The following is a 230,686-nucleotide window of genomic DNA, read 5'->3' as shown; positions in this document are numbered from 1 at the left end:
CGTTCGCGGGTTGCATGCTGCAGCCTAAAGACCGTTTCGGGGTTGAAGAGGTGCGGCGGGCCCTCGCGGCGCCACTGGTATTCGCCGCCGGTTTCCAGCACGCGGTGCGGCTCGGGGTTCAGATCGCTGGGGTAGGCACCGGCATGGCGCATCGCGGTTTCGGTGGCGATGACGTCAAGGCCCACGCCTCCGAGCTGTGAGGAGGTGCCGGTGAAGTACTGGTCGACCACGCGCTGGGACAGACCCAGCGCCTCGAAGGTCTGGGCACCGCAGTAGGAGGCGACGGTGGAGATGCCCATCTTGCTCATGATCTTCAGCAGGCCCTTGCCCAGCGCCTTGATCAGGTTGGTCTGCGCCTTGGCCGGGGTTACGGTGCCGAGTTCGCCCTGCAGGGCCATTTCCTCGACCGATTCCAGGGCCAGGTAGGGGTTGATGGCGGAGGCGCCGTAGCCCACGAGCACGGCAATGTGGTGCACCTCGCGTACGTCGCCGGCCTCGATGACCAGGGAGGTCTTGGTGCGGTTGGCGCTCTTGAGCAGGTGGTGGTGCACCGCGGAGGTGAGCAGCAGCGACGGGATCGGCGCCCACTGGGCATTGGAGTCCCTGTCCGAAAGGACAATGAACTTCACGCCGCGGTTGATGGCGGCGGAGACCTTTTCGCAGATTTCCTGCAGGCGGGAGCGCAGCTCGGACTCGCCGCCCTCGGGACGGTAGAGACCGCGGACGCGCAACGCGACCTTGCCGCCGTTGGCATCGCGGATGTTCGCGATCTTGGCCAGGTCGTCGTTGGTGATCACCGGGTAGTCAAGGGACACCTGCTGGGCATCGATCTTGCCGGTGGCCAGCAGGTTTCCGTCCGGGCCAATGCTGGTGCCCAGCGAGGTGACAAGCTCCTCGCGGATCGAGTCCAGCGGCGGATTGGTGACCTGGGCGAAGGACTGGGTGAAGTAGTCGAAGAGCAGCCGGGAGCGGTCCGAGAGAACCGCGACGGGGGTGTCGGAGCCCATGGCGCCCAGCGGCTCGGCGCCGGCGGAGGCCATGGGGGCCAACAGGATCCGCAGCTCCTCGGTGGTGTAGCCGAAGGTGCGCTGGCGAATCTGCACGGAGGCGGAGTTGTGCTTGACGTGCTCCAGGTCCGGCAGGTCGGTCAGGCTGATCTTGTTTTCGTTGACCCACTGGGCCCACGGCGCCGAGGCAGCAACCTGCGACTTGATTTCCTCATCCGTGATGATGCGCCCGGCTTCGGTGTCCACCAGGAACATCTTGCCCGGGGCGACTCGGCCTTTGGCGGCGATGAGCGCCGGATCAAGGTCGATGACCCCGACCTCGCTGGCCAACACCACCAGTCCGTCGGTGGTGACCCAGTAGCGTGCCGGACGCAAGCCGTTGCGGTCAAGCACGGCTCCGACCTGCTTGCCGTCGGTGAAGGACACGGCTGCGGGCCCGTCCCAGGGCTCCATGAGCATCGAGTTGTACTCGTAGAAGGCGCGGCGGTCGGCATCCATGGCTGCGTGGTTTTCCCACGCCTCCGGGATCATCATCATGATGGCCTGGGCGACGGGGCGCCCGGAGAGCATGAGCAGTTCGGCGACCTCGTCGAAGGATGCCGAGTCGGAGGCGCCGGGGCTGCAAATGGGGAAGAGTTCCTCGGGGACCTCGCCCAGCAGGGACGAGGCGAGCTGCGACTGGCGGGCTCGCATCCAGTTGCGGTTGCCCTTCACCGTGTTGATCTCGCCGTTGTGGGCGATGGTGCGGAAGGGCTGGGCCAGCGGCCAGGAGGGGAAGGTATTGGTGGAAAAGCGCGAGTGGACGATCCCGAGACGCGAGGCGAAGCGGGTATCGCCCAGGTCCGGGTAGAACTCGGTGAGCTGCTCGGTGGAGAGCATGCCCTTGTAGACCATGGTGGCCGAGGAGAGCGACGGGAAATACACGCCGAACTTGTTTTGTGCGCGCTTGCGGATGCGGAAGACCCGGGCGTCAAGGTCCTTGTCCTGCTCCTGGGCGGCACCCAGGAAGAGCTGGGAGAAATGCGGCATGCAGCCCAGGGCGGTGGCGCCGATGGCCTCGGTGTGCACCGGGACGTCGCGCCAGCCGAGCACGGACAGGCCTTCCTCGGCGGCAAGCTCTTCGAGGGCGGTGACTGCGGCGGCGCGCTGTGCCGGTTCCTGCGGGAGGAACGCGGTGCCGGCGGCGTAGCGGCCGGGGGCGGGCAGGTCGATGCCGGTGACGGCGCGGAAGAATGCGTCGGGGATCTGCGTGAGGATGCCTGCACCGTCGCCGGTGCCTGCATCGGCACCCACGGCGCCGCGGTGTTCGAGGCGGCGCAGCGCCTCGAGGGCCTGCTCCACGATCTCGTGGGTGGCCTCCTGCGTCAGCGTGGCGATGACCGCCAGACCACACGCGTCTTTTTCGTTTGCCGGGTCATAGAGCCCTTGGGCTTCCGGTACATCGGCAAACCGGGTGTAGGGCGAGAAAACCTCCTCGCCTGGATGCGGTGAGGCATTAAGTTGGACTCCGGTCATGCTCATGAGTGGTCCCTTTCTCGGTGTGTGGGCAGAGGTTCTGGATCTTCGGGCGACGCTGGCCGAGGAAAGGCTAGGGGGCTCGCTAATCGGCACCCCGAATCGGGGGCCGTGCGGTGGGGTGGGGGTGACACCTGCGATACGTGGACGTCATCCGCGCGCTCCCCTGGTGGGTGGAGCGCGAACTGGGTGCTTCCACATCATTGTGGTCGCCGACAGCATGGGTGGCGGAGTCTGGGTATTCCGCGCCCGTCACTGCTGCCACGGTGAAAAAAGAGTAGCACCGGCATGTTTCGGATTTGCACCCACTTATGTTTCCAACAGTTTTCGTACCTGCTACCAAACCGTTGCTGACTTGGATTAATAAAGTTTCCGCAAAGTTTCGTCTCAATGCGATATGAATCCCTTCATCTTCCTCGTCTCCACTGCAGGTATCAAGGGTTGGATGTCCTCGCGACGGGGTCCTTTCCGACGGGAACACCGGACAAGGACCTCCCGGCGAACCCGGCTCCGGGCTTCGACACCGAGTGGTGCCCTTCGGGGTGGCCAGGCGCCCGGACGGAAAAGACCGGTCCCCTCCTTCCGGATAGGAAGGAGGGGACCGGTCTTGGCTCGGTTATCGCGGATCGGGATTCGGCGGGTGCCGAAGTGCTACTTGTTTCCCGCTTCGGGGCCGGACTCGCCGGTGTCCTTGGCGCTGCCGTTCTCGTGATCGGCTGGCTTCGCGGCGTCCGTTGGCTTGGCGGCATCTGCGGGCTTGGCGGATTCCGTCACCTCGGCCTTGGGCTCGCGGCCCGGAAGATAGACACCGGGATCCGGCTGCGGGCGCAGCTTGCGGAACACGAAGACCAGTCCGGTGGCGCCCAGGACAACCATGGCAATGGCCAGCCACATGTGCACGCGCAACCCGATGCCCAGGATGTAAATGGTGTCTGCGGCGTCGATGCGCATGGTTTCCATGATGATGCGGCCGATGCCATACCAGATGAGGTAGGACCAGAACATGGCCCCGCGGCGGAGCTTGAACCTGCGATCCAGCGCAATCAGCAGCAGGACCCCCGCCACGTTCCACAGTGATTCGTAGAGGAACGTGGGATGGAACAGCGTTCCGGCCGGGATTCCCGGGGGGAAGTTGAAGCTGTTCGGATCAATTTCCAGGCCCCACGGCAACGTGGTGGGCGCACCGAAGAGCTCCTGGTTGAACCAGTTACCCCAGCGCCCGAAGGCCTGGGCGAGCAGCACGCCGGGAGCAGCCGCGTCCAGGAACGCCGAGAGGCGCACTCCGGCACGGCGGCAGGCGATCAGTGCACCGACGGTGCCGAGGCTGATGGCCCCCATGATGCCCAGGCCGCCGGCCCAGATCTGCGGGATCTCGGCCAGGTGCGCACTCTGACCGTTGAAGCCGAAGTAGTAGTCGGGATCGGTGACCAGCACGTGGTACAGCCGCCCGCCCACGATCCCGAAGGGGATCGCCCAGATGCAGATGTCCCAGACCACGTCCTCCGGTCCGCCCTTGGCGCGCCAGCGGCGGGCGGTGATCCACATGGCGGCGATGATGCCGAACATGATGCAGATGGCGTAGGCGTGGATGGTCAACGGGCCGAGGGAGAACTTCGAGAACTCCGCCGGAGGGCTCGGGATCGAGGCGAGCACGTTGGTTCCCGCCACAGCCAGCTGCATCATGCCTTCACTGTCCGACCGCTAAGTTCCGCGGTGAGCTCGGCTACCGCCTTCACTCCCCCGTCGCGCAGGGCTGCAACCAGTGCGGTGCCCACGATGACTCCGTCGGAGTAGGCCCCGATCTCTTCGACGTGCTTGCGCTGCGAGACGCCGAGCCCGACGCAGGCGTTTTCGGCGCCGGCGGCGTGGGCCGCGGTGACCACTGCCGCTGCGGCGTCGGAGACCTCGGCGCGGGCGCCGGTGACGCCCATGACGGAGACGCAGTAGACGAAGCCTCGGCTGGCTTCCACGGTGGCCTTCATGCGGGCCTCGGTGGAGGACGGTGCGACCAGGAAGACGCGGTCAAGTCCGTACTTGTCGGAGGCCTCCATCCATTCGGCTGCCTCGTCCGGAACCAGGTCCGGGGTGATCAGCCCGGCGCCGCCGGCCTCTGCCAGGCGGCGGGAGAACTCGTCCACGCCCATGCGCAGCACAGGGTTCCAGTACGTCATGATCATGACGGTGGCCGAACAGCGGGAGGTGATGCCCTTGACGATGTCGAAGACCTGGGCGACCTTGAAGCCCTGGGCCAGGGATTGCACGGTGGCGGCCTGGATGACGGAACCGTCCATGACGGGGTCCGAGTACGGGATGCCGACCTCGATGATGTCGGCGCCGTTCTCGGCCATCGCGACAGCTGCGTCAATGGTGCCCTGCACGTCGGGGAAGCCGGCGGGCAGGTAGCAGATCAGCGCCGGGCGGCCTTCGGCGCGGGCTGCGGCGATCGCCGCGGCACTCTTGGATACGGGGCTCACTTGGCGTCCTTTTCGGTGTCGATGAGGTTGAACCATTCCGCTGCGGTTCCCACGTCCTTGTCGCCGCGGCCCGAAAGGTTGGCGATGATGATGGTTTCCTCCGGCACCGCGCCGGCGGCGATCTTGCGCTGCGCGATCCTCAGCACGCCGGCCAGGGCGTGGGAGGACTCGATGGCCGGGATGATGCCCTCGGTGCGGCAGAGCAGCGAGAAGGCGTCCATGGCCTCGGTGTCGGTGACCGGTTCGTAGTTCACGCGTCCGATGTCCGCCAGGTAGGCGTGTTCCGGGCCGACACTCGGGTAGTCAAGGCCTGCGGAGATGGAGTGGGAATCGACGGTCTGGCCGTCGTCGTCCTGCATCAGGTAGCTCTTGGCACCGTGCAGCACGCCCGGCAGGCCCAGCGTGATGGCCGCTGCGTGGCGGCCGGTGTCGACGCCGTCGCCGCCGGCCTCGAAGCCGTAAAGCTCCACCGAGGGGTCATCCAGGAAACCGTGGAAAAGGCCGATGGCGTTCGAGCCGCCGCCGATGCAGGCAGCCACGGCGTCGGGCAGGCGTCCGGCCTGGGCGATGATCTGCTCGCGGGCTTCCTCACCGATGACCTCGTGGAAGTAGCGGACCATGGCGGGGAACGGGTGTCCGCCGGCGACGGTGCCCAGCAAGTAATGGGTGTTGTGCACGTTGGCGACCCAGTCGCGCAGGGCCTCGTTGATGGCGTCCTTGAGCGTCTGCGAGCCTGCCGTCACCGGGATGACGGTGGCACCGAGCAGCCGCATGCGCGCCACGTTCAGCGCCTGCCGGCGGGTGTCCTCCGCGCCCATGTAGACCACGCATTCCAGGCCCATGAGGGCAGCTGCGGTGGCCGAGGCAACGCCGTGCTGGCCCGCTCCGGTCTCGGCAATGATGCGGGTCTTGCCCATGCGCTTGGCCAGCAGCGCCTGGCCGAGGACGTTGTTGATCTTGTGGCTGCCGGTGTGGTTCAGGTCCTCGCGCTTGAGGAAGACTCGCACTCCGCCCGCGGCTTCGGAGAAGCGCTTGGCCTCGGTGAGCAGGGAGGGACGGCCCGTGTAGTTCTTGTTCAGGTCCTTGACCTGGGCAATGAATTCCGGGTCGGCCTTGGCTGCCTCGAACGTCTCGTTGAGCTCGTCCATGGCGGCAATCAGCGACTCGGGCATCCAGCGTCCGCCGTAGGCACCGAAGTACGGGCCCGCGGCATGCCGCAACGAGTGGGAGGGGGCGGACTCGGACTGGCTTTCGCCCGTGTCCTGGTCACCTGTCATCGGGTTCATCTGGCGCATCCTTCTCTTGCTCAGGAATTCTTCGAGGGGTGTGTGGGGGTTGTGTCAGCTGGCGCGTGCTGGCTTGGCGGCGGTCCCGGAGGCAATGAAGCGCTCGATCGCCGCGCGCGGGTCGTTGTCCTTGACCAGCGCCTCTCCCACCAGGATCGCGTCTGCTCCGTGGCTTGCATAGTGCTCGACGTCGGCCACGTCGCGCACGCCGGATTCGGCCACGATGACGACGCCGGAGGGGATGTGGGCGGCAAGCCGGGAGAAGTTCTCGCGGTCCACGTCCAGCGTCTTGAGGTTGCGCACGTTCACGCCGATGATCTTTGACCCGAGCTTCACGGCACGGGCGATTTCTTCCTCGGTGTGCGTCTCGACCAGGGCGTTCATGCCCAGGGCATGGGTCAGGTCCAGGAACTCGCGCAATTGCGCGTCATCCAGGGCCGCCACGATCAGCAACACCAGGTCGGCGCCGTGGGCGCGGGCCTCGAAGATCTGGTAGGGATCAACGGTGAAGTCCTTGCGCAGCAGCGGGATCTCCACCGCGGCGCGCACGGCGTCGAAGTCGGCCAGAGATCCGCCGAAGCGGCGCTCCTCGGTCAGCACCGAGATCACGGAGGCACCGCCGGCCTCGTAGGAGGCGGCCAGTTCGGCTGGCTCGCCGATGTCTGCAAGGGCGCCCTTGGAGGGCGACTTCCGCTTCACCTCGGAGATCACGTGCAGCGTGTTTCCGCGTTGGGACGCGTCAAGGTGTCCGCCCAGGGCAGCGTAGGCGTCGAGCGCGGGAACGGCCGCCGCGGCCGCCGCCTCGATTTGCTCCTGGCCGATGATGGACCGACGGGCGTCCAGATCGATCTGAACGCCCGCGATGATATCTGTCAGTACACTCACGGCTAGTGCGAGTCGCCGGACCTGGAACCGTTGACGCCGAAGCCGGCCTTCTTCATGGCCCAGCCGACGATCAGGCCGACGACCACGATGGCGCAGCCAACGTAGACGAAGGTCGGGTTGTGTCCGGCGAAGGCGATGCAGCCGACGACGAAGCCAACCAACATGACGAAGACCATTGACCATGCGGCCTTGGAGTTGCCGTGTCCGATTTCCTCGGCGTGCATTGGATCGATCTGGGTGTTGGCGTTAGCCATGGTGGGATACTCCTACTCACCTCGTGCGAATCGGGATTTTTCCCGATAAATCTCTTGGCTTCCATTCTGCCATTCTTTGCAGCGATGGCATGCCATGTTGCGTCGTGTGCGCGTTAACCGGTGGGATCGTCCCCGCGGGACAGCGAGTCCCAGCCGGAGATCTCGTCGATTGGGCCATTTGACGCTGCGCCCGGACGCCCCGCGGCCGTTGCTGCGGCGTCGCGGGAATATTTGCGGGATCCGGCCCAGTGTCGTCCGGCCACAGCCAGCAGCACCGCGTCGGCCACGAGAACCGCGCCGGCCAGCGCAGCGGCCCAGGGCCAGAAGGTCACGTCGTAGGCGCCGCCGGAGGCGTTCAGTCCGGTGGCTTCCCCGACCTTGGTCGTTGCAGCGAGCACCGGGTCGGCAAGCACCGAGACTGCCGAGGCGATGATTCCTCCGCCGACCAGCAACAGGATCGCTGCGATGATCCAGCGGGCCACCTTGCCGGCGATCATTGCCGCCAGCGAGCCGGCCAGGGCCACCACCGCCAGTGCCGCCACTGCGGCCGCGGCGTCGGAACCCGCCACTTCGATGAGCGGAATCCTTACCGAGCCCACCTCCGGCTGGACGTTGATCCAGGTCCGGGTGCTGGTGGCCAGCGCGAGGACCGCGCCGAAAAGGCCCAGGAGCATGACGTTGCGCTTGGATCCCCTGCGCGGTTTGGTTTCCTCGCTCATGCCTGGGTGCCGTCCACTTGTGCCGGCGCCATGGTCCCTGCGGCCCAGACGGCCCGCAGGGGGGCTGCCGACTTGTTGATGGTTTCCAAGGCTTCGGCGTCGAGGTCGGAGTCCGCGACGATGCCGCCGCCGGCCTGCACGTACGCCCGGTTGCCCTTGATCAGCGCGGAGCGGATGGCGATGGCCATGTCCATGTCCCCGGTGAAGTCCAGGTAGCCGACCACGCCGCCGTAGATGCCGCGGCGGTAGGGCTCGAGTTCATCGAGCAGCGACAGCGCCCGCGGCTTGGGCGCCCCCGAGAGGGTCCCCGCGGGGAAGGTCGCGGCGAGCACGTCGTAGCCGTCGGTGCCCGGATTCAGCTTGCCGACCACGTTGGAGACCAGGTGCATGATGTGGCTGAAGCGCTCGACCTCCATGAACTGGGTGACCTCGACCGAACCGGGCACGCAGACCTTGGAAAGGTCGTTGCGCGAGAGGTCCACCAGCATCAGGTGCTCGGCGCGTTCCTTTTCGTCGGCCAACAGGTTCTTCTCGTGCTGCTGGTCGTCCTCGTAGTTGGCCCCGCGCGGGCGCGAGCCGGCGATCGGGTGGGTGACCACGTGGTCGTCGTTGACCGTGACCAGGGCCTCGGGCGAGGAGCCAACGATGGAATACGCCTTGCCGTGGGCGTCCTGCAGCGTGAAGAGGTACATGTACGGGCTGGGGTTGGTGCCACGCAGGATCCGGTAGACATCCAGCGGATCGGCGTGGGTCTCCAGCTCGAAGCGGCGCGAGATCACGACCTGGAAGACCTCGCCCTCGACGATGGCCTCCTTGCCGCGCAACACCGCGCGGCGGTAGGAGTCCTCGTCCCAGGAGTGGGTGACGGCGTTCATCAGCGTATCGGCCGGCACATCGGTTCCGGAAAGGACCGAGACGGGGTTTTCCGCAGCCTCGCCAAGCGCGTCAAGCATCCCGGAGAGGCGCTGTACCGCGTGGTCGTAGGCGCCGTCGACGCCGTCGGCGGTGCCGTTGAAGTTGATGGCGTTGGCGATGAGCGTCAGCGTGCCGTCGGTGTTGTCGTGCACTGCCATGTCGCCGACAAGGTTCATGGCAAGTTCGGGCAGGTGCAGGTCGTCCGCCGGCGGGTTGGGCAGCTTCTCCCAGTGGCGCACCGCCTCCCACCCGATGAAGCCGACCATGCCGCTGGTCAGCGGCGGCAGGCCGTCCAGGGGTTCGGTGCGCAGGGCGCGGACGGTGTCGCGCAGGACCTCGACCGGGTTGCCTTCGCTGGGCATGCCCGCCGGCGGGGTGCCCTGCCAGTGGGCCAGGCCGTCAAGGGTGGTCAGGGTCGCGGGCGAATTCACGCCGATGAAGGAATAGCGGGACCACACTCCCCCGGCCGCGGCCGATTCCATCAGGAAGGTGCCGGGGCGTCCGCCGGCCAGCCGGCGGTAGACGGAAATGGGTGTCAGTGCGTCGGCCAGCACCCTCATGGTCACGGGAATGACGCGGCGATCCGCGGCGAGGGCGCGGAATTCCTCGCGGGTGGGTGTCAGGGCGCCGAGAGCTTGCATAAGCGAAGAATGGTCCTTGCGTGTGCGGATGGAGCGGGTGGAAAGGTCAGGAAACGCGTCGGCCCACGACGGCGGGCAGTTCGCGTCCGTCGAAGCAGGTGCGCGTCCCGGTGTGGCAGGCCGCGCCGATCTGGTCGACGATGACCAGCAAGGCGTCGCCGTCGCAGTCAAGGGCCACTGAGCGGACCAGCTGGGAGTGGCCGGAGGTGTCGCCCTTGCGCCAGTATTCGTTGCGGGACCGGGACCAGAAGGTCACCCTCCCGGTGGTCAGGGTGCGACGCAGCGCCTCCTCGTCCATCCATCCGAGCATCAGCACCTCGCCGCTGCCATGTTGCTGGACAATGGCCGCGACAAGCCCGGCCTCGTCCTTCTTCAGGGCGGCGGAAATCTGGGCGGACAGTTTCCCGTCAACGGAGGCGGGGGCGGCGAAGGCTGGGTTCTGCGACATCAGTACCAGTCTAGTGCCACGGGCGGTGAAACCCGTCCCGAAACACGTTTGCGCCCCCGGCCACCCGTCGGCCTTCACCTCCACGGCCTACGGCGCGATTCACGCCTGTTGGCCTCACCGGGCATCCGGGAGCCCAGCCGTTGGGCCTACGCAGGTGGTCGGAACCGCCGGCCCCGCATGCCGATCATCCAGCGGGGAAAGACCTCCCCCGGTGCTGCGCCAGCCCGAGGGTGGGCAAGGCTCCGAGCGCGCCTGCGGTGGCCAGGTAGAGGACGAAACCGCCCGCCTCGTCGCCCAGGCGAGGACCACAGCGGAGATCACCGAGACGCTCTTCCTGTCACCGGGCACGGTCAAGAACCACGTCGCGGGAATCCAGCGCAAGCCTGGCGTGGGACTCGGGTCGGGCCTGCACCTGCCGTCTCGTCCACTTGTGTCCACCCGCGCTTCGTGCCCGGGCTCGGTCCCCGCGCCATGGAGGACAATGGGCAGGCACTCCTCCTGCGTCCCGACGCCGGGAGCGTGGCACTCGACACCAATGCCGTGCTTAATGGTCCATTCGCGGCGGACCGTTCTGACGCGGCTTGGGCGCGGAGCGAAATAGAAGCTCCATGCGCCCCCGAACGTGTTAGTTTCGAAGTGATGCATTTCGTCCCAGCCTCGCGTGAAGTATTGGCCGAAGTCCTGCTGGCAGCAGGGCCGACGGCTCCCACATTGTGCGCCGGATGGCAGACCCGCCACCTCGCCGCGCACCTGATCATTCGGGAGCAGTCCCTGCTTGCTGCGGGACTGGTCATCAAACCACTGGCGCACCGCATGGAGGCCGAGCTGGACCGGCGTGCGGACGTGGCCGGGGACCGCGACGCCTACGCCAGCCTCGTCAACGAATTCTTGCGCGGCGCCCCCAGGTTTTCGCCCCTGTCCAACCCGCGGGTGGACCATTCGGCGAACCTCTCCGAGTTCTTCATCCATACCGAGGATGTGCGCCGCGCATCCGACCGCTGGGTCCCCCGTGCGCTTGACGCCAAGTACGAGGATCTCCTGTGGGAGGACTTGGTGCGCCGGGCCGCGCACTACTACCGCGGCGTGGATGTCGGTATCATCCTGGTCCGCCCCGACGGGCAACGCCACGTGGCCCGCAAGGCCAGCACCTCGGTGGCCATCACCGGTCGCCCGGGCGAACTCCTGCTGCACGCCTCGGGACGCCGCGAGGAAGCACTGGTGACGTTCGAGGGTGCAGCAGAGGCCATCGCCCTGCTCTCGGTCTCGCTCTAGCCACCACTTTGGGCAGTCGGGACTAGACCTCCACGAAGTCTCCCGCCGCCACTCCCCGGCCTTCCACCACGTGCACAACGGCAAGGATCCTGCCCGCCGGGTTTGATCCAGTGGCCGCCGGCTTCCCTGCCGCCGGGAGGATTGCCGTGGCATTCCAGGTGCTGCCCGTGCGCATCACCGTGGTCGGCTCGCCGTTGACCGTCAGCCGAATCTCCGCGTCCGCCGCCGCACGGATTTCACCCTCCAGCAGCAGCCGCAGGGTGCCCCCTATGCGGTTTCCGGAATCGAGGCGACCCTCGATGGAAATTTCCGGCGATTGCGCGCCTGGCCGTCCCCGGAAAGCTGCCCGGTGGCGGTCCCCTTCAAGCTCGGGCGCCAGCGACGGAACCGGGCGCAAGGTGCCGGCGTCCTCGAACGCCCACCCCCAGCCCATGATCGCGTTGTCGGAATAGGCGGGGCCGGCAAAGGTCAGTCCCACCGGCATGCCGGTGTCTTGCATCAGCCCCATGGCCACGGTGACCGAGGGGATGCCGAGATGACGCAGGGCGTAGTTCCCATTGGAAAAGAAGACACCGTTCTCCCAGGCCCTGTCCGCCGATTCCGGGTTGGTGTCCGCATCCGCTGCCCCGACATCGGCGTTGGCAGGGAAGACGACACCGTCGAGCCGATGCTCGGCGAGCCAATTTTCGAAGAGCTCCTTGCGCAGCTTTTCCAGTGCCTTGAGCCCGTCCGGGAATCCGGGCAGCGTGGCTGGGTCCGGCAGCCCGTCGGCGGCCATCTTCACCACGTCGCGGTAGCGGTTTTCATAGTCCTCGACCTCTTCATAGCGGTCTGGGAGCGATCCGACAGGGGCCGGAAAGATCTGCAGATGCTCGACATCGGCCAGCCTGTTCAGCGCGGGGTCGTTGTTTTCCCGCAGGAACGTGTCCCATCCATGGGCGAGGAGCTCATTGAATTCCATCTCCATCCACCCCTCGGGCAGGATGCCCAGCGCACCGAGTTGTTCGCCACCCGGGGTCTTCCCCTCGTACTTTTCGATCAGCGGGAAGTCGACATCGACGACGCTGGCACCCAGGTCCTCCAGGCGGGAGCGCGCGGCGTCCCAGAGTTCCAGGACGCTGGGGCGCGGGTTGACCGGGAATCTCGGGTCCTGGCCCAAATACATGCGGGGCACGCCGAAGCGCTTGCCGGACAGGGCCTGCGGATCTGCCAGCTCCGCGTAGCTCCCGGGCCGGATGGCCGAGGCAGCGGGCAGAGGCACCGCTTTTTGGTGGCGCCAGAAGTCTCCCGTGGTTTCCGGATCGTCGGCGACGATCACGTCCAGCAGCCGGAACATGTCATCCATGCTCCTGGTATGCGGGACCACGACGTCGCGGGTGGGAAAGAGCGGCCAGTTGCCGCGGATGGAGATGACACCTCGCGAGGGGGTGTAGGCGCACAGGCCGTTGTTGGAGGCCGGGCTGCGGCCCGAGGAGACGGTTTCCTCTCCCATGCCGAAGACCCCCATGCTGGCCGCGGTGGCGACTCCCGATCCGTTGGAGGACCCCGAGGCGTAGGCAGCCGCCAGGTAGTCGGCGTTGTAGGGACTTTCGGCGCGCCCGTAGACACCGCGCTGCATGCCGCCGTCGGCCATGGGCGGCATGTTCGTCTTGCCCACCAGCACTCCCCCGGCCTCGCGGATGCGTGCGACAGTGAAAGCGTCGTGCTTGGCCACCAGGTCCTTGAATGCCGGCGAACCGGCAGCCACGGTGAGCCCGGCGACCATGTAGCTGTCCTTGACGGTAAATGGCACCCCCTCAAGGGAACCGCCCCGGCCGGCACTGCGGCGGCGGTCGGATTCCGCGGCCTCGGAGAAGGCGTTGGGGTTCAGCACGGCCATGGCGTTGAGGCACACCGTGGACCTGTCGAAGCGTCCCACCCGGGCAAGGTGGGCGGCGATCAGTTCGACGGCGGTGACGGTGCCGTCATCGAGCGCACGCAGGACGCCCTCGATGGAGGCTTCGTGGATGCTGAACGGCAGGGCCATGATCGGGTTCCCTTCACAAGGGGTGCTCCGGCCCTGCGCGATCGAGATGTCCGACGGGGAGGAGCATGCAAAAAATTGACTGGATATTCAGTTAAAGATAGCGTGTGGTCAACGGTTCGGGAAGACCCCGGGCCACCAAGGGAAAGATGCGGCACCGGCCATGGCCAATGACACCAGGCAGCGGATACTCGAGGCGTGCAGCATCTGCATCGCCCGTGACGGGGTCCGCGGCATGCGCGTGCAAGACGTCTGCAAACAGGCCGGCGTGTCCACGGGGCTGGTTTACTACCATTTCACCGACAGGGATGGACTGCTGGCGGCAACCCTGGAGTACGTAAACGCAGACTCGCTGGCCCAACGCGGGGAACAAGCGGACGGCGGGGGCAGGCCCCGCGGCTTGCTGCGGGACTTGCTGCTGGCCGAGATCCAGGACGACGAATCGGTGCGCGCCAAGTCGATCGTGTGGAACGAGATCAGGGCAATCGCGGTCTTTGAGCCGCCGCTGGCCGGGCATCTGTCCACGTCCACTGCCGCGTGGCAGTCCCACGTCGCGGAGCTGGTGAAGCTGCACACCGGGGCGGGGACCGGGCAGTGCCGGGATACGGCACTATTGCTCACCGCCCTGGTTGAAGGCATTTCCGGCCGCTGGCTATCGAACCAGCTGGACACCGCTGCGGCACGTGCGGCCCTCGAACGCGGGCTGGAGGCACTCCTGCCGGCGACGGCCTAGGCCGGCAACTGGCGGTAGTGGTAGCGCGACACCGTTTCAAATCCCAGGGATGCATAGAGTCCGGCTGCGATCGAGTTCTCCTCGACGACCTGCAGCCAGAGGCCTGCCAGATCCCGGCGGGCCGCCTCGGCCACCAGGGCCCGCATCACGGCCCGGCCGTATCCCCGGGAACGCGATTCCTCGCGGGTGGCCACGGCATAGATGCCGCCCAGGTCTTCCACCAGCGCCATGCGTGCGATGGCATGGACTTTCCCCTCAATGACCAGTGAGGCGTAGACGGACGGCGTATTGCCCAGGATCCGGCCACTGGCTGCCTGCGCGGCGGGCGAATGCGGTCCCTCGGATTCCCACAGGGCCTTCAGCCATGCCTCGGAGGGTGCATCCTGGAGGACGATCCCCGGATCGGGCTCGCCGGCAACGGCCCGCGCAAAGTCCTCCCGTTTCAGCGCCTGCACCAGGGTCGGGGAATCAATTGAGTAACCGCGGGCACCAAGCATCGAGTCCAGGTCGTGCGGCAGGGATTCGGGACTGATCTGGAAGACCGGCGGCAGCCCGCGGCGCCGATAGGCGGCTTCGACCTCGTCGATGGCGCCATTGGTGTTGGGCGGACCGAACAGCGGAAGCACCGAGTTGGCGCGGCGGGTGACACCCGAGGAAAAGCGGCACACCCACCCGGAGAGGTCTTCCTCCTCAAGTGCCTGCCAGCCCCGGGACATCACGGCGTCCAGTGACGCAGGACTAGCGAACCGGGAAACCGGCTTCACGGATGGCGTCCTTGACCTGCTTGATCATGTCGTCCGGGCCGAAGTGGAAGATCGAGGCGGCCAGCACCGCGTCGGCACCGGCGGCAATCGCCGGCGGGAAGTGCTCCGGTGCCCCGGCGCCGCCGGAGGCAATCAGCGGCACGGTGACGGCCGCGCGGACCGCACGGATCATCTCCAGGTCGAAGCCGTCCTTGGTGCCGTCGGCGTCAATCGAGTTCAGCAGGATTTCCCCCACGCCCCGTTCGGCGGCTTCCCTGGCCCAGGCCACGGCACAGCGGCCGGTGCCGGTGCGCCCTCCGTGGGTAGTGACCTCGAAACCGGATTCGACGTCAGGGTTCGTGGTGCGCCGGGCATCGAGCGAGAGCACCAGCACCTGGGATCCGAAGCGCTGGGTGATTTCGTTGATGACCTCGGGGCGGTCGACGGCAGCCGTGTTGATCGAGGCCTTGTCCGCCCCGGCACGCAGCAGGCGATCGACGTCCTCGGCGGCTCGCACTCCTCCGCCGACAGTCAGCGGAATGAAAATTTCCTCGGCCGTGTGGGCCACCACGTCATAAGTGGTTTCGCGCTTGGCCGAGGAGGCCGTCACATCGAGGAACGTGATTTCATCGGCACCGGCGGCGTTGTAGCGCTTGGCCAGTTCCACCGGGTCCCCGGCATCCCGGAGCCCCTCGAAGTTCACTCCCTTGACGACTCGTCCGGCATCGACATCGAGGCATGGGATCACGCGGATCGCAACGGCCATGAGGGGATCAACTCCTAGAAAAGCAATAAAGGGGAAATGTTCCGGGGCCCGGGATGCGGGCGGGGCGCTAGATGCGGCAGGCGTGGATGTTGGTGACAAGAATGGCGCGGGCGCCGATGTTGTACAGCTCGTCCATGATGTTGTTGGTGTGGCTCTTCTTGACCATGGCGCGCACGGCGACCCAGTCCGAGTCCTGCAGCGGGGAAACCGTCGGCGACTCGAGTCCCGGGGTCAACCGGGTGGCCTCGTCGACCAGGTCCCGGCGCACGTCGTAGTCGAGCATGACGTAGCGGCGGGCCACCAGCACGCCGGTGAGCCGGCGCTTGAGGACTTCGAGCCCGGCGGGGGTGCGGCCGGTGCGACCGATGAGCACTGCCTCGGACTGCAGGATGGGATCGCCGAAGACCGCCATGCCGGCTGCCTTGAGCGTGTTGCCGGTCTCCACGACGTCGGCGATGGCGTCGGCCACGCCGAGGCGCACAGAGGACTCGACGGCACCATCGAGGCGGACCACGTCTGCGGCGATGTTGTTGGTTTCCAGGTACTGGCGCAGCAGCGCGTCGTAGCTGGTCGCGATGCGCTTGCCCTGGAGCTCCTGCTGGGTTGTGAAGGTCCCGGCGGGGCCGGCGAAGCGGAAGGTGGAGGCACCGATCCCCAGCGGCAGGACCTCGTCGACGTGGTCGTTGACCTCGGCGTCCAGGTAAAGGTCTCGTCCGGTGATTCCGACATCGAGGATGCCGCCGCCGACATACACGGCGATGTCACGGGGACGGAGGTAGAAGAATTCCACGTCGTTGTCGGGGTCGACCATGACCAGTTCGCGGTTGTCGCGGCGCTGGACGTATCCGGCCTCCAACAACATGGTCGAGGCGATTTCGGACAGGGCTCCCTTGTTGGGAAGGGCTACTCGCAACATGATGCGGTTCTCTTTTCAGGCTCTGGGGGGGATATTACGGCATGTAGGACAACAAATGGTGCCTGTTGGCCACCGCGGCACGGGAGGACAGGGCGTCCCGAAAGCGGCGGCTAGAGATGCTTGTAAACGTCCTGCAGAGTCAGGCCCTTGGCCAGCATCATCACCTGAAGGTGATAAAGCAACTGGGAGATTTCTTCGGCGGCGGCCTCGTTGGTTTCGTACTCGGCAGCCATCCACACTTCGGCGGCTTCCTCCACGACCTTCTTTCCGATGCCGTGCACGCCGGAATCCAGTTCGGCGATCGTACGCGAACCTTCGGGGCGGGTCTTGGCCTTCTCGGAGAGCTCGGCGAAGAGGGTGTCAAAAGTTTTCACATAGTCAGGGTATCTTGGCCCGTTGGCCGCATTCACTACCGCACCCCCAATGTGACGAAGCACTCCCCCGCTCGGCTCAACATGACGCGGCCCTGGCACAGGTCGCGGGCGTGCCGCCAAATTGCACCACAACCACTGACGATGCTCGCCGTCACGGCTGGGAAGTGAATTTTTGCGCGATCGTTTCCCGCGGTGCCGGGCTGCCGTGCGAGGGCATCAACCTGTTGATGTGGTTTGACTAAACGCGCCGCTCAATGGGAGGCCGTTGAAATACAAGGAGCGCGTCGGACACCAAATCGTGGGGGTAGCGATCCCAGACAATCTCGGTGATCCCCACGGGCGTGAGGTGCTGCTCGAGCACGCGGGTGCAATCGCGGATCAAATGGGTGGTGCGGTCCATGTGGTGGATGTCCGCCAGATTCCACACCACGAAGCCGCCGGGCACAACGGTGCGCGCACATTGGGCGGCGACCAGCCCGAGCTCGGCCAAGTAGCGGCCGTAGTCCCCGTTGTCTTCCTCGTAGGCCGTGAGGGGGTCGGCGTCATGGTTCTCGGCGGTCATGTATGGCGGAGAGGTGAGAATGAGATCGACACCCGCGCCGGGTTCGGCAGGTGCAATGCCGCGGACAAGCCTAAGCAGCTCCCTTGCGTCTCCCTCGATGATGCGGGCGCCGGGCACCTGATCCCGTAGGTACTCCGCCCGCTCGGGTAGCAGCTCGATACCGAGGGCTTCCCGTCCCAGTGCAACTGCCCGTTTGATGGTGGTGCCGAACCCCGCGAAGGGGTCGAACACCACGTCGCCCGGTGCGCTGCACCGTTCAATGACGTGATCCACGATGGCCGAGAGCATGTGCACGTCTTCGTCGGCCCCCGGCGGACGCTCCGCCAGAAACGTGGCGTGCAAGGCGGTCAGTCGTGAATCCAAGGGGGACGTTACGGGTGTGCTCCCAGTCAATGCTTCTCCACGATCTTTCATCAGGCGAAGTCTACCGGCCGGCCGGGATATTCGCCGAGGGACAAGGCGCCGTTGTTGGTGTGGACGGCATCGCCGCGCACATCGGGCAAAGCACCGGCACTCGCGGATACGACGGCACCGGCATTTGTTACTTCGCCTTCCGCCCGCACCGGGTAGCCCGCCTCGACGTCAAGTTTGCCGTCGGCCCTGGGCCGGGCTCGATGCCCCTACTGAAGCCATCTCGCGGGAGACGGACGCCGACGGGGCGACATCGCACCTGGGCGGCTGGCTCGGCGAAGGCCGACCCTCTGAATGAGGCAATCGTGCAATCAATGGAACATAGAACAGCGCCGCCCGCTCCCCCGGCATCGATCCCTGCTAGCCGTTACCGGTGGTGCGGGCGGCAGCGCGGTGGCGGCTCGCCGAATTTGCTAGCGGCGCGCCAGTGCGACGGCTGTCTGCAGGCCCGCGCTCATGGCCTCGTAGCCTTTGTCCTCGACGGAGCCTTCCAGGCCGGCACGGGCAATGGCCTGCTCCTCGGTGTCACAGGTCAACACCCCGAAGCCCACGGGAACGCCGGTGCGCACCGTAACGTCGGTCAGGCCCATGGTCGCTCCCTGGCAGACGAAGTCGAAGTGCGGGGTGCCGCCGCGGATGACCACGCCCAGCGCGATGACGGTGTCATAGGCATGGGCCAAGCGTGCTGCGGCCACCGGCAGCTCGAAGGTGCCCGGAACGCGGATGACCTCGGGGGTGTTGATCCCGGCATCGGCGGCGGCGCGCAGGGCGCCGTCCAGGAGGCCGTCCATGATCTGGGTGTGCCAGCTGGCCGCGACGATGACTGCCCGCATTCCGGCTTCACCTGCCGCTGCCAATTCGTGGGCCCCGACGAGGGGTGCTCCGTGTCCGCTCATGATTTCACTCCTGGGTTGGTGTTTTCGTTGGATGGCAATTGCAATGAATGGTTCATCAAGTTTTGCTTGGTGCGCAGGTATTCAAGGTTTTCGGGCCGGGCAGCCACGCGGGTGGGGACGCGCTCGGAAACCGCGATTCCCGCCTGCTCCAGCCATTCTTCCTTCAACGGGTTGTTGGTGATCAACCGGATCCGGCGGATGGACAGCGCGTGGAGGATGGCCGCGGCGGCGTCGTAGTTTCGCGCGTCGACGGGAAGGCCCAGCTGCTCGTTGGCGGCTACGGTGTTGGCGCCGCCGTCCTGCAGCGCGTATGCGCGGATCTTGTTGGCCAGCCCGATGCCGCGACCCTCGTGGCCGCGCAGGTAGACCAGCACGCCGCCGTATTCGTTGATTGCCTCCAGGCCGGCGGCCAGCTGCTCCCCGCAGTCGCAGCGGTAGGAACCGAACACGTCGCCGGTGAGGCACTCGGAGTGCACGCGCACCAGCGGCTCGGCCGGCATGGTGCCGTCGGGGCCGGTGGAGCTGAGCGACAGGTGCTCGGTGCCGGTGCCGCGTTCGCGCCAGGCGCGGACCATGAATTCACCGTAGGGGGTGGGAACCCGGACCTCCGGCCCGCCCTGCACCGCGGCGGCGCTGGTGCCCACGGCCGGCTCGGCATCGGTGGTGGCCCGCCAGGCGGCCAGGTCCTCGATGCTGATCAGCGGGATGTTCCACAGGTCCGCGAATTCGCGCAGCGCAGGCAAGCGCATCATCGATCCGTCGTCATGGACGATCTCGGCAATGACCCCCACAGGCTCAAGGCCCGCTGCCTTGCACAAATCGACGCTGGCTTCGGTGTGCCCGCGGCGCACCAGCACCCCGCCGTCGACCGCGCGCAGCGGGAAGATGTGGCCCGGGCGGGTGATCAGCTCGGGGCCGGAGGCCGGATCGGCCAGGATGCGGGAAGTCAGGGCGCGGTCGGCGGCGCTGATTCCGGTGCTGACCCCGTGGGCGGCGTCGCAGGAGACGGTGTACGCGGTGCCCTTGGCGTCCTGGTTGTTTTCCACCATGGGCGGCAGGCCCATCGCGTCGGCGCGGTCCCCGTCCATCGGCGTGCACACGACACCCGAGGAATGGCGGATGGTCCAGCCCATCAGCTCCGGGGTGGCGAACTCGGCGGCGAAGATGATGTCGCCCTCGTTTTCGCGGTCAGCGTCGTCGACGACCACGACGGCCTGGCCGGCAGCCATGGCGCTGATCGCGGCGTCAATGGAGTCCAGGCGAATGGTATCGGTGATCATGATGCGCTGCTTTCGATGTTGTTGAATGAGGCAAGGCGTTCGGCGTACTTGGCCATGACATCGACTTCCAGGTTGACCGCGGAACCGGGAACGCGTTGGCCCAGGGTGGTTTCGCGCAGGGTGGTGGGGATGATCCCGACTTCGAACCACTGCTCTTTTTCGTGGGCCTCCGAGACCTCGGTGACGGTCAGCGAGATCCCGTCGATGGCGATCGAACCCTTCTTTGCCACGTATCTGGCCAGTTCGAAGGGGATGGAGAAGCGGAAGCGGTCCCAGGCACCGAGCGATTCGTGCTCCAAGAGGTGCCCGACACCGTCGACGTGGCCCTGCACGACGTGCCCGTCAAGCCGGCCGCCGGCCTGCACGCAGCGCTCGAGGTTGATGCCCTCGCCCTGGGCGAGGTCGCCGATGGTGGTGTGGCGCAGGGTCTCGCCCATGACGTCCAGGGACAGGATGTCCCCGACGATGGACGTGGCGGTCAGGCAGACGCCGTTGACGGCGATGGAGCCGCCCAGTTCCAGGTCCTCGGTATGGTTCGGCGCACTGATGTGCAAGACGACAGAGTCGGATTCCGGTGTCGCGTCCATTGCTTCGATGCGGCCCATGCCGCTGATGATTCCGGTGAACATGCTTCGATTCCTTAGGGTGTGCCGGTGCCGGTTGGCATGGGTTCAAGATGTGTAAGGGTGTCGGGCCCCAGGATGCGCACTGCGTCTCCGTCGACGGCGTCCAGGCGGAAATGCCGGGCGGAGGCAAGGGTGTCGATTCCCAGCTCCCCCACGCTTCCACGCCCGGAGCCCAGGAAGATCGGTGCCTGGTAGAGGAAGATCTCGTCGACCAGGTCCGCCGCCAGGAACGCGGTGGCCACCGACGCACCGCCTTCGATGAGCACGTGTCCGATGTCCCGGGATGCGATCCGCGCCAGGACCTCGTGCGGGTCGCGGGTGCGGACCTGCTCCCAGTTGCCGTCGGCCTTCAGTGCTGCGTCCCCGGGAATGTCCCGTTGCCCCATGACGATGCGCCGGGGTTGGGAGGCGAAGGGTTCGCCGTGTTCGTCGCGTGCGTTCAGCCGCGGGTCATCGGCCATGACGGTGCCGGTACCCACGACTATGGCGCCCACGCGGGCACGAACCTCATGGGCGTGGAGCAGCGAGCGCGGCGAGGTGATCCATTGGCTGGTTCCGTCCTTGGCGGCGATCCGTCCGTCAAGGGTTTGGGCCAGGTGCAACGTGGTGAAGGGCCGGCCGGCGGCGCGGGCTGCGAACCAGCGGTGGTTCAGCTCGGCTGCCTGGTCCTCCAGCAGCCCCTGTTCCACGTTGACTCCGGCCGCACGCAGCGTCTCCGCTCCCCCGCCGGCCACCGCGCCGCCGTCGGCGACAGCGAAGATTACGTTGCCGATTCCGGCGTCGATGATGGCGCGGGAACAGGGGCCGGTGCGGCCGGTGTGGTTGCAGGGTTCGAGGGTGACCAGCATTGTCGCGGCGCGTGCCGCGACCGGGTCGATGGAGCCCAGGCGGTTCAGCGCGTCGGCCTCGGCGTGCGGGGTGCCGGCGCCGCGATGGTAACCGGTGGCCAGGATCGTGCCGTCCGGGTCGATGATGACGGCCCCAACCAGGGGGTTGGCTCCGCGGGTGCCGCGGCGGGCCAGCTCGAGGGAAAGCCGCATGGCGGCCAGCGTTCGTGAGGGTTGCATCAGCTGTGCACCTGCACCGTCGGGTCGGGCATCTCGGTTTGGATGCTTGGCTTGGCGTCGTTCTTGGCCTTCCACCATATGAAGAACCCGACCAGCGTGAAGCACCCGTAAAAGAGGTACATGAACGCGCTGGCGTAGTATCCGGCGCCGAAGAGCAGCGGGACCCCGACCACGTCGACAAGGACCCAGATCAGCCAGAACTCGACCAGTCCCTTGGCCATGCCGTAGGTGGCCAGCAAGGAGCCGACGAAGGTCCAGGCATCGGCCCAGACAGGTGCGTAGGATCCCAGTGCGCCAAAGAGCGGGGTCAGTGCGACAGTGCCGATGATCATGATTGCAGCGAGCGACAGGCGTTCTGTGCCGGTGGCCCAGCGCGGGGTGACTGCACTTCCGCCGGATTCGCGGCTGGATTTCCAGCGCTTCCAGCCATAGAAAGACACGGCGATGAACATGATCTGGCGTCCGGCCTGGCCGAGCAGGTTGGCTGTTTGGTCGTTGCCGAAGATGCTGCCCAGGAAGACCGTCAGGAGCAGGATGTTGCCGACGATGCCAACGGGCCAAGCCCAGACCTTGCGGCGGATGCCGCCCAGGGCGGAGGCAAGTCCGAAGACGTTGCCCACCACTTCGCGTACCAGCAGTGCGCTGCTGCCTACCGTGATGTAAGAATTGAAAGCTTCAATGAGCCACCGCAGAAAATCCATCGTCCTCCTGTCAAGCCGCGATGGCTCCGGGGGTTCGATACGACGGTTCCACCTTTGCGGCCGACCCGCTGGCGAAGGATCCGGAACCAGGAAAATCTCGTGGATTCCCACCTGGCCGCGCCTTGCGCACTCGCGAGAGCGCTGGTGTTGCGTGTACGTGCTTCTCCCATCCAGACTTTAACTGTCGGTACCGGAATTTCACCAGTTCAACCAGGCTTCAAGATCCCCGGAGGGATCCCTTTGGCTTGGGTCGCGGACTTTGACCGCCGGTTCGGACTTACACCGACCCCGGAGCACGTTGTGTAGTTGTAGCTCTCAGTATTACATGGAAACGGGTGTCCGGGCTGCGAGATTTCGCAATGTGACTACTGCCTCGGCGGGATCCGCTGTTCCGTAAACCGAAGAACCGGCCACGAAGACGTCGGCCCCGGCCTCGGCCGCCCGCAGGATCGTTTCGCGGGTGACCCCGCCATCGACCTGCAGTGCGATGGGCAGGCCGGTCCCGTCAATGGCCTTTCGGGCCCTGCGGATCTTCGGCAACACGATGTCCAGGAAGGCCTGTCCGCCAAAGCCCGGCTCCACCGTCATCAGCAGCACCATGTCCAGCTCCGGGAGCATGTCCAGGTACGGCTCGATCGGCGTGGCCGGGCGCAGCGCCATCGACGATTTGGCACCGGCGGCGCGCAGGTCCCGGGCCAGCTTGATCGGGGCGGCCGAGGCCTCGGCATGGAAGGTGACCGAGGCGGCTCCGGCCTCGGCGTAGCCCGGTCCCCACCGATCCACGTCGCTGATCATCAGGTGCACGTCCAGCGGCAGCTCACTGACTTCGTTCAATCGCTGAACCACCGGCAAGCCGATGGTCAGGTTGGGCACGAAGTGGTTATCCATGACATCGACATGGACGGCGTCGGCGGTGTGGATCCGTGTGAGTTCGCGTTCGAGGTTGGTGAAGTCCGCCGAGAGGATCGACGGATTGATCTGGCAGGTACGCATGGTTTCCTTCTGGCTGCTGGCCGACGGTCCGACTGGGTGGACCGGCGGGTTTAGGCGGTGCGGGTGAACAGCGCCATGAACATGGCATCGGTGCGGTGGATGTGCGGCCACAGCTGGATGGTGCTTCCTTCGCCCACGGGGCGGGCGGCCGATGCCAGTCCCGGCAGGGCTGCGGATTCCAGTGCCGCCCCGGTGTCCAGCAGCCTCGCATTCTTGTTCCGGGACAGCAGGTCATCGACCACTGCAACGGTTTCGGCCGGGTGCGGCGAGCAGGTCACGTAGGCGACCACGCCGCCCACGCGCACCGCGCTGAGCGCCGCGTCCAGGAGCTCGCCCTGCAGGATCGTCAGCTCGGCGACGTCGCGGGGGCTCTTGCGCCACCGGGACTCGGGGCGGCGGCGCAGCGCGCCCAGGCCCGAGCACGGTGCATCGACCATGACCCGGTCATAGCCCCCGGCGTATTCGCTTTCACCGTATTCGCGGCCGTCGCGAACCGAGATCATCCAGGTCTCGGGATCGATGGCCACCAAGGCGTTGTTCACCAGTTCGGCGCGGTGCTGGGCGGGTTCGTTGGCGGTAAGCTTCGCGCCCTGTTCGGCAGCCAAGGCTGCCAGCAATGCAGCCTTGCCGCCGGGGCCGGCGCAGAGGTCCAGCCAGTAGGTGTCATCGCCGTCCTCGGGCAGCGCCACCTGGGCCAGGGCCCGGGCGACCAGCTGGGAACCGGCGTCCTGGACGCGGGTGCTGCCCGCGCGCACGGAGGACAGCCGGGCGATGTCCCCGCCTTGGTAATAGGCCGAATCGGCCACGAGGGTTCCGGGTTCGGCGCCCGCGTCAAGCGCCTCGTCCAGCGAACCGACGCCGGGCAGTGCCACGAGGTTGACGACCGGGGCCAGGTTGTCGGCGACCAGCAGGTCGGTGATTTCGGCGGCGTCGCGGCCGTGGGCCACCAGCGCCTGGCGCAGGGCGCGAACGATCCATTCGGGGTGGGAATGCACCAGTGCGGCTGCCGCATTTTCATCGGCGATTCCGGCGACCAGTTCCTCGCTCCAGGTCTCCAGGTCCTTCAGCGAGACCTTGCGCAGCACCGCGTTGATCAGGCCGGACGCGCCGGCGCCGATCACCATGCGGGCCAGCGACACGGTTTCGTCGAGTGCCGCGTGGCTTGGCACTCGCATGGCCAGCAGCTGGTGGGCGCCCAGGCGCAACGCGTCAAGGACAGCCGGGTCCAACTGGTCCAGGGGGCGGTCGACGCAACGGGCCAGGATCGCGTCGTACAGGCCCTGCCCGCGCAAGGCGCCGTAGGTCAGTTCTGTGGCAAATCCGGCATCGCGGCGATCCAGGCGGTGTTCGCGGATCCGGGCCGGGAGCACCAGGTTGGCGTAGGCGTCGTTTTCGGCCACGGCCCGCAGCACCTCGAAGGCGGTCAGCCGGGCCTGGTCGGCCCTGCGGTTGCGGGCCGAGGGTGCGGAGGCACTGAATTGGCGTGGTCCCGCTCCCCCGCGGTTGCGGGTGCGGCCGGCGTCGCTGCGGCGTTCCTGGCCTCCGCCGCGGTTCGGTTCGCTGCGTCGCGGACGGTCGGAACGTCCCTGTCCGAATTCGCTCATGCGAATTTCACCTCATCCACGGTTCCGGACGCGAGAATGCCCCGCGCCCAATCTGCTGCATTCATCATCTTTTTGCCCGGTGGTTGCACCAGGCCGAGTTCAACGGCGTACGAGCCCGTCCCCACCAGGACTCGCGGTTTCTTGCCCGGTTCGATGCGAACCTCGCCGGGTGCAAGATCCGTGACATCTGCCTGCGGAACCAAGGTCCCGAGCTTGAAACGCTGGCCATCGAGTTCGGTCCAGGCCCCGGGATCCGGGCTGGTTCCGTTGATGCGGCGGCGAATCACCAGGGCCGGAAGCGACCAATCAACCTGACCGTCAACGAGCGTGAGCTTGTGCGCGTAGGAGGTGTCCCCCTGCTGCTCGACACCCACGAGTTTGCCGGCCTCAAGGCCGGAAAGGGTCTGCGAGAGCAACACCGCACCGGAGATTGCCAGGCGGCCCAGCAACTCGCCGGCCGTGTCGGCAACGTCGATGGTTTCGGTGAGCGTGCCGAAGACGGGGCCCGTGTCCAGTCCCTTTTCGAGCTGGAAGGTCACGGCACCGGTGATGTCGTCCCCGGCCATGATCGAGTGCTGCACGGGGGCCGCGCCCCGCCAGGCGGGGAGCAACGAAAAGTGGAGGTTGATCCAACCAAGGCGCGGGATCGTCAGCGCCTTTTCCGGAACGAGTCCCCCGTAGGCGACGATTGCGGCGATATCCAGGTCAAGGGCCGCCAGGCGTTCCTGGGTTGGCTCGTCGATCCGGTTGGCATGGATGATGTCGATGCCGAGCTCCGCGGCCCGTGCGGCTACAGGGGACGGGGTCATGACGCGTTTGCGCCCCACCGGGGCGTCTTCGCGGGTGAGCACGGCAACCACGTCAAACCCGTCTTTCACGAGCTGGTCGAGGGAGGCAACGGCGACCTGCGGGGTCCCGGCGAACAGGACCCTCATGCCAGGTTCCCGAAGCTCGAACCGGCGCCGAAGCTGGATCCCAGCGCCGAGCTGCGCTTGGTCACGGTGTTTGCGGCAACCGAGTTGTAGCTGGAGTCGCGCAGCTTGCGGAAGGCGTCCTTCTTCAGTTCGCCCTCAAGCCGGTCGATGTAGAGGATTCCGTCGAGGTGGTCGGTCTCGTGTTGCAGGCAGCGGGCGAGGAATCCCTCGCCTTCCACGACCACGGGGTTGCCGTCAACGTCAACCCCGGTGGCCCGGGTCCATTGGCGGCGGCGCACCGGGTAGCCGAGTCCGGGGATGGACAGGCAGCCTTCTGTCACGTCGTCCTGGAATTCCTCGCCGAGTTCCAGCACCGGGTTGATCAGGTGCCCGCGGTTCCCGCCGATTTGGTAGGTGAAGACCCGAAGCGAGACTCCCACCTGGGGTGCGGCGAGGCCTGCACCCTCAACGTTTTCCATGGTCTCGTCCATGTCCGCGACGAGCTTGCGCAGTTCGGGCCCGAATTCGGTGACCTCGTCTGCGCGGGTTCGGAGGATTGGGTCGCCAACGATGCGAATGCCTAAGACGGCCATGCGGTCCGGTCTCCCTTCGGCCGGCTGGGTTCCGGCAATGTGCTGTGGATGGAGGTGGACGGGCGCGGCCAAGCGAATGCTGCGCACCTATCCCCTGCCCACCAGTCTACCGACCGCCTCATGCCGCCGGTGGCGGTGGTGGGCCCACCTCGCGCAGGGGCATCCCTGCATCACCGACCTTCTGGGTGGCTCCCCATACCTGGCGAAGCGACCAGAACTTCGACCAGTACGCGGGCAGGACCTCAGGATTGGCCATCACGGTCTGGACTTCGGTTTCGCCAATTGCCACGCCCAACAGCATCGGGTCTTGTGAGTATTTCCACGGTTCCCAGGTTCCGGCGGCTGGATCAATGACCATTTCCTCGGCTTTTGCGCCTGCAGCCAACTGCATGACCACCTTGGGGTCAAGTGGCTTGACCCGGCCGTCGCGATTGGTGCCACGGGTCTTGTAGTCGATCAGGCAGAGCCGGCCGCCAATGGTGGCAACCAGGTCAAGGGTGCCGGCGTACCCGATGCTCGAGTTCCAGACAGTCACCTCCGCGGCAAGTGGTTGCACCTGGTAGGTCTCCCACCACTCGTCGAAGCGCCCGGCAAAGGCTTCTTCGTTGTTGGCGATGAGCGCTTCACGGGCCTGGGCCGCCTGGTGCGGCTTTCCCATGGCGCGCAATGCTATTTGCTCGCAGTATTGGTGCACCCGGTCCCCGCGGGCCGCGGCCAAGTCACGATATTCCGCAGCCGCGTTGGATGCCTGGCGCGCCAGCGCCTTGAGCTTGGCGGAATTCCCGACGGACTCACCCAGCCTGGCATCCTGGACCACGGCCGTGGCCGCCATGTGACCTATCCAACCGTCCATGTCCATTTTTTCCTGCCCAATGACTGTGGTGATGGATGGAACCTCCGGAAGGGCGCCGATTTTTCTGGCATACATGCGCCCAAAAGAGGTCTGTTGGGCCAACGCTGGTGAAGTCATAGGAAGATTTTTCCACGTCCAGGGGACGTTTTGCTGTTTTCGGGCGTTTTCGGGCCAGTCAAAAACCGCGGGATCACAAGGATCTTTGCCGCATGTCGGCGCGGGAATGTGTCGATTTGGAACTTTGGTGAAACGTCGTATAGAGTTTTTACTCGTTGGAACGCAGCCAAACGGAACGAAACATTCCGGGCGGATTGCGATTCTTTCATGTGGACATAGCTCAGCTGGTAGAGCGCGACCTTGCCAAGGTCGAGGTCGCGAGTTCGAACCTCGTTGTCCACTCGCATTTGAATCACCGGGTCGGCTTGCCGACCTAACCACGAGGTATTTTACCAAGTGGTTATGGTGGGGTGGCCGAGAGGCGAGGCACCGGCCTGCAAAGCCGTTTACGCGGGTTCGAATCCCGTCCCCACCTCGTAGGAACATTGCAAGCAGTATGGGCGATTGGCGCAGCGGTAGCGCGCTTCCCTGACACGGAAGAGGTCACTGGTTCGAACCCAGTATCGCCCACGAAGAATCCACACCTGGTGTGTTGGTTTTTCACGTGGACATAGCTCAGCTGGTAGAGCGCGACCTTGCCAAGGTCGAGGTCGCGAGTTCGAACCTCGTTGTCCACTCTGAAGATCGGGCCTCAATTCCTTTTCGAAGAGAGGCCTTGTTCTTTGTTCTTTTACCCCCGGGTAAGAACACGCAGCACCCGCATGAAAAGTTGGATTGCCATTTTGCAGATCGTGAATCCAAGCTATAGTTCAGGTGCAGCACCCCCCCCTATGGGCGATTGGCGCAGCGGTAGCGCGCTTCCCTGACACGGAAGAGGTCACTGGTTCGAACCCAGTATCGCCCACGAAGAGTCTATACTTTAGGTATTGATTGTTCATGTGGACATAGCTCAGCTGGTAGAGCGCAACCTTGCCAAGGTTGAGGTCGCGAGTTCGAACCTCGTTGTCCACTCCAAATAGTAGATCGTGTGATTACTCCAAATCACACGATCTACTTGTTTAACGCCTCTTGTACCAGGCCCGGACCAAGGCCCGAATTACGGGCCGAACAATCCCCCGGCACCGTTGGCCCCAACGCCCAACGGTGCCCCGTGTTTCGGTTCAGATCGCGGAAACCGGGCCTACTCCTGCGATACCACTGATGGCAGCGCTGTCACAGCTGCCAGTATGTACATACAAGTCAGAGTCGCATCGGAGAAGAAATTCATCCAAATGCCCTTGATTCGATCGCGACTGAGCATAGGATGATTCCTAGACGGGGCTTTTCGGGCCCCCATTACTGAGAGGAGGTGCCTTTTGTCTATTTTTGACGAGCTGAAGGGCAAGGCTGAAGGACTGAAGGAGAAGGCGGCCGGGTTGATTCACGAAAACTCGGACAAGATCGGCGGTGCCATCGACAACGCCGGCAACTTCATCGACGAAAAGACCGGGGGAAAGTTCTCCGAGCACGTCGACAAGGTTCAGGATGGCGCAAAGGGCCTCCTCAACAAGGAAGACGGCGGCACGCCGACCGTCTAGGTTCCTGCCTGGTTCACTAGGACTCTTGCCCTAGGCACGACAAACGGGTGCCGGTACCGCCGTGAGGCGGAACCGGCACCTGTCGTTTGCACGGAAAGAAATGATTTGACCTCCACCGCCATCCCCAGCGCTCCACGGCGATCGACATTCGCACAGCCGATCATGGCCGGTCTTGTCACCGCGTTGGTCGGATACACCTCGTCCTTTGCCGTGGTGTTGACAGGACTCAGGGCCGTCGGGGCGACTGACGCCCAGGCCGCTTCCGGGCTTTTCGCCCTCACCATTGCACTGGCCATTTGCGCAGTTGGCCTGGCGTGGTTCACCAAGCGACCCATCACCACCGCATGGTCGACGCCCGGTGCAGCGTTGCTGGCCGGAGCGGCAGCAGTGAACTTCGGCTGGAACGAAGCGGTCGGTGCCTTCATCATGACCGGAGTTCTGATTGCCGCAACCGGTGCCATCCCCTGGCTGGGCCGGACGCTTGCAGCAATCCCCGTCCCCCTGGCCCAAGCCATGCTGGCCGGAGTACTGCTCAAACTCTGCCTGGCGCCCTTCGTGGCGTTGTCCACTATCCCGTTGCATGTCGCCCCGGTTATCGTGGTCTGGTTGCTCTTCCTGCGCTTCAGTCCCCGCTGGGCGGTTCCGGCCGCGATGGCCGCGGCCTTGGGCATCGCAGGCTTTTCCATGGGACGGGCCGACGCCGCGGGAGTGATGGGACAGTTGCTGCCGAGTCTCGAATTCACGGCACCGGCATTCAGCCTCGCGGCCTTCACCGCAATCACCCTGCCGCTCTTCGTTGTCACCATGGCCTCGCAGAACGTTCCGGGCGTTGCGGTACTGGCCAGTTTCAATTACGAAACACCGTGGCGCGCCTCCATGTTGGCCACCGGGCTCGGCAGCTCGGCGGCGGCGTTCCTCGGCGGGCATGCCATCAACCTTGCGGCGATTTCCGCCGCCCTCGCCGCCGGGGACGAGGCCGGGGAAGACCGCTCCAGGCGATGGATCGCGGCAGTTTCCTCCGGCGGCTTCTACATCCTGCTCGGATTGGCGTCTGCCGCAATCACGGCACTGGCCACCGCGAGCCCGGAGGGCCTGCTGGAAGCCGCGGCGGGCCTGGCGTTGCTGGCAACCCTCGGCTCCTCCGCGTCCTCCGCGCTGTCCGATCCCTCCAGCCGGATGAGTTCCCTGGTCGCGTTCCTGATTGCCGGTTCGGGCCTGAGCTTCGCCGGAATCGGCGGGGCATTCTGGGCGCTAGTCGCCGGATTGACCCTTCGCCTGCTCATCGAGCGCAAACGCCACTGACCCAGCACAGCTCCAACCCGCGGGTCGGCAACCTGGGTTTGCGGACCCCTTGGCGCACGAAAAAGGCCGTGAGGCCCGTCCCCCGCTCCCACCTCGGAAACGAGGTGGTTGCGGACGGCGGCCGTCACGGCCTTCGTGCGTTGGGTTTACAGCGCCGGTTCCCCCGTCTGGCCTTCGCGGGCCAGTGCGGTGAGGCGCGAAACGGCACGGAAGTACTTCTTCTGGTATCCGCCGGCCATCATTTCCGGGGTGAACAACTCACTGAACGGCTTGCCCGAGGCGATGATCGGCACGTCCTTGTCGTACAGGCGATCGGCCAGCACCACGAAGCGCAGCGCCACCGCCTGCTCGGTGATGGTTTCGACGTTGTGCAGCACCAGCACGTCGGTCTCGGCCAGCAAGGCACGGTATCGGCTGGGGTGGACCTTGGACATGTGCCCGACCAGGTCCGCGAACTCGTCAACGGCAAAGGTCTTGTCCCCGTAGCGCTCGACGGCGAACTCCTGGATGCCCGCGTCCTCCAGCGGCACCGGGGCGTCGGGGAGCCCGCGGTGGCGGAAGTCAACGCCGTCCACGCGGTGGACGTCGAACTGTTCGGAGAGCACCTTGATCTCGCGCTGGAAGTCCACGGCGGCAAAGCGGCCCTCGCCCAGTGCGCCCGGAAGCGTGTTGGAGGTCGCTGCGATTTTCACGCCGGCATCGGAAAGCTCGCGCATCAACCGGGACATCAGCACGGTGTCCCCCGGGTCATCAAGCTCGAATTCATCGATGCAGACCAGCGAGTAGGTGCTCAGCACCTCGACGGTCTGGCGGAAGGACAGGGCCCCGACGAGGTTCGTGTACTCCACGAAGGTGCCGAACGCTTTCCGGCCCGGGGCCAGGTGCCACAGCGAAGCCAACAGGTGGGTCTTGCCCACGCCGAAGCCGCCGTCCAGGTACATCCCCGACTTCTCGACCTTCTTCTTGCCAAACAGCTTGCCCAGGAAGCCGCCCTTGGAATTGCCGATGGTCGAGGCAAAGTGCTTGAGCTTGGTGACCGCCTCGGCCTGGGTGGGCCAGGCCGGGTCCGGCCGGTAGGTGTCAAACGACACCTCGCCAAAGCGGTAGGACGGGTGGAAACCGGCGAGCAGGTCGTCGATGGAGACCGTGGGGGTCCGTTGGGAAAGATGCGTAATCGTGGCCATACGGCGGAACGGTCCTTAAATCTTCGAATGATGGTGTGCGTGCGCAGCGCGAAGACACGCCCCCGCCATTTTACGCCCACAGAATCGACAACCACTAAAACGGGGCTCGTTCGCGTGTGCCACCGCCTCGCTGCCGGTGGCACAAACGCCGACGCTTGGAGCGAAATATGGCGCCGAATGACCCTGTTTCACCGCCGGCGACCCCCCGGATCGCTAGGCTTGGAGAAACACCATCCCACGATTTTTTGTTGCGAGGTCAATTCAGCATGAGCCTTCCCATCGACTCCAATCCGTCATTCGCCGACTACGCCCATCCCGAACGACTGGTGTCCACCGACTGGCTGGCCGCCAACCTTTCCACCGAGGGCCTGGTGGTTGTCGAATCCAACGAGGACATCCTGCTCTACGACACGGGCCACATCCCCAATGCCGTGAAGATCGACTGGCACTCCGAGCTCAACGACGAAGACACCCGCGATTACGTCGATGGCGAGCGCTTCGCCGCGCTGATGGCGTCCAAGGGCATCAGCCGCGACACCACCGTGGTCATCTACGGGGACAAGTCCAACTGGTGGGCCGCCTACGCCCTGTGGGTGTTCACCCTCTTCGGGCACGAAGATGTCCGCCTGCTCGACGGCGGCCGCGACAAGTGGATCGCCGAGGGCCGGGAGACCACTCGCGAGAAGCCGTCGGTCATCCCGGGCAGCTACCCGGTCATCGAGCGCGACGACACCGTCATCCGCGCGTTCCTGCCCGAGGTACTGGGGCACTTCGGCAAGCCCATGATCGATGTGCGCTCCACCGAGGAGTTCACCGGCGAGCGCACCCACATGCCTGCCTACCCCGAGGAGGGCACGCTGCGTGGCGGGCACATCCCCACGGCAGCTTCGGTGCCCTGGGCCCGCGCCGCCCAGGAGAACGGCACGTTCAAGTCCCGCGCCGAGCTCGAGGCGATCTACCTCGGCGAGGCCGGGCTGGCGTCCGGCGACGACATCATCACCTACTGCCGCATCGGCGAGCGCTCCAGCCACACCTGGTTTGCCCTGCAGTTCCTGCTTGGCTTCGAGAACGTCCGCAACTACGACGGTTCCTGGACCGAATGGGGCAACGCCGTGCGCGTGCCCATCGTGAAGGGCATCGAGCCCGGCGCCGTGCCTGCGGGATACGGGGGCGTAGCAGCATGAGCGAATTGCCACAGGCCCTGGCCGAGATCGTCGAGGATTTCCAGTCCGTCACCGAGCCCGAGCGCCTGGAGATGCTGCTGGACTTCTCCGAGGAACTCCCCGAGCTTCCCCAACGCCTGGCCGAACACCCCGACCTGCTGGAGCAGGTCGTTGAGTGCCAGACCCCGCTGTTCCTGAACATCGAGGTCGAGCCCGCCGGCGAGCACCGGGTATCACTGTTCTTCTCCGCTCCCCCGCAAGCACCGACCACCCGCGGGTTTGCCTCCGTCCTGCACCAGGGGCTCGACGGACTGCCGGCCGCCGAGGTGCTGGCCGTCCCCGACGACATGCCGCAGCAGCTGGGGTTGACCCGGGCCCTGACACCGTTGCGTTTGCGTGGCATGAGTGCCATGCTTGCCCGTATCAAGCGACAGGTCAGCGAGCGGGTTGCCGCTGCCGGCTCGTAGGCCGAAACGATCGAAGAAGTTTGGGCGTCGGCACGTGCCGGCGCCCAAACGCGGTTAACGGAGGATTGGGGAAAGCCATGTCCAAGAAAAAGAACACACACTCGACCGGCACGCCCGCGACCACGCTGCTGGACCGCGAGTCGGTCCCCTACACGGTGCACTCATACGTCCACGACCCGTCCGTGGAGAACTACGGGATGGAAGCGGCGGAGGCCATCGGCGTCCCAGCGTCCCGGGTGTTCAAGACCTTGTTGGTGTCCACCGGGGAACCGGGGCCCGCGGCGTTGGTGGTCGGGATCGTCCCGGTCGACCGGTCGCTGGACCTCAAGGCCATGGCCGTGGCCCTGGGGCTGAAGAAGGTGGAAATGGCCGACCCGGCGGTGGCAGAGCGCCGCACCGGATACGTGGTGGGCGGCATTTCGCCGCTGGCCCAGCGCAACCGTTCGCGCACGCTGCTTGATGCCAGCGCGTTGGCCCATGAGACCGTCTATGTCTCCGGCGGGCACCGCGGGCTTGACCTCGAGCTGGCCCCGGCGGACCTGCAGCGCCTCACCGAGGCAGATGTCGCCGCAATTTCCCACTAGTCTTCCGTGGCTGCCCAGCCGCCCGGGCGCGGGGCCTCCAGCACTGACCGGACGAAGGAGGCGACCTCCGCCTCCCAGCGCTGCGGATCGACGTTCCACTCGCGGGTGTGGCCCGCCCGGCTGAAGCGCCGCAGCCCCACCATGTCCGGGTTCAGCTCCGCCAGCTGCTCGGAAGGGCCGATGGGGACGAAGTCGTCGTCCTCGCTGTGCAGGATCAGGGTGGGCAGGCGCAGCTGGTCGTGCCGCTCGACCCAGTTCAGGATCTTCAGGTCCAGGGGCGCCGCAAGCCCGGTGATCCAGCGTCCCGCCTTGTTGACCAGCAGCCATTGGCCGAACCTGCCCACTGCCTCGGGGATGCGGTTGCGCTTGGCCTGGTGCGAGAGCACGTCGATCCAGTTGATCACCGGCCCGTCCAGCACCAGCGCGCCGATCCTGCGTGCGTGCCGCGACCTGTCCGCCACCTGCAAGGCAATGGCCCCTCCCATGGACCAGCCAAAGAGCAGGATTTCCTTCGCCCCCTGGGCAATCGCGTAGTCGATGGCCGCCTCGATGTCGGGCCATTCGGTGGCCCCCAGCCCGTAGCGACCGTCAACTGCTGCCGGGGCCACCCCGTCGTTGCGGTAGGAGACCAGCAGTGCGCTGAGCCCAAGCCGCTGCAGCGTCGGGATCGCGCGCAGCCCCTCCTTGCGGTTGGCGCCGCGGCCGTGGACGCAGATCGCCCAGGTGTCCGCCTCGGAGCTGCCTTCGACGAACCATGCCGGGGCCATACCGCCCAGGATGGGGATCTCGACCTCGTCGTATTCAACGTCCAGGTCCTCGGGGGAATCGTAGACGATTCCGGAGAACCGTCCGCGGGCCGCGGTGGACAGGTCTCCGAAGTAGATTTTTTCCACCGCCCGGGTCACGGTGCCGTCACCCAGGCGGTAGCCCTTGGGCTCGCCCAGGCGTGCATGACCGGTGTCTGCGGAGAAGAACAGCGAGTATCGTCCCGGGGCCGTGGAATCCTTGTTCGCCGAGAGGATCACGTCGCTGCCCTCCGCGGTGGGCACCAATGCCAGGATCTCCAGGCTTTGGTCCGGCTCCGCGTCGGGCGTCACCACGCGGCGGGCAAAGTAGGCGGCCAGCGCCGAAACGCTGCCGGCAAACACCGATCCCGCCGCCGCGCCGATGCCCACGCCCAGCAGCGCCCAGCTCAGGCCCTTGCCTGCGGATCGGGCGCGCGGGGGCATCGGGGAATGTTGTTCCTTCATGCCTACCATCATTGCAAATAAAAGCCGCCACCCAGTGGTTTTGGCACGAAGGGAATTGGCTGGTCGGCATCGTGCCGGGAATGGGCAGGACCATGCCGGTGTTGTGCGTTGTGTGAGTGAAATCCAGCCCCCAGAAGAATCCAGCACCCCCGACACCCCAGTCGTCACCAAGACCGACGAGCAGTGGCGCACCGAATTGACCCCGGAGGAATACCAGGTCCTGCGCAAGGCCGGGACCGAGCGTCCCTATACCGGCGAGTACTGGGACACCACCACCGAGGGCGTCTACGAATGCCGCGCCTGCGGCCATGAGCTCTTCACCTCCAACGCCAAGTTCGATGCCGGCTGCGGGTGGCCATCGTTCTTCGCCCCACTGGCCGAGGACCGGGTGCGCTACATCCGCGACTCCACGATGGGCATGGTCCGCATCGAGGTGCGTTGTGCTGCCTGCGATTCGCACCTGGGCCACGTCTTTGAGGGGGAGGGCTTCAATACCCCCACCGACCAGCGCTATTGCATGAATTCGGTCTCGCTGCGGCTCAAGACGAGCTAGCCGGCGACACGTGCGGATCCCCGGGTCCGGGGGCACTGTTGTGCCCCCGGGGCCGAGCATTCCCTGCACACATGCCTTGGTGAGCACGGCATGGCACATGCAACAGCATTGCTGATGCTCACACCGTTTTTCAATCAGTAACCACGACCCCTCAGTACGCTGGAACCAAGCTAAGGTCCGCAGCATCCGCGCGTCGCATCCAGCCGTACCGAAAGGGGTCTCCCACCATGTCACAGGCAACTCTTCCCAAGCCGCTGTCCAACTCAGAGCTCGTCAATTCCGCGCCGTGGTTGGCGCTGAAGGCCGCGGCCACCGAGTTCCAGGGCCTCCAGGGGCAGGACGGCTCGGTGCCGGAGGCTGCCGACAAGCCGCGCGCCGCGGCCCTGGCGGTGGCCATCGCCGAATCGCTGCACGCATTGGCCCCGCAATTCCCGCACGACGCTGCCTACCTCGAGGGACTCGTCTCCGACCTGGCCACCTGGAGTGCCTCGGGCTTCGGCATTCCCGACTTCCTTGACTCGCTGCGCGCCTTCGCCCCGCAGCTGGCGCGCGAGGATGGCTTGCGCCACCTGGTGCTTTTCCCGATGTACACGCAAAACGGATCCACCGACAGGTTGCTCGAGGCGGTCCTCGTCGAGGTCATCTGGCCCGAGTTCATCGCCGGGCTTGAGGCCGGGGACTATTCCAACAAGCTCTTTGTCCCGCTGCGCTTCCTGGATTTCACCCCGGGCTACGACACCAACTCCGCGGTGCTCTTCCCCGAGTCCGTCTCCATCCGCGAGACCCCGTCCTTCACCTGGGGCGCGATCTTCCAGGACCGCGAGGCGGCCCGCTTCCGCCGCGTGCTGAAATCCGCCGCACAGATCACCAGCCTGGAGCTGCCCGCGGATGCCGCCGAAATGCTCGAGGACCAGGCCCTCACCGAGGAAACCTTCGTGATGTGGGACCTGATCCACGACCGCACCCACATGCGCGGGGATCTGCCCTTCGACCCGTTCATGATCAAGCAGCGCATGCCCTACTTCCTCTACTCGCTCGAGGAGCTGCGCTGCGACCTCACCGCCTTCCGTGAATGCGTGAAGATCCAGCACGACATCTCGGCCGACCCCACCACGCGACACCGTGCCCAGCTGGTGCAGTACGCGGTGATTTTCGACCGGATCTTCCGCTTCGCCATGACCGGTACCCGCACCCGCAATTACGACGCCGTGGGCGGCCAGCTGCTCTTCGCCTGGATGCACCAGCACCACGTGCTGCACTGGACCGACACCAAGCTGTCCATCGACTGGAACCAGGTCCCCGCGGTGGTCTCGGCCCTGGGAGACGCCATCGACGAGTTGTACTGGCGCTCGATCGACCGCCCGAAGATCGCCCACTGGCTGGCCGCCTACGAGTTGGTCTCAGCGACCCTGGTCCCGCACCCGGGCTCGGTGTGGGCCAAGGGGGCCGACGCGCTGCCGCTCTCCTCCCCGCTGCGCGAGATGACCAACGAGGTCCTCGACGACGAGTTCCCGCACTCGATGTTCTACGAGGCCCTGGCCAAGAAATTGCGCCCGGTCATCGACTCCACCATCGGCATCACCGGCACCTCGTCCATCTGATCCCGCCGCCGAAACCACCAGCAAAGGCTAGACTCGCTTCCATGGCTGACCTCACTGATTTGAAGGTACTCATTGCCGGGGCCACCTCCGCCTCGGGCGTCGCGGCTGCCCATGCACTGTGCGCCGCCGGCGCCACGGTGCTGGCGGCAGGTTCCAACGCCGAAAGGCTTGCCGAACGGCTGCCCTTCGTGCACGGGCGCTACGAAGTCGATCTGGCCAACCACGCTGCGGTGACCGAGTTGCGCCAGCTCATCGACGTGGAGCGCGGTCCCGTCGACGGGTTGCTGCACCTGGTCGGCGGCTGGCGCGGCGGCAAGGGCCTGGCCGGGCAAAGCGACGACGACTACGAATTCCTGCACACGCAGGTCGTGACCACGCTGCGCAACACCACCAGGGTCTTCCGCGACGACCTGGTGGCCTCGCGCCGCGGCCGCGTGGCCATCGTCTCGGCCACCGCCGTCGATGCGCCGGCCGGCTCCAATGCCAACTACACCACGGCCAAGGCCGGGGCCGAGGCCTGGATGCGCGCGGTGGCCGCCGAGCTGCGCACGGCGCAGGCGGGAAACAAGGACAACCCGGTTCCCCAGCGCGCCGCAGCCGCCATCTGGGTCATCAAGGCGTTCACCGACGCCCAGGCCCGCGCGGCGCACCCGGAGCGCAACACCGCCGGACACACCGACGTCGCGGCCCTGGGCGCGGCTGCAGTTGAGCTTTTCTCCGGCGAGGCAGCCACGCTCAACGGTGCGCGCATCCACCTGCCCACCCGCTAACTCCCCCCCCCACAATCCCACCCTGTTAGGACGCAATGCCAGTGACTACTTCGATTCATGATTCTTCTGTGCGCGGCTTCGCCTCGGACAACTACTCCGGTGTCCACCCCGAGGTCCTTTCGGCCCTGACCCAAGCCAACGGCGGGCACCAGGTCTCCTACGGCGATGACCAGTACACCGAGGAACTCGGTTCCGTCGTCGCCGGGCACTTCGGCGAGGGCGCCACGATCTTCCCGGTGTTCAACGGCACCGGTGCCAACGTCATCGCGCTGCAGTCCCTGCTGCCGCGCTGGGGAGCGGTCATCTGTGCCGCCACCGCCCACATCAACGTCGACGAGAACGGCGCCCCGGAGCGCATGGGCGGCATGAAACTGCTCTCCGTGCCGTCCACCGACGGCAAGCTCACCCCCGAATTGATCGACATGGAGGCCTGGGGCTGGGGGGACGAGCACCGAGCCCAACCGCTGGCCGTCTCGCTGACACAGTCCACCGAGACGGGCACCCTGTACACCCTGGAGGAGTTGCGGGCCATCACCGACCACGCCCATTCGCTGGGCATGCGCGTGCACATGGACGGGGCACGCATTTCCAACGCCGCAGCCGCCCTGGGCGTGGGGCTGGGCGAGATGGCCACGGGCACCGGAATCGACATCCTGACCCTGGGCGGCACCAAGAACGGCATCATGTTCGGCGAGGGCATCGTGACGCTCTCCGATGGCCCTGCCGAGTCGATGAAGTACCTGCGCAAGATGAACATGCAGCTGGCCTCGAAGATGCGCTTCATCTCCGCCCAGCTGCTGGCCCTCTACGGCTCCGACCTGTGGCTGACCTCGGCCACGCACGCCAATGCGATGGCCGCCAGGCTTTCGGCGGCGGTCGAGGCAACCGACGGCGTGGAGCTGGTCTACCCGACGCAATCCAACGGCGTTTTTGCCGAGCTGCCCAATGCCGTTGCCGACAGGTTGCGCGAGCGCTTCCGCTTCTACGACTGGAACCGCGCCGCGGGCCAGGTGCGCTGGATGTGCTCCTTCGACACCACCGAGGCGGACGTCGATTCCTTCGTCGCGGCACTCTCCGAGGAACTTGCCGCCAACTAGGGGGGCGTGGTCCCCAACCGGGCGCCGGAGGGCGGGGCGCAACGGGGTCCCGCTCCCCGGCGTGCCGCAGGCGGCATGGCGACGGCCACACTTTAGAGTGGCCATGTGAGTTCAAACGGACCAGTCCAAGCAGTGCCGCCGGCCTTCCTCGAAGCCCTGGCCGCAGTTCGCCGTGCCAGCTGCCGGCGCGAGATCCACCTCCAGGAAATTCCCGCACCGGCCCGCCTGGCGCCCTACGCCCTGGCCTTGTCCGCCGATGTCCTCGAACGCGTCCCGCGCAGGACGGACCAGTCGGCACCGGCGGTGCACGCCGAGGAACTGGCCACCGGGCGCTTCGTGCTCTTGCACGATCCGGCCGGTTCCGCCCTCTGGGACGGCACCTTCCGCATCGTGACCTACATCAGGGCCCGCATGGATTCGGAAATGGGCAACGACGCCATGCTGGGCTCGGTGGCCTGGACCTGGCTGCTGGATGCACTGAACGAATCCGGCGCCGACTACCGACAGGCCGGCGGCACCGCGACCCGCGTGCTGTCGGAGAGTTACGGCACCCTGGAGGACCGCAGCGAGACCATCGACATCGAACTGCGCGCTTCCTGGACCCCCGGCGACCACCACATCTCCACCCACCTTGAGGCCTGGGCCGACATGGTCTGCACCTTTGCCGGCCTGCCCCCGCTGCCCAGCGGAGTCACGGCACTTCCGCACCGCAGGCTCTCCTAGATTCATCCGCCCGCGGCCCGTCAAACCCGGTCCCGGCGCAATCGGTACTAGAATCGATAGACCATGACCAGCACCCCCCATGCCTCGAACCCCAGCCACAGCACCGTGAAGGACGATCCGTCCGCCCCGGCGCACGCCCCGGAAACCGACGAAGCGCCGCAGGAGGTTCTGCCCGAACCCGTCTTGCTGGACACCCCGCGCGACGGGGTTCCCGAGGTCGTCACCACGGACCCCGGCCTGCGCCGTGCCGCGCGCGCCATTGCCGCAGGCACCGGCCCGGTCTCCGTTGACGCCGAGCGGGCCTCCGGCTTCCGCTACGGCCAGCGCGCCTTCCTGGTCCAGCTGCGCCGCGAGGGTTCGGGCAGCTGGCTGATCGACCCGGTGCCCTTCGAAAACCTGGACCCGATCCAGGAGGCCATCGGCGACGAGACCTGGATCCTGCATGCAGCCTCGCAGGACCTGCCCTGCCTGCGCGAGCTGGGCATGGACCCGGCACGGCTCTTTGACACCGAACTTGCAGCCCGCATCGCGGGGTTGCCGCGCGTGGGATTGGGCCCCGCGGTGGAATCCCTGCTGGGGCTGCGGCTGGCCAAGGAACACTCGGCCGCCGATTGGTCGACCCGCCCGCTGCCTGAACCGTGGCTGCGCTATGCCGCCCTCGACGTCGAGGTCCTTGACCGGTTGCGCGAGGAATTGATCAAGATCCTTCAGGCCGACGGCAAGCTGGGGTTCGCCGAGGAGGAGTTCGAGGCGGTGCGCAAGGCCCCCCCGGCACCACCCCGCGTGGACCCGTGGCGCCGCACCTCCGGCCTGCACCAGATCCGCGACCGCCGGACCCTGGCCGCGGTGCGCGCCCTGTGGGAGACCCGCGAGTCCCTGGCCCAGACCCGCGACGTGGCCCCGGGCCGGCTGATCCCGGATTCCGCGCTGGTCGCCGCCGCCAAGGCCATGCCCAAGAGCGTTCCCGCGCTGCTGAAGACCCCCGGCTTCCACGGCCGCTCGGCCGCCAAGGACGCCCCCAAGTGGCTGCGCGCCCTGCAGGACGCGGCCGCGACCAGCGACCTGCCACCCAACCAGGTGCCGTCGAACTCGCCCCCGCCGCCCAAGGTCTGGGCCGACAAGGACCCGGTGGCTGCCGCGCGGCTGCAGACGGCCCGCGCGCGGGTGGCCCGCACCGCCGAGGCCATGAACATTCCCACCGAGAACCTGCTCACCCCCGACACGCTGCGCCGGCTGTGCTGGAGCCCGCCGGCGGAGATCGATCCGGACACCGTGTCGGCGACGCTGCGGGGCCTGGGCGCCCGCGAGTGGCAGATCGAGCTGGTGGGCCCGGTGCTCACCGTGGCGCTGCTGGACCCGGACGAGTTGGCCAAGCGCTGATGAAGGGCCGGGCAGGTTTTTTCCGGGATCGGGAATTACCTGCCCGGCCTTTTCTTGCCCTCGTGCACCCGGCTTGCACTCTAAGTTACTCACCAGTAGCGTATGGGGTGGATCACATCCCCATCATCCATCTCAAGGAGTACCGGTGAGCCCCCAGCCAGTGAACACGCGCAACGCGCGTCAGGTCCGCGACGTGGTCTTTGTCGACGGCGTCCGCACCCCCTTCGGCAAGGCCGGAGACAAGGGAATCTACCACGGCACCCGCGCCGACGACCTCGTCGTCAAGTGCATCCGCGAGCTGGTGCGCCGCAACCCCTCACTGCCACCCGAGCGCATCGACGAGGTGGCAATCGCCGCCACCACGCAGAGAGGTGACCAGGGCCTGACCATCGGGCGCACCGCCGCGCTGCTGGCCGGCCTGCCCCGCTCGGTGCCCGGTTTCGCCATCGACCGCATGTGCGCCGGGGCCATGACCGCGGTGACATCCACCGCCGGTTCCATCGCTTTCGGGGCCTACGACGTCGTCATCGCCGGCGGCGTCGAACACATGGGCAACCACCCCATGGGCGCCGGGGCCGACCCGAACCCCCGCTTCCTGGCCGAACGCATCGTTGACCCGGCGGCCCTGAACATGGGCAACACCGCCGAGAACCTGCACGACCGCTTCCCCGCCATCACCAAGGATCGCGCCGATGCCTACGCGGTGGCCTCCCAGCAAAAACTCGCCACGGCCTACGCGGCCGGGGACATCCAGCCGGATCTGGTCCCGGTCGCGGCGCGCCGCCCCGGTGAGGGCTTCAAGCTGCACACGTCCGACGAGCCGCCCCGCCCGGGCACCACGCTCGAGTCGCTGGCGGAGCTGCGCACCCCCTTCCGCGCCCACGGCCGGGTCACCGCCGGCAACGCCGCAGGCCTGAACGACGGGGCCACCGCCGCGGTGCTGGCCAGCGCCGAGGCCGCGGCGGAACTGGGCCTGGACGTCAAGATGCGCTTGGTTGCCTACGCCTTTGCCGGTGTCGAACCCTCGGTCATGGGCATCGGCCCGGTCCCGGCCACCGAGAAGGCCCTGGCCCAGGCAGGCCTTTCCATCGACGACATCGGGCTGTTCGAGATCAACGAGGCCTTCGCGGTCCAGGTTCTTTCGTTCCTTGACCACTACGGCATCGAGGACACCGACCCCCGGGTGAACCGCTACGGCGGCGCCATCGCCGTGGGCCACCCGCTGGCCTCCTCGGGCGTGCGCTTGATGACCCAGCTGGCCCGCCAATTCAGGCAGGATCCCACGGTGCGCTACGGCCTGACCACCATGTGCATCGGGTTGGGCATGGGCGGCACAGTGATCTGGGAAAACCCGCACCACGCAGACTACGGAAAGGACGCCTAAGGCCATGAGCCAGAGCACCATTGAAAATTTCGCTTCCCTTGCCTCGCTGGTCCCCCACGAGATCATCACCCACTCGCTCGTGGAGGACGTCCAGCTGCCCGGCGGCCACAGGATGGCGCTGGTGACCCTTGACAACGGTTTCGACCACACCAAGCCCACCACCCTGGGACCCAACACCCTGCTGGAACTGCACGCCACGCTCACCGAGCAAAAGCGCCGCGCCGCCGCCGGGGAGATCCAGGCCCTGGCCATCACCGGAAAGCCGCACTTCCTGGTCGCCGGCGCCGACCTCTCCGGGGTCAAGAACCTCACCGAGCCGGTGCACGGGCGCGCCATGGCGGAACTGGGCCACGCAGCCTACGACCTGCTCGCGGACCTGGGGGTACCGACGTTCGCGTTCATCAACGGCGTGGCACTGGGCGGCGGACTGGAAATCGCGCTGGCCTGCACCTACCGCACCGTCTCCACCGGAGCCAACGGCATCGGGCTGCCCGAGGCCTTCATCGGGCTGGTCCCGGGCTGGGGCGGGGTCTACCGGCTCCCGCGGCTCACCGGGCCCGAGGCCGCCATGACGGTCATGATCGAAAACCCGCTGAACAACAACCGCTCGCTGGACGGGATCGCGGCCGCGAAGCTCGGCATTGCCGACGCCTTGTTCGAGCCTGCCGATTTCCTGGAGCAATCCCTGCTCTGGGCCGAGGGCGTGCTCGGCGGCGGGACCACGGTGCAGCGCCCGAACGCGGTTGAACCGAACGGCAACCCGGCCATTGCCGCACGCTGGGCCGCCGCCGCGGCCAAGGCCCGGGCTTTCGTGGAGGCCAAGACCTCCAACGCGGCCCCGGCGCCGGCCAAGGTGCTCGAGGTCTTCGAGGCCGGTGCCTCCATCACCCAGAAGGAATCTGCAGCACTGGAAATCGCGGCACTGACCGAACTGATGCAGACCAACGCCTTCCACAACACCGTGTACGCATTCCTTGACCTGGTCCAGAAGCGTTCCAAGCGCCCCGCCGGCGCCCCGGACGCCAAGCTGGCGCGGCCCGTCACCAAGGTCGGGGTGGTCGGTGCCGGGCTCATGGCCGGGCAGCTGGCCCTGCTCTTCGCCAAGAACCTCAAGGTGCCGGTGGTCATCACCGACATCGACCAAGCACGAGTGGACAAGGGCCTGGCCCACATCCACGGTGAGGTCGACAAACAGCTGGCCAAGGGCAGGATCTCAGGCGATGCCGCCAACCGCACCAAGGCGCTGGTCACCGGTGCGGTGTCCAAGGAGGCCTTCGCGGATGCCGATTTCGTGATCGAGGCGGTCTTTGAGGAACTGGCCGTCAAGAAACAGGTATTTGCCGAGGTCGAGGCCGTGGTCTCGCCCGAATGCATCCTGGCCACCAACACCTCCTCGCTCTCGGTGACCGAGATGGGCCGGGACCTGGCCCACCCCGAGCGCCTGGTCGGCTTCCACTTCTTCAACCCCGTCGCGCTGATGCCGCTGCTGGAGATCGTGCGGGCCGAGCAGACGGGCGAGGCTGCCCTGGCCACCGCCTTCGCCACTGGCAAGGCACTGCGCAAGACCAGCGTGCTGGTCAAGGACGAGGCCGCCTTCGTGGTGAACCGCATCCTGTTGCGCCTGATGGGCGAGATCGCCCAGGCCTTTGACGACGGGACCGATGCGGCCACCGCCGATGGCGCACTGCATCCGATGGGCCTGCCGATGACCCCGTTCACGCTGCTGGCCATGGTCGGGATCCCGGTGGCGCACCACGTCTCCGAATCACTGCACGCGGCCTTCGGCGAGCGCTTCCACGTCTCCAAAAACCAGCAGGTGCTCATCTCCCACGGCATCACCTCGCTCTGGACACCCACGGCGGACGGCGGAGCGGAAATCCCGGAGTCCACGCTTCGGTTGCTGGAGTTCGGCAACAGCCCGAGCACTGAAGCGGAACTGCTGGTGCGCACGCAGGACGCACTGGCCCGGGAAATCGGGCTGATGCTCGACGAGGGCGTGGTCGCGGGACCCGAGGACATCGACCTGTGCATGGTCATGGGAGCCGGCTGGCCCATGCACCTGGGAGGCATCACCCCGTACCTCGACCAGGTGGGCGCCTCCGAGCGGGTCAACGGCCGGAAGTTCCACCAGGACTGAGGTTTGGCTCAGAAGTCAGCGTGACGCGGGCGGGGCAACGGATCGAGCCGTTGCCCCGCCCGCGGCGTCCCCGGTGGCCGGGGCCAAAAAATTCCTGCTCCCTTCCATCGACCTTGGCGCGATTGTGCGCGACACTTTGCTTATGAAAGAAAAGATCACGCTTGTGCCCACCCGCAGAAGTGTCATTGGCGCCGCGCTGGTTTCCGGCGCCGCGGTGACCTTGGTGTCGTGCGGGTCCGGCGATAAGGCCCAGGATCTCCCGGAAGCCACCGGCACCGGTACAGACGCCATCGATGTCTCCCGTCTGCCGGTGGACGGTACCGCCTCGGTCACCGTCAACGGAAGCGGATACCTGCTCTACCGACCCGACGAGGCAACCGTCCTCGCGTACACCTCCGTGTGCACGCACCAGGGATGCAAGGTCGGCAGCGGCAGCGGCGAAACCTTTGAGTGCCCGTGCCACGGCTCCAAGTTCTCCAAAGCCGATGGCTCGGTCGCCCAGGGCCCCGCCGACGCTTCGCTGAAGCGCTTTCCGGCTGCGATCGAGGGTGACAAGGTCAAGATCTTCCTCTGATCCGGGAGCCTGCCGGGCCCCGGCAGGGGTTGTAAGTGACATCGCACCGCCACTTCGATCCTGCCTGCGCACGTGCATGAAATGATGGGAATCATGACTTCGCTTTCTTCCCCCATCACGCGTCGCGCCTTTGGTGGCACCACCGTGGCAGCCGGTGCCACCCTGGCCCTTGCCGCCTGCGGCGACGGTTCCTCGGCGGCACCCAACAACGTGCCCTCCGCCCCTCCGGAGCCCGTCGGCACCGGCACCGTGGTGGCGACCACCGCCGAATTGGCCGTGGGTACGCGCCTGTCGGTTGAAGCGGTCCTCACCCAGGGCGAGGCAGCGGGTAGGCAGGCAGGTTTCCTGCTGTTCCGCCCGAACCAAAAATCCGTTCTCGCCTACTCGGCAATCTGCACCCACCAGGGATGTGCCGTCGGCGCGAAGTCGCCCAATGACGACGAGGCGTTCTACTGCGCCTGCCACGGCTCGTTCTTCCAGCCCGAGGACGGCAAGGCCGTCGCCGGTCCTGCCCGCGGCGCGCTGGAGCGCTTTGCCGCGGAAATCAAGGGCGATGACGTCCTCATCTACGTCTAGGGTGCCCCTTGGTTGGGCCTTTCGGCGGCCGGGCACCCGAGACTAGGCATCGAAGCCGTGGGTCATGAACCCGACGGTTCCCTCATCGAGCCCGGACAGCGAGAGCCAGCCGGCCTCGCTGGGTGCCCCGGGCACGCCGAAGGCCGTGGTGTTTGTTCCCCATCGGGTGCACACCAGCTCGTTCGCATCGTTGACCCAGTGGGTGGCAACCAACAGCCCGTCGGCCCAGGCCTCGAAACGCCGGGCCGAAAGAATGCCGCCCAACGGGATGGGGAGTTCTTCGGGCGGGCCCACCTGCTGGATCCGCGCATTGGGTTCCGCGCGCCGAGGGACGAGGGGGTCGTGTATCTCCTGGCCGGACTCGTTCAGGCGCACATATTCCACCGGGTTCCCGGGATCCCGGATGGCCCGCTGCAACATCAGGATGTCTGCAAAGCTCGGCATGGATTCCACGGGCGGATCCTGCGTCTCCCGGCGCATGATCCGGGCCTGGTCCATGGTTAGGTCCCGGAACCAGCTCAGCTCCCAGGCATCGGAGCCCGGGTCAAGCCGCACGCGCGACTCTGCCCGATAGGGTTGGTCGCCCTCCTCCACCAGGACGCGGGTCAGCAACACGTTGGATTCAAGGTTCCGGTAGAGCACCCCGATCCGCTGCTGGTCGCGGACCAGCACATCCCACCGCTCAAAATCCTCTGGCATGCTTCTCCCATGGCTCGTTGGCCCCCAAGAAATCCCACACTACCGGCCCCGGCAGTCCCAACGGAGCCGATGGGTGATTCCGGGACCCACTTTCCGTTCTATGCCCTGGCGGCCCGGGCAGGTTCCATTCTGTGGACGCGGTGCGCGGTGGCAGCCATGAACGCCTCGTCATGGGTGGAGAAGAGCACGGCGCCGCCGCGGTCCAGCACCTTCCCGATCGCACCCCGCAGCCGCGCCACCCCTTCCGCGTCCAGCGCCTCGGTCGGCTCATCGAGCAACAGCACGCTCGGATCGCGCACCAGCACGGTGGCCAGGGCCACGAGGCGCCGGGCGGAGGCGGGCAACTCGTAGGGGTGGGTTTCCGCCTCGGCGGCCAGCCCCAGGGTGGCCAGCACCTCCGGGACCCGCGCCGCCTGAGGACCGCGTTTGGGCAGGCCGAAGGCGACCTCGCGGCGGACCGTCCGTTCGAAGAGCTGGTCGGAGGGATTCTGCATTAAGAGCCCGATGGACCCGCCGGGGCGCGCATGGTCAACGACCCGTCCGGCGCCGGGGCGCAGCAACCCGGCCGCTGCCTTGAGCACCGTGGTCTTGCCCGCTCCGTTCGGCCCGGCCAGCGCGACGCATTCACCGGCCCTCACCTGCAGGTCCAGTCCCGCCACCACGGGGTCGGCGGATCCCGCATAGCCGAGCTCCGTGCCGGCGAACTCGAGCAGTAAGGCCGCGCCAGCGCGCGGATTCCGGTGAGCCGGTGGTGGTGCCGGCACGCTGCCGGCCACATCGGCGCCCTCGGCCGAGCTGGTGCTGCCGGCGCGCAGCGACAGCACCCGGTCTGCACCGGCCGCCAACCCATCGAGGCTGCGGGTGAGCAGCACCAGCGCTGTCCCCTCGGAGCGCAGGTGATCCAGCAGGGCCGAGACCTGGGCCGCCGCGGAGGCATCCAGGCCGGCCAGCGGTTCGTCCAGTACCAGCACCGGCGCGGCGCCCAGAGCGAGAGCGGCCAGCGCCACGAGGCGTTCCTGCCCGCCGGAGAGCTTCCCCGAATCACGGGTCAGCAGGGAGCCGATTCCAAGTTTCCGGGCCAGCGCGGCGATGCCCAGGCGCATGTCGGCGCGCGGCACCCCGGCGTTCTCGAGTCCCAGGGCCAGTTCCTCCTCCACGGTTTCGCGTACCCCGGAGAGGTAGTGCCGGGCATCCTGGGGCAGCATTCCGACGTGGCGGGCCCACCCCACCGGATCGATGCGCGGGTCGGCGCCGGCACCGTGGCGGATCTCCCGCCCGGCGAGGGTGATGCACCCGTCCAGGTCGTCGCCGTCGTGGCGGGGCAACATCCCCGCAAGCACCGCACCAAGCGTTGACTTGCCGGAGCCCGAGTCCCCCACGATTGCCGTCAGCGATCCCGGTGCCAGGGACAGGCAAATGCCGGCAAGCGTGTCGTGCTCGGCCCCGGAGTAGCGGAAGCGTTCCAAGTCCAGCTCGAGCACTGCGTTGCGCGTCGTGCTCATGCGGCGGCCATCCATTCCGGGGCCAGGACCGCCAGCGGGCCGATGACGATGCAGGCAAGCGCTGCCCGGCGCAGTCGGCGCTGGGCGGCCGAGTCGGGCACCGAACGCAGGCGGGTGTGCGGCCCCGCAGCCGGGAAGCCGCGCGCGGCCAGGTGGGCGGAACGGTCGGCTGCGTCCTGCAGGGCGAAAAGCACCAACGGCACCGAGCACAGGCGGATCCGGCGCCACCAGCCAGCCGGCCCGGCACCGGCGGCCGCCCCGCGCAGCGCCTGCGCTTCACCGATGGCGCGCTGCCGTTCGGCCAGGCGGGGCAGCAGGGAAAGCGTGGCGGCCACCAGGTAGCCCAGTTGCGGCGGGGCGCCGGAGAGATCGACGGCGGCGACGAGGTCGTGCCTGTCGATGAGCAGCGTGCACAGCAGCCCGGCGACCACCAGCACGGCGGTGCGCAGCCCCAGCTGCCCGGCGGTGGCCAGCCCCTCGGTGGTGATCCTTAGCGGGCCGGCAGCGGCCAGCACATGGCTGCCGGTACGGTCGACCAGACCGTGGATCAGCAGCTGGGAGCCCCAGGCCGGCAGCAGGATGGCGGCAGCGATCCCTGCCAACCTCCGCCCACGGCGCGCCCGCACCGCCAGCAGCACGCAGCCCAGCAGCACCGTGGCGCTGAGCCACCAGCGGCCGGCTGCCGTGGTGGTGGCCACGACTGCCGCTGCGAGGGCGAGCACGGTGAAGGGATGCAATGGTGCGGTGCGGGACACTGGCAGCTTCCTAGCGGGAGCCGCGGCGGCCGAGCACCCGATAGCGGCGCACGAACGCGAAGCCTGCACTCAGCCGCCCGGGCAGCGCATACACCAGCAGCGCGGCGAGCAGGAAGACAATGGCCTTGTCCCCGGGATCGGAGATCAGCGCCTGCTTGGTCACGGCGCCCAGCAGCGAGTCCCCCATCGAGCGGAATGCGGCGACCAGCGCGCCGGTGCCCACCCCGGAGGTCCCGCCGAAGACGAAGGCGGCGACGGGTGCGGAGAGAACGCCCACCAGGATCCCGGCCAAGAGCCCGGCCACCGGGGCCAGGTAGGGGCGGCGCAGCGCACCGAAGCGGGCGGCGGTGCCGGCCAGGAAGCCGACCAGCGCTGCACCGGCCGCGAAGGGCAGCACCGTCGGGTTGAACAACGACCAGATGAGAGTGCCGAGCACGCCGGTGGCTGCCCCGGCGCGGCGTCCGGCCAGGAAGCCGACCAGCACCGTGCCCAGCGAGTCCAGGTAGAGCGGGATCATCACGGACCCGACAAACTGGCCCAGCACGATGTTCAGCGCAAGTGCCACGGGGATCAGGGTGAGCGTGGAGACCGGCAGCTCGGGCAGCACGGCTGCGAGCAGCAGGAGCGCGGCTGCCAGGTAGGCCGCGAAGGTGGCCAGGGCAACCCCTTGGCCGAGGCCGTCGACGAGGCCGGTCGGCTGGGTCAGGACCAGGACGGTGTAGGTGCCGGCCAGCAGGAGCACTCCGGCGGCGGCAAGGATCCGGCCGCGCAGGGCGTGCCCTGCGGCTTTCTCGGGCAGGGTCAGGTTCGGTGACATGGTGGGGGCATTCCTCGGGTGCTGGGGGCGCAGCCGGTGAGGACCGGTGGCGCAGCTGGGCGGGAGCGGGGGCCTATGTCACCTCGGCCCGGTGAATGATTCTAGCCGATTTGGCCCGGGCCCGGTTCCCCTTGGGGAGCCCCGTCCAGCCGCCTGGCGAGGGCACCGAGGCGGGAAACGAGTTCGGCAAACCCCGCCGCCGGATCGTTCCAGGACACGACGCGGGCGTTGGCGGGCTTTCCCCAGAGCGCGCGGAAGTCAGCCACGGTGGTTCCCGTCAACAACGGGGATTCGGTTTCGACATCCACGGTGGCACCGGCGCTGCGGTACTCGAGCGTGCCGGCGGCGATGCCGGCGGCAAAGTAGTCGTGTACGTGGGCGATGTAGCCCTGGTCGTAGTGGCGGTGGAATTCGAAGTAGAAACGCAGCGCGTCGGAAAGATAGCGCACCAACGGGTTCGAGGCGGTGCTGCGCGTGCCTTCCGGGTCCCCGGCAAGCACATGCTCGGGTTCGGCGCAGCCCGCCGCGGCGGCCAGGTCGGTGAGCAGCCCGGGCTGCATCTCGAAGCGCTCGGTGGAATCCAGCGAGCACACGATCGGCAACTTCTGGACGTCGAGACCCGCCTGGGCGGCCGCGGTGTAGGCCGCGTAGACCTCGGCGGCGGCGTGCGGGTCCACGTGGGTGTTCCACTCCGCGGTCGGGGTGGTGTTCCCCTGGTGGTAAAAGGCCCCGCCCATGATCACCACCCGGCCCAACAACCAGGGAAGCCGTGGTTCCCGGCGCAGCGCGAGCGCGAAGTTGGTCAGCGGGGCGCTCAGCAGGGCAGTGAGTTCCCCGGGGTTGGCGCGGGCTGCCTCGATCCAGTGGTCGACAGCGTCTATTCCATGGCCGGCGGCGGGTCCGGGATCCGGCAGCGTCGCGTAGCCGACCCCTTGCGGGCCATGGGTTTCCGGGGTGGTGGTCAGCGGGACCTGCAGCGGGGCCCGCGCGCCGATGAGCACCGGCACCTGCGGCTGCCCGCATAACGCCAACAGCGCCCGGTTGTTGGCAGCGACCTGGTCGGCGTCGACGTTGCCGGGCGTGGCCGTGACCGCCACGATCTCCACGTGGTCGCAGGCGGCCAGGTAGGCCAGCGCAAGTGCGTCGTCGATTCCGGTGTCGTTGTCCAACAGGATCCGGATGCGGGGCGTGTCCATCGGCTAGAAGAGCGCGATCTTGGGCACGGCCGGGAAGATCGCGTCCAGCTCGGCAAGGTCCTCGGCGCCTGGCTTCCAACCGGCGGAGGCGGCGTTCTGCTTCACTTGTTCGGGGCGGGTGGCCCCGGCAATGACGCTGGCCACGGCGGGACGGGATGCCAGCCAGGAGAATGCGACCTCCAGTTCGCTCAGTCCGCGGGCGGCGGCGAACGCACCGAAGTCGCGCAGCTGGCCGAAGTCGGCGGTGTCCATCAGGTGCCGTCGGGCGTGGGTCAGCCTGGAGCCTTCCGGGGCGGAGCCGCCGGAGTACTTGCCGGTCAGCAGCCCGTTGGCCAGCGGGAAGTAGGGCAGCAGGCCCAGCGAGTACGCCTGCGCGGCCGGTGCCACCTCGAGCTCGGCACGCCGATCGAGCAGGTTGTAGTGGTTCTGCGTGGAGACGAAGCGTGCCCCGCCCGCGGCGCGTGCGGTGAACTCGGCCTCGGCGATCTGCCACCCGGCGCGGTTCGAGTGCCCGATGTAGCGCACCTTGCCGGCTGACACCAGGTCATCGAGCGCGGCAAGGGTCTCCCCAATGGGCGTGAGCTGGTCCGGGGTGTGGAATTGGTAGAGGTCGATGTAGTCCGTGCCGAGCCGCCGCAGCGATGCCTCGACTGCCCGCACGATGTAGCGCCGCGAGCCGCGGGCACCGAAGTCGTTGCCGTTGGCGCCGCCCATGTCCATGCCGAACTTGGTGCCGATGACCACCTCGTCGCGCCGCTGCCCCAGTGCCTTGCCGAGCATGGTCTCGGACAGCCCGGGCTCCCTGCCGTAGGTGTCCGCGACGTCAAAGAATGTGATTCCCGACTCAAGGGCGGCGTTGATGACGGCGTCGGTGCCGGCCTGTTCCTCGGTCGCGGTGCCTGCCCTGCCCAGGTTGTTGCACCCCAGCCCCACGGCCGAAACCACGAGTCCGGATGCTCCCAATCGACGGTATTCCATGGCGCCCATGCGCATTAGTCCTTTCACCGGTGGTCCCTTGGCCAATGCCCTGCGCGTGCGCGGAAGGCATGGAGGCGGCTTGCTGTGCCCGCCTAAGCATTCAAGCATGCACCATGCCGGGCGGCACAGTGTGTCGGGGCCGAGGCGGCGTGGGTTCACGGTAAACGCCCATGAACCCTTAAGATGGGGGTTATGTCTAAAGTCCTCACCTCCCTGCCCGTTGGCGAACGCGTAGGTATCGCGTTCTCCGGTGGCCTTGATACTTCCGTCGCCGTTGCCTGGATGCGTGAAAAGGGTGCCATCCCTTACACGTACACCGGAGACCTCGGCCAATACGATGAGCCGAACATCGACGCCGTTCCGGGCCGCGCCCTGGAATACGGTGCAGAGGCCGCCCGCCTGGTCGACTGCAAGCCCGCCTTGGTCGAAGAGGGCCTCGTTGCCCTGGCCTGCGGCGCCTTCCACATCCGCTCCGGCGGAAAGGCCTACTTCAACACCACCCCGCTGGGCCGTGCCGTCACCGGCACCCTGCTGGTGCGCGCCATGCGCGAAGACGGCGTTGACGTTTGGGGCGACGGCTCGACCTACAAGGGCAATGACATCGAGCGGTTCTACCGCTACGGCCTGCTCTCGAACCCGAAGCTGCGCATCTACAAGCCGTGGCTTGACCCGGCCTTCGTGCAGGAGCTCGGCGGCCGCTCGGAAATGAGCGAATGGCTCGTTGAGCGCGACTTCCCGTACCGCGACTCCGCCGAAAAGGCATACTCCACCGACGCCAACATCTGGGGCGCCACCCACGAGGCCAAGACCCTCGAACTGCTGAACACCTCGCTGGAATCGGTCCAGCCGATCATGGGCGTGCGCTACTGGGACGAATCGGTCGAGGTCAAGACCGAGGACGTCTCCGTGACCTTCGAGGCCGGCCGTCCGGTCGCCATCAACGGCGTCCGTTTCGAGAATGCCGTTGCGCTGGTCGACGAGGCCAACAAGATCGGTGGCCGCCACGGACTGGGCATGAGCGACCAGATCGAAAACCGCATCATCGAGGCGAAGTCCCGCGGCATCTACGAGGCCCCGGCCATGGCGCTGCTGCACATCACCTACGAGCGCCTGCTCAATGCGATCCACAACGAAGACACCGTGGCCAACTACCACGCAGAGGGCCGCCGCCTGGGCCGCCTGATGTACGAAGGCCGTTGGCTGGACCCGCAGGCACTGATGCTGCGCGAGTCCCTGCAGCGCTGGGTCGGATCCGCCGTCACCGGCACCGTCACCGTGCGCCTGCGCCGCGGCGACGACTACACGGTGCTGGACACCACGGGACCGAACCTCAGCTACCACCCGGACAAGCTGTCCATGGAGCGCGTTGGCGACTCCGCGTTCGGCCCTCTGGACCGCATCGGCCAGCTGACCATGCGCAACCTGGACATCGCCGATTCCCGCTCGCGCCTGGAGCAGTACGCCAACCAGGGCCTGCTCGGCGAGAAGACCGTGAAGCTGGTCGGCAAGCTGGAAGCCGGCGGTGCATCGGCAATCGTTGACGCCGAGGCGGTCGACGCCGACGAATTGGCTTCCGACCGCGCCCTCGAGCGTGCCGCGTTTGATTCGGGCACCGACTAAATAGCAACACCGGCGTGCCCTTGAGGCCGCCGCATTTGGGGCGGGGCGCCCCTTGCCAGGAAACCGGTGAGGGCGCCCCGCCCTTTTTCATGACCTGGAATCGATGGCATCGAGGTCGCGCACCGCAAAGCGGTGGTGGTCCCATTCCTCCTGCAGGATCGTGTGGAGGCAACTCAGAATCGTCTCCGGGTGTTGGGGATTCCAGGGGTTCTCGCGCAGCAAGGCCAATTGGCCGGGCGTGAGCACGGCGAGGAAGTCCCGCACCACGGCCACGCGCCCCGCCCTGGCCGCGAGCACCTCAGGACTCCCCCGTCTTCGAGCAGCCACGGCCCTTCGATTTCCATTCCCTGCACATTGGCCCCGCGCATCACGGCGCCCGGGTTCGCAGCACCGGTCCGTACCGGCTTGCTAGACTTCTCGACCACGCCACGTTGCCTACGTTCGGAGAAACCTTGTCGAAAAACATCCCACGCGCCCGGCTCTGGTCGTGGGCGCACGCCGAGCGCACCGCCCTGGCCCGCGACCTCGACGGGCTCGAGGACAAACAGTGGGCTACGACATCGTTGTGCGGGCGCTGGAGCGTGGAAGAGGTCGTGGCACACCTGAGTGCCGCGGCAAGTGTGGGCCCGGCTCGCTGGATGGCCAGCGTACTGGGCGCCAGGTTCAATTTCGACCTGCACAATGACAGGCGCCTGTCCGAGCACCGCGGGGCAACACCTGCCGAAACGTTGGCACGTTTTCGCGCGATCCTCACCAGCACCACCTCGACATTCGGTCCGGTCGAGGCGTGGTTGGGCGAAGTCCTCATCCACGGCCAGGACATCCGCGAGCCCTTGGGAATCGAACACGACGTCGATCCGGAGGCCGCCACCGCTCTCGCGGTTTTCCTGGCCCAACGGGATTTCACCGTTTCGAGCAAGACGAACATTGCCGGTTTGCGGCTCGAGGCGACCGACGGTCCTTTCGCCACGGGTGCGGGCCCACTGGCCAGGGGCACAACGATGGCGCTGGTGATGGCCATGGCCGGACGCGGAGCCTATTGCGGACAGCTGGACGGCGCGGGTGCCGAAGCGCTGCTGGCCCGGTGCACGGCGGCTGCGGGCAGCTGATCCCTGCCGGTGGACCTGACCCGGACAGCACAATGCCCGGCAGCGATTCTTGAATTCTAGGGATCGTTGCAACACCAGGTGGCTAGGCTGCCAACAGTAGTTCACGCAGGCGCTCGGTCGGGGTATCCCAGCCGAGCGTTTTGCGTGGACGTCCGTTGAGCAGGCGAGCGACCCGCTCGAGTTCCTCGGGACCATGGACGCCGAGGTCAGTTCCTTTAGGGAAGTATTGGCGCAGCAACCCGTTCGTGTTCTCGTTGGATCCGCGCTGCCAGGGGCTGGCTGGATCGCAGAAGTAGACATCCATGTCCGTGGCCATGGAGAAAGCCTTGTGCGTCGCCATCTCGGCGCCCTGGTCCCAGGTCAGGGACCCTCTCAGCAGCTCGGGCAGCCCACCCATGCTCTTGATCAGGCCGTCGCGAACGGTTGCGGCGGTGTGATCACCGTCGAGGTGAACGAGCATGACAAAACGGGTAGTTCGCTCGACCAGAGTCGCAATCGCGGACTGATTCAGCGTCCCCGTGATCAGGTCCCCTTCCCAGTGCCCTGGCACGGCACGGTCCTCAATTTCGGCGGGACGCTCGGAGATGTTGATCATCGGGTCCCGGAACCGGCTGGTGCGCTTCTCCGGATCGGTGCGTGGCTTGCGGCGAGTTCGGCCGGTCCTTAACGCTGTGGCCACCTCTCGCTTGAGACCGCCACGGGCCTGGAAGTAGAGAGCCTGATAGATCGTTTCAGCGCACACGTGAAACTCCAACCTGTCGGGGAGCATCTTCCTCAGCCTGTTACTGATTTGCTCCGGTGACCAGCCTAGAAGCAACTTGGCCCCCACGTATTTTCGTAAGGTTCCCTCGCAAGAGAGCTTGCTGGTCTTGGGTCGTGGTCGGCGTTTGGCCGCTGCACGGTGCGCAGCATAGGGCTGGTAGCCGTTGGGACCGGTGTTGCGGCGGATCTCCCGGCTCACCGTCGAGACCGGCCGTCCTAGCGCCCTGGCGATGGCACGCATCGAGGAGTCGACCGCGAGCAGGTCTCGGATCTGCTCGCGTTCGGAAAGGGAGAGGTAGCGGTCGCTGATTGGTTTCTCCAGCGCGGCAAGCCCTGGAAACGGAGCCATGAAGGACGAACCCTCGACTGGATTATAAGTAGTCACCCCTTGTTTGTAGTCGACAACCCGACCGTCCGGGTAATAGCGTCGGTCGCCGGTCTTGCGAATGCCGGCGTCCCATTCCTTTGACGTGGTTACGTGAACCCCAACGGACGTGGCAGCCTCCCGGCGAGATAGACCGGTGCCGCGCAGTCGCAGGAACTCTTCCCGTTTGCCGGCATGGGTCCCCTTCACGGCCGCTCCGGACTTGTATGCCCATTGGAAACAGGTGCCTGCGGGGATACCGACCTCGCGGGCGGCAACCGAAACGTTGCCAAGTCGCTCCAGCGCGGTGAAGAACTGGTCTTTCTGCTCCTGGGTGTATTTGGCCTTCTTCTTGCCGCGGGCGCCATGGACTGAGGATTTGATGCCTGGGGTGAGTTCGCGGGCCCACTGGTAGCACTTATTTGGATTGAACCCGAGCTCCGCGGCTGCAGCAGATACGTTCCGGGTCCGGTCCAAGACACTCAGGAATCGGTCGTGGTCCTCGGCCGAGTACTTCCGGGGCGTTGAAGGATTCTTATCGGTTGGTGATTTCTTCGTTAAAGACGACACGGTCGTTGCAACTCCCAAAGATCTGGGGTGTTGCAACGACCGCTAGAACTCGCCATTCCTCGTTGCCGGGCATTGTGTCCGGGTTGCTAGGCCAGGGTGAACGGAGCCTTGGCCGGCAGCGGGTAGGCCTGCCGGGGCTTCTCGACGTCCTCGAACGGCGCGGTCGCGATCGACAGCTTGGTGAAGTCCAGCTTGGCCTCGCGCAGGCAGGTCTTGATGGCAGCAACTGCCTTCTTCGGCTCCGGGGAGAGGATGCGGATGTTCAGCTTGTGCGGGGCGTAGTCGGAGGACTCCACGGTGCCCAGGCCGCGCCAGGCCAGGTGGCCGACGAGTGCTTCCTTCGCGGTGGTTTCCAGGTACTTGTCCCTGTCGGTGCCGGTGGCGGTCTTCAGCGCGTACTGCACGATGACCCACCCCTGGTCTTCCTCGGCCAGCGGCATGAAGCCGTCCTCCTGGCAGGCTTCGGTGAACGCCGCCAGCAGTCCCTCGGCCGTCGCCGCGGTGACGTCCTTGGCGGTCTCGGTCTTCGACTGGTGCCCCACGGTGCCGTGGTTCACGACGAACTGGCCGAGTTCTTCGCCCTCGTAGGTGGAGAACCAGGCCTCGCGGAAGTACAGGGTTCCGTCTTCGTCGCGGCGGTAGGTGCGGACTATTGACATGCGGTGGTGCTCCTTAGCGGGATGATGAGTCTGAAAATGCCGTACGGCCGCGTGCGAGCCAACCGGTCGCGGTGCCGTCAAAGGGGGCGTGTGCCCCGCCGAGCGAGGCGAGCAGGCGGCTGGCCTCGTCGCTGATGCACGACACCAGTTCCTGCGGGTAGCCCATGGATGCGCTGTGCTGGGCGAATTCGTCCTCGTCGTCGAGGAAGATGCCGCGTGAGCGCGAGTCTATGACGTCGAGGTCCATGTCCACGGAGTTGGCTTCCCATCCGCCGCGGGCCAGTTTGCGCCAACCGATCTGGGTCGACAGGTCGAGGTACACGCGGAAGTCCTCGGCGGGGTCGTCGTAGAACGTGCCCAGCCATTGCCCGGCACGGGGCACCAGGCAGACCGCATCGGTGTCGGCCCAGTGTCCGTGGCCGGGACGCGAGACCAGCGAGCCGGCGGGCTGGTAGATCCAGTGGCCGTGGTCGTCGGCGCCGAGGTAGCGCCCGGGCACCACCCAGTGCGGGTGCCCGTCGTATTTCCAGGCCCTGGCAACCACCAGGTCCCCGGGGCCGGCTCCGGCAGGGTCCCGCGGCAAGCCCGCGGGCACCGGTGCTGCTGCATTCACAGCTGGGGAATCTGTCCGGTGGGCATCTCTGCTCCGGGCAGCGGTCGGGCGAACGGGACCTTGGTGCCCAGCACCTGGGCCAAGGTGTCGTTGGCGATCCGGTCGGCGGTGAGTCCCACTCGTTCCAAGACTTCGTCGCGGGTGCCGTGGGCCAGGAACTCGGTGGGCAGGCCCACCTCGTTCAGTGCCGTGTCGACGCCCGCCGCACGCATTTCCTGACGGATACGCGAACCCACGCCGCCTGCGCGGACACCGTCCTCGACGCACACCACGATGCGGTGGCGGGCAGCCAGGCCGATGATGGAGCGCGGCACCGGAAGCACCCAGCGCGGGTCGACCACGGTGACCGTGATGCCCTGGGCGTTGAGCCGGGCGGCGACATCCAGGCAGAGTTCGCTCATGGCGCCGACCGAAACGACCAGCACGTCGCGTTCCTCGCCGCTTCCGAGCTTGGCGAGCACGTCCACGCCGTCGTGCAGGCGCTGGATGGCGACAATTTCCGGGCCGACGCTGCCCTTGGAGAATCGGACCACCGAGGGCGCGTCCTTGATGGCCACGGCCTCGCGCAGTTCCTCGCGCAGCCGCACCGCATCGCGCGGAGCTGCCAGGTGCAGGTTCGGCACGATCTGCATCAGCGCCATGTCCCACATGCCGTGGTGGCTGGGCCCGTCCGGCCCGGTGACCCCGGCGCGGTCCAGCACCACGGTGACGCCGGCCTTGTGCAGGGCCACGTCCATGAGCAGCTGGTCGAACGCCCGGTTCAGGAACGTAGCATAGACGCACACCACCGGGTGCAGCCCGCCGAAGGCCAGGCCCGCGGCGGAGGTCATCGCGTGTTGTTCGGCGATGCCCACGTCCAGCACCCGTTCGGGGTGGCGTTCGGACATGGTCTTCAGGCCCACCGGCTGCAGCATCGCGCCGGTGATGGCAACGATGTCGCTGCGTTCGTCGGCGATGTCGGCGATTTCCTCGCCGAAGACCGAAGTCCAGGACCGGGCAGAGGCCTTGGATACGGGTTCGCCGGTCTGCGGGTCGATGACGCCCACCGCGTGGAACTGGTCGGCCTCGTCGGCGCGGGCAGGTGCATAGCCGCGGCCCTTTTCCGTCAGCGCGTGCACCAGGACGGGTCCGCCGTAGTTGCGGGCCTGCTGCAGCGCCTGGTCGACGGCCGTCTGGTTGTGCCCGTCGATGGGGCCGATGTACTTCATGCCCAGGTCCTCGAACAGGCCCTGGGGTGCCCACCAGTCCTTGATGCCCTTCTTGGTGGCATGCAGGGACTTGTAGGTGAACTGGCCCACGGGACCTGAATCCTTCAGGCGGCTCTTGAGCCTGTCCATGGTGTTTTCGTAGGCCGGGTGCGTTCGGAACATGTCCAGGCGCTGGCGCAGGCCGGCCAACTGGTCGGCGAGTCCGCCAATGGTCGGGGCGTAGGAGCGGCCGTTGTCGTTGACCACGATGACCACGCGGCGGTCCTTGTCGGCAGCGATGTTGTTGACCGCTTCCCAGGCCATGCCGCCGGTCAGGGCGCCGTCGCCTACCAGGGCGACAACGTAGCGGTCGGCTTCCCCGGTGAGCTTGCGGGCCCGGGAGATCCCGTCGGCCCAGGACAGCGAGGAGGAGGCGTGGGAGGACTCTACGATGTCGTGCACCGATTCGGCGCGTTCGGGATACCCGGAGAGCCCGCCCTGTTGGCGCAGCGTGGAGAAGTCCTGGCGCCCGGTCAGCAGCTTGTGGACATAGGACTGGTGCCCGGTGTCAAAGATGATGGAGTCGGTGGGTGAATCGAAGGCCCGGTGGATGCCCAGGGTCAACTCGACCACACCGAGGTTGGGGCCCAGGTGTCCCCCTGTGCGGGCAACGTTCTTGATCAGGAATGACCGGATTTCCTTGGCCAGCTGGTGCATTTTAGCCGCGTCCAGGCCACGAAGGTCCCGCGGTTCCTTGATGGTCGGAAGCAGTGGCACGGAGGCAGTCCTTTCGCAGTGGCAAATACCCGTTCAATCTTACCGCTCGTCCCTTGCCGCCGGGCACCATGGCGGTGCACGCCACAGTGTCCCGCCCCACCTTCAGCGGGCGCTGGATCGAGGAAGCCACCCTTGCGTAGGATCAAGTTGCGGGCAAACCCTGCCCTTGATCATCCCCCGCCAAGCCCTAGGATCCACAGCCCCATGAGCACTTCGAGCCCCCAGACCCCCTCGGTACTCTTCGTTTGCAACACCAATGGCGGGAAGTCGCAAATTGCCGCGGCGCTACTGCGCCAGGCCGCAGGAGATTCCGTTGCGGTGAAATCCGCCGGACTCATTCCGGCCCACCACATCAATGAACTGGCCGCCTCCGTGGTGGAAGAAGTCGGCGCCGACATGCGCGCAGAGGTACCGACCGCATTGACCGAGGAAGTGCTGCGTGCCGCGGACCGGGTCGTCATCGTGGGCGAGGCACAGGTCCCCGACCTTGAGGGGGTCGCGATGGAACGCTGGGTTCCCGCCGAAGCGCCGGCGGAGCTGGGCACCGAGCGCGAGCGCATGGAATTCCTGCGTGATGACATCGCAGCCCGGGTTGCGATGTTGAACGATGATCTCGGAACGACTTCCGGTTAGTCCCCTGGAACCCGGATGACCGCCGGCGCCGCATCGGTGTTCCCGCCTGCACGCTGTGTCACAGACCAACGTCATGTCATGGATGCAGGGCGGAGCCGGATGACGTGTCAGTGCCCGGTGACACCCTCGTCCCGATGGCGCCCACCGTTTTCGGTTCCCCCGGAGGGATTTGACTGCGTCGGCTGATCGGGATCCCTGAGCGGGTCCCGTCCGGCCTCGGACGCATCGCCATCCCGGGTACCCCTGGTTTCGGCGTTAGGGTCAAGCGCATTGGCCTTGTTGGCCTGCTCCTGTGCACTGGCCCGTGCCGACTGGGCTTCGGCATTCTGGTTGCGGGCTTCTTCCTGGAGGCGGTCGGCGTCAACCTGGGCTTGCTTGGCGTCCGCTGCCGCCCTGGCAGACTTGGCTTCGCTCTCCCGTGCATTGAGCTGCTCGTCGGCCGCCGACTGGCGGAGGGTTTCCGCCCGCTCGTGGTCCTTCTCCTTCTTGCGTCGTTGGCCAAAGAAAAGTACTAGTCCAATGACGACCAGTACGACAACGATTATGACGATGGTCCACACCAGCTGGCCTGAATCCATGATTTTCGACCTCGTTCCAATGGCAACAATGGGTGTAGAACCAGTAAAGCCCAAAACCAGATTGGTTGCCATGGATATGCCACAGCAGCTCTTCGCGGTGTCCCGATACAGAGGAATTCTGTATCGCTTTCATACGTGAGTCAGCCCCAGGGATTCCCTGCAGGGCGCGGGCTCCCGCACAGAAGCCGAGCCGGATGAATTCTTCCATCGGCCGCATCCCCGGGCGTACGTTTCGACAAGCCAACCCCCCCGGCGTTAACGCCACAAGGGCGGGCCGACCCGGATTTCTCCGGATCGGCCCGCCCTTGCGAGCGTGGATCTTCGCTAACTAGATTAGTTGGCGGAGATCTGACGCAGGACGTACTGCAGGATGCCACCGTTGCGGTAGTAATCTGCTTCGCCCGGGGTATCGATGCGCAGGACGGCATCGAAGGAGACGGTCTTGCCGTCTTCCGCCACGGCGGTGACCTTCAGGGTCTTGGGGGTGGTGCCGTTGTTGAGTTCGGTCACTCCCTCGACTGCGAAGGTTTCGGTGCCGGTCAGGCCCAAGGTCTCGGCGTTTTCGCCAACCGGGAACTGCAGGGGCAGAACGCCCATGCCGATCAGGTTGGAGCGGTGAATACGCTCGAAGGACTCGGTGATGACTGCCTTGACGCCCAGCAGTGCGGTGCCCTTGGCTGCCCAGTCACGCGAGGAGCCCGAACCGTATTCCTTGCCGCCCAGGACGACCAGCGGGGTGCCTGCTGCAGCGTAGTTCTGCGCAGCGTCGTAGACGTAGGCCTGCGGTGCGCCTTCCTGGGTGAAGTCGCGGGTGAAGCCACCTTCGACGTTGTCCAGGATCTGGTTGCGGATACGGATGTTCGCGAAGGTACCGCGAATCATGACCTCGTGGTTGCCACGGCGCGAGCCGTAGGAGTTGAAGTCCTTGCGGTCCACGCCGTTGGCCAGGAGGTACTGCCCCGCCGGGGAATCGGACTTGAACGAACCGGCCGGGGAGATGTGGTCGGTGGTGACCGAATCGCCCAGCTTCAGCAGCACGCGGGCGCCCTCGATGTTCTTGACCGGCTCCGGAGTTGCCGTCATGCCATCGAAGTACGGGGGCTTGCGGACGTAGGTCGAATCCTCTGCCCACTCGAAGGTGTTGCCTGCCGGGGTGTCGAGCGCCTTCCAGCGATCGTCGCCGTCGAAGACACCTTCGTAACCCTTGGCGAACATGCCCTCATCGATGGAAGAATCCATCGTTGCCTGAACCTCGGTCGGGCTCGGCCAGATGTCCTTGAGGAACACCTCGTTGCCGTCCGTGTCGGTGCCCAGGGAATCGGTTTCGAAGTCGAAGTCCATGGTGCCGGCCAGGGCGTAAGCGATGACCAACGGCGGGGACGCCAGGTAGTTCATCTTCACGTCCGGGTTGATGCGGCCTTCGAAGTTGCGGTTACCCGAGAGCACTGCGGTTGCGGAGAGGTCGTGGGCCTGAATGGCCTCGGAGATCTCGGCATCCAGCGGGCCGGAGTTGCCGATGCAGGTTGCGCAGCCGTAGCCCACGATGAAGAAGCCAAGCTTCTCCAGGTACGGCATGAGGCCGGACTTTTCGTAGTACTCGGTGACGACCTTGGAGCCCGGGGCGACAGAAGTCTTGACCCACGGCTTGGACACCAGACCCTTTTCCACTGCCTTGCGTGCCAGCAGGGCTGCGGCAAGCATGACGGAGGGGTTGGAGGTGTTGGTGCAGGAGGTGATCGAAGCGATCGAGACCAGACCGTGGTCGATGGAGAAGCTCGTTCCATCGGCCTTGGTGACCTCAACGCTGGTCGACGGGCGACCGATGTTCAGTTCGTCGGCTGCACCGGCGGCGTAGTTGTGGATGTCCTTGCGGAACTGCTCCTTGGCGCCGGAAAGCTCGATGCGGTCCTGCGGACGCTTCGGGCCGGCGATGGAGGGAACCACCGTCGACAGGTCGAGCTCGAGGAACTCTGAGAAGCGGATCTCGCGGCTCGGATCGTGCCACATGCCCTGTTCCTTGGCGTAGGCCTCAACGAGGGCCACGTTTTCGGCGGAGCGGCCGGTCAGGCGCAGGTAATCCAGGGTGACGTCATCGATCGGGAACATGGCCGCGGTGGAACCGAATTCCGGGGACATGTTGCCGATGGTAGCGCGGTTTGCCAGCGGAACCTGGGCAACGCCTTCACCGTAGAATTCGACGAACTTGCCGACGACACCGTGCTTGCGCAGCATTTCGGTGATGGTCAGCACGACGTCGGTAGCGGTGGCACCAGCGGGGATCGATCCGTTGAGCTTGAAGCCGACAACGCGCGGGATCAGCATGGAGACGGGCTGGCCGAGCATTGCTGCCTCGGCCTCGATGCCGCCAACGCCCCAGCCCAGCACGCCCATGCCGTTAACCATGGTGGTGTGGGAGTCGGTGCCGACGCAGGTGTCGGGGTACGCGCGAAGCACGCCATTGACTTCGCGGGTCATCACGGTGCGAGCCAGGAACTCGATGTTGACCTGGTGCACGATGCCGGTTCCCGGGGGAACTACCTTGAAGTCATCAAATGCGGTCTGGCCCCAACGCAGGAACTGGTAACGCTCCCCGTTGCGCTGGTATTCGATTTCCATGTTGCGCTCGAGGGCACCGGCGTTGCCGGCAACGTCGATCTGCACCGAGTGGTCGATGACCATTTCTGCTGGAGCCAACGGGTTCACCCGAGTCGGGTCTCCGCCAAGTTCCTTGACTGCCTCGCGCATGGTGGCGAGGTCAACGATGCAAGGAACACCGGTGAAGTCCTGCATCAAGACGCGTGCAGGGGTGAATTGGATTTCGGTGTTCGGTTCTGCGTTTGCATCCCACTGGCCTACGGCCTTGACGTGTTCTGCAGTGATGTTCGCGCCATCTTCGGTGCGAAGCAGGTTCTCCAAAAGAACCTTGAGGCTGTACGGAAGGCTTTGCGCACCTTCGACGGCGTTCAGCCGGTAAATTTCATATTCGTTGCCCTTGACGTCCAATACGCCCTTGGCACCAAAACTGTCCACATTGCTCACGGGGACTCCTCTCGCCGGAATTACATCTTCGTTGCACGCCCACAAGGAAATCCAGTTAGGCGATCCTAACTGGGTTTGCCTGTGTTTTACTAGCGGCAGAGCTATAAGCAGTCTATCCCCCGCCACCCTTAAAACCCCGCCAACCCGACATTTTCGGGCCGGACGGAGTCATATCATCGCCTAGTGGCGGACAAACAGTCCCACGGTTTCCATGTGGTGAGTGTGCGGATAAAGGTCAATGACATCAACCTCTTCCAGGCGGAACCCCGAGGCCATGAGATCTGCAGTGTCACGGGCAAATGATGCAGGATCGCACGAAACATAGGAGATCTTCTTGGCACCCGAACGCACCATCGCGGAAACGGCGGTCTTGCCGGCACCGGTGCGCGGCGGATCAAGCACAATCGAATCCAGCTTGGCCTTGCGCGTATTCAATTCCCTGGACAAGGTCTTTTCAACCCGCCCCTGGGAAATGATCGCCTGGGGGAATTCACGCAGGTTCTTCAGGGCATCCTTGCTGGTTCCCGGGGCGCCCTCAATGGACAGCAGCATGCCGTCGTCGCCCACGGCCTTGGCCAGCGGTGCGCTAAAGAGACCTGCCCCGGCGTAAAGGTCCGCGATGCGCGTCCCGTAGCCTGGCGCCAACTGGCTCATCACGCGCTCCACCAGGGTGGCAGGGGCCAGACGGTGGATCTGCCAGAAACCTTCGCCGGTGATGCGGTAGTCGTGTCCCGCCACCGATTCGGAAAGCCACGTCCGCCCGCGCAAGCGCTGCAGGGCACCGCGCCCGTCGGCGGCCGATCCTCCGACCTGGGTCAGTGCCGCTGCACTGGTTCCCTCGGGCAGGCGCTTGGCCGCGCGGCCCGCGGCTCCGGCTACCGTTCCGTCCTCGATGAAGAGCACCAGCACCCCTCCATCGTCGCCGGATCCGACGGCAACCTCGATGCGGCTGATGCCCGCCAGAGGCAGATCCCAGAGCGCCAGCTCGTTGATCTTCGGGTGTGCCAGCGGCATTTCCTTGACGGGAACCAGGTCGTTGGAGCGGAAGGGACTCATGGCCAGGCGACCCTTGGCGTCCACCGCGAAGGCGGTGCGCGTGCGCCAGCCCAATCCGTCAGCCGATTCGCCCTCGGGGGCGCGCACCGAAGTGAAGCCGTGCTCGGCGGCGTCGATGCCGCCCAGGCGCTGCATCTGCTCGACGAAGATCTGGCCCTTGATCTCGCGCTGGGCGTCCAGTGCGATATGCCCGAATTCCGCGCCGCCCACCGGCAGGACGCCGCGCGGGGCCGCGTGCAGGGAGTCGGCTTGGGTCCAGAAATGCGGGACCCGGTCCGCGGAGGCCTCGTGGACCTCGACGACGTCGCCGCGCCAGAAGCGGGCCTTTTCGCCGTCATCGCGCACGGCGACCGAAACCAGTTCGCCGGGAATGCCGTGGCGCACGAAGATCACCCGGCCCTCGTGGCGGGCGACGGTGTGGCCGCCGTGGGCCGGTGCGTCGAGGCGCACCTTCAGGATGTTTTCGTGCGTGCTCATGGCTTGTCTTTCGGATTGGAGATCTGGGGTGCCGCTGGATGCGGCATGGGCTTGGCGCCTGCCGAGGCTTCCTCGGTGGGGCCCAGGTCCATGGAGGCGTCGGAGGAGGCCAGGCGCCACGGCACCGAGGCCACCACGACCCCGGGCTCGTAATGCAGGCGGTTCTTGATGCGCATGGCGGTCTGGTTGTGCACCAGTTGCTCCCACCAGCGGCCCACCACGTATTCGGGGATGTAGACGACGATCAGGTCGCGCGGTGAATCGCGCTTGATCGAGCGGATGTGCTCAATCAGTGGCGGGGCGATTTCCCGGTACGGGGAGGCAAGCACCGTGATCGGCACCGGGATGCCCAGGGCCTCCCACCGGGCCAGCGTCGCCTCGGTGCGCTCCGAGTCGGCGTCCACCACGATGGCATCGAGTTTCGAGGGACGCGCGGCGCGGGCGAAGGCCACCGCACGCAGCACCGGCTTGCGCAGCGTGGAGACCAGCACCAGTGCGTGCACGCGGGCAGGCAGGGCGGTGGCCGATTCGTCCTCGCCAATGGCAAGTTCCCTGTCCACCTGCACGTAGTGGCGGTGCAGCGAATCCATCATCGCGAACAGCACGGCGATGCCCAGCACCGCCAGCCAGGCGCCGTGAACCAGCCGGGTGCCCAGCACGATGAGCAGCACAGCGGCGGTGAGCGCGAAGCCCGCGAGGTTCAGCAGCCTGGAGCGGTGGATGCGGGCGCGCACGCGCTTGTCCGGGGTCTGGGCCAGTTCGCGGCCCCAGTGCCGGATCATGCCGAGCTGGCTCAGCGTGAAGGACACGAAGACGCCCACCACGTAGAGCTGGATCAAGGTCGGAACGTGGGCGTCGAACACCCAGATCAACGCGATGGCGGCGATGGCCAGGGCCAGGATGCCGTTGGAGAAGCCGAGCCTGTCCCCGCGGGTGCGCAGCTGGCGCGGCAGGTAGCCGTCGGTGGCCAGGTGCGAGGCCAGGTTGGGGAAGGAATTGAAGGCCGTGTGCGCGGCTATCAGCAGCACCGCAACCGTCACCGCCAGCACCAGGTAGAAGCCGATGGACGCGCCGCCGAAGATGGCCTCCGCCACTTGGCCGAGGACCGGATGCTGGATGTAGTCGGCAGGGATCGGACCGCCGTCCAGGCGCAGGCCGGTGGCGGGATCCTCCACCACGCGGACCTGCACTGCCCGCGCCAGGTACATGGTCCCCAGGGTCAATGCGCCGGCGAATAGGCCCAGCAGCAGCAACACCGCAGCCGAATTGCGGGCCTTGGGGGCCGCAAGCTTGTGGACGTTGGAGATCGGGACCTCGACCCCGGTGAGCGCGGCGGATCCCGTGGAGAACGCGCGCAGCACCAGCAGCACCCCGGCCAGGCCGGTGAGCCCGTGCGGATAGTCGGGGTCGGGAACCACCTCGAAGCCGGCACTGGGGGCGGTCCCCAGCGTGCCGGTGGCAGCAAGGATCCCGCCGGCTGCGAGCATCACGAGGACCACGCCGATGAACAAGTAGACGGGTGCAGCGGTGCCCATCTTGGACCGGCCCCGCCCGCGCAGGTTCAGCACCGTCAGCACCACGACCCCGGCGGTGGCGAACCATGCCTGGCTTCCGTCCAACGCCGGGAATGCGGCGATGACGTAGTGCGAGGCGGAGGAAATGGACACCGCCACGGTGAGCACGAAGTCGACCAGGAGGGCAGCTGCCACCGTGGTCCCGGCCCGTGGGCCCAGGTTCACCGAGGCGATCTCGTAGTCGCCGCCGCCCGAGGGGTAGGCCTTCACGGACTGGCGGTAGGAGGCGATGATGACAAGCATCACGACCATGACGGCAAGACCCACCGAGGGCGAGAAAGCCATGGCTCCCAGCCCCGCCAGCGCGAGGGTGAGGATCACCTCGTCAGGTGCATAGGCAATTGAGGAGAGAGCAGAGGCCGAAAAGATGGGCAGCGCAAGGCGCTTGCGCAGCGGGGCCTCCTTCAGGCGCTCGGTCCTGAAGGGGCGCCCCACCAGGATCCGTTTCAACGCGTCAAGGAATGAAAGCACGATCCAAAGCTAGCCCCCTTTGCCCGCACCTGTCATACACCACACCGTCGCGGGCGACGTGAAGAATCCCGCATCGGGGGCCCTAACCGTGAAACACTGGGGAATGAACCGTGCCACGGAGGACCGCAGGCACCTCGGCGGGAACAAGAAGGATGGATCATGGCGCACTTCGTCATCATGGGTTGCGGACGGGTGGGCGTGACCCTGGCCCACACGCTCGACGACGCCGGGCACTCGGTGGCGATCATCGACCAGGACGATCGCGCATTCCGCCGCCTGCGCCGCAGCTTCTCCGGACTCAAGGTCTCCGGCGTCGGATTCGACCGCGAAACCCTGGAACGGGCGAAGATCGCGGAGGCCTACGCCTTTGCCGCGGTCTCCAGCGGCGACAACTCCAATATCCTGGCCACCCGGGTGGCCCGCGAGACCTATCACGTCCCGCACGTGGTGGCCCGCATCTACGACCCGGGGCGGGCGGAGATCTACCAGCGCCTTGGCATCCCCACGGTGGCTGCGGTGCGCTGGAGCTCTGACCAGGTCTTGCGCCGGATCCTGCCCGAACATTCGCTTCACGGCGACTTCCGCGAGGCCTCCGGCCGGTTGATCCTCGGCGAGGTGAACATCCACGAGGGCTGGTACGGCTACGGGCTCGAGGAGCTCGAGGCGGCCGCCCCGATCCGCATCGCCTATCTCTCGCGCTTTGGCGAGGGCGTGCTGCCGGTTCCCGGCATGCGGCTGCAGCAGGGCGACATCGTGCACGCGATGATGCCCGTCAACGCCGACAAGGACATCGAGAAGGTCCTCTCGGTCGCCCCCAAACCAATCACGGAGCAAAACACGTAATGAAGGTCATGATTGCCGGAGCAGGGTCCGTGGGCAGCTCCATTGCCAAGGAATTGATCAGCCACGGGCACGAGGTGCTGCTCATCGACGAGAAGCCCGAGGTGGTTTCGCGGGCCGGGGTGCAGGGCGCCCGCTGGCTCTTCGGCGACGCCTGCGAACTCTCTGTGCTCAAGGAAGCCAAGCTCGAGGAAGTCGACGTGGTTGTCTCGGCCACGGGAGACGACAAGGTGAACCTGGTCGTATCGCTGCTGGCCAAGAGCGAATTCGGCGTCGGACGCACCGTCGGCCGGGTGAACAACCCGAAGAACGACTGGATGTTCGACGACGCCTGGGGCGTCGACGTCGCGGTGAGCACCCCGCGGCTGATGACGGCCCTGGTCGAGGAGGCGGTGGAGATCGGCGACCTGGTGCGCCTGATGACCCTGCAATCGGGCGTGGTGTCGATGGTGGAGTTCACCGTCCCGCACGATTCGGCGCTGATCGGGCGCACCCTGGGCTCGGTGGCGTGGCCCAATGAGGCCACGGTGGTGGCGATCCTTCGCGATGACATCCCGCTGGCGCCCAGCCAGGATGATGTCATCGAGGGCGGGGACGAGTTGTTCTTCGTGACCACGATCGTGGCTGAGGACGAGTTGCGCACCGTGCTGCGCACCACCGGCGAGCAATAGCCTCGGCGCGAACCCCGCCAACCGCGGTCCACTCCCCGGGACGGCCCAGCGCCGTCCCGGCATGGACGCCAGATGCACTGGACTGCGTGCGAATCGCGTAGCCGGGGCCCGCCAGGCTAGGCGATGGTGTCCGGTGTCGGTTGGCCGGCCGGCGCCTTCTGCGGCCGCGAGATCATCCAGGCAACCCACAGCGCCGCAGCATAGAGCGGCACGCCCATGGCCAGGCGCGCCGCGCCCAGGGCCGGGACGTTGTCGGCCAGGTACAGCGGGAATTGGACGACCAAACGCGCGGCAAATACCGCCACCACGATCCAGGTCGCCCAGGCGTATTGCCTGGCGCGCAGCTTGTTTTCCCGCCAATGCGTTTGTTCCGAGCGGATGAATCCGAAGATCACGCCCATCAGGGGCCAGCGGACCATGATCGAAATGACCAACGCCGCCCCGTAGGCGAGGTTCGTGTAGAAGCCGGGGACGTAGTAGTCCTTGGCCTCCCCGGTCACCCTGGAGAAGATGGCGCAGATGGCCACGCCCGCCAGGCCGGTCAGCGCCTGGGTGAGGGAGCCGCGGCGCACCAGGCGCACCACGGTGAACACCAGGGCCACTGTCACCGAGGCAATCAGCGCGGTGTTCAGCTGCTGCCACAGGGTGAAGATGACCAGGAAAACCAGGCCCGGCAGCAACGACTCGACGAGTCCGCGCACCCCGCCAATGGTCTTGAGCACGTCGATCTGCCCGTCCTCGCGGCGTTCGATGCCGGAATTGGCGCCGATTCGCCGGGCCATGTCCTCGGCACCGGGCGCATCGTCCTCGGGCTGGGGCTGCTGTTCGTTGTGCTCGCTCATGGCGGTCCGTTGTCCTTGGGAAGACTCGAGGGTGAATGGGGGGCGGTGCGCACCGCTAGCGGGAGCTGCGCTCGGGCAGGATCTCGTAGCGGGGGTTGAAGACCGTGGGCACCGAATCAAGCGGTGCAACCATGCCTTCGTATTTGATCCGGGAGCCTGCCACGAGTCCCGGTACCCGGCGCTGGCCCAGGAACACCAGCCGCAGGTGCGGCACCGCGCTTCGGCGGCCACCGGGCGGCGCCGGGTGGTCAACGACCGTCGCGGAGAAGGCCGGGGCCTGCGCCAGGGGAAGGATCGTGATGGATTCGACGTAGCCGCGGTGCGCGATGCGCCCGCGTACCGGAAGCTCGGCCAGGGACGCCAGGGGCTGGACGCCCGTGGGTCCCTGCTCGCCCGGCTCACGGACGTCCGCGACTTCCGGTCGCTGCGACCAGGTGGCCTTCACCGCTTTGTCCTTGGGCAACGAATCAGCCGATCTGGGTGATTTCCGGGCCACGTTCGGGACGCTCGGTGCCGGGGGCCTCGCCGGTTTCATCCGGACGGGCCAGTGCACCGGAGGGCACCGTCAGGGACAGCAACTCGGTCGGCGGCATCGGCGTGTCGCCGCGCACCACCACGACCTGTGCCAGGGTGTCCTCCATGATCTTGGATTCGGCCGCATCCGTCAGCGCCGAACCGCCGATGACCGCGCGGAGGAACCAGCGCGGACCGTCGATGCCCAGAAAGCGCAGCGCCACATGGCCTTGGCGTCCGTCGGGAGCTGTCTGCGGAACCCGGGCCAGCAATTCGTTGCCGAAGCGGCCGGGAACCATTTCCGTTTCCCCGCCCTGGTCGGCGATGCCGGTGGCGATCTGGGTGGAGATGCCTGGCCACAGCTCATCGGACTTGGGTGCGGCGAAGACCTGCAGCTGCATGCGCGAACCACCGATCTCCAGTGCCACGGCGATGACGCGCTGCGTGGATTCTTCGACCTCGAGGCGAAGTTGCAGGCCGGGGACCGGCTTGATCAGCAAGGCTCCCAGGTCGAGGAAGCCCTCGTGGTCCTCGATGTCATCACCGTCAAAGGGCCCGCCCGCGCGTTCCGGGGTTGCCGCCGGCGCGTCCTGCGCTGCGGCCTCCGCCTCTGGAGCCTTGGCAGGCTTTTCCCCCGCCGGTTCCCCGGTCCCGCTGGCGGCCGCGGCATTGAGTCCGGCGATGGTCTGTTCGGGCTGCGCCTCGGCGACGGCCTTCTTCTTACGCTTGAAAATCATTGAAGTTGCTCTCTTGCTGTATCGACCGTGAGATTTCGCTGGCCGGCCCTAGTGGCTGCTGTTTGCGGTTTCGAAACCACCGGTGGAGCCAAAGCCGCCGGCGCCGCGCGAGGAGTCGTCAAGATCTTGGACCTGGATGAAGTGGGCCCGCTCGACCTTCTGGATCACCAGCTGGGCGATGCGGTCCCCGCGCTTGAGCACGATCGGGGTGGTTGCATCCGTGTTCAACAACGTGACCTTCAACTCACCACGGTACCCGGCATCCACGGTCCCCGGCGCATTGACCACGGTCAGGCCGTGCTTGGTGGCCAGGCCGGAACGCGGGTGGATCAACCCGACGTAGCCCAGGGGCAGCGCCAGGGAGACGCCGGTGGGAACCAGCGCCCGTTGTCCCGGCTCCAGCGTCACGTCCTCGCGGGCACACAGATCTGCTCCCGCATCGCCCTCATGCGCATAGCTTGGTGCCGGAAGGTCCGGATCAAGCATTTTCAGGGCGATATCGACTCTCGATTCGGACATCTATTTTCCACTCCAAGGGGTTCAAGATTGGGTTCTGGCCGCGGCACGGCCACTGCTGTTTGCCATTAACTCTAGTCCCTCGGGCACGCCGGCGCTGGCCGGGTACGGACTCCCAACCGCCTATGCTTGAGGGTATGGCCGAGAACCCTTCACCGATGCAACCTGCCCCCGTCCACTTCAGCGAAAAGCTGTGGCCCGCATGGTGGATCTGGGTCGTGACGCTGGGCCTTGGCGCCACCGCCGCCATCGCGTTCATCCCGGTGGGCCTGGGCTGGGGAGTCGTGGCCGGCGTCGTCGCCCTGGGCCTGATCTCCTTCGCCCTGGTCATGAGCACCCCGAAGATCGAGGTCCGCGACGAAACGCTGACCGTGGGACGTGCCACCATCGAACGTGAATTCGTTGGCGATGTCACCGGCTACCGCGGCGCGGCGGCCTACCACCAGCGCGGTCCGGGCCTGAACGGCATCGCCTTCATGTGCATCCGCGGCTGGATCGACCCGGTGGTGCGCATCCAGATCACCGACGAGCGCGACTCCACCCCGTACTGGCTGGCTTCGACCCGCCGTCCCGAGGAACTCACCGCCGCCCTGGGCGGCGTCATGGTGCAGTACCGCGAGCCCGTGGAGAACCCCGAGGCGCAGGATGGCAACTCCCCCGATGCCGCGGAGGAATCCGGCACCGCCTAGGCGCCAATCCACCGAGGCACAAAAACGCCCGCCATCCCCTGCTCGGCGAGTTCTTGTGCGGGGATTGAGGGGTGGCGGGCGTTGTGTTGTGGCTAGCCCTCGCAGTCGGTGCAGTAGAGCAGGCCGTCCTTCTGCAGGGCGATCTGCGAACGGTGCCGCACCAGGAAACAGGACGCACAGGTGAACTCGTCCGCCTGCGCCGGCATCACCATGACCGCGAGTTCTTCGCCCGACAGGTCGGCACCCGGCAGCTCATAGCTGTCGGCCAGGGCCGCCTCGTCTTCATCGATGAGATTCGAGGCGTTGGTGTTCGTGCTGCGCTGGGCCTTCAGCTCGGGCAGGGCCTCGGGCTTCTCATCGTCTTCGGCATGCTTCCGAGGTGCATCGTAGTCGGTTGCCATAATTGCTGCTTCACACTCCGCTTGGTTCAAGCTGTTGTTCGTCTTGGGTCGTCCCGGGACCGGTTCCGGTCCCTCGGGTCATTCCACGCAAATTCATGCGCTTATGCTTCAACGCAGAATCATGCTTTTTTGTGCCCGGTCGGGAACCGACTGTTCATCATTGCACCTTCGGGTCCAAATACGGGATTTTTTACCCGTTTTTACGCGCTTTTTCGGGCTTGGTGGGAATAATCATGAAGCCGGTCCGCGCCACACCAAGGCACCTCTTAGGTATTTGCCCCCGCAGGTGGCAAAGTTTTAGTCACAACACGACGGTTTGTGGAGGATAGTCATGCGTCAACTCCGACTGGTGGGAATCCACGAGAACGGTGAGAGCCTGCACCTGAGCAGCGACGACGGGAACAGTTTTGTGCTGCCCGTCGATGAAGCGCTGCGAAGTGCATTGACTCGAGCAGCCCGGGCCGATCGTTCGGAGGCGCAAGCCGCGCCGTTGTCACCCCGCGACATCCAGGCCCGGATCCGTTCCGGCGCCACGGCAGAGGACGTGGCGGCCGTTTCCGGCATGTCCTTGGAGCGCATCATGCGCTACGAGGGTCCGGTGCTGGCCGAACGCGAATACATTGCCTCCCAGGCGCGCAATGTGGAGGTTTCCGCCCCGCAGACCCATGACGGCTACCGCAGCATCTTCGGCGAGGAACCGGCCAACCTCGGCGAAATGGTCGCCTATCGCATCCATTCGATGGGCATAGACACCGAATCCCTGGCCTGGGACGCCTGGCGCGAGGCAGATGGTTCCTGGGAGGTCGTGGCAACCTTCGATTTGCCCGAATCCGACGCCAGCATCGCCTTGGACGCCGGTTCCGAGGAATCCGTCGCGCGCTGGTCGTTCCACCCGAACCGCAAATCGCTGCAGAACGCCAATCGCTGGGCCCAGGTCCTGAGCGAACTGGAACCGCTCGACGCGCCGGTGGGTGCCCGCCGACTGACGGCCGTCGCGGACGATCCCTTCGACGTCGAGGCCGACGGGGACGACGTCGACTTTGAGGCAGCCGTGGCCGACTCGGAACAGCTCCTTGACGCGCTCAGCGCCCGCCGCGGGCAGCGCCTGGGACTCGACGAAGAGGGCGACGACGCGCTGGCCGCCATGCTTTCACGCTCCCCTCACCCGGAGGACGACCCGCGTCTGGCTGGCCCCGCGCCGCAGGACGACGGCCTGCCCCGACTCTATGACGGCGTCAGCTCAAGAACCACGACCATTTCCCTGGTGCCGAACCTTCGCCCGGAAACCCCTGACAAGGGGGAATCGGCAGAGGGTTCGGAAGCCGGTGCCCACGACGATGAGGCCGGTGGCAAGAAAAAGGCCAAGCGTTCCTCGGTGCCCAGCTGGGACGAGATCGTCTTCGGCCGGCGCAACAACAACGACTGACTCCACGTAGGCGCTGCACCCACGGGAAAGGTCCGGTTTTTGGCAAGGATTTGATGCCAAAAACCGGGCCTTTGCTGTTGGGTGCTATTTCCCGGCCGGGCGCGCCAGGGTCAGCAGCGGAACCTCGCACTCGGCGCGGGTCAGCGAGCCGTGCTGCCCGATCATCGTGAATGCGGCGGGCTTGACCCTCCGCCCGTCGAGGAAGGCAATGTCCTCCGCGGACAGGATGAGCAGGTCCCCGATGCGTTCGCGCACCCGGTCATCCACCGGCCCGAACAGGCCCAGGTCGATGGCCTCGTCGCGGCCGAGCACCCAGGCCTTGGACCCAAAGCGTTCCCGCCATGCCTCGGCCACCGCCTCCCTCTGGGCCGGCGGGGTCTGGGCGTGGAAATGCAATTGCGCCCCTCGCGGCTCGCCGGAGGTCAGTTCGACCCCGTCCACCAGCTCAGGGAACTCGGAGTAGTCGATCCGCCATTTCTCGTCCACGTCGACCATGCCGTGGTCAGCCGTCAGCAGCAGCAACGTGCCGGCCGGGACCCGTGCGGCCAGGGTGCGCATGACCGAGTCCAGGTCCTCCAGCGCGTTTCCCCATTGTGCCGATGCCTTGCCGTGCCGGTGCCCTGCCTTGTCCAGCTCGTTGAAGTAGCAGTACACCAGGGAGCGGGGATTGGCCGCGAGGATCTCGCAGGTGGCGCGCACCCGTGCGTGCGGAGACTCCGCCGCGGTGAATTCGGGGCCGCGCAGTGCTGCCTTGGTCAGGGCCGAATCCCTGAATTGGGACAGGGACACCGTGGCGGTGTGCACCCCGGCCGCCGCCACCTGTTCGAACACCGTCCGGTGCGGCTGCCAGGACAGCGGGTCCAGGTCCTTTGGCCAGCCGCCCAGCTGGTTCACGACGCGGCGGCGTTCGGGGTCTACCGCGTCGTAGCCCACGACCCCGTGCTGCCCCGGCGGCAGGCCGGTGCCCATGGAGGTCAGCGAGGCGGCGGTTGTGGAGGGGAAGGAAGCGTGCAGGGTCTGCGAGGTTTCCATGAGCTTGCGCAGGAACGGGGCATGTCCCCCGCGGGCCTTGAGCAGGGCCTTGCCCAAGCCGTCGACCATCACCACACAGATGCGGTTGGCCGTCGGAAGCCCCAGGGCGTTCTCGAAGCCCTTGACTCCCAGTGCCGCCGCCGCGCTGGGCAGCAACTCGGCGATGGTCTTGCTTCCATACGGAGGGGCCGCCGGCAAGGCGGTGGCAGGGGTTCTGCGGGTGCTGGTTGCCACGAGGCGGTGTTCTCCCTTGTGGCCTTAGCCCTGGTGGGTGTTTCGGCCGAAGCGCGAGCCGACGCGTCCGCGCACCTCGGCGGCGGGTGCCGCGGCCCCGGGGCGGGACGCATCGGCGCCGCGAGGGGCCGATGCACGGCGCATTGACTTTGCGAAGCCGCGGGCGGCGGTCACGGCATTGACGCCGTCGGCCTCGGCGCTCACGCGTAGCACGAGGTCCTCCTGCTGGGAGGTGCCGGTGTAGCCGTGGTCGGCGTCGCAAGCGGGGTCGGCGCAACCGGCCGGGGCCAGGTCGATCCGCTGGGCACCGGCCCAGGCGATGCCCAGGGTCAATTCCTTGACCATGTCCCCGGTGCTGTAGTTCTGCGGCTGGTGGTAGACGTAGCTGGTGGCCACGGTGGTGACCTTGGAGAGCTGGACCAGCTCGGTGGAGACCTGGGCCATGACTTCCTTGCCCTTCTCGTCCAGCTGCTGGTCATCGACGTGGGCCACCAGCAACACGTCCTCGGCCAGCACCAAAACGGTGATGTGCCGGTGGACCTCGTGCTGGTCGAAGTGGGTCTCCAGGTGCACCAGGTGCGCGCCGGTCTCCCGCCCATCGAGTGCCTCGTCGATGATGTCGGCAACCATTTTCGGGTAGAACCCGGCACGGTCGAGGTCAGCTTGCAGGTCGGGGCCCGTGGCCGAAGAAAGGGGGGTCATGCCTACCAGTCTACCCAAGGGGACGAACCGGGAGGTCTGGGTGTGGTGTACGCCGCTGCCGCGATGCCGGCTCAGTGGCTCATGGCCCGGCGTGCGGAATCGGTGCGCTGCTCCGGGTTGCCCAGCCAGATCTCGACCGCCAGCACCGTCGTGCCGTTGGCGGTGGCCATGACCGGGTTGATTTCCAGCAGGGACACCTCCGGGTGGTTGTCCTTCAGGGTGGCCACGCGGTTCAACAGGTCTTCCAGTGCACCCAGGTCCACTGCGGGAAGTCCCTGGTAGCCGCGCAGTCGGGCGGAGGCCCGCGGGGCAGCCACCAGGTCCGAAAGGTCGGTGTTTGTCAGCGGCGGGGTGCCGTGCGCCCAGTCGTCGAGCAGGTTCACCGCGTCGCCAGCCAGGCCGAAGGACACCACCGGGCCCAGCAACGGGTCCTCGACGGCCCTGACCACGCAGCCCTGCCCTGCCGGGGCCATGGATTGGACCTCGAGGTCCTTCGCCGCATACGTCGCCAGGATCTCGCGCATGTGCCCGATATTGGAGCGCAGCGAGGCCTCGTCGGTGATATTCAGCCTGACCCCGCCGAGGTCCAGCCGGTGGCGCAGGTGCTCGTCGCGGGCCTTGAGCGCAACCGGCCAGCCCAGCCGTCCGGCAGCGGCAACCGCCTCGTCGGCGGTTTCGAAGCCCGAGGATTCAAGCACCCCGATCCCGTAGTGGCCCAAAAGTTCGGCCGCCTGTCCCTTTGACAGGTGCAGCAGGTCCACGCCCTCCACGGTGTCCAGGGCCTGCTCGATGAAGTCGGCGGCGGCAGGCACGTCGATGCCCGGCGGCTCGATGATCTCTCCCTGTTCCCGGGCGACCCAGCGCGCATAGTGGACGACCGCCGCCAGGGCGTTGACGGCGACCCCGGGGCTGGAATAGCAGGGCAGTCCGTAGTTGCCGCCATCCGGGTGGGTCCCGGCATCCAGCAGCCCGTCGACAGTGGCCACGGGATCCATGAGGCCGGTGAACACTGCCACCACGGGCTTGCCCGCCTCAGCTGCCGCCTCGCGGATGCACCGGGCAAGCGCCTGGTTGGAAAGCCCCGGCTCCGGCAGCAAGGTGACGATCCCGCAATGCACTTCGGTGTTTTCCAGCGCCGTGGCCAGGGCCGCGGCAAGCCGCGGCAGCGCCCGGGACTGGCCATCCCCCAGGTGCACCCCAGCATCCGAGGCAACCACATCGAGGTGGTTCTGCTCGGCGGCGTCGGCGACCACGGAGGCCAACGCCGCGGAGTTGGACAACACCGCGATCCCTGGACCGGCCGGCAGCGGCTGGGCAGCCACCACCTGCGCGATTTCCATCAATTCCTCGTTGGTGCGCACCCGGATCACCCCGGATTGTCGCAGCATCGCGTCCACCGCCGCCGTGGGCGCCTGGGTGGTGCGCACCGCGTGGCCCGGCGGCAGCCGCAGCCCCATGACATCGGACTTGGCCACGATCACGGGCTTCGAGTGCGAGAGTCGTCGGGCGATGCGGGAGAACTTGCGCGGGTTGCCGAAAGACTCGAGGTACAGGCCCACCGCGCGGGTGGCGGGATCGTCTTCCCAGAACTGCATGGCGTCGTTTCCCGAGACATCCGCCCGGTTGCCCGCCGAAACAATGGAGGACACCCCGACGCCGCGGCGCACGGAGGCCGCGTAGAGCAGCACCCCGATGGCGGCGGATTGGCTAAAAAGCCCCATGGTTCCCTGCTGGGGCATGCCGGGGGCGAGGGAGGCGTTCATGGAGGTCGCGGGGTCGGTGTTCACCAGGCCCAGGGATGCGGGGCCGATCACGCGCATCCCGTTGGCCCGCGCCAGCCGGACCAGTTCGCGCTGGCGGGACAGTCCAGCCTCGCCGTCCGCTTCGAAGCCTCCCGTGGCGATCAGCAGCCCCTTGACCCCGGCATGGGCGCACTGCGTGATGACTTGGTGGATCTGGTCCTGTGGGACGGCAATGACGGCCAGGTCGACGGGACCCGGGATCTCGGCCAGCGTGGCGTAGCTGCGCATGCCGCCGAGCTCGAAGGCCTGCGGGTTCACGCCGTAGACGGCACCGGTGAACCCGCCCTCGATGATGTTGTGCAGCAGCGTGTGCCCGACGGTGCCCCATTCGCGGCTGGCTCCGATGACCGCGATGGATCCGGGGGCCAGCAGCCCGGCCAGCGACTTGGCCTCGGCGCGGTGTTCGCGCGATTCCATCACGGCGCGGGACTTTTCCGTGGGGTCGATGGGGAATTCGAGCATCACCACGCCCTCGTCGAAGTGCCGCTTGACCGCATAGCCGGCCTCGGCGAAGACCGTGAGCATCTTACGGTTTTCGGGAAGGACCTCCGCGGAGAAACTCTCAATGTCGTTTTCGCGTGCGGCCGCGGCCAAGTGCTCCAACAGGATCGAGCCCACGCCCATGCCCTGGTAGGCATCGGAGATGTTGAAGGCCACCTCCGCGTCGGTGGGGTCATCAAGCCGGTCATAACGCCCCACACCAATAATGTCCTCGCCCCGGATCACGACGAATGCCACCCTGTTGACGTGGTCGACCTCGGTGAAGCGCTTGAGCTCTTTGGCGGTGAGCGAGGATTTGTACGTAAAATAGCGCATGTAGACCGAGGCTTCGGATTGCCCGCGGTGCATTTTTTGCAAATTGTCGGCGTCGCTTGGTTGAATCGGGCGTAGATGTGCCGTGGATCCGTTGCGCAGGACAACGTCTGCTTCCCAATGGGACGGATATTCACCGGGTTTACGACCATCCACCATAGGCTTAGCCTAGCGGTCGGCGTCCGAAGAGCACTTGAATCGACGCGCCGGGACCGCAGCTAGAGATGAAACCTGCCCTTGCCCAAGGACAGGCATCAGTACCGAATCGAGGATTCACACCAAATATGGCGCGCAAAAAGCCCGAACCACTGCCCGCGGACTTCGTGGAGCACATCGTAGACATCGATGTGACCAAGGAAATGGAGGGATCCTTCCTGGAGTACGCCTACTCGGTGATCTACTCCCGCGCCCTGCCCGATGCCCGCGACGGACTCAAGCCGGTGCAGCGACGCATCTTGTTCATGATGTCCGAGATGGGCCTGCGCCCGGAAAAGGGACATGTCAAGAGCGCCCGGGTGGTCGGCGAGGTCATGGGCAAGCTGCACCCGCACGGCGACACAGCGATCTACGACGCGATGGTGCGCATGAGCCAAGGCTTCGCGCTGCGCCTGCCGCTGATCGACGGACACGGAAACTTCGGCTCGCTGGATGACGGTCCCGCGGCTCCCCGCTACACCGAGGCCCGGCTGGGGGCCTCCGCGGTGGCGATGACGGCGAACCTGGACGAGGACGTCGTGGACTTCGTCCCGAACTACGACAACCAGTTCATGCAGCCCTCGGTCTTGCCCGCGGCCTTCCCGAACCTCCTGGTCAACGGCACCACCGGCATCGCCGTGGGCATGGCCACCAACATGGCACCGCACAACCTCGGCGAGGTCATCGCCGCCGCCCGGCACCTGATCGCCCACCCGGACGCCGACCTGGCGGCCATCACGAAGTTCATCCCGGGCCCCGACATGCCCACCGGCGGCAAGATCGTGGGACTCGACGGCATCCGTGACGCCTACCGGGCCGGCCGCGGAACCTTCAAGACCCGGGCCAAGGTGGAGCTGGAACAGATCACCGCCCGCCGGCAGGGCCTGGTGGTCACCGAGCTGCCCTACATGGTCGGTCCGGAAAAGGTCATCGAGAAGATCAAGGACGCGGTCAATTCCAAGAAGCTCACCGGCATCGCCGACGTGGTCGACCTCACCGACCGCAACCACGGCCTGCGCCTGGTCATCGAGCTGAAGAACGGCTTCAACCCCAACGCGGTGTTGTCCCAGCTGTACAAGTTCACGCCGATGGAGGATTCCTTCGGCATCAACAACGTCGCCCTGGTCGAGGGCCAGCCGCGTACCATGGGACTGCTGGAGCTGCTCACCGTCTACGTCGAGCACCGCCTGCTGGTGGTTCGCCGGCGCACCGAGCACCGGCTGGCGAAGAAGCTTGACCGGTTGCACCTGGTCGAGGGCCTGCTCATTGCGATCGTCGACATCGACGAGGTCATCGCCATCATCCGGTCCTCGGACGAGACGGCCCAGGCGCGCGAGCGCTTGATGACGATCTACGACCTGTCCGAGTTGCAGGCCAACCACATCCTGGAACTGCGGCTGCGCCAGCTGACCAAGTTCTCCCGGATTGAACTGGAGAAGGAGGCCGAGGAGCTGCGCGCGGCCATCGATGAGTTGCGGGCGATCCTGGACTCCGATGAATTGCTGCGCGAGCTGGTCTCCGGCGAGCTGGCCGACATGGCCGAGAAGTTCGCCACCCCGCGCCGCACGGTGCTGCTGGAGTCCGAGTCGGGATCCCCGCTGAAGGGCACCTCGATGCCCGCGGCGGTGGGCACCGGCAAGGCGGCGCCGATGAGCCTGGAGATCGCCGACGATCCGTGCCGGGTGTTGCTTTCGGCCACCGGGCAGGTGGCCCGCACCGGATCGGCCGACCCGTTGGACGGTGCCGGTGCGCGGGTGAAGCACGATGTGCTCGCCTCCGTGGTGGCGACCAGCGCCCGCGGCGAAATCGGCGGGATCACCTCGACCGGGCGGATGCTGCGCCTGCAGGTCGTGGACCTGCCGCTGCTGCCCCCGGCCCACGGCTTCCCGCAGCTGACCGGCGGGGTGAAGGTGGCCGAATTCGCCCAGCTGGCCAAGGGCGAGAAGATGGTCGCGCTGGTTCCGCTGGATGCGGTGGTGGCACTTGGCACCGCGAACGGCGTCGTCAAGCGGCTGAGCCCCGACTACCCGTTGAACCGCGACGAATGGGAAGCCATCACGCTCAAGGATGGCGACACCGTGGTGGGCGCCGCTGTGGGACCCGACGACGCGGACCTGGTCTTCGCCACCCGCGGCGCCCAGCTGCTGCGCTTTGCGGCCTCCGCCGTGCGCCCCCAGGGCCGCACCGCCGGCGGCATGGCCGGCATCAAGCTGGCTTCCGATGACAGCGTGATCTTCTTCGGCGTCGTCGAGGCAGCCGCGCAGGCACCCGTCTTCGTCTCGATTGCCACCGGATCCAACACCCTGCCCGGCACCGCCTCGCATTCGGTGAAGGTCACGGACTTCGCCGAGTACCCGGCCAAGGGCAGGGCAACCGGCGGGGTGCGGGCGCACCGCTTCCTGAAGGGCGAGGACCATCTGGAGCTTGCCTATGCCGGGGCAGGTCCTGCCCGGGCATCCTCCGCCGCCGGCGTGGTGCGTGCGCTGCCCACCGAGTACGCCAAGCGCGACGGCTCCGGTGTCCCCCTGGCGCAGGGCGTCGACTTGCTCGGCGGCACCCCGGCGACCGAAGCGTCCCCGGCGGAGGCCGCACTCTCGCCAAACGGAGGATTGCCGCTGCCCGGCAGCTCCACGCGCGCGCCGCTGGCCGCGCCCACCGAGGACAGCAAGCCCTTTGCCGATTCCGGGGTGGTCGAGGTCGAGTCCTCCCGCCGGGTTGCCATCCAGGACTCGTTGCTGGAGGAATAGGCTCCGGGCCCCGCGCACAACAGCGACTGGGGGGAGGTCGTGGACCGTCGCCCACCGTGGCGACGGCCCACGACCTCCCCTTTTCCGTGTCCGGCAACCCCGCGACGCCGATCGGGCACGAGACCAATACCTTTTCATAGGGTTTGGCTGCAAGGATTCCTTCACGGTTGACATGGGGCTTCGAACAGATTCGAGGCCCGCGGGCCCATACCCAAGGCCTTCAGGAAAACCGTCCGGCCTGGGATTCGAGGACTCCCCCACCCAACGAATCCCGGGCACGGAATGGCACCGACGGTGCGGCGCACGCGAGCGTCACGGTTTCCCCAAGCCGGAAACCTCGCGTGCGATCCCCGGCGGGTTCCCATGATCGGGCGATATGGCACCAGCGGAGAGATTGGTCTTCGACGGCCCTGGCCTGTGACCAAGAAAGGCCACTGCCGCTTGCACCCCTGTCATCTTCGTCATCCCGGTCGACCTCTCCCCGTTCCCCCTCTTGTCGGGCCGTGTACACGGAACCGTTGCGAATACCCGACACGGTATATCCCGGGCGAATGCTCCGCCGGGTCCAAACAAGCTCGATCCCCGTGGTCTCCACTGCGGTGGCCGGCAACACCGTCTCGGCCTTGGACGCATGAAAAACAACGTTCCCGGCCTCCCGGTGCCCCATTCCTTGGCGTTCGCGAAAACCGCACTTGACACGCTTATTTGCGGAGTGACGTGCCCAAGGTTTCCCTAAGGTGTTACACGCACAGTTGCCATACCTTTCGGATCGGCTGAGGAGTCAACATGAAATCCAACCAACTCAGGAGCTCGGGGCGGCACACTGCGGCGCCAAGAAACCTTCAAAGAAAAATTGCGATTACGACGATCGGGCTTCTGGCACTGGGCATGCATACCCCCGCCCAGGCGGCAACCCAGGTCATCGTCAAGAACCCCGGGGGAATCGTGGCCGTGGGTCCCGTCAACACGGATACCGGTTTTCCCAGTTTCTACCAGGACAGTGCCGGCACCCGCCTTGAGCTATGTCTTGACGCCTTGAATCCCCTGTGCGGATTCCTTCCCGGTGACGTCCCGAACGCAGAGGCACCGATTACCTTCCCCGACAATTTCCCGGACGAAGCCTTCTACATGCTGGCGTCCAGCGAATTGGAATTCCCCGGCGGGGGAAGCGCCGTTTTGGTCCTTGGACTCGAGGCGGCCTTCGCCAACGCCGTCCAGGCCGGAGAACAGGTCGTTTTCGGCCGACAACGCGTGGTGGTCAAGGACGGACCCGCCAACACGACGTTGACGTTCACTCATCCCTACGGCAGCCTGACCCTCGATACCGATGCAGCCGGGGACGGCAAACTCGTTGAAGACATTTCCCCTGCAATAGAAAACTTCACCACGCCGCTCAAGAGCAATATCGGCCCATTCCTGAAGTGGGATCCGGCCCAGGCCCCGGCAGCGCCGGACGGCTACCTGGGGAACCCCGACGCGGAGCACACCGTGACCGGAAGCCCCTTCGGCACCAACGCCTTCTCGGTCACCGGCGGAGGAGTGAACCTGTCCACGAATCTGTTTGGTCTCCAAGGGAAGATTTCCAGCGATGGAACGGAACCGCCGCTCAATCCCAACGACGTGACGGCTCCCTTGATGACCGCCCAGGCCCCGGCCGCCGCCGCCACCGGCATTCCCGTGGCGGCGAACATCACCGCGTCGTTCAGCGAGTCCGTCGCCGGATTCAACCCGAACAATGTGCGCCTGACGCATGCGGACGGCACGGTGGTCGCATCGACCATCAGCTATGACGCGGCAACCCGCACCGTTACCGTCGATCCGTCGGCAAGCCTGGCCAATAACACCGTCTACACGATGTCGCTGACCGCCGGCATCCAGGATGCGAGCGCCAACGCCCTGGCACCGGTTTCGTGGTCGTTCACCACCGATGTGGCACCGGCCGTCACGGCGCGGACACCCGTTGCCAACGCTGTGGATATCCCCCTCGGAAACACTGTCTCGGCGACATTCAGCGAAGACGTTCTCGGAATCGATGCAACCACCGTGACACTGGCAACGGCCGCAGGGACCGCAGTCCCGGCCACCATTTCCTATGACGCAGCGACCCGCACGGCAACCCTAGATCCGACGGCCAACCTGGCCCTGGGCACCACTTACAAAGTGTCCCTGTCCAACGCCATCCACGATGCGAGCGGCAGTCTGCTTCCTGCCACCGCGTGGACCTTCACCACGGATGCGGCACCGGTGATCACCGGCCGGACACCGGCGGTGAATGCCACCAACGTGGCACGCACCGGCAACGTGGACGTAAGGTTCAGCGAGGTCATGACCGGGGTCAATGCCACCAATATGCGGTTGACCACCTCGACCGGTGCCGCGGTGTCGGCAGTTGTCACCTTTGACGCGGCAACGCGCCTGGCAAGGCTGAACCCGACGGCCACCCTGGCCGCCGGCACCCGTTACACGGTCTCGTTGGGCGCGGGCATCAAGGACCCCCGGGGCAACGCACTGCCGGCCACCACGTGGTCCTTCACCACCGATCCGCTGCCAACCGTCACAGGTCGGACGCCGGCGGCCAATGCCACCAACGTGGCACGCACCACCAATGTGGCGGTGAAGTTCAGCGAACCCGTCACCGGCATCAACACCACCACCGTACGGCTGACGAACCCGGCGGGAACCAACGTCGCGGCAGCCGTGACGTACAACGCCACCACGCGCACCGCCACGCTCAACCCCTCGGCCACCCTGGCCGCGGGCACCCGTTACACGGTTAGGCTCTCCAACGGCATCAAGGACGCCCGCAGCAACCCGCTGACGGCCACCACTTGGTCCTTCACCACCGATCCGCTGCCGACCATCACCGGACGGACACCGGCGGCCAATGCCACCAACGTGGCACACACCACCAATGTCACCGTGAAGTTCAGCGAGGCGGTCTCCGGGGTCAACACCACCAACCTGTGGCTGACCTCCCCCACCGGCGCCAAGGTGGCGGCTGCAGTGAGCTACAACGCCACCACGCGCACCGCCACGCTGAATCCGACGGCCAGCCTGGCCTTGGGAACCCGGTACACGGTGCGGCTTTCCAGCGGCATCAAGGATGTCCGCGGGAACCCGCTGACGGCCACGACGTGGGCGTTCACCACCGATCCGGCGCCAAGGGTCACCGGGCGCAGCCCGGCAGTCAACGCCACCAACGTGGCTCGTGCCACCAATGTCACGGCGAAGTTCAGCGAGCCTGTCTCCGGCATCAACACCACCACGGTGAAGTTGACAAACCGGGCCGGCGCAACGGTCGGGGCAGTGGTTAGCTACAACGCCACGACTCGCACGGCCACGCTGAATCCCAAGGCCAGCCTGGCTGCGGGAAGCCGCTACACGGTTCGGCTCTCCAACGGCATCAAGGATGCCCGCGGCAACGCGCTCGCGGCCACCACATGGTCCTTCACGACGGGAGCCCGCTAACGACTCCGTGAAGTCCTAGCACAACAGGCCGGAGGCCAGGCTGCGCACCGCGCAACCTGGCCTCCGGCACGTTTTCCGCTTCCCAGAGTTAGACCGCGGCCGGCACCTGAAGCGACGCCGAATCCAGTTCATGGACCCTGTCAGCCAGTGCCGCAACGGCTCCGTCGTGGGTCACCAGCAGCACCGCTTCGCCCGCCAAGCCCGCGCGGAGATCGGCGACCAATGCCACCGATTCGTCCGCGCCCAGGTGTGCGGTTGGTTCATCCAGCAGCAGCACCCGTGCCCTTGCGGCCAGGGCACGGGCCACGGCCAGGCGTTGGCGCTGGCCGCCGGAAAGCTGGTGGCCCCCGGAACCGATGCGCTCATCCAAGCCCGCTGGCAGCGTTCCCAACCACGATTCCAGCCCGACCTTGGCCAGCACCGCCCGCAGTTCGGCGTCGGAGGGCTGGTCTTCGGCGTCCCTGCCTAGCCCGAGGTTGGAGCGCACGGAGGAATCGAAGAGGTGGGCTTCCTGCGGGCACCAGGCCACCCGGGCCAGGTCAGCGGCACCAATGGGCATCCAATCCCCATCACCCCGCCTGGCCTGCAGGGCACCGGACAGGGGCTTCAGGGCACCCAGCATGGCCGCCAGCAGCGTCGACTTTCCCGAGCCCGAGGGGCCGGTGATCGCGACCCATTCGCCCGGATTCACGTCAAGGTCGAGACCTTGGACAACCGGCTCCCCAGCGGCCCAGCCGATGTCGGCAGCGTGCAGCCGCAGTCCCAGTTCCGCGGTCTGTACCTCCGTGGTCTGCACCTCCGCGACGCCGGCGGGTTCCGGGGTGTGGCCCGTGCCGCCGGCAGTGGCCCAGACGCGGCGCAACACGTCATCGAGTTGCGGCAATTGCTGGATGGACATGGAGGTGTTGGCGATCGGCTCGCCCAGGGCCAGGAGCAGCAGCGCGGCCACTGCCGCCGCTTCTCCGCCGGTCCCCACCAGGACCACCGCCAGCACCGCGGCCAGCGAGGAAAGCAGCACCGCCCCGCCCTGGGCGACACCGGCGCCACGGGCTGCGGCACGCAGCAACCTGGTTGCGCTCGCGTCGGCCGCGGTGAACTCCGACAGGGCCCGCGGGCCGACCCGGTTGGCACGCAAGTCCCCCGCCGCGCCCAACAGCGTGGGCACCCGGGAAGCAAGCCACATGCGGTGCCGGCTGGTGTGTATGGTGCTGCGCCTTTCCACCGCAAGCACGGCCGCCGGCAACAGCACAAAGGCAGCGAGCCCCAACCCCAGCGCCAGCGGCAACGCCGCCGGGGCCCAGAAGCCGATTCCCACGGTCACGGCAACCCAGGTGGCGATTCCCGCGACCGGCGGCACCAGGACCCGGGGCACTGCGTCGCGCACCTCATCGACCTCGGCCACCAGGTGACCCAGTGCAGCACCCGAACGGGTGAGCCGGCCCCAGCCATGTGGCCGTGCTACCAGCGCATCCCAGAGGCGTTGCCGCAGGGTGGAGGCGAAGCCCATGACGGCGTCGTGCACGCGCAATTGCTCGGCGTAGCGCAGGACCGCGCGGCCGATGCCGAAGGTGCGCACGCCCACGATGGCGACCATCAAGTGCAGCATCGGGGGTTGGTGGCTCGCGGTGACGATGAGCCAGCCGGAGATCCCGGTCAGCCCTGCTCCGAAGATCGCCGCGGCCGCGGCCAGCACGAGACCCGGAAGCATGCCGTTGCGGAACCACGGCATGGAGCCCAGCAGCCGCCAGTGAGCGGCACGCGGGCCCGGGAGCGCGGCCCGGGGTTCGCGCACTGGAGCAGGGTGTGCGGGAACAGCGGCCAAGAGCGGGGGTTGCGCGGGTCCGTGGTCTTCGGCCGCCGGTCGCGCGGCGGCGTCCGGGGCCTGCAGCATCGTAGCCAGGGCCCTGTCGTGGGTGGCCACCAGCAGTGCGCATTGACCGCGCAGTCGGCGCATTGCCAGGCGGATGCGGACGGCGGACTCCTCGTCCAGATGCGCTGTCGGTTCGTCGGCCAGCACCAGATTGACTCCGGGGTCGGCGGCCACCTTGGCGAGCACCCGCGCCACGGCCAGGCGGCGCAGCTCGCCGGGGCTGCAGTCCACCAGGTTCCGCTGCGCCAGGTGTGCGATGTTCGCCTCTTCCAGGACCGCCCAAAGCATTCCCCCGGACAGTCCTGCGCCGGCGTGCAGCCGGATCTCGCCTGACACGGTGGGCTCGGTGAACCGGGGGTGCTGGGAGATGAACGCCGTGCGGGACAGGTCCACGCGAACCTCGCCTCCGATCTCGGCCCCCTGCCCAAGTTGGCCGAGGACCGCCTGCAGAAGCGTGGTTTTCCCGCTGCCACTTTCGGCATCCAGCACGTGCACGGCGCCGGCATCCAGCTGCAGGTCCAGCCCGGAAACCACCGGCTCGGACCGCCGGGCATAACTGACCGAAAGGCCCTTGATGGACAACACGGGCGAGGACCCGGACGGTGTCCGGCGCCCGGAATCCGGCCCGTCCGATGCAGTGGCGCCTATGAATCCCTCTGTGCGTTCAAGGGCCTGGACCCCATCCTCCGAGGAGTGGAATGCCGCCCCCAGCGCACGCAGCGGCAGGTAGCATTCAGGGGCCAGGATCAGGGCAATCAACCCGGCTTCCAGGCCCATATGTCCGTAGACCAGGCGCACGCCGATGAAGACGGCGACCACCGCCACCGAGATGGTGGCGATGAGTTCGAGGGCCAGCCCGGAGAGAAATGCCGTGCGCAGCGTCTTCATGCTGGACTCGCGGTAGTCCTCGGAGACCTTGGCCAGGGCCCTGCCCTTGCCCTCCGCCCGGCGCAGCCCAATGAGGGCGGGAAGCCCCTGGGCCAGTTCCAGCAGCTGGTTCGAAAGCCTGTCCAACCCGGCGGCCGCGGCCTGGACCCGATCCTGGGTATGCAGTCCAATCAGGATCATGAACACCGGAATGAGCGGGACCGTAAGGACGACGACAAGGGCGGAAATCCAGTCAGCGGCCAGGATCCTGGCACCGACCAGGACCGGGATGACCATGGCGGATACCAACGCGGGCAAGTACTTCGTGTAGTAGTTGTCCAGCCCGTCCAGCCCGCGGCTGGCCAGTGCCGCCAGCGCCCCGTTTCCGGGGTCGGCACCGGCAACCCTCCCGTCCAGCCCGGCGGCCAGCAGCCGGGAGCGTAGCTGCTCCTTGGCCCCGAGCCCGGCCCGGTGTGCCGCGAACTCGGTGCCCCACACCGCCGCTGCCCGAAGGATCGTTCCGCCCAGGCCAAGCACCAGCAGCCGCTGGACATCGAGTGGCGAGCCGGCAGCCAGTTGGCTGATGGCAGTGGCCAGGGCGTCGGCAACCAGGACCAGGCCACCGGCCTTGAATGCGGCGAGTCCGGCCAACAGGGCCAGGACCTTCCTGGAACCGGTCCCGGCGGGAAGAACGGGTTTCATGGTGGGGTTTCTCCTCGTGCCGGTCAGACGATCGAGGTCACGGTGTGTGCCTCGGGAATGTGGACCTCGGTGACCCGCTTGCGGAACACCCAGTAGGTCCAGGCCTGGTAGGCCAGGACCATGGGCAGGCCGAAAGCCGCCACGATGCTCATGAGCCTGAGGGTGTAGGGGGTCGAGGATGCGTTGGACACCGTCAGGTTGAAGGCAGCGTCAATGGTGGAGGGCAGGACGTTGGGATATGCGGCGGTGAAAATTGCCGCGACCCCCGCCAGCAGGAAGATGCCCAACCCGATGAAAACCAGGCCTTCGTGGTTTTTGCTCGCCTGGAACCAGGCGAACAGCAGGGCGCATACGGCCAGGCCCAGCGGTGCCACGGCGGCCATGCTGTGGTTCAGCAGCACCACCGCAACCGCCCATGCGGCCATGGGCAGCAAGGCCACGGGAAGCCAGCGGGCCACGAGCCGTGCCGCCCGGGTGCGGATGTCCCCGTCCGTTTTGAGGCCGAGGAAGGCCAACGCGTGAATCAGGCAGAATGCCACAACGGCGAGCCCGCCGAGGACCGCGTATATGTTGAACCAGGCAAAGGGCCCGCCCACGCGGTCGCCGTTGGCGTTCAGCGGAAGTCCGGTGGTGCTCAGCGCCAGCATCGCCCCGACGCCGAAAGCGGCGACAAAGGAGCCCAGGAAGATGGCCCAGTCCCAGGCCTTTCGCACGGCATGGGTGTGTGCCTTGCCGCGGTATTCGAAGGCCACTGCCCGGAAAATCAGGGCCACGAGCACCAAGGTCAGTGGGACATAGAGGGCTGAGAAAAGCGAGGCGTACCAGTAGGGGAACGCTGCAAAGGTCGCGGCCCCGGCGGTGATCAGCCAGACCTCATTGCCGTCCCAGACCGGGCCGACGGTGTTCAGCAGCACGCGGCGCTGCTTCTCGTTCTTGGCGAAGGTCTTCATGAGCATCCCCACCCCCAGGTCGAAACCTTCAAGGAACAGGTAGCCGCCCCAGAGCACGGCTATCAGGATGAACCACAGTGTGGGCAGGTAATCCACTTGTACAGTCCTAACTCTTGAGTCGGCGGTCAGTAGGCGAAGGACAGCACGTCGGTGTCCTTGTCCTGGTCATCGGGGTGCCCATCGAGCTCGGGCATGGCCGAACCGATCCCGCCACGGACGTAACGGGTCAGCAGAACGACCTCGACCACCAGCAGGAATGCGTAGATGGAGGTCAGGGAGATCAATGAGAAGAGCATCTCCCCCGCACTCACCCCCGGAGAGACGGCGGCCGCGGTGTACATGAAGACCTGGTCGATGCCTTGGAAGCTAGGGTTGGGTGCCACCACGAAAGGCTGGCGACCCATTTCGGTGAAGATCCATCCCGCGGCGTTTCCGCCAAAAGGTGCCAGGATTCCCAGGACGGCGAGCCTGGAGATCCATTTGCTGTGAGGCACGGTTCCCTTGCGGGTCAGCCACAGGGCCACCGCCGCGGCAACCGCGGAGAGTCCGCCCAGGGTGATCATCAGGCGGAAGCCCCAGTAGGTGACCTCCATGACCGGAAGGTAGTTGATCTCGGTTCCGGCGCGATCACCGTAGATCGGGTTGTCCGGAAGGTGGGTTCCGTACTTTTCCTGGTACTCGGGCAGGAGGGTGTTTACCCCCTTGACCTCGGTCGTGAAGTTGTCGTGGGCGAGGAAGGAGAGCAAGCCCGGAATTTCGAAGACGCCGACGACGTCGTCGCAGGTTGTTGCGCCGCCGCCCCGAAGGTCGCCCACCGACAACAGGGAGAACCCCGTGCCGTCATGGCAGGCCGCTTCCGCGGCTGCCATCTTCATCGGCTGTTGCTGGATCATCAGTTGGGCTTGGGCGTGGCCGGAGAGGGCAACACCCATGAACGCAACCATCGCCACGACGGCGCCAATGCGCAGCGACTTGATCCAGACCTGGTAGTCGACCTTGTCGCGGTTTTTCCCCAAGGTTGCAGACTCCCCCACCACGACCTTGCCCGAGGCGTCCACGGTGTCAATGCCCGACTGGCGGCGCTTGTGGAGGTGGTACCAGGAGATGCCCAACAGGAATCCGCCGGCGACGGCAAACGCCCCGAAGATGGTGTGCGGGAACGTGACCAGGGCGGTGTTGTTGGTGAAGACTGCCCAGGCATCGACCATGGTGGCGCGGCCGTCGACGATTTCGGTGCCGACGGGATGCTGCATCCAGGAGTTGGCCACCAGGATGAAGTAGGCCGAAAAGATACTGGCCAGGGAGGCAATCCAGATCGTTGCCAGGTGGAGGCGCTTGGGCAGCCGGTCCCAGCCGAAGATCCACAGCCCCAGGAGGACGGATTCAAGGAAGAACGCCAGCAACGCCTCCATGGCCAGCGGTGCACCAAAGACGTCTCCGACGAAGCGGCTGTATTCGCTCCAGGCCATGCCGAACTGGAATTCCTGGACGATGCCGGTGGCCACTCCCATGATGAAGTTGATGAGGAAAAGCTTTCCCCAGAACTTGGTCATGCGCAGGTATTCTTCCTTGCCGCTGCGGTGCCACGCGGTTTGCATCACCGCGACCGTGAGCCCCAGGCCGATCGTCAAGGGAACCATCAAGAAGTGATAAACGGTGGTGATCCCAAATTGCCATCTGGCAATTTCCAGTGCATCCATGCCAAACCCTTCAGTGCAGTAATTCGCGGCGTTGCTTCGGCCCCGCACCCCGAGTTCTACGATCCGTAGAACTTCCTTTCTACCCACTGTAGAACATTTGGCCCCAACGCGGTAAACTGGATCCAGCGGGAAGCACTCAACACACTTCCCGCTGGCCTCTGCGTTAGCTACACGGGGCCTGGAACACTTTGTAAGGAAATGAGATTGGCCACTCTTGGCGACCTTGAACGCGCAGTAATGGAACTCCTTTGGGATGCCGAATCCCCGCTCACGGCCAATGAACTTCGCGACCAGCTCGCAGCACCCGGCGACGTGGAGGGCAAGGAACTTGCCGTGACCACCGTCCTGACGGTGTTGGCCCGACTGGAAAAGAAGGGCTTGGTGGCGCGTGAGCGCGACATCCGTCCGCATCGCTACACGTCGGTGACGAGCCGCGAGGACCACACCGTGTCCTTGATGAACGAAGCCCTGGGTACCGTGCTGGATCGCGAAGCCGTATTGGCCCGCTTCATCGGCGGCATCTCCGCCGAGGAAGCACAGTCATTGCGCCTGCTCCTCGATACACCACGTAACGCCTAGCGACGACCGGCACGGTTACCAACGTGCTGCTGACGTCTTATCTCCTGGCTGGACTGGCCATTCTTTTGGCATGGCCCGTACCCGTCGCCCTTTCGCGCGCCCAATGGACGGCCCGATCCCCCTTTACTGCGATGGTGGTTTGGCAAGCCATCGCCCTGGCAGGTGGACTGTCCATGATCGGCGCGATGCTCTTTTGGGGCCTTGAGCCACTTGGAAACTCACTCCTGGGTGCGCTGGAAGGCGGGGCAAGGCTCGTCCTCGGCGATGCGGACGTCGCCTCCCCGGGAACCATCCACATCTTTGCCCTGAGCACGGCAGCACTGCTGGGAATCCATTTGGTGCTCACCTTGATCCGGGCCACCTGGCGCATCACCCGCCAGCGCGCACGGCACAGGCACATCCTTTCACTGCTCAGCCAGAAATCCACCGCCAATCCCGGAACCCTGGTGCTGGACCACGAGACCCCCATTGCCTATTGCCTTCCTAGCTTCGCCGGGTCCGTTACCGTGCTTTCGCGTGGCCTGGTCCAGCGATTGAACGAGGATGAACTGCAAGCAGTCCTGGCCCATGAAAAGGCCCACCTGGAGCAACGCCACGACCTTCTCCTGCTGGCCTTCGCCTCCTGGAACGATGCCCTGCCGTGGTTGCCAACGGCCAAGCACTCGCTGGCCGCCGTCCAGGAGTTGGTTGAGATGCTCGCCGATGACGCGGCCCTTCGGGTAGTGACCGCCCCCGTTTTGCTCCGCGCCTTGCTGACAGTCGCCACGGGAGCACTGGGCGAACCGGCCGAGCGGGGGCCGGCTGCCCTGCCGACCGCAGGCACCGGCGGCGCACCGACCGAAGAGCTTTCGTCGCATCGCCTGCGGCGGCTGTTGAGACCGCAGCCACCGTTGTCGACCATGGTGCGCTCCCTGATTCTTACGGCCGCGTTGCTGTTGCTGGCACTGCCCACCACAATGTTGGTGGCCCCGGGGCTCTTCAGCTGATCCAGCTCCGTGTTCGAACATGGAAATGGCCGGTCGGCGCCTACGAGGGCACCGGCCGGCCATTGTTTTCCCGTTATGCGTCGATCCTGTCACGTTCAAGGAGCTCGGCTCCTGAAATGATGAATTCCTTGCGCGGTGCCACATCCGAACCCATCAGCAAGTCAAAGACGCGCTCGGCCGATTCGGCATGTTCCAGCCCCACCCGGCGCAAGGTGCGATGCCGCGGATCCATGGTGGTCTCGGCCAACTGGTCGGCATCCATCTCACCCAGGCCCTTGTAGCGCTGTATAGGTTCCTTGTAGCGCTTGCCATCCTTTTCCAGGGCGGCCAATACCTCGTGAAGCTCGTTCTCCGAGTACGTGTAGACCATCTCGTTGTCCTTGGAGCCGTGGGTGATGACCTCCACGCGGTGCAACGGTGGCACTGCCGCATAGACCCTGCCCTGTTCAACCATGGGCCGCATGTAGCGGAAGAACAGCGTCAGCAACAGGGTGCGGATGTGCGCGCCGTCGACATCGGCATCGGTCATCAACACGACCTTGCCATAGCGTGCGGCCTCGATGTCGAAGCTTCGGCCTGAGCCCGCCCCGACCACCTGGATCAGCGCGGCACACTCCGCATTGGAAAGCATGTCGGCAACCGAGGCCTTTTGCACGTTCAGGATCTTGCCCCGAATCGGCAGCAGCGCCTGGAAGTCCGAGGAGCGCGCCAGGCGGGCGGTTCCCAGGGCGCTGTCACCCTCGACGATGAAGAGCTCGGTCCTGTCCGTGTCGGTGCTGCGGCAGTCCGCCAACTTGGTGGGGAGCGAGGAAGTTTCCAGGGCATTCTTGCGTCGCTGGGTCTCCTTGTGGACACGCGCCGAGATGCGCGACTTCATTTCGCTGACCACTTTTTCCAGCAGCATTGCAGCCTGGGTCTTGTCGCCCTTGGCCGTGGAGTTCAGCTTGTCCGTGAGGCTCTTCTCGACCACCTTGGCAACGATCAAGCGCACCGCCGAGGTGCCGAGGATTTCCTTGGTTTGGCCCTCGAACTGGGGTTCGGCCAGGCGCACCGTCAGGACCGCAGTCAGCCCGGCACCGACATCGTCTTTCTCGATCTTGTCGTTCCCGGCCTTGAGCTTGCGGGAGTTGGCCTCGATGACCTTGCGGAAGGTCTTGAGCAGGGCCTGCTCGAAGCCGGTTTGGTGTGTTCCGCCCTTGGGTGTGGAAATGATGTTGACGAAGGAACGCAGGTTCGTCTCGTAACCAATCCCCCAGCGCAAGGCGATGTCCACCTCACAGGTGCGCTCCACCTCGGTGATCCGGCTGTGGCCCGAATCATCGATCACCGGCACCGATTCCTTAAACGTTCCCGAGCCGTGGAAACGCCAGATATCGGTGACGGCCGCATCGTTGGCCAGGTATTCAACGAACTCGGAGATCCCGCCGTCGTGGTGGAAGACCTCTTCATATGGGCCATCCTCCCCCAGGGTGCCGACCAGGCCGCGCTCGTCGCGCAGTGTGATCTTCAGTCCCGGCACCAGGAACGATGTCTGGCGGGCGCGTGCCTGCAATTCGGTGTAGGAGAACTTGGCATCGGGCGTGAAGATCTGTCGATCGGCCCAATAGCGCACGCGGGTGCCGGTGACTCCTCGCTTGGCCTTGCCCACCACGTCAAGCACCGAGGCCGTGGAGAAGGGTTCGAAGTTGGAGTCGGGCTTGGGCTTGCCCGTATCGGCAAATCGTCCGGGCTCGCCGCGGCGAAACTGCATCCCATAGGTCTTGCCACCACGGTCCACTTCAACGTCGAGACGGGAAGAAAGCGCGTTGACCACGGACGCACCCACACCATGCAGGCCGCCGGAGGCGGTGTAGGAGCCGCCGCCGAACTTGCCGCCGGCATGGAGCTTGGTGAAGACCACTTCGACGCCCGAGAGCCCGGTCTTTGGTTCGATGTCCACCGGAACGCCGCGGCCGTCGTCGTGGATTTCCACTGAGCCGTCGGCGTGCAGGAAGACCTTGATCGATTGGCCGTGGCCAGCCAGTGCCTCATCGACGGAGTTGTCGATGATTTCCCAAAGACAGTGCATGAGTCCACGCGAATCGGTGGAACCGATGTACATGCCCGGACGTTTGCGTACCGCCTCGAGCCCTTCCAGGACGGATAGGTGTCGGGCGTTGTAGTCAGTGCTTTTGGCCACGGTTATTGAACTCCTCAAAAACGTCGGAACGACGCTAACCACAATAGTCTCTGGGCCCGCCATTTCGCTGATGCGTGCCGCCAGTGAGCGGCAGCTCACCCCCTGACGTGCTACGCGGTGAGCGAAAGGTCGTATTTTCACGAAGAAAATAGCCCTATTGCTGGTTGTATTGAGTACACATCGAATGAAGGAGGTCATCATGACAACGACCGCAGTAACCCGAGAGCTGAATGCCCTTGATCGTTGCGACCGGTGCGGTGCACAGGCTTTTGTGCGTGCGGTATTGGAGACCTCCGGTGGTGAGCTATTCTTCTGCGGACACCACGCTCGCGCGGTAGAAGGAAAGCTGCGCCCCTTGACCAACGAATGGCAAGACGAAACGGCGCGTCTCTACGAGAAGCCCGTTTTCGACGACGAGGACTAAGAGAGTCGCCAGCCACATGCTGAGATGACCTTTGGGCGGGACCCTGGCTTGATGCCGGGGTCCCGCTGTCGTTTGGCGGGACCTCCCGGATGCGCCAGGCCAATGACGACCCGCTGCTTAAGACACAAAGTGCCGGTGTCGACCCCTGACTAGCTGGGGAAAACACCGGCACCTGCATCGGGCCCTGAGGCCGAACTCCTAGTCCAGGTAGTCGCGCAGGACCTGGGAACGGGAGGGGTGACGAAGCTTGGACATCGTCTTGGATTCGATCTGGCGGATGCGTTCGCGGGTCACGCCGTAGACCTTGCCGATTTCGTCAAGGGTCTTGGGCTGGCCGTCGGTCAGGCCGAAACGCATGGCAACAACGCCGGCTTCGCGCTCGGAGAGCGTATCGAGAACCGAGTGAAGCTGTTCCTGCAGCAGGGTGAAGGACACGGCATCGGCAGGGACCACGGCTTCGGAGTCCTCGATGAGGTCACCGAACTCGGAGTCGCCGTCTTCACCCAGCGGGGTGTGCAGTGAGATCGGCTCGCGACCGTACTTCTGGACCTCGACGACCTTTTCGGGGGTCATGTCCAGTTCCTTGGCGAGCTCTTCCGGAGTGGGTTCGCGGCCGAGGTCCTGAAGCATCTGGCGTTGCACGCGAGCCAGCTTGTTGATGACCTCCACCATGTGCACCGGGATACGGATGGTGCGGGCCTGGTCCGCCATGGCTCGGGTGATCGCCTGGCGGATCCACCAGGTGGCGTAGGTGGAGAACTTGAAGCCCTTGGTGTAGTCGAACTTCTCAACTGCACGGATCAGGCCCAGGTTTCCTTCCTGGATCAAGTCAAGGAAGAGCATGCCGCGACCGGTGTAGCGCTTGGCCAGCGACACCACGAGGCGAAGGTTGGCCTCGAGCAGGTGGTTCTTGGCGATCTTGCCGTCGTGCACGATCTGCTCGTAGTCCCAGCGCAGGCGCTTGTCCATCTTGCCCTCGTCGGCGTTAAGCTTCTCGTGGGCGAAAAGGCCTGCCTCGATGCGCAAGGCAAGGTCGACTTCCTGCTCGGCGTTCAGCAGGGCAACCTTGCCGATCTGCTTCAGGTAGTCCTTGACCGGGTCGGCAGTGGCTCCGGCAACCATGACCTGCTGCTGCGGGGCATCGTCTTCGTCGGAAGTGAGGACAAAGCCCTTGGAGTTCTCGTCGACGGCCGGTGCCTTCGGGGTTTGCTCGGCATCGTCGGCGTCGGTTTCAGCTTCTTCGGACTCTACGTCCTCATCGGCCTTGGCACGGGACTTTGCAGGAGCCCGCTTTGCAGCAGGCTTCTTCGCGGTGGCGGCCTTGTCGGCAGCCGGCACGGCAGCAGCCTTATCCGTAGTTGCATCCTGCGGATCGGCGGCAGCATCCGCTGCCTGGCCATTGGTGGTCGTCTCAGAAGACACGAAATACCTTTCTCACGGTTCGTCCGCGATGCCACCTACCGGTAACACCACTATGACCCTGTCAAGTCCGCGTCCCGCCGATTAACGACGAGTCGGGATTCAGGGTCCAGTAAGTGGAACGCCTTTTTCCCGCCATTTGTTCCCATCGAACCAACTCGATGGTGCCGGCTTGATAGCCATGGAACACGAACCCAACCGGGTCTGTTGGTTAACAGTGTCTCACGTTTCGGGGTCACGCAGATTCATCGGGCGCGTGTGCCGGTGAAATATCTTCCACCGGGTTTCCCTCCTGCATCATGCACTGAGCCGTCCTTCCAAGCGCAGCCGCCAGGCGCGCGCCGGATCGGCCACCCACGAGGGCATCTCGCCCGATTCGAGCAGTTTGGCCATGAGTTGCGCCAGCCGGTAGTCCGGATCATTTGCCAGGGCCGTCCCAAAGAGTTTCAGGGCCGAGCTCCCCTTGCCCTTGGCCCAGTTCACCCAACCGAGCAGGCACAGCAACGCGGACGTCTCCTCGCGTTCCGCGACGCCAAGCAGGTCGCGGCAAAAAAACCACAAGCGTTCAAGCCGGTCCCACTCGGGCGTGCACGCCGCGGTTCCCAGCAGGAAATCGGAGAAGTCCTGTGATGCGCGCCCGAATTCGACCCCTCGCGAGACTTCCTTCAGCGCCTCGAACGCCTGAAGCGTGCCCCGGCCCGCCAGATAGGGCAGGATGTCCCGAATCATGCGGTCGTTGAGGGAAAGCAGCAACGACGCACACAACACGTCATCCGTTCGCAGCCGACGCTCGGCGACGACCGGATCCTCATCCAGCAGCCGGGCCCAGTCCTTGATCAGCGACTCCCGCGGAACGGTTCCGGAGAACTCCGCGGCCAGGATATCCAGGTTCGACCGCACTTCATTCTTGTTCTCCCATTCGGCAATCCCTGTGCCGTCCCAGAGTTGGTCCTCGGGTGCCGACCCGGCGACAACCATCCTCAGGTGGGTCTCGGTCAGCGCGAGGTCCGGCAGGTCGAAGCCTTCGCTGGGGCAGCAGTTTTCGCTGAGGCAGAAGTAGCTATGCCAGCGAATGGTGCCCACGAACCAGGCATCGCGCACCTGGATTCCCGAGCGAACGAGCTCGGGCGCGAGCCGCTCCACGAGTTCGTGCCTGGGCAGGGAGTCATGGTTCCCGGTGGGGCCTTGTCCGGTGTAGACGGCGGCAAAGACTGCGGTGGCATCGGGTACCTTGTGCACCAGCTGAACCAGCTGGTCGGCCCACTGGGCTACCAAGTCGCTCGAGCCTTCCGCCGCCGGCAGGTCAACCCGAAGGGTGGCGGCAAGGCCCTTGCCCTGCATGATCAGCAGGACCACCGCATTACGGGGGTAAAAGCCCAAGGCGTGGGGAATGTATGCCAAGACCTCTTCGGGGCTGGCCAGGGAAAAATTCGACGCTGAAGGTGTAGTAGTCATGCACCCCATGCTGCGCCCCGGTCAACGGCGGCGGCAGGAGACGTCCGGATGCCTGTGGATACGCGCGCCCCTGGAATCGCGCCGGGTCTCCCCCCGTGTGCGGATCAGTGGTGCCGGCAGAGAGCCGTGCGCCCAGAGGGCGCGCTATTCGATTTCGGTGCGCCCGGACAGCCCCCGAGCGGACCGCGGGGTGTAATCGCCACGCGCGGCCATGTTGCGGCGAGCCTTGTTGCGGGTGATGACCATGCCGATCACGCCACCGAAAAGCACCAGGAACTGGAAGGAAAGCGCCCACCTGAACGCATCAAGGGAATAGAGCTCGGCACCGGAACCCGCAGCCTTCTGCTGGAGGTCAAGCAGCCAGCCCACCACGTACACCGTGACGAGCGCGGCCAGGAATCCCCCGACGTTGACGATTCCGGTGGCCGTGCCGATCACGTGCGACGGGTTGAAGGTGCGGGCAAAATCAAAGGCGATCATGGAGGCCGGCCCGCCCAAGGCAACGCATACGATCAGGACAACCAGAAGCCACATCGGCGCTTGTCCCGGCCAAAGCAGCACCACCAGCCAGCTCAGGGCGATCGCCCCAATGACGTTGAAGGCGATCGCCGACCGTCGATGCGGATGGCGCGCCACGGCCGAACCAAGGACGGGACCGGCCACCAGGGCAACCAGGACGAAAATGGATAGCAAGCCCGAAGCCGTGGCCGGACTGACGCCCTGCCCGGAAACCAGGAAGGGGTAGCCCCAGGTCAGCAGGAAGACGTTGGTCGTGAACTGGGTGGTGAAGTGCGTCCAGAAGCCCAGCCGGGTCCCCGGTTCCCGCCACGCATTGGAAAGCAGCACGCGGGCACGGGCGGGGGCCGGTGGAACCTCGTTGCTGAGCGGTCCGTTGCTGATGAGCACCAGGGCCAGGACAAAGCCCAGCACGGACAGCGCCGCCAGGGAAAGGAAGGCCGGGGTCCAGCTCCACGCGTGCAGCAGGGCAACAAACGGGATCAGCGAGAGCAGCTGCCCCAGTTGGCCCACCATGCCGGTGGCTTGGGTGAGCATCGGAATCCGGTATCCGGAGAACCAGATCGGCAGCAGCCGGATGACCGAGACAAAGGTCATCGCATCGCCGGCACCGACGAAGAACCGTCCGACCAGGCCGGCACCGACGGAATCCGCCATCGCCAGCAGGAGCTGGCCGACCATCATCAGTGCCGCTCCCCCAGTGATCATGGCCCGGGGTCCCCATCTGTCCACGAGGATGCCGACAGGAATCTGCAACCCGGCGTAGACAACCAGCTGCACAACGGAGAAGGTGGCAAGGATCGAGGCCGATGCGTCAAAGCGGTCGGTGGCCTCCAGGCCGGCCACACCGAAACTGGTGCGTTGGGTCACTGCGATGAGGTAGGCCGTGATGCTGACTATCCACACCACCCACGAGCGGACGGAGTCGTGGTGTTCGGCCTTGGCCACTAGGAGTCCTTGGCGGCCGTGCCACCTTGTTCGGGGAAGCCGGACAGGAAGGCCTCCACGGCCAGGGCAAGTTCCTCGCCGCCGGGGACCTCGGCATCGGGCGTGACCAGCAGCGAGCGGCGCTCGATATCCGGCACGTGCTGGTCAAAGCGTTCCTCGAAGTTTTCGACCATCCTGGCGACGTCGGGCGTCGCCGCAACCTGTTCGGCGATCTGCGATTCGAGGTTGCGCCCCGCCTCGCGCAGGCGGTCGGTCGGCAGGCCCAGCTCCATGGCGGCGCCGACATATTCCAGGACGCCCACGGCAACCTGCGGGTACTCGGCCTCGGAGAGGTAGTGCGGCACATGGATGGAATAACCCACCGCGTCCCTGCCGGCTTCAATCAGGCGTACCTCGATGAGGCTGGCCAGGCTCGCCGGCAGCTCCGCCGTCGGGGTCCAGGTGGAGATCCCGTCAATCAGGTCCTTGCGGTTGCCGTGTGCGGTGACACCGAGCGGGCGGGTGTGCGGAACCGGCATCGGCACCGCGTCAAAGGAAACGGACAATCGGACATTGAACGCCTCGACCAAGGCGACGATCGCGGCGGTGACCCGTTCCCAGGCCAGATCCGGTTCGGTTCCCGTCAGGAACAGGAAGTCGCGCTCCAGGCCATCGGTCAGGCGGTAAAGCTCCAGGCGCGGGGCCTGGTAGGCAGCGAAGTGGTCGCCGAGGAAGGAAATCTGGGGGCGTCGCTCGCGGTAGTTGACCAGCTGGTCGGTATCGAACGAGGCGATAAGCTTCGGTTCCAGCGAGTCCAGCAGCTCGGAGCGCACCTGGGCCAGCGCATGGCCGGCATCTGCGTGGCCGCGAAGGCCGATGAGCAGGTCAAGGCCCTGTAGCTCGGGTGCGTCCAGGTCGAGGTCTTCGAACCTGACCAAGGATTGTGGGTCAAGCATTGCCGCTGCTCCTTTCGGGTTGCATCGCTGGGTTTCACCGGCCACACCATCGCCTTGGCTCTGGCTCAAGGTGGCCTCCGGTCCCCCGGGCACGACCGATTCGGTGCAATGCCAACGACAGGGAAACCAGGGACATGGTGCGGGCCGGATGAACCCAGTCGGGGTTCTTTCGGTCGCCTACTACTGGGGGTCAACCCCAACTGACGGCGATTTCTTCCCGTGGCCCGCATCCAATTCTAGGCCGATTGGCCGACGAATGCGCTGTGGCATCGGTCTCAGCGATACGATCGCTAAAGGCCGATCGGCTTTTGCGTCCCGGGGACCCCGGTACGCGGCAGCCGTCCCGCCTCCTTCGACGCATGGGCACCTGACATGCATGCACAGAATCCAATGAAGAGGAATCGTTCCGTGATCAACTCCATCGATCTCAAGCTGACCGCCGTTTCGACCGACATCAAGCGCCTGGGCGCGGACGCCCTGGTTCTCGGTGTCGTCAAGGGCACCGATGGTCCCGTCCTGGTGGCCTCGCCCTTCAGCGCCAAGGTCACCGACTCCCTCCAGGCCTCGCTGTCGGCCTTGAACGTCACCGGTGCGGCCGACGAGCTGGTCCGCTTTCCGGCCGGCGACGAGACCAAGGCCCGGATCCTGGTACTCGCCGGCCTCGGGTCCCACGAGGAATCCACACTGACCACCGAGGCGCTGCGCCGCGGCGCGGGCTCGGCGGCACGCCAGCTCGCCGGTCTCTCGACGGTGGTCTTCGCCCTGCCGGCCGCCACCCCCGAACAGGCAGCCGCGGTGGCCGAAGGCGTGGCCCTGGGCGCCTACCACTTCAACAGCCACCGCTCCACGCCGGCCGCCAAGCTGCCGCTGACCGAGGCAGTCATTGCCACTGCCGCGTCGGCCGACCCGGACCTGCCGGCCGCACTGAAGCGCGCCGCAATCCTGGGGCGCGCCGTGCGGGCCACCCGCGACCTGGTCAACGTCGCACCCAACGTGCTGTACCCGGCTTCCTTCGCGCAGGAGGTCAAGGACTCCACCAAGGGCCTGCCGCTGAAGGTCACGATCCTCGATGAGAAAAAGCTGGAAAAAGACGGCTACGGCGGCCTGATGGGCGTCGGCGGCGGATCCGAGCGCAAGCCGCGCATGGTCAAGATCCAATACGCACCGGCCAAGGCGGGCAAGCACCTGGCCCTGGTGGGCAAGGGCATCACCTTCGACACCGGCGGCATCTCGATCAAGCCGGCCGCAGGAATGCACGCCATGAAGTGCGACATGGCCGGGGCAGCCACCATCTTCCAGGCGATCGTCGCGATTGCGGAGTTGGGCCTGCCGATCACCGTCACCGGCTGGCTCTGCCTGGCCGAGAACATGCCCGGCGGCGCCTCGACCCGTCCGGGCGACGTGATCACCATGCTCGGCGGCAAGACCGTCGAGGTGCTGAACACCGACGCCGAGGGCCGCCTGGTGATGGCCGACGGACTTGTGGCCGCCAGCGCCGAGAAGCCCGACGCACTGATCGACGTCGCCACGCTGACCGGGGCGCAAATGGTTGCCCTGGGCCTGCGCACCGCCGGAGTCATGGGCGACGAGACGCTGCGCAACGCCGTGGTCTCCGCCGCCGAGAAAGCCGGCGAGACCGCCTGGGCCATGCCGATGCCCGAGGAACTGCGCCCCACCATCGATTCGCAGGTCGCCGACCTGGCCAACATCGGTGAGCGCATGGGCGGGATGATGACCGCCGCGGTGTTCCTCAACGAGTTCGTGGGCGAGGCCAACGGGACCAAGATCCCCTGGGCACACATGGACATCGCCGGCCCCGCCTTCAACGAGCAGGCCGCCTACGGCTACACCCACAAGAACGGCACCGGTTCCTCGGTGCGCACGCTGGTGGCACTGGCCGAGGAAATGGCCTCCGCGAAATAACCCCCGGGAGCTCCGCCCGCCAGGCACGTATTTCTACCCCCTGTAGTAGATATGCGCGCCTGGACGGCCCCGGCGGTCCCTGGGCCGCACCGAAAAGCCCCCGCCGCTGTGCGACCGGTCACAGGCGTGCGCAATCTGCCTCACCGTATGTGGCCGAGCGCGTATCAGGGGGATAAGGTAATCCTGATAGATCACTAGCATCACCGTATTTGCGCGAGCCCTGCACGGGGCCCGCACGTACACCCCATAGACCCACTGGCCGACCACAACGTCGGCCACTACTCATAACGAGGGAGCGTTCACGTGGCCGAATCGGCAGCAACGCAAGAATTCGACATCCTCATTCTCGGCGGCGGTTCCGCAGGCTATTCGGCAGCATTGCGCGCCGTCCAGCTGGGCTTCACCGTTGGCTTGATTGAAAAGGCCAAGCTCGGTGGCACCTGCCTGCACACCGGTTGCATCCCCACCAAGGCGTACCTGCACTCCGCCGAATTGGCCGAGAACGCTCGCGAAGGCGCGAAGTACGGCATCAACACCACCCTCGATTCCATCGACCTGGGTGCAGTGCGCAGCTACAAGGACGGCATCGTCGCCGGCAAGCACAAGGGCCTGACGGGGCTGCTGAAGATGAAGAAGGTCACCGTCATCGAAGGCAACGGCCGCCTGGTTTCCCAGGACACCGTCGACGTTGACGGAGTGGCGTACAAGGGCAAGAACATCATCCTCGCCACCGGTTCCACCTCCAAGACCATGGGCATCGAAATCGGCGGTCGCGTGCTCACCAGCACCGAGGCCCTGAACATGGACACCCTGCCCAAGAGCGCCATTGTGCTCGGCGGCGGCGTCATCGGCGTCGAGTTCGCCTCGGTGTGGAAGTCCTTCGGCGTCGAGGTGACCATCGTCGAGGGCCTGCCCTCGCTGGTCCCCAACGAGGACCCGGCGATCATCAAGAACCTGGAGCGTGCCTTCAAGAAGCGCGGCATCAAGTTCAACACCGGCGTCTTCTTCGAAAAGGTCGAGCAGGACGCCAACGGCGTCAAGGTCTCCCTGGCCGACGGCAAGACCCTCGAAGCCGAGATCGTCCTGGTGGCCGTGGGCCGCGGCCCGGTCACCGAGGGCCTGGGCTACGAAGAGCAGGGCATCCCGATGGACCGTGGCTTCGTGCTCATCAATGAGCGCTGCCACACCGGCGTGGGCAACATCTACGCCATCGGAGACATCGTCCCGGGCGTGCAGCTGGCCCACCGCGGCTACCAGCACGGCATCTTCGTCGCCGAGGAGATCGCCGGCCTGAAGCCGGTTGTCGTCGAGGACATCAACATCCCGAAGGTCACCTTCTGCGAACCGGAAATCGCTTCGGTCGGCTACTCCGAGCCCGCAGCAAAGAAGAAGTTCGGTGACGACCAGATCGAGACCACCGAGTACAACCTGGCCGGCAACGGCAAGTCCTCGATCCTGGGCACCTCCGGCTTGATCAAGATGGTGCGCGTGAAGAACGGCCCCATCGTGGGCGTCCACGGCATCGGCGGGCGCATCGGCGAGCAGATCGGCGAGGCACAGCTCATCGTGAACTGGGAAGCCTACCCGGAGGATGTCGCACAGCTCATCCACGCACACCCGACGCAGAACGAATCGCTCGGCGAGGCCGCCATGGCCCTGGCCGGCAAGCCACTGCACGGTTAGTCACATTTGCTTCACCGGGCATGCGTTCCCCCGCGGAACGCATGCCCGGTGCACTAAGCTCGGAGGCACTGACCTCCCACGGGATGTGCGGGAAACCGCGGATCTCTCGCACACAATTTTTTAGTTAATAGGAGAACGGGAACAAGATGTCTGAAACCGTGAACTTGCCCGCCCTGGGTGAAAGCGTCACCGAAGGCACCGTTACGCGCTGGCTCAAGCAGGTCGGCGACCGCGTCGAGGTCGACGAGCCGTTGCTGGAGGTCTCGACCGACAAGGTTGACACCGAAATCCCTTCGCCGGTCGCCGGCGTCATCGAAGAGATCCTCGTGGCCGAGGACGAGACCGCCGAAGTTGGAGCCGCACTGGTTCGCATCGGCGATGGTTCGGGTTCCGGCTCGGCACCCGCAGAGGCTGCACCGGCCGCCGAGGCTCCCGCCGCACCTGCCGAGGCACCCGCTGCAACACCGGAAGCGCCAGCCGCCGCACCGTCCCCCGCCGAGGCACCTGCAGCACCGGCTGCCGGCGCATCGGGCACCGAGATCACCCTCCCGGCCCTGGGCGAGTCGGTCACCGAAGGCACCGTCACCCGCTGGCTCAAGGCCGTTGGCGAAGAGGTTGCCGTTGACGAGCCCCTGCTCGAGGTTTCCACCGACAAGGTCGACACCGAGGTTCCTTCCCCGGTCGCCGGCACCCTGTTGGAAATCCGCGTTGCGGAAGACGAGACCGTTGAGGTCGGCGCCGTCCTGGCCATCGTCGGCGCAGCGGGAGCAGCAGCACCTGCAGCCCCGGCCGAGGCCGCTCCGGCTCCGGCCGCCGCAACCCCGGCTGAAGCACCGGCCCCCGCTGAAGCTCCTGCTGCACCGGCAGCCGCTCCGGCCCCGGCCCCTGCAACCCCTGCTGAAGCACCCGCCCCCGCAGAGGCTCCTGCTGCTCCGGCCGCCGCTCCGGCTCCGGCCGCTGAGGCCGCAGGCAACGACGGTTACGTGACCCCCCTGGTTCGCCGCTTGGCCAACCAGAACAACGTCGACCTGGCGACCGTCACCGGCACCGGTGTCGGCGGACGCATCCGCAAGCAGGACGTCATCGATGCGGCTGCCGCCGCAAAGAGCGCCCCGGCCGCGGCTGCTTCCACGGCTCCCGCCGCTGCGCCTGCTGCCAAGGCAGCGGCACCGGTTGTCGCGTCCTCGCTGCGCGGCACCGTCGCCAAGGCCCCGCGCATCCGCCAGGTCATCGCTCGCCGCATGCGCGAGTCGCTGGAAACCTCCACCCAGCTGACCCAGGTCCACGAGGTCGACATGACCCGCGTCGCCAAGCTGCGCAACGCCGCCAAGAACGAGTTCGCTGCCGTCAACGGCTCCAAGCTCACCTTCCTGCCGTTCATCGCCAAGGCCGTGGCCGAGGCCTTGAAGCAGCACCCGAAGCTAAACGCCGAGTACGACGAGTCCAAGCAGGAGATCACCTACCACAACGCCGAGCACCTGGCGATTGCGGTGGACACCGACAAGGGCCTGCTGGTTCCGGTCATCTCCAACGCCGGTGACCTGAACCTTGCCGGCTTGGCCGGCAAGATCGCCGACGTGGCAAAGCGCACCCGCGACAACAAGATCGGTCCGGACGAACTGTCCGGCGGAACGTTCTCGATCACGAACATCGGTTCGGTCGGCGCGCTCTTCGACACCCCGATCATCAACCAGCCGCAGGTTGCCATCCTGGGAACCGGTTCCATCGTGAAGCGTGCGGTTGTGGTGACCGGCGTCGACGGCGACGACACCATCGCCATCCGCCACATGATGTACCTGTCGCTGACCTACGACCACCGTTTGGTCGACGGTGCCGATGCAGGTCGCTTCCTGCAGACGCTGAAGGCACGCCTTGAGGAAGGCGCTTTCGAAGCCGATCTGGGCCTCTAACCCCAGGTAGCCTGTGAAAGGGGACGGCCACTGCCCTTGGGCGGTGACCGTCCCCTTTGCTATGTTCTCGACCACCATTGCCGGGACGAATTCATTGTGGTGTGCAGTTTCCATTAGGCTTGCTGGCATGACCTTTTTGCATGCAATCCTCATATTTCTGCACGTTTTGGGTGCAGCCGCGATCGTCGGCGGCTGGCTCGCCACGTTCAAGACCCCGACCGTGAACATCTGGCAGTGGTATGGCGCAATCGCCCAGCTGGTCACCGGCCTGCTGTTGGTCGGACTGGCCGAAATGGGTGACGGACAGGTCAACCATGCCAAGATCGCCGTCAAGCTCCTGCTGGCCGTCGGCGTCTTCGTCGCAGCCCTCCTGGGCCGTCGGAAGATCAAGAAGGGCCTCGAGGTTCCGACCGGCCTGGCCCACGGCACCGGCGGCACCGCACTGATTGCCATGGCGGTGGCCACCCTCTGGGTCTAAACGCTCGCGCGAAGTTTCACCCGGCCCCGCGCCGGAGAACAGTGGCGGTGTGTCATCGGGAGTCCCGATGACACACCGCTCCGCCATTTAAGAGGTTCCTTGGGTTCGACTGTCCCGGGCCATAGGATTGCCGTGGAGGCGCTCGCCTTCGTCCAGTTGCAGATTCAAGGAGTTGTCACCATGGCAGTCACCACCAGAAGCGCAAGCACCGTTTGGACAGGAGACCTGGCGTCCGGGTCAGGGGCGACCACCCTCGAGACCTCGGGCCTCGGAACGTTCCCGGTGACGTGGAAGGCCCGCACCGAGGAAGCCGAGAGCAAGACCAGCCCCGAGGAATTGATCGCCGCGGCCCATGCATCCTGCTTCTCGATGGCACTGAGCAACATCCTCAAGCAGGCCGGCCACGTGGCCGAGAAGCTGGAAACCACCGCCGAGGTGGACTTCGACACCACCGACGGCGCCAAGATCAGCGGAATCCGCTTGACCCTCGAGGCCTCCATTCCGGGGATCGATGCCGCTGAATTCCAGAAGCACGCAAACGCCGCCAAGGAAGGATGCCCCGTCTCCGTCGCATTGGCTGCCGTCCCCTCCATCACCCTGGACGCCCACCTGAACTAGTCGCCGTGCCGTCGGTGTGCCGACGCCGTGCAGGCGGTCCCGGCACACCGACCCAGGCGGGTCACTTTGATCCGGTCACCTGCCACATCCGCCAGGATCCATCGACGAATCGCAGGACCATGCGCACCCTTTGGCTTTCGGACTTCTTGGCGCTGGCGATGACCGCGCCCTTTCGATCGACATAGCGGTAGCCACTTTGCACGCTCGTCGCCTCGATGGTCGCCTCCAACGCGTTCTTCCCCGGCAGTACGGAAACTTCATTCAGGCTCGTCTTCAGCGCTTCAAGCCGAAGTCCAAGGTCCTGCATGCGGGCCACAACCTTTGCGTCCACTGCCAGTGCCGGCGATCCCACCACATGGACCTTCCTTAGCTCCTCCAAGCTCCCGTCCATCAGGCCACGATCTCGGCGCGCCGACAATTCCGCAGCCACCAGCACCAGTTCGCGACGCGTTTCCGGCGCTTCTTCCACATCCGTTTCACCGACACCCGACGGGGCGGCATACACTTGCGCCTGCGGAGGCCCGGCAATGGCCGTCTCGTTGGTCTGTTTGAGCATGCTGGTTGTCACTGCCGCCATGCCCACCACCAACAGCCCGATTGCCGCGGCCGCGGCTAGATTCCGGTTTCCGCGCTTCAATCCGTGGATTCGGTGTTGTTGTGCCCAACGCTGCTCTCCCCCTGCGGATTCGGTCCGTTCCTCCAGACCTGCCTTGACCTCAAACACCGTCCGCAGCCGGCGCGGTACCGGCTTCTGCTGGGCCTTGATCTGGGCCTTGCGTTCCTTCAGCATCACCTTGTCCGCCGCGGTCGGGTTTCCGGTACGCCGGCCTCTGCCCAGCAGCCCTCTAGCGGCGGGCGTTTGGCGCGTGGTGAGCATATGTTTGAGCGCATCCGGTTTGATTGCGGCGCTCAGCTCCACTGCTTCCGGCGTACCCGCAACGAAAATGCGTTGCCCGAACTGGGCCGCGCTCGGACGAAGCTGCGGATCAGGATCCAGCCCCTGCTCCAGAAGCTTCGCGAATTCGTCGTTGACTTCCGGAACCATGGCTCCCAGCGGAACCCTGCGGGCAGTGGCATTGGGCGGCCTGCCGGTCAGCAAATACCACGCGCAGGCGGCCAGGGCGTAGACATCCCGGGCTGGTTGCAGTTCGCCAGCACCTGCACCCGAGCAGGTTTCCGGGGCACAAAAACCCTGCGTTCCATACTCCCCGGGGGTCTGTCCCACCACCCGATGCGTTCCGAAGTCCCCCAGTTTTGGCTTCCCGGCGGCCGTAAACAGGATGTTCCGTGGGCTCAAGTCACCGTGGGTGAGCCCCCGGGCGTGCAAAAACGCCAAGGCTTCGGCGATCGGTGCCATGACGGTGATGGTCTCCCCCACATTCAGCGGCCCCCGCACCGCAACAATCTGGGCGACCGAGCCGGCAGGACAGTATTCCATCAGGATTCCCGGGCCGAGGGAGGTTTCGAGCATGCCAAACGATTCGACCAGGAACTCATGATCGACTCGCAGGGATTCGGCCTCTACGGTACTTCCGGGAGAGTCGTTTGCGAGGATCTTGACGACCAGTTCCTCATGCGTCGTGCTGTCTTGAACGACCCATATGCTGCGGCCCGAACCCTCATCCAAGTGCCGAAGCGTGCGATAACCATCGATCCGAGGGAATGGCAATGGCTCTTTCTGGGATTCCATGGTTCTTTTCTACGCGCAATGGAATTCCTGTGCTTAAGTTATCCACAAGCAACAATGTGTAGCCGATTCGAGGGCGTCCAGGGAAGCGCGTACTGTTGTCGCCATGACCATCAAATTCGAGAGAATTGGCCATGCCCCCGAGCTGGTCGATTACCGCGTTGCATGGGACATGCAGCGCCAGGTACACAAAGAGGTGACCGAAGGGGATTCCGGTCCCGTCGTTTTCCTCCTGGAACACGCGGCCGTTTACACGGCCGGCCGCAGGACCGAACCTGAAGACCTGCCGGTTGACGGCACCCCGGTGATCGATGTAGATCGCGGGGGCAAACTCACCTGGCACGGCCCGGGCCAGTTGGTGGGGTACCCGATCGTTCGTCTGTCCGATATGAAGGGCATCCGCGAATACGTTTCGATTCTCGAAGAAGCCTTGATTAACGTCGCCCTCGGCTACGGCATTGCCGCCACCCGCATCAAGGGCCGCAGCGGAGTGTGGGTGGCCGGGACAGACGGTGGCCAGGACCGCAAGCTTGCCGCAATCGGCATCCGCGTCGACCATGGTGTGACCATGCACGGCTTTGCCTTGAACTGCTCCAACGACCTGGCTCCGTATGCGCAAATCATCCCCTGTGGAATCACCGATGCAGGTGTCACGAGCATCAGCCTGGAAACCGGAACCACCGTCACCCCTGCCGATGTCCTCGACAGCGTTGAACAAGAGCTGGATGCCTTGTTGAGCCCTATCGTGTCGCTGACTGCTACAACCCCCGAAGGAGCCCGTTCATGAGTGCCGCACCCGAAGGTCGCCGCCTGCTGCGCATCGAGCAGCGAAATTCCGAAACCCCTGTGGAGCGCAAGCCCGAGTGGATCAAGGCGAAGATCAACATCGGCCCCGAGTACGTGGGCCTGAAAAAGCTGGTCAAGTCCGAGGGCCTGAACACCGTCTGCGAAGAAGCAGGCTGCCCGAACATCTTCGAATGCTGGGAAGACAAGGAAGCTACCTTCCTCATCGGCGGCTCGGAATGCACCCGCCGCTGCGACTTCTGCCAGATCGACACCGGCAAGCCCCAGGCCATCGACCGCGCCGAACCGTTCAAGGTTGCCATGAGCGTAAAGAAGATGGGCCTGCGCTACGCCACCGTAACCGGCGTGGCCCGCGATGACCTCGCGGACGAGGGCACTTGGCTCTATGCCGAGACGGTGCGCCGTATCCACCAGCTGAACCCGGGCACCGGCGTGGAGCTGCTGATCCCCGACTTCTCCGGCAAGCCCGAGTATCTGGACGAGATCGCAGCGTCCGCCCCCGAGGTGTACGCACACAACCTTGAAACGGTCCCGCGACTCTTCAAGTCCATCCGCCCCGCGTTCCGCTACGAACGCTCGCTGGATGTCATCTCGCAGGGACGTGCCAACGGCATGATCACCAAGTCGAACCTGATCCTCGGCATGGGCGAAACCCGTGAGGAAATCACCGAGGCCATCAAGGACCTCGTGGATGCCGGCTGCGACCTGCTCACCATCACCCAGTACCTGCGGCCCACCGAGCGCCACCACCCGGTGGAGCGTTGGGTCAAGCCACAGGAATTCGTCGAGTTGCAGCAGGAGGCCGAGGAAATGGGCATTCTTGGTGTGATGAGTGGCCCGTTGGTGCGTTCCTCCTACCGCGCCGGACGCCTGTGGGCGTCCGCGATGCGCAAGAAGGGCAATCCGATCCCGGAGGCCCTGGCGCACATTGCCAGCTCCGGCGACACCCGTCAGGAAGCTTCCTCGCTGATCAGCTCCTAACAGGTGCCGACATCAATGTAGAATTGAATCACTATGGCCAAAAACACCGATAACGCCTCATCCGAGGCTGCAAGTCCTAAGCGCGGACTGTTCTCGCGCAAGCCGAAGGCCGAGAAGGCCAACAAGGAACCGGGCCGGCTGAAACAGCTGGGCCAGGTCTTCCAGATGACCCGCAAGAACGACCCCATGGTCGTCTGGCTGATGATTCTGGCTGCCCTTGGCGTCCTTGTTGTGGGCCTGATCGTTGGCCTCCTGATCAACAACTGGATCACGGCGGTGCTGATCGCGCTTCCGCTGGCCTTGCTCGCCGCAACCATGATCCTCTCCCGCCGCGCCGAGAAAGCTGCGTTCACGCAGCTTGAGGGACGTCCGGGTGCGGCCGGGGCGGCCATGAGCGTGTTGCGTCGCGGCTGGATCCTGAAGGACGAGCCGGTCGCCGTGAACCCGCGCACCAAGGACCTGGTGTTCTTGGGCATTGGGCGCGCAGGCGTCGTGCTTGTCACCGAAGGACCGAACACCCGGGTCCGCCCCCTCGTTGACGCCGAGCGCCGGCGCATGGGCCGCGTGCTTCCCAACGTTCCGATCCACGTGATCAACGCAGGTAACGAGGAAGGCCAAACCCCGCTTGCCGAGGTCGGCAAGAAGATGAAGAAGCTTCCCAAGTCGATCACCAAGCTGGAAATCAGCGCCGTCGACAAGCGCTTGAGCACACTTGGCAGCGCGAAGCTCCCGATCCCCAAGGGCATCGACCCCAACCGGGCGCGTCCCAACCGCAAGCAAATGCGCTAGCGCCCAGGAACGGGAACCGTTAAGCAAAGGCGGGTTTTGGAACCATTTGGTTCCAAAACCCGCCTTTGCTCTTTTCTCGGTCCTGGCGCTGCGCTAGGCCTTCAGCGATCCGGACTGATCAGATGCGTACCAGGATCGTCTTGCCGACCCGGTCGTGGTAGCCGCGCTGGTCGGAATCACTGAACAGAACCGGAATCACCAGGCAGAGCAGTGCGGTGCGAATGATCCCCGTCAAGGGTTTCACCGCACTGCCATCCAGGCCCTGGACTTGCATCCCGAAGACGCGGTGACCGATGGAGTGTCCGGTGACCCCAACGAAGAGCATCTGAGTGGCGGCGAAGATGACCAAGTTTGCGGTGGGGTCCGAATTGAAGAAGATCAGCGAGATCAACATCGCGATCCCCCAGTCCAACAACAAGGCCGCGACTCGCCGGCCGATGCGGGCAACCGAACCGGGCCCTTTTTCCGGGCGCCCCAAGCGCTTGCCGGGCCATTCCTGATTGCTTAATTGCGGCGGGCCCTCGAGCCACGAGCCAAAGTCTTTTCTTTCCACGTTTCCAAGCCTACCGGGGCAATCCACACCCGTCCGTGGTCGCGCCCTCATTTCAGATTTGGCATCGATGGATCTGGACACAGTGGAAGTAATACGTGTGATCTATCCGACACTCTATTCTTGATAATCGCCGGGTGTGTAACGTAACGGAAACAATCGAGACACAGGAGAGTAATCGCTAGGGTCTAGTGTTGATAACACAGGAAGAAAAACGTTGGCAAACGTTTACGTCGCGGCACGCAAGCCGCCACAGCAGAAACCCCACACAGGAGTCCCTGACCATGTTCAAGAGTCCAGAAGAAGTCATCGCATATATTGCCGAAGAAGACGTCAAGTTCGTTGATATCCGCTTCACCGACCTTCCCGGCGTCCAGCAGCACTTCAACGTCCCGGCACGCACCGTCGACGCCGATTTCTTCCTCAACGGCCAGCTTTTCGACGGCTCCTCGATCGCAGGCTTCGCCGGCATCGCCGATTCCGACATGCAGCTGATCCCCGACGTGACTTCCGGCTTCGTTGACCCGTTCCGTCTGGAAAAGACCCTCGCGTTCAACTTCTCGATCATCAACCCGCGCACCGGCGATCCGTACCACCGCGACCCGCGCGGCGTGGCCGAGCGCGCCGAGGCTTACCTGTCCTCGACCGGCATCGCCGACACCGCATTCTTTGCCCCCGAGGCCGAGTTCTTCATTTTCGACAACGTCCAGTACGAGTCGAAGCCTCAGGGTTCCTTCTACAAGGTGGACTCGATCGAAGCACCGTGGAACACCGGCAAGAAGGAAGAGGGCGGCAACCAGGGTTACAAGACCCCCTTCAAGGGGGGTTACTTCCCGGTCTCCCCGACCGACAAGCAGGCCGACCTGCGCGACGCCATCTGCCTGGAACTGGAAGCAGCCGGCCTTGAGGTCGAGCGCAGCCACCACGAGGTCGGTGCAGCCGGCCAGGCCGAGATCAACTACAAGTTCAACACGCTGACCCACTCGGCCGATGACATCCTGAAGTTCAAGTACATCGTCAAGAACGTGGCCGATGCCTGGGGCAAGTCCGCAACCTTCATGCCGAAGCCAATCTTCGGTGACAACGGCTCGGGCATGCACTGCCACCAGTCGCTGTGGGCCAACGGCGTTCCGCTGTTCTACGACGAGAAGGGCTACGCCGGCCTGTCCGATACCGCCCGCTGGTACATCGGCGGTCTGCTGAAGCACGCCTCCGCAGTGCTGGCATTCACCAACCCGACGGTGAACTCCTACCGCCGCCTGGTCAAGGGCTACGAGGCTCCGGTCAACATGGTGTACTCGCAGGGCAACCGCTCCGCCGGTATCCGCATCCCGATCACCGGTTCGAACCCGAAGGCCAAGCGCATCGAGTTCCGCGCACCGGATGCCGCTTCCAACCCGTACCTGGCCTTCGCCGCACAGCTGATGGCAGGCCTCGACGGCATCAAGAACCGCATCGAGCCGGCGGACCCGATCGACAAGGACCTCTACGAGCTCCCGGCCGAGGAAGCCAAGGACATCCAGAAGGCCCCGGGTTCGCTCGACGAGGCACTCGATGCCCTGGAGAACGACTTCGACTTCCTGCTCGAGGGCGACGTGTTCACCGAGGACCTGATCCGCACCTGGATCGAATACAAGCGCGAATACGAAATCAAGCCGCTGTCGCTGCGCCCGAACCCGTACGAGTTCGAGCTGTATTACGGCTGCTAGGTAGAATTCAGGGCTAAACGGGTTTAGCCCGCAGATGGGTCCGCACGAGCCGCCAGAACGTTATTCACGGCGGAACGTGCGGACTCATCTGTGTCTGGCCACACGTGGCCTTAAACATCCAAGGTTGTCTTTGCCGACGCGTGACGGAGCCGCGCCTGGACAACTTTCACATCAAGCCCCCATGGCCCCGCGCTATCCGAAAAGACGACGCGGGGCTTTTTGCCTTTTCGTGGCTATTTCGTCGCGAGCGCGAGCGCGGCTATGCGGAGCGGGCAGGGGCGAGTATGGGCATTTGGTAGTTCGGTTAGTGAAGCCCCGCTATGCTGGTGCGGCGAGTTTCCTCCCACGCCGAACCGTCGTGGGTGGTAACCCGCACCTTTTCCAACCTAGGGTCTTCCCAGCCAGCTTTGCCCATTATGTCGAAGGAGAGAGAGTGCAGGTATTTCCCCCGCCAGTTGTTGCTTGAGAGCACAACCACCAAAACTCCCTCTTCGGGAGACGACCAGGAGTCTATGTTCCGGTGCGGGGTGCCCTCCATGAAGCCTGCCAAGCTCGCAGCTCCGTAGCCGTTCAGGAAGTGGTTGATCTGGGTGTCCGCCCAGGCTTGCGAGAGGTCTTCAGCTGAGGCTTCTTGAGTCACCGTCTCTACAACGGGTGGGCTGTAGACCTGAGGCAAGGAACTCTCGGACACGCATCCGGTGAGCGCAAGGGCCAACAGGGCGACGGTAGCTACTCTCTTCATGATTCCTCCAAGTGGTTTAGGTTGAGTCTAGGCAGGTGGGGCAATGATTGACCAAGTGACCACGGTGCTTGGTGTTGCGCGTCGCAGTGGATGACCGTGGGTAGTCGCGTTGCCTGACCATGAGACGGTTTCTTCAACGTTCCCGGATCTGTCCCTTGACCTTCTTCGTCGGCGGCGTCAGGCTGACGACAGACCCTAGTTCTTGGATTTTTGGATCCAGATCTTAAAGACGAACGACCCGGTGCCAGTTTCGAAGCCGCACCAGGTCGTTCTGACGCGAAACGAGTCGCGCTGTGCTCACCGTAAGCCACGATCCCGCCGCTGTCGAATTCCAGCTCTTCTCCCGCACGCTGAGCTGCCCCCGGTGCAGTGGATCCTTGAAGCCGTGGGGGTTTGGGCGGGAGCGGATCATCAGATACCAGGTGCCGGTCGTGAACCGCCGGGTTCTGCCACGCAGGGCCCGCTGCCATCAGTGCCAGAGCACCCATATCCTGCTGCCGGTGGCGTTGACCGCCCGTCGAGCCGATGCGGCTGCGGTGATCGCGCACGCCGTGGAATCGAGCATTGTCTCCGGAGCGGGGCACCGGAAAATCGCCGCGCAGCTGGGCCGCCCGCAGACCACCGTCCGCGGATGGATCCGGGATTTCAGGGCCAACGCCCCGGCGATCCTGACGGAATTCACCGCACGGGTGCACCGCGCCACCGCCGAGTCCCTGGGATTCTGGCCGACTCCGGCGCCCACGGCCGCGGCCAACGCGCTGGGCATGCTCATGGCCCATGCCCGGGTGCTGGCCCACCACCACGGGGCAATCCCCGGCCAAGCCCCGGTCGCCAACGTGACGTGGCCTGTTGCCGCCCTGGCCGGGCATGGCCCATGGTTCTTCAGCGGTCGCCAGCGTCTCGAGGCGGTGCAACACCAGCCCGCCCTGCCGCAGGAAGCCTAACTGGGCCAAGGTGGGGTTCACGTGTCGTTTCCGGATCTCCGGCGAGGACATGGGTCCATGTTTCACCCCGCCGGAAGGAACCTTTTCGATGATCAGTGCCTCGCTTCACCTACCCGATCAGCTTGTCCCTGCCCCGCCGAGACCACCCGCCGTGCCGCCGCAGGCCCCCATGGAGAGCACCGGTGGCGAGGATGCCTTGCCGCAGCCGGCGGTGGTCGTTTCCCCGGTGCCGGCCAACCCTGCCCCGCGGGCCAACACCCCCTTGATGCGCAAGGAGCACCGTGAGAAGATCGCCCTGTTCCGCTACCAAATCGTGCGGGCCGCGGCGGATCGGTCGTTGAGCTCCCGCCAGCGCGGACCCCTGGTCCGGGCCCTGGCCGAGGTTGATCATCCCTGGCCCTTCGGTGGCACCCGCCGCTTCTCCCGCGAAACCCTGGACCGCTGGATCAAAGCGTGGTGGGACCACGGGTTTGACGGGCTGAAACCGGACGAACGAGCCTGCGCCCCCTACATCGATTCGACCGTGCTGAGCCTGGCCGAAACCCTCAAACGGGAGAAACCCAACCGCACCGCCGCGCAGGTGAAGCGGATCATCACCGAAGCCATGGGCCAGGCACCCTCGGAGACCACGCTGCTGCGCTACTTCCGTGCCCGGAACATTTCCACCGGCACCCGCCCGGTCGCCACCGGTCGCTTCGAGACCGAGAAATCCAACGAGATCTGGGTCGGTGATGCCCTGCACGGGCCACGGATCGGTGGGCGAAAGACGTTTCTGTTCGCGTTCCTTGATGATCACTCCCGCATGGTCACCGCCGCCCGCTGGGCCTATGCCGAGGATGCCATCCGGCTTTCGGCGGTCCTGCGTCCGGCCCTGCAAACCCACGGCATCCCCGAGGTCGCCTACCTGGACAACGGGGCCGCCATGAGTGACAAGTCGCTGGCGCGCACGTGCGCCAAACTCGGGATCAGGCTGGTGCATTCGGCCCCCTACCGGCCCCAGGGACGGGGCAAGATCGAACGCTTCTTCAACACGGTCACCAGCCAGTTCCTCGGTGAAATCACGGTCACCGACACACCCATGCTCCCGGGCACCGACCCGGAGGCCGGCTCGCAGATCAGCTCCCTTCACGAGTTGAACACGCTGTTCACCGCATGGGTGAACATGGTCTATCACCACCAACAACACACCAGCATCGGGCAAACGCCCCTGGCCCGATGGGAAGCATCCTGGGAACACCGCACCCCGGTGCGCAAATCCCTGGCCGAGATCCGTGAGGCGTTCCTCTGGTCAGATGTCCGCACGGTGACCAAGACCGGGACCGTATCCCTGCACTCAAACACCTACGAGGTCGACCCGCTGCTGGCCGGCACCAAGGTGGAACTGATCTATGACCCCTTCGACCTGGACGGGGAAATCACCGTGAACAACCACGAGGGAAACCCGGCGGGGACGGCCCGGCCACTGGATATCGGACGGCACGTGCATTCCAAGGTCACCAACGCCGTGAAGGACAACGACTCCGCAACCAACATCAGCACCGGGATCAACTACCTGGACCTGGTCGCCACCCGGCACCGCGAATCCCTCACGGCCGCACCGATCAGCTTCGCCGAGATCCAGGAGCGTGCCCGTTGAGCCAGATCGATAGCCTGCAAAGCTATTTTGGTTTTTCCCGGCTTCCTTTTGGCCGTGATATCCCGCCGGCGGCGCTGAACCAGCACCCCGGGCACCGCGAGGCGGTCGCCCGCATCTCCTGGTGCATCGACCAGCGCCGCATGGGAGTGATCGCCGGGGAAGTCGGGGCCGGGAAGACCGTGGCGGCCCGCGCCGCACTGGCGCACCTGGAACCATCCCGCCACCAAATCATCTATGTCCCGGATCCGACCATCGGGATCCGCGGGATCCGTGCAGCGATTGTGACCGCGCTGGGGGCCACGCCCTCCTTCTTCTCCGGAGCCCTGGCCGCGCAGGCCGCGGCCCTGCTCGCCGGCGAACTCGACGAACGCTCTCGCCTGCCGGTGATTGTCATCGATGAAGCACACCTGCTGACCAACGAAGACCTCGAATCATTGAGGATGCTCTCAAACGTCAGCATGGATACGGAGTCGCATTTCGCGTTGTTGCTCATCGGTCAACCCACCCTGCGGCGCCGGTTGAAACTGGCGGTGCTGGCCGCCCTGGACCAACGGATCGGGACCCGGTTCACCATCAACGGGATGAATCTGGAGGACACCAGCGACTACATCAAGGGACATCTTGGATTCGCAGGCCGAACTGATCCCTTGTTCTCCGAAGATGCGATCACCGTCATCCATCAGGCGTCCCGTGGCTACCCGCGCACCGTGAACAACCTGGCCCTGGCCGCACTCATGGCCACCCGCTCGGCCAAAGGCGCGATCGTGGACCAATCCGCGGCGCAGTCGGCGGTGAGCGAATTCAGCGAATAACCCAACCGGCACCCCTGCCGACCAGCCCGCCGGCATGACCACGAACGCCTCGCCAAGATCATCCTGGCGAGGCGTTTCTATGGCAGGTTCGTCGTCAAACTCGGTGGCGGCTTCATCGTCAAATTACGCGACGGTCAACACTTGGTGGATCTTCCCGGTTAGGTACTCACTAGGCTGCAGTCCGCAGCAGGTCTACCGACGGCCACTTTTCGCCCTTCCTACCCAACAGCAGAACCCCGGAAATCACGCGGGAATCAGCGGCATTCAACCCATGCCAATTACCTTTTTCCAGTTCGAGCCCTACTACGGCTGCTAAGTAGGGCGCCGGGATTCTCCGGGCGCCATTGAAAAAGTCCGTGTGGCTGCGGTTGCTTCATCACGAAGCATCCGCAGCGGCACGGACTTTTTTGCATGTGACATTGTCGGGCAGTGGCCAGGGCTACGTCGCTTGCGCTGGTGCACCGTCTGGCGGCGCGCAGTGCGGCTTTTGGTCCCGCCCCGCCCTAACCGACCAGCGAAGTGAGCAGGAAAGCGCAGTCTTCGGTGGCAACAACGTTGTGAATGGCATCGGGCAGCACGAACAGGCCGCCGTGTGCTATCGCCCGTGAATCGCCCAACCAATTCACCACGATCGACCCGCGCAACACTTGAAGGGTCGCAGCCTCGGGCTTTTCATGGTCGTTCAGTGTTGACCCGGCCAGCAGGGTGATCAACGTGTGGCGCAGGCGCCCATCGTTGAGCACCGCAACGGCGCTGCGGCCGTTGTTGGAGGCGGTCGCCTTCTCAAATTCCTTGGCGACCAGTTGGTCAAGTTCCGCGCTGGTGACGTGCATGGCTATCCCCTGCCCTTTCAAAGACGAACGCATGGCCCCACTGTTTCCATCAGCCTAGGCGGTTCTCTCTTCAAAGCCATAGAAGTGGCGTTCAAAAACCTGCCGCGACCGGCGCGTGGTCTTGAGGTAGTCGTCCTCCATGACCGAGGCCTCTCCCGGTGCGTACCCACACCAGCGGGCCACCGCTTCCATGTCGCGCCAGGAATTCGGCAACACGTCTGAGACCCGTCCGGTGCAAATCAGGCCCCCGCTGCGGATCCTGGTGGCCAGGGACCACGCATCGTCCAGCAGCGCCACCTCTGCGGCGGGGATGAGCCCGGCCTCGGCAATGGCCTTCAGCGCCGGGCGCGTGGAGGTGGTGCGCAACGCCGGGTGGTCCTTGGCGTGCTGCAGTTGCATGAGCTGGACCAGCCATTCGACGTCGCTGAGCGAGCCGCGGCCCAGTTTCAGGTGCCGTTCCGGCTCGGCACCGCGGGGCAACCGCTCGGCCTCCACGCGCGCCTTGATCCTGCGAATTTCGCGAATCTGTTCCTCGCCCATGACCTGCTCGTAACGCAGGGGGTCGACCATGGCCATGAAGTCATCGGCCAGTTTCTCCGACCCGGCCATGGGGGTGGCGCGCAACAGAGCCTGTTGTTCCCAAATCTGGGACCAGCGCCGGTAGTACTCCTCGTAGGAGGCCAGCGAGCGCACCAGCGGCCCGCTCTTGCCCTCCGGTCGCAGCGCAGCGTCGATTTCCAGTCGCGGCTCTGCCTGGATCGCCGGCACCATGGGCCTGCCCAACAGCGACCCGAGCGCAGTGGCGATGCGCAGCGACTGCTCTTGTGCACCCTGCTGGTCGGCCTCGTCGAAGGCCCGCTGGACGAACATCACATCCGCGTCGGAGCAATAACCGATCTCGTGGCCGCCCTGGCGGCCCATCGCCACGACCAGGAATTCTCCCAGCTGCGGGGTCGAGGCGTATTCGGTGCTCTGGGCGACCTCCAGGGCACCGCGCACGGCTGCCCTGTCGTTGTCGGCCAGGGCCCGCCCCACGGTGTCCTGGTCGATGACCCCGGCGCCGTCGGCCAGGGAGATGCGCAGGATCTCGCGGCGCCTGATCACCCGGATCAACCGGATCGCCTGGTCGGAGCCCAGGTTCCGCTTCAGCTTCGAGGAGATCTCGCCCCACAGCGCCTCGTAGCCCAGGGGCTGCAGTGACTTGTTGGATCCGAGCCAGGCCGCCGATTCCGGGGAGACCTCCAGCAGATCGGTGATGAAGCGGGAGTTGGACAGGATCTTGCACAGGCGCTCGGCCGCTGCGGATGAATCCCGCAACATGCCCAGGTACCAGTGCGACTCCCCCAGCGATTCGCTCAGCCGCCTGAAGCCCAGCAAGCCGGCATCCGGGTCCACGCCCTCGGCGATCCACCCCAGGAGCACAGGCAGCAGCTGTCGCTGCAGGGCGGCGCGCCTGCGCATGCCGCCGGTCAAGGCCTCGATGTGGCGCATCGCCGCCTTCGGGTCCACGTAGCCCAGGGCGCGCAGGCGGGATTGCGCCGCTTCCGGGGACAGGCGCACCTCGTCGGCCGACAGGTTTGAGGCGCTGTTGAGCAGCGGCCGGTAGAAGATCCGTTCGTGGAGCAGGCGCACCAGGCGCCTGGTGTCGCCCCAGCGATCAAGCAGGCCGGCAGCGGTGGACAGCTCGACACCCAGGGTGGAGCGCACAGCACGCGCCAGGACGCGCTGTCCCGACTCCTTGTGCGGCATCAGGTGCGTCCGACGCAGGTTCACCAGCTGGATGCGGTGCTCGAGCACGCGCAGGAAGCGGTAGGAGCGGTCAAACTTCTCGGCGTCGTCGCGTCCGATGTATCCGGCCAGGCTCAACGCGGCGATGGCCTTGGTGGTGGAGCGCGCGCGCACGGTCTCATCCACCCGTCCGTGGACCAGCTGGAGCAGCTGGACGGTGAATTCGACGTCCCGGAGCCCGCCGGGGCCCAGCTTGAGCTGGTACGCCAACTCGGCCGGCTTGATGTTCGCGGTGACCCGGCGGCGCATGCGCTGCACCGATTCCACGAAGCCCTCGCGTTCCGAGGAAGACCAGACCAATGGTTCCACCATGGCCTCGTAGGCAGCGCCCAACTGCGCGTCCCCGGCGATCGCCCTGGCCTTCAACAGCGCCTGGAACTCCCAGGACGCGGCCCAGCGCGCGTAGTAGGCGGCGTGGGACTCCAGGGTGCGGCTCAGCGCCCCGTCCTTGCCCTCGGGACGGAGGTTCGCGTCCACCTCCCACAGGCCGGGTTCGATCCCGGCGGAGTCGATGGCCCGGGAGATGCCGATCGCAAGCTCCCTGGCCAGGGAATGGGCCAGATCCTCGTCCAGCCGGTCGCTGGAGTGCACGTAGATGACGTCGACGTCCGACACGTAGTTCAGTTCGTGGGCCCCGCACTTGCCCATGCCGATCACCGCCAGGCGCAGGTCGGCAATGTCCTCGGCTTCGAAGCGGTGCCGGGCCTCGGCCCGGCTGATGGCCAGGGCACCCTCGAGGGCGGCCGCTGCAAGGTCGGCCAGCTCCCGTCCGACTTCCGGCATGGCAGCCAGTGCATCGGCTGCCCCGAGGTCGCGGTGGGCCAGGCCGAGCAGGGCGCGGCGGTAGGCCACGCGCAACACTCGGTGTCCGTCCTCGCCGAAGATGGCGGCCACCGGGGGGATGCCCGATGCCGGGTCGGCTCCCACGGCGATCAGCAGCTCGGCACGCAATTCCTGGGCGCTGCGCCCGTGCATGCGTTCCGGTGCGGGCTCCTGCAGGATCTCCAGGCACGAGGGTTCGCGGATGAGGAAGTTCGCCAGGGCGTCCGAGGCACCGAGCAAGCGCAAGAAACCCGGCGCGGTGCGCGGGCCCAGCGCCAGTTCCAGGGCCGCCGGGGCGTGCGGGATGAGGCGGATCAGCGCGAGCAGCGCCTGGTCCGGGTCCGCGGCATGGGCCAGGTGGCCCACGAGCGCCCGGTGGTCAATATCCGCCAGTTCCTTGTCGGCCAGAAAGCGCTTGGCGCGCTCCAGGTCGTCGAACCCGGCCGAAATCAGCTGCCTCGTCGAGATCTGCAAGGGCATTCCCCTAGAGGATCCCCAGGTAGCGCCGGAGTTCGAACGGGCTCACGTTCTGGCGGTAGGCTTCCCATTCGTCGCGCTTGTTGCGCAGGAACGAGGTGTAGACCTGCTCGCCGAGGATGTCTGCGACCAGTTCGGATTCCTCCATGGCGCGGATGGCATCGTGCAGGGACCCGGGAAGCGGGTCGTGTCCGCTGGCGCGGCGCTCGGCGCTGCTCAGGCCCCACACGTCCTCTTCGGCCTGCGGTTCGAGCTCGTAGCCTTCCTGGATGCCCTTCAGTCCGGCGCCCAGCAGGCAGGCGTAGGCCAGATAGGGGTTGGTGGCCGAGTCGATGCCGCGGTACTCGACGCGCGCCGACTGGCCCTTGCCCGGCTTGTAGAGCGGAACACGCACCAGTGCTGAACGGTTGTTGTGGCCCCAGGAGCGGTGGCTCGGGGCCTCCCCGCCACCCCAGAGGCGCTTGTAGGAGTTCACGAACTGGTTGGTCACCGCGGTGAACTCCGGTGCGTGGCGCAGGATCCCGGCAATGAATTGGCGGGCGGTGTCGGAGAGCTGGAATTCACGGCCCGCCTCGAAGAAGGCGTTGGTGTCGCCCTCGAAGAGCGAGAAGTGGGTGTGCATGCCGGAGCCGGGTTCGTCGGAGAACGGCTTGGGCATGAACGTCGCGTAGATGCCCTGCTGGATCGCGACTTCCTTGATCACGGTGCGGAATGTCATGACGTTGTCGGCCGTCTGCAGCGCATCGGCGTAACGCAGGTCGATCTCGTTCTGGCCGGGGCCGTTTTCGTGGTGGCTGAACTCCACTGAGATGCCCACGGCTTCGAGCATTGTCACCGCGGTGCGGCGGAAGTCCTGGGCGACGCCGCCAGTGACGTGGTCGAAGTACCCGCCCCGGTCAACCGGGACCGGGTATCCGTCGGTTCCCAGCTCGGAGGAACGTAACAAATAGAATTCAATCTCGGGGTGCGTGTAGCAGGTGAAGCCCATCTCGGAGGCGACGGCCAGCTGGCGCTTGAGCACCTGCCGGGAGTCGGCTGCGGCAGGCAGTCCGTCCGGGGTCAGGATGTCGCAGAACATCCGCGAGGTAGGCTCGGTCTCGCCGCGCCACGGCAGGATCTGGAAGGTGGAGGGGTCCGGCTGCAACAGCATGTCCGACTCGTAAATCCGCGACATTCCCTCGATGGAGGAACCGTCGAAGCCCAGGCCTTCCTCGAAGGCACCCTCGACCTCGGCAGGGGCCAGGGCCACGGATTTCATGGAACCCACCACATCGGTAAACCACAGGCGCACGAAACGTACGTCCCTCTCCTCAATGGTTCTAAGGACGAATTCCTGCTGGCGATCCACGGCGGGTTCCTTCCACAAACGGTTTTGGCGGCGGTTCCCGCCCCACTGACTCACTTTATACGTTTTTACGGCCGGGACACGGGAGGACAGCTGCGCCGAATGTGCATTAGTCTCTTGCCCATGAGTGCTCATCCTTCCACACCAGCAAATTCCCCTGCCACGGGCGCCGTTTCCGGACCGCGAATCCGTCTGCACCACCTGCAAGCGGCGAAAAACGAGGGCCGGAAATTTGCGATGCTCACCGCCTACGACACGATGATGGCGGGCATCTTTGACGCCGCGGGCATTGAGGTGCTGCTGGTGGGCGACTCGGCGGCCAACACCGTGATGGGCTATTCCTCCACCTTGCCGATCACCATGGACGAAATGATCGTCTTTTCCAAGGCGGTGGTCTCCGGCGCCCAGCACGCGCTGGTGGTGTGCGACCTGCCGTTCGGATCCTACGAGGTCTCCCCCGAACAGGCCGTTTCATCGGCGGTGCGTCTCATGAAGGAAGGCGGTGTGCACGCCGTGAAGCTGGAAGGCGGGCAGTTTTTCGTCCCGCACGTGCGTGCCCTGGTGGCCGCCGGCGTTCCGGTGATGGCACATATCGGCTTCACCCCGCAGTCCGAACATGCGCTGGGAGGCTACCGCGTCCAGGGTCGCGGCGACGCCGCTGCGGTACTGGTCGCCGACGCCCAGGCGCTGGAGGCCGCCGGGGCCTTCGCCGTGCTGATGGAAATGATCCCCACCGGCACCGCGCGCCAAGTCGACGAAGCGTTGCGCGTTCCCACCGTCGGCATCGGCGCCGGTGCCGCCACCACCGGCCAGGTCCTGGTTTGGCAGGACATGCTGGGCCTGGGCAGCGGCAAGAGTGCGCGGTTCGTGAAGAAGTACGCGGACCTGCGCTCGGTGGTGTCGGGGGCAGCGACCGCCTACCGCGAGGACGTGCTGGCCGGAACCTTCCCGGCGGCGGAACACGAGTTCGGGGACCGGTAGCCCCCTACTCCTCCTCTTCCTCGTCTTCCTCGTCCCACTGCTCGTTGCGTTCGCGCACCTTGCTCATGGCCAGTTCCGCCTCGGCGCGCGAGGCATACGGCCCAAGGAGCTGCGACCAATCGGCCTGCGGCCCGGTTTCGACCTGGCCGGTGGTGATGTTGAACCAGAATTCGCCCTCGCCGGGCAATGCTCCACTCATCGGGATTGACCCACCTTTCGTTGACGCCACATTGACTCGATATGCCACCACCCTACAGCCGACGGCCGCCCGGGCAACGGCCCGACTCCTTGGCACACGGCACCATCGACCCCGCTAGAATGGGAACCATGCCTTTAGCAACAACCGCACCCATCGGATCCCTCGTTCCCGGTACCCCCACTCCGCAGCGAACCGTCCCCAACTCGATCCCCCGTCCCGAATATGTCGGGAGGCCGGCACCGCGCAAATCCGACGCACCCGAAGTCCGCTCCGCGGACATCATCGCCCGGATGCGCGTGGCGTCAAAGATCGCCGCGCAGGCGTTGGCGGAGGTCGGCAAGGCCGTCGTCCCGGGAGTCACCACCGACGAGCTGGACAGGATCGGGCACGAATTCCTGCTGGACCACAAGGCCTACCCCTCGACCCTGGGCTACCGCGGCTTCACGAAGTCGCTGTGCGCCTCCATCAACGAGGTCATCTGCCACGGCATCCCCGACACCACAGTGGTGCAGGACGGGGACATCGTGAACATCGACATCACCGCGTTCATCGGCGGGGTCCACGGCGACACCAACGCCACCTTCCTGGCCGGGGACGTGGACGAGGAATCGCGGCTGCTGGTCGAGCGCACCGAGGAATCCCTGCGTCGGGCCATCAAGTCCGTCATGCCGGGTCGGGAAATCAATGTCATCGGCCGCACCATCTCCGCCTACGCAAAACGCTTCGGCTATGGCGTGGTGCGGGACTTCACCGGGCACGGCGTGGCAGAATCCTTCCATACCGGATTGATCATCCCGCACTACGATGCGGCACCGGCCTACAGCCAGCTGATCGAACCGGGCATGACGTTCACCATCGAACCCATGCTCACCCTGGGCACCATCGAGTGGGACATGTGGGACGACGGCTGGACCGCCACCACCAAGGACCGCAAGCGCACGGCACAATTTGAACACACACTGCTCGTCAACGAGGACGGCGCCGAAATCCTGACCCTGGCCTAACCCCAGGGACCCCGTTTTAGCCCCCTCCTTAGAGAAAGAGCCCGACCCGCATGTCTGAACGCGCACTGAACCCATCGCCCACGGCCATTGGCATCGACATCGGCGGCACCGGCATCAAGGGCGGCATCGTCGACCTCGTAGCCGGAAAGCTGATCGGCGAACGCGTCCGCATCGACACCCCGAAGCCTGCGACCCCGGCCGCGGTGGCCGAGGTGGTTGCGCAGATCGTCGCCCAGCTCGATGAGCGGGACGGGGCTCCCGGGGCGCAGACCCCCGTCGGCGTCACGTTCCCCGCCATCATCCACCACGGAGTGGCCCGCTCGGCCGCCAACGTGGACAAGTCATGGATCGGCACCGACGTTGATGCGCTGTTCACCGCGCAACTGGGGCGCCCGGTCCATGTCATGAACGACGCCGACGCCGCGGGCCTGGCCGAGGCGCGTTACGGTGCCGGGGCGGGCGTGGGAGGTTCGGTGCTGGTGATCACCCTGGGCACTGGCATCGGCTCGGCGCTGATCCACAACGGCGTGCTGGTTCCCAACGTGGAGCTGGGCCACCTGGAGATCGATTCGGCGGTCGCCGAGACCCGCGCCTCGGCCGCGGCGCGCGAGCGCGAGGACCTGGGCTGGGACGAATACGCGGTGCGATTGCAGCGCTTCTTCTCCCACGTGGAGTTCCTCTTCTCCCCCTCGCTGTTCATCATCGGCGGCGGCATTTCCAAGCGTGCGGACGACTACCTGCCCCAGCTTTCGCTTTCCACCCCGATCACCGTGGCGAAGTCGAAGAACAACGCCGGCATCGTCGGGGCCGCCCTGCAGCAGTCGGGCCTTTCCTAGCCGGTTCCCGAAAGGGACGCCAATGGCGGGCCGCCTGCATCCCGAATCGGGAAGCAGGCGGCCCGCCATTGGTTTCCATTGCCTTGGTTGCGCAGCGGCGGACCGGGTCCTAGCGCGCGCCCAGCGGACGCTGGTGGCCCGAGGGCCGGGTGTCGCGTTCGGCCCGCAACTTCGCGATGGCCCCTTCGAAGTCCTCCAGGGACTTGAAATCCTGGTAGACGCTGGCGAAGCGCAGGTAGGCGACCTCGTCGAGTCGCTGCAGCGGCGTGAGGATCGCCAGGCCGACTTCGCGGGCGTTGATTTCCGCGGCGCCGCTGGAACGAACCGCCTCTTCAACCTCCTGTGCCAACAATGCGAGGTCGTCGTCGGTGACGGGACGCCCCTGGCACGCCTTGCGCACCCCGTTGATGACCTTGGCACGGCTGAACGGCTCGGCCACCCCGGAACGCTTGAGCACGTTCAGGCTGGTGGTTTCCGCGGTGCTGAACCGGCGGCCGCATTCGGCGCATTGCCGGCGGCGGCGAATCGCGGTGCCGTCGTCGGTCAGTCGGCTATCCACGACGCGTGAATCGGTGTGCCTGCAGTAGGGACAGTACATGGCACCCCTTCCTCGGGTCTCGTTCATGCAAAGCACATGCGTGCTCGGGATTAGTTTAGGGCCACATATAGCGTAGTCACAACAATGTCATTACCATATGTTGTGGTCTTCGCCACACCCTGCCCATCGCGTCGCCGGCGGGCGGAACCGCTAGGCGAAACGGATGGCCACCGCGTCGCCGTGTGCAGGCAGGTCCTCGGCGTTGGCCAGGGCCACCACGTGGGGGGCCACCACCGACAGCGCGGCACGGTCGTAGTCGATGACCTGGATGGCCTTGAGGAAGGTGTTGACGTTCAGCCCGGAGGCGAAGGCAGCGGTTCCGCTGGTCGGCAGGACGTGGTTGGAACCCGCGCAGTAGTCCCCCAAGCTCACCGGGGAATGCGCCCCGACAAACACGGCACCCGCCGCTGTGACCAACGCGGCGTCGGCGGCCGCATTGGCCGTGTGGATCTCCAGGTGCTCGGCCGCATAGACGTTGCACACCGCGATGCCCGCGGCCATGTCATCGACCAAGATCGTGGCCGACTGCTTACCGCCCAGCGCAATGCGCACCCGTTCTGAGTGCTTGGTGGTGGAGCACTGGCCCTCCAGCGCGCTCCGCACCGCTTCGGCAAGCTCGGGCGAATCGGTGATGAGCACCGCCGCGGCATTGGGGTCGTGCTCGGCCTGGGAAATCATGTCTGCGGCGATGAATTCCGGGTTCGCCGTGGCGTCGGCCAAGATGGCGATTTCGGTGGGGCCTGCCTCGGCGTCGATGCCGACCACGCCCTTGACCAGGCGCTTTGCCGTGGCGACAAAAAGGTTTCCGGGGCCGCTGACCACGTCGACAGGTTCGATGGCCAGTTGCGGGTCCATGTCCCCGGTGACCGGGACGCCGTAGGCGAAGGCGGCGATGGCCTGGGCCCCGCCCATGGCGTGGACCTCCTCCACGCCGAGCAGCTGGGCCGCTGCCAGGATCGTGGGGTGCGGCAAACCGCCGAATTCCTTTTGCGGTGGCGAGGCGATGGCCAGCGAGCCGACGCCGGCGGCCAGTGCGGGGACGGCGTTCATGATCACGGAGCTCGGGTAGACGGCCAGGCCGCCGGGAACATAGAGGCCCACACGGCGCACCGGCACCCAGCGCTGGGTGACGGTTGCGCCGGTGCCGTAGTCGATGCGGGTGTCTTCCGGTACCTGGGCAGCGGCAAAGGCGCGTGCCCGGGCAATGGATTCCTCCAGTCCCGCACGGACCTGGGGGTCCAGGTCCGCCAGGGCGCGTTCCATGGCCTCGGCCGGGACGCGGGTGTGGGTCTGGGTGACGCCGTCAAACCTTTCGGCCAGTTCGGACAGGGCGGCGAAGCCCTCGGCACGGACGCGGGCAATGATGCCCTCGACCGCCTCGGCGGCCGTGGCAAAGTTCAGCTCGGGCCGGGGAAGCACCGCCTTGAGGCTTGCATGGTCCAACGCGGCGCCCCGCAGGTCAAGGTCTTGGAGCGCGGAAAAGGTCTGGGGGCTGGCGTTGCTAGTCACCGCACCAGTTTATCGTGTCGGCGGACCGGCACCACGACATGCGCCTGGCATCGCCCTTAACAATCGAAACGACACTTCCCTCCCTACCAGGTGCTTCCCCCGCTGCATGCCGGTGCCATAGTCTGCACCTAGTACGCACGAATCCATGGAAAGGGGATCCCCATGCCACTGCCACACGGAAGCATCGAACAGTCGCCCACAGGATTGCGCATCGTGATCGAGCGCGAGGTCGCGTTTGGCCTGGAGGAAATCTGGAACGCCTTCACCACTCCGGAGGGACTCGAACCCTGGGTGGGAGTCCTGCGCGGAAACCGCGAAGCCGGAAACCTGCGCTTCTCCATGGTCGAGGAAGGGAAGGAAGCGGAGCCCGCGACACTGGAAATCATCCGTTGCAGGGCACCGCATGAACTGGCCTTCACCACGAACAGCGAGTACGGCGCCTGGCACCTCGGGCTCGAACTGTCCAGGCAGGACGGGGTGAGTTCGATTCGCTTCATCCAGGAACTCGGGCTGACCGACGATCCGAGCAGTATCGGACCTGGCTGGGAGTACTACGTCCAGCGGGCGATTGTTTCACTGGAGGGCGACGACGTCGATTCGGTCAAATGGGACGACTACTACCCGGCCCTGGCAGCAACATACGCGACGGCGCCCGAATAGATCGGCGAGTTCTAGCGGTCGTTGCAACACCCCAGATCTTTGGGAGTTGCAACGACCGTGTCGTCTTTAACGAAGAAATCACCAACCGATAAGAATCCTTCAACGCCCCGGAAGTACTCGGCCGAGGACCACGACCGATTCCTGAGTGTCTTGGACCGGACCCGGAACGTATCTGCTGCAGCCGCGGAGCTCGGGTTCAATCCAAATAAGTGCTACCAGTGGGCCCGCGAACTCACCCCAGGCATCAAATCCTCAGTCCATGGCGCCCGCGGCAAGAAGAAGGCCAAATACACCCAGGAGCAGAAAGACCAGTTCTTCACCGCGCTGGAGCGACTTGGCAACGTTTCGGTTGCCGCCCGCGAGGTCGGTATCCCCGCAGGCACCTGTTTCCAATGGGCATACAAGTCCGGAGCGGCCGTGAAGGGGACCCATGCCGGCAAACGGGAAGAGTTCCTGCGACTGCGCGGCACCGGTCTATCTCGCCGGGAGGCTGCCATGTCCGTTGGGGTTCACGTAACCACGTCAAAGGAATGGGACGCCGGCATTCGCAAGACCGGCGACCGACGCTATTACCCGGACGGTCGGGTTGTCGACTACAAACAAGGGGTGACTACTTATAATCCAGTCGAGGGTTCGTCCTTCATGGCTCCGTTTCCAGGGCTTGCCGCGCTGGAGAAACCAATCAGCGACCGCTACCTCTCCCTTTCCGAACGCGAGCAGATCCGAGACCTGCTCGCGGTCGACTCCTCGATGCGTGCCATCGCCAGGGCGCTAGGACGGCCGGTCTCGACGGTGAGCCGGGAGATCCGCCGCAACACCGGTCCCAACGGCTACCAGCCCTATGCTGCGCACCGTGCAGCGGCCAAACGCCGACCACGACCCAAGACCAGCAAGCTCTCTTGCGAGGGAACCTTACGAAAATACGTGGGGGCCAAGTTGCTTCTAGGCTGGTCACCGGAGCAAATCAGTAACAGGCTGAGGAAGATGCTCCCCGACAGGTTGGAGTTTCACGTGTGCGCTGAAACGATCTATCAGGCTCTCTACTTCCAGGCCCGTGGCGGTCTCAAGCGAGAGGTGGCCACAGCGTTAAGGACCGGCCGAACTCGCCGCAAGCCACGCACCGATCCGGAGAAGCGCACCAGCCGGTTCCGGGACCCGATGATCAACATCTCCGAGCGTCCCGCCGAAATTGAGGACCGTGCCGTGCCAGGGCACTGGGAAGGGGACCTGATCACGGGGACGCTGAATCAGTCCGCGATTGCGACTCTGGTCGAGCGAACTACCCGTTTTGTCATGCTCGTTCACCTCGACGGTGATCACACCGCCGCAACCGTTCGCGACGGCCTGATCAAGAGCATGGGTGGGCTGCCCGAGCTGCTGAGAGGGTCCCTGACCTGGGACCAGGGCGCCGAGATGGCGACGCACAAGGCTTTCTCCATGGCCACGGACATGGATGTCTACTTCTGCGATCCAGCCAGCCCCTGGCAGCGCGGATCCAACGAGAACACGAACGGGTTGCTGCGCCAATACTTCCCTAAAGGAACTGACCTCGGCGTCCATGGTCCCGAGGAACTCGAGCGGGTCGCTCGCCTGCTCAACGGACGTCCACGCAAAACGCTCGGCTGGGATACCCCGACCGAGCGCCTGCGTGAACTACTGTTGGCAGCCTAGCCACCTGGTGTTGCAACGATCCCTAGAATTCAAGATCCGCCCGCGGGCGGGCTTTTCATTCGGGCGCCGTGGCACCGGGTTTCGGCCCGTGTCAGCCGTCGAGGCAGGTCGAACCCAGCAGGACCTTCAGGTCCCCGAATAGCGCCGAGTTCGGGTTGACGCGGTATTCCATGCCCAGGCGCATGAGCGAGACGCCGCGGGTGCTGTGCAGCTTCACGCGCACCTCGGTCGTCCCCTGGTGCACGCGCAGCACTTCCCCGAGCGCGGAGATGACCTCCTCGGTGGCCTTGTGGTTGGCCATAGAGATGACCACCGGGCCGCCTTCGCCGTCCTCGCTGATTTCCGGGACCGTGAGCTCCTGGGCGTTGAGCGTGATGGAGCCGTCGTCGCGCTTCTGCACGCGGCCCTTGACCACCACGATCAGGTCCTCGGCCAGCACGTTGGCGATCGGCGCGTAGGCGTTGCCGAAGAACATGGTTTCCATGGACCCGGAAAGGTCCTCGATCTCGCATCTGGCGTACGGGTTGCCGCTCTTCTTGGCAATGCGGCGCTGCAGCGAGGTGATCATCCCGCAGATGGTCACGGTGTGCCCATCCTGCGGGCCGTCATCGGATAGCACCTGGGTGACGGACATGTCGGCGTTCTGCTCCAGCAGCCCACCCAGGCCCTTGAGCGGGTGGTCCGAGACATAGAGCCCGAGCATGTCGCGTTCGAAGGCCAACTTGTCCTTCTTCTCCCAGTCGGGCATGTCCGGGACCGCGACAGTCATCCCGGCAGCGGCGGTCGGGTCCTCAAACGCGCTAAAGAGGTCGAACTGGTTGGCTGCCTCGTTGCGTTTGACCGAGATGACCGAGTCCACGGCCTCCTCGTGGACCGCGACCAGGGCACGGCGGGCATGTCCCATGGAGTCGAAGGCGCCTGCCTTGATCAGGGATTCGATGGTCCGCTTGTTGCAGACCACCGCCGGGACCTTTTGCAGGAAGTCGGCAAAGTTCTCGAAATTCCCCTTTTCGGCCCGGGATTCGACCAGGGCGTTGACCACGTTCGCGCCGACGTTGCGGATCGCTCCCATGCCGAAGCGGATGTCGGTGCCCACCGGGGTGAAGTTCAGGGCCGACTCGTTCACATCCGGCGCCAACACGGTGATGCCCATGTGCCGGCATTCGTTCAGGTACATGGCCGTCTTGTCCTTGTCGTCCGCGACGGACGTCAGCAGGGCTGCCATGTACTCGGACGGGTAGTGGGCCTTGAGGTACGCGGTCCAGTAGGAGATCACGCCGTAGGCGGCCGAGTGCGCCTTGTTGAAGGCGTAGTCGGAGAAGGGCAGCAGGATGTCCCACAGGGCCTTGACGGCCTCCATGGTGTACCCGTTGTCGACCATGCCCTGGGAGAAGCCGGCGAACTGCTTGTCCAGCTCGGACTTCTTCTTCTTGCCCATGGCGCGGCGCAGGATGTCTGCCTGGCCCAGCGAGAAGCCGGCCAGCTTCTGCGCGATGGACATGACCTGCTCCTGGTACACGATCAGGCCGTAGGTGGTGCCCAGGATCTCCCGCAGGGGTTCCTCGAGCGTGGGGTGGATCGGGGTTTCTTCCTGGAGCTTGTTCTTGCGCAGCGCGTAGTTGTTGTGCGAGTTCGCGCCCATGGGTCCGGGCCGATAGAGGGCGAGCACCGCGGAGATGTCTTCGAAGTTGTCCGGGCGCATGAGCTTGAGCAGCGAGCGCATGGGCCCGCCGTCGAGCTGGAACACGCCCAGGGTGTCGCCGCGGGCCATCAGTTCGTAGGCCCCGGCGTCGTCCAGGGCCAGGGTTTCCAGGTCCAGTTCCACGCCCTGGTTCGCCTTCATGTTTTCCAGGGCGTCGGAAATGATGGTGAGGTTGCGCAACCCCAGGAAGTCCATCTTGATCAGCCCCAGGCCTTCACAGGTCGGGTAGTCGAACTGGGTGATGACCTGGCCGTCCTGGATGCGGCGCATGATCGGGATGACGTCGATGATCGGATCCGAGCTCATGATGACCCCGGCGGCGTGCACGCCCCACTGGCGCTTGAGGCCCTCGATCCCCTTGGCGGTCTCGAAGACGCGTGCTGCCTCCGGGTCGGTGGCCACCAGCTGGCGGAAGTCCCCGGCCTCGGAGTAGCGCTTGGACTTCGGGTCCTCGATGTCGTTGAGTGGGATGTCCTTGGCCATCACCGCCGGGGGCAGCGCCTTGGTCAGCGATTCGCCCATGGAGAAGGGATAGCCCAGCACGCGCGAGGAGTCCTTCAGCGCCTGCTTGGTCTTGATCGATCCATAGGTCACGATCATGGATACGCGTTCGTCGCCGTATTTCTCGGTGACGTACCTGATCACCTCCGAGCGGCGCCTATCATCGAAGTCGACGTCGAAGTCGGGCATGGAGACGCGTTCGGGGTTCAGGAAGCGTTCGAAGATCAGCCCGTGGACCAGCGGGTCCAGGTCGGTGATGCGCATGGCGTAGGCGACCATGGATCCGGCGCCGGAACCACGTCCGGGTCCGACGCGGATGCCGTTGTCCTTGGACCAGTTGATGAAGTCTGCCACGACCAGGAAGTAGCCGGGGAAGCCCATCTTGATGATGACGTCGAGTTCGAAGTCGGCCTGCTTGCGCGAAGCCTCCGGGATGCCGCCCGGGTAGCGGTAGTGCAGACCCTTGTCGACTTCCTTGATCAGCCAGCTGGTCTCGTCCTCCCCCGGCGGGCACGGGAAGCGCGGCATGTAGTTGGCGCTGGTGTCGAAGGAGACCTCGGCGCGTTCGGCGATCAACAGGGTGTTGTCGCAGGCCTCGGGCAGCTCCTTGAAAAGGTGGCGCATTTCCGCCGGGCTCTTGAGGTAGTAGCCGGAACCGGAGAAGGCGAAGCGCGAGCCTCCCTGGTCGTAGGTCGGTTCGTCGAGCGTCGAGCCGGAGTTGATGGCCAGCAGCGCCTCGTGCGCCTTGGCATCGTGCTCGTGGGTGTAGTGCAGGTCGTTAGTGGCCACGAGCGGGATGTTCAGTTCCTTGGACAGGCGCAGCAGGTCCTGGGTGACCCGGCGCTCGATGTCCAGGCCGTGGTCCATCAGTTCGCAGAAGTAGTTTTCCTTGCCGAACAGGTCCTGGAACTCCGCTGCCGCGGCCTTGGCCTCGTTGTACTGGCCGAGGCGGAGCTTGGTCTGCACCTCGCCGGAGGGGCAGCCGGTGGTGGCGATGATGCCCTCGTGGTAGGTGTTCAGCAGGTCGCGGTCCAGCCGCGGGTACTTGCCGAAAACCGAATCGAGGGAGGCGATGGAAGAGGCCTTGAACAGGTTCTTCATGCCGGTGTTGTTGTAGCTGAGCAACGTCATGTGCGTGTACAGGCCACCGCCGGAGACATCGTCGCGCTTCTGGCTTTCCTCGGTGCGCCACTTCACACGGGTCTTGTCATCGCGTGCGGTGCCCGGGGTCACGTAGGCCTCGATGCCGATGATCGGCTTGACCCCGGCGGCGGTGGCCTTGGACCAAAAGTCGAAGGCACCGAAGAGGTAGCCGTGGTCGGTGGTGGCCAAGGCCGTCATGCCCAGCCGGTTGGTCTCCTCAAAGAGTTCCGTCAGGCGCGCGGCACCGTCAAGCATTGAGTATTCGGTGTGCGTGTGAAGGTGTACGAATCCATCGCGATTTGAGCTAGCCACCGATCCAGTCTAGGCGCTCGCACCGACACCCGACCACCTGCGCGCGCCAATGTGTGAAGATGCACCCGGTGTTGTTCCGGGTGCATCTTGGCACGGACTAGAAGTTGCCGTCTCGCAGCATTTCGAGGGCGTTGTTCAGGTCCAGCGGGTACTCGCTGGTGTACTCGACCCATTCCCCGTTCACCGGGTGGAAGAACCCCAGCAGTTGGGCATGGAGCCACTGCCGGGTCAGCCCGAGCGCCGCCGACAGCTTGGGGTCCGCCCCATAGGTCTGGTCGCCCGCGCACGGGTGCCGCAGCGCACTGAAATGCACGCGGATTTGGTGGGTGCGCCCGGTTTCCAGGGTGACTTCCACCAGCGATGCCCGGCCGAAGGCCTCGAGCACCTTATAGTGGGTCCTCGAATCGCGGCCATCCTCGATGACGGCGAATTTCCAGTCATGGCCGGGATGGCGGCCAAGCGGAGCATCGATGGTGCCTTCCAGCGGGTCCGGCAGACCCTGGACGACGGCATGGTAGATCTTCTTCGGGGTCCGCTCCTTGAAAGCGCGCTTGAGCGCCGTGTAGGCGCGTTCGGTCTTGGCGACGACCATCAGGCCGCTGGTGCCAACGTCCAGGCGGTGGACGATACCCTGGCGCTCGGCGGAGCCGGAGGTGGAAATGCGGTAACCGGCCGCGGCCAGCGCACCGACCACGGTGGGACCGACCCATCCCGGGGAAGGGTGCGCCGCAACTCCCACGGGCTTGTCGATGACGACGTAGTCGTCGTCGTCGGCAATGATCTTGAGGTCTTCCACGATTTCTACCCTGATTTCTAGTGGGTCCGGCCTAAGCGGGATAAAGACGTCGATGGTGTCGCCCACATTGGTCTTCTTCGACTTGCCCAGCACCTTGCTCCCGAGGGTTACGTTCCCCTCGGCGCAAAGCAATGCCGCCAGCGCGCGGGAGAGCTCAAGGCGTTTGACCAGGAAGGCGTCTATGCGCAGGCCAGCCTCCTCCGGGGCGACGACGAGCGATTCGGTCCGCTCCTGGGTCACTGCAGTTCCCTGGGCTCGGCCCCGGCGTCGTGGCCGGGTTCCTTTTTATCCGCCGGCTTGCTGCCATCGAGTTCGCGACCGGTGAAGAGCAGCAGGCAGATCCCGATCATCGAGCAGACGATGAACATGTCGGCGATGTTGAAAATGGCAAAGTTGGGCAGCGCGATGAAGTCCACCACGTGGCCCTGCCCGAAGGATGGGGGACGAAAGAGACGGTCGGTGAGGTTTCCCGCGACCCCGCCCATCAATCCGCCCAGGGCCAGCGACCACGGCCAGACGCGGATCTTGCGGACCAGGAAGACCGCCACGTAGATTAGCACCGCTGCCTGGATGATGCTAAAGATCCAGGTGTAGCCCTCCCCCATGGAAAACGCGGCGCCCGAGTTCTTGATGTAATACCAGCGCAGCAGCGGAGGGAAGACGTCGATGACTTGCCCCTCGCTCATGGAGGTTTCAACGATGCGCTTGGTGAATTGGTCCAGGACCAATGCAAGTACCGCCAGGATGCCCGCGGCGTAAATGAGGCGCCGTTTGGTTCCACTGCCTGGCGCGGGCGTGGCGGCGCCTTCCGACGCCGGTGGTGTGGAGCTGTTTTCCATCATGTCCTTTAACGCATTGTTGGCGGTCGGTAACCCGACCGCCAACAATCTTAAGCCATCAATATGTGAGGCAGGTGGTGAAGCAGACTAGCCGTTTTCCTTGGCTTCTGCCGTGTCCATGGAACCCTTGGCTTCGAGGTCGCGCAGCTGACCCTCGATGTAGGTCTTCAGGCGGGCGCGGTAGTCGCGCTCGAATCCACGCAACTGCTCGACCTTGCGCTCCAGAACAGTCTTCTGCTGCTCCAGGGCCGACAGGGTCTTGCGGCTCTTCTCCTCGGCCTCGGAAACGAGGCTGTTTGCCTCTAGCTGGGCTTCGGCGATGATCTTGTCACGCTGTTCAACACCTGCGGAGACGTACTCGTCGTGCAGACGTTGTGCCATGGCGAGGACGCCGGCGGCGGACTCGGCGGTGGAAGCCGGGGCTGCAGCTGCGGCGGCGGGGGCCACCGCTGCTGCCTTTGCCGGCTCTGCTGCCTTGGGTGCTTCCGGAGCCTTGGTCTCGTCCTTCTTGACCTCGGGCGCCTTGGCTTCCTTGGGCTTTTCCGCTTCGACGGGCTTGGCCGCGGGGGCTGCTGCCACAGGGGCTGGGACGGCCTGTTCGCCTTCGCTAATGCCGGCTTCCGACAGGCGGCGACGCAGTTCGTCGTTCTCCTGCGTCAGACGACGTAGCTCGACAACGATTTCGTCTAGGAAATCGTCAACTTCATCCTGATCGTAGCCTTCACGAAACTTCGTCGGCTGAAATCGCTTGTTGACTACATCTTCTGGCGTGAGAGCCATCTGGTCACCTCGATACTTGGTTCTCTCCTCGAACCGCTGAAGTGCGGCACGAGTACACTTACCGTTTATTGGTGCGCAACCCGGTGCAGTCGTTGCGCCTAATGTGACAACACTATAACGACTGGACCGGTAAAGGCTAAAGGAAACGAGTTTTCGTTCCGAAAATTCTTCGCCTTGACCCTTGTCGCACCGTAATTCTTACCTCCGCGGAGGCCTATCACTGAGCCGCGGCAACGCCCAAATTGTTGACAACAATCTTGAGCACTATTACCGCAAAGAACAAAATAATGAACGCCAAATCAAGGCGAATTCCGCCGAGATCCAGCGGTTTTATGCGCGATCGCAACCAGCGCATCGGAGGGTCCGTGGTCTTGGCAATCACCGAGACCGCAACCAGGGCCAGTCCACGCGGACGCCAGGAGCGCGCAAACGACTCCGTGACGTCAAGCACTATGCGCAACAGCAACATGACCTGCAGCACCGTCAGCACTACGTAAAGTAGCGCGAAAATAAGCTCCACTATGCCTTCGAACCCTTGAACTTAGCTCTGGTTGAAAAAGGTTGCCTGGTCTTCGGACTGTTTCTTGTCCTCACCCAGGACCTCTACCGTCGACGGCGAGAGCAGGAACACCTTGTTGGTGACCCGCTCGATGCTGCCGTGGAGGGCAAAAACCAGCCCCGCCGAGAAATCGACCAGGCGCTTGGCGTCAGCTTCGCCCATGTCCGTGACGTTCATGATGACTGGGATGCCATCACGGAAGTTCTCGCCAATGATTTTCGCGTCATTGTAAGAACGTGGATGAACGGTGGTGATTTGACGCAATGAAGAGTCCTCGTCCCGTGCTGAAGGCGCGCGCTTGATGGGTGTTACCGGAGCCCGGTATTCGTTTTCGGTGACAGGGCGGGGTGCCACTTGTGCTACCGGAGCTGGCTGTGCGGCAACCGGCTCTTCGCGGACCGGCTCGACAACGCGCACTTCTTCACGCGCTTCAATGTCGTGCTTGTCGGCCTCGAAGTTCTCGTCACCTTCGGCGAGTCCCAGGTAGATCATTGTCTTGCGCAATGCGCCAGCCATGGTCTTCTCCTTTTGATCGTGCGCGGTCGGCGGTCTACCGAACCGCAAATCTCTCCGCTAACTCGACGCTACAGCACCATTTGGCGGTGTCGGAGGACATCGGCGTGATTTGGGCGGTGTGTCGCCATGTGGCGTTCAGCGCGCGGGCCGCGGACCCGTTTCCGGACCACTGGACGGCGGGTTGAAGACTCAGGAAGGTGAGCCGGACACCATCTGGTCCTCTGCCTGCCACACCAATCCCGCCAGTCGTCCGGTGCGGGAGTCGCGGCGGTAGGAAAAGTAGGTCTCGTCTTCCAGGGTGCATGCCCCGGATTCGGTGACTGCTACGCCCAGATCGCGCAGTTCGGAAGCCGCTGCACGCGGGAGATCCAGGCCGGTGGTGCCACGGCTGGTGGTGGAACCGATCCCGGGGCGCAGGGCCACGGAATCGGCGGCCATGTCGGCGGGGACTTCATAGCAGCTGCCACATATCGACGGCCCGATCCAGGCCTCAAAGGCTTCCGCCCCGGTCGAGCGCATGCGCTTCACCGTTTCGGTCAGGATTCCGTCGAGCAATCCGCGTCGTCCGGCGTGCGCGACAGCTGTGACCGGCCCCTGTTCGGAGACGCCCACGAGGACCACGGGGACGCAATCGGCCACCATGACGGCCAGCGGTTGCGTTGCGTCGGCCGAGAACAGACCGTCACAGGTGGGAATGCCGGATTTCTCCGACGGCCCGGTGACTTCAAGCACCGTGGCCGAATGGATCTGGTCCATGTAGCTGAACCGGTTCTCCCCCAGTCCCAGGTCCCGCTCCAGATCGCGACGCCGCAGCAGCACGGCGTCGCGATCATCAGGAACGTGGAAGGCAAGGTTCCCTTCGGCCGTGGATGTGAATGCAATGTGCACGCCGGGGGCGAGCAGTGACTGGTATCGCAACATGGTGGCTTGAAAGGTTCCCTTCTGCCGTCGGCCCGATTTACTTCAGGAAGTCGGGGACGTCCAGGTCGTCGTTGGCGGCCGAGAGGTCCGGCTCGACAATGGCGGGAAGTTCCTCGAAGCCCGGTTCAACGGTTGCCACGGCAGCGTGGACCTCTTCCCGGCGGGGTGCCGCCTGGGGCGAGGCCGGTGCAGCGGCGGGAGCGGCGGGTGCCGCTGCCGGTGCTGCGGGGGCGTTGCGTACGGCCGGCTGCAGGGTCTGCGGCGCACTGGTGGCATCGACCTGGTCGAAGCCAGCAGCGATGACCGTCACGCGGGCCTCGTCACCCAGGGCGTCGTCAATGACGGCGCCGAAGATGATGTTGGCTTCCGGGTGGGCCACTTCCTGCACGAGCCGTGCCGCCTCGTTGATCTCGAACAACCCGAGGTCCGAGCCGCCCTGGATGGACAGCAGGACGCCGTGGGCGCCGTCGATGGAGGCCTCGAGCAGCGGGGAGGCGATGGCGAGCTCCGCGGCCTTGACCGCGCGGTCCTCGCCTCGTGCCGAGCCGATGCCCATGAGCGCCGAACCGGCACCCTGCATCACGGACTTGACGTCCGCGAAGTCGAGGTTGATCAGGCCCGGGGTGGTGATCAGGTCGGTGATGCCCTGCACACCGGAGAGCAGCACCTGGTCGGCCTGGCGGAATGCGTCCAGGACCGAGACGTTGCGGTCTGAGATCGAGAGCAGTCGGTCGTTGGGGATGACGATGAGGGTGTCGACCTCGTCGCGCAGCGCCTCGATGCCGTTTTCGGCACTGGTCGCACGGCGGCGTCCCTCGAAGGTGAACGGACGGGTGACCACGCCAATGGTCAGCGCGCCGAGCCCGCGTGCGATGCGTGCGATGACCGGAGCGCCACCGGTGCCGGTGCCGCCGCCTTCGCCCGCGGTCACGAAGACCATGTCGGCCCCGCGCAGCACTTCCTCGATTTCCTCCGCGTGGTCCTCCGCCGCTTGGCGGCCCACGTCGGGGTTGGCGCCGGCGCCCAGGCCACGGGTGAGTTCGCGGCCCACATCGAGCTTGACGTCGGCATCGCTCATGAGCAATGCCTGCGCATCCGTGTTGATTGCAATAAATTCAACGCCTCGCAGGCCAACTTCGATCATGCGGTTGACGGCGTTGACGCCGCCACCGCCGATGCCGACGACCTTGATGACGGCGAGGTAGTTCTGTGGAGCTGCCACGTCCTGATTCCCTTGTTCGATGTGCTGCTGACCGAGGAAGCTCAACCGGACCAACGTTAACCCTCAACTCGAAGGTTATAGTTATGTCAAGCAACCGCTATGAAAACGCTATGTTTCGTAGTTCGTACATGCAACGACCAAGGCCGCGTGTCGCCCCTAAGTCGTTGTTTTTTCTTGTATTCGGGCCCTTGGCGGTCCGTTACCGGGCCACCGGGTGCTGCGGGCTGGAAATGTCGTACACCTTGATGGGTGCCTTCTTGTCTTTCGGGGCCGCCAAAAGGGCTTCCAAGACCTTGGTCTTGAGGGCCGAATCCTGGTCGTTGCCCCAAATCACCAGTTGTCCGTCGTTGAGCTTGAGCTCAACAAAGTCCTTGCTGGTGGCCGTCGCGTGGTCCACGTTTGCCAACAGCTTATCCGGTAGTTCCGAGAGAACCCTGGTGAGCATCGAAAACACCTTGGGGTCCTTGGTCACCTTCGAGGACCTGATCGTGGGGAGCTTGGGCTTGTCCTTGGCCTTCAGGGATGCCAGCAGCTGCCCCTCGGGCCCCACCAACGAGCGTTTCTTGCCCTCTAACAACACCGCCACCGGGACGAATTCGACGACCTGGACCTGCAACGTGTTCGGTGCCTCAGCCTGGACGATCGCGTCCTTCACGGCTGGCTGCCCGTCCAACAGTTCCATGACGCGGCCGGTACCGACCCGCGAAAGCGGGATACCGTGAAGCGGCTCGAGGGCCTTTTGCACGGTCTTGTCGCTGACCAGCGAATTGCCCGAGACGGTGATCGACTTGATCGCCAGGATCGGCGAATACGTCAGCACCAAAACAAGAAGCACCACCATGCCCGCGACCACCGAGGCGCCGATGATCCAACGCTTTTTGGCGCGAGCCCCCGGGTCCTGCGGCAGGTCCAGGACGTTGTTCGGGCCCTGCCCGGACCCGGCCTTGCCCGCCATCAGCTGCCCAGACGTTTTTCCAGCGCGGCCACGATGGCACCCGCCTGCTCGGTGACGTCGCCGGCACCGATGGTCATGACCACGTCCCCTGGGGCCGCGACGGAGGCGAGCACCTCGGCGGCCTCAGCCATGGACACCAGTCGCCCGGCGGTATTCAGCTCGCGCGTCAGCAATTCGCTGGTCACCCCGGGAATCGGGGTTTCCCGTGCCGGGTAGATCTCCAGTACGTACGCGGAATCGGCCAGGGAGAGCGCCTCGGCGAACTCGCGGTGGAACTCCTTGGTGCGGGAAAAGAGGTGCGGCTGGAACAAGACGTGCACGGCTCCGTCGCCGGCGACCGCCCGCGCCGCGCGCAGTGCCGCCGTCACCTCGGTGGGGTGGTGGGCGTAATCGTCAAAGACCCGCACTCCCCCGGCCTCGCCGCGGAAGTCGAAGCGGCGAGCGGCACCGGTGAAGGCGCCAAGCCCGGCCACGGCGGCTTCGGGTTCCAGCCCGCAGTCAAGGCCCACGGCGAATGCTGCGGCGGCATTGAGCAGGTTGTGGTTTCCGGGAACTGCCAGTTCCAGCGCGGCGGTTTCCCCGCTGCCCCACTCCAGGGTGCAGGCAAAACGCAATCCGACGGGCTTCGCGTCGCTCAACCGGCGGTCCGCGACCTCGGCGAAGCCGTAGGTCTGCACGCGCAGCTCCGGACGCTCGCGGCGCATTCGTACGGCCAGGGCCAGGGAGCCGGGATCGTCGGCACAGCAGATCAGCAGTCCCGAGTCGGGAAGCAGGCAGGCGAAGTCGTAGAAGGCGCGGTGCACGGCTTCGACGCTTCCGTAGTGGTCAAGGTGGTCGGCCTCGATGTTGGTGACCACAGCGACATCGGGGGCGTAGTTCAGGAACGAAGCGTCCGATTCGTCGGCCTCGGCCACGAATACCCGGCCCTGCCCGTATTCGGCGTTCACGCCCAGCGAGGCGATGTTGGCGCCGATGGCGAAGGTCGGGGAGATGCCGGCCTCTCGCAGCATGAAGGCGACCAGCGAGGTCGTGGTCGTCTTGCCGTGGGTCCCTGCCACGGTGATGACCTTGTGTCCCTCCATGGTCGCGGCAAGGCCCTCGGAGCGGTGCAGGATGCGCAGTCCGCGGGCGACGGCCTCGTCGTACTCCGGGTTGCCGTCCTTGATGATTGAGGAAACGACCACGGTGTCGGCATCCCCGAGATTGGACGCGGCGTAGCCCACGTTGATCCGGGCACCTGCCTCCCGCAGGTCATCGAGCACCGGCAGGTCCTTGGCATCGGTTCCCGAGACCGTCAGGCCGCGGGCCAGCATGAGCCTGGCAACGGCCGAGACCCCCACCCCGCCGATGCCCAGCAGGTGGACGTTGCCCAGTGTCGCAAGTGTGTTTTGTTCCTGCATGTCCCTTAGCTTCCCGTGTTGGCGGTCTGTTGCGGCCCTGCGTGGCCGAGCGATTCGCGGATCATCGATGCCATGACCTGGGCCGCGTCGGCGCGCCCCTGTGCCTTGGCGGCTGCGCCCATGGCGGCAAGCGCCTGCGGGTCCCGCAGCAGCGGCAGCAGCGTCGTGGCCAGGTAGTCGGTGGTGAAGTCGGCGTTGTCAACGACCAGCGCGCCGCCGGCGGCGACGAGGTCGGAGGCGTTCAGGCGCTGCTCGCCGTTGCCGATGGGCAGCGGGACGAGCACCGAGGGGGTGCCGGCCACCGCCAGCTCGCACACCGTTCCGGCCCCCGAGCGGGCGACCATGAGGTCTGCGGCGGCGTACGCCTGGTCCATGGAATCCACGTACTCGACCTGCCGGTAGCCCGGTGCCGACAACGGGTTGCCGGCGGCGTCAAGCACCACCTTGCCGCGGCCGGTGATGTGCAGCACCTGCACTCCGGCATCGGCCAATTGGGGCAGGCCGGCGGCTATGGTCGCATTGATCGAGGCGGCTCCGGAGGAACCGCCGGTGACCACCAGCGCCGGGGCGTCCCCGGTAAGACCCAGGGCGCGGCGTGCAGGTTCCCGCTGGGCCGCCCTGTCCATGGTGGCAACGAATCCGCGCATCGGCATGCCGACCACCTTCGCACCGGGAAGCCCGGTGCCGTTGAAGGCCGTCCCGACGCCGGCGGCGAAGCGGGCGCCGACCTTGTTGGCCAGCCCGGCGCGGGCGTTGGCCTCGTGGATGAAGACCGGCAGCTTGCGCTTCCTCGCCGCCAGGTACACCGGGGTGCAGACGTAGCCGCCGACCCCAAGCACCGCCTGGGCGCCGGTGTCGTCAAGGATCGCGCCGGCGGCCTTGATTGCGGCGCGGAAGCGCAAGGGCAGCTTGAGCAGGTCAAGGGACGGACGGCGAGGCATCGGGACCTTGGCGATGGTGCGCAGCTCGTACCCGGCCTCGGGCACCAGCCTGGTCTCCAGGCCGCTGGCCGTGCCCACCGCGGTGATCTGCGTATTTGGGTCCGCGGCGCGCAGGGCGTCGGCAATGGCAATCATGGGGGTGATGTGTCCGGCCGTTCCGCCGCCGGCGATCACCACGCGTAATGGCTCAGTCATGGGGTTTGGTGTACTACTTTCCACAGGTCGGTGTTTCGGGCGGACTACTTGGCCGAGCGGGCCTTCGCGAACATGGCGGCCAGGCCGCGCGGGGTTCCGGCCGGTTGCAGTCTAACGCGTTGTTCCCGGGCAAAGGACAGTACCACCCCGATGCCCAGGAACGCGGCAAGCAGGGCCGAGCCGCCGGAGGAGATGAAGGGCAGCGGGACTCCGATGACCGGCAGCAGGCCGGTGACCATGCCGATGTTGACGAAGGCCTGGCCGATGAGCCATGCCATGATGCCGCTGATGGCAACGCGCCCGAAGATGGTCCCGGTGCGCACCGCGATGCGGTACATGGCCACGGCCAGCATCCCGTAGAGCACGATCACGAACATGGTGCCCAACAGGCCCATTTCCTCCCCGAGGACGGCGAAGATGAAGTCGTTCTGCGCCTCCGGGATGTGCGACCACTTCTGCCTTGACTGGCCCAGGCCGACGCCGAACCAGCCGCCGGAGGCCAGGGCGAAGAGCCCCTGTTCGGCCTGGTAACAGTAGTCCTGGGGGCCGTCGCCGCAGGCAATGTGGAGCCAGGCCAGGATCCGGCCCATGCGGTTGGGGGCCAGGATCACCATTCCCGCGATTCCGACAAGTCCTATCAGGCCGGCGATGCCAAAGAGCTTGGCCTTGGCGCCTCCCACAAACATCACCACGGCCAGTACCAGCAGCAGGATCAGCGCGGTGCCCAGGTCCCTGCCCAGCAGGACCAGGCCGACGATGAGCAGCCCGAAGGGCATCAGCAGCGGGACGACAGCATGCTTCCACTGGTCCATGAGCTTGGCCTTGCGCTCCACCACCCAGGCGCCCCACAGGGCGAGGGCGGCCTTGGCGAATTCGGAGGGTTGGATCGAGAACGGCCCGATGAGGATCCAGTTCTTGTTGCCATAGATTTCCTGGCCGATGAGCAGCACCAGCACCAGCAGCAGCCCGGCCGCCCCGAGGGCCGGCCAGGCCAGCCGCTTCAGCGTCGGCAGGGAAATCAGCTGCATGCACGCCAGGGCGACGACGCCGACCAGCGCCCACAGCGATTGCTTGAAGAAGGCCTCGAAGGCCGACTGGTTCCGGGCGATGGCTTCCACCGAGGAGGACGAAAGCACCATGATCAGGCCCATGAAGGTCAGGGCCAGCGTGGTGCCCAGCACGATGTAGTAGTTGATCTGGGCACCACGCAACGAGGGATCCTCGATGCGGGTGAACCACTTTGCCAGTCCACGCGGTTCCCGGCCTCGGCCGCGCTGCGGGCCCGGCGTGCCGGCCTTGGCGCTATTGCCCCGTGGCGTGCGGGATGTGCCGCTCACGACTGCTCCTTACCTGGGGTCGTCCCCCATGAGCGCACGGACCGCGTCGATGAAGGCATTGCCGCGTTGTGCGTATGAGGAAAATTGGTCCATTGATGCCGCCGCCGGGGCCATGAGCACGGTGTCCCCGGCCTTGGCGATGCCGGCGGCCGCCTTGACGGCCTGGGACATCACGGCCCAGCCGGCGGCGGATCCGGCCGAGCCGGCACCGCCTTGCACACCAGTTTCCCGCACCTGCGCCATGATCACCGGCACCTGTGGTGCGTGTCGTTCAAGGGCCTGAAGCAGCGTGGCGGTGTCGGTGCCGATCACCACGACGGCTTTCAGCCGCTTGGCATGGGCCGATACCAATTCGTCGTACTCCACGCCCTTGGAAAGCCCTCCGGCGATCCACACCACCGAGGAGAAGGCGCCCAGCGAGGCACCTGCAGCATGCGGGTTGGTGGCCTTTGAGTCGTTGATCCACAGTACGTCGTCGCGGCGCGCCACGGCCTGGATGCGGTGGTCGCCGGGATCGAACCCGGCCAGGCCCGCTGCCACGGCGGCGGGTTCGACTCCGCAGGCCCGTGCCAGTGCGGCGGCCGCTGCGGCATTGGCGGCCGTGTGCCGGGGCACCACCTCGCCGATCTGGTCCAGGGCGATCAGTTCGGCGGCGGAGTTCCTGCGGTCCTCGATGAAGGCGCGGTCCACCAGCAGGTCCTCGACGACCCCGACCATGCTCAGCGACGGGACACCGGTGGTGAAGCCGATGGCGCGGCAGCCCTCGATGACGTCCGCGTTTTCGACCATGGCCTCCACGACCGGCTCGTCGGCGTTGTAGATCGCGGCGATCCTGGTGCGTTCGTAGATCTTGGCCTTGTCGGCCTTGTAGTTCCCGAAGCCGCCGTGCCAGTCCACGTGGTCCTCGGCGATGTTCAGCACCACCGAGGCCAGTGGGGAGATGCTGTGGGTGAAGTGCAGCTGGAAGGAGGAGAGCTCCACGGCGATCACGTCGAAACCCTCCGGGTCGCGGATCGCGTCCAGGATGGGGGTGCCGACGTTGCCGGCGGCGATGGCGCGCAGGCCCGCGGCCTTGAGGATCGACTCGGTCATTCCCACCGTGGTGGTCTTGCCGTTGGTGCCGGTGATGACGACCCACTCGGCGAGCTTGCGCCCTTCCTTCTCGCGCACCCGCCAGGCAAGCTCCACGTCGCCCCAGATCTCGATGCCGGCCTCGGCTGCTGCGGCAAGCATGGGTTGGCGCGGGTTCCAGCCCGGGGAGGCTATGAGCAATTGCGGGGCCTGGCCGTCGATCATCGGCAGCTCGTCGGTGTGCCCGGCGCCCAGGAACACGTCGGCGGCGCCGACGATCTTCAGGGTGTCGGCCCGCGAACGGTTGACCTCGGTGTCGGCGCCGTCGATGACGACGACCTTGGCACCGAGTTCGATCAGGGTGTCGGCTGCGGAGAAGCCGGACAGGCCCAGGCCCGCCACCACGACGCGCAGGTCGGCCCAGTCCGATTCCCAGCGGGTGAGGTGGTCCAGGTTGGCGTGTGTCACAGGGCCACGACCCATTCGGAGTAGAAGATGCCCAGGCCGGCGGCCACGAAGAGCCCGCCGAGGATCCAGAACCTGACCACGACGTTCTCCTCGGCCCAGCCGGCGAGTTCGAAGTGGTGCTGCAGCGGGGCCATCCTGAAGACGCGCTTGCCGCCGGAGAGCTTGAAGAACCCGACCTGGATGATCACCGAGAGCGAGATAATGACGAAGAGCCCTGCCAGCACCAGCAGCAGGATCTGCGTGCGGGAAAGGATCGCGAAGGCGGCAATGGCGCCGCCGATGGCCAGCGACCCGGTGTCTCCCATGAAGATCTTCGCGGGCTTGGCGTTCCACCACAGGAAGCCGATCAGGGCCCCGCAGAGGATTGCGCCCAGCAGCGCGAGGTCCATGGGGTCGCGGACGGTGTAGCAGACGTTGGATGCAGCATCGAGCCCGCAGGCCTGGTTCTGCTGCCAGATCCCGATGATGGTGTACGCGCCGAAGACCATGATGGCGGCGCCGGTGGCCAGCCCGTCCAAGCCGTCGGTGAGGTTCACGCCGTTGGTGGTTGCGGTGACGATCAGGTTTGACCACAGCACGAAGAGGATCAGCCCGAGCAGCGGTCCGGCGAAGGCCAGGTCGACGTTGGTGTCGCGCAGGAAGGAGATCGCCGTCGAGGCGGGGGTCAGCCCGTGTTCGTTGGGGAAGTTCAGCGACAGCACGGCGAAGCCGATGCCCACCGCCGCCTGCAGCACAATCTTCTGCCAGGCCCGCAGGCCCAGGGAGCGCTTCTTGGCGATCTTGATGAAGTCGTCCAGGAATCCGACCAGGCCCATGCCGGCGAAGAGCAGCAGGACCAGCAGTCCGCTGGCCGAGATCCCCGAGGAGGGCCTGCCCATCAGTGCCAGCAACCCGTGGGTCGCAAAGTAGCTGAGGATCACCGCCGCGATGATGATGACCCCGCCCATGGTGGGGGTGCCGGACTTGGTGGCGTGACTGGTGGGTCCGTCGTCGCGGACCACCTGGCCATACTGTCTGACGGTGAGCATGCGGATGAACAATGGCATGGTGACCATTGTGAAGATCAAGGCAATGCCGGATCCCATGATTAGAGCAATCACTGCGCCGAGCCCTCCTTTGCGGCGGAAGAACCGCTGGTAGTTTCGGCAATTTGATCGCCCAGGTGCCGGAGCCCCGAGCCGTTGGAGGACTTGAAGAGCACGATGTCCCCGGGAAGCAGGTTCTCGTTCAGGATCCGTGCGGCGGCCTTGGTGTCCTCGACGTAGTACGCCTCGTCGCCCCAGCTGCCCTCGAGCACCGCGGAATTGTAGGCCAGCTTGGCCCCGCGCCCCACGACGAGCAGTTTCTTGATATTCATGCGCACCGCGATGCGCCCGAGCATGTCGTGTTCGTGGCGGGAGTCCTCGCCGAGTTCGAGCATTTCGCCCAGCACGGCCCAGGTGCGCCGGGCGTTGCCCTGTGCGTCGGGCAGGCCGAGTTCGGCCAGCGTGCGCAGTGCTGCACGCATGGAGTCCGGGTTGGCGTTGTAGGCGTCATTGATGATGCTCACCCCGTCGGCCCGTTCGATGCGTTCCATGCGCCAGCGGCTGCTCGGGCCCAGGCCCTGCAGGGTCGCGGCGATTTTCGCCGGTTCCAGGCCCAGGTATTCGGCCACGGCGGCGGCGGCCAGGATATTGGCCACGTGGTGGCGCCCGATGAGCCCGGAGGTGACCTGGTGCGTCGAGGAATCGGCAGCGACCAGCGTGAACACCGGGTGGCCGTCGGCGTCGACGTCCAGGTCCCGGGCCCAGACTCCGGCCCCGGTCTCACCGGCGGTGCGCTGCACGCCAAAGGGGCGGACCGGGGCCACGGTGCGGGTGTGCATCGGGGCCACGAGGTTGTCGTCGTGGTTCAGCACGGCGAGCCCGGTGGCGGGCAGTGCCTCGACCATCTCGCCCTTGGCCTTGGCAATGTTCTCGATGCCGCCGAATTCCCCGGCGTGGGCCGAGCCGACGCCCAGGACCACCCCGACCTCGGGGTGGACCATGTCGGTGAGGTAGCGGATGTGGCCGATGCCGGTGGCACCCATTTCCATGATCAGGTACTTGGTCTCGGCGGTGGCGCGGAAGACCGTCAGCGGGACGCCGACCTCGCCGTTGTACGAGCCCACCGGCGCGATCGTCGGGCCCAGGTTGGCCAGCAGCGCGGCGAGCAGGTCCTTGGTGGTGGTCTTGCCGGCCGAACCGGTGATGCCCACCACGCGCAGCCCGTTGGCGGCCTTGAGCCGCTCGACGATGGCGGCGGCAATCTGCCCCATCGCAATGATGGCGTCGGGGACGATGATCGCCGGGTGCACGGCACCGTCGGCGGACTGGGTTTCACGCTCGGCCAGGGCCAGCACGGCGCCCTGGCCGATGGCAGCGTCGATGAAGTGGTGCCCGTCGGAGGACTCCCCCGGCTTGGCTACGAAGAGCCAGCCGGTTTCGCAGTTGCGCGAGTCGGTGTCGACTCCGAGGATGGGCGTGTCGGCGCTAGCCGTCGAGGTGAGTCGCCCGCCGGTGATTTCGGCGATTTCGGCGGAAAGTAGTTCAATCATGGCAAGTAGGACTTTACCCTTCATCCGCGGGATCGAAGGAATCCGAAGTCGCCGCCAGGGGGCTGAAGCCGTGGGCCAGCAGTGCCCGGCGCAGTTCCTCGCGGTCGTCAAGTTCGAGGTTCACGCCCATGACCTCCTGGAAGACCTCGTGCCCTCGTCCGGCCACCAGGATCGTGTCCCGCTCCCCCGCCATGGCAACGGCCGCAGCAATTGCCGCCGCGCGCGGATGGATCTCGCGAACTTCGCTCAGCAGGCCGTGGGCCTGGATTTCGGCGCGGGCACCGGCGGCCACCGCGGCCCTGATGGGTGCCGGGTCCTCGGAGTGCGGGTCGTCATCAGTGACAATGACCACGTCTGCGTGTTGGGCGGCGACGGCGCCCATGATCGGGCGCTTGGTCGCGTCGCGTTCACCGGTGGCCCCGAAGACCACGATCACGCGGGATCCGGGCTCGGCCGAGCGCACCGAGGACAGGGCGCGGGCCAGGGCATCGGGGTTGTGGGCGAAGTCAACGATGGAGGCCGGGGCCTCGGCGATGACCTGCATGCGCCCCGGCACCTCGACGGTGAGTGGGTTGGCCCGGTCCAGGGCCTCCTGCAGCCGGGCAGGGTCGACCCCGGAGGCCAGGACCATCAGGACGGCCAGGGCGGCGTTGGAGACGTTGAAGTCCCCCGGCAGGCCCGTGGCCGTCTCGATGACTGTCCCATCGGGTCCACGCAGCTGGAACCGGTGGCCCAGGCCGGCCGGAACGACGTTGTCGATGACCCAGTCGGCACCGGTCGTCGCGGGGTCGCTGGCCAGGGTCCAGACCTCGGCCGTGGCCTGCCGGGCCATCTCCAGGCCCCAGCTGTCATCGACCATGATCACGGCCCGGTCGCTGCGTTCCAGGTCGAAGAGCAGCGCCTTGGTCTCGAAATACTCCTGCATCGAGCCGTGCAGGTCCAGGTGGTCCTGGGTGAGGTTGGTGAATCCGGAGACCGCGAAGCGCAGCCCGTCGACCCGCCGGTAGGAGAGGGAATGGGACGAGACCTCCATGGTGGCTGCCTCGACACCGAGTTCCCGCATGCGGGCCATCAGTCCGTGCAGCTGGGGGGCCTCAGGGGTGGTGAGGATGCTGGGAATCGGCGTATCGCCGGCGGCAATCTCGATCGTGCCCACCAGGCCGGTCTCCCGACCCAGGGCACGCAGCACCGAGCGAATCATGTAGCTGGTGGTCGTCTTGCCGTTGGTTCCGGTCAGTCCGAAGAGTTCGGGACAGGCCTCGTCGGTTCCGTAGACCAGTGCGGAGAGTTCACCAATGACTTCGCGGACCTGTTCCACCAGCAGCACCGGCACCCCGGCTGCCGAGGCCGCGTCTTCGCCTTCGATGTCGGTCAGGATCGCGGCTGCACCGGTCTCCACGGCGGCCTGGGCGAATTGCGCGCCGTGGAAGCGGGCGCCGGGCGCGGCAATATAGATGTCCCCGGGCTGGACGGCGCGCGAATCCAGGCAGATCCCGGTGACCGTGGTCCCGCCATCTCCGATGATGTTCGCACCCCGCCCGGTTTCGTGCAGGTATTCGAGCATTGCTGTCAACGACGTGGTGCTTTTTTCCAGCGGACGCAGCAGGGCTTCCGCCGAGCGGGGAGTGAGGGCTTGAGGCATTACCAGGATTTCTTTTGTTCGGATCCGATGAACACGTCGTACCCGTTGGGCTTCGAATTGCTCGGTGCAACATTGTAGGCGTTCAGGGTCTTGCCCATTACTTCACTAAAGGTATCGCCGACCGTCCATGACTTCCAGTTGCCCTTGGGCCGGTACATGGTGACCACGACGGCGATCTCGGGGTCCTCCAGCGGAGCGACCCCGGCAAACGAGTTGGTGTACCCGTCGTATCCGCCGTTGGGGCCGGCAGCCTGGCCCGTGCCCGATTTTCCGCCAACGCGGTAACCGGACACAGCCATCTTAGTGCCGGTGCCCTCCATGACCACAGTCTCCATCATCCGGAGCATTTCCTTCGACGTCTTTTCCGAGAACACCCGCTTGCTCTTGGGTGCGGCGGGCTTCTCGATGGTGCCGTCCGGATTGATATAGGAATCGATCAGCGTCGGGTAGATGCGCACGCCGCCGTTGGCAACCGTCTGGGTGATCTGCGCGGTGTGCAGTGCCGTCTGCGTGTAGGCCTGGCCGAACATGGTCGCGTACTGCTGGCGCCGCTCCCAGTCCTGCGGCTCGGCGAGGATGCCCTTGCTGGCCCCGGTAAGGCCAATGTCGATGGCTTCGCCCAGGCCGAGCTTTTTCATGTAGGCGTGACGCGTCTCGTTGCTCATCTTGTTGCCGATCATGACCGTGCCGGTGTTGTAGGAGCGGGCGAAGATGCCCGCGACGGTCATGTCGTAGGTGGAGTGCTTCAACGAGTCGTTGATGGTTTCCTTGTTGATGGTGTACGCGTTGGGGACCTTGAAGGCATCGGTGGGCTTGACCACGCCCTCCTCGAGGGCCGCCGCAAACGTCGGGACCTTGCCGGTGGAACCAGGCTCAAAGGCCTGGGTGATCGATGCCGAGGTGCGGAAGCGCCCCTCGGTGGCGCTGGGGTCGTTGGGGTCCATTTGGTTTGAGTCCCCAATGGCAATGATCCGTCCCGTCTTCACTTCGGTGACGATGACCGAGACCCAGTCGGCGTTGAACTGCTCCTGCTTCTTCAGGGCCTCTTCCTGGGCGATGAAGTTGATGTCGCCGTCGATGGTGAGCTTGATGTCCTGGCCGTCGACGGCGGGCACCTCGGTCATTTCCGCCACGGGAATCCGTACGCCGTCCGCACCGATCTCGTAGGTGCGGGTTCCCGCTGTCCCCTTCAGGCGGTCATTTTGACTCAGTTCCAGGCCTTCTGCACCGTTGTGGGATTGCTGGTCCTCGGAATTCCTCACGAAACCCAGAAGTGGCCCGGCCACAACGCCGTTGGGGTACTGCCGTTCGCTGCGGAGCTGGCCCGTCAACGTGGGGATGCGAAGTTCCATGACCGCATTGCGCACCTCGGGGGTCACGCCCTTGGCGACGACGGAATAGGCGTTCTTTTTGGCACCGGGATCCCCGACAATCGCGGTGCGCACGGTATCGATGTCCTGGTCAAGGATTACGGCCAGTTCGCCCACGGCCTGTTCAATGGTGACCTTTTCGCGCGTGGCACCGCCGGAGGGCTTGTTGCGCACGATCGGCTTGTTCGCATCCACCTTGCGTTGGTCGATGACCAGGTCATAGCGATCGACACTGGTGGCCAGGATCGTCCCCGTGGTGTCGAGGATCTGTCCGCGCTTGGGCTGGGTTTCCTGGACCCGGGTGCGGTTCTTGACCGCGTCGGCTGCCACGGCCTTGGCGTTGAGCGACTGGACGAAGAACAGCCGGCCGCCAATGAGCAGAAGCAGGACCAGGGCGAAGACCACGACCATGCGCAGGCGCGGATGGGTCGTTCCGGTGTTGGACGGGGATTTCTTGGGCATTCGGTCCTCAGCTCATACCGGGTGGGCGTGGTGGTGCTTGTCATGTTCCGGGGATGGCCCGGAAATCTATGTACCCCTATTGTCCCGGGGTCTTAAGGCTCGGTGCCGGGATGGTTCCGCCGTTGAGCTCGGCCTTGGAGAAGTTCGGGCGGGAACCGTCGGTCGTCGCAGGAGCCTCCGAGGCCGTGGTCTTCGGTGCGTTCCAGTTGTCGGCTGCGGTCTCCGGAGCCACGACCGGGGTCGTCGGCTGGGCAGCCTGGACCGGGGCCTTCTTCTCCACGGGGGCCGCCGGCTTCGCCGGTGCCTTGAGCACGCCTGCGTTCGGCGAGGCGTCCTTGCCGGGCTTCTCGGCGGGCGTTGCGGTTCCGCTGACCTTTCCGGTTTCCAGATTGATGGCGGCGGGCGTCCCGGGCTTGACCATGCCCAGGTCTGCCGCCTTCTTGGCGACTACCTGAGGTGCGCCGAGATACAGGGCTTCCTGGCGCAATGCTTCGTTTTCCTGTGAGAGGGACCGCTCCTGGGAGCGCAATTCAACTGCGGTGTATTGGCCGTTGGCGATATACACGTTGATCAGGAGCACGGCCACCACCGAAGCGATGACCAGCACGAAGATCGAGACGATGAACGGGACTCGACGCTTTGAACCAAGTGCCGGAACCACCGAAAGCGTTGTCCGGCGCTTGGCGGCAGGTTCCTGGGGTCGCGTGGCCGGTATCGGCTGCGGGGCGTGGCTGAGCGCATTGGCACCCTGAGTGGCTGGAAGCTCGACGACACGAGAACGTACGCGGCTGGGTGTCCGGTTGCTCATTTTCAGCTCCTCTTCAGGATGCGTTCCACGGCTCGCAGCTTGGCTGAGGCTGCGCGTGAGTTTTCTGCGATTTCTTGGTCGGTGGGCTTCTCGGTTCCTCGTGTCAGGACCTTGAATTGCGCCTTGTGTTCTTCCAGCTCGACGGGGAAGCCCGCCGGTGCCGAGGACTTGGATCTCGAGGCGAAGTGCCGCTTCGTGATTTTGTCCTCCAGGGAGTGGTAACTCATCACCACGACCCGGCCTCCTGTGTGAAGGGAATCCATCGCTGCCGGAATGGCCCGATCCAACACGTCGAGCTCTTCGTTGACTTCGATTCGAAGGGCCTGGAAAGTTCGTTTGGCAGGATGCCCCCCGGTGCGGGCGGCCGCGGCCGGCACGACGGAGCGGATGGCTGCCACCAGCTCCTCAGTGGTGCTGAAGGGTTTCACCTTGCGGGTCTCAACGATCGCCGAGGCGATGCGTCCGGCGAATTTTTCCTCGCCCCAGGCCCTGATGATCCGTACCAATTCCGCTTCGCTGTATTCGTTCACGATGTTGGCGGCGGTGGGGCCGCGCGAAGTGTCCATGCGCATGTCCAGCGGCGCATCGTAGGAGTAGGCGAAGCCGCGCTCCCTTTCGTCAAGTTGCAGGGAGGAGACACCGAGGTCAAAGAGCACGCCGTCGACCCCGTCGAACCCGAGATCGGCAACGACGTCGGCGATCTCGTCGTAGATGGCATGTACTAGGTCCGTGCGATTTGCGTAGGGTTCCAGTCGCGCCCCGGCCAGGGCCAAAGCCTGCTCGTCACGGTCAAGACCGATCAGGTGGACGTCGGGGAAGCGTTGCAGCAGGGCCTCCGAGTGGCCCCCCATGCCCAAGGTGCAGTCCACGACCACGGCCCGGCCGCGCGCGGCAATGCCGGCTTCAATCCCTGGCTCCAAGAGCCCTACGCATCGATTGAGCAGTACTGGAACATGGCGTTCCGAGGCGGGTCGCTCTGCGGCTCCGTCTAAATTCACCGCTCCCCCTTTCGCGTGGGCTTTGTGCTTCAGGTGTTGGCTGGGATCAGATCCCCCTCCGACCCGCTTCCGCCCAGCCTGACTCCGGGGAAGTGGAGTCAGGATGCACGTTTTACGGGCGGCTGGAGATCTCATCCAAGCCACTTTCGGGCTTTCAGCCACCGCGAGGTGGCTAGGATCCCGGAAGTACTTCGTCATCCGTTTCGGAGAACACGTCCTCCTGTTGTTCGAGGTAGGAATTCCATGAGGTGGAATCCCAAATCTCGACCCGGTTGCCCGCGCCGATCACTGTGACCTCACGGTCCAGCCCCGCATATGAACGAAGCATGGACGGAATGGTGACCCGCCCCTGCTTGTCCGGTAATTCATCCGAAGCACCGGAGAGAAAAACACGCGCATAGTCCCTCGCCTGGCGTGACGAGATCGGAGCTTGGCTCATTTGCTCATGCTGCTTCTCAAACTCACGTTGACTAAAGACGTATATGCAGCGTTCCTGGCCACGAGTCAGAACCAAACCATTGGCTAATTCATCGCGATACTTGGCCGGGAGGATTAATCGCCCTTTCTCATCGAGGCGCGGTGTATACGTTCCAAGGAACATACAGACCGCCTCCCGGTTGAAAGAAGCAACTTGCTCCATTCCCCTCTATTTCGCTCCACTTTACTCCACAACCCTCCACTGTCAACGACCGTTTCGGCATTTTGGCTTGTAAACCGAACGAAAAGTGTTGATTTTTCGGGCATTTCAAGCGGGGAGTCGAGTGGAGGGGTTTTTATTCAGATCAAACTCCCAGAAAACTTCGCGTGATGGCCGACACAGTCGCGTTTTTGAAAATACGCGGATTACAAGGTGTTTCGAGGGTTTGGGGAGCAATGTGGAGGGAAGTGGCAGGTGGACGTGGGGGAAAGTGGAGGAAAACGGGCCAGCCATTGTGGACGGCAAAACCTGCGCAGAAAAAGAATTTACGTCGATTGGCCATACTCGGCGCGTCGTTGGTTTTCGGAGCCTCACTGCATTTCCCTCAAGTCCCGGACAGTGTCGGGTCACCAGAGGACTCCCGCCCCTACCCCCAGCAACGTTCGACTGCAATCACCGGGCATTAAAAAGACCAAGGCCCCGCGCTTGGTGCGGAGCCTTGGTCGAACGATTGGGGCGGAGCGTCAAAGCTCCGATGGGCGAGGTCTAGGAACCGTGCTCGTCACGCTTTCGCTGTTCCCACTTGTTTTCCAGGTCACTCATGAATCCCGGTTTCTGCGGATTCTTCGAGGCGCCGGTCGCGCCGCTCTTCTTGGTGCCGCCCTTGCGCGAAAGGGCCAGGTACACGCCGCCAAACATGACGATGAACCCCAAGACGCCAACGATGATCAGCTGGCTTGAAACGCCATAGATCAGCACACCAAGCCCAACGATGCCGATCAACGCACCCAAAGCCAGGTTGCGCGTTGAATAGTTCCCCGCCGTCGACGCGGATTTCATCGTCGACGCGAAGCGATGATCTTCATGTAGCTGCTTTTCCAGCTGCTCCAGAAGACGTTGCTCATGCTCGGAAAGTGGCATCGTCTCTTCCCCTTCACTCCACGGTCCCGGCTCTCGCCTTTACCTACTTGAACGTTGTAAGCCCCGGCAATGTTCCCGCCAATTCGGCTGGCCAACTTCTACTTCCAGAATAGTCCTGAAACTCGCTAATAAGGTAGTCAGGATTCAACTCTGGGCAGACTCGCAGCGAATAAGTCACGATGGCCGCTCAGGTTTTTGCTCTTTTTGCCCGTGATCCAGCAGGGATGCCGGTCGAAGGGCGCCTGCAGGGAACCGCGAGCGGACCAAGTCCATGGTTGCCTCGGCCTGTCTCCAGTTGTCATCGCGCGGATCAATGCTCAATTGCATTCCGCCACCGGCGTTGCCCAGCTTCTCCGCCCGGATGCCTACGAGTCTTACGGCTTGGGGCCGTGTGCCGAGTTTCTCCAGAAGGCCTTCGGCAGCCGCCACGAGGTCACCGGCGGCGTTGCTGGGCACCGGAAGCGTGCGGCTGCGTGACAGCGTGGAAAAGTCGCTGTAGCGCAGCTTCAACGCCACCACCCCTGCCACTTTCTCGGCCTGGCGGAGTCGCGCTGCGACGCGATGCCCGAGATGCAGTATTTCGCGGTGCAATACCGCCTCATCCCACAGGTCCACGGCGAAGGTCTCTTCGGCGCCGATGCTTTTTTCCTCGCGTTCGCTCTCCACCGGACGATCGTCCAGCCCCCAGGCCAAGTTGTGAAGGTGGACACCCGTGGCCCCGAGCCGCCTGCTGAGTGTCTCTTGGGGAGTCTGGGCCAACTGGGCTACTGTGCTGATGCCCATTTCCCGCAGCACGACGGCGGTCTTGGCGCCTACTCCCCACAACACCCCCACCGGCAGGGAATGCAGGTAAGACAACGTTTGATCGGGCCGGATCACCAACATGCCATCGGGCTTGGCGCCCGTGGAGGCGACCTTGGCCACGAACTTCGAGGCGGCAAGGCCTACACTCGCCGGCAATCCGAGCTCGGTGCGCAACCGCACACGAATCATCTGGCCGATGGCCTCTGGAGGCCCAAGGCGCCTGATGCTGCCCGTCACGTCCAGAAAGGCCTCATCGACGCTCACTTGCTCCACCAGGGGCGTGACCTGGTGGAAAATCTCCATGATCCGGGCGGAGTACTCCGAATACAACGAATGGGTCGGCTTGATGACGACAGCACGCGGCGCCATCCGCATGGCCACGGCCATCGGCATTGCCGATTTAACCCCCAGGGCGCGGCATTCATAGGAGGCCGAGAGAACGACGGAGCGTTCCCCCGGAAAACCGACGATCACCTGCTGTCCCACCAGCTCGGGTCGGCTTAACAGCTCCACCGACACGAAAAAGGCATCCATGTCGACGTGCAGTATCGCGCGTGCCTTGCCCTGAGCCATGGAGTGAAGTCTAGCCAACTTGGCCGACAATCCGATGGGAGCCGGTGGCCCGGCTAGAGTTAAGGGAATAACGACGCTGTGCGATCTATGGATGGGAAACATGACACTTTTTGCTGCGGACACTTCCGACCCCGAACAGGCACGGTTACTTTCCGCAGACTTCTCGGATCGGCTCGAGACATTGCTCTCGACCTTCCTTGCAGAACAACATCAGGTCATCTCGGACATTGCCCCGGCGGCCGCCGAAATCGTCACCGCCATCGACGATCTGACACGCGGCGGCAAGCGCCTCCGGCCGCTCTTTGCCTTCTGGGGATACCTGGGCGCGGGCGGCGACGCCGACGCCGACGGCATCGTGCAGGCCGGAGCGGCCATTGAGCTCTTCCAGGCCGCCGCGTTGATCCACGACGACCTGATTGACCGCTCCGACACACGGCGGGGTCAGCCCAGCATCCACCGCCGCTTCGAATCCCTGCACCGCGCCTCTGGATGGCAGCGCGATGCCTCGCGATTCGGCGAGGCCGCCTCGATCCTGGCCGGGGACCTGTGCCTGTCGCTCAGTGAACAGCTTTTCGCCACGATCAGCCCCTCTGTTCCCGAGGCGCGGACGATCTTTGACCGCATGCGTGCCCAGGTGATGGCCGGACAGTACCTGGATGTCCTGGAGGAATCCGCCGGCCCCTCCTACGGACCCGCGGATGCCGTCAAGCGGGCACGGACCATTGTGCGGTACAAGTCGGCGAAGTACTCCGTGGAGAACCCGACGCTGCTCGGAGGCGCGCTGGCCGGGGCGCCCGCGGAACTCTTGGAGCAGTACTCCCGGTTTGCGCTGCCCTTGGGCGAGGCATTCCAGCTGCGCGACGATGTCTTGGGCGTCTTCGGGGACCCCGCAATCACGGGCAAGCCCGCGGGCGATGACCTGCGCGAGGGCAAGCGCACCGAGATCATCGCCCACGCGTTGACCTTGGCCTCCGAGTCGGACCAGGCATTCATCCAGTCGCGGCTTGGGGCAGACGACCTGCAGGACGGCGAGGTCACGCGCATGAGCGCTTTGCTGGAGTCCTGCGGGGCGTTGGCGGCAACAGAATCGTCGATTGCCGAACTTTCCGAGCAGGGTTTTTCCGCCCTGGAGGAACTCACTGTCGGGACCTTGGCCCGCCACGGGCTTCGGACCCTCGGCCTGGCGGCGATTCGCCGCACCTCTTAGAAGGGCCCAGCTAGACCAAAGGCGAAGGTCCCTTCCCGGTTTCTCCGGAAGGGACCTTCGCCTTTGGTGCAGTGTCTGTGCGTTGGCCAAACACCTGGAGTCTTGCTCTGGCTACCAGCTCAGAGCCTGGGCGCGACGACGGATTTCGGTCTTGCGTCCTGCCCGCAGTGCATCCATGGGAGTCCCGTTCAACGACTCGTCCGGGGTGAAAAGCCACACCAGGAGCTCATGGTCTTCGTAGCCCGAGTCCTTGAGCACCGAGATCGTGCCCTTGAGGCTGTCGACAATGGCCCCGTCCAGGAGGAAGGCTGCGGGGACGCTGCGGATGTTGCGCTCCCCCACTCGAACGGCAATGATTGCGCGCTCATCGATCAGGCTATGGACTCGTTTGATGGAAACGTCCAGTGCTTCGGCCAGGTCGGGCAGGGGCAGCCATTCGGCCACAAGATTCTCAAGATTGCTCACCATTCCAGCGTGCCACATGTGCGGGTCATTCTGGAGCCATATGAATGATTTCGTCGTGGGATCTTTCACAATTGCCATGTCGTGGTGTAAATTCACAATAGTCACAACCGCACCATGAGTCACATAACGCACATAGGCCACAGTCGTGTGCGTTCAATTGCGACCGAACGATTCGTCCTTGCCCCAACCCAAAGGATCGCTCCATGTCCCTTGCACATAACAATCGCGTCAGAGCCCTTGGCAGCGCCGTCGCCACGGCGGCAATCCCGGCGGTGGTCCTTGGTTCCTTAGCAATCCCGGCCCAGGCTGCACCTTTGCCCACCCGTGACGCCCTCCAGCCGAAGCTCGCCACCCCGGCGATGGTGAAGGCTGCAGAGGCACGGATCAGCGCTCACTTGGTCGCGGCCCACGTTCCCGGATCGGTTGTGCCCCTCGCAAAAAAGGGTGGAACCGCAACGGTCAAGAAAAACGACACCCTTTCCCATATTGCCGCTCGCACCGGCGTCTCGGTGAGTGACCTGAAGAAATTCAACAAGCTCTCTTCCGACCTGATCAAGCCCGGCCAGGTGCTGCGCCTGAGCGGCGGCTCGTCGAAGGCGTCGTCACCCAAGGCTTCGTCCAACAGCAATGGGTCCTCCGCCAAGGCGCAGACCTACAAGGTTGCCCAGGGCGATGTCATGGGATCGATTGCCAGGAAGCTCGGCGTGTCCCTTTCCGCGGTGCGCACCGCTGCCGGCAACCCTGCCAACGACACCATCTACGTCAACCAGACGCTTCGCTTCGGATCAACCGGCTCCACAGGCTCGGCCAAGGCTGCCCCGAGCGCCAACTCCGGCGGCTCGCAGGGCACCTACACGGTCAAGTCGGGCGACAGCCCCTCCATGATCGCGATCCGGCACAATATGTCGGTCTCCGCCTTCATGAAGCTGAACAACCTGTCGAACGGCGACATCATCCGTCCCGGTGACAAGTTGAAGATCAGCGGCTCATCCTCTTCCGCTTCGTCTTCGCCGTCCAGGACGGCTGCGCCCTCCGCGCCCAAGTCCCAGTCCGGCGGCTCCAGCTACAAGGTGGTTTCCGGCGACACCCTCGGGCACATTGCCTTGAAGTCCGGGACGCCGCTGAACACCATCCTGCGGTTGAACCCGGGTCTGACCTACTCGACCGTGCTGAAGATCGGCCGGACCCTGAAGGTCAACAGCGGCGGCTCCGCCGCCCCGCAGTCCTCGGGCGTCAACCCCACCAGCTCCAAGCCGCTGGTAGGCAACTCCTTCCTGGGCCGCACCTACAAGTCGGACGTGGTGGGCTCGGCGAACGACAACAAGCGCGAGCTGCTTTCCCGGAACCTTCCATCCCCTGCAGCCATGCAGTCGATGATCGCCAGCACCGCCCGGCAGATGGGTGTCGATCCGGCGCTGGCCATGGCACACGCCTTCCAGGAATCCGGCTTCAACATGAATGCGGTCTCCCCGGCAAACGCCGTGGGCGTCATGCAGGTCATCCCGTCGGCCGGCGAATGGGCAGAGGGACTGGTTGGACGCCAGCTCGACCTTCTCAACCCGCAGGACAACGTCACCGCCGGTGTGGCGATCATTCGCTCGCACCAGCGCAACGCGCCGTCCATGGAAATGGGCATCGCCTACTACTACCAGGGTGCCACCGGCGTAAAGCGCAATGGCATGTACGCCGACACCAAGAACTACGTGGCCAGCGTCATGGCCCACCGGAACAAGTTCAACTAGCCTTCCGGTCAGCAGGACGGGTGTGGCCCGGTTCCCTCGGGAACCGGGCCACACCCGTCTTTTGCCTTGCCCGTGCCGCGCTTAGCGCCTGGCAGCGACCGGTAGTTCGAGGACGACACGGGTGCCGGACCCTGTGCGGTCCTCCCAGTGGATGTTGCCGCCGAGCTCGCTGGTGACCAGCGTGCGCACAATCTGCAGCCCCAGGCCCTCCGTGCGGGGTTCGGGAGGCAGACCTACCCCGTCGTCGCTGATGGCTACCCTCAGGATGTCCGCGCCCACGGCGTTGCGCCGGCGTCCGGCGTCCAACACCACGGTGCCGTCGCGCTCGGCCAGTCCGTGCTCCACGGCGTTGGTGACTAGTTCGTTGATGACCAGCGAGAGCGGGGTCGCCAGCTCCGCGGGCAGCTGCCCGAAGGCGCCGGTCCGCTCGGTCTTGACCTTCTGGCCCGGCGACGCGATTTCCACGATCAGCCGGAACTGCCTGTCGATCAACTCGTCAAAGTCCACGTTCTCGCTCAGCCCCTGCGAGAGGGTCTCGTGCACCGCGGCGATCGTGGCAACCCGGCGCATGGCCTGGTCCAGGCCCTGGCGGCCCTCCTCCGACTTCATCCGGCGCGACTGCATGCGCAGCAGCGCGGCGACGGTCTGCAGGTTGTTCTTCACCCGGTGGTGGATCTCGCGGATCGTGGCGTCCTTGGACACCAGTTCCTTCTCGCGGCGGCGCAGCTCGCTCACGTCGCGGCACAGCACCAGCGCGCCGTAGCGCCCCTTGGCGTTGCGCAGCGGGATCGACCGCAGCGACAGTGTCACTCCCATCGACTCGATCTCGGTGCGCCAGGGCATCTTGCCCGAAACCACCAGTGGGAGCGACTCGTCGATCAGCCGGCGGTCGCTGACCAGGGACATCGTCGCCTCCGATAGCGACTTGCCCTCGAGCGTTGCGGCCGCCCCCAAACGGCGGTAGGCCGAGACGGCGTTCGGGCTGGCGTACTGGACCACGGCGTCGGCATCCAGGCGGATGAATCCGTCGCCCACGCGCGGGGCTCCGCGCCGGGACCCGGTGGGCGTGGCGAAGTCGGGCCACAGCCCGCGGGTGCACATCCGCAGCAGGTCCTCGGCGCATTGCTTGTAGGTCAGCTCGAGCCGCGAGGGCATGCGCGATCCGGCGAGGTCGAAGTGCACGGAAAGCACCGCCAGGGTGCGCCCGTTGCGGACCAGGGGAACAGTCTCGATGAGCATCGAGTGCTCCCCCGCCGAGGGCGCACCGGCATCGGAGCGCACGATGTCCTGGGTCCGCCAGGCCTGCTCGACCAGCGGCTTGAGGTCCTTGCGGATCCGTTCGCCCACGAAGTCGGTGTGGAAGACGGTGTGCGAGGTGGAGGGACGCACATGGGCCAGGGCCTTGTATGTGCCCTCCACCGGAAACCACAGCACCAGGTCTGCGAACGCCAGGTCCGCGATGAGTTGCCAGTCCCCCACCAGGAGGTGGATCCAATCCTCATCCCCAGGACCAAAATCGGCCGACTCTCGAATTTGGTCCGTGAAGATGGCCAAGGATTACCTCCGTACGATGGAACGCAACAGCCGCAAAGCCACCGACAAGGACGCCATGTCATCGCGTTCCAGCCGGTTCACTTCCGCGAACATGTTCTGTGCACGATCAAGATTAGCCGCGTTCGCTTCCAACCACTGACCCACGCGCGCCGCGGGGTCGGTTTCGGTTCCGTCCGTGGCCGCCACGACGTCGCGGGTGAAGTCGATGATCGTCGAGTACAGGTCGTCTCGCAGGGCCGCGCGGGCCAGCGCCTTCCACCTGTCGTCGCGCGGCAACGCGGTGATCCGCTCGAGCAGCGAGTCCACGCCGAAGCGGTCGTAGAGCACGTAGTAGACCTCGGCAAGCTCGGCGGCGTCCGTGCCGCTGCGCTTGGCCTGGGCGGCGATGTCCAGCAACACGAAGGTCTCGAACTGACCGGCCCAGCGGGTCGCCAGGGCGTCGTCGAGCCCCCAGCTCTTCCCCTCGGCCTTCCACCTGGCCACGCGCTCGGCATCTGCCCCGCGCAGCAGCGAACCGACCACCGGGCGCAGCGACCGCACGGTGGGGGCCAGCGACGCAATGGCACCGTCGACCGGCTCGTCGCGATCCACATGGTGGATGAACCAGCGGGTGGCCCTATCCAGCAGCCGGCGCATGTCCAGGTGCAGCCGGCACCAGTGTTGCGCGTCGAAGGATGCGGGAAGCGCGTTGATCGCGCCGATCTCATCGTCGAAGGAGTAGATCTCGCGCAGCGCCACGAAGGCCTTGGCAACCTGCGCCTCGTTGGCACCGGTCTCCTCCATGACCCGGAACGCGTAGGTGGTGCCGCCGATGTTGACCATGTCGTTGGCCACCACGGTGGCGATGATTTCCCGGCGCAGCGGGTGGTTCGCCAGCTCCGCGCCGAAGCGCTCGGCCAGCTGTGCCGGGAAGTAGTTGCGCAGGGTGGCGGCGAAGTACGGGTCATCGGGCAGGTCGCTGGCGGCCAGCGCGCCGGCCAGCTGGATCTTCGCGTACGCCACCAGCACCGACAGCTCAGGGGTGGTCAGCGAGCCGCCGGCGGCCAGGCGTTCCTCGAGCACCGCGGTGGTGGGCAGGAACTCCAGGTCCCGGTCCAGTTCCGCGTGTTCCTCCAGCCAATCCATAAGCCGTTCGTAGGCCGGGGACATGGCGGCCAGCTCCTGCTTGTCGTTGAGCAGCATGACGTTCTGGTCGAAGTTGGTCTTCAGCACCAGGCGGGCGACCTCGTCGGTCATCGACTGCAGGAAGTCGGCGCGCTCCGAGGCCGCCAGCTTCCCGGCGACGACCATGCGGTCAACGAAGATCTTGATGTTGACCTCGTGGTCCGAGCAGTCCACGCCGGCGGAGTTGTCGATGGCGTCGGTGTTCAGGATGACCCCGTGCAGCGCCGCCTCGATGCGGCCGCGCTGGGTCATGCCCAGGTTGCCGCCCTCGCCGATGACGCGGGCCCGGACCTGCGCCCCGTCCACCCGGATCGCGTCGTTGGCGCGGTCCCCGACCTCGGCGTGCGATTCGCCGGACGCCTTGACGTAGGTCCCGATGCCGCCGTTGTAGAGCAGGTCGACGGGAGCGCCGAGGATGGCCTTGAGCAACTCGTTCGGTGCCATGGAGCTGACCGTGGTGCCCAGGCCCAGGGCCTCGCGCACCTCGGGGGAAATCGGGATGGACTTCAGGGCCCGGGAGTACACCCCGCCGCCGGCGGAGATCAATTCCTTGTTGTAGTCGGCCCAGGAGGAACGGGGCAGTTCGAAGAGCCGCGCCCGTTCGTCGAAGGAGGCTCCCGGCTCCGGGTGCGGGTCCAGGAAGATGTCGCGGTGGTCGAAGGCCGCCAGCAGCTTGACGGTGCGGGTGCGCAACAGTCCGTTGCCGAATACGTCCCCGGACATGTCGCCCACACCGACGGCGGTGAATTCCTGGGTCTGGGTGTCGACGCCGAACTCGGTGAAGTGGCGCTTGACCGATTCCCAGGCACCGCGGGCGGTGATGCCCATGGCCTTGTGGTCGTAGCCCACCGAGCCACCGGAGGCGAAGGCGTCGCCCAGCCAGTGGCCGCGCTCCGCGGAGATCGCGTTGGCGATGTCGGAGAAGGCAGCGGTGCCCTTGTCGGCGGCGACCACCAGGTAGGTGTCGTCCCCGTCAAGACGCACCACGTTGGCGGGCGGTACGACCCGCTCGCCGTTTTCGTCCGCGACCAGGTTGTCGGTGATTTCCAGCAGCGAACGGATGAAGATGCGGTAGGCGGCCTTTCCCTCTTCCAGCCAGGCGTTGCGGTCCTCGGCGGGGTTGGGCAGTTGCTTGGCGTAGAAACCGCCCTTGGCGCCGGTGGGCACGATCACGGCGTTTTTCACCATCTGGGCCTTGACCAGGCCCAGCACCTCGGTGCGGAAGTCCTCGCGCCGGTCGCTCCAGCGCAGCCCGCCGCGGGCAACCTCGCCGAAGCGCAGGTGCACGCCCTCGAACCGCGGGGAGCAGACCCAGATCTCGTACTTGGGCCGCGGGAACGGCGCGTCGGTGATCTTCCCGGGCATGAGCTTGAAGGCCAGCGCGGCCGGGTCGGTGTAGTAGTTGGTGCGCAGCGTGGCCTCGATGAGGTTCACGAAGCGGCGCAGCAGCTTGTCGGCATCCAGCGTCGGCACTTTTTCCAGGGCCTCGGCAAGCACAGCGTGGGCAGCCTCGATCTCCCGGGCGGATTCCTCGGCGCCAAGGGCAGGGTTGAAGGTGCCCTCAAAGAGCGCGATGATTCCGTGGGTGACCTCCGGGTTGCCGACCAGTGCGTCGGACATGAAGGTGTACGAGTTGGAGACGCCCAGCTGGTGCAGGTACCTCGAGTAGGCGCGCAGCATCGCGACCTGCCTCCAGGACACGCCTTCGAGCAGCACCAGGCGATTCATGTGGTCGGACTCGGCCTCGCCGGTGACGACGGCGCCGTAGGCCTCTGCGAGCATCGGCTCGGCGGCCAGCGGGTCGATTCCGGCCGGGAATTTCAGGCCCAGGTCATAGAGGTAGCGGTCCTCGGCGCGGGAGGGGGTAACGGCGAAGGGTCGTTCGTCGATGACCTCAAGGCCCAGGTTCTGCAGCACCGGCAGGATCTTCGAAAGCGAGAGCGGCGCCGTGAGGTACAGCTTCATCCGCGCGTTGATCTCCGAGTCCTCGTCCTCCTCGGGGACGACGAACTTCACGACCGGCCCGGTGTGGCCGGGCTTTTCATACAGCCCGAAGCGCTCGATGTCCGCCAGGGCATCCTCGACCTCGAACTCGACGCGGTACGCGGCGGGGAAGGCCTCGGCCCAGTGGGCGGCCAGCTCGGTGCCCTGCTCGGGTCCGTACCGTTCGTTGGCGGCCACGGCGATGCCTTCGGACCACGAGCGCACGGCGGCAACGAGGCGGGTTTCCAGCGCCGCGCGGTCGACCACCGGGGTCAGCCCGTGGCGCTGCAGGCGGATCCGGTAGAACAGCCGGACCAGCGAGGATTCGCTCATGCGGACCTCGAAGTCCATTGACTCGGCGTTGAACGCCGCCGTCAGCTCCTTCTCGATGCGCAGGCGAACGCCGGTGGTGTACCTGTCACGCGGCAGGTACACCAGTGCCGACATGAAGCGCCCGTAGACGTCGGGGCGCAGGAAGAGCGAAGTGCGGCGGCGTTCCTGTAGGCGCAGGATGCCCAGCACGGTGTGCGTGAGGTCCTCCACGGAGATCTGGAAGAGCTCGTCGCGCGGGTAGGTCTCCAGGATCGTGACGATGTCCTTGCCGGAGTGCGAGTCGGGGGCGAAGCCGGCACGCTTGAGCACTGCTTCGACCTTCTCGCGGACCACCGGGACGCTGCGTACCGAGGAGGTGTAGACGCTGGAGGCGAAGAGGCCGATGAAGCGGCGTTCGCCGTTGACGTTGCCCTCGGCGTCAAAACGCTTGACGCCCACGTAGTCCAGGTAGATCCCGCGGTGCACGGTGGAGCGGGAGTTGGCCTTGGTGATCACCAGGGCGCGCTTGTCGCGGGCCATGGCCCGGCCGCGCTTGGTCAGGTGCTGGAGGCCGCTTGCAGGTACCGCGTTGCGCATCAGCCCCAGGCCGGACTCGACCTGCAGGCGCAACACGTCTTCGTTGTTCTCGGTGATGAGGTCATATTCGCGGTAACCCAGGAAGGTGAAGTTGCCGTCGTCGAGCCAGTGCAGCAGGTCCACGGCCGCGTTCAGGTCCGCGATGTCCTCGGCGCCGGTGACGTTGGCCAGCGAATCGGCGATCTCGTGCGCCTTGTTGCGCATCGGGACCCAGTCCTCAACGGCCGCACGCACGTCCTTCAGGATGCGTTCGAGCCCGGCGACCAGGTCGGAGACCGCCTCGTCGCTCGGGTCCCCGCCCAGTTCAACGGAAATCCACGATTCGATGGCGGTGTCGCTGTTTTCGGCGACCAGCGCGGAGATCGACGGCATTGCCGCAGTGTCGCCACTGGCCAGGTGGCTGTTGGCGGAAACGGTGTGGAGGGTGGTGATGTGTCCGTCGGATGCATCGCGGGTCACCAGGAAGGTGGGGTGAACGACCACGTTGATGGCGATCTTTTGCCGCACGATCTCGGCGGTGACCGAGTCGACCAGGAACGGCATGTCGTCGGTGACCACGTAGACCATGGTGGTCGCGCCGTGCCGGGTGACAGCAACGCCGGCGGTCTTGGCCGCCCGCTGCCACCCCACGTCAAGGTGGGCAGCCACCCGGGATTCGAGCTGCTGCGGCGAGTACCCCGCTTCGTCCTCTTGTGCCAATTGCCCGTAGTAAGTGTTTACCAAATCGGGCGTAAGTGTCTCAGCGATGAAAGTTTCGGACATGCTGGACTCCGACGTGTTCAAAAGAACGCCTCCGTGGATATCGAGTTTGCGTTTCGCTCCATTGCGCAACGCTTGTGTTACAACACTATCCCGCCGGGTTACGGACGTCACATCGAGGGGGTAAATCTGCGCAGAAGCGGCGTTTTGGCCCTAATTCGACGCCCGGCCAGGCCTGCGATCGCCACGCGGAGTCCGGAATGCGGGGCAATTTCTGCTAGGGCGCTGCCTGCCAGCAGGGCGGCGTCGACCGCCGCGGCGTCGTGCGGCAGGTAGGCCGCGACGGGGATCTCGGGTCCGAAGCGCTCCCATGTCTCGGCAAGAGCCTGGCGCGGCGAGGCGCCAACATTGGCCGCGGAGACCTTGTTGAAGACCACTTTCACCTCCAGCTCCCCCAGCACCTCGTGCAATTCCTCCAGCGCCCGGATCAGTCTGGGCACACCGATGCTGTCGGCCGCGCCGACGGCGTAGATTTCATCGGCAACGCGCAGCATCGCCGCGGTGACGCCATTGCGTTGCGGGGCAGCGGTGTCGAAGGACAGTTCCTCGTCGAGTTCCAGCGGAGCCGCGACGTCGACGACGATCGTGTCGCAGCCTTCCTGCAGGGCAAGCACCGCCCGGCGCAGCGCGGTCGGGCGCAGCTCGGGCCACCGGCTGGCCCGCGGCAGCCCGGTAGCGACACGCATACGGGCACCGGCAATCACCACTGGCGCACAGATTCGCTCCAGCTTCGTCGCATCGAACCTGCCTGAATCCACGGTGCGGCAAATCTGGGCTATGCCCGCCGCCTCGTCGAGCAGGCCCAGCTGCACCGCCTGGGACGCTCCGTAGGTGTCGGCGTCCAGCAGCACCACGTCCTCGTCGCCCAAGGCACATTCAACCGCGTAGTTCAACGCCACCAGGGAGCGACCAGTAGACCCTACCGGACCCCAGAAGACCACGACGCGGGCACGCTTCCCCGTCGTCCCCTTCGCCGGTTCGCCGGCGTGGGCAGGGTCGGGTCCGCGCTCGCGGTGGCCAAGCTCGGCACGGGCGCGGGTGACCAGGATGCCCAGTTCGGCCGCCAGCGTTCCGGTCGGCGACACGTAGGCACCGGCGGCACCCAACCGCTGGCCCTGCGCAACGTCGTCGCAGAGCACCACCACCGGAACGCCGCGCTCGATCATGGAATCGATGTCCTGCGTATCCACCTCTTCCGCCGGACCGGCCAGGATGACCGCGTCGGCGAGCCCGGTTTCGCAAAGCGCGATCACTTCTGCTATTTCCGCACAACTGCGGGCCACCGTGAGGACGCCGCGGTGGCTTTCCAGCTTGTCCACCACGACACCGTCGTCCCCGTGCACCACCACGGAAATGTTCATGAGGCACTGGCTCCGGGATTGAAGACCACTGTGATGCGGGCATCGTTGGCCATGGCCTCGAGCAGGTCGGCCAACCCGGTGTCCACCACAAGGATCTCGACCAAGGTCCCGGCGGTGCCGCCGAATCCGGTGGCGCGTTCGGTGCGTGCCGTCACTTCCGCGGCGGGCAGCAGCAGGGTGGGTGGCGAATAGGCGTTGGCCGAGCGGTCCTTCAGTGACACCCAGACATCGACATGTGCACCGGCGGTGATGGCCGAAGGCAGGGCGTCGGGCAAGTCGATGGAGACCGGGCGGCGGTTGGTGCCGTCGTTCAGCCCGAGCGCGCTGCGCGGAAGCAGCTGCCCGGCACGGATCAGGGAGTTGGCCCGCGTCCCGGACAACATTCCGGGATCCGCCGGCACGTAGCCAGCTTCCAGCGCGTCCAGCTTCACGTTGACCACGTGGAGCTTCTCAGCGGTGATTTCCTCGCCCAGCGAGATGTCTGACTTGGCCGAGTACATGGGCGTGGTGCGGTCCATCGAACTGGTCAACGCAACCACCCCTACGCTGGAAGCCAGCACGATGAGAATGCCGAGCAACAACCGGGGATCCTTCCAGCTCGGTCTGCCCAGCCGGCTCGCCGCCGCGGAAACCTGATCGCGTGCCTTCTCCATGTCCCATTGCACCCTCCGCCGCCCATCTCCCCGCGCGCGGACATCCGTCCGTTGTCCGGTGCGCACGATGGATGGAATGCTCCAACCCCGGGACCACTGGTCCCTTTCCGGTCCTTGTGGGCCACCCTACGCCGCGGCGGCGACCGGTGAACAGCAGGCCGCGTAACAATGTGGATAACTGGCGGCCAGTCGCTCAGCCCTCGCGGCGCACCCTGGCCAGCGCGGCGAATGGAATCACGGTCCTGCCCAACAGCGCGCCGGGCCGGCGAAACTCGTCCCGGGCATGCAGCGCCACCTCGAGGAAGTCCTGACCCACCTGGTCCAGGGTGCCGCTGGCCAGAAGCTGGCCGTCAATCCCGCCGACGCTGACCCGGGCCCGGTCGCGCACCAGCACCCGAAGGGCCTGGGAGAATCTGACCCGCCGCTCCCCGGGCTCGGGCGCGCGTCCCGCCTCGAGTGCGGCCCACCAGGCTACCGCCTGGACGGGGATCAGTTCCTCGCTACCTCCGTGCTGGAGCATCAGCCAGTCCTTGCCGATTCCCGCCAGCCGTCCACCGATGCGTTCGGCCCCCAGCAGCTGCACGTCAATGCGGGTGCCCACGTGCCGGGCCAGCCGCTGCATCAAGGACTGCCGTGCACGCTCGATCCGCACGAATTCCTGGATCTCGCTGTTCTGCTCCCGAGCAGCCTCGGCCCCGAATTCCGCTTCAAGATCTGCAAAGAGCGCTTCCCATCTCATGAGCACACCCTAGATGCTCAAAAGTTTTCCGCCTACCCCCTAGCTTCCTCCATCACGAAGTGTCATCATGCTTCTACAAACAACATCAAATGACATCAAACAACATCTAAGGAGATCGGCATGGTCACCCAAGGCGTCCGCGATACGCTGTCCCTCGCCGGCATTTCCTGCCTGTCACTGGGCATGCTTGGGGCAAGCGCGGGAATCTGGCGCTCCCTGGACGCGCGTTCCTTCACCGGGACGACGCTCGATGCGACGTCGCTGGAACAACTCACCGGATTGGTCCTGGGCCTCCTGGGCGGGCTGGTGCTCGCCTGGCTGTTGGTCTGCCTCGGACTGGCACTTGTGGCCCGTCTGGCATATGCCTGCGGCCACCGGCGCCAAGCAGCGATCCTGGCCGGAGTCGTCCCCGCATTCGTTGCCCGGCTGGCACTTGCGGGCCTGGGTGGATCGCTGGTGCTGGCGACGTGCTCCCTCACAGCCGGACCTGCCGGTGCCGCCACCGCCATTTCCGTTGAAGCCCCTGCACTGCCGCAAATGCAGCCCGAGACTTCCCCCGGGGCATTCCCTGTCCATCAGGTCGTGAAGTTGCCGCCCGAAGCGGTGGTCCCGCCCGGCGAAACTGAGTTGCTCAGCCCGGGATGGATTCCCCACCGGGTCCCGTTACAGATGCAACGGCTCGTCGGGGGCGGCAACACGCGCCCCGTCGCTGAAGTGGTCGTAAGCCCCGGCGACAGCCTCTGGTCCATCGCCGCCCGAAACCTGCCGGAAGGTGCCAGCGCCGAGGAAATATCCGCATCTTGGCCGCGCTGGTACGAGGCCAACCGCCAGCTCATTGGCCCGGACCCCAACAAGCTTTACATCGGCATGGTGCTCCAGGCACCCCAAAGCGCATCACTGCGATCCTGACCTGCAGGTTCGCCACCCGTACCGACAACCTGCCCGCACACCAGGAGCCCCTCATGAGCACCACAGCGATCACATCTTCCACAATAAACGCCGAGCCGCTGCTCTTGCACGAGAACGTGTTTGCAACGCCGGGCAATGCAACGGCACCGGCGATCGAGGTCAGGCGGTTCCCCGAAGCGCTGCGCGCAGGAGCCGGATCCCGTCCCCGGAGGTGCTTCAGCCCCGAGCCGGGCCCCGAGTCACCGCCGCGCGGCGTAACGTCCTCCGAAGATCGCCAAGCGAACTCCGCCGCGGAATTGGGTTGTGAGTCCGAGGAGGATTATCCGGCGCGGACCCCCAACCCTGCGGTAAGGGTGGTGCTCGAACAGCTTTTCCCACCCACCAACGCGCTTTTGGGCCTCGAAGAATCCGTGGCGGCAGTCGTCCACGCGGCGGCACCTGCGGTCCTGGAGGTGCTGGCCGGTGCCCGTCCCGTCCGCCAACTTCACCATGCCCTGAGCCCGACTTGCCTGGACAAGCTGGAGCAGCACATGCGTCTGGGTGCGATTCACCGGCCAGACCCCGCTGACTGCACGTACTCCAATCCGCGGGTCATGCGCATGCGTATCACCCAGGTCCTGCCGCTGGTCTTCGAGGCCGCAGTGATCCTGCGGGACATGCAAAAAGTCCGCGCCACCGCCCTAAGAATAGAGCGGTGGCACGGACGCTGGCAGGTTACCGCCCTCGAAATCGGTTAGCGGCGCTTGCCTTTTTTCTTCTTGTTGCCGCCGGCCGGCTTCGTGGCCTCGGCACCTTGCGTGCGCTCGATGTGCGTGGCCGCCTCGCCGCTCTCCTCCGGCGCCGTGTAGCGCAGGGTGGACGGGCGCGCCGGGGCTTCGAGCCCCGGGGTGCTCAGGACCGGTTCGTTGGTCATGGAACGGGCATCGGTGACACCTGGCAGCGAAACCGCAGGCGCCTGGCGGGTTTCAACCTCGATGTTGAAGAGCATGCCGATGCTTTCCTCGCGGATGGACTCCATCATGGTCTGGAACATCAGGAAGCCTTCGCGCTGGTACTCAACCAACGGATCGCGCTGGGCCATCGCGCGCAGGCCGATGCCCTCCTTGAGATAGTCCATCTCGTAGAGGTGTTCCTGCCACTTGCGGCCAATGACCGAAAGCACCACACGTCGTTCAAGCTCGCGCATGTTTTCCTGGCCCACAGCTTCCTCGCGTGCCGCGTACTGCAGGCGGGCATCGGAGAGGATTTCCCGCTCGAGCAGCGCGGGGGTGATGGCGTCGTGGTGCCCGGCTTCCTCGGCAACCTCGTCGAGGGTGATGGAAATCGGGTAGAGCTGCTTGAGGTTCGCCCAGAGCCGCTTCAGGTCCCAATCCTCGGCATGGCCCTCGCCGGTGGACTCGCTGACCATGGCCTTGACCACGTCTTCGAGGAAGTGCGCAACCTTTTCATGCAGGTCCCCGCCTTCGAGGATGCGCCGGCGATCGCCGTAGATGGCCTCGCGCTGGCGGTTCATCACGTCGTCGTACTTCAGCACGTTCTTGCGCTGCTCGGCGTTGGTGCCTTCCACCTGGGCCTGCGCCGTCTCGATGGCCTTGGAAACGATCTTGGATTCCAGTGCCACGTCGTCGGGCATCGAGGGGTTGTTCATGATCCGCTGGGCAGCGCCGGCATTGAAGCGGCGCATCAACTCATCGGTCATCGACAGGTAGAAACGCGACTCGCCGGGGTCGCCTTGGCGCCCGGAACGGCCGCGCAGCTGGTTGTCGATGCGGCGGGATTCGTGGCGTTCGGTGCCCAGCACATAGAGTCCGCCGGCGTCGGTGACTTCTTGGGCCTCGGCCTGCACCTGTTCCTTGGCACCGGCAAAGACATCGTCCCAGACGCGTTCGTATTCCTCGGAGTTCGTCTCCGGGTCCAGCCCGCGGCGTTCCATTTCCGCGACGGCCAGGAACTCGGCATTGCCGCCAAGCATGATGTCGGTGCCGCGTCCGGCCATGTTGGTGGCGACGGTGACCGCGCCCTTCTTGCCCGCCTGCGCAACGATCGCGGCTTCACGGGCATGTTGCTTGGCGTTCAGGACCTCGTGGCGGATTCCCTGCTTGGCCAACAGCCGCGCCAGGTACTCGCTCTTCTCAACGCTGGTGGTGCCCACGAGCACCGGCTGGCCGGTGGCGTGGCGTTCGGCGATGTCCTGGACGACCGCGTCGAACTTTGCGATCTCGTTCTTGTAGATCAGGTCGGCCTGGTCCTTGCGCAGCAGTTGCTTGTTGGTGGGAATCTCCACCACGCCGAGCTTGTAGGTGCCCATGAATTCCGCGGCCTCGGTCTGGGCCGTACCGGTCATGCCGGCAAGCTTTTCGTAGAGACGGAAGTAGTTCTGCAAGGTCACGGTCGCCATCGTCTGGTTCTCGGCCTTGATCTCCACCCCTTCCTTCGCCTCAATGGCCTGGTGCATGCCCTCGGAGTAGCGGCGTCCTGCAAGCGAACGACCCGTGTGCTCGTCGACGATCATGACCTCGCCGTTGATCACGACGTAGTCCTTGTCGTTCTTGAACAGCTCCTTGGCCTTGATCGCGTTGTTCAGGAACCCGATCAGCGGGGTGTTGGAGGCCTCGTAGAGGTTGTGGATGCCCAGGTAGTCCTCAACCTTTTCGATGCCTGGTTCCAGCACGCCGATGGTGCGCTTCTTCTCATCGACCTCGTAGTCGACGTCGAGGGACAGCCGGGTGACAAGCTTGGCGAATTCGGTGTACCAGCGGTTCACGTCGCCCGAGGCCTGCCCGGAAATGATCAGCGGGGTACGTGCCTCGTCGATGAGGATCGAGTCGACCTCATCGACGATGGCGAAGTTGTGGGTGCGCTGGACGAGCTCGTCGGAGCTCCAGGCCATGTTGTCGCGCAGGTAGTCGAAGCCGAACTCATTGTTCGTGCCGTAGGTGATGTCCGCTTCGTACTGCTTGCGGCGCATCGCCGGGTCCTGGTTGGACAGGATGCAGCCGTTGGTCAACCCCAGGAAGCGGTAGACACGTCCCATGAGATCCGACTGGTATTCGGCCAGGAAGTCGTTGACGGTGACCACGTGGACGCCCTTGCCGCTCAGGGCATTGAGGTAAGCCGGCGCCGTGGCGACAAGGGTCTTGCCCTCACCGGTCTTCATTTCGGCAATATTGCCCAGGTGCAAGGCTGCTCCGCCCATGAGCTGGACGTCGAAGTGGCGCATGCCCAGGGTTCGGTCGGCGGCCTCACGGACCGCGGCAAACGCCTCGGGCAACAGGTGGTCGAGGGACTCGCCGTCGGCGATGCGCGCCCTGAATTTGTCGGTTTCACCACGCAGCTCCGCATCGGACAGGGCACGGAATTCGCTATCAAGCACGTTGATGGCGTCAGCGTACCCGCGCAACGTCTTCAGCGTTTTCTTGTCGCCGGTACGCAGGATACGTTCAAGCAGTGATGCCACGAGGCAGCTCCCAAATCTCAAGCACAGGAATTCTGGCGTGTTCAGTCTACGTGAGGGAATGCTTTCACCTGTGGCTTTTAGCTGGATTCGGGCGAGCTAAGTGAAAACTCCAAGGCTGCTGCCAGATTCCCCCGAGCCGAAACCACCACTTCATCGAGACCCAACCACCGGGCCATGAGCCGCAATTCGGCTGCCAGCTCGGCCGCGGTCTGCATTGGTGCGCCGGCCTCGGCGAAGGCCCCGCGGACCAGGAGCAGTCTGTTAGCCCGGTCCGCCTTCAAGTCGACCCGGGCAACCAGATGCTCTCCCAGCAGGAACGGCAGGACGTAGTATCCGTAGACGCGCTTGGCCTCGGGCGTGTAGATCTCCAGGCGGTAAGTGAACCCGAACAGCTTTTCGATGCGTCGGCGATTGAACACCATCGAGTCAAAAGGTCCCAACAGGGCCCGGCCGGTCGCCGCCCGCGGAACGACGGTGCCGGGCAGCACATAGAATGCGTCCTTCAGCCCTTGGACGCCCACGCGTTCCAGCGCACCGCGCCCCGCCAGGTCTTCAAGCGCCACGGCGCTTTGCCGCAGCGGCAACCGGAAATAGTCGGCCAGGCAGTGCACGCTGCCCACCCCGTGCGCCTTGGCGGAAGCCAGCAGCAGCCGTTCCATCCCGCGTCGGCGTTCCTGCTCCGTCGCGGGGGCACGGGATTCGGGAAACACCCGGTGCAGTGAGGTGTAGCGGCGTTCAAAGGCACCGTTGCGGCCCTCGGTGCTGATCATTCCCTCCGCAAACAACGCCTCAAGGGCACGCTTGACTGCGGACCAGTTCCAGCCCCAGGATTCCTGGTCCTTGACATGTTCATGGCCGAGTTCGGTGGCGACTTCCCGGGCCGTCAGCGCCGGTCCCTGCGCAAGCAACTCCAGGATCCGGTGCGCCAGCACTCGCCCGTCTTCGTCGATGGTCTTCATGCTTCCGGGCCAGGAGCGTTGCTGCCACGGCACGAGGTCGTGGAAATGCTCGCTGCGCACCAGGGAGGCCTCATGCGCCCAGTATTCAACCACCTTCCGCGGGTGTCTCACCGCGAGCCTGTCCAGAAGGTCCGGGGCGTAAGGGCCCAGCCGCGAAAAGATCGGCAGGTACTGTGCGCGGGCCAGGACATTGACCGAGTCGATCTGGATCAGTTCCAGACGCGCAAAGGTCCGGCCCACCGCACCGAGGTTGATCGGTGCGGTGGGCCGGACCCGATGCAGCCCTTGGGCTGCCAATGCGATGCGGCGGGCCTGCGATGCGGAAAGAATCCTGCTCATGAACCCATCGTAGGTCCCGCGATGCTAGGCGTTGGCCGTTGCCGGTTCCGGGTCGCGGTATCGGCGGGTCTCCAGGGTCGCCTCGTCGGTGGCGTCCGGATCCAGGGTGATGGTTCCGTAGGAGTACTGCTGGGTGCCCTTGCCCTTGCGGGCGTACACGACCGAGTGTGCCCCGGTTGCCGCGTCCACGAAGAGGTAGAAGGGATGGCCGATCATTTCCATGCGGTCAACCGCGTCATCGACGCTCATGGTTTCCGCCGGGAAGACCTTGCGCCGGATTTCGATGGGTGGAGCGCCGTTTTGGTCGGCGTCCGCGGCCAGCCGGGCTTCTTCTTCCTGTTGGGCCAGGCGAGTCGATTCGTGCAGCGGAAGCGTGCTGTTGGCCGGTTCCAGGTTGCTGGTGGCCTGGTGGACGGCCGTCGGTGTCTGGCGTCCGTGGTGGATCTTGCGACGATCCCGGGCCTTGCGCAAACGCTCCAGGAGCTTTGCAAACGCGGTGTCAAAGGCGGCGAACTTGTCCGCGGCCTTGGCCTCGGCGCGGATCGCGGGGCCACGGCCCAGAACCGTCAATTCGACGGTCAGAGCAGTGTCCGCGTTGCGGGCGTGTTGCTCCTTGGTGACCTTGATGTCCAAGCGCTGGATCTTCGTTGCAAGCTGATCGACCTTGTCAATCTTCTCGTCCACGTACTCGCGGAAGCGATCCGTAACACTGACATTGCGTCCGTTGATCGTCATCTCCATGGTGTCCTCCATCATTGCTCAGGTGACACATCAGCGACCGAGGAATTCACTCCTTTCGGTCGCTGAAGATGGGTTCTTTTCCCCTTGCGGGGTGCCCATACCTCACCCTATGACAGATGGAAGGATAATCAAGGATGTACGGATTATTACTTCATCGCGTTGAGCGAACACCGCGTTTTTCATCGGGTGCCGGAGTCGCCGCCAGGACTACTGCACCGCACACCTGCAGCCCTGCCTCGGCCAACACGCGTTTCGCCTCGGCAAGCGTTGATCCGGTGGTCAGCACATCGTCCACGAGCAGGACCCGAGCACCCAAGACGGCGAGGCGGGCCGGCAATCCGCCGCCGCCCGCGCACATCGAATTCCGCACTGCGCCCCGGGCGCGTCGCCCCTTGCCCTTCTGCGCCGAGGTGAATTGCCGCGTCGCCCGGTAGCGCACCAGCCCGGCGACCAGCACCCGATCCGGGAGCACCCGCGTTCTTCGCAGCCGGCGCAGCAACAGGCCCACCGGGAAATAACCGCGCCGGTTGCGCGCCTGCAGCCGGGTCGGCACCGGCACCAGCACCACGGGCGCTCCGGGCTCAACGAGCGTGTCTATGGCGGACTTTACGGCACGGGCCAGCGGCGGCACCAGGATTCCGACCAGGCCCGGCATCTGTCGGTTCTTAAAGGCCAGGATGACAGCGGCCAGCTCGTGTTCGTAGGCGCCCGCCGCAACCACCGGCAGCGGCTCGTTGCGGTGATTCAGCGGCAGCGACTCGGCACGATGCTCGACCCTCCGGGGGCGGAGGCAGGCGGTGCGCATCGCCCTGGCGCAGGGGGCGCACAGCACGGCGTCCGGACGTCGGCAGCAGACGCAATCCACCGGAAGCAGCAGGGCCGCGGTGCCTCGCATTGCCGAGCGCACGGCGTACGCGGCACCGTGCGCCCACCAGGCATCGACACGCCCAAGCCAGGTCCGTGCCGCAACGCCGGCGACGGGAAGTGCCCGCTTGCAGATGGCGTCGGGATCAGGTCGCTTCCGGTCCTTCATGCCGTCCAGCATGTCCCCTCATGTTCCATGGCTGGGACACGCAGGCCACGTGCTGTGGACGGTCCCGTCCCCACACAGATCAGCCGGGGTAGGACAAGTCCCGCACCATGTCTTCCATTTCATGCCAGGAGCTGCCCACGCGCGAGTAGATTTCGTCATTCGTCTCGGCGTAGACGGGGCGGCGATCCCCGGGCCCGGCGGACAGGCCGACCATCCCCAGCAGCGGCAGGTACTTGACCCGGGTGCCGGTCAGGCTGATTTCCTCGGCCGTGACCCTTTCGGTGGTGCTGGCGGAGGAAACAATCACCGAGACATCCGAATTCCACACCGCCTGCGTCGCAGGTACGTCCGGGTAGATGTATTTCGGCGGCGCGAAGCCGCGCGGTGCGCCGTCCGCATCCCGCAGGATCCCGGCGATTGCCACGCTGGTCTCGCCGTCCTTGCTGGAGACGATCAACGCGCGCGTGCCGTCGCGCGAGATGCGCAGCGAGGAGACGTTGGCCTCGGTGAGGCCGTCGGCGGTGATCGGGCGTACCTTCCCGTTCACGGTGGTGTCGGCGGGCACCGCCAGCACGCTGGTGGTCGAGGAATTGTCCACGGTCCAGGTCCATCCGTGGGCGTCCATGGAGGGCCGCACCAGGTCTTCGCCCCTAGCGACCACGGAACTGCGGCCTTCCTCGTCGACGACGATGAGGGAGGTGAGGGATCCGTTCAGGAACGCATAGCGGTTCCCCAGCGGGCTCATGGCCGGCAGCCGCGGCTGGTATCCGGCAATGTCGCCGATGCCGCCCACCAACCGCAGGGACCTGCCCTTGAGGTAGTACAGCGCATCGTCGACGACCCCGATCTGCGTGTCGGGAACGGCGGGGTTGACTTCCGCGACCTCGAACTGCGGATCCTTGGATCCGATCTTTATCTCGGATTGCTCATCGCTCATCACCACCGAGCGCACGCTGCCCAGCCCTCCGAGGGTCAGCTCAAGCTGCTGTTGCATCAGCTGCCGCGAAAGCTCGGTGGACTCCAGGAACGTGGCCGAGCCCAGGTCCACCGTGGCCCGCTGTGATTCGATGGGCACCGAGGTACGGACCAGGCTGCTTCCTCCGGGGAAGGCGGAGACCACCGCGTTTCCCAGGTACTCGGAGGGGCCCGCCAGCAGGGCCTCCACCATGGCGGCCGCCACGCCCGTGCGGTTCGGGAACCAGCGCACATCGGGCACGGCGTATTCGAAGGTGACGTCGTAGAAATACAGAGTCTGCGGGGAGAAGACGTGGGCGAAGTTGGCGGTGTCCAGCATGATGCCGTCGGGCAGCTGCGAAATGCGCCACTGCCCGTCAACCTTTTCCAGCGATACGTCAAGCGCCCGGGTGGTGTGCGGCGGCATTTCGGTCATTATGCCCGCCTCGTCGATCTCCGAGACGAGCTCCAGCTGGATGGTGTAGGTGTTGGGGTTGGACCCGGGGATCACCGAAGGGCGGTCATCGTAGACCAGGGTCCGCACCGAGCCCTTCCAGACACCTGACTGCTTCGGGGTCAGGTATTCGCGGGCGACCTTGTAGTCGTCCTGCGACGCGACGCCGGCCTGGATGAAGTCCTCGACGATTTTGCGCGGGCCGTCCCCCTCCGTCGGGCCCGGGGCGGTAAACTGCACGTCCCCGCCCTCCTCGTTGTTGTTCCCGTCCAGGGCGATGGACTGCACCGGCGAGTTGCGCGGGATCTCCGAGCATCCGGTGAGCACCAGCACCACGCCCAGCAGCACGGCCAGGAGCGAAGAGGTCGAGGGGCGTTTCCTAGTCATGCGGGTGGTGCCTTCCTGGGGTGCGCGCGGGGGGTGCCCTGGACATCCGCGTCGCTGCCCGGGGTTTCCTCGGGGATCAGCGGCGGTGCCGGTTTGAAGCCTATGGCGGGGATTTCCCCGGTCAACGGGAAGGAGACGACCATGCCGTCGTCCAGGACCGCGTCCGCCAGCACGATGGGTTCCAGCGGCAGCGGCGAGGCGACGATCTGGTTTCCCAGGATCCGCGGCAGGGTCAGCCGGAAACAGGATCCCACGCCGCGCTCCCCCCAGGTCTCGAGCCTGCCCTCGTGCAGCCGGGTGTCCTCCATCGCGATGGACAGGCCCAACCCCGACCCCCCGGTGGTGCGGGCGCGGGCGGGGTCGGCACGCCAGAACCTGTCAAAGACCCGGCCGGCGGACTCCGGGCTCATGCCGATGCCGCGGTCGCGCACCGTGATGGCCACCGCGTTGGCGTTCCCGCCCACCGTGATGTCGATGGGGTTGCCCTCGCCGTGTTCCACGGCGTTCATCACCAGGTTGCGCACCACGCGCTCGATGCGCCGGGCATCCATTTCCGCCACCGCTCCCCCGGTCGGGGTGCTCAGGCGCAGCACCGAGCCCATGGCGTCGGCGTGCGGGGTGGCGGCGTCGATCACGCGCCGGGCCACGGAGACCAGGTCGGTGGGCTCTGCATCGAGAACCGCAACCCCGGCGTCGAAGCGCGAGACCTCCAACAGGTCGTTGAGCAGGATCTGGAAGCGCTCGACCTGGTTGTAGAGCAGCTCCGCTGAGCGTTTGTTGATGGGGTCGAAGTCCTCGCGCGCGTCGTGAAGCACCTCGGCGGCCATCCGCACCGTCGTCAGCGGGGTGCGCAGCTCGTGGGAGACGTCGGAGACGAAGCGCTGCTGCATCTGCGAGAGCATGGCTAGCTGGTTGATCTGGTCCTGCAGGGACGCGGCCATGTGGTTGAACGAGTTGCCCAGCCGGGCGATCTCGTCCTCCCCGGAGACGACCATGCGTTCCTCCAGCTGCCCGGCGGCAAGCTTCTCGGAGACCTGCGCGGCGGCCGCCACGGGGCGCACCACGGCGCGGGTCACGTACCAGGTGATGCCGCCGACCACCAGCAACAGCAGTCCGCCGATCAAGCCCATGGCCCGGTTGATGAAGTCGAGGGTGTCCTGCACGCTTGAGAGGTCGTAGACCAGGTACAGGCCGTATTCGCGGCCCGGCGGCAGGGTCACCTTGGTACCGAAGATCAGGCCCGGCCCGGCGCTGTCCCCGGCGTTGACCTCGATGGACTGCCAATAGGTCGCGTTGGACTCCTTGACCTGGTCGGCCAACGCCTCCGGGACGATGCGGGAGGTCAGGTTGCCGCTGGCGGTGGGGCCCACGTAGAGGTCGTCGGCACCGGGCAGCGGGACCAGCACGAAGTCGCGCGGCACCAGGGCCGTCTCGCCCTCGAGGATCTTCAGCGTGCTGGTCACCAGAGAGTGCGTGCTGGAGCGGTCGGTGGTGGCCGCGGAGTCGAAGATGGCGCGGACCTGGTTCAACCCGCGCAGGGATTCGGACTCGACCTGGTTGAAGCGCTCCTGGAACAGGCCGGTGGCGATCTGGTTGGACAGGAAAGCCCCGGCGCCCAGCATGGCCACGGCGCTGAGCAGCATCGCGGAGGTGACCGTCCTGAAGAGCAGCGAGCGGGTCCAGCGCGAACGCATGGTGTTGCGCGTGCGCACCAGCGCAGCCAGCGCGCGGCGGATCCAGGATGTCACCCGGGCAGGTTGCGCCGGGGTTGCGGGTGCGGGTCGCACCGGCTCGACGGTGTCCATGGTTCCCGCCACCTCCTGGCTCAGGCCTGTCCCGCCTTGTATCCCACGCCGCGAACGGTCAGCACGACGCCCGGGTTTTCGGGGTCGAGCTCGACCTTCGAGCGCAGGCGCTGCACATGCACGTTGACCAGGCGGGTGTCCGCGGCGTGGCGGTAGCCCCATACCTGTTCAAGCAGCTGCTCGCGGGTGAACACCTGCCACGGCTTGCGGGCCAGGGCGACCAGCAGGTCGAACTCCAGCGGTGTCAGGCCGATGGGATCCCCCGCGCGGGTGACGCGGTGTCCGGCGACGTCGATGCTCAGGTCGCCGATCTTCAGGGTCTCGGGGGCATGTTGTTCGCCGGGGCGCAGCCGTGCGCGCACGCGGGCGACGAGTTCGGCCGGCTTGAAGGGCTTGGGGACGTAGTCGTCGGCACCGGATTCCAGGCCGCGGACCACGTCGGCCGTGTCCGACTTGGCGGTCAGCATCACGATGGGCACGTCGTCCTCGGCGCGGATCAGCTTGCAGACCTCGATGCCGTCCAACCCGGGAAGCATCAGGTCAAGCAGCACCAGATCGGGCTTGACCTCGCGGAAAACACCCAATGCCTTGGCACCGTCGTAGCAGAACACGGCCTCGAAACCGTCGTTCTGCAACACGATGCCGATCATTTCGGCCAGCGCCTCGTCGTCGTCGACAACCAGGATGCGTGCCTTCATAATCTGCCCTTCCGTAGCCTTGCGCTGGACGCCGCGAAAAGCATGCGCCCGGATACCTCAAGACTACATGAGCATGCCGGGCAAATCGGCGCGGAAACGGCAATCCACCTCACCATTCACCCTCCCGGACCCGGCGCTAGACTGGAGCAAACCCAAGGGTCCGGCGCCTGGTTCCGAATCCTTGCACCACATGCGGGAACGCGATGAGAGCGGGAAGCGATGAATACAGACGGCGATTCACCGGTGCCCGGTCCCGGCGACCCCGCGGGCTCCGAGGGCGGCTGGGGCCAGCCCCCTCCCGGATGGAACGAGCCGGCGGGCGATGGCGGGCCGGCTGGCCGGGACCAACGGCCTGCCCGGCAGCCGCATGGTCCGGCCGGACCCTCCGGCCAGTGGCCGGCACCCAGGCCAGGTGTGGTGGAATTGCGGCCCCTGGGCTTCGCCGACCTGCTGGATGCCACCTTCGCGGTGGTCCGCCGCGCCCCGCTGGCCACCGTGGCCAATGCAGTGCTCGCCCAGCTGTTGCCCGCGCTGGTCGCGTTGTTGCTGGTGCAGCGGCTCGATGTCCCGCTGGCCGTCCTCGAGCGCACCCTGGACCCGGATACTGCCGGCTCCGTGTCCTGGGCCGAGGCCTTTCCGCACCCCTGGCCGGTCTACGCGGGCACCGCGGTTGCCGTGCTGACGCTGCAATTGCTGGCCAATGTGCTGGTCGTGGGACCGGCCGCCGTCGCGGGAATGCGCGCGGTGCTGGGGATGCCCACCGGATGGGGGCAGGGGCTGGCCCTGGCACGCGGCGGGATGCTGCGCATCGCCGGGTGGCATGTGCTGCTCGGTGCCGCGGCCATGGTCGTCGTCGCGGTTCCGGTGGCGGTTGCGCTGCTGCTGGCCCGCTCGGTTGGCCTTGCGGTGGCGGCGCTCGGACTGCTGGGCATGCTCCTGGTGCTGGCGCCGTTGGCCCTCTGGATCGCCATCCGGATCTGCCTGGTGCCCACGCTGCTGGTGACCCGGCCGCCGGGGATCCGTCGGGCCGTGCGGTCCTCGTGGTCGCTGACCCACGGGTCTTGGTGGCGGATCATGGGGATCCTGCTGGTGGTGGCGGTGGTGCTCGGCATCCTTGGCGGAGTGCTCTCGCAGCTTGCGGCCGTGGTCGGCGGCCAGCTATTTGGCTCCGCTGCCACGACCGATGCGGTGCTGTCCATGGCCATCGTTGTCAATGCCCTGGTCGGGGCGGTGGGCATGGTGCTGACCCAGCTCATGCTCACCATGCTGCAGGTGGACCTGCGGATCCGCCGCGAACGCCTGGACTTGGTGCTGGCGGCCGAGGCGCAGGATCCCCGGAACCATCCCATTCCCGGCTACGGCGCCCGGGGCGCGGCTGAACCCCGAGGCTAGGCGTCGACGCGGACCTGGTTCAGCGCTTCCGCATAGCCGGCCAGGTGCCCCAGCACGGCGGTGGCCCCGGACGGGGAGAGATCGGCCAGTCCCGCGGTGGGGCTCAGCACCAGTGCGCCCAAGGCCGAGTCCGGCAGGCCGAGCTGACGCCAAGGGCGCCGGATCGCGTTGACGGCATCCACGACGCCGGGCGGTTGGGACCCCGGCTCCAGGCACCCCAGCCAGAGCCTGCTACCGGATTCCACAGCTGCCGCCAGCAGCTCCCAACCCGGGACGGTGAGCGATGCCGCGTTGGCACCCAGCCCGTCGGCGCCGGACTCCAGCGCTGTGGTGGCCAGCGTCGTCCAGGTGCCGGGCTCGGCATCGGCGCCGATGACCACGGCGGCGGCTCCCGCCTGGTGCAGCCCGTCGGTGAGTTCACTCCACCAGCCGCGGATCTCGCTGGCCGGAACCGAGCGCAGCGTGCGGTAGCCGCTGGCGGTGGGCAGCGTCCCGTTGAGCACCGCGCCGGCGTCGGGCTCATCGATGTACACCGTGACCTGTTGCGCGCCGGTGGTGCGGGACAGGATCTGCAGGTGGCGGACCGCTCCCAGCGCCAGGGACTGGGCCAGGTCGCGGCGCGCCCCGTGGTCGGACACGGCACGTTCGCCGTGTCGCAGGTACAGGTTCGCGGCCAACGTGGCGGGGCCGGGGAACTGGATCTTCAGCTCGGTGCCGGGTTTTTCCTCGGCGCCGATGGCATCCGACAGAACGTTCAGGTCAGTTCGCAGCGCCGAGGCGGCGCGCCTGGCGTCAATCCCGGGGGCATCGGCCAGGCGCCAGCCGTAGGGCTGCAGGTCCACCGCGAGGTCCTCGAGCAATTGCGCGCCGCGGCCGATGTTGTCAGAGCCGACGCCGCGGGCAGGGAGCTGCTGCAGGTGCGGCAGGTTCGGTTCCCCGATCTCGCCGCGGACCATCAGCACCGCTTCCAGCGGGTCGGTTCCGGGCATGGGTCCGTGCGCGCTGGCCTGCACCTGGCGTTCTGCCGGTTCGGTGGAAAGTTCCTCGTGCATGGGGTCCATCGGGGGCATCGGCTAGTTTCCGGACTCGGCGTGTGTGGCGGAAATGTTGTTGTGGTGCCTGATGACCTCGGAAATGATGAAGTTCATGAACTTCTCGGCGAATTCCGGGTCCAGGTGCGCCTCGTGGGCAAGGCTGCGCAGGCGCTCGATCTGTGCTTTTTCCCGTCCCGGGTCACTCGGCGGCAGCGCGTGCACGGCCTTGAGGTGGCCCACGCGCTGGGTGGCTTTAAAGCGTTCGGCCAGCAGGTAGACCAGCGTGGCGTCGAAGTTGTCGATGCTGCTGCGGATCGACAGCAACTCCGCCATGACCTCATCCGGGACGGTGTCGGCCAGGGAGCTGGCAGTGGGGTCGTAGGCGCCGGATTCCGCGTCGTCCGCGGCCTGCGGGTTCTTCTGTTGGCTCATGGTTCAAGTCTAGGGTTGCCTCTTCATTGCGCCCAACCGTGACGCGCGGCCCGGGAGCCAATCAGCCATGGGCTGACAGGGGCGGTGCCCCCGCGCCGCTCCCCACGGCGGCCGATGATTGCCTGGCGGCGACGGACGGAGGGGGGAGCGCGATCCACCTCGGTGGACCGCGCTCCCCCCTCCGGCGCGCCAGACGCGCCGATCCTCAGACGGCGTTGAGGAACGCCTCGCGTCGCACCGCCTGCTCCACGGGGTCCGGCACCGGCAGCGAGGCAATGAGCCTGCGGGTGTAGGGATGCTGCGGGTCGCCCATGACCTGGTTCCCGATGCCTTCCTCCACGAGCTTTCCGCGGTACAGCACCCCCACCCAGGTCGAGAGCATGTCGACCACCGCCAGGTCGTGGGAGATGAACAGGGCCGCGAAGCCCAGCTCGGCCTGCAGCTCCTTGAACAATTCCAGCACCTTGGCCTGCACCGAGACATCCAGCGCACTGGTCGGCTCGTCGGCTACCAGCAGCTTCGGGTCAAGGGCCAGCGCCCGCGCCAGCGAGGCACGCTGGCGCTGTCCGCCGGAGAGTTCGTGCGGGAAGCGTGCGGCGAACGCGGCCGGCAGCTGCACCGCCTCGAGCAGCTCGTCGACCCGCTTGCGGGCGGCCCGGGCATCGAGAGCCTTGTGCACCAGGAGCGGTTCGGCCACGCATTCGCCGATGCTCAGCTGCGGGTTGAAGCTGGCCGCCGGGTCCTGGAACACAAACCCGATGTCCTGGCGCAGCTTCTTGAAGGTGCGCTCCTTGAAGTCGAGCATCTCGTAGCCGAAGACCTTCAGCGAACCGGAACTGACCTTGTTCAGCCCGGCGATGGCCCGGCCGATGGTGGTCTTCCCGGAGCCGGACTCGCCAACCAGCCCGTAGACCTCCCCCGCGCAGATCTGCAGGGAAACGTCGTCAACGGCCGTGAACGAGGGCGTTCCCAGGCGCCCGGGATAGACGATGGAAAGGTTGGTGGCCTGAACCAGCACCTCCTTGTCCTGGCCGGAGCGGGAGGTCATCCCGGCCGATGCCGAGTTCCTGCCCAGGTGCGGCACCGCCGCCAGCAGCGCCTTGGTGTATTCCTCCCGGGGCGCGGCGAAGAGCTCGGCGCTCGGCGCACTCTCGACGATCTTGCCCTGGTACATCACCACCACCCGGTCTGCCAGGTCGGCCACCACCCCCATGTTGTGGGTGATCAGCACGATCCCGGTGTTGAAGTCGTCGCGCACCTCGCGCAGCAGCTCCAGGATCTCGGCCTGCACCGTGACATCCAGCGCCGTGGTCGGTTCGTCCGCGACGATCAGCGCCGGGTTCAGGGCCAGGGCCGCGGCGATGATGACGCGCTGCTTCTGCCCGCCGGAGAACTGGTGCGGGTAGTAGTTGACCCGCTTCTCCGGCTCCGGGATGCCGACCTTGCGCAGCACCTCGATGGCGCGGGCTTTGGCCTCCTTGCGTCCGACCTTGCCGTGGGCGCGGATGCCCTCGGCGATTTGCCAGCCCACGGTGTACACCGGGTTCAGCGCCGTGGAGGGTTCCTGGAACACCATGGAGACCTCGTCCCCGCGCACCGCGCGCAATTCGCGGGCACCCAGGGTGAGCATGTTGTTGCCCTTGAGCACCACGGCCCCTCGGGCCACCGCCGTCTCGGCGAGCAGCCCCAGGATGGTGCGGGCCGTCACCGACTTGCCGGAGCCGGATTCGCCGACCACCGCCACGACCTCGCCGGCCGCGACCTCGAAGCCGACCCCGCGCACAGCCGGGACCTCCCCGGCGTCGGTGGTGAAGGTGACCTCGAGATCCCTGATTTCCAGGACCGTGCCGTCGGCACGGCCAATCACGTCCTTTCGGTGCGCATTCATGCTGTGGCCTTTCCGCCGCGACGCTTTGCTTTTCGGCGCATCCGCAGGCGCGGGTCCGCCAGGTCGTTCATCGATTCGCCCACCAGGGTCAGCCCGAGCACCGTGAGCACGATGGCGGCGCCCGGGAAGACTCCGGTCCACCAGATGCCGCTGGTGGCATCCGAGAGTGCACGGTTCAGGTCAAAGCCCCACTCGGCGGCCTTGGTCGGTTCGATGCCAAAGCCCAGGAAGCCCAGGCCCGCCAGGGTCAGCAGCGCCTCGGAGGCGTTGAGCGTGAAGATCAGCGGCAGCGTGCGGGTGGCGTTGCGGAAGATGTGCTTGGCCATGATGCGCACGTTGGAGGCACCGACGACCTTGGCGGATTCGACGAAGGGCTCTGCCTTCAGCCGCACGGTTTCGGCACGGATGACGCGGAAGTACTGCGGGATGAAGACCACGGTGATGGATATCGCCGCGGCCATGATCCCGCCCCACAGACTCGACTGGCCCCGGGAAATCACAATGGACATCACGATGGCCAGCAGCAGCGAGGGGAAGGCATAGATGGCGTCGGCCAGCACCACCAGCACCCGGTCCAGCCAGCCGCCGATGTACCCGGAGAGCAGTCCCAGGATCACGCCGAGGAAGATGGAGAAGACCACGGCGACCACGATCACCGCGACCGCCGTCTGGGCGCCCCAGAGGGTGCGGGAGAAGACGTCGAACCCGCCCACCGTGGTGCCCCAGAGGAACCTGCCGCCGGGGGCGGCCTGCGTGGGGAAGTTTCCCTCGGCATCGGAGGCCTGGGCGTAGCCGTAGGGCGCCAGCAGCGGGGCGAAGATCGCCGCCAGCAGGAAGAGTGCGGTCAGGACCAGGCCGGCCACGAGCATGCCGCGCTGCAGCCCGGCGCTCATCCGGTAGTGGGAGATGATCGGCAGCCGCGTCCACAGCGGCTTCCTGGCCCCGAGGGCCGTGGGGGTTGTGGTGGCCATGGCTAGAACCTCACTCGGGGGTCGATGAGCGCGGCGATGATGTCCACGATGAAGTTGGTGAGCGCGACGATGACCGCCAGCAGGACCACGATGCCCTGCACGGCCACGAAGTCCCGGGCCGTGAGGTACTCGGCCAGCTGGAAGCCCAGGCCCTTCCACTCGAAGGTGGTCTCGGTGAGCACCGCGCCGCCGAGCAGCAGCGCGATCTGCAGGCCCATGACCGTGATGATCGGGATCAACGCGGGGCGGTAGGCGTGCTTGGTGAGCAGTCGGTATTCGGAGACCCCGCGCGAGCGGCCGGCCTCCACGTAGTCGCGGCCCAGGGTGCCGATGACGTTGGTGCGCACCAGGCGCAGGAACACCCCGGCGGTGAGCAGTCCCAGGGCGACCGCCGGCAGGATCGCGTGCTCGATGACGTCGGATGCCGCGGCCATGTTCCCGGAGCGCAGCGCGTCAAGCAGGAAGATGCCGCTGGGGTTCTGCAGCGATGTCAGGGCAAGTTCGGCGTTGATCCCGGCCCGGCCGGCAATGGGCAGCCAGCCCAGCCAGACGCCGAAGATGAGCTTGAGCAGCAGCCCGGCAAAGAACACCGGGGTGGCGTAGCAAAGGATCGCGAAGACGCGCAGGATCGCGTCGGGCCAGCGGTCGCGCAGTTTGGCCGAGAGCAGGCCGAAGGGAATGCCGATCAGCAGGGCGACGACCAGCGAGTTGAAGGCCAGCTCGGCGGTCGCGGCGCCATAGGTGGCCAGCACCTCGGTCACCGCGCGGTTGTCGGTGAGGGTCCGGCCGAAGTTGCCGGTGAACACCTGTCCGAGGTACTCGAAGTACTGGATGAGGACCGGGCGGTCATAGCCCGCGGCGGCGATGCGCTCGGCCAGCTGGTCGGGGGTCAGGCGACCGCCGAGGGCGGCGGTGATCGGGTCTCCGGTGACGCGCATCAGGAAGAACACGAGTGTCACCAGGATGAAGATGGTGGGGAAAATCAGCAGGAAGCGTGTGACGAGGTAACGTACAAAGCTGCCCCCTGCCTTGGTTGCCGTTGCTGCCGGTGTCGGTGGTGGCGACTCGGCTTCGGCGAGGTCGGTCATGATGGCCATGGATGGTGCGTCCTAGCTAGGTTGGGGCTGTGGGAGGCGGGCCTGACATGGCCCGCCCCGGCTCCCCTCCATCGAAGGGGAACCGGGGCCGGGGTGTCGGCGGAACCCGCCGGGGTGGGTGGCTACTTGGAGATGACACCCATGCGGAACTTGAACGACGGGTCGAGGGTCTTCTCGACTCCCGAGACGTTGGCTCCCGCGACGGCAACCTGGGCACCCTGCAATAGCGGAATGGTGGAAAGGTCGCCGGCGACCTTGGTCTGGATTTCCTCGATCAAGGCGGTGCGCTTGGCAGCATCGGTTTCCACACGCTGTTCGCTGATCAGCGTGTCCACTTCCTTGTTGTCATAGGCGTTTCCCAGGAAGTTGTTCTTGGCGAAGAACGGGCTCAGGTAGTTGTCGGCATCTGAGTAGTCCGGGTACCAACCGAGCTGGTAGGACGGGTAGTCGGTGACGCGCGACTTCTGGTAAGTCACCCATTCGGTGGACTGCAGGTCGACCTTGAACAGGCCGCCCTTTTCCAGCTGGCTCTTGACCAGGGCATACTCATCGCCCGAGCTGGGGCCGTAGTGGTCGGGGTTGTACTGGAGCTTGAGGTCGACCGGTGTAGTGACCCCTGCCGCCTCGAGGACCGCCTTGGCCTTGTCCAGCGACGGCTTCCCGTCTTCCCCGTACATGTCCTTGAGCGGTTCGATGGCCCCGGTGAAGCCCTGCGGCACGAAGGAGTATGCCGGCAGGTAGGTGCCCTTGTAGACACCGGTGGCAATCGCCTCGCGGTCAACCAGGTTGGCCGCCGCCTGGCGAACGGCCAGTGCCTTGGCCGGATCGGCGTCGTCGGTCTTGGCACCGAACGGCATGATGTCGAAGTTGAACACGATGTAGCGCAGCTCGCCGCCCGGGCCGGTGAGGACCTTGACCTTGGAGTCCTTGCCCAGGTCCTCCACGTCGGTGGGCGAAAGTGCGCGCCAGGCGACGTCGATGTTGCCCTGCTGCACGTCGAGCTTCAGGTTGTTGGAGTCCGCGTAGTACTTGATGTTGGCAGCGCTGTTCGCCGGGGCTTCCAGCAGGCCGTTGTAGCCTTCATAGGGTTTGAAGGAAACCAGCGAGTTCTTGGCGTAGCTTTCGATCGTGTACGGACCGGCGAAGGACTTCGCGGCGACAATGTCCTCGTCGGAGGCGACCTTGTCGGCGGGGAAGGCCTCGTCGTCGACGATGGGGCCGACGGGGCTGGTGAGCACCTGCGGGAAGGTCTGGTCGTTACCGCTCTTGAGCGTGAACACGACGGTGGTGGCATCCGGTGCCGCGACGCTGTCCAAGTTGCCAAGCAGCGAAGACGGTCCGTTGGGATCGGCGATCTTCAGCTGGCGGTCAAAGGAGTGCTTGACGTCCTTCGAATCGAGGGCAGTGCCGTTGGCCCACTTCAGGTCGGCTTTGAGCTTCACGGTGTACTCGGTTGGCGTGGTGAACTCGGCCGATTCGGCAATGTCGTTCACCGGGTCCGCCGAGCCGGGCACCGAGTTGAGCAGGAACGGGAAGACCTGGTTCATGACCATGAACGAACCGTTGTCGTACGAGCCTGCCGGGTCGAGCGAGGTGACCTTGTCCGTGGTTCCCACGGTGATTGGGCCGCTGGCAGGGGCGGTTTCGCCGCCGGTGCCGGTGCTGGGTGTTTCGGCCGGACCGGTGCAACCGGTCAGGGCCAGGGCGGAGATGCCGATAACGGCTGCGGCGAGTCGCAGTCCGTTTTTCTTGCGGGCCATGAGCATTCCTTTTCTGTCAGCGAGCATGCGAGGTGATAGAAAACACATGCTTCATACAGCCTAGGTGATCATCGTCACTAAACGCCATCAACTGTCGCCCTCAGTCGTATCGAAATGAAAATGTAACCAGGCGGTCCGCGTTGGTCCCCTGGGCACGTTCATCCGGCCCTGCCGCAACCTTGTCCGTACCCGGGTCCCGGCGAAGTGGCCTAGGGTTAAGCACGATGATGACACGAAGAGACGCTGCGATTGCGTTGGATATCCCCATGGAAATGGCCAAGCGCCACGGCATCCCGCCGCGCCTGAGCGAGGCCGCATTCGCCGAAATGAACGCCAATCCCCCGGCTTGGCTCATCCAGTCGCGCGCCAACCGCACCGGCAAGCGCCCCGTGTGGGTTCACCTGACCTGCGCCGTTTGCGGTTTCGCCGAGACCGAGCGACCCAAGAAGTGGTGGCCGGAATTCGATTTCGTGCACTGCGCCGAGCACGGCCCGGCCCAGCTCCCGCGGCTCGAAGCTGGCAAGACGCGCCTGGAATACCCGGACATCACCCCGCGCATGTACGGAATCGTCGACGAGGCCAAGGCCTAGCCGCACCTTTGGCATTCAAACGTCCCGTCTACCTTCCCGCTTCCCGCGGGGACGGAAGACGGGACGTTTGCGTGTGGGATGCGCCACCCGGAGTGTGAGAACGTGCCGTCGAGTGTGCTCCCCCGAGCCGTGGGAACCGGGAACAAGTGCGCAGGGCCTCTGGCCCAACGGCTGCCGGTCCGAAGGGGCAACCGAAACAATCGGTCGAGACCGGATGGGAACAACGCTGGGTTATTGCTCGCTGTCGATGGCCTTGGCGGCGTTTACCGTTTCCGGAGGTCCCTCGAGCCGCCGGTAGCGGACCAGCATCACACCGCTTTTGAAGGACCTCGGAGGCTCGACCACTTCGAAGCGGGTCGGTGCCGTGCCTGCCGGAAAGAGCCGCTTTCCCTCCCCGATCACCACCGGGCAGACCCACAGGTTCACCCGGTCAACCAGGCCTTCGCGAAACAGGGTCTGCAGGAGGTTCGCGCTTCCCCAGGTGTGGATCTGCCGGTGCCTTTGCCGCAGGTCGCGAACCTCCTGTGCGGCATCGGCGACCTGAGTGCTGGTGGCCCAGGTCAATTCCGGTTTGCCGCGTGATGCAACGTACTTGGGCACGCGGTTGAAGACGCTTCCGATCTCGTCGGTCGCGCTCGGCCAGTAGCCGCGGAAGATGTCGTAGGTTGTCCGGCCCAGCAGCAGCGCGTCGGATGCCTGCACGTCCTCTATCAGCTTGTCGGATGACTCCTGATCCCAGAATGGACGTTCCCATCCGGCGTACTCGAAGTCCCCGTCTTGTTCGTTTGGGCCGCCATTGGCCTGGATCACGCCGTCAAGCGTGATGTTCATATTGACGTGTAGCTCGCCCATGATGCCGTTCCCCTGATCAGTCGCATGGTGTCCACCGGACCTCCCCTGCAGCCAGTGTCCGACCGGGGCCTCGAATCGACAAAAGCCAGGCCCTACTGGTCTTCTTCGGGGGTGCTGCGACTTTTCCATTCACATGGCCCAAGGCCAATGAGTTGCTGCGGACAAATGATCCGCCCTTCAGGGCAGGGTGTGTCTCAGTGTTGGTTCTTGACCTCCTGCACGGACCGCGACAGCAGGCAGAACTCATTTCCCTCGGGATCGCCCAAGACGACCCAGCTGACTTCCGTCCCCTGGCCCACGTCCGTCCGCTTCGCGCCAAGGGCGAGCAGGCGCTCGAGCTCCTCGGCCGTGGACACACCATCCGCCCGCAGGTCGAAATGCAGCCGGTTCTTCACGGTCTTTCCCTCGGGCACCGCAAAAACATCGATGGAAGGCCAGGTTTCGTCTTTTGGCGCGATGCTGATTCCGTCGTTGTCCTCTTCGACAATGTGCCAGTCCAAGACGGCGCACCAGAAATCGGCCACTACCCGTGGCCTGATCGCATCGATGGCAACGGCAGCTATACGACTGGACATGGGATCACAGTAGACCAGGACGTGGGCCATGGACAGGTCCACCAATTCACGATTTCACTTCGGATCAAGAGCGTCCTGCATGCATCACGTGAACGATTCACCCGCGGCATCGCAGGCTCACCACCCCGTTCATGACTCGTGGCATCGGACCACCGCGAACCGGGTCGACAGTTATCCGCTTTCGTTCCACGGGTCACAGGTGGTCACGGTTTGGGGACCCCTATCGGACGGTTTGCGGTGCGGAAGCATGGAACCTGGCAGTAGTTCCGCCGGCCTGGCTGTCTACGAATTGACCGGTACGAGGGTGTAGCGGTCAAGCCCACATTGGTTGACCTCAAGTTGGAAGCCGCGTCGGGTGAGCAGCTTGGCGGAAACGGTGTTGGCTGGGTCCACGCGGGCAAAGAGTTCCCGGGATTTGTACACCTCGGGAATCGTGGTCAGCGCGCCATCGACCATGGCCCCGGCAATGCCGCGACCCCAGTGCTCGGGTGACACCCAGTATCCGATCTCAATGCCCTCGTCCTTCCGAGTGGAAACCACGATGCCGACAGGTTCGTCTGCCTCCTTGGCCAGGAACCAGCGCGATGCTCCCGCGAGATCGAGAGCGTCCTCCTGAAGGGCTGCGCGAACACGGTCATTGATGGTTTGCTGATCCCATGGCCGTCCGTCCCCAACGAAGCGAGTCACCCGCTCGTCGGAGGCCATGCCCGCGAAAAATGCCGCATCGGACTCTTGAAATGGCTGCAGGGTAATGGGCGGAGGTTGCTGCATTGAGTCTCTTTCGCAGTTGGCGGGGACTTGGCCAACCTATCAAGGGCCCGGGATGGTGCTGAATCGCCTGGCGGGCTCCGGCATCCTGTAACTTGGCTGTTGGTCGCGGTCGGCCGGCTAGTTGGCGCCGACCGCGACCATGCCCGTCTAGCCTGCGATGAGTTCCACGACACGGCCCTGGTGCAGTGCCCTGTAAATATCGTCGCGCATGAGATTGGCTTCCCGCGCGGTGAGGGTGCTTTCGATCGGCCGGAGCGTAATGCGAATCAGTGCGTTCGCCTGCCCGGGTTCGATCTGCAGCCTGTCCCGTGCCGCCGCAGGCAGGTCCTCGCAGTCGGTCAGTCCAAGAAGCCCGACCGATTCAAGGTCGTCCATGCGCTCCCCGAGCGCTTGGCGGACTTCGTCGCCCAGGATCTCCTCGTCGAAGGATGTGGGGACGACGATCGAGATGTCGCGCCGAATCGGGGGAAGAAGCGAGACCGGTTGCCACGGCGCCAGATCGAGCATCTGGGATCCGATGCGTTGGTCGCGGGCACGCAGGAGTCGAATGTCGGGAATGCCCTTGCGCAGCATCAGGGCCCGGTCCAGGCCCATGCCCAGGGCGAGGCCCGACCACTGTTCCGGGTCGAGTCCGGCCTCGGCGAAGAGGTGCGGCGCCATCATGCCGCACTCGGCGAGTTCCAACCATGCGCTGCCAACCAGGACATCCACTTGCAGCCCGTTGGTCGTGTAGGGATGGACGGCAGGCACCGTGCGCCATCGGGCACCGGGCAAGACCGCCTCGACCAGAACGGCGATCATCGATTCAAGGTCGACCGGCCCCAGTGCCGGGGATGGACATATCCGCCAGAGGTCCACCTGGTGGGGTGCGCCGACGTGTGTCCGGTCGATGGCGTCCCGTCGATACACCAACCCGGGCATGACGACCAGTTCGTCCAACCCGCCGGTTCGCGGCAGATTCCTGAGCAACCCAGGGACCGATGCCGAGGTGTGGCTCCGGAGCATCACCGTGGGGCTCACGTATCGCGAATACCGTTGGTCGCGGGTCACGGTCGACGCGGAGAAGCCCAGGTTGTCGTAGTTGTCTGTGACCGAGACCAGTGGGCTGTTTCGCACCGTCTTGGCCACCACGCCCCAACGACGCGTGAGAGCCGTGGTGACCTGGCCCAGCAGCTCTTGCATGGCGTGTGGGCCATGCTCGGGATTGGAGAGGTCACGCAGCGTTAGAGCGTCGTGGAGTTCATCTGCGGAAAGATAAGTAGTCATGGGAAGTCCTTGGGTGGGTCTGGATCGGTGGATAGTCCCCCGATCCGCTCCGCCGCCAGGACCTAGGCGCGCGCCTCAGAGCCCTCGCGACCGGCAACCGGTCGGGGGCTGATAAATCGCAGTGAGTTACGCATGTTGCCGAGGCTAGCAGGTTGCATGTTCCTGTCCAAGCAACCCCTGGTCTTGGGCACACCTGAAAATATCGACGACCTAATCTGAAATCCGGTAAAGGACAAAGACGCGGCAGCATGATGGCTTGGGACTTCAAGCCGCTCGGTGCAGCGACAGGCGGTCCACCGGACCAATACGCCGGGCCCGCAGAAAATATTCGGCGTCACAAGGTGGCACCCATCCTGGCGCTGCTCGGGCTGGTGCCCGTCCACACCGGCCAGGCGATTGATGTATTGGACGTTTCGTATGCGCGACGGCCTATTCCGCGCACGCCAACATCCTCAATCGCGTGGTTAACGCCTGGCCCGGGGCACGGGCCGTCGAAGACTTAGGACGGAGCGCGGGGCTTAAAGCGTTTGAAGGGGCCGAGGATGGTCATCGATCCATTTCCCCAGCACTACGCAAGCCGCCATTCAGGGCCTGAGAACCACGCTTGTTTGGGTTCCCGCGTACTCGAACGCTGCGCTGACGGCTGTGCGAATCGACGCCGTGTTATCGGTTCTGGCTCGCCACTGTGGAATGAGCCCGGAGGCCATAGCCTGACCCATGGCTATCGTGGCGGCCTTGAGGGCGAGCCCGCGACGCCGTACTTCGGGCGCGGTGAGCACGCCCATCTGAGCCAGGCTGCCTGCCCGAATGTCATATCCAGCACCTGCGTGCGGGAATGGCGGATCAACACTGTCATCTAGCAAGACGAACGTATTGGCCATCTCGCTCAGGAGAACTTCCGTGGAATCATTTGTCGGGCAGGCACCTTCCAAAGCGACGGCATGTCTTGGATCGCGGCTCACCGTCTGACCGACACCCGGTATGGCAGGGCCATCGTCGCAAAAATAAAGTGCAGCTTCACCGAGCGGTTGTCCACCGTACGGTGAACTGATCTCCAATAATTTTGAATGGCTGGCGAGTTCGGCGTCAGTCAGGTCTTCGGCTGCTTCAATTGCCCACCCCGGGCCCACCAGAACGCCAGTTCCAAACAACGACACAAACGTGAGCACGGAGCTGTCGTCTTTTTCGCAGTGGATCCTCATACCGCCGTCAGCCAGGGCGTCCTGATCCACCCCCAGGATTTGTGCCCACGCCAGCTGAACAGTTGAGACGGTGCTGGGTCTTAGCGTCATGCGGCAACCCTAGCGGACGCTTGACACGGTATGTCCCGGCTTCAACCACGCTACGAATTGCAGGCCTCCCGGCTATGAGACGAGTGACGGGTCCCATGCGGTGGAGCGGGCCGAATCGATGGTGGCCTGGCCCAGCACGCGGGTGCCCTGGTAGATCACCATGGTCTGGCCCGGGGCGACCCCGCGCATCGGCTCGATGAGCGTGGCGACCAGGACGTTGGACCCGTCTTCCTGCGGCTCGACGCGGGCGCGGGCATCGACGGGGTCGCCGTGCGCACGCACCTGCACCATGCAGTCGAACTCGATGCCGGCCTCGGCGTCGGCGATGGGCAGCCCGGCCCAGGAGATCCTGATGCCACGCAGCTCGTCGACGGCCAGCAGGGCCTCGGGGCCAACGATGACCTTGTTTTCCTTCGGGCGGATCTCCAGCACGAAGCGCGGCTTGCCATCGGCCGCCGGGGTGCCGAGCTTCAGGCCCTTGCGCTGGCCGACGGTGAAGGCGTGGGCGCCCTCGTGCTCGCCCAGGGCCTTGCCCTCCTGGTCCACGATCTCGCCCTTGGTCATGTCGATGCGCTCGGCCAGCCAGCCGCGGGTGTCCCCATCGGGGATGAAACAGATGTCGTGGCTGTCGGGCTTGTTCGCCACCGAGAGCCCGCGGGCCTCTGCCTCGGCGCGGACCTCGGCCTTGGAGGGGGTCTCGGCCAGCGGGAAGATGCAGTGCTCCAGCTGCTCGTGGGTGAGCACGCCCAGCACGTAGGACTGGTCCTTGGCCCAGTCGGCGGCGCGGTGCAGCTCTGGGTTGCCTTCCCCATCCCGGATCACCTTGGCGTAGTGCCCGGTGCAGACCGCGTCGAAGCCCAGCGCGATGGCCTTTTCCAGCAGCGCGGCGAACTTGATGCGCTCGTTGCAGCGCATGCAGGGGTTGGGGGTGCGTCCTGCCTCGTACTCGGCGATGAAGTCGTCGACCACGTCTTCCTTGAAGCGCTCGGAGAAGTCCCAGACGTAGTAGGGGATGCCGAGCTTGTCGCACGCCCGCCAGGCGTCGTTGGAGTCCTCGACGGTGCAGCAACCGCGGCTACCGGTGCGCAGGGTCCCGGGCATGCGGGAAAGTGCCAGGTGCACGCCGACGACCTCGTGGCCGGCCTCGACGGCGCGTGCCGCCGCGACCGCGGAGTCGACCCCGCCGCTCATTGCTGCCAAAACCTTCATCGTGTGAACCCTGTCCCTGCCGTTTGGATGCTGCTGACTTGTGCGGCCATGCCGGCCTTTTTGGCCCGCGCATAGGCCTCGGGCAATGCCGCCACCAACTTCTCAACGTCGGAGGCGCTCGTTGTATGCCCGAGGGTGAAGCGTTGTGCGCCACGTGCCGTCGCTTCGTCCCGCCCCATGGCCAAGAGCACGTGGGAGGGGCGCGGCACCCCGGCGGTGCAGGCGGAGCCGGTGGAGGAATGGATCCCGAGCATGTCCAGCACGAAAAGCAGCGAGTCTCCCTCGCAGCCCGGGAAGGTGAAGTGCGCGTTGCCCGGCAAGCGGGTGCCCGCGTGTCCGGGATCCGCGGTGCCGCTGAACACGGCCTCGGGAACCAGCCTGGACACCCCGTCGATGAGTGTGTCGCGCAGCGTGGCCAGGCGCTCTGCCTCGGCCTCCAGGTTGGCTGCGGCCTGCGTGGCTGCGGCGGCGAACCCGGCCGTGGCGGCGGCGTTCAGCGTACCCGAGCGCAGTGCGCGTTCGTGCCCGCCGCCGTGCTGCACGGGAGTGAGCACCACGTCGCGTCGCACGAAGAGTGCGCCGATGCCCACCGGCCCGCCGATCTTGTGCCCGGATACCGCCATCGTGGCCAGCCCGGAGTCGGCGAAGCGGGTCGGCACCGAGGTGAAGGCCTGGACCGCGTCCGAGTGCACCGGTATGCCGTGGGGGTCGGCGAGCGCAACCACCTTCGCCACTGGCTGGACGCTGCCGACCTCGTTGTTGGCCCACATGATGGTGATGAGGGCAATGTCGTGGGGGTTCTTCGCGATTTCGCATTCCAGCGCGTTGAGGTCGATGACCCCGTCGGTGTCCACGTTCAGCCAGGTGACGTCCGCCCCTTCGTGGGCCTGAAGCCATTCCACGGTGTCAAGCACCGCGTGGTGCTCGATCACGGAGCAGAGGATGCGCTTGCGTGCCGGGTCGGCGGCGTTCCGGTTCCAGTACAGGCCCTTGAGGGCGAGGTTGTCCGATTCGGTGCCGCCGGAGGTGAAGATGACTTCCGAGGGGTGGGCCCCGGCCGCGGCGGCCAGCTGCTCGCGGGCTTCTTCGGTGACGCGGTGGGCGCGGCGGCCGGCGCCGTGCAGCGAGGAGGGGTTGCCGGTCTGCGCCAGCTCATGGGTCATGGCGGCGAGCGCTGGGCCGGACATGGGTGTCGTGGCTGCGTGGTCTAGGTAAATGGGGCTCGTGGACACCGAACAATTCTAGCCCTGTTGCGGGTCTCCGGGGCGGAGTGATTCCTCACAACGCCCCCGCATCCCCCTCCCACGCGCCCGCAGGGGGCTAGTTGCCTTCCCCCTGGAAGTACTCCCCCGCCAGTTCCTCGGGATCGAAGGGTTCGTCATCCGCCGCCGGCAGCTCGTTGCGGGTGTCTCCGGCCGCATCGAGCCGGGAGTCGGCGTCGACTTCCCAGGCCTCGATGCCGGCGCAGCCCAGCAGGGCGTCGATGAGCCCGCGGCTGCCGCCGACGATGGTGGAATCCTCGTAGAGCTCGGTGGACATCAGCCAGGCGCGGTCTTGGGGCCAGGCCAGGTTGGGCGACTGGCGCTGTTCGCCCAGGGAGGTCCGTGCCCACAGCGGGCTGGCCAGGTCCTCCGCATCGCCGCGGAAAACGTAGAAGGAGCGGTAGCCGGAACCGATCTGCAAGGTCGGCGCGTTCCTGACCTCTTCGGAAAATGCCGGTGCCTTGGCACGGGCGGCAAGTTCCTCGGCGCGCCTGGCGTTTTCTTCCTCGGTGAGGGCGGGGTCGTTCTCGATCACTACCTCGACCTGGTCGCCGCCGTGGATGAACGCCAGCCCGTTCCAGAGCGCCAGGTGGATTTCGCCAGGGGTCGCGGTGTGCGCCGCCAGCAGCGGGGCGATGGCGCGCAGCTCGGCGGCACCCAGCCCGTCCCAGCCCGGGGCTTCCCCCTCCCAGGAGTCCTCTGCCAGTGGCACCCCGTCCTCGCCGATCCCGGAGAGTGCGGCGAATTGCGCCAGGGCGTGCATGGTGCTGCCGCGCCGCTTGGCGATCGCATCCCAGCGCACGGGCTGCCCGTCGGTCCCCATGGCCGGGTGGAAGATCCGTGCGTAGGCGGCAAAGCCGCGGGGCACCTGGCCCGCGACCAGGTTTGCGGTGTCTGCGTCCCGGCCTTGTTCCTGCAGGGCCTGCACTATCCATGCGCCGGCATCGGGGGCGACGAAGTTCAAAGTCATTCATACAGGGTACCCAAGCCCGCGCCCGCGGTGCGCCGTGCCGTCCGCCCTTGGAGACCTGCACTGGGCTTCATCCTCCCCAAAGCTTCTAAAACTGGTAAGAATGGTCTAACAGATCGTTGCTAGGAGCCCGCATGAGCATGTACCTACCCGCACTTCGCCACCCGGTCCACCGCTTCGCGCACCGCAGCATTGATTTCAGCGCGCGGGTCGCGTTGATGGCGATCATCAACCGCACGCCCGACAGCTTCTACGATTCCGGGGCCACCTTCGCCCTGGGCTCCGCGGTGGACGCGGCGCTGGAGGCGGTGGACGCCGGGGCCGACTGGATCGACATCGGCGGGGTGCCCTTCTCTCCCGGACCCGCGCTGTCCTGGCAGGAAGAGGCCCAGCGGATCGTCCCCGTCATCCGGGCGGTTCGGGCGCAAAGCGACGTGATCATCTCAGCCGACACGTTCCTGCCCGAGGTCGCTTCCGCCGCCATGGCCGCGGGAGCCGACGTCATCAACGACACCACCGGCCTGAGCGACCCGCAGCTCGGGCGCGCCGTGGCCGAGGCCGGGGCGCACCTGGTCATCACCCATTCGCTCGCCGCACCTCGCACCATCTACCCGCGCCCCACCTATGACGACGTGGTCGCTGAGGTCACGGGGTACCTGCGCCGGAAGGTCGACTTCGCACTCTCCCTGGGGATCGCCGAGGAGAAGATCATCGTGGATCCCGGCCACGACCTGAACAAGAACACGCTCCACACCCTGGCCATCACCGCCGGGTTCGAGGCCATCGCCGCACTGGGCTACCCGAGCCTGGCTGCCGTCTCCAACAAGGACTTCATCGGCGAAACCCTGGATGTACCCAAGTCCGAACGCACCGCCGGCTCGATGGCGGCGGCCAGCATGTGCATCATGAACGGGGCACGGATCATCCGCATGCACAACATCCCCGAATCGGTCTCCACCATCCGGATGCTCGAGGCGGCCATGGGGTGGCGCGAGCCGGCGTACCTGGTGCACAACATGGGCGAGGTCAATCCCCCGGCGCACCCCGGGGCCCCGTCCGGTTCCCCGGTCCATGATGACCTCTCCGTCCGCAGAACCGCCCGGGAAGGTTCCTGATGCGGCGCCTGCTCCCCGACCCCGCCCCGGACCTCGACGACACAGCCCTGCTCGAGTCCTACGCGCCGCCGGGCTCAGGGGACCCCTTCGTCCGCTTCAACTTCATCTCCTCGATCGACGGTGCGGCAACGCTCGGCGGCCTTTCCGGTGACCTGGGCACGGATGCCGACAAGCGCGTGTTCATGCTGTTGCGCCGGGTGGCCGATGTCATTTTGGTGGGTGCGGGGACGGTGCGGGCCGAGGGCTACGACGGCGAGTTGCTCGATGCCCCCTCGCGCGCCTGGCGCCTGGCGCGCGGCATGCCCGAGCGCCCGTTGCTGGCGGTGGTCTCCGGCCACCTGGACCTGGATCCCGGGAGCGAACTGTTCACCACGAACCCCGGCAAGATCCTGGTCCTCACCTCGGGCGCCGCGAATCCGGAGCGGGCGGCGGCCCTGGGCGCGGTGGCGGAGGTCATCGCTTCCGGGGACCCGGGGCCTGTCATCGACCCCCGGTGGATCATCCGGACGCTGCACGGCAAGGGCCTGCGCGTGATCCATTCCGAGGGCGGGCCCACGCTCCTTGGCGACTTCCAGCGGGCCGATGCGGTGGACAGCCTCTGCGTGACCTTCTCCCCGCTGCTGGTGGGCGGGGACTCGCGCCGGATTGCCCGCGGCACCCCCACGGATGTGTCCCGCGAGATGTCCCTGCACCTTCTGCTCGAGGAGGATAGCGGCCTGCTGGCCGAATACCGCCGGGCGCACGGGAGCGGTCCTGCAGGGCAAACGTCCATCGGCAACCGGTAAGATCGCTTGAGCAACATCGCGCATCGATGCCTGCATTCCCGATCCGAAAGGCAGCCACGTGGCCCAGCGGAAAACCCATTACGAGGTCCTGGGCGTTGCCCCCACCGCCAGCGCCACCGAGATCAAGTCCGCCTACCGCAAGGCTGCCCGCCTGACCCATCCGGACCACGGCGGAGACGCCCGGGACTTCGCCGCCGTGACGCTGGCCTACGAAACGTTGATCGACTCTGCTGCCCGCACCCGCTATGACCGCAGCTACGGCACCGAATCAAGCTACCTGCGCGGCAAGGCGCCAGCCCCCGAGGCCGGCGGAAGCCCGTCCGACGGCGGCTCGATGCGTTTTGGGACCGGCAATGCCCGCCCCTCGGCCACCGACGCCACGACCTACCTCCCGGCGCTCGATGTCCCCGGTGCCATTGACCGGGAAACCTCGGTCCGCCAGGTGCATGGCACCCCGCGCAAGCGCGGGATCTTCGGCGCCCAGGCCCGGCTCGCGCGGGAGAACCGCACGGTCCAACTGCTGGTCCGCAGGGTGCTGCCGTCGCTGCCCTCCACGCGCCTGGTCAACGGGCTGCATGCCCCGGGCGGCGGCTACATCGACCACGTCCTGTTGGGCGGCTACCGGCTGGCGCTGATCCACTCCATGATGTTGCCCAAGGGCGTCTACCGCTGGGACGGTGCCTCGCTGCTGCGCGACGGCAAGCACATCGACCCGCCGCGCATTGCCCCGCTGGTGCACGAGATGCAGCGCCTTTTCCCCGAGCTGAACGTCACCGGCTGGACGGTCATCCTGTCCCCGGACGGGAACCTGCACGAACCTGTCATCGACTATGCCCGCGGCGCCGAACCCGGCCCCATCAACGCGCTGAATGTCGTCAACGCCATCAACCTGGTGCGGGAAATGAAGATGTTCCTGGGCACCGGGCCGGCCCCGCATGTGGTGGATCGCACCATTTTGGCGCGCCTGCTGGGCGGAATGTACTAACCACGCGGGACGGCTGCCCGCCCGGGCGGACCGCGGGCCGCGCCATGGACCGGGCCCCTGCTGGCGTCGAGGCCCCGGCACCGTAAACTGGGGGGCGTGTTCCGAATCCTTTTTTACACTCCCGAAATTCCCGGCAATACCGGCAATGCCATCCGCCTGGCCGCCGTCACCGGCGCGCAGCTGCACCTCGTCGAGCCGTTGGGCTTCGACTTCGAGGACTCCAAGCTGCGCCGTGCGGGCCTCGATTACCACGACCTGGCAGTGGTCACCGTCCACAAGGACCTCGAATCAGCGTGGGCGGCGCTGGCCCCCACACGCGTCTTCGCCTTCACCTCCGAGGGAGAGACCATGTACACGGATGTGGCCTACGAGCCGGGCGACGTGCTGCTCTTCGGCCCCGAATCCGTCGGCCTGCCCACCGTGGTGAAGCAGGACGCGCATGTGACCGCCACGGTGCGCCTGCCCATGCTGGAGGCCCGCCGCTCGCTGAACCTGGCCAACTCCGCCTCGATCGCGCTGTACGAGGCCTGGCGACAGCACGGCTTCGCCGGCACCGGCACCGGCACGCGCTAGGCGCCCGGTGCATGCGGCCGGTATCCGGCCGGCACACACTAAACACCTAGGCTTCTCGCCTATGCTTACACGTGGCATTCCCCGGCCACCCCAACTCGATTTCCGAAGGACGGCAACTCATGACCGGCACCGATCCCGCCACCCCCGCGCACCGCGGCGACGAGAACGAAGAGGACCTCGGCATGGATCTGGTGGACCAGGTGTCCACCGATGCCGAGCGCCCGGCCCGACGCCCGCTCAAGAGGTGGGTGCTCGTGGTTGCAGGCCTGGCAGTGCTCCTGATCGGCCTCATCGCGGGCCTGTCGACCCTGGTCCCGACCAACTACGTCTCCAAGGTCGAGCGCGCCTCCGACCAGGTCGTCGTTCAGGCGGAGCTGGAAGGCGGCGGGAACGCGGTGCTCACCACCTCGGCGAAGGCCGATGCAGGCATGATCGAGCTCACCGGCCTGCCGGACGTGGGCTCGAGCGAGACCTACTCGGTGTGGCTCATCGAGGCCTCCACCGACAGGCCCACCCTGCTGGCCAACGTCGTTCCCGGGGAGGAACCGGCGCAGGAGGGATTCAACGGCGTCGAGAAGATCGCCTCCGTCATGGTCTCGCTGGAGCCCGCCGATGGCAGCAGCACCGCACCGAGCTCCGCGCCGCTTGCCGTGCTTGACCTTCCCGAGCCGAAGTAGCGATTCATCGGCGCACCCGCGCCGCAGACGACAGTGGGCCGTCTTCCCCTACGCAGGGAAGACGGCCCACTGTGCTCTGGTCCGATGAACGCTAGAAACCGGCGATGGTGTCGGCCGCGTTGACCGCCACCACGTGGAAGGCCTCCGCCAGGGCGCCGGGGGCCAGGCCCGCCTTGGCTCCCTGGTCCGCGCTCTGGGCCCGCACATAGCGTTCCATGGCCGGCACGTCGGGGTGCTGGCTCAGGTGCTGGCGAAGCGCGGAGAGCTTGAGGTCGAACACCTGGGTGATCTCCACCCGGTGGTTCTCCCTTTCCGCCGGTGCCCCGTAGAGCCAGAGCCACGGCAGCTTGTACGCCTCGAGCCCGGCCTCCAGCAGCTCCGGGTAGGAGAACGGGTTCTCCACCGCCGGGTAGATCGCACGGGTCACCGCCTCGCCGCAGGCCAGGTGGTCAGGGTGCGAGCGCTGGATCCGCTCCCAGTTGCGTTCCGGGTGCATGGCCACCACAACGTCGGGGCGCAGCGTGCGGATCAGCTTGACCACCTGCTGCATGACCCGGTGGTTGGGTTCCAGGAAGCCGTCGGCCTCCCCCAGGAAATGCACGGTTTGCACGCCCACCAGCGCGGCGGCCGCGCGCTGCTCGGCGTGCCGGGTGGCGGTGATCTCCGCCGCGGTGCGCGTATCGAATCCCCCGGCGTCACCGTCGGTCATGATGCAGTATTCGACCTGCACGCCGGCAGCGGTCCAGGCCGCCACGGTGCCCGAGGCCCCGAAGTCCAGGTCGTCGGGGTGCGCGCCGAAGCACAGCACCCGGTTGACCGGCTCGGTCTCCGGGTCAAAGATGCCCACGCCCGCTAGCCCTTGCGCTGGCGGATCTCGGCGGCTGCCTGCGGCAGCACCGTGGCAAGGTCCCCCACGATTCCCAGGTCCGCGATCTCGAAGACCGGGGCGTCGGGGTCCTTGTTGATCGCGATGATGGTCTTGGCCGTCTGCATGCCTGCCTTTTGCTGGATGGCCCCGGAGATCCCGGCGGAGATGTACAACTGCGGGGAGACAGTGGTGCCGGTCTGCCCGACCTGCGCCGAGTGGTCGATCCAGCCGGCGTCGGTGGCGGCGCGCGAGGCGCCGACCGCCGCGCCCAGCGCATCGGCCAGGTCCTCGACGGGACCGAAATCCCCGTCGACGCCGCGGCCCCCTGCCACCACGAAGCGGGCCTCGGAGAGCTCCGGGCGCCCGGTGGCGGTGTGCGGTGCGGTGGCGGTGATGCGGGCAGCCGGGGCCGTGTCGCCGATTTCGAGTTCGTGCACCGGCGCGGTTGTGCCGCCGGCGGGCGTCGCCTCGGGCACCTCGATGCTGTTGGCCTTCAGCGTGATCAGTGCCGGTCCGCGGGTGGCCTGTGCCTTCACGGTCCAGCTGCCGGCGAGCACCGGCTTGGTCACGGTCAGCTCGGCGTCCACGTCGATGGCGTCGGTGATGACTCCGGCGTCCAGGCGCACCGCAGTCCGGGCGGCGATTTCGCGTCCCTCGACGCTGTTGGGTAACAGCACCGCCGAGGCGCCCGATGCGCGCACCGCTGCCTCCAGCAGCGATACGGCGGGGGCGATGAGCCCGTCGGCGTCCAGGCCGCCGGCAGCGGCATAGAAAGCGGTGGCGCCGGCTGCGCCAAGCCCCGCCAGTGCCGCGTCGTCGGCCGGGCCGCCGAGCACCGCGCTTGCATCGCCCAGCCGTGCCGCCAGCGCCAGCAGCTCGCGCTGGCCCTTGGACGGCGTGCCGGCGGGGGCGTGGATGTAAACCAATATCTTCATCATGCGTGTATCCCCTTGGGTAGGTGCTAGATCAGCTTGGCGTCGGCAAGGAAGTCAACCAGCGCGATGCCGGCCTGGCCGGAGTCGGTGATGATTTCGCCGGCGGCGCGCGGCGGGCGCGGATCGGCGCCCAGGACGCGGGTCGCGGACCCGGCGGCGCCCACTGCCGATTCGGCCAGGCCCAACTCGGCGAGCGTGAGCGTGGTGACCTTCTTCTTCTTGGCTGCCAGGATCCCGCGGAAATTCGGGTAGCGCGGCTCGTTGGCCTGGTCGGTGACCGAGAGCAGCACCGGCAGCCCGGCTTCCAGGGTCTGTGCCCCGTCCTCGCCCTCGCGCACCGCAGTAACCGTGTTGGATCCGGGGTCGAGCTCGACCTTGGACAGGTTGGTCAGCTGCGCAATGCCCAGGCGTTCGGCCAGTTGCGCCGGCACGAGCGAGGTTTCCGCATCGGTGGAGGCCATGCCGGTCAGCACCACGTCGAAGCCGCCCAGCTGCTTGATGGCCGTGGCCAGCACCAGGGACGTGGCCCCGGCGTCGGAGCCCGCCAGCGCTGGATCGGAAATATGCACACCCTTCGCGGCACCCATCTGCAGGGACTTCTTCACGGCGTTCGCCGCAGCGTCCGGGCCCATCGTCATCGCGGTGACGGTGTTGCCGGCCTTGTCCCCGCCGCGGGACTCGGACAGCGCCAGGGCGGCCTCGATGGCGTACTCGTCGAGTTCCGACAGGACGGAATCCTTGCGGTCCAGTCGGTTGCCCGGACCTGTCAGCTGGCGCTCGAATTGGACATCTGGCACGTGTTTGACCAACACGAGAATGTTCAAGGGCGTGCCGGTGTTCTGGCTCATTGCTGCCTTTCTGAAAACGTGGACAGATCTGGGGGGAAACGGCGGCCGGTGCTCACCGGCTTCCGCCAAAGGCGGGCGGGACCGGCCCTTCCCCTCGTATATCGTATCGGTGCCTGGCACCGCCCGATGGCATTGCCCGGGCCCCGGGAGCTGCCCGTTCCCGGCCCCGACGCACCAAACGCGGCGTGCCTGCAGGAAGGGGGTGTGGTCCTTGTTGCAGGCACGCCGCGTCCCGTGACATTTCGCAAGGTTGCGGCGTGTTGCGCCGCGTTGCGGGCGGCGGGACCGGCCGTGTTACCCCGTGTGGCGGGCGGGCCCGGAATCAGCTGGCCGGGGATTCCCCGACCGTCACATTCGCGGTGGCAGCGTTCCCTCCGCGGATGTAGTGGATTTCCGCTTTTCCACCGGAAGGGAGCTCACGGATCGCGGCGGTCAGCGAGGTGCTGTCGGAGATGGTGCGGGCATCCACCCCGGTGATCACGTCCCCGACCTCCAGGCCGGCGGCGGCCGCCGGGCTGTCGGCAACGACCTTCTTGACCTCGGCGCCGACGCTGAAGGACGACGATCCGCCGTTCTCCACGGATGCGGGCTTGGCCAGCACCTCAACCCCGAGCATGCCGTGCGAGGCCGAGCCGTCGGCGATGATGTCGTCGGCGATGCGCTTGGCGTAATCGATCGGGATCGCGAAGCCGACGCCGATCGACCCGCCGTCCGAGGAGCCCTCGGAACCGGACCCGGAGGAGGCGATCGCGACGTTCACGCCGATGATGTCCCCGTTGACGTCCACCAGTGCGCCGCCGGAATTGCCGTGGTTGATGGCCGCATCGGTCTGGATCACGTTGATGAAGATCGAGCCGGCGGACCCGGACTGCTGCTCCGGGACACCGGGGAACTGGAAGTTGAACTGGTTGCCGCCCCCGTCTCCCTCCGCGCTCTCGTCCTGTTCGGGCACCGCCGAGGAGGCCACGGAGATGGTCCGGTTCAGCGTGGAGATGATGCCGTCGGTAACGGTGCCGCTCAGGCCCAGCGGTGCACCGATGGCTACCGCCGTGTCACCCACGTTCAGCTCGGACGAGGCGCCCAGCGTCGCCGGAACCAGGGACGGTGCATCGATCTTGATCACGGCCAGGTCCGAGAGCGGGTCGGTTCCCACCAGGGAGCCGTTGTGCACCTTCCCGTCCGAGGTCCGCACAGAGATCGACGGGTCGCCGGTGGTGCCGCCCAGGGTCACCACGTGCGTGTTGGTGAGGATGTGTCCGGCGGTGTCCAGGATGATGCCGGAGCCCGAGCCGGCCGAGCCGGAGCCGGAGACGTCGATGGTCACGACGCTGGGGCTGGCCTTGGCGGCAGCGGCGGTGACAGCGGTGACGTTCTCCGGGTTGTTGATGACCACGTCGCCCTGGGGCGTCTGGGTGCTCGAAGAGACGGTGGTCCCGTTGGAGGACATCACGTAGTTGGCGCCCACCGCGCCGCCGGCACCCACGAGCGCTGCTGCAACCATGCCCACGATCAGGGCGCCGGAGGTGAACTTCTTCGGGGAATTGTTCTGGGCAGGGGGCACGGCGAAGGCCGCGGCGTGGTCCTCGGGGGTCGGGGACCCGTAGGGCGAGGCCGAATGCTGTCCCTGCGAGTTCCAGGCTTGTCCGTAGGCGGGCCGCTGCACCGGCTGCTGCGGGCCGGTGGCATCCTGCTGCGCGGCGGTGTGGCGCGGCATTGACTGCGTCTGGTCCGCGGCGCCCTCGATCTTGTCCACCGGAGCCCGCCCTTCGTCCGCGGCGGGCTGCTCCATGGCAACCGGCTGCGCGGCGTCCGGACCGCTGGAGGGGGTGGTTGGCGGTGCCACGGGACGCGGCGGCACGGCGCCGGCTTCGGGCTGCGGCCGGCCGTCGGCCGGGGTTCCCGGGTTCTGTGACTCGTTCTCGCTCATGGCTTTCTTCCCATCCTGAAGGTGGATAATCCTGCATTTCCTGGTTACAACTATGCCCTTTTGGGCTGTGGCGGCGAAAAGGGGCACCTGAGTGTTAGCTGTGAGAATGCGTTGTTCGCCATCAGCATCCGGATGATCCGGCGATTCTGTGGACTCGCGTGCATCGCCCCCCATAGACTCAACATCGACAGCAGAAACCGGAAAGTTGCGAGTATCCACGCATCCGACCCGACGTTTCCGCGGCCGACCATGCAAGGGTGAAGGAATAATATGAAGTCGCTCCCCCGGCGGATGGCACTTGTTGCCTCCGCAGGAATCTTGTCCCTGTTCATGCTTGCACCGCCGGCCTCGGCCGATTCCCCCGTGCAGATTCCCCCGGGCGAATTCGTGGTGGACCAGGCCCGGGTTCTGGGGTCCGACGCCACCGAAGTGACCGACGCCGTAAACCAGCTGCGCCTCGACACAGGGCAGTCGCTCTTCGTTATCTACGTGGATACCTTCTCCGATCCGGCCGACCCCGACGAATGGGTTAATGCCGTTGCGCAGTCCAAGCAGATGGGCACCAGCGACGCGGTCCTGGCCATCGCCGTGGAGCAGCGCAACGCGAAGTTCGTCGCCCACGAGGACGGTGACATTTCCGCCGAAGACAGCAGCACCATCTACAACAGGATGGTCGCCCCGCAGTTGTCCCAGCAAGACTGGGCGGCCGCTGCGCTGGCAGCGGTCACGGGCATCGAGAACGTGGCCAACGGCTTGTCGCCCACCGGCGGCGAGCCCGCTTCGAACGAATCGGGCGGCTCCGGCGGCGGCGCCGGATGGATCCTTGTCGGCGGCGTCGCGGTGGTCGGCGGTGCCACGGCCTGGGCGCTGGCACGCCGCAAGAAGCTTCCCGCAGGTCCCCCGCCGGTGGCCACGGGCCCCGACGGCAAGCCGCTGGATCCGCTGGCATCGCTGAGCATCCCCGACCTGCGCACCAAGGCCGGCAGCCTGCTGATTGCCGCCGACGATGCCATTCGCTCCTCCGAGCAGGAGGTCGGCTTCGCGCAGGCCCAATTCGGCGAGGCCGCCATCAAGCCCTTCGCCGAGGACATTGCTGCCGCCAAGGAGCACATGTCCGAGTCCTTCAAGTTGCAGCAGCAGCTGGACGACCACATCCCCGACACCGAAGCCGACCAGCGTTCCTGGCTCGGGGAGATCATCCGCCGCTGTGAGGCAGTGAACGAAACACTGGAACTGCACACGGAGGAGTTCACCTCGTTGCGCGAGCTCGAACAGAACGCACCTGCGGCCGTCGCCTCGCTCAAAGCGCAGATCGAGCCCATGCGCCAACGTGTCGGCACCGTGAAGGACCATCTCGCCGAACTCGCCACCCGCTACACCGAGGGCGCGCTGCACCAGGTCCACACCAACATCGCCGAGGCCACCGACCGACTCGACTTCGCCAACACCGCGGTGCTGACCGCAGAGGCGAAGATCGCCTCGTCCGAGACCTCAGAGGCCGCCGTGGCCGTGCGGGCCGGCGAGGACGCCGTGCACCAGGCAACCGTGCTGCTTGAAGCGATCGCCCACGCCGGAGACGACCTGGACAAGGCCCGGGCGGACCTCGAATCCTTGGTTTCCACCGCCGCGAAGGACCTTGCGCAGGGCCGCGCCCTTGTCGCCAACGGTTCCAACCCCGAGCTTGCCGGTTCCGTCGCCCGCCTTGAGGCAGCGCTGTCCTCGGTCCAGTCCCAGGTCGGCAGCGGCCTGGTGAACCCGGTGGCGCTCGTCTCGGAGGTCGATGCCGGTCTTCGCCCGCTCAATGAACAACTGAACCAGATCCGCGATGCGCAGGAACGCGCCAACCGCGCGGCCGAGTCCCTGCAGTCCGCCATCCGCACCGCACAGATGAAGATCAGCGGCACCGACGACTTCATCAGGGCCAGGCGCGGCGGCGTCGGTGCCACCGCGCGCACCCGTCTCGCCGAGGCCCAGCGCAACCTTGAGGAGGCCCTGCGCCTGGCCCCCTCGGATCCATCCACCGCCCTGTCCCATGCCGAGCATGCCTCCGCACTGGCCGACCAGGCAGCACGCGAGGCGGAAAACGATGTCGATGGCTTCGGCGGCGGTTTCGGCGGCGGCGGCTTTGGCGGAGGGCGCGGAGGCGGCAGCGGTCTTGGCGGTGCCATCCTCGGCGGCATCCTTATTGATTCCATCCTGCGCGGCGGTTCGCACTCGGGCGACTCCGGCGGCGGCCTCTTTGGCGGCGGCGGTTTCGGTGGATTCGGCGGCGGCGGAGGCGGCGGCTTCGGAGGCGGCTTCGGCGGTGGCGACGGGGGCAACTTCTAGGCAGGTGCCGCCCCGGCCGGCCTGACGGCCACCTGCCACGGCCAGCCCCGCCCCTTGATTGCAGTAACGCAGTTCCGGCACACGGAAGCGCGACAGGGAAAAGTTCAACAAGACAGTCAACGAAAGGTCTCACCGTGGTAAAGCAGTCTATTTTTGGTCGTGTCGCACAGCTGGCCAAGGCCAATATCAACGCCATGCTCGATTCCGCGGAAGATCCGCAGAAGATGCTCGACCAAATGGTGCGCGACTACACCGACAACATCGCCGAGGCCGAAACCGCCGTGGCGCAGACCATCGGCAACCTGCGCATGATGGAGGAAGACTACACCGAGGATGTCCAGGCCGCCTCGGATTGGGGCAACAAGGCACTGGCCGCCTCCGGCAAGGCCGATGAGTTCCGTTCCGCTGGCGACGGCGCAAATGCCGACAAATTCGATTCGCTGGCCAAGGTCGCCATCCAGCGCCAGATGCAGTCCGAGTCGGAGGCGAAGTCCGCCGAGCCAACCATCACCTCGCAGCGGGACATCGTTGACAAGCTCAAGTCGGGCCTGGACGCCATGAAGTCCAAGCGCCAGCAGCTCCTTTCCAAGCGCGACGAACTCGTTGCCCGCGCCAAGTCCGCCCAGGCGCAGAACCAGGTGCAGGAAGCCGTGAAGAGCATCGACATCATGGATCCCACCAGCGAAGTCAGCCGCTTCGAGGAAAAGATCCGTCGCGAAGAAGCCCGAGTGCGCGGTGCCGCCGAACTCGCCTCCTCGTCGTTGGACGCCCAGTTCAACTCGCTGGAGGACCTGGGCGAGCAGACCGAGATTGAGGCACGTCTCGCGGCGCTGAAGGCACCGAAGTCCGCGCCGTCGATCACCACGGGCGCCGGCGAGTAGCCTTCACCCCCACCCGCCATGGCAGCCCGCGCTCTGCCGACTGAGGGGGCGGACGGCGGCGGAGCGCACCGGAATCGATCCGGTGCCCCGCCGCTGTCCGTCCCCTTTAGGCTGCCCGGTGACGGGAGCCGAGCTTCGTTCAGACGCATGAATCCCGCGAACGAGGCAGGGCGCTCCCCCGTGTTTAGGCGGAGCTTTCGGTATCACCTGTGGAACGAACCGGTAGCAAACATGTAAGTATCCGGTAGCACTTCGGAGCATTCAGAGTCAGGATTGCTTTCACCCACGGCAACAGGTCGTGGCCAGTGAAAGGAAACCGACCGTAGTGGCTGATTACAGACAGATCATGGCCCTGCTGGTGCAGGGCAATTCGTATCGGCAGGTCCAAGCGCGAGCCGGTTGCTCGCATCGAACGATCTCCAAGGCCCGCCAGGTCCTTGACGACCAGAAACTGACCACCCTTGATCAGGTCGACGCGCTCAGCGATGAGGACCTTGACCGGCTTTTCAGCGATGGCCGCAAGAACGTGTCCAGCGAGTTCGTTCCCGTCAACATCGATGCCGTGGTGAAGGCCCGGATCGGCCGGAAAAAGCCACCGTTAAAGGTCATGTGGGCCCGCTACCTGGACACCCCGCACACGGGCTCCGCCCGGTTTTACGGGTATGAACGGTTCTGCCAGATCGTTGCCGAGCACGTGAAGGCCAACGACCTGACCAGCCCGCTTACGCACGAACCCGGACGCACGATGCAGGTCGACTGGGCCGGGACCAAGATGCAGCTGACCGACCCCATCACCCGGGAAACCACGAAGGTCTCGGTCTTCGTGGCGTCGTTGCCGTATTCGGGCATGATCTTCGCGTACGGGTCCCTGGACGAGAAGCTTCCAGCGTGGTGCCAGATGCACCGCAGGGCCTTTGAATATTTTCAAGGCGTGACCCAACTGGTCATTCCCGACAATGCCTCGACCGCCTCGAACCAGATCAGCCGCTATGAAAAGGCCCGGGACGTGAACCAGTCCTATGAGGCTTTCCTGGAGTATTACCAGAGCGCGGCAGTCCCGACCGGATCCTACAAGCCGCAAGAGAAAGGCCACGTCGAGGCCGGGGTGAAGATCGTGACGAACTGGATCATCCACTATCTTGCCGACCGGCGCTTCACGACCCTGGATGAGCTCAATGAGGCCGTGGCCGAACAGATGGACATGATCAACGAACGGACGCCCTTCCGCGGTGAGCCCCGCTCCCGGCGTGAGTGGTTCGAGGAAGCCGAGCGCCCCGAGTTGATCGGCCTCCCGGATGAGCCGTGGCGGGAAGTTCAGTGGCGCAAGGCGAAGGTCTCGCGGGACTGGCACGTGCAGGTCGACACGATCAAATACTCGGTTCCGCACCAGCACGCCGGGCAGACCCTGGACGTGCGGGTGGTCGGTGAGCAGGTCACGATCCTTGCCGACGGGGCAGTGATCGCTTCGCACCAGCGTGGGGCGCGGCGTCATTCCTACGTCACCGACGCCGACCACGCGCCGCACGGGTATGAGGACACCTCACTGCTATGGACCCGGGCCTATTTCATCCGGCAAGCGACCAAGGTCGGCCCCTACACGGTCCAGGCTTTGACCCGGTTGCTGGAGCGGAAGAAGATCGAAGCCCAGGGCTACCGGTCGTGCTTGAACATCCTCGAGCTGGGGAAAGGCAACAACCGCAGCCTGTTGGAACAGGCCTGCCACGACCTCTGCGTGCACGACGCGAGGAACCCGATCAGCTATACCGCGGTCAAGCATCGCATCGCCGTCCTGCGTGCGGACCATGCCGGGCGTCCTGCAACTCTCGCTCCTGGCCCGGGGCCGTCCGCTGCGACGGGGAGAACGGTGGGCGTCCGGGATACCAGCCGTGCCCACCTGGACGGGATCTCGCAGTTCAGTCTCGAGGCGCTGACCAACGCAAGCCTGACCGAGCCGACGACGGGGGAAGGCCGTGCTTGACCACCACCTGACGGAAGATGACATGGGGCTGTTTACCAGGTTGCGGATGACCGCGTTCGGCCAGGCTGTCATCGACATGGCCAACGATCCGGCCTATGACGAATGGACGTTCTCCCGCAAGGTCCGTCACGCCTTGGACCAGGAGACCACGGCCCGGGCCCAGCGTCGGGTGGTGAAACTGCTCAAGGAGTCGAAAACGCCCAACCCGGCCGCTTGCATTGAAGAGATCCACTATCTGCCCGATAGGACGCTGAACCGGGAGGTCGTGGCACGGCTCGCATCGTGCCAGTGGATTGAGCAGACGACGAACCTGGTGATCCTCGGGAAATCAAGTGTCGGCAAATCGTATCTGGCCCAGGCCTTGGTCAACGCGGCTTGCCGGCACGACCACACGGCACGCTACTTCCGGCTTGATGACCTGGCCAATAAGCTCGCGGTCTATCATCGGGCGGACTCCGAACGGCTGAAGTTCCTCGGAGACCTGCACGACTGCGATGTCCTGGTCCTGGATGATTTCCTGACCACGCCGATCAGCCCGGAGACCGCGAGCGAACTGCTCAATATCCTCGCAGGACGTGAACACCGGGGCGCCACGGTGGTGACGTCGCAGTTCGATCCCGAGGACTGGTACAAGTCGCTGCACGATGCGGTGATCGCCGAGTCGATCCTTAACCGCATTGTTTCCAGCAGTGAGCTGATCCAGCTTGACGGGCCGAATATGCGCCGACGTGCCCACGCCGATCAACGAGCTGAGCCGGCAAGCTAAAGCGGTGGGGTGCTGGTGCGGCGGGCCGGGCGCTACCGGGTTCTCGCACCAGTGCTACCGGTTCGTTCCACAGGTGCTACCGAAAGCTCCGTCCATACACCCCCGCACAAGGGAGGGCTCTCCTGAGCTTCTGGAAGCCAACCTCGATGGCTCGGCAGCGGCTTGTCCACAGATTTTCGCCGCCTCTGGAAACGGGGAGTTCTCGTTAACGCAAGAAACGCCCTGCGGATCCGAAGATCCGCAGGGCGTTCATTGTGGAGATGGGGAGAATTGAACTCCCGTCCGATGTGGTGTTGCCAGGTCTTCTCCGGGCGCAGTTTGCGTTGGATTTTCTCTGCCCCAGCCGTCATGCAAACAAGCGGCTGATCCGGGCACAGTTACCTAAATTATGCAGGTCGTTCCGGTAACGATAACTTCCCGCAGTGGCTATCTAAATGACGTAAGGAACAGGGGCGATAGCATCCCCTGGCTTACGGACTGTCTGGCTGCTTAGGCAGCGAGAGCGAAGTCAGTGCGCTTTGAGTCGGCACTTATTGTTTTGCAAAGAGCGTTAACGAGATAACTTTGCATCCTCGGCCCGCTTCACATGTCGCGACTCACACCGTCGAAACCGATCATCCCCGTATTTTGTTGTCAACGGGCAGCTTGCGCCGCCCCAACCACACGCATCAACCGTGCATATCTAGTCTAACGCACAATCGCCTCACGTCTATTCCCTGTTGGACCGCGGCCAAAAGGAGTGGAGGGAACCGGTGGGTTCCCGAGACGAGGATGCGCAACTACTCACGAGCTCCGCGATTACGTTCCCTCATCGTGCGAAGTGCCTCGCGATTGTCCTGTTTTTCACGCAGGCTCTGGCGTTTGTCGTATTCCTTCTTACCGCGCGCAACGCCAATTTCAATCTTGGCACGCCCGTTCTTGAAATACAGGCTCAGCGGTACGATCGTCAGACCGGATTCATTGATCTTGCGTTCAATTTTCAGCAGCTCTTGGCGGTGCAGGAGCAGCTTGCGTCGCCGCCGGGCCGCATGGTTCGTCCACGAGCCATTGAGGTACTCCGGGATGTAGACATTCTCCACATACAGTTCATTGCGGTAGAACTGGCCGAATCCATCAACCAGCGAAGCCTTGCCCTCGCGCAGGGATTTCACTTCAGTTCCGCTGAGCACCATTCCGGCTTCGTAGGTATCGAGAATCTCGAAGTCATGTCTGGCCTTGCGGTTGCTGGCAATAATCCGCTGTTCCGGGTCTTTCTTAGACACGTTGGCAACTCCTCTCCGCGAGTGGTTTCGTCACTTGGCGAGCTTATAGCTTACCGCTAGAGAAGTCCCAATGGGTTTACGGCCGCACCATTAAGAATCGTTTCGAAGTGCATGTGGCAGCCGGTGGAGTTGCCGGTCGTTCCTACGTAGCCGATGAGCTGGCCCTGCTGAACGTTCTGGCCGACACCGACCACAATCCGCTGCATGTGATGGTAGTTCGTTGCCAGTGCCCGGCCCTTGACCACGCCGTGGCTGATCGTGACCTTGTTTCCGGAGCTTCCGCCCCAGCCGGCCATCCAGACCTCTCCGTCCGCAGCTGCGCGCACTGGAGAGCCACATTGTCCGCCGAAGCCCCAGTCCACTCCGGCATGCACGTAACCGCCTCGTCCACCGTAGTCGATGGTTCCCGCAGGAGTGGGCCGCCAACCGAAGCCCGAGGTCTGACGTCCGCCGCTCACCGGCTTGATCAAGCCCCATGAGCTTCGTTCTGGCGGAGCAGCTTGCGGAGCGGGTGCAACGTACTTGGGTTTAACGTACGTGTTCTTCTTCTTCTGTCGAGCGGCTTCTTCCCTGGCCTCCTTGGCCCGAGCTGCCTCTTCACGATCCCATTTCGCTTTGGCCTCAGCCTTGCGCTTGCGCTCAGCCTCGGCAGCCTTGCGCTTGCGCTCGGCTTCCTCACGGATCAGGCGCTCCTGGCGCTCCTTGATTTCCCCGTTGATCCTGACCTGGTCAGCCTCTTCGGCGCGCAGCTTCTGCTGAATGCGCGGACGCTGGGCGAGGAGCTCGGCACTCAGCGCGTCCGTCTGGGAGATGATCCCATCAAGTTCACGCTTCTTGGACTCGGCATCGTCACGGGCGACTTGCTCGCGCGCCAGCGCCGCATCGGCGGCGGACTTGAGGTCGGTAATTTCAGCTTCCACTGCAGCCAGACGCAATTTCGCGTTGGCGTCGGTCGCCGACTGTTCGGACAAGGCATCGAGGGCGGCGTTTTGCGACCGCATGGCCTGGTCTGCTAGATCCATGCCCGCGGCCAGATTGCCGTCGGAAGTGGCGTTCATGAGCAGTGAGAGGTCCGAGGAGACTCCGCCCCGCTTATAGGCTTCCGTTGCAATCTGTCCGATGATTTGCTTGGAATCCTCAAGCTTCGCCTTGCCCTCGGCGATTTTCACGTTCAGCTGATCGCGTGTTTCGCGAGCCGCTTGGACCCTCCGGGCCAGATCGGCCGCTTCATCCGCGGCCCTTCGCACCCGGCCCTGTGCATCTGCCAGGGCCTGTTCAGCCCCGGGAAGCTGAGCCTGCAGTCCTCGAAGCTTCGCATCGGTGACCTTGATATCGTCATCGAGGACTTCCAAGTCCTCGGAGAGGTGATCGATGTTCTGTTCAACTTGGCGCTTTTGGTCATCTAGCTCATCCGCGTGTGCACCCACGCCCCCGGAAACCAAGAGGGCGATCGACAATGCGCCCACGGCTCCCGAACGCGCCATACGGCACCATACTGCTTTGGCTAACATAAATGTCCTTTGAGTCCTCGGTGAACTGAATTATTCATAGGTAGGCGGCGCCCTAAACCTTCAAGTACCGCCGCAAGGTTACCAACGACGATACACCAGCCAAAACCACGCCCAGCAGGATCAACCACGGTGCCACCAGGAAAACTTCGCCGGTGGATATGAAGGCAGTGTCCTTGTAGTCGAGCGCAAGCTTCCCGTCGATAAGGAACCTTACCGCCGCCCACAAGACGCCACCGGCCAACAACGCGCCAATCAATGCCGAGATAACGCCTTCCAAAATGAAGGGCAACTGGAGCGAGGATTTCGAGGCCCCCACCAGGCGCATGATGCCAGTTTCGCGGCGACGTAAGTAGGCGGACAGGCGAATCGTTGTTCCAACGAGCAACACCGCGCAAAGGATCATTACGCCGGCAATGCCGATGGCAACGAAGGATGCGATGTTGATGATGGAGAAGATCTTCTCGAGCAGCTCCCGCTGGTCGACCACCACATCGACTCCGTCCATCGAAGAGAAGAGTTCCTTGATGATCTGGTATTTTTCAGGATCAACCAAGGAAACCCGGAACGACTCCGGAAGCTGGTCGGCAGTCACGGTTTCGCTCATGGACGAGTTTTCGAACTGTTCGCGGAAGTGGGTGAGGGCTTGTTCCTTCGATTCGTATTCGAAGCTGTCAACATACGGCTTCACCGCCGAGGAGCCCAACATCGAATCAATTTCGCCGCGTTGGTCCTCGGTTACGGCACCTTCGGTGCAGTTGGTTCCTTCGTTGTGCTCACCGCACAGATAAATGGCCACCTGGACCTTGTCGTACCAATAGCCCTTCATCTGCGAGATCTGCATCTGCATGAGCGCCGCGGTACCCACGAAAGTCAACGAAATGAAGGTGACCAAGACTACGGAGACCACCATGGAGAGGTTTCGGCGGAGGCCAGTGCCTACTTCGCCGAGAATAAATCCGAGTTTCATGGCAAGTCGTCCTCAGTGTCAAACGGCGCGAAGGCCTGGCTGCGATTCGACGGTTTCTGCCACGTACTGTGATCGGCCTGCCGCAATTCGCGTGTTCCGTCCTGATTAATCACCGGGATCATCGAGGTGTACTCGCCAGAGCTCTCATCGCGCATGATCCTGCCCAAGGAAAGCTCAACGACGCGTCGACGCATGGAATTGACGATTCCATCGTCGTGCGTTGCCATAAGGACCGTAGTGCCGTTTTGGTTGATGCGGTCCAAGACGTTCATGATCCCGACGCTCGTAGCCGGGTCCAAGTTTCCGGTCGGCTCGTCGGCAAGCAAAATCTGCGGCTTGTTGGCAATGGCGCGGGCAATGGCCACACGCTGCTGTTCGCCGCCGGAAAGTTCATCTGGCTGGCGCTTTTCCTTGCCCTCCAGACCCACGAGCTTTAAGACCTCGGGCACGTGGTCGCGGATTGCACTTCGGCTCTCCCCCACCACCTGCATGGCAAAGGCGACGTTCTCGAAAACGTTCTTCTGCGGCAACAGGCGGAAGTCCTGGAACACGACACCGATGCCGCGACGCAGCTTGGGCACGCGCCATGAGGGAATGCGTGCAACATTTTGTCCGGCGACATGGACGGAACCACCGGTGGCGACGATTTCACGCAGGATGAGCCGGAGGAAGGTGGATTTGCCGGAGCCGGAGGCACCAACAAGAAACGCAAAGTCACCACGGTCAATTTCAATGCTTACGTCGTCGAGGCCAGGGCGCGCATTCTCCGAACCAAGGCGCGACTTCTGGTCATAGACCATCGTGACGTTTTCGAATCTAATCATCGCAACTCTGCCCGCGGGATCGCCGGCGCATGATCCAGGCACGGGACTTTGTTGAAGGAAGTAGCAAAGCCAGCTCTTGCACTCTATCCGTCCCGGCGGCACACAGTCGGCACAAAAAGCGGGTGTGTCACGAATCTGTGAGCCAGGTGAACGCACCCTGCGTGACCGATTCCCGGCTAACTGCATTACCCGCCAGTCAGCAAGCCCGGTGGGACCGTCCGCCGTCCGACCCACGGCGCAACCACCGATTGGCCTCGGGTTATTCCGACCACCAACGCACGGTTGGAACTCCTACGGTAGCGCCAACGGTGCGTCGGTTGCGGCCCTGATCTGTTCAGGAGTGACACCGGGGGCGCATTCGACCAGCTGCAAGCCGCTGGCTGTGACGTCTATTACGGCGAGATCCGTGATGATGCGTTGCACCACCGCACGGCCCGTTAGAGGCAAGGTGCATTCCTTGAGAATCTTCGCGCTTCCGTCCTTCGCAACATGCTCCATCAAGATGATGACGCGCTTGGCTCCCTGGACCAGATCCATGGCACCGCCCGGGCCCTTGACCATCTTGCCGGGGATCATCCAGTTGGCGAGGTCTCCGCCGGCGGAAACCTGCATTGCACCGAGGATCGCTGCATCGATCTTGCCGCCGCGGATCATCGCGAAGCTCGTCGAAGAATCGAAGTAGCTGGCGCCCGGAAGCACCGTCACGGTTTCCTTCCCCGCATTGATCAGATCGGGATCGACATCTGCCTCCGAGGGATATGGGCCGACCCCAAGGATCCCGTTCTCCGATTGCAGCACCAACGTGCGGTCCGCGGGAACATAGTTCGGCACCAGCGTGGGCATGCCGATGCCGAGATTGACATAGGCACCGTCTGGCAGTTCAAGCGCCGCACGGGCCGCCATTTCATTGCGTGACCAAGGCATTGGTTAGCCCTCCTTTGCAAATGGTGCGTCGTTGGACGCGGCACCGGCCGACTGGACCGTCAGCTTTTCAATCGGTTTCTCAATATCGGGCCCCACCTCCACCACGCGGTGCACAAAAACCCCGGGTAAATGGATCGCATCGGGATCAAGCTCGCCGGGCTCCACCAAGTGCTCAACCTGGGCAATGCAGATCCTTCCCGCCATTGCGGCCACGGGAGAAAATTGCCGCGCAGCCTTGTTGAACACCAGGTTTCCATGGCGATCTCCGTATGCGGCGTGGACCAGGGCGTAGTCGGTAACGATGGCTTCCTCCAATACGAAGGTCCCCGGCTCGCCGCCGGGCGCGAAGTCACGCTGGTCCTTGGGCACGGAAGCCTGGACAATCGCGCCGTCGGGACCGTAGCGCTGGGGCAGTCCTCCATCGGCTACCTGGGTACCTACGCCGGTGCGCGTGTAGAAGGCAGCGATGCCAGCACCGCCGGCACGCAGCTTCTCGGCAAGCGTTCCCTGCGGGGTCAACTCCAGCTCCAATTCGCCGCTGAGATAACGGCGTGCAAATTCCTTGTTTTCGCCGACGTATGAAGACGTCATCTTCGAAATCCTGCCGGAACGTAGCAGGATGCCCAGCCCGTGGTCGTCGGTTCCACAATTGTTAGAGACGACCTTCAGGTCGCCGACCCCGGTCTCTAGCAGCGCCTGTATCAGTACATTTGGGTTGCCCGAAAGCCCAAAACCGCCCACGGCGATGGACGCGGACTCCGGAATGTCCGCCACCGCTGCATTTGCTGATTCGTAGGTCTTGTCTAGCATTCCTGCGCTCCTGGGATTGCGGGTGGACGGTGCGATAGGCCACGGGCCTGTCTGCACCAGGCTTATCGCGCGGCGGAATTGGTCCCCGGCTTGCGACTACCCTGTAGCCACATCGTAGGACGTCCAGTGGCGGAATTCACCCATCCGGACACAATCGTTCCAGCAACGTGTTCTTGGAGCGATGTGCCTTGCGCCGTTGCAAGAGGTACCCCAAACTAACAAGGAGGCCCCCCGGGCACGCGATGAACGTGCCCGGGGAACCTCCCTTGTCTTCGTCCGCTGTGCGGCTCGGTGCCGGGCCGGTGTTCGGCCGGAGTGAATGTCTAGGACTGTGGACGGCGCTGTGCCGCCCGCCAACGGATCCCGGCGTCGATGAAGTCATCGAGCTCGCCATCGAACACGGCGGAAGTGTTTCCGACCTCGTGTTCGGTGCGCAGGTCTTTGACCATTTGGTAGGGATTGAGCACGTAGGAGCGCATCTGGTCGCCCCACGAGGCTTTGACGTCGCCGGCCATCTGCTTCTTTTGTGCGTCCTGCTCGGCCTTTTTCACCAGCAGCAATCGCGACTGGAGCACGCGCAGAGCCGCCGCACGGTTTTGGATCTGCGACTTTTCGTTCTGCATAGACACCACAATGCCAGTGGGGATGTGCGTCATGCGCACCGCCGAGTCGGTGGTGTTCACTGACTGTCCACCCGGACCCGAGGAACGATATACGTCGACGCGGATCTCGTTTTCCGGGATCTCGATGGAATCGTTTTGCTCAATCAGGGGTATGACCTCAACAGCGGCAAATGACGTCTGGCGTCGGCCCTGGTTGTCGAAGGGCGAGATGCGCACCAGGCGATGGGTTCCGGCCTCAACCGATAGCGTGCCAAACGCGTAGGGCGCGTTGATTTCGAAGGTGGCTGATTTCAAGCCAGCCTCTTCGGCGTAGGAAGTGTCCATGACCCGCGTAGAGTAGCCGTGCTTTTCGGCCCAGCGCATGTACATCCGCATCAACATTTCTGCGAAATCGGCGGCATCCACGCCTCCGGCACCGGCACGAATTGTCACAACCGCCTCGCGTGCGTCGAATTCACCGGAGAGCAGCGTCACCACTTCCAGGTTCTCCAATGCCTTGCGCACCGACTTTAGCTCGGTTTCCGCTTCCTGCAAGGTATCGGCGTCAGCCTCCATCTCGGCGAGTTCCACCAGCACTTCCAAGTCGTCGATGCGGGTGCGGATGCTCGTCAGACGCTCAAGCTCAGACTGGCGGTGCGAGAGCTTGGATGTGACCACCTGCGCCGCGGCCGGGTTGTCCCAGAGATCGGGAACACCCGCTTCCTCGGAGAGCATCGCGATGTCGGCGCGGATGCGCGGCACATCGGAGACCTCTTCGATGGAGGCGTAGGTGGAACGCAGTGATTTGATTTCGGCAGAAAAGTCAGTTGAAGCCATGGTAGTTTCCAGCCTACGACATATAAGGCGCCACAATTTGCTTCGGGGCTTGGTTATGACAGATGAAGCCCCATCGGTGATCCTGATGGACGCCGTGGTCCAGTCAACGGCGAGGGCGGATCCACCCGTTCCCGCTGGCGGCCTTGGCCAGGTGCATTCCGCTATTCAACGTGAGAGCAGCGTGCGGGCGTGGGATTCGACGTGGATAGACACCCCGCGCGGGACCACCCAGCCGATGATCGGTGGATGCACCACCGCGCCCAGGCGCACGTGCGCCGTGACTCCGTCGGGTTCCACGCCGGCGCTGACGATTCGCAGGTTCGAGAACCCTGCCCGGGCGTCAATGTCCGCAAGGTATTTTTCCGCTGCGTTTCGGACCTCGGACGGCTGCAACCGAAGCGAAGCGATCTCTCCGCCGCCTGCCGAGAGCTCAAAGTTGTCGGCAGCCGCGGCGACAGCCCCGTCTGCCACCGAAAGGAGCTTGTGTGCCTGCACGTTTACAGCCGTGGCCGCAAGCACCACGCTAATGGCCAGCAGCGAGATTGCGACCATGCCGATGATCAATATCATCGACTGCCCGCTTTCCGCTCTGGACGGGGAAGGTGACCGGGTGGCGGGCATTGTTTCGGTGTCAATGACGCGTCCAGCGGCCCCGCTGCTGCTACCCATATCGATCGACCCGCTGGGTGGCCTTGGATCCCACGTTGCCCGTGCGCCAGTTCCAGCCATCGGGAAGCATCGGCAGGACGGTCTCGACCGACACATTGATTGTCACGGTGCTTCCGGGTGAGAGACATGTCCCCTGGCAGCTGTAACTGAAATTGGTGCGTCCAGGCCCGATCTCCATGTTGGCGGCTGCCCGCTGAACGGCATCCGCCGCCCGGGCACGTCCCTGGCCCTCGCTTTGCGCCGTGACGAAGACCTTGGCGGCGTGGTCAGCCGCGCCGACCGCCGCGTAGCTTGCCGCCTGGACCTGTGCGGCGCCCACCACGAGGTACACCAGCGGCACCAGAAGCAATACCACCAGGAAGATGAATTCGATGATGGAGGAACCACTCTGAGGCCCGGGTGCCTCGCGATGGTCCTGCGGCGGGCTAGCCATATCGCACCGACTCTCCGTGCACCACGAACTCACCTGCGAACGGGATCATGCCGATGAGTGGAATTCCCGCCCGGACGGTGATCCGCACGCCGGGAGTTCCCCCGATGCTGATGGCGTTGGCCTGCACATTGGAAGCAAAGCGATCGCTCAGTGCTCCGCGGATGATGTCCTGCGTGCGACCCACACCGTCACCGGGACCACGGTCTGCCAACGTGCCATACCGGGCACCGGCCGCTGCGGCATCCATCAAGGTATTCCTGACGTGAAGCGCAAGAGTGAGCTGCAGGATGGCCAGAAACACGGCGATGAGCAGCGCGGAGACCATCACAAATTCGGCAACGGCCGATCCGCGCTGGTTGCCCCGCACTTCTTTCATTGAGGGCACGGCGAACCCTGGCATGCCCGTCCCTTTAGCCCAGGCCCGAAACCCGGTTGATTGCCTGGTTGAACAGCTCTTCCAGCCGGGGACCGGCGATAGCCAGCAGCGCTGCAACCAACAGCGCGCTCATCAAGGTGATCATCACCCATCCGGGCACGTCGCCACGTTCATTGCGCTTTACGCGTTCGGCCAACTCCGTGGCGCGGGTACCTGCCCACATGCCCATGCCGAACATCAACAATCCAAACTGCCGTGCGATCCTCATGTCATTTCTCCTTGCCGGTTTGTTGCCGCGCCGTCCGCCGGCGCGAGTGCCTGGTGCTGCTAGCCATGAATTTGGTGCCGCTCCGTACCTGCCGAGTTCCCGCGACAGTCGGACACGTCGGGATCCCGTCCGGGTTCCGCTGCTTGCCCTGCTTCTGCACCTTTCGTTAGTAGTTCATGTCGATCAGCGAAAGTCCCGGATACACCGCGAAAACGATGGTCAGGGGCAGTATGCCGAAAACTATGGGTACCATCATGCCGATTTCCTTCTTGCCCGCGGTCTCCATCAGCTCCCGCTTGGCAGCGTCACGCACGTCTTGGGCCTGCGCCCGCATGACCGCGGCGATTGGCGTCCCGCGCTCACTGGCCACGATGATCGCGTCGACGAAACGCGTCATTGCCGTGAGCTGAATGCGGTCGGACATGTCGGACAGGGCGCCGGCCAGTGTCGCGCCGGCGCGGACATGGGCAAGGGTGAGGGAAAATTCCTCGCTGAGTGCACCTCTGGATGTGCGCGCCACCCGTTCAATCGAGCCCACAGTACTTTCCCCCGCGGCCACGGCCAGCGCCATGAGCTCGGCGATCGTGGGGAATTGGTTCAGGATTCGCTTGCTGCGGCGGGTGGTCTGCTCCCCGAGGTACCAGTCGCGCAGCAGGTAGCCGCCCACCGCACAAAAGACGAGGACCACCAGTGCCAGCATCGGGTTGAAGCGACCGGCCACAATGTTCAGGCCGATCAGGGCGGCGCCGAGCAACGTCAACCCGGCCGACCACAGAAGCTGTTGGGCGCGAAAATCCAACACGCCGATCCGCAGCCCTGCACGCGCCAGTCGCCGTGCCAGGGCCTCGTTGCTCGGATTCAGCCGCTGCGACATTCGTGCCACATCGGCCAGGACCGGACCCACGATGCGCCCGAGCGGCCCAAAGGGGGTTTGCGCGGCGAGCGGTTCGACGAGGATTCGTGAACCGCTCCTGCCGGCGCGAAGGTGGGGAGCCAGACGCTGGGAGAAAGTCACAGGGCGCATCGCCGGGATCCGGACCAGCACGAGCCATAGTCCGCTGCCCAAACACAGACCCAACACCAATGCCAGGATCGTTGTGGTGCTCATCGAAACACCCGTTCTTCCTCGGGCAGGCGTCCGATGCGCATCATCGCCCGGTAACAAAGGAAGGACACCGCCAGGCCGCCGGCGAGCACCAGCATCCCGGTGACCGTGGAATACGCGTAGACCGCCGCCGGCTGCCCGGCCAACAGCAACAGGATGACCCACGGGGCGGCGATGGCAAGCCGGGCCGCCGACACCGTCCAGGACTGCCGGGCCTCGAGCTCACCGCGAGTCCGGGCAGCATCGCGCAGGAAAGAGCTGAGTGTGCCGAGCATCTCTCCCAAGTCGGTGCCTCCGACTTCGCGGGTGATGCGAAGGGCCTCTACAATCTTGTCGGCGACCGGATCGGCCAAGCGTGCAGCCAGACGTTCGAGCGAATCGTTGAAGCGTGCCGTCGCCCGGTAGTCCAGGCCGAATTCCGTGAATGCCGGACGCAGCGCCTCGGGCCCCTGTTGCCCCAGCTGGGTGAGCGCCTCGGGCAACGACATCCCGGCTCTGATTGCCGATCGCAGGTGGTCGACAACGTCAGGCCATTGTTCCCGGAAATTCGCGGCGCGCTTGGTGGCCTGGTGCGCCACGAGCACCCACGGGGCACCCGCGCCGAACCCGGCGAAGGTCAGGGCGATCAGCGGCGCTCCGGTCAGGATGAGAACTACCAGTCCGACGATGACCCCGGCGGTGATCGAAGCGGAGATGAATCCGCCCCGGGTCACCTTGTCCAGCCCGGCATGCAGCAGCAGGGTTTCGATATGTCCATTGCCGGCTCGCGATCCCGTTCCCGCCACAGAGGTGAAAGAGCGATAAACCAGCAGCAACCCGAAGCCGAGGGTGAGTCCCAGGAACACACTCACGCCACCAGCCTCCCCAGTTCCGCGACGTCGATGCCGGCGTCAAGCAATTTCGGGTGTGCAAGGTCCGCGCTGGGTTGCAGTTCCAGCACCCCTTCAACGTGCTCGAACAGCGTCGTTGTTTCGATCGCACCATTTTCCACGCGCCGGCCCAGCGCCATGATCTCCCCCACGAAGCGCTTTCCCGCCGCGTCGCGCCGGCAATGCACCACCAGGTCGATGCAGGCCGCCACCGTCGGGATGACGAAGTTCGGCGAGATGTTCTCTCCTGCCAGCAACGGCAAGGTGCAGATCTTGGTCAACGCGTCATGCGCGGAATTCGCGTGGATTGTTGAGAGCCCTGGCAACCCGGAGTTGAGAGCGATCAGCATGTCAAGTGCCTCGGCCTCACGGACCTCGCCAATGACCAACCGGTCAGGACGCATGCGCAATGCTTCCTTGACCAGCCGCCGCATGTTGATTTCGCCGTTGCCCTCGAGGTTCTGTTGCCGGGTCTGCAGTCCCACCACGTCGCGCAGGTTGATCTTGAGTTCGAAAATCTCTTCAATCGTCACCACGCGCTCTCGGCTGCCTATCGAGGAGGCAAGGCAGTTGAGCATCGTCGTCTTCCCGGCCTGCGTGGCCCCTGAAACCAGCACGTTCAACCCAGCTCCGACGGCGATATCCAAGTAGTACGCCGCTTGCCGGGACATCGAGCCGAGCTCCACCAGGTGGTCAAGCCGGCTGGCCCTGGCGATGAACTTGCGAATGTTCACGGCCCAGTGTCTTCTGGTGATATCCGGGATGACCACGTGGAGTCGCGAGCCGTCTGGCAACTGACAGTCAACGAAGGGCTGGGAAAGATCCAGGCGGCGCCCGGAGGACTTGAGCATGCGCTCGACCAGTGCCGGAATCTCGGCCTCGAGCAATCTGATCGAAGTCAGCTCCGAGGTGCCTCCGCGAGCGGCAAAAACCTCGTGCGGACCGTTGATCCAGATTTCCTCGACGTCCGGGTCATCGAGCAGGGGCTGGAGGGCGCCGAGACCGGCAACAGCGTCCATGACCCGTCGGCGGGCGATGCCCAATTCCCCCAGCGCCGGCAACACGCCGAGCAGGGAACGTTCGTCGTAGTCGCGGACCACTTCGTCAACCAGACGCCGGACCTCGCCCACCTGGGTGGATGGGTCGAGCCCATGCCTGCGGATGAGCTCGCGTACCTCATCCTCGACTATCGCCAGTCCGTCAGCCATCGTGCTTCCCTACCGTGACCCGTCCCGGACACTGCCGGGAGCGGCGCCGTTCGCCGAAGCGCGTGGGGAGGCGGTTCTTGGCGGTGGCCATGCTCGGCATCCCTTTGTGCTGGTGAGCGACGGTATCCAGTTAGTTGCTAGACGCAATATGGCGACCCTATCCCGCGCGCCGGGCCAGCTTCAAGGCTCCTGCCAAATCTGTGGACAATTGACTATGTCTCGGTCCCCCGTCCACAGACGGGCAAGATCGCGGTGGTTGCCAGTCTCCGGATTCCCTAGATTGGGAGGGCGCGCCGCCCGGCGCCGAGAACGTTGCCGACTACGGCTTCCGGCACGGTCCGTCAAAGGCACAAGGGCCTAAACCAGCGAAAGGCGGTGCTCGTGGCAGGGAAACTCCACATCCGGCTGAATTCCCCCGCATTGGGCCAGCCGGTGCTGCTCGAACTGGCGGCCGCAGAACCCGTCAGCGGCCTTCGGCTGGCCGGTGTCCTGGCCCCACGCTGGCCCGGCATTATCTGGCATTGGGCGGGAAAAGCACTCACAGACGTCCCGCGGCTGCCGCTGTCGGGAAGGATCCTGCTCTCCGACTCGCCGGTGGGGCCCGAACCCCACCGGCACCCTCGCTCGGACGGGCATGATCCCGCCGTGCTGGTGGTGATGCGGGGTCCCGATCCCGGCGGAGCCCTGCCTCTTCGTCGCGGGGTCTATGCACTGGGACGCGGCGAAGTCGACCTGCCCATCGGCGATCTGGGGCTCTCGCGCCGTCACGCGCTGTTACGGGTGACCGACACTTCCATCGTGCTCAGTGACGAAGCATCGTCCAACGGCGTGTGGTTCGCCCAAACGCCGATCCTTGAGCGGCGACTGCTCATCGGTGATTCATTCACCGCCGGAGGGAGCGACTTCGCGGTGCTCCCGGCTCGTGGGCTCTCACCGGGACCGGTGCAATGGCCGTTGGAACCAGTCCCCCTCGCCGCGGACGAGCCAGGCAGCAGGCTGGCGATGTTGCTCATCGGGGCCCTTGCGCCGCTTGGTCTCGGGTTCGGATTGTTCCTGATGACACGCAGCGTGTTCTTCCTGGCCTTCTCCGCCATTTCGCTGCTCACCGGAGGGTTGCCCGCGTTGCTGCTGCTTCGGGCCAAGGCACGCTTCCGTCGGGCCTGGGCCCAGGCAACGGTGGCGGATGCGAAGCGGCGCGAGGACTTGGCTCCTCCCTTGGGTGCGGTGGCGGCAGGACTTGCCGGCGGCTGCATCGTGGACGGGGCCGGTTTCCCGGCGCTGGTCATCGGGCACGGCCGCCTGGCCGCATGGTTGTGCAGCGGATCCGGCGCCGATCCGCCCGCCCCGCGGCTTGCACGCGGAAAATCCCGAACGACAACGGGACCGCAGAGCCGACGGCGCCGGCGCCGGCGCACCAACGCGTTCGCCAACTTCCGGGCCACGCGAGCCGACGCCGAAAACGCGGATCCGTCAAACCTCGGCATACTGCAAGATTCCCCCGTCCCGCTGCTTCTGCACGCAGGGGCAATGGTGTGGTTCCCGGGGCTGGAATCAGGTTGGGGCCCGGTGCTGCGCGGCGTGTTGGTACGGTGGCTTCCGCTGTTGGCCGCGGGCACCCTGGAGGTGGTGGTGTTGGGCCCGGCTGGTTTTCTGCCCGCTGAATTCGCAATGCTGCCCGGTGTCCGGGTGCTCCCCGCGGATGCTAAGCTGCCCTCGACCCACACCCCCAGGATCGTGCTGTGCACCGGAGTCCGGAGTACACAACATGCCCAACCGGTTCCCCCCGCAACCACCGATGCCGGTCCGACAGTGTGGTTCCACTGCGGCGGTTCGGCACCGGTCGCCGGAGCCGAGGCGCACATCGACTGCCGGTCCGGTCGGTTGGTCCTGCAGTCTTCGGGCCGGGAACACAATCCATGGCTGTGGCCCGCACCGCCGGCGCGTGGGATAGCAGGGGGTCGCGCGCCCGGATCGCCGGGACACGCTTCACCTCGTGGTTCCGGACCGGCGAAAAACCCCGGACCGGGACCGGTTCAAGACGGCGATCTCACGGACAGCTCCCTGCCCGTGGAGTTGGAGGGGATCGGGTTCGACACCCTCGCGCGTGCCATCCGGCGGCTGGTGCCGCTGGATGCGGCTGGGTTGGATCCGGTCAACGATGCCACCTCTGCGACCCCGACGGGCGTCACCCACCGCACGGGAGCCCTCATCGGGGACACCGCCGAAGGGCCACTGCACCTGGACCTCGACGCCGACGGGCCACACCTGTTGGTCGCCGGAACCACCGGTTCGGGAAAATCCGAGTTGCTTCGCTCCTTGGTGCTGGGCCTGGCCACGGGAACCGGACCAGACGCTTTGGCATTCATGCTCGTCGATTTCAAGGGAGGTGCCACGCTGGCCCCGCTGTCCGTGCTGCCGCACGTCCAGGACTTCGTATCCGACCTGGATGCTGCCGCCGGGGAACGGATCCTTGAACTGCTGGGGCACGAACTTCGCCGGCGCGAGGCATTCCTGGCGCAGCATGCGGCCACCGACCACCGGGACTACCTGCGATCGCGCACCGCCACCGACCCGCCGTTGCCCAAGCTCGTGGTGCTCATCGACGAATTTCGCGTTTTCGCCATCGAGCTGCCCGAGGCACTGGAACGGGTGGTCCACATCGCCACTGTCGGCCGCTCGCTGGGGATCCACCTGGTGCTCAGCACCCAACGGCCGGCCGGGACCATCAGTGCACCATTGCGCGCCAATATCGGCTCGGTCATCGCGCTGCGCACCATCGGCGAATCCGAATCCAATGACCTGATCGGCTCGGCCGCGGCGGCGCGGCTGGATGCGTCGACCCCCGGTTTGGCATATTTCCGGCGCGGGGGTGGCTCCCCTGTGAAGTTCCGGGCACGCGTCAACGCCCGTCCGAGCGTCCCGGCGCGGTTGCGGGGATTCGGCCCCTGCCTGGACGAAGTGCACTTCGATGAGGAGGTGCCCGCCGCCCGACCCGGCGCCGCATCCAAGGCAGCGGTGGACGAAGCCCCCGGGCAGACCGTGCCCGGTTCCGAGTTGACCGCGCAGGTGGAATCCATCCGTGAGAGGCACCGCGACGTCGAGCCCGCCCCGAACCCGTTTTCCGCAGCGCTCCCCCGGCACCTGCCCGCGATCCCCCGCTCGGTGCTCCGGCAGGTATCGGGGCACCAGGGGGTGGTCGGGATGCTGGATCGTCCCCACTTGCCGCAGGCAGGTCCCCTGGTCTTCACCCCTCAGTCCACGTCCCGGCTCATGGTCTGCGGCCTGCCGGGCTCCGGCATCGAGCGGGTGCCGGAATTGCTGGTCCATGCCGTGAACCGGGGGTCCTTTGGAATGCCGTCCTTCGTACTCGACGGCAACGGCACCTTGGGCGCGCTGCGCGACCATCCGGCGGTGTCGGGCTATCTCGGCCCCGGCGACGCTTGGCGCATCAACGAGCTGCTGCTGCAACTCGGGGACCCAGGGTGCGGCCAACCGTTGCTGCTGGTCGTTTGCGGACTCGGCGGCTGGGCCCAGGCGCTGGAGGGCAGTACGTTCCTGACCCTTGAGGCGATGCTGGCAGGCTTTGCACGCACCGCACCCGAACTGGGACGTGCACTGGTCGTGTGCGGGGACCGGGACCTGACAAGTTCGCGGGCCGCATCGCTCTGCGAGAGCCGCTGGTATTTGCCGCGCGGTGCCGGCCCCGAGGTACTCATGGGATGGCCGCAACTGCGCAAGGTTGCCTCGCACGTGGGCCGTGGCGTGTTGCTGGACCCCGAGGGGCCACCGCGTGGGACGGAATTCCAGCTGCTCGACGGGGCCGCCTCCATGCCGATGCCCGTGGGCCAAGCGCCAGAAACATGGCTCCGTTCACTTCCACTGCCCGAGGTCTTGTCATCGTCGGATCTGGAAACCGCCGCCTGGGGACAGACCCAGGGAAGTCGTGGTGCTGCTGAGTCCCCGTCGTCGTTGTCCGTGGGGGTCTGCGGTCCGGACAACCGGCCATTCATCTGGTCCCCGGGCCCCTGCGGGCTGGTCATTGGGCACGAAGGGGCAGGCAAGCGGACGCTGCTGGAACACCTCGCCGGATTGGCCGGTTCGGGTCAACGGCACACCGTGCACTTTGGCCCGGACGACGAGTTGCCCGCCCATGCCGAAGAGTTCCTCAACTTGCACCCACTAGCCGAACGCGTGCTGGTGGACCGTGCCGACCTGCGCATGGCCCAGGCCTCCCGGGCCGCCGAGGTGTTACTTGCAGCCCGCGTCCAAGTGATCCTTAGCGCCGAGCCCTCGGCTCGCTTGCTCTTCGAACTGGGACTTTCATCGGTGGTGCGGGACCAACGCTCATTTTTGGTGCTTGACCCGCAATTCGGTGGTGACGCCGACCCCAGCGGATTCCGGCTTCAAGCCGCGGCCACGAGCTTGCCGGGACGTGCCTTCGCCATGGATCGCGGAACGATTCGGCAGATCCAGTGCGTGAACCGCGCAGCGTGATCCATGCGAGCGGGACCGGTCCCGGAAAGTGTCGACGGTCAGCTTTCGGGCTCGGCGTCGGATGAGGGACGATCGCCCAGGAACGCGGTGGTGCGCGGGTCGAAGATGAGGACGATGATCAGGGCGGCGGGAACCAGCCACAGCCAAGCCATGAGCGTATCTCCGGTTTGGAAGTAGGGAATCGCCAGGATGATCTGGAAGACCTGCCACATCAGGACCGCCGCACGCGTCCAGGCCCGCGCCCGGAAGAAGTGGTGCGCCACCAGCAACTGCCAGATGCCGGCTCCTGCGATCAAAATGAGCATGAAGATGCGGGCTCCCATGCCCAACGCACCGGCCTGGCCCAG

198 protein-coding genes, 6 tRNA genes, 1 other RNA gene and 1 riboswitch (2 of these 206 only partly in view) are annotated in these 230,686 nt (G+C 65.7%); of the genes, 69 read left to right on the top strand and 136 right to left on the bottom strand.

Annotated features, from left to right (window positions below):
- From gltB to hisI, 9 genes are all read right to left on the bottom strand, one after another.
- A protein-coding gene (gltB, locus tag ABD687_RS01260) for a glutamate synthase large subunit (RefSeq protein ID WP_310287921.1) crosses the window boundary here: on the bottom strand, positions 1-2,528 show its 5' portion. The gene continues 2,077 nt to the left of window position 1, outside the view; 2,528 of the gene's 4,605 nt are visible here — the first part of the coding sequence; it begins with the start codon at positions 2,526-2,528; its stop codon lies off the left edge, out of view.
- Positions 2,529-3,173: 645 nt separating this feature from the next.
- A complete protein-coding gene (gene lgt / locus ABD687_RS01255) occupies positions 3,174-4,205 on the bottom strand; it encodes a prolipoprotein diacylglyceryl transferase (RefSeq protein WP_310287923.1) in 1,032 nt (343 codons plus the stop codon).
- Positions 4,202-4,996 (bottom strand): tryptophan synthase subunit alpha, encoded by a 795-nt coding sequence (trpA, locus tag ABD687_RS01250; protein ID WP_372342875.1) that lies wholly within the window; start codon positions 4,994-4,996, stop codon positions 4,202-4,204. The genes lgt and trpA overlap by 4 nt, the downstream gene beginning before the upstream one ends.
- Positions 4,993-6,273 (bottom strand): tryptophan synthase subunit beta, encoded by a 1,281-nt coding sequence (gene trpB / locus ABD687_RS01245; RefSeq protein ID WP_310293341.1) that lies wholly within the window; start codon positions 6,271-6,273, stop codon positions 4,993-4,995. Before trpB ends, trpA begins: the two co-directional genes overlap by 4 nt.
- A 63-nt stretch (positions 6,274-6,336) precedes the next feature.
- Positions 6,337-7,167, bottom strand: coding sequence for an indole-3-glycerol phosphate synthase TrpC (trpC, locus tag ABD687_RS01240; protein WP_264269184.1), 831 nt, complete (start codon positions 7,165-7,167; stop codon positions 6,337-6,339).
- 2 nt (positions 7,168-7,169) lie between these two features.
- Positions 7,170-7,421 carry an HGxxPAAW family protein gene (locus ABD687_RS01235; RefSeq protein WP_310287925.1) on the bottom strand — a complete coding sequence of 84 codons (252 nt, stop codon included), beginning with the start codon at positions 7,419-7,421 and terminating at the stop codon, positions 7,170-7,172.
- A 113-nt stretch (positions 7,422-7,534) separates the two neighbouring features.
- A complete protein-coding gene (locus ABD687_RS01230) occupies positions 7,535-8,140 on the bottom strand; it encodes a Trp biosynthesis-associated membrane protein (RefSeq protein ID WP_302266229.1) in 606 nt (201 codons plus the stop codon).
- Positions 8,137-9,696, bottom strand: coding sequence for an anthranilate synthase component I (locus ABD687_RS01225; RefSeq protein ID WP_310287928.1), 1,560 nt, complete (start codon positions 9,694-9,696; stop codon positions 8,137-8,139). Before ABD687_RS01225 ends, ABD687_RS01230 begins: the two co-directional genes overlap by 4 nt.
- A gap of 46 nt (positions 9,697-9,742) precedes the next feature.
- Positions 9,743-10,144, bottom strand: coding sequence for a phosphoribosyl-AMP cyclohydrolase (gene hisI, locus ABD687_RS01220; protein WP_264269188.1), 402 nt, complete (start codon positions 10,142-10,144; stop codon positions 9,743-9,745).
- Between hisI and ABD687_RS20680 the strand changes: the two genes are divergently transcribed.
- Both ABD687_RS20680 and ABD687_RS01215 read left to right on the top strand, forming a co-directional pair.
- Complete coding sequence (locus ABD687_RS20680; RefSeq protein ID WP_377700380.1) at positions 10,038-10,745, top strand: LuxR C-terminal-related transcriptional regulator; 708 nt, start codon at positions 10,038-10,040, stop codon at positions 10,743-10,745. The two genes, hisI and ABD687_RS20680, sit on opposite strands and share 107 nt — an antisense overlap.
- A 38-nt stretch (positions 10,746-10,783) precedes the next feature.
- Positions 10,784-11,416, top strand: a complete 633-nt coding sequence (locus tag ABD687_RS01215; RefSeq protein ID WP_310287930.1) for a TIGR03085 family metal-binding protein — start codon at positions 10,784-10,786, stop codon at positions 11,414-11,416.
- A 22-nt stretch (positions 11,417-11,438) separates the two neighbouring features.
- Here the strand turns inward: ABD687_RS01215 and ABD687_RS01210 are convergent, their stop codons facing one another.
- Positions 11,439-13,442 carry an amidase gene (locus ABD687_RS01210; RefSeq protein WP_310287931.1) on the bottom strand — a complete coding sequence of 668 codons (2,004 nt, stop codon included), beginning with the start codon at positions 13,440-13,442 and terminating at the stop codon, positions 11,439-11,441.
- 160 nt (positions 13,443-13,602) lie between these two features.
- Between ABD687_RS01210 and ABD687_RS01205 the strand changes: the two genes are divergently transcribed.
- Positions 13,603-14,172, top strand: a complete 570-nt coding sequence (locus ABD687_RS01205) for a TetR/AcrR family transcriptional regulator (RefSeq protein ID WP_310287933.1) — start codon at positions 13,603-13,605, stop codon at positions 14,170-14,172.
- Here the strand turns inward: ABD687_RS01205 and ABD687_RS01200 are convergent.
- The 15 genes from ABD687_RS01200 to ABD687_RS01130 form a co-directional block, all read right to left on the bottom strand.
- A complete protein-coding gene (locus ABD687_RS01200) occupies positions 14,169-14,936 on the bottom strand; it encodes a GNAT family N-acetyltransferase (protein ID WP_310287934.1) in 768 nt (255 codons plus the stop codon). The genes ABD687_RS01205 and ABD687_RS01200 overlap by 4 nt on opposite strands.
- Positions 14,911-15,681 (bottom strand): imidazole glycerol phosphate synthase subunit HisF, encoded by a 771-nt coding sequence (gene hisF / locus ABD687_RS01195; protein WP_264269193.1) that lies wholly within the window; start codon positions 15,679-15,681, stop codon positions 14,911-14,913. Before hisF ends, ABD687_RS01200 begins: the two co-directional genes overlap by 26 nt.
- 67 nt (positions 15,682-15,748) lie before the next feature.
- The gene (gene hisG / locus ABD687_RS01190; RefSeq protein WP_264269194.1) at positions 15,749-16,597 is read right to left on the bottom strand and encodes an ATP phosphoribosyltransferase; all 849 of its coding nucleotides are present in this window, start codon (positions 16,595-16,597) and stop codon (positions 15,749-15,751) included.
- A gap of 110 nt (positions 16,598-16,707) precedes the next feature.
- Positions 16,708-16,971: a phosphoribosyl-ATP diphosphatase gene (locus tag ABD687_RS01185; protein ID WP_264269195.1), complete on the bottom strand. Its 264-nt coding sequence runs from the start codon at positions 16,969-16,971 to the stop codon at positions 16,708-16,710.
- Positions 16,972-17,209: 238 nt separating this feature from the next.
- The gene (locus ABD687_RS01180) at positions 17,210-17,875 is read right to left on the bottom strand and encodes a DNA methyltransferase (protein WP_310287938.1); all 666 of its coding nucleotides are present in this window, start codon (positions 17,873-17,875) and stop codon (positions 17,210-17,212) included.
- Positions 17,876-18,357: 482 nt separating this feature from the next.
- Positions 18,358-18,840 carry a 6,7-dimethyl-8-ribityllumazine synthase gene (ribH, locus tag ABD687_RS01175; protein WP_310287940.1) on the bottom strand — a complete coding sequence of 161 codons (483 nt, stop codon included), beginning with the start codon at positions 18,838-18,840 and terminating at the stop codon, positions 18,358-18,360.
- Positions 18,837-20,120 carry a 3,4-dihydroxy-2-butanone-4-phosphate synthase gene (ribB, locus tag ABD687_RS01170; protein WP_310287943.1) on the bottom strand — a complete coding sequence of 428 codons (1,284 nt, stop codon included), beginning with the start codon at positions 20,118-20,120 and terminating at the stop codon, positions 18,837-18,839. Before ribB ends, ribH begins: the two co-directional genes overlap by 4 nt.
- Positions 20,117-20,749 carry a riboflavin synthase gene (locus ABD687_RS01165; RefSeq protein ID WP_310287946.1) on the bottom strand — a complete coding sequence of 211 codons (633 nt, stop codon included), beginning with the start codon at positions 20,747-20,749 and terminating at the stop codon, positions 20,117-20,119. The genes ribB and ABD687_RS01165 overlap by 4 nt, the downstream gene beginning before the upstream one ends.
- 11 nt (positions 20,750-20,760) lie before the next feature.
- A complete protein-coding gene (gene ribD, locus ABD687_RS01160) occupies positions 20,761-21,813 on the bottom strand; it encodes a bifunctional diaminohydroxyphosphoribosylaminopyrimidine deaminase/5-amino-6-(5-phosphoribosylamino)uracil reductase RibD (RefSeq protein WP_310287947.1) in 1,053 nt (350 codons plus the stop codon).
- Complete coding sequence (gene pnuC, locus ABD687_RS01155; RefSeq protein WP_264271826.1) at positions 21,813-22,514, bottom strand: nicotinamide riboside transporter PnuC; 702 nt, start codon at positions 22,512-22,514, stop codon at positions 21,813-21,815. Before pnuC ends, ribD begins: the two co-directional genes overlap by 1 nt.
- 154 nt (positions 22,515-22,668) lie before the next feature.
- Positions 22,669-22,814, bottom strand: a riboswitch (FMN riboswitch).
- A gap of 21 nt (positions 22,815-22,835) precedes the next feature.
- Entirely contained in the window at positions 22,836-23,507 is a 672-nt protein-coding gene (gene rpe / locus ABD687_RS01150; protein WP_310287950.1) for a ribulose-phosphate 3-epimerase, read from the bottom strand.
- Between the two features lie 50 nt (positions 23,508-23,557).
- Positions 23,558-25,111: an RsmB/NOP family class I SAM-dependent RNA methyltransferase gene (locus ABD687_RS01145; protein ID WP_310287952.1), complete on the bottom strand. Its 1,554-nt coding sequence runs from the start codon at positions 25,109-25,111 to the stop codon at positions 23,558-23,560.
- The gene (gene fmt / locus ABD687_RS01140) at positions 25,108-26,046 is read right to left on the bottom strand and encodes a methionyl-tRNA formyltransferase (RefSeq protein WP_310287954.1); all 939 of its coding nucleotides are present in this window, start codon (positions 26,044-26,046) and stop codon (positions 25,108-25,110) included. The genes ABD687_RS01145 and fmt overlap by 4 nt, the downstream gene beginning before the upstream one ends.
- Positions 26,043-26,618 (bottom strand): peptide deformylase, encoded by a 576-nt coding sequence (gene def, locus ABD687_RS01135; RefSeq protein WP_310287956.1) that lies wholly within the window; start codon positions 26,616-26,618, stop codon positions 26,043-26,045. Before def ends, fmt begins: the two co-directional genes overlap by 4 nt.
- 118 nt (positions 26,619-26,736) lie before the next feature.
- A complete protein-coding gene (locus ABD687_RS01130; protein WP_310287957.1) occupies positions 26,737-27,588 on the bottom strand; it encodes a cytochrome in 852 nt (283 codons plus the stop codon).
- 209 nt (positions 27,589-27,797) lie between these two features.
- Here ABD687_RS01130 and ABD687_RS01125 point away from each other — a divergent pair.
- From ABD687_RS01125 to ABD687_RS01090, 8 genes are all read left to right on the top strand, one after another.
- Positions 27,798-27,870 (top strand) — tRNA-Gly (locus ABD687_RS01125).
- Between the two features lie 62 nt (positions 27,871-27,932).
- A tRNA-Cys gene (locus ABD687_RS01120) sits at positions 27,933-28,003 on the top strand.
- Between the two features lie 23 nt (positions 28,004-28,026).
- A tRNA-Val gene (locus ABD687_RS01115) sits at positions 28,027-28,098 on the top strand.
- A 34-nt stretch (positions 28,099-28,132) separates the two neighbouring features.
- A tRNA-Gly gene (locus ABD687_RS01110) sits at positions 28,133-28,205 on the top strand.
- Between the two features lie 155 nt (positions 28,206-28,360).
- Positions 28,361-28,432, top strand: a tRNA-Val gene (locus tag ABD687_RS01105).
- 34 nt (positions 28,433-28,466) lie between these two features.
- Positions 28,467-28,542: transfer RNA gene (locus ABD687_RS01100), tRNA-Gly, on the top strand.
- A 341-nt stretch (positions 28,543-28,883) separates the two neighbouring features.
- Positions 28,884-29,105 carry an antitoxin gene (locus ABD687_RS01095; RefSeq protein WP_310287960.1) on the top strand — a complete coding sequence of 74 codons (222 nt, stop codon included), beginning with the start codon at positions 28,884-28,886 and terminating at the stop codon, positions 29,103-29,105.
- 105 nt (positions 29,106-29,210) lie between these two features.
- The gene (locus tag ABD687_RS01090) at positions 29,211-30,407 is read left to right on the top strand and encodes a benzoate/H(+) symporter BenE family transporter (protein WP_310287963.1); all 1,197 of its coding nucleotides are present in this window, start codon (positions 29,211-29,213) and stop codon (positions 30,405-30,407) included.
- A 146-nt stretch (positions 30,408-30,553) separates the two neighbouring features.
- Here the strand turns inward: ABD687_RS01090 and zapE are convergent, their stop codons facing one another.
- Complete coding sequence (gene zapE / locus ABD687_RS01085) at positions 30,554-31,591, bottom strand: cell division protein ZapE (protein ID WP_310287966.1); 1,038 nt, start codon at positions 31,589-31,591, stop codon at positions 30,554-30,556.
- Between the two features lie 266 nt (positions 31,592-31,857).
- On the opposite strand from zapE, the gene ABD687_RS01080 reads away from it, so the two are divergent.
- From ABD687_RS01080 to ybaK, 3 genes are all read left to right on the top strand, one after another.
- Positions 31,858-32,775 (top strand): sulfurtransferase, encoded by a 918-nt coding sequence (locus ABD687_RS01080; RefSeq protein ID WP_264270683.1) that lies wholly within the window; start codon positions 31,858-31,860, stop codon positions 32,773-32,775.
- Positions 32,772-33,221 (top strand): SufE family protein, encoded by a 450-nt coding sequence (locus ABD687_RS01075; RefSeq protein ID WP_310287969.1) that lies wholly within the window; start codon positions 32,772-32,774, stop codon positions 33,219-33,221. The genes ABD687_RS01080 and ABD687_RS01075 overlap by 4 nt, the downstream gene beginning before the upstream one ends.
- Before the next feature lie 77 nt (positions 33,222-33,298).
- Positions 33,299-33,805: a Cys-tRNA(Pro) deacylase gene (ybaK, locus tag ABD687_RS01070; RefSeq protein ID WP_310287972.1), complete on the top strand. Its 507-nt coding sequence runs from the start codon at positions 33,299-33,301 to the stop codon at positions 33,803-33,805.
- Here the strand turns inward: ybaK and ABD687_RS01065 are convergent.
- Entirely contained in the window at positions 33,802-35,055 is a 1,254-nt protein-coding gene (locus tag ABD687_RS01065) for an alpha/beta hydrolase (protein WP_310287975.1), read from the bottom strand. The genes ybaK and ABD687_RS01065 overlap by 4 nt on opposite strands.
- 121 nt (positions 35,056-35,176) lie before the next feature.
- On the opposite strand from ABD687_RS01065, the gene msrB reads away from it, so the two are divergent.
- The 10 genes from msrB to ABD687_RS01015 all read left to right on the top strand — a co-directional run bounded on the left by msrB (position 35,177) and on the right by ABD687_RS01015 (position 45,850).
- Positions 35,177-35,608, top strand: coding sequence for a peptide-methionine (R)-S-oxide reductase MsrB (gene msrB / locus ABD687_RS01060; RefSeq protein ID WP_377700384.1), 432 nt, complete (start codon positions 35,177-35,179; stop codon positions 35,606-35,608).
- A gap of 227 nt (positions 35,609-35,835) precedes the next feature.
- Positions 35,836-37,209, top strand: a complete 1,374-nt coding sequence (locus ABD687_RS01055) for a DUF6421 family protein (RefSeq protein WP_310287980.1) — start codon at positions 35,836-35,838, stop codon at positions 37,207-37,209.
- Positions 37,210-37,250: 41 nt separating this feature from the next.
- Entirely contained in the window at positions 37,251-37,979 is a 729-nt protein-coding gene (locus ABD687_RS01050) for an SDR family NAD(P)-dependent oxidoreductase (protein WP_264270678.1), read from the top strand.
- 35 nt (positions 37,980-38,014) lie between these two features.
- Complete coding sequence (locus ABD687_RS01045; RefSeq protein ID WP_310287984.1) at positions 38,015-39,076, top strand: threonine aldolase family protein; 1,062 nt, start codon at positions 38,015-38,017, stop codon at positions 39,074-39,076.
- A gap of 105 nt (positions 39,077-39,181) precedes the next feature.
- Positions 39,182-39,799, top strand: coding sequence for a DUF3000 domain-containing protein (locus tag ABD687_RS01040; protein ID WP_310287987.1), 618 nt, complete (start codon positions 39,182-39,184; stop codon positions 39,797-39,799).
- A gap of 63 nt (positions 39,800-39,862) precedes the next feature.
- Positions 39,863-41,179 carry an HRDC domain-containing protein gene (locus ABD687_RS01035; protein WP_310287989.1) on the top strand — a complete coding sequence of 439 codons (1,317 nt, stop codon included), beginning with the start codon at positions 39,863-39,865 and terminating at the stop codon, positions 41,177-41,179.
- A gap of 145 nt (positions 41,180-41,324) precedes the next feature.
- On the top strand, positions 41,325-42,563 hold the full coding sequence (locus ABD687_RS01030) for a thiolase family protein (protein ID WP_310287991.1): 1,239 nt from the start codon (positions 41,325-41,327) through the stop codon (positions 42,561-42,563).
- Between the two features lie 4 nt (positions 42,564-42,567).
- Positions 42,568-44,700, top strand: coding sequence for a 3-hydroxyacyl-CoA dehydrogenase NAD-binding domain-containing protein (locus ABD687_RS01025; protein ID WP_310287993.1), 2,133 nt, complete (start codon positions 42,568-42,570; stop codon positions 44,698-44,700).
- Between the two features lie 163 nt (positions 44,701-44,863).
- Positions 44,864-45,274, top strand: coding sequence for a QcrA and Rieske domain-containing protein (locus ABD687_RS01020; RefSeq protein WP_310287995.1), 411 nt, complete (start codon positions 44,864-44,866; stop codon positions 45,272-45,274).
- A gap of 93 nt (positions 45,275-45,367) precedes the next feature.
- Entirely contained in the window at positions 45,368-45,850 is a 483-nt protein-coding gene (locus ABD687_RS01015) for a Rieske (2Fe-2S) protein (protein WP_310287998.1), read from the top strand.
- A 42-nt stretch (positions 45,851-45,892) separates the two neighbouring features.
- Here the strand turns inward: ABD687_RS01015 and ABD687_RS01010 are convergent, their stop codons facing one another.
- From ABD687_RS01010 to ABD687_RS00985, 6 genes are all read right to left on the bottom strand, one after another.
- A complete protein-coding gene (locus ABD687_RS01010; protein WP_310288000.1) occupies positions 45,893-46,549 on the bottom strand; it encodes a hypothetical protein in 657 nt (218 codons plus the stop codon).
- A 98-nt stretch (positions 46,550-46,647) separates the two neighbouring features.
- The gene (locus tag ABD687_RS01005) at positions 46,648-48,051 is read right to left on the bottom strand and encodes an ABC transporter ATP-binding protein (protein ID WP_310288002.1); all 1,404 of its coding nucleotides are present in this window, start codon (positions 48,049-48,051) and stop codon (positions 46,648-46,650) included.
- Positions 48,048-48,806: a CbiQ family ECF transporter T component gene (locus ABD687_RS01000; RefSeq protein WP_310288005.1), complete on the bottom strand. Its 759-nt coding sequence runs from the start codon at positions 48,804-48,806 to the stop codon at positions 48,048-48,050. The genes ABD687_RS01005 and ABD687_RS01000 overlap by 4 nt, the downstream gene beginning before the upstream one ends.
- Positions 48,807-48,816: 10 nt before the next feature.
- Positions 48,817-49,623 carry an ECF transporter S component gene (locus tag ABD687_RS00995; RefSeq protein ID WP_310288006.1) on the bottom strand — a complete coding sequence of 269 codons (807 nt, stop codon included), beginning with the start codon at positions 49,621-49,623 and terminating at the stop codon, positions 48,817-48,819.
- Positions 49,624-49,724: 101 nt separating this feature from the next.
- Positions 49,725-50,819 (bottom strand): nucleoside hydrolase, encoded by a 1,095-nt coding sequence (locus tag ABD687_RS00990; protein ID WP_310288009.1) that lies wholly within the window; start codon positions 50,817-50,819, stop codon positions 49,725-49,727.
- Between the two features lie 3 nt (positions 50,820-50,822).
- Positions 50,823-51,797 carry an aldo/keto reductase gene (locus ABD687_RS00985; RefSeq protein ID WP_310293343.1) on the bottom strand — a complete coding sequence of 325 codons (975 nt, stop codon included), beginning with the start codon at positions 51,795-51,797 and terminating at the stop codon, positions 50,823-50,825.
- Between the two features lie 192 nt (positions 51,798-51,989).
- On the opposite strand from ABD687_RS00985, the gene argG reads away from it, so the two are divergent.
- Positions 51,990-53,417 (top strand): argininosuccinate synthase, encoded by a 1,428-nt coding sequence (gene argG / locus ABD687_RS00980; protein ID WP_264270665.1) that lies wholly within the window; start codon positions 51,990-51,992, stop codon positions 53,415-53,417.
- 87 nt (positions 53,418-53,504) lie between these two features.
- Here argG and ABD687_RS00975 read toward each other — a convergent pair whose 3' ends face one another.
- Complete coding sequence (locus ABD687_RS00975) at positions 53,505-53,744, bottom strand: DinB family protein (RefSeq protein ID WP_310288012.1); 240 nt, start codon at positions 53,742-53,744, stop codon at positions 53,505-53,507.
- Positions 53,745-53,869: 125 nt separating this feature from the next.
- Here ABD687_RS00975 and ABD687_RS00970 point away from each other — a divergent pair, with 125 nt between their 5' ends.
- Entirely contained in the window at positions 53,870-54,526 is a 657-nt protein-coding gene (locus ABD687_RS00970) for a maleylpyruvate isomerase family mycothiol-dependent enzyme (RefSeq protein ID WP_310288015.1), read from the top strand.
- Between the two features lie 82 nt (positions 54,527-54,608).
- Here the strand turns inward: ABD687_RS00970 and ABD687_RS00965 are convergent, their stop codons facing one another.
- The 4 genes from ABD687_RS00965 to dxs all read right to left on the bottom strand — a co-directional run bounded on the left by ABD687_RS00965 (position 54,609) and on the right by dxs (position 59,458).
- Positions 54,609-55,820 (bottom strand): IS30 family transposase, encoded by a 1,212-nt coding sequence (locus ABD687_RS00965; RefSeq protein ID WP_425566783.1) that lies wholly within the window; start codon positions 55,818-55,820, stop codon positions 54,609-54,611.
- Between the two features lie 488 nt (positions 55,821-56,308).
- Positions 56,309-56,881 carry a hypothetical protein gene (locus tag ABD687_RS00960; protein WP_310288018.1) on the bottom strand — a complete coding sequence of 191 codons (573 nt, stop codon included), beginning with the start codon at positions 56,879-56,881 and terminating at the stop codon, positions 56,309-56,311.
- Positions 56,882-56,894: 13 nt separating this feature from the next.
- Positions 56,895-57,494 carry a DUF402 domain-containing protein gene (locus ABD687_RS00955; RefSeq protein ID WP_310288023.1) on the bottom strand — a complete coding sequence of 200 codons (600 nt, stop codon included), beginning with the start codon at positions 57,492-57,494 and terminating at the stop codon, positions 56,895-56,897.
- Positions 57,491-59,458 (bottom strand): 1-deoxy-D-xylulose-5-phosphate synthase, encoded by a 1,968-nt coding sequence (gene dxs, locus ABD687_RS00950; protein WP_310288026.1) that lies wholly within the window; start codon positions 59,456-59,458, stop codon positions 57,491-57,493. The genes ABD687_RS00955 and dxs overlap by 4 nt, the downstream gene beginning before the upstream one ends.
- 204 nt (positions 59,459-59,662) lie before the next feature.
- Between dxs and ABD687_RS00945 the strand changes: the two genes are divergently transcribed.
- Entirely contained in the window at positions 59,663-60,091 is a 429-nt protein-coding gene (locus ABD687_RS00945; protein ID WP_310288028.1) for an arsenate-mycothiol transferase ArsC, read from the top strand.
- Positions 60,092-60,198: 107 nt separating this feature from the next.
- Here ABD687_RS00945 and ABD687_RS00940 read toward each other — a convergent pair whose 3' ends face one another.
- The 4 genes from ABD687_RS00940 to ABD687_RS00925 form a co-directional block, all read right to left on the bottom strand.
- On the bottom strand, positions 60,199-60,669 hold the full coding sequence (locus ABD687_RS00940) for a hypothetical protein (protein WP_310288030.1): 471 nt from the start codon (positions 60,667-60,669) through the stop codon (positions 60,199-60,201).
- A 333-nt stretch (positions 60,670-61,002) separates the two neighbouring features.
- Positions 61,003-63,708 carry an aconitate hydratase AcnA gene (gene acnA / locus ABD687_RS00935; protein ID WP_310288033.1) on the bottom strand — a complete coding sequence of 902 codons (2,706 nt, stop codon included), beginning with the start codon at positions 63,706-63,708 and terminating at the stop codon, positions 61,003-61,005.
- Positions 63,709-63,888: 180 nt separating this feature from the next.
- A complete protein-coding gene (locus tag ABD687_RS00930; RefSeq protein ID WP_310288036.1) occupies positions 63,889-65,241 on the bottom strand; it encodes a class I SAM-dependent RNA methyltransferase in 1,353 nt (450 codons plus the stop codon).
- The gene (locus ABD687_RS00925) at positions 65,238-67,286 is read right to left on the bottom strand and encodes an APC family permease (RefSeq protein ID WP_264270656.1); all 2,049 of its coding nucleotides are present in this window, start codon (positions 67,284-67,286) and stop codon (positions 65,238-65,240) included. Before ABD687_RS00925 ends, ABD687_RS00930 begins: the two co-directional genes overlap by 4 nt.
- A 159-nt stretch (positions 67,287-67,445) precedes the next feature.
- Between ABD687_RS00925 and ABD687_RS00920 the strand changes: the two genes are divergently transcribed.
- Positions 67,446-68,129: a potassium channel family protein gene (locus ABD687_RS00920; protein ID WP_264270655.1), complete on the top strand. Its 684-nt coding sequence runs from the start codon at positions 67,446-67,448 to the stop codon at positions 68,127-68,129.
- Positions 68,129-68,797: a potassium channel family protein gene (locus ABD687_RS00915; RefSeq protein ID WP_302266193.1), complete on the top strand. Its 669-nt coding sequence runs from the start codon at positions 68,129-68,131 to the stop codon at positions 68,795-68,797. The genes ABD687_RS00920 and ABD687_RS00915 overlap by 1 nt, the downstream gene beginning before the upstream one ends.
- Positions 68,798-68,913: 116 nt before the next feature.
- On the opposite strand, the gene ABD687_RS00910 is transcribed toward ABD687_RS00915, so the two are convergent.
- Genes ABD687_RS00910 through dut form a run of 4 tightly spaced genes read right to left on the bottom strand, consistent with a single transcriptional unit; the run spans position 68,914 to position 71,408 of the window.
- Complete coding sequence (locus tag ABD687_RS00910) at positions 68,914-69,639, bottom strand: DUF3159 domain-containing protein (protein ID WP_310288039.1); 726 nt, start codon at positions 69,637-69,639, stop codon at positions 68,914-68,916.
- Between the two features lie 55 nt (positions 69,640-69,694).
- On the bottom strand, positions 69,695-70,084 hold the full coding sequence (locus ABD687_RS00905) for a hypothetical protein (RefSeq protein WP_302266190.1): 390 nt from the start codon (positions 70,082-70,084) through the stop codon (positions 69,695-69,697).
- A 22-nt stretch (positions 70,085-70,106) separates the two neighbouring features.
- Positions 70,107-70,889, bottom strand: a complete 783-nt coding sequence (locus ABD687_RS00900; protein ID WP_302266189.1) for a DUF3710 domain-containing protein — start codon at positions 70,887-70,889, stop codon at positions 70,107-70,109.
- A gap of 48 nt (positions 70,890-70,937) precedes the next feature.
- Complete coding sequence (dut, locus tag ABD687_RS00895; RefSeq protein WP_264270650.1) at positions 70,938-71,408, bottom strand: dUTP diphosphatase; 471 nt, start codon at positions 71,406-71,408, stop codon at positions 70,938-70,940.
- A gap of 134 nt (positions 71,409-71,542) precedes the next feature.
- On the opposite strand from dut, the gene ABD687_RS00890 reads away from it, so the two are divergent.
- Positions 71,543-72,094 carry a DUF3093 domain-containing protein gene (locus ABD687_RS00890; protein WP_264270649.1) on the top strand — a complete coding sequence of 184 codons (552 nt, stop codon included), beginning with the start codon at positions 71,543-71,545 and terminating at the stop codon, positions 72,092-72,094.
- 92 nt (positions 72,095-72,186) lie between these two features.
- Here the strand turns inward: ABD687_RS00890 and ABD687_RS00885 are convergent, their stop codons facing one another.
- A complete protein-coding gene (locus ABD687_RS00885; protein ID WP_264270648.1) occupies positions 72,187-72,495 on the bottom strand; it encodes a DUF4193 domain-containing protein in 309 nt (102 codons plus the stop codon).
- 331 nt (positions 72,496-72,826) lie between these two features.
- On the opposite strand from ABD687_RS00885, the gene sepH reads away from it, so the two are divergent.
- The gene (sepH, locus tag ABD687_RS00880) at positions 72,827-73,921 is read left to right on the top strand and encodes a septation protein SepH (RefSeq protein ID WP_264270647.1); all 1,095 of its coding nucleotides are present in this window, start codon (positions 72,827-72,829) and stop codon (positions 73,919-73,921) included.
- A gap of 84 nt (positions 73,922-74,005) precedes the next feature.
- Here sepH and ABD687_RS00875 read toward each other — a convergent pair whose 3' ends face one another.
- From ABD687_RS00875 to ABD687_RS00865, 3 genes are all read right to left on the bottom strand, one after another.
- Complete coding sequence (locus tag ABD687_RS00875; protein WP_302266187.1) at positions 74,006-75,187, bottom strand: alkaline phosphatase family protein; 1,182 nt, start codon at positions 75,185-75,187, stop codon at positions 74,006-74,008.
- Positions 75,188-75,211: 24 nt separating this feature from the next.
- On the bottom strand, positions 75,212-75,889 hold the full coding sequence (locus ABD687_RS00870) for a DUF5998 family protein (protein ID WP_302266186.1): 678 nt from the start codon (positions 75,887-75,889) through the stop codon (positions 75,212-75,214).
- A 71-nt stretch (positions 75,890-75,960) separates the two neighbouring features.
- The gene (locus ABD687_RS00865) at positions 75,961-78,663 is read right to left on the bottom strand and encodes a bifunctional acetate--CoA ligase family protein/GNAT family N-acetyltransferase (RefSeq protein ID WP_310288049.1); all 2,703 of its coding nucleotides are present in this window, start codon (positions 78,661-78,663) and stop codon (positions 75,961-75,963) included.
- Positions 78,664-78,788: 125 nt separating this feature from the next.
- Here ABD687_RS00865 and ABD687_RS00860 point away from each other — a divergent pair, with 125 nt between their 5' ends.
- Both ABD687_RS00860 and ABD687_RS00855 read left to right on the top strand, forming a co-directional pair.
- Complete coding sequence (locus ABD687_RS00860) at positions 78,789-81,446, top strand: DNA gyrase/topoisomerase IV subunit A (protein ID WP_264270643.1); 2,658 nt, start codon at positions 78,789-78,791, stop codon at positions 81,444-81,446.
- Between the two features lie 888 nt (positions 81,447-82,334).
- The gene (locus ABD687_RS00855) at positions 82,335-84,914 is read left to right on the top strand and encodes an Ig-like domain-containing domain (RefSeq protein WP_310288052.1); all 2,580 of its coding nucleotides are present in this window, start codon (positions 82,335-82,337) and stop codon (positions 84,912-84,914) included.
- Between the two features lie 88 nt (positions 84,915-85,002).
- Here the strand turns inward: ABD687_RS00855 and cydC are convergent, their stop codons facing one another.
- From cydC to ABD687_RS00840, 3 genes are read right to left on the bottom strand one after another with little or no spacing between them, the layout of a single operon-like run.
- Positions 85,003-88,353, bottom strand: coding sequence for a thiol reductant ABC exporter subunit CydC (cydC, locus tag ABD687_RS00850; RefSeq protein ID WP_310288057.1), 3,351 nt, complete (start codon positions 88,351-88,353; stop codon positions 85,003-85,005).
- A gap of 23 nt (positions 88,354-88,376) precedes the next feature.
- A complete protein-coding gene (gene cydB, locus ABD687_RS00845) occupies positions 88,377-89,399 on the bottom strand; it encodes a cytochrome d ubiquinol oxidase subunit II (protein WP_302266181.1) in 1,023 nt (340 codons plus the stop codon).
- A gap of 29 nt (positions 89,400-89,428) precedes the next feature.
- Positions 89,429-91,003, bottom strand: coding sequence for a cytochrome ubiquinol oxidase subunit I (locus ABD687_RS00840; protein ID WP_310288059.1), 1,575 nt, complete (start codon positions 91,001-91,003; stop codon positions 89,429-89,431).
- Between the two features lie 204 nt (positions 91,004-91,207).
- Between ABD687_RS00840 and ABD687_RS00835 the strand changes: the two genes are divergently transcribed.
- Together ABD687_RS00835 and ABD687_RS00830 are read left to right on the top strand one after the other, a co-directional pair.
- Positions 91,208-91,582, top strand: a complete 375-nt coding sequence (locus ABD687_RS00835; protein WP_217389836.1) for a BlaI/MecI/CopY family transcriptional regulator — start codon at positions 91,208-91,210, stop codon at positions 91,580-91,582.
- A 23-nt stretch (positions 91,583-91,605) separates the two neighbouring features.
- Positions 91,606-92,568, top strand: a complete 963-nt coding sequence (locus ABD687_RS00830; RefSeq protein WP_264270638.1) for a M56 family metallopeptidase — start codon at positions 91,606-91,608, stop codon at positions 92,566-92,568.
- Between the two features lie 73 nt (positions 92,569-92,641).
- On the opposite strand, the gene ABD687_RS00825 is transcribed toward ABD687_RS00830, so the two are convergent.
- On the bottom strand, positions 92,642-94,747 hold the full coding sequence (locus tag ABD687_RS00825) for a DNA gyrase/topoisomerase IV subunit B (protein ID WP_264270637.1): 2,106 nt from the start codon (positions 94,745-94,747) through the stop codon (positions 92,642-92,644).
- Positions 94,748-94,946: 199 nt separating this feature from the next.
- Between ABD687_RS00825 and ABD687_RS00820 the strand changes: the two genes are divergently transcribed.
- Complete coding sequence (locus tag ABD687_RS00820) at positions 94,947-95,171, top strand: DUF7455 domain-containing protein (RefSeq protein WP_264270636.1); 225 nt, start codon at positions 94,947-94,949, stop codon at positions 95,169-95,171.
- A gap of 198 nt (positions 95,172-95,369) precedes the next feature.
- Here ABD687_RS00820 and ABD687_RS00815 read toward each other — a convergent pair whose 3' ends face one another.
- From ABD687_RS00815 to ABD687_RS00800, 4 genes are all read right to left on the bottom strand, one after another.
- Entirely contained in the window at positions 95,370-96,593 is a 1,224-nt protein-coding gene (locus tag ABD687_RS00815) for an RNA polymerase sigma factor (RefSeq protein WP_264270635.1), read from the bottom strand.
- Positions 96,594-96,887: 294 nt separating this feature from the next.
- Positions 96,888-98,045, bottom strand: coding sequence for a DUF4192 domain-containing protein (locus ABD687_RS00810; RefSeq protein ID WP_310288066.1), 1,158 nt, complete (start codon positions 98,043-98,045; stop codon positions 96,888-96,890).
- A 144-nt stretch (positions 98,046-98,189) separates the two neighbouring features.
- The gene (locus tag ABD687_RS00805) at positions 98,190-99,509 is read right to left on the bottom strand and encodes an MFS transporter (RefSeq protein WP_264270633.1); all 1,320 of its coding nucleotides are present in this window, start codon (positions 99,507-99,509) and stop codon (positions 98,190-98,192) included.
- Positions 99,509-100,444 carry a proteasome assembly chaperone family protein gene (locus ABD687_RS00800; protein ID WP_310288071.1) on the bottom strand — a complete coding sequence of 312 codons (936 nt, stop codon included), beginning with the start codon at positions 100,442-100,444 and terminating at the stop codon, positions 99,509-99,511. The genes ABD687_RS00805 and ABD687_RS00800 overlap by 1 nt, the downstream gene beginning before the upstream one ends.
- A 408-nt stretch (positions 100,445-100,852) precedes the next feature.
- On the opposite strand from ABD687_RS00800, the gene ABD687_RS00795 reads away from it, so the two are divergent.
- The 5 genes from ABD687_RS00795 (at position 100,853) to ABD687_RS00775 (ending at position 107,056) form a co-directional block, all read left to right on the top strand.
- On the top strand, positions 100,853-102,367 hold the full coding sequence (locus ABD687_RS00795) for a leucyl aminopeptidase (RefSeq protein WP_310288074.1): 1,515 nt from the start codon (positions 100,853-100,855) through the stop codon (positions 102,365-102,367).
- Between the two features lie 303 nt (positions 102,368-102,670).
- Positions 102,671-104,050 carry a dihydrolipoyl dehydrogenase gene (gene lpdA / locus ABD687_RS00790; RefSeq protein ID WP_264270630.1) on the top strand — a complete coding sequence of 460 codons (1,380 nt, stop codon included), beginning with the start codon at positions 102,671-102,673 and terminating at the stop codon, positions 104,048-104,050.
- Positions 104,051-104,196: 146 nt separating this feature from the next.
- Positions 104,197-105,960 carry a 2-oxoglutarate dehydrogenase, E2 component, dihydrolipoamide succinyltransferase gene (sucB, locus tag ABD687_RS00785; protein WP_310288079.1) on the top strand — a complete coding sequence of 588 codons (1,764 nt, stop codon included), beginning with the start codon at positions 104,197-104,199 and terminating at the stop codon, positions 105,958-105,960.
- Positions 105,961-106,087: 127 nt separating this feature from the next.
- Entirely contained in the window at positions 106,088-106,438 is a 351-nt protein-coding gene (locus tag ABD687_RS00780; protein WP_264270628.1) for a hypothetical protein, read from the top strand.
- 180 nt (positions 106,439-106,618) lie between these two features.
- Positions 106,619-107,056, top strand: coding sequence for an OsmC family peroxiredoxin (locus ABD687_RS00775; protein WP_264270627.1), 438 nt, complete (start codon positions 106,619-106,621; stop codon positions 107,054-107,056).
- A 61-nt stretch (positions 107,057-107,117) separates the two neighbouring features.
- Here the strand turns inward: ABD687_RS00775 and ABD687_RS00770 are convergent, their stop codons facing one another.
- Positions 107,118-108,746, bottom strand: a complete 1,629-nt coding sequence (locus ABD687_RS00770; RefSeq protein WP_310288083.1) for a serine/threonine protein kinase — start codon at positions 108,744-108,746, stop codon at positions 107,118-107,120.
- Positions 108,747-108,849: 103 nt separating this feature from the next.
- On the opposite strand from ABD687_RS00770, the gene lipB reads away from it, so the two are divergent.
- From lipB to ABD687_RS00755, 3 genes are read left to right on the top strand one after another with little or no spacing between them, the layout of a single operon-like run.
- On the top strand, positions 108,850-109,530 hold the full coding sequence (gene lipB, locus ABD687_RS00765) for a lipoyl(octanoyl) transferase LipB (RefSeq protein ID WP_264270625.1): 681 nt from the start codon (positions 108,850-108,852) through the stop codon (positions 109,528-109,530).
- Positions 109,527-110,528 carry a lipoyl synthase gene (lipA, locus tag ABD687_RS00760; RefSeq protein WP_264270624.1) on the top strand — a complete coding sequence of 334 codons (1,002 nt, stop codon included), beginning with the start codon at positions 109,527-109,529 and terminating at the stop codon, positions 110,526-110,528. The genes lipB and lipA overlap by 4 nt, the downstream gene beginning before the upstream one ends.
- 33 nt (positions 110,529-110,561) lie before the next feature.
- Complete coding sequence (locus ABD687_RS00755; protein ID WP_264270623.1) at positions 110,562-111,317, top strand: DUF4191 domain-containing protein; 756 nt, start codon at positions 110,562-110,564, stop codon at positions 111,315-111,317.
- A 118-nt stretch (positions 111,318-111,435) separates the two neighbouring features.
- Here the strand turns inward: ABD687_RS00755 and ABD687_RS00750 are convergent, their stop codons facing one another.
- Complete coding sequence (locus ABD687_RS00750; RefSeq protein WP_372342932.1) at positions 111,436-111,870, bottom strand: RDD family protein; 435 nt, start codon at positions 111,868-111,870, stop codon at positions 111,436-111,438.
- A 281-nt stretch (positions 111,871-112,151) separates the two neighbouring features.
- On the opposite strand from ABD687_RS00750, the gene glnA (ABD687_RS00745) reads away from it, so the two are divergent.
- Positions 112,152-113,576 (top strand): type I glutamate--ammonia ligase, encoded by a 1,425-nt coding sequence (glnA, locus tag ABD687_RS00745; RefSeq protein WP_264270621.1) that lies wholly within the window; start codon positions 112,152-112,154, stop codon positions 113,574-113,576.
- Positions 113,577-113,880: 304 nt separating this feature from the next.
- Here glnA (ABD687_RS00745) and ABD687_RS00740 read toward each other — a convergent pair whose 3' ends face one another.
- On the bottom strand, positions 113,881-114,318 hold the full coding sequence (locus ABD687_RS00740) for a hypothetical protein (RefSeq protein WP_264270620.1): 438 nt from the start codon (positions 114,316-114,318) through the stop codon (positions 113,881-113,883).
- 293 nt (positions 114,319-114,611) lie between these two features.
- Between ABD687_RS00740 and ABD687_RS00735 the strand changes: the two genes are divergently transcribed.
- From ABD687_RS00735 to ABD687_RS00725, 3 genes are all read left to right on the top strand, one after another.
- Positions 114,612-115,262: a DUF6431 domain-containing protein gene (locus tag ABD687_RS00735; protein WP_310288090.1), complete on the top strand. Its 651-nt coding sequence runs from the start codon at positions 114,612-114,614 to the stop codon at positions 115,260-115,262.
- Between the two features lie 169 nt (positions 115,263-115,431).
- A complete protein-coding gene (locus tag ABD687_RS00730) occupies positions 115,432-116,898 on the top strand; it encodes a DDE-type integrase/transposase/recombinase (RefSeq protein WP_310288092.1) in 1,467 nt (488 codons plus the stop codon).
- Positions 116,895-117,710, top strand: a complete 816-nt coding sequence (locus ABD687_RS00725; protein WP_310288096.1) for an ExeA family protein — start codon at positions 116,895-116,897, stop codon at positions 117,708-117,710. The genes ABD687_RS00730 and ABD687_RS00725 overlap by 4 nt, the downstream gene beginning before the upstream one ends.
- A gap of 503 nt (positions 117,711-118,213) precedes the next feature.
- Here ABD687_RS00725 and ABD687_RS00720 read toward each other — a convergent pair.
- The 3 genes from ABD687_RS00720 to glnA (ABD687_RS00710) are packed head-to-tail and all read right to left on the bottom strand — an operon-like array spanning position 118,214 to position 122,978.
- Entirely contained in the window at positions 118,214-118,543 is a 330-nt protein-coding gene (locus ABD687_RS00720) for a cupin domain-containing protein (RefSeq protein WP_310288099.1), read from the bottom strand.
- 54 nt (positions 118,544-118,597) lie between these two features.
- The gene (locus ABD687_RS00715; RefSeq protein WP_310288102.1) at positions 118,598-121,633 is read right to left on the bottom strand and encodes a bifunctional [glutamine synthetase] adenylyltransferase/[glutamine synthetase]-adenylyl-L-tyrosine phosphorylase; all 3,036 of its coding nucleotides are present in this window, start codon (positions 121,631-121,633) and stop codon (positions 118,598-118,600) included.
- A gap of 4 nt (positions 121,634-121,637) precedes the next feature.
- Entirely contained in the window at positions 121,638-122,978 is a 1,341-nt protein-coding gene (gene glnA, locus ABD687_RS00710; protein ID WP_264270617.1) for a type I glutamate--ammonia ligase, read from the bottom strand.
- A 120-nt stretch (positions 122,979-123,098) separates the two neighbouring features.
- On the opposite strand from glnA (ABD687_RS00710), the gene panB reads away from it, so the two are divergent.
- Positions 123,099-123,956 (top strand): 3-methyl-2-oxobutanoate hydroxymethyltransferase, encoded by an 858-nt coding sequence (gene panB / locus ABD687_RS00705; protein WP_264270616.1) that lies wholly within the window; start codon positions 123,099-123,101, stop codon positions 123,954-123,956.
- A 4-nt stretch (positions 123,957-123,960) separates the two neighbouring features.
- Here panB and ABD687_RS00700 read toward each other — a convergent pair whose 3' ends face one another.
- A complete protein-coding gene (locus tag ABD687_RS00700; RefSeq protein WP_264270615.1) occupies positions 123,961-124,155 on the bottom strand; it encodes an SPOR domain-containing protein in 195 nt (64 codons plus the stop codon).
- A 128-nt stretch (positions 124,156-124,283) separates the two neighbouring features.
- Here ABD687_RS00700 and map point away from each other — a divergent pair, with 128 nt between their 5' ends.
- Both map and ppgK read left to right on the top strand, forming a co-directional pair.
- Positions 124,284-125,159, top strand: coding sequence for a type I methionyl aminopeptidase (map, locus tag ABD687_RS00695; protein ID WP_310288106.1), 876 nt, complete (start codon positions 124,284-124,286; stop codon positions 125,157-125,159).
- Positions 125,160-125,209: 50 nt separating this feature from the next.
- Positions 125,210-125,995, top strand: coding sequence for a polyphosphate--glucose phosphotransferase (gene ppgK / locus ABD687_RS00690; protein ID WP_310288109.1), 786 nt, complete (start codon positions 125,210-125,212; stop codon positions 125,993-125,995).
- 109 nt (positions 125,996-126,104) lie between these two features.
- Here ppgK and nrdR read toward each other — a convergent pair whose 3' ends face one another.
- Positions 126,105-126,593 (bottom strand): transcriptional regulator NrdR, encoded by a 489-nt coding sequence (gene nrdR / locus ABD687_RS00685; RefSeq protein ID WP_264270689.1) that lies wholly within the window; start codon positions 126,591-126,593, stop codon positions 126,105-126,107.
- Between the two features lie 150 nt (positions 126,594-126,743).
- A complete protein-coding gene (gene hisD / locus ABD687_RS00680) occupies positions 126,744-128,102 on the bottom strand; it encodes a histidinol dehydrogenase (protein WP_264270612.1) in 1,359 nt (452 codons plus the stop codon).
- A 162-nt stretch (positions 128,103-128,264) separates the two neighbouring features.
- On the opposite strand from hisD, the gene ABD687_RS00675 reads away from it, so the two are divergent.
- Complete coding sequence (locus ABD687_RS00675) at positions 128,265-128,762, top strand: SRPBCC domain-containing protein (RefSeq protein WP_264270611.1); 498 nt, start codon at positions 128,265-128,267, stop codon at positions 128,760-128,762.
- Positions 128,763-129,257: 495 nt separating this feature from the next.
- Complete coding sequence (locus ABD687_RS00670; protein WP_425566782.1) at positions 129,258-130,433, top strand: IS30 family transposase; 1,176 nt, start codon at positions 129,258-129,260, stop codon at positions 130,431-130,433.
- A gap of 91 nt (positions 130,434-130,524) precedes the next feature.
- On the opposite strand, the gene dnaE is transcribed toward ABD687_RS00670, so the two are convergent.
- From dnaE to dinB, 22 genes are all read right to left on the bottom strand, one after another.
- Positions 130,525-134,091 (bottom strand): DNA polymerase III subunit alpha, encoded by a 3,567-nt coding sequence (dnaE, locus tag ABD687_RS00665; protein WP_302262438.1) that lies wholly within the window; start codon positions 134,089-134,091, stop codon positions 130,525-130,527.
- Between the two features lie 97 nt (positions 134,092-134,188).
- On the bottom strand, positions 134,189-135,127 hold the full coding sequence (locus ABD687_RS00660; RefSeq protein ID WP_310288116.1) for an RluA family pseudouridine synthase: 939 nt from the start codon (positions 135,125-135,127) through the stop codon (positions 134,189-134,191).
- Entirely contained in the window at positions 135,124-135,726 is a 603-nt protein-coding gene (lspA, locus tag ABD687_RS00655) for a signal peptidase II (RefSeq protein WP_264270688.1), read from the bottom strand. The genes ABD687_RS00660 and lspA overlap by 4 nt, the downstream gene beginning before the upstream one ends.
- 87 nt (positions 135,727-135,813) lie before the next feature.
- On the bottom strand, positions 135,814-136,506 hold the full coding sequence (locus ABD687_RS00650) for a DivIVA domain-containing protein (protein ID WP_264270608.1): 693 nt from the start codon (positions 136,504-136,506) through the stop codon (positions 135,814-135,816).
- A 217-nt stretch (positions 136,507-136,723) separates the two neighbouring features.
- Positions 136,724-137,026 (bottom strand): YggT family protein, encoded by a 303-nt coding sequence (locus ABD687_RS00645; RefSeq protein WP_264270607.1) that lies wholly within the window; start codon positions 137,024-137,026, stop codon positions 136,724-136,726.
- Positions 137,027-137,047: 21 nt separating this feature from the next.
- Positions 137,048-137,581: a cell division protein SepF gene (locus tag ABD687_RS00640; RefSeq protein ID WP_264270606.1), complete on the bottom strand. Its 534-nt coding sequence runs from the start codon at positions 137,579-137,581 to the stop codon at positions 137,048-137,050.
- A gap of 189 nt (positions 137,582-137,770) precedes the next feature.
- The gene (gene pgeF, locus ABD687_RS00635; protein ID WP_310288123.1) at positions 137,771-138,502 is read right to left on the bottom strand and encodes a peptidoglycan editing factor PgeF; all 732 of its coding nucleotides are present in this window, start codon (positions 138,500-138,502) and stop codon (positions 137,771-137,773) included.
- Positions 138,503-138,539: 37 nt separating this feature from the next.
- Entirely contained in the window at positions 138,540-139,724 is a 1,185-nt protein-coding gene (gene ftsZ / locus ABD687_RS00630) for a cell division protein FtsZ (protein ID WP_302262440.1), read from the bottom strand.
- Positions 139,725-139,923: 199 nt separating this feature from the next.
- Positions 139,924-140,679 carry a cell division protein FtsQ/DivIB gene (locus ABD687_RS00625; protein ID WP_302262441.1) on the bottom strand — a complete coding sequence of 252 codons (756 nt, stop codon included), beginning with the start codon at positions 140,677-140,679 and terminating at the stop codon, positions 139,924-139,926.
- Positions 140,679-142,079, bottom strand: a complete 1,401-nt coding sequence (gene murC / locus ABD687_RS00620) for a UDP-N-acetylmuramate--L-alanine ligase (protein WP_264270602.1) — start codon at positions 142,077-142,079, stop codon at positions 140,679-140,681. Before murC ends, ABD687_RS00625 begins: the two co-directional genes overlap by 1 nt.
- A 5-nt stretch (positions 142,080-142,084) precedes the next feature.
- On the bottom strand, positions 142,085-143,215 hold the full coding sequence (gene murG, locus ABD687_RS00615) for an undecaprenyldiphospho-muramoylpentapeptide beta-N-acetylglucosaminyltransferase (RefSeq protein ID WP_264270601.1): 1,131 nt from the start codon (positions 143,213-143,215) through the stop codon (positions 142,085-142,087).
- Between the two features lie 44 nt (positions 143,216-143,259).
- A complete protein-coding gene (gene ftsW / locus ABD687_RS00610) occupies positions 143,260-144,552 on the bottom strand; it encodes a putative lipid II flippase FtsW (RefSeq protein WP_310288130.1) in 1,293 nt (430 codons plus the stop codon).
- A 9-nt stretch (positions 144,553-144,561) separates the two neighbouring features.
- Entirely contained in the window at positions 144,562-146,106 is a 1,545-nt protein-coding gene (gene murD, locus ABD687_RS00605) for a UDP-N-acetylmuramoyl-L-alanine--D-glutamate ligase (protein WP_302262443.1), read from the bottom strand.
- Positions 146,088-147,191, bottom strand: a complete 1,104-nt coding sequence (gene mraY, locus ABD687_RS00600) for a phospho-N-acetylmuramoyl-pentapeptide-transferase (protein WP_264270598.1) — start codon at positions 147,189-147,191, stop codon at positions 146,088-146,090. Before mraY ends, murD begins: the two co-directional genes overlap by 19 nt.
- The gene (locus ABD687_RS00595; protein ID WP_264270597.1) at positions 147,188-148,666 is read right to left on the bottom strand and encodes a UDP-N-acetylmuramoyl-tripeptide--D-alanyl-D-alanine ligase; all 1,479 of its coding nucleotides are present in this window, start codon (positions 148,664-148,666) and stop codon (positions 147,188-147,190) included. Before ABD687_RS00595 ends, mraY begins: the two co-directional genes overlap by 4 nt.
- A 13-nt stretch (positions 148,667-148,679) precedes the next feature.
- Positions 148,680-150,308 carry a UDP-N-acetylmuramoyl-L-alanyl-D-glutamate--2,6-diaminopimelate ligase gene (locus ABD687_RS00590; RefSeq protein ID WP_310288136.1) on the bottom strand — a complete coding sequence of 543 codons (1,629 nt, stop codon included), beginning with the start codon at positions 150,306-150,308 and terminating at the stop codon, positions 148,680-148,682.
- Positions 150,308-152,140: a peptidoglycan D,D-transpeptidase FtsI family protein gene (locus ABD687_RS00585; protein WP_310288139.1), complete on the bottom strand. Its 1,833-nt coding sequence runs from the start codon at positions 152,138-152,140 to the stop codon at positions 150,308-150,310. The genes ABD687_RS00590 and ABD687_RS00585 overlap by 1 nt, the downstream gene beginning before the upstream one ends.
- 76 nt (positions 152,141-152,216) lie before the next feature.
- Positions 152,217-152,948, bottom strand: a complete 732-nt coding sequence (ftsL, locus tag ABD687_RS00580) for a cell division protein FtsL (protein WP_310288142.1) — start codon at positions 152,946-152,948, stop codon at positions 152,217-152,219.
- Between the two features lie 2 nt (positions 152,949-152,950).
- Positions 152,951-154,081, bottom strand: a complete 1,131-nt coding sequence (rsmH, locus tag ABD687_RS00575; protein WP_377700357.1) for a 16S rRNA (cytosine(1402)-N(4))-methyltransferase RsmH — start codon at positions 154,079-154,081, stop codon at positions 152,951-152,953.
- A 37-nt stretch (positions 154,082-154,118) separates the two neighbouring features.
- A complete protein-coding gene (gene mraZ, locus ABD687_RS00570; protein ID WP_310293345.1) occupies positions 154,119-154,547 on the bottom strand; it encodes a division/cell wall cluster transcriptional repressor MraZ in 429 nt (142 codons plus the stop codon).
- Between the two features lie 582 nt (positions 154,548-155,129).
- Positions 155,130-155,504: a DUF3040 domain-containing protein gene (locus ABD687_RS00565; protein ID WP_310288148.1), complete on the bottom strand. Its 375-nt coding sequence runs from the start codon at positions 155,502-155,504 to the stop codon at positions 155,130-155,132.
- Between the two features lie 174 nt (positions 155,505-155,678).
- Complete coding sequence (gene dinB, locus ABD687_RS00560) at positions 155,679-156,881, bottom strand: DNA polymerase IV (protein ID WP_310288151.1); 1,203 nt, start codon at positions 156,879-156,881, stop codon at positions 155,679-155,681.
- Between the two features lie 100 nt (positions 156,882-156,981).
- Here dinB and ABD687_RS00555 point away from each other — a divergent pair, with 100 nt between their 5' ends.
- Positions 156,982-158,088 carry a polyprenyl synthetase family protein gene (locus ABD687_RS00555; RefSeq protein WP_310288154.1) on the top strand — a complete coding sequence of 369 codons (1,107 nt, stop codon included), beginning with the start codon at positions 156,982-156,984 and terminating at the stop codon, positions 158,086-158,088.
- Between the two features lie 111 nt (positions 158,089-158,199).
- Here ABD687_RS00555 and ABD687_RS00550 read toward each other — a convergent pair whose 3' ends face one another.
- Entirely contained in the window at positions 158,200-158,556 is a 357-nt protein-coding gene (locus ABD687_RS00550; protein WP_264270693.1) for an Rv2175c family DNA-binding protein, read from the bottom strand.
- A 200-nt stretch (positions 158,557-158,756) separates the two neighbouring features.
- Here ABD687_RS00550 and ABD687_RS00545 point away from each other — a divergent pair, with 200 nt between their 5' ends.
- Complete coding sequence (locus tag ABD687_RS00545) at positions 158,757-160,295, top strand: LysM peptidoglycan-binding domain-containing protein (protein ID WP_310288157.1); 1,539 nt, start codon at positions 158,757-158,759, stop codon at positions 160,293-160,295.
- 81 nt (positions 160,296-160,376) lie between these two features.
- Here the strand turns inward: ABD687_RS00545 and ABD687_RS00540 are convergent, their stop codons facing one another.
- From ABD687_RS00540 to ABD687_RS00520, 5 genes are all read right to left on the bottom strand, one after another.
- Positions 160,377-161,849, bottom strand: a complete 1,473-nt coding sequence (locus tag ABD687_RS00540; protein WP_310288159.1) for a sensor histidine kinase — start codon at positions 161,847-161,849, stop codon at positions 160,377-160,379.
- Between the two features lie 3 nt (positions 161,850-161,852).
- Positions 161,853-166,667, bottom strand: coding sequence for an NAD-glutamate dehydrogenase (locus ABD687_RS00535; protein WP_310288161.1), 4,815 nt, complete (start codon positions 166,665-166,667; stop codon positions 161,853-161,855).
- Positions 166,668-166,774: 107 nt separating this feature from the next.
- On the bottom strand, positions 166,775-168,025 hold the full coding sequence (locus ABD687_RS00530; protein WP_310288164.1) for a CpaE/TadZ family protein: 1,251 nt from the start codon (positions 168,023-168,025) through the stop codon (positions 166,775-166,777).
- Entirely contained in the window at positions 168,022-168,678 is a 657-nt protein-coding gene (locus tag ABD687_RS00525; RefSeq protein WP_310288166.1) for an SAF domain-containing protein, read from the bottom strand. Before ABD687_RS00525 ends, ABD687_RS00530 begins: the two co-directional genes overlap by 4 nt.
- A 193-nt stretch (positions 168,679-168,871) precedes the next feature.
- Positions 168,872-169,417, bottom strand: a complete 546-nt coding sequence (locus tag ABD687_RS00520; protein ID WP_310288168.1) for a hypothetical protein — start codon at positions 169,415-169,417, stop codon at positions 168,872-168,874.
- A gap of 120 nt (positions 169,418-169,537) precedes the next feature.
- Between ABD687_RS00520 and ABD687_RS00515 the strand changes: the two genes are divergently transcribed.
- Together ABD687_RS00515 and ABD687_RS00510 are read left to right on the top strand one after the other, a co-directional pair.
- The gene (locus tag ABD687_RS00515; RefSeq protein ID WP_310288170.1) at positions 169,538-170,326 is read left to right on the top strand and encodes a LysM peptidoglycan-binding domain-containing protein; all 789 of its coding nucleotides are present in this window, start codon (positions 169,538-169,540) and stop codon (positions 170,324-170,326) included.
- A 53-nt stretch (positions 170,327-170,379) separates the two neighbouring features.
- On the top strand, positions 170,380-171,063 hold the full coding sequence (locus ABD687_RS00510) for an Rv3235 family protein (RefSeq protein ID WP_310288173.1): 684 nt from the start codon (positions 170,380-170,382) through the stop codon (positions 171,061-171,063).
- Here the strand turns inward: ABD687_RS00510 and secA are convergent.
- The 7 genes from secA to mtrA form a co-directional block, all read right to left on the bottom strand.
- Complete coding sequence (gene secA, locus ABD687_RS00505) at positions 171,060-173,783, bottom strand: preprotein translocase subunit SecA (protein WP_310288176.1); 2,724 nt, start codon at positions 173,781-173,783, stop codon at positions 171,060-171,062. The two genes, ABD687_RS00510 and secA, sit on opposite strands and share 4 nt — an antisense overlap.
- Before the next feature lie 77 nt (positions 173,784-173,860).
- The gene (locus tag ABD687_RS00500; protein ID WP_310288179.1) at positions 173,861-175,081 is read right to left on the bottom strand and encodes a winged helix-turn-helix domain-containing protein; all 1,221 of its coding nucleotides are present in this window, start codon (positions 175,079-175,081) and stop codon (positions 173,861-173,863) included.
- 24 nt (positions 175,082-175,105) lie between these two features.
- On the bottom strand, positions 175,106-175,822 hold the full coding sequence (gene hpf, locus ABD687_RS00495) for a ribosome hibernation-promoting factor, HPF/YfiA family (RefSeq protein ID WP_310288181.1): 717 nt from the start codon (positions 175,820-175,822) through the stop codon (positions 175,106-175,108).
- 151 nt (positions 175,823-175,973) lie between these two features.
- Positions 175,974-176,867, bottom strand: a complete 894-nt coding sequence (locus ABD687_RS00490) for a ComF family protein (protein WP_310288184.1) — start codon at positions 176,865-176,867, stop codon at positions 175,974-175,976.
- Positions 176,868-176,934: 67 nt separating this feature from the next.
- Positions 176,935-178,650, bottom strand: a complete 1,716-nt coding sequence (locus ABD687_RS00485; RefSeq protein WP_310288187.1) for an LpqB family beta-propeller domain-containing protein — start codon at positions 178,648-178,650, stop codon at positions 176,935-176,937.
- Positions 178,647-180,455 (bottom strand): MtrAB system histidine kinase MtrB, encoded by a 1,809-nt coding sequence (gene mtrB, locus ABD687_RS00480; RefSeq protein ID WP_310288191.1) that lies wholly within the window; start codon positions 180,453-180,455, stop codon positions 178,647-178,649. Before mtrB ends, ABD687_RS00485 begins: the two co-directional genes overlap by 4 nt.
- Positions 180,456-180,475: 20 nt before the next feature.
- Complete coding sequence (gene mtrA / locus ABD687_RS00475; protein ID WP_264270707.1) at positions 180,476-181,153, bottom strand: MtrAB system response regulator MtrA; 678 nt, start codon at positions 181,151-181,153, stop codon at positions 180,476-180,478.
- Between the two features lie 219 nt (positions 181,154-181,372).
- Here mtrA and ABD687_RS00470 point away from each other — a divergent pair, with 219 nt between their 5' ends.
- Complete coding sequence (locus ABD687_RS00470) at positions 181,373-182,545, top strand: glycerophosphoryl diester phosphodiesterase membrane domain-containing protein (RefSeq protein ID WP_310288195.1); 1,173 nt, start codon at positions 181,373-181,375, stop codon at positions 182,543-182,545.
- Here ABD687_RS00470 and ABD687_RS00465 read toward each other — a convergent pair.
- The 6 genes from ABD687_RS00465 to ABD687_RS00440 all read right to left on the bottom strand — a co-directional run bounded on the left by ABD687_RS00465 (position 182,542) and on the right by ABD687_RS00440 (position 189,727).
- Complete coding sequence (locus tag ABD687_RS00465) at positions 182,542-183,597, bottom strand: uroporphyrinogen decarboxylase/cobalamine-independent methonine synthase family protein (RefSeq protein ID WP_310288197.1); 1,056 nt, start codon at positions 183,595-183,597, stop codon at positions 182,542-182,544. The two genes, ABD687_RS00470 and ABD687_RS00465, sit on opposite strands and share 4 nt — an antisense overlap.
- 21 nt (positions 183,598-183,618) lie before the next feature.
- Positions 183,619-184,011: a chorismate mutase gene (locus ABD687_RS00460; protein WP_310288200.1), complete on the bottom strand. Its 393-nt coding sequence runs from the start codon at positions 184,009-184,011 to the stop codon at positions 183,619-183,621.
- Positions 184,012-184,216: 205 nt separating this feature from the next.
- On the bottom strand, positions 184,217-185,899 hold the full coding sequence (locus ABD687_RS00455; protein WP_310288203.1) for an ABC transporter ATP-binding protein: 1,683 nt from the start codon (positions 185,897-185,899) through the stop codon (positions 184,217-184,219).
- Positions 185,896-186,870, bottom strand: a complete 975-nt coding sequence (locus tag ABD687_RS00450; RefSeq protein WP_264270712.1) for an ABC transporter permease — start codon at positions 186,868-186,870, stop codon at positions 185,896-185,898. The genes ABD687_RS00455 and ABD687_RS00450 overlap by 4 nt, the downstream gene beginning before the upstream one ends.
- Positions 186,871-186,872: 2 nt before the next feature.
- A complete protein-coding gene (locus tag ABD687_RS00445; protein WP_377700361.1) occupies positions 186,873-187,958 on the bottom strand; it encodes an ABC transporter permease in 1,086 nt (361 codons plus the stop codon).
- Between the two features lie 131 nt (positions 187,959-188,089).
- Positions 188,090-189,727, bottom strand: coding sequence for an ABC transporter substrate-binding protein (locus ABD687_RS00440; protein ID WP_310288208.1), 1,638 nt, complete (start codon positions 189,725-189,727; stop codon positions 188,090-188,092).
- Positions 189,728-189,951: 224 nt separating this feature from the next.
- Between ABD687_RS00440 and ABD687_RS00435 the strand changes: the two genes are divergently transcribed.
- A complete protein-coding gene (locus ABD687_RS00435) occupies positions 189,952-190,317 on the top strand; it encodes a hypothetical protein (protein WP_264270715.1) in 366 nt (121 codons plus the stop codon).
- A 231-nt stretch (positions 190,318-190,548) separates the two neighbouring features.
- Here ABD687_RS00435 and ABD687_RS00430 read toward each other — a convergent pair whose 3' ends face one another.
- From ABD687_RS00430 to ABD687_RS00395, 8 genes are all read right to left on the bottom strand, one after another.
- Complete coding sequence (locus tag ABD687_RS00430) at positions 190,549-191,169, bottom strand: dihydrofolate reductase family protein (protein ID WP_310288210.1); 621 nt, start codon at positions 191,167-191,169, stop codon at positions 190,549-190,551.
- 194 nt (positions 191,170-191,363) lie between these two features.
- Complete coding sequence (locus tag ABD687_RS00425; protein ID WP_310288213.1) at positions 191,364-191,774, bottom strand: VOC family protein; 411 nt, start codon at positions 191,772-191,774, stop codon at positions 191,364-191,366.
- Between the two features lie 252 nt (positions 191,775-192,026).
- Positions 192,027-192,515 carry a GNAT family N-acetyltransferase gene (locus ABD687_RS00420; RefSeq protein WP_310288216.1) on the bottom strand — a complete coding sequence of 163 codons (489 nt, stop codon included), beginning with the start codon at positions 192,513-192,515 and terminating at the stop codon, positions 192,027-192,029.
- 147 nt (positions 192,516-192,662) lie between these two features.
- A complete protein-coding gene (gene srmL, locus ABD687_RS00415; protein ID WP_310288219.1) occupies positions 192,663-193,781 on the bottom strand; it encodes a PheS-related mystery ligase SrmL in 1,119 nt (372 codons plus the stop codon).
- Positions 193,782-194,365: 584 nt separating this feature from the next.
- Positions 194,366-195,073 carry a GNAT family N-acetyltransferase gene (locus ABD687_RS00410; RefSeq protein ID WP_310288221.1) on the bottom strand — a complete coding sequence of 236 codons (708 nt, stop codon included), beginning with the start codon at positions 195,071-195,073 and terminating at the stop codon, positions 194,366-194,368.
- A gap of 72 nt (positions 195,074-195,145) precedes the next feature.
- Complete coding sequence (gene mnmA, locus ABD687_RS00405) at positions 195,146-196,282, bottom strand: tRNA 2-thiouridine(34) synthase MnmA (RefSeq protein ID WP_310288224.1); 1,137 nt, start codon at positions 196,280-196,282, stop codon at positions 195,146-195,148.
- Positions 196,279-197,469, bottom strand: coding sequence for a cysteine desulfurase family protein (locus ABD687_RS00400; protein WP_377700362.1), 1,191 nt, complete (start codon positions 197,467-197,469; stop codon positions 196,279-196,281). Before ABD687_RS00400 ends, mnmA begins: the two co-directional genes overlap by 4 nt.
- Positions 197,470-197,602: 133 nt before the next feature.
- Positions 197,603-198,514 carry a hypothetical protein gene (locus ABD687_RS00395; RefSeq protein WP_310288230.1) on the bottom strand — a complete coding sequence of 304 codons (912 nt, stop codon included), beginning with the start codon at positions 198,512-198,514 and terminating at the stop codon, positions 197,603-197,605.
- Positions 198,515-198,648: 134 nt separating this feature from the next.
- On the opposite strand from ABD687_RS00395, the gene folP reads away from it, so the two are divergent.
- The 5 genes from folP to ABD687_RS00370 all read left to right on the top strand — a co-directional run bounded on the left by folP (position 198,649) and on the right by ABD687_RS00370 (position 202,649).
- On the top strand, positions 198,649-199,629 hold the full coding sequence (gene folP, locus ABD687_RS00390; protein WP_310288232.1) for a dihydropteroate synthase: 981 nt from the start codon (positions 198,649-198,651) through the stop codon (positions 199,627-199,629).
- Positions 199,629-200,414: a pyrimidine reductase family protein gene (locus ABD687_RS00385; protein ID WP_310288235.1), complete on the top strand. Its 786-nt coding sequence runs from the start codon at positions 199,629-199,631 to the stop codon at positions 200,412-200,414. Before folP ends, ABD687_RS00385 begins: the two co-directional genes overlap by 1 nt.
- Before the next feature lie 58 nt (positions 200,415-200,472).
- On the top strand, positions 200,473-201,399 hold the full coding sequence (locus ABD687_RS00380; protein WP_310288238.1) for a J domain-containing protein: 927 nt from the start codon (positions 200,473-200,475) through the stop codon (positions 201,397-201,399).
- A 96-nt stretch (positions 201,400-201,495) separates the two neighbouring features.
- Positions 201,496-201,972, top strand: coding sequence for a tRNA (cytidine(34)-2'-O)-methyltransferase (locus tag ABD687_RS00375; RefSeq protein ID WP_302262474.1), 477 nt, complete (start codon positions 201,496-201,498; stop codon positions 201,970-201,972).
- A 119-nt stretch (positions 201,973-202,091) separates the two neighbouring features.
- Positions 202,092-202,649, top strand: a complete 558-nt coding sequence (locus tag ABD687_RS00370) for an anti-sigma factor (protein WP_264270728.1) — start codon at positions 202,092-202,094, stop codon at positions 202,647-202,649.
- A gap of 91 nt (positions 202,650-202,740) precedes the next feature.
- On the opposite strand, the gene ABD687_RS00365 is transcribed toward ABD687_RS00370, so the two are convergent.
- The 4 genes from ABD687_RS00365 to ABD687_RS00350 all read right to left on the bottom strand — a co-directional run bounded on the left by ABD687_RS00365 (position 202,741) and on the right by ABD687_RS00350 (position 207,227).
- A complete protein-coding gene (locus tag ABD687_RS00365; RefSeq protein ID WP_264270729.1) occupies positions 202,741-203,496 on the bottom strand; it encodes a PIG-L deacetylase family protein in 756 nt (251 codons plus the stop codon).
- A 5-nt stretch (positions 203,497-203,501) separates the two neighbouring features.
- On the bottom strand, positions 203,502-204,455 hold the full coding sequence (locus tag ABD687_RS00360) for an electron transfer flavoprotein subunit alpha/FixB family protein (RefSeq protein ID WP_310288241.1): 954 nt from the start codon (positions 204,453-204,455) through the stop codon (positions 203,502-203,504).
- Positions 204,456-204,478: 23 nt separating this feature from the next.
- Entirely contained in the window at positions 204,479-205,300 is an 822-nt protein-coding gene (locus tag ABD687_RS00355) for an electron transfer flavoprotein subunit beta/FixA family protein (RefSeq protein ID WP_302262476.1), read from the bottom strand.
- 322 nt (positions 205,301-205,622) lie between these two features.
- On the bottom strand, positions 205,623-207,227 hold the full coding sequence (locus ABD687_RS00350) for a S1C family serine protease (RefSeq protein WP_310288249.1): 1,605 nt from the start codon (positions 207,225-207,227) through the stop codon (positions 205,623-205,625).
- Positions 207,228-207,497: 270 nt separating this feature from the next.
- Here ABD687_RS00350 and ABD687_RS00345 point away from each other — a divergent pair, with 270 nt between their 5' ends.
- The 4 genes from ABD687_RS00345 to ABD687_RS00330 all read left to right on the top strand — a co-directional run bounded on the left by ABD687_RS00345 (position 207,498) and on the right by ABD687_RS00330 (position 213,180).
- Positions 207,498-209,555 carry a TPM domain-containing protein gene (locus ABD687_RS00345; protein ID WP_310288253.1) on the top strand — a complete coding sequence of 686 codons (2,058 nt, stop codon included), beginning with the start codon at positions 207,498-207,500 and terminating at the stop codon, positions 209,553-209,555.
- 134 nt (positions 209,556-209,689) lie between these two features.
- Entirely contained in the window at positions 209,690-210,436 is a 747-nt protein-coding gene (locus tag ABD687_RS00340; protein WP_264270734.1) for a PspA/IM30 family protein, read from the top strand.
- A gap of 325 nt (positions 210,437-210,761) precedes the next feature.
- Positions 210,762-212,414 (top strand): IS21 family transposase, encoded by a 1,653-nt coding sequence (gene istA, locus ABD687_RS00335; RefSeq protein WP_310288256.1) that lies wholly within the window; start codon positions 210,762-210,764, stop codon positions 212,412-212,414.
- 22 nt (positions 212,415-212,436) lie between these two features.
- Entirely contained in the window at positions 212,437-213,180 is a 744-nt protein-coding gene (locus tag ABD687_RS00330; RefSeq protein ID WP_310288258.1) for an ATP-binding protein, read from the top strand.
- Between the two features lie 252 nt (positions 213,181-213,432).
- Here the strand turns inward: ABD687_RS00330 and ssrA are convergent.
- The 15 genes from ssrA to ABD687_RS00255 form a co-directional block, all read right to left on the bottom strand.
- Positions 213,433-213,802: a transfer-messenger RNA gene (gene ssrA / locus ABD687_RS00325) on the bottom strand.
- A gap of 157 nt (positions 213,803-213,959) precedes the next feature.
- Positions 213,960-214,442 (bottom strand): SsrA-binding protein SmpB, encoded by a 483-nt coding sequence (smpB, locus tag ABD687_RS00320; RefSeq protein WP_310288261.1) that lies wholly within the window; start codon positions 214,440-214,442, stop codon positions 213,960-213,962.
- Positions 214,443-214,498: 56 nt separating this feature from the next.
- Complete coding sequence (locus ABD687_RS00315) at positions 214,499-215,953, bottom strand: peptidoglycan DD-metalloendopeptidase family protein (protein ID WP_310288263.1); 1,455 nt, start codon at positions 215,951-215,953, stop codon at positions 214,499-214,501.
- Positions 215,954-216,005: 52 nt separating this feature from the next.
- Positions 216,006-216,920 (bottom strand): permease-like cell division protein FtsX, encoded by a 915-nt coding sequence (ftsX, locus tag ABD687_RS00310; RefSeq protein WP_264270737.1) that lies wholly within the window; start codon positions 216,918-216,920, stop codon positions 216,006-216,008.
- Complete coding sequence (ftsE, locus tag ABD687_RS00305) at positions 216,917-217,744, bottom strand: cell division ATP-binding protein FtsE (protein WP_264270738.1); 828 nt, start codon at positions 217,742-217,744, stop codon at positions 216,917-216,919. The genes ftsX and ftsE overlap by 4 nt, the downstream gene beginning before the upstream one ends.
- A gap of 291 nt (positions 217,745-218,035) precedes the next feature.
- Complete coding sequence (locus ABD687_RS00300; RefSeq protein WP_264270739.1) at positions 218,036-218,668, bottom strand: CoA transferase subunit B; 633 nt, start codon at positions 218,666-218,668, stop codon at positions 218,036-218,038.
- Positions 218,669-218,671: 3 nt separating this feature from the next.
- Positions 218,672-219,478, bottom strand: a complete 807-nt coding sequence (locus ABD687_RS00295; protein WP_264270740.1) for a CoA transferase subunit A — start codon at positions 219,476-219,478, stop codon at positions 218,672-218,674.
- A gap of 323 nt (positions 219,479-219,801) precedes the next feature.
- Entirely contained in the window at positions 219,802-220,917 is a 1,116-nt protein-coding gene (gene prfB / locus ABD687_RS00290; RefSeq protein ID WP_264270741.1) for a peptide chain release factor 2, read from the bottom strand.
- Positions 220,918-221,082: 165 nt separating this feature from the next.
- Positions 221,083-221,487 carry a hypothetical protein gene (locus ABD687_RS00285; protein WP_264270742.1) on the bottom strand — a complete coding sequence of 135 codons (405 nt, stop codon included), beginning with the start codon at positions 221,485-221,487 and terminating at the stop codon, positions 221,083-221,085.
- Between the two features lie 91 nt (positions 221,488-221,578).
- Positions 221,579-222,019 carry a hypothetical protein gene (locus tag ABD687_RS00280; RefSeq protein ID WP_264270743.1) on the bottom strand — a complete coding sequence of 147 codons (441 nt, stop codon included), beginning with the start codon at positions 222,017-222,019 and terminating at the stop codon, positions 221,579-221,581.
- Complete coding sequence (locus ABD687_RS00275) at positions 222,012-222,395, bottom strand: TadE family protein (RefSeq protein ID WP_310288267.1); 384 nt, start codon at positions 222,393-222,395, stop codon at positions 222,012-222,014. The genes ABD687_RS00280 and ABD687_RS00275 overlap by 8 nt, the downstream gene beginning before the upstream one ends.
- A gap of 34 nt (positions 222,396-222,429) precedes the next feature.
- Positions 222,430-222,624, bottom strand: coding sequence for a hypothetical protein (locus ABD687_RS00270; protein ID WP_264270793.1), 195 nt, complete (start codon positions 222,622-222,624; stop codon positions 222,430-222,432).
- A gap of 205 nt (positions 222,625-222,829) precedes the next feature.
- Entirely contained in the window at positions 222,830-223,771 is a 942-nt protein-coding gene (locus tag ABD687_RS00265; RefSeq protein WP_264270745.1) for a type II secretion system F family protein, read from the bottom strand.
- Complete coding sequence (locus ABD687_RS00260) at positions 223,768-224,619, bottom strand: type II secretion system F family protein (RefSeq protein WP_310288270.1); 852 nt, start codon at positions 224,617-224,619, stop codon at positions 223,768-223,770. Before ABD687_RS00260 ends, ABD687_RS00265 begins: the two co-directional genes overlap by 4 nt.
- On the bottom strand, positions 224,616-225,845 hold the full coding sequence (locus ABD687_RS00255) for a TadA family conjugal transfer-associated ATPase (RefSeq protein WP_310288272.1): 1,230 nt from the start codon (positions 225,843-225,845) through the stop codon (positions 224,616-224,618). The genes ABD687_RS00260 and ABD687_RS00255 overlap by 4 nt, the downstream gene beginning before the upstream one ends.
- A 381-nt stretch (positions 225,846-226,226) precedes the next feature.
- On the opposite strand from ABD687_RS00255, the gene ABD687_RS00250 reads away from it, so the two are divergent.
- Entirely contained in the window at positions 226,227-230,339 is a 4,113-nt protein-coding gene (locus ABD687_RS00250) for an FtsK/SpoIIIE domain-containing protein (protein WP_310288275.1), read from the top strand.
- Positions 230,340-230,377: 38 nt separating this feature from the next.
- On the opposite strand, the gene ABD687_RS00245 is transcribed toward ABD687_RS00250, so the two are convergent.
- Positions 230,378-230,686, bottom strand: the 3' portion of a protein-coding gene (locus ABD687_RS00245; protein ID WP_302262482.1) for a hypothetical protein. It continues 135 nt past the right edge of the window; the window shows 309 of its 444 coding nt (coding positions 136-444); the start codon falls outside the window, past its right edge; the stop codon is at positions 230,378-230,380.

The sequence above is a fragment of the Paeniglutamicibacter sulfureus genome (assembly GCF_039535115.1).
In the GTDB taxonomy this organism is placed as follows: domain Bacteria; phylum Actinomycetota; class Actinomycetes; order Actinomycetales; family Micrococcaceae; genus Paeniglutamicibacter; species Paeniglutamicibacter sulfureus.
This window is presented reverse-complemented; position numbering and strand designations above follow the sequence as displayed.

Coding starts and splice junctions, on each gene's coding strand:
- lgt (WP_310287923.1), bottom strand. CDS start 4,205: ATGATGCAGCTGGCTGTGGCGGGAACCAACGTGCTCGCCTCGATCCCG.
- trpB (WP_310293341.1), bottom strand. CDS start 6,273: ATGACAGGTGACCAGGACACGGGCGAAAGCCAGTCCGAGTCCGCCCCC.
- ABD687_RS01235 (WP_310287925.1), bottom strand. CDS start 7,421: ATGGCTAACGCCAACACCCAGATCGATCCAATGCACGCCGAGGAAATC.
- ABD687_RS01230 (WP_302266229.1), bottom strand. CDS start 8,140: ATGAGCGAGGAAACCAAACCGCGCAGGGGATCCAAGCGCAACGTCATG.
- ABD687_RS01225 (WP_310287928.1), bottom strand. CDS start 9,696: ATGCAAGCTCTCGGCGCCCTGACACCCACCCGCGAGGAATTCCGCGCC.
- ABD687_RS20680 (WP_377700380.1), top strand. CDS start 10,038: ATGGCCGCGACAAGCCCGGCCTCGTCCTTCTTCAGGGCGGCGGAAATC.
- hisI (WP_264269188.1), bottom strand. CDS start 10,144: ATGTCGCAGAACCCAGCCTTCGCCGCCCCCGCCTCCGTTGACGGGAAA.
- ABD687_RS01215 (WP_310287930.1), top strand. CDS start 10,784: ATGCATTTCGTCCCAGCCTCGCGTGAAGTATTGGCCGAAGTCCTGCTG.
- ABD687_RS01210 (WP_310287931.1), bottom strand. CDS start 13,442: ATGGCCCTGCCGTTCAGCATCCACGAAGCCTCCATCGAGGGCGTCCTG.
- ABD687_RS01205 (WP_310287933.1), top strand. CDS start 13,603: ATGGCCAATGACACCAGGCAGCGGATACTCGAGGCGTGCAGCATCTGC.
- hisF (WP_264269193.1), bottom strand. CDS start 15,681: ATGGCCGTTGCGATCCGCGTGATCCCATGCCTCGATGTCGATGCCGGA.
- hisG (WP_264269194.1), bottom strand. CDS start 16,597: ATGTTGCGAGTAGCCCTTCCCAACAAGGGAGCCCTGTCCGAAATCGCC.
- ribH (WP_310287940.1), bottom strand. CDS start 18,840: ATGAGCGGACACGGAGCACCCCTCGTCGGGGCCCACGAATTGGCAGCG.
- ribB (WP_310287943.1), bottom strand. CDS start 20,120: ATGATCACCGATACCATTCGCCTGGACTCCATTGACGCCGCGATCAGC.
- ABD687_RS01165 (WP_310287946.1), bottom strand. CDS start 20,749: ATGTTCACCGGAATCATCAGCGGCATGGGCCGCATCGAAGCAATGGAC.
- ribD (WP_310287947.1), bottom strand. CDS start 21,813: ATGCAACCCTCACGAACGCTGGCCGCCATGCGGCTTTCCCTCGAGCTG.
- pnuC (WP_264271826.1), bottom strand. CDS start 22,514: ATGGATTTTCTGCGGTGGCTCATTGAAGCTTTCAATTCTTACATCACG.
- rpe (WP_310287950.1), bottom strand. CDS start 23,507: ATGCGTACCTGCCAGATCAATCCGTCGATCCTCTCGGCGGACTTCACC.
- ABD687_RS01145 (WP_310287952.1), bottom strand. CDS start 25,111: ATGAGCGAATTCGGACAGGGACGTTCCGACCGTCCGCGACGCAGCGAA.
- fmt (WP_310287954.1), bottom strand. CDS start 26,046: ATGAGGGTCCTGTTCGCCGGGACCCCGCAGGTCGCCGTTGCCTCCCTC.
- def (WP_310287956.1), bottom strand. CDS start 26,618: ATGGCCGTCTTAGGCATTCGCATCGTTGGCGACCCAATCCTCCGAACC.
- ABD687_RS01130 (WP_310287957.1), bottom strand. CDS start 27,588: ATGACTTCACCAGCGTTGGCCCAACAGACCTCTTTTGGGCGCATGTAT.
- zapE (WP_310287966.1), bottom strand. CDS start 31,591: ATGGCCACGATTACGCATCTTTCCCAACGGACCCCCACGGTCTCCATC.
- ABD687_RS01080 (WP_264270683.1), top strand. CDS start 31,858: ATGAGCCTTCCCATCGACTCCAATCCGTCATTCGCCGACTACGCCCAT.
- ABD687_RS01075 (WP_310287969.1), top strand. CDS start 32,772: ATGAGCGAATTGCCACAGGCCCTGGCCGAGATCGTCGAGGATTTCCAG.
- ybaK (WP_310287972.1), top strand. CDS start 33,299: ATGTCCAAGAAAAAGAACACACACTCGACCGGCACGCCCGCGACCACG.
- ABD687_RS01065 (WP_310287975.1), bottom strand. CDS start 35,055: ATGAAGGAACAACATTCCCCGATGCCCCCGCGCGCCCGATCCGCAGGC.
- ABD687_RS01055 (WP_310287980.1), top strand. CDS start 35,836: ATGTCACAGGCAACTCTTCCCAAGCCGCTGTCCAACTCAGAGCTCGTC.
- ABD687_RS01050 (WP_264270678.1), top strand. CDS start 37,251: ATGGCTGACCTCACTGATTTGAAGGTACTCATTGCCGGGGCCACCTCC.
- ABD687_RS01045 (WP_310287984.1), top strand. CDS start 38,015: ATGCCAGTGACTACTTCGATTCATGATTCTTCTGTGCGCGGCTTCGCC.
- ABD687_RS01035 (WP_310287989.1), top strand. CDS start 39,863: ATGACCAGCACCCCCCATGCCTCGAACCCCAGCCACAGCACCGTGAAG.
- ABD687_RS01025 (WP_310287993.1), top strand. CDS start 42,568: ATGAGCCAGAGCACCATTGAAAATTTCGCTTCCCTTGCCTCGCTGGTC.
- ABD687_RS01015 (WP_310287998.1), top strand. CDS start 45,368: ATGACTTCGCTTTCTTCCCCCATCACGCGTCGCGCCTTTGGTGGCACC.
- ABD687_RS01010 (WP_310288000.1), bottom strand. CDS start 46,549: ATGCCAGAGGATTTTGAGCGGTGGGATGTGCTGGTCCGCGACCAGCAG.
- ABD687_RS01005 (WP_310288002.1), bottom strand. CDS start 48,051: ATGAGCACGACGCGCAACGCAGTGCTCGAGCTGGACTTGGAACGCTTC.
- ABD687_RS00995 (WP_310288006.1), bottom strand. CDS start 49,623: ATGTCACCGAACCTGACCCTGCCCGAGAAAGCCGCAGGGCACGCCCTG.
- ABD687_RS00990 (WP_310288009.1), bottom strand. CDS start 50,819: ATGGACACGCCCCGCATCCGGATCCTGTTGGACAACGACACCGGAATC.
- ABD687_RS00985 (WP_310293343.1), bottom strand. CDS start 51,797: ATGGAATACCGTCGATTGGGAGCATCCGGACTCGTGGTTTCGGCCGTG.
- argG (WP_264270665.1), top strand. CDS start 51,990: ATGTCTAAAGTCCTCACCTCCCTGCCCGTTGGCGAACGCGTAGGTATC.
- ABD687_RS00960 (WP_310288018.1), bottom strand. CDS start 56,881: ATGTCAATAGTCCGCACCTACCGCCGCGACGAAGACGGAACCCTGTAC.
- ABD687_RS00945 (WP_310288028.1), top strand. CDS start 59,663: ATGAGCACTTCGAGCCCCCAGACCCCCTCGGTACTCTTCGTTTGCAAC.
- ABD687_RS00940 (WP_310288030.1), bottom strand. CDS start 60,669: ATGGATTCAGGCCAGCTGGTGTGGACCATCGTCATAATCGTTGTCGTA.
- ABD687_RS00930 (WP_310288036.1), bottom strand. CDS start 65,241: ATGAGCACGCACGAAAACATCCTGAAGGTGCGCCTCGACGCACCGGCC.
- ABD687_RS00920 (WP_264270655.1), top strand. CDS start 67,446: ATGGCGCACTTCGTCATCATGGGTTGCGGACGGGTGGGCGTGACCCTG.
- ABD687_RS00915 (WP_302266193.1), top strand. CDS start 68,129: ATGAAGGTCATGATTGCCGGAGCAGGGTCCGTGGGCAGCTCCATTGCC.
- ABD687_RS00910 (WP_310288039.1), bottom strand. CDS start 69,639: ATGAGCGAGCACAACGAACAGCAGCCCCAGCCCGAGGACGATGCGCCC.
- ABD687_RS00900 (WP_302266189.1), bottom strand. CDS start 70,889: ATGATTTTCAAGCGTAAGAAGAAGGCCGTCGCCGAGGCGCAGCCCGAA.
- dut (WP_264270650.1), bottom strand. CDS start 71,408: ATGTCCGAATCGAGAGTCGATATCGCCCTGAAAATGCTTGATCCGGAC.
- ABD687_RS00890 (WP_264270649.1), top strand. CDS start 71,543: ATGGCCGAGAACCCTTCACCGATGCAACCTGCCCCCGTCCACTTCAGC.
- ABD687_RS00885 (WP_264270648.1), bottom strand. CDS start 72,495: ATGGCAACCGACTACGATGCACCTCGGAAGCATGCCGAAGACGATGAG.
- sepH (WP_264270647.1), top strand. CDS start 72,827: ATGCGTCAACTCCGACTGGTGGGAATCCACGAGAACGGTGAGAGCCTG.
- ABD687_RS00870 (WP_302266186.1), bottom strand. CDS start 75,889: ATGACCCCCCTTTCTTCGGCCACGGGCCCCGACCTGCAAGCTGACCTC.
- ABD687_RS00865 (WP_310288049.1), bottom strand. CDS start 78,663: ATGGTGGATGGTCGTAAACCCGGTGAATATCCGTCCCATTGGGAAGCA.
- ABD687_RS00860 (WP_264270643.1), top strand. CDS start 78,789: ATGGCGCGCAAAAAGCCCGAACCACTGCCCGCGGACTTCGTGGAGCAC.
- ABD687_RS00855 (WP_310288052.1), top strand. CDS start 82,335: ATGCATACCCCCGCCCAGGCGGCAACCCAGGTCATCGTCAAGAACCCC.
- cydC (WP_310288057.1), bottom strand. CDS start 88,353: ATGAAACCCGTTCTTCCCGCCGGGACCGGTTCCAGGAAGGTCCTGGCC.
- ABD687_RS00840 (WP_310288059.1), bottom strand. CDS start 91,003: ATGGATGCACTGGAAATTGCCAGATGGCAATTTGGGATCACCACCGTT.
- ABD687_RS00820 (WP_264270636.1), top strand. CDS start 94,947: ATGACAACGACCGCAGTAACCCGAGAGCTGAATGCCCTTGATCGTTGC.
- ABD687_RS00810 (WP_310288066.1), bottom strand. CDS start 98,045: ATGACTACTACACCTTCAGCGTCGAATTTTTCCCTGGCCAGCCCCGAA.
- ABD687_RS00800 (WP_310288071.1), bottom strand. CDS start 100,444: ATGCTTGACCCACAATCCTTGGTCAGGTTCGAAGACCTCGACCTGGAC.
- sucB (WP_310288079.1), top strand. CDS start 104,197: ATGTCTGAAACCGTGAACTTGCCCGCCCTGGGTGAAAGCGTCACCGAA.
- ABD687_RS00780 (WP_264270628.1), top strand. CDS start 106,088: ATGACCTTTTTGCATGCAATCCTCATATTTCTGCACGTTTTGGGTGCA.
- ABD687_RS00775 (WP_264270627.1), top strand. CDS start 106,619: ATGGCAGTCACCACCAGAAGCGCAAGCACCGTTTGGACAGGAGACCTG.
- ABD687_RS00770 (WP_310288083.1), bottom strand. CDS start 108,746: ATGGAATCCCAGAAAGAGCCATTGCCATTCCCTCGGATCGATGGTTAT.
- lipB (WP_264270625.1), top strand. CDS start 108,850: ATGACCATCAAATTCGAGAGAATTGGCCATGCCCCCGAGCTGGTCGAT.
- lipA (WP_264270624.1), top strand. CDS start 109,527: ATGAGTGCCGCACCCGAAGGTCGCCGCCTGCTGCGCATCGAGCAGCGA.
- ABD687_RS00755 (WP_264270623.1), top strand. CDS start 110,562: ATGGCCAAAAACACCGATAACGCCTCATCCGAGGCTGCAAGTCCTAAG.
- glnA (WP_264270621.1), top strand. CDS start 112,152: ATGTTCAAGAGTCCAGAAGAAGTCATCGCATATATTGCCGAAGAAGAC.
- ABD687_RS00740 (WP_264270620.1), bottom strand. CDS start 114,318: ATGAAGAGAGTAGCTACCGTCGCCCTGTTGGCCCTTGCGCTCACCGGA.
- ABD687_RS00730 (WP_310288092.1), top strand. CDS start 115,432: ATGGAGAGCACCGGTGGCGAGGATGCCTTGCCGCAGCCGGCGGTGGTC.
- ABD687_RS00720 (WP_310288099.1), bottom strand. CDS start 118,543: ATGCACGTCACCAGCGCGGAACTTGACCAACTGGTCGCCAAGGAATTT.
- ABD687_RS00715 (WP_310288102.1), bottom strand. CDS start 121,633: ATGCCCTTGCAGATCTCGACGAGGCAGCTGATTTCGGCCGGGTTCGAC.
- panB (WP_264270616.1), top strand. CDS start 123,099: ATGAGTGCTCATCCTTCCACACCAGCAAATTCCCCTGCCACGGGCGCC.
- ABD687_RS00700 (WP_264270615.1), bottom strand. CDS start 124,155: ATGAGTGGAGCATTGCCCGGCGAGGGCGAATTCTGGTTCAACATCACC.
- map (WP_310288106.1), top strand. CDS start 124,284: ATGCCTTTAGCAACAACCGCACCCATCGGATCCCTCGTTCCCGGTACC.
- ppgK (WP_310288109.1), top strand. CDS start 125,210: ATGTCTGAACGCGCACTGAACCCATCGCCCACGGCCATTGGCATCGAC.
- nrdR (WP_264270689.1), bottom strand. CDS start 126,593: ATGTACTGTCCCTACTGCAGGCACACCGATTCACGCGTCGTGGATAGC.
- ABD687_RS00675 (WP_264270611.1), top strand. CDS start 128,265: ATGCCACTGCCACACGGAAGCATCGAACAGTCGCCCACAGGATTGCGC.
- ABD687_RS00670 (WP_425566782.1), top strand. CDS start 129,258: ATGTCCGTTGGGGTTCACGTAACCACGTCAAAGGAATGGGACGCCGGC.
- lspA (WP_264270688.1), bottom strand. CDS start 135,726: ATGGAAAACAGCTCCACACCACCGGCGTCGGAAGGCGCCGCCACGCCC.
- ABD687_RS00650 (WP_264270608.1), bottom strand. CDS start 136,506: ATGGCTCTCACGCCAGAAGATGTAGTCAACAAGCGATTTCAGCCGACG.
- ABD687_RS00640 (WP_264270606.1), bottom strand. CDS start 137,581: ATGGCTGGCGCATTGCGCAAGACAATGATCTACCTGGGACTCGCCGAA.
- pgeF (WP_310288123.1), bottom strand. CDS start 138,502: ATGTTGCGATACCAGTCACTGCTCGCCCCCGGCGTGCACATTGCATTC.
- ABD687_RS00625 (WP_302262441.1), bottom strand. CDS start 140,679: ATGGCGGGCAAGGCCGGGTCCGGGCAGGGCCCGAACAACGTCCTGGAC.
- murC (WP_264270602.1), bottom strand. CDS start 142,079: ATGCAGGAACAAAACACACTTGCGACACTGGGCAACGTCCACCTGCTG.
- murG (WP_264270601.1), bottom strand. CDS start 143,215: ATGACTGAGCCATTACGCGTGGTGATCGCCGGCGGCGGAACGGCCGGA.
- murD (WP_302262443.1), bottom strand. CDS start 146,106: ATGGGTCGTGGCCCTGTGACACACGCCAACCTGGACCACCTCACCCGC.
- ABD687_RS00595 (WP_264270597.1), bottom strand. CDS start 148,666: ATGATTGAACTACTTTCCGCCGAAATCGCCGAAATCACCGGCGGGCGA.
- ABD687_RS00590 (WP_310288136.1), bottom strand. CDS start 150,308: ATGCCTCAAGCCCTCACTCCCCGCTCGGCGGAAGCCCTGCTGCGTCCG.
- ABD687_RS00585 (WP_310288139.1), bottom strand. CDS start 152,140: ATGCCCAAGAAATCCCCGTCCAACACCGGAACGACCCATCCGCGCCTG.
- ftsL (WP_310288142.1), bottom strand. CDS start 152,948: ATGAGCAACCGGACACCCAGCCGCGTACGTTCTCGTGTCGTCGAGCTT.
- rsmH (WP_377700357.1), bottom strand. CDS start 154,081: ATGAGATCTCCAGCCGCCCGTAAAACGTGCATCCTGACTCCACTTCCC.
- mraZ (WP_310293345.1), bottom strand. CDS start 154,547: ATGTTCCTTGGAACGTATACACCGCGCCTCGATGAGAAAGGGCGATTA.
- ABD687_RS00565 (WP_310288148.1), bottom strand. CDS start 155,504: ATGCCACTTTCCGAGCATGAGCAACGTCTTCTGGAGCAGCTGGAAAAG.
- dinB (WP_310288151.1), bottom strand. CDS start 156,881: ATGGCTCAGGGCAAGGCACGCGCGATACTGCACGTCGACATGGATGCC.
- ABD687_RS00555 (WP_310288154.1), top strand. CDS start 156,982: ATGACACTTTTTGCTGCGGACACTTCCGACCCCGAACAGGCACGGTTA.
- ABD687_RS00550 (WP_264270693.1), bottom strand. CDS start 158,556: ATGGTGAGCAATCTTGAGAATCTTGTGGCCGAATGGCTGCCCCTGCCC.
- ABD687_RS00545 (WP_310288157.1), top strand. CDS start 158,757: ATGTCCCTTGCACATAACAATCGCGTCAGAGCCCTTGGCAGCGCCGTC.
- ABD687_RS00535 (WP_310288161.1), bottom strand. CDS start 166,667: ATGTCCGAAACTTTCATCGCTGAGACACTTACGCCCGATTTGGTAAAC.
- ABD687_RS00530 (WP_310288164.1), bottom strand. CDS start 168,025: ATGAACATTTCCGTGGTGGTGCACGGGGACGACGGTGTCGTGGTGGAC.
- ABD687_RS00525 (WP_310288166.1), bottom strand. CDS start 168,678: ATGGAGAAGGCACGCGATCAGGTTTCCGCGGCGGCGAGCCGGCTGGGC.
- ABD687_RS00520 (WP_310288168.1), bottom strand. CDS start 169,417: ATGAGATGGGAAGCGCTCTTTGCAGATCTTGAAGCGGAATTCGGGGCC.
- ABD687_RS00515 (WP_310288170.1), top strand. CDS start 169,538: ATGGTCACCCAAGGCGTCCGCGATACGCTGTCCCTCGCCGGCATTTCC.
- ABD687_RS00510 (WP_310288173.1), top strand. CDS start 170,380: ATGAGCACCACAGCGATCACATCTTCCACAATAAACGCCGAGCCGCTG.
- ABD687_RS00500 (WP_310288179.1), bottom strand. CDS start 175,081: ATGAGCAGGATTCTTTCCGCATCGCAGGCCCGCCGCATCGCATTGGCA.
- hpf (WP_310288181.1), bottom strand. CDS start 175,822: ATGGAGATGACGATCAACGGACGCAATGTCAGTGTTACGGATCGCTTC.
- ABD687_RS00490 (WP_310288184.1), bottom strand. CDS start 176,867: ATGCTGGACGGCATGAAGGACCGGAAGCGACCTGATCCCGACGCCATC.
- ABD687_RS00485 (WP_310288187.1), bottom strand. CDS start 178,650: ATGACTAGGAAACGCCCCTCGACCTCTTCGCTCCTGGCCGTGCTGCTG.
- mtrB (WP_310288191.1), bottom strand. CDS start 180,455: ATGGACACCGTCGAGCCGGTGCGACCCGCACCCGCAACCCCGGCGCAA.
- mtrA (WP_264270707.1), bottom strand. CDS start 181,153: ATGAAGGCACGCATCCTGGTTGTCGACGACGACGAGGCGCTGGCCGAA.
- ABD687_RS00470 (WP_310288195.1), top strand. CDS start 181,373: ATGAATACAGACGGCGATTCACCGGTGCCCGGTCCCGGCGACCCCGCG.
- ABD687_RS00465 (WP_310288197.1), bottom strand. CDS start 183,597: ATGCACGAGGAACTTTCCACCGAACCGGCAGAACGCCAGGTGCAGGCC.
- ABD687_RS00460 (WP_310288200.1), bottom strand. CDS start 184,011: ATGAGCCAACAGAAGAACCCGCAGGCCGCGGACGACGCGGAATCCGGC.
- ABD687_RS00455 (WP_310288203.1), bottom strand. CDS start 185,899: ATGAATGCGCACCGAAAGGACGTGATTGGCCGTGCCGACGGCACGGTC.
- ABD687_RS00450 (WP_264270712.1), bottom strand. CDS start 186,870: ATGGCCACCACAACCCCCACGGCCCTCGGGGCCAGGAAGCCGCTGTGG.
- ABD687_RS00445 (WP_377700361.1), bottom strand. CDS start 187,958: ATGACCGACCTCGCCGAAGCCGAGTCGCCACCACCGACACCGGCAGCA.
- ABD687_RS00440 (WP_310288208.1), bottom strand. CDS start 189,727: ATGGCCCGCAAGAAAAACGGACTGCGACTCGCCGCAGCCGTTATCGGC.
- ABD687_RS00435 (WP_264270715.1), top strand. CDS start 189,952: ATGATGACACGAAGAGACGCTGCGATTGCGTTGGATATCCCCATGGAA.
- ABD687_RS00430 (WP_310288210.1), bottom strand. CDS start 191,169: ATGGGCGAGCTACACGTCAATATGAACATCACGCTTGACGGCGTGATC.
- ABD687_RS00425 (WP_310288213.1), bottom strand. CDS start 191,774: ATGGCCCACGTCCTGGTCTACTGTGATCCCATGTCCAGTCGTATAGCT.
- ABD687_RS00420 (WP_310288216.1), bottom strand. CDS start 192,515: ATGCAGCAACCTCCGCCCATTACCCTGCAGCCATTTCAAGAGTCCGAT.
- srmL (WP_310288219.1), bottom strand. CDS start 193,781: ATGACTACTTATCTTTCCGCAGATGAACTCCACGACGCTCTAACGCTG.
- ABD687_RS00410 (WP_310288221.1), bottom strand. CDS start 195,073: ATGACGCTAAGACCCAGCACCGTCTCAACTGTTCAGCTGGCGTGGGCA.
- mnmA (WP_310288224.1), bottom strand. CDS start 196,282: ATGAAGGTTTTGGCAGCAATGAGCGGCGGGGTCGACTCCGCGGTCGCG.
- ABD687_RS00400 (WP_377700362.1), bottom strand. CDS start 197,469: ATGTCCGGCCCAGCGCTCGCCGCCATGACCCATGAGCTGGCGCAGACC.
- ABD687_RS00395 (WP_310288230.1), bottom strand. CDS start 198,514: ATGACTTTGAACTTCGTCGCCCCCGATGCCGGCGCATGGATAGTGCAG.
- folP (WP_310288232.1), top strand. CDS start 198,649: ATGAGCATGTACCTACCCGCACTTCGCCACCCGGTCCACCGCTTCGCG.
- ABD687_RS00385 (WP_310288235.1), top strand. CDS start 199,629: ATGCGGCGCCTGCTCCCCGACCCCGCCCCGGACCTCGACGACACAGCC.
- ABD687_RS00370 (WP_264270728.1), top strand. CDS start 202,092: ATGACCGGCACCGATCCCGCCACCCCCGCGCACCGCGGCGACGAGAAC.
- ABD687_RS00360 (WP_310288241.1), bottom strand. CDS start 204,455: ATGATGAAGATATTGGTTTACATCCACGCCCCCGCCGGCACGCCGTCC.
- ABD687_RS00355 (WP_302262476.1), bottom strand. CDS start 205,300: ATGAGCCAGAACACCGGCACGCCCTTGAACATTCTCGTGTTGGTCAAA.
- ABD687_RS00350 (WP_310288249.1), bottom strand. CDS start 207,227: ATGAGCGAGAACGAGTCACAGAACCCGGGAACCCCGGCCGACGGCCGG.
- ABD687_RS00345 (WP_310288253.1), top strand. CDS start 207,498: ATGAAGTCGCTCCCCCGGCGGATGGCACTTGTTGCCTCCGCAGGAATC.
- ABD687_RS00330 (WP_310288258.1), top strand. CDS start 212,437: ATGGGGCTGTTTACCAGGTTGCGGATGACCGCGTTCGGCCAGGCTGTC.
- ABD687_RS00315 (WP_310288263.1), bottom strand. CDS start 215,953: ATGTTAGCCAAAGCAGTATGGTGCCGTATGGCGCGTTCGGGAGCCGTG.
- ftsX (WP_264270737.1), bottom strand. CDS start 216,920: ATGAAACTCGGATTTATTCTCGGCGAAGTAGGCACTGGCCTCCGCCGA.
- ftsE (WP_264270738.1), bottom strand. CDS start 217,744: ATGATTAGATTCGAAAACGTCACGATGGTCTATGACCAGAAGTCGCGC.
- ABD687_RS00300 (WP_264270739.1), bottom strand. CDS start 218,668: ATGCCTTGGTCACGCAATGAAATGGCGGCCCGTGCGGCGCTTGAACTG.
- ABD687_RS00295 (WP_264270740.1), bottom strand. CDS start 219,478: ATGCTAGACAAGACCTACGAATCAGCAAATGCAGCGGTGGCGGACATT.
- prfB (WP_264270741.1), bottom strand. CDS start 220,917: ATGGCTTCAACTGACTTTTCTGCCGAAATCAAATCACTGCGTTCCACC.
- ABD687_RS00285 (WP_264270742.1), bottom strand. CDS start 221,487: ATGATATTGATCATCGGCATGGTCGCAATCTCGCTGCTGGCCATTAGC.
- ABD687_RS00280 (WP_264270743.1), bottom strand. CDS start 222,019: ATGGCTAGCCCGCCGCAGGACCATCGCGAGGCACCCGGGCCTCAGAGT.
- ABD687_RS00275 (WP_310288267.1), bottom strand. CDS start 222,395: ATGAAAGAAGTGCGGGGCAACCAGCGCGGATCGGCCGTTGCCGAATTT.
- ABD687_RS00270 (WP_264270793.1), bottom strand. CDS start 222,624: ATGGGCATGTGGGCAGGTACCCGCGCCACGGAGTTGGCCGAACGCGTA.
- ABD687_RS00265 (WP_264270745.1), bottom strand. CDS start 223,771: ATGAGCACCACAACGATCCTGGCATTGGTGTTGGGTCTGTGTTTGGGC.
- ABD687_RS00255 (WP_310288272.1), bottom strand. CDS start 225,845: ATGGCTGACGGACTGGCGATAGTCGAGGATGAGGTACGCGAGCTCATC.